The following is a 228,752-nucleotide window of genomic DNA, read 5'->3' on the forward strand; positions in this document are numbered from 1 at the left end:
CAGGACGGGGTAGCCAAGGCCGTCGGCGATACGCCGAGCGTCGGCGGCCGAAGCGATCTCGCCGCTGCCGGGCACCAGCGGCACTCCGGCGGCGGCCGCCATCTCGCGGGCGCGCAGTTTGTCGCCGAGCGCGTCGATCATGTCGGCTTCGGGGCCGACGAAGGTAATGCCGTGCTCGACGCAAAGGCGCGCCAGTTCAGCACGTTCCGAAAGAAAACCATAGCCGGGGTGCAGCGCGTCGCAGCCGCTGGCCTTGGCGGCCTGGACGACGAGCCGCGCATCGAGGTAGCTCTTGGCGGCGGGACCGGGACCAAGCACCAGCTTGCGGTCGGCAAGCTGCGCGGCCATGCTGTCACGATCGGCATCGGACACGCCGATCACCGTCTCCAGGTTGAGACCTTGCGCGGCGCGTAGCACCCGCAGCGCGATCTCGCCGCGGTTGGCGATGAAGAGGCGGGACAGGGCCACCGCGTCAGGCCTTCTGGATCACGAACAGCGGCTGACCGGCCGGGACCAAGTCGCCGTCGTTGGCCAGAACCCGCACGATCTTGCCTGGGGCCCCGGCGCGCACCGCGGTGAACAGCTTCATGACCTCGACCAGGCAGACCTCGGTCTCGGCCGAGACGGTCGCGCCGACTTCGACGTACGGCGCTGCGCCAGGTTTCGGCGAACGGTAAAAAGTGCCGAGATACGGAGCGTTCACGAAGACTTCGCCGTCCGCCGCCGTTGGCGCTGCGTTGCTGGACATAGGTGCGGCCGCAACCGGGGCCGTTGCATTGGGCGAAGCTATGGCAGGTGCAGCCGATGCCGCGCTCACCGAAACTCGCGCGCCGTCCAGCCCCGGCGCCTGTGAGTCATGCGAGAGATAGACTTCCAGCTCTCCGCAGCGGGCATGCAGCTCACGCAGGCCTGAGGTGCGGAACTCCTCGACCAGCAGCTCGAATTCGCCCAGCTCCGGAGCGGTTGATTTCTGATCGTCGTTGCCGCTCATGCGCGTGCACTCCGAATGGTTTCGACTTCTTTGCGAGTCAGTCCCGCCCCCTTACCCGCCAGCGGCGAGCCCTCCTGCTCCAGGCGATAGAGCGCCTGAACCGCTTCGGCTTGCGGCGCGTACTTGGCGCTCGTGTCGCAGATGAAGCGGTACTCGGGCGCCATCTGTGCCGGCTTCGATGCCTGCGCCCTGGCGTTGTACTCGGCCAGGGTGAGGCGGCCTGCCGTGGTGGTGTAGAGGTCCTGCTTGGGTCCGTGATGGGTGATACCAGGGCCGATCGGCGCCAGTTTCGGCGCCTCCCCCCCGCGCTGCAGCACCGAGTAGGGGATCTGGGAGAGATAACGCACCGGATTGTTGTTGTGCTGCATCATCGCGTATCCGCTCAGCTGTTGGCTCGGCAAGGAGACCAGCCCGACCAGTTCGCCCAGGAAATCGCGGCCGAACTCATCATTGAACAGGCTGCGGAAACGATCGGCGCGCGGGTCGATCGTCATCCAGTCGTTGACATCGTAGACACCGGCGATGTGGGCGATCTCCTTGATCAGCGAGAAGTAGACCAGCGCGCCCGCGTCCATCATCTCGTCGCGAGACCAGCCGGCCATGCGCTTCCAAAGCTCGACTGTCGCCTTGCGGATGCGATCGGTCAGGTCCTCGAAGGTAGACGCCAGTTCCTCGGCGGAGCCCATTCCGACCGGGATGTAGCCGCCCGACAGCGCGTCCGACGTGTAGAGGCCGACGCCGGTCAGCTTGTCGGCGGTGAATTCGGGCCGAGATTCGAAGCTGCCCCAGTCATCCATGAGGTAGAAGTGACAACCGGTGGCTTCCATCGTGACGGTCAGGTTGCTGAAGGGGATGTCGCCGGCAACGCCGTCGAGCCAGGGATAATCGCCTTCCGCCAGATCCGAAAAGTCGCGGATGATCATCTCGCGGTCGGCCGCGAGCTTGTACGGTCCCGAATTGTTGAGCGCGCAGCGGCTTTCGCACGATACCAGGAAGCCGTACTGCGAAATGGTCGCCAGGAAGGTCTGTGCGGCAGCACCGAGGCGGTCACCCGGCTTGCAGGGCAGCAGCTCCGAGTGGAAGCGCTGCACCCGGCGCTCGGGCAGAGACTGCACGCGCTGGCCGAACTCGCGTGCGTTGAGGTGGCCATCTTCGCGCTGCTGCGCCAGCTTGAAGCGGCGCCAGAAGTCCATGACGTAAGCAACGTCCTCAGCCGCATCGTCCGGGCCAAGCATGCCGAAGTTGATCAGGATTTCGCGGCCGATAAGATAGAACGTCGGCAGCGCCCAACCGGGCAGATTGCCCAGCTTGCCGCCAAGCAGGCGAGTGCGGTCACCGATCTCCTCGGCGGGCATCACGGCCTCGGCTTTACGCAGCAGCTCCGGGTAGCGGTAGAAGCAGCACAAGTACGACAGCAGCATGTACGAGGGTACGGGGAACAGCTTCGACTCTTGCACAGTGCGGGTCACGCACAGCCAGTAGGTATCGTCGCCGATCGTCTGGATCGCATTGTTGGCTTCCAGCAAGCGAACGTAGTCGGTCATCATCCCCTGCCCTTGTCTTGTTGAGATGCTTGTGGACCAGCCGCTCTGAGTCTGTCAATATCGTCCGACGATTTTGATCGGAAGATCTTCGTTCATGCCGCGGAGCGAAGGAGTGGGGAGTGGGTGCCATGAAACATGATCAGACGTGTCCAGAAGTAGTCAGCTTGGAGAGGAAGCTGGACTTGGCGCCTGTTCCATCCTCGGTATCAGCCCGCACCGACTGGACCCGCGACGAGATCGCCGCACTGTTCGACCTGCCGTTTACCGAACTGGTCTATCGCGCCGCCGAGGTGCATCGGCTCAGCTTCGATCCAGCCGAAGTGCAGCTCTCGACGCTGCTGTCGATCAAGACCGGCGGGTGCGTGGAAGATTGCGGCTACTGCTCGCAGTCCGTCTCGGCCAACAGCGGCGTCAAGGCGACCAAGCTGCTCGAAGTGCAGCAGGTGCTGCAGCGCGCGGCCCAGGCGCGTGACCAGGGCTCGACCCGCTTCTGCATGGGTGCTGCTTGGCGCAACCCCAAGGACCGCGACATGCCCGCCATCATCGAGATGGTGAAGGGCGTGCGCTCGATGGGCATGGAGACCTGCATCCCCCAACCCCTCCCCGCCGGGGAGGGGGGAAGCAAATGCTGCCGCTTCGGCTTACCCCTTGGCCGCGACGGCCCGCTTCTTGTTCGCCGCGTCCTTTTCCGCCTGCGCCTTCAACCCCGGATGGCGGCTGTAGAGGAACTTCTGCTGCGCGATCGTCAGCAGGTTGGACGTGCACCAGTAGATCAGCAGGCCGGCCGCGAATGGCGCCATGACGAACATCATGAACCAGGGCATCAGCATCATGACCTGCTGCTGCGCCGGGTCGCCTTGCGCCGGGTTCAGCTTGAACTGCAGGAACATGGTGATGCCCAGGATCACCGCCAGCACGCCGATGCCGAGGAAGCTGGGGGGATCGAACGGCAGCAGGCCGAACAGGTTCAGGATGTGCAGCGGATCGGGCGCGCTCAAGTCCTTGATCCACAGCACGAAGGGCTGGTGGCGCATCTCGATCGCCAGCATCAGCGTCTTGTAGAGCGCGAAGAACACGGGGATCTGCAGGAACACAGGCAGGCAGCCGGCAAGCGGGTTCACCTTCTCCTGCTTGTACAGCTCCATGATCTTCTGCTGCTGCGTCTGCTTGTCGTCCTTGTAGCGCTCCTGGATCGCCTTCATCTTGGGCTGGATCGCGCGCATCGCCGCCATGCTGGCGAACTGGCGCTGCGCAACCGGGAACATGATCCCGCGCACGATCACCGTCAGCAGGATGATGGCGACGCCGAAGTTGCCGACGAGGCGGAAAAGCGAGGTGAGCAGCCAGAAGATCGGCTTCTCGAACCAGCGGAACCAGCCCCAGTCGATCGACAGGCCGAAGTTGGTGATGCCGCCATCCTCGTAGCGGTCGAGCACTGAGTGCTCCTTGGCGCCGGCAAACAGCTTGGTGGTGCGGGCGAGCTGCTGGCCGGGCTGCACGAGTGCCTTGTCGTAGACGAGGTCTGAGCGAAACAGCGAGTTGCCGAGGCTGCGGAACGTGCCTGCGGCTTTCGCATCAACAGGTGCGATTGCCGACATCCAGTAAACATCGGTGAAGCCAATCCAGCTGGCGTTCGCTTCCTTGGTGAGGACGCCCTGCTTCGACAGATCAGTGCAACTCATGAAGAAGAAGCAGCCGCTTCCATCATAACTAACACTGAAATCGACCGATCCATCGAACGCGCCGATTGGTCCGGAGTGCACGTTCCAGCTATTGAGGCTTGCGGTTTTGCTCGTTCGGTTGAGCAGGCCAAATGGTTGAACGGTCACGGCCGCGGAGCCACGGTTAGCCACCCGCTGCGTGGCGGTGATCAAGTAATCGTTGTCGATCGCGAAGGTGATCGCGAACGTCTGCCCAGCGCCGTTCTGCGCGGTCAGCGTCACCGGGGTCTGCGGCGTGAGCTTGGCACCCGCCGGAGCGGTCCACACGGTCGTGGCATTGGGCGTGGCGACGCCATCACCCACCCAGCCGAACTGCGCGAACTGCTGCGCCGGCGTGCCCGCGGGCGAGTAGATGCGGACTGGGCCCGAATCCTTCTTTACCGTCTCGCGGTGGCGGTTCAGCACCAGGTCGTCGAGGATCGCACCCTTGAGGTTGATCGAGCCCGAGACGCCCGGCGCCACGATCGGCACGCGGCCCGACGAGGCAAGCGCCGTCTTCAGGTCCTGCTGCTCCAGCTGCACTTCGGCAGCATCGCGCAGGCCGCCTTCTCGCGTCGGCTTGATCGGGCTGACCGCCTTGTCGGCGCCGCCGTTCTGGACCACTTGCGTGGGCGTCTTGCTCTGCGGGTAGAAGTAGCCGACGCCCGCGTCCCATCCGAACAGGACGAGCGCGGTCAGCAGGACCGCCAGGATGATGTTGCGCTGATTTTCCACGAAACCTGTTTTTCCGTTACTTGCGGCCGCTCGACGTCAGAGCACAAGGCTCTGGGCCTAAGATCTAGGGAACTGGATCCGGCCCATGCCCACCCCACGGGTGGCAGCGCAATATACGCTTGATCGCCAGCCAGCCACCCTTAATCGCACCATGCTTCCCCAGCGCCTCGATGGCGTACTGCGAGCACGATGGCGCGAAGCGGCAGGTCGGCGGCATGATCGCGGAAGGGCCGAGTTGCCAGGCGCGTGCTACCAGAATCAGCGCTCGGCTCGGAAGATCGAAGAGCTTCACTTGCGCTTGCCCGCTGATTTTCCGCGCCGAGGGCGCGCCGGATCGCCCTTGCCCTCTTGTGCGCGGGTGAGTGCGGCGACGAGTTCGTCCCGCAATAGCGCAAAGTCCCGTTCCACCCCACCACCGCGGCCGATCAGCACGTGATCGGTGTCGGCGAGCCCGTGAAGTGGAAAGACCTCGCGGGCGAGCGCCCGAAAGCGGCGCTTCATGCGGTTGCGCACGACCGCGTTGCCGATCTTCTTGGTGACGGTGATGCCCAGCCGCCGTCCCTGGCCTTCGTTGCTCCGCGCCAGCAGCACGAAGCCGGGCCGTGCGACGCGCAGGCCACCGTTGGCGGCCAGGAAGTCCGCCCGCCGGGTCATCATGATGTAGGGCGCAGCCACGGGCTTGCCGGTTGCCGACGCGTCGTCCGCACCAAACAAAGCGGCACCGCACCTCGCCTCCGCACCCTGAGATCGGGCATGCGGAAGCGAGATGCGGCGCCGCCAAGCAGGGGCATCACGCCCCGGCGCGAGCCTGGATCAGGCCGACAGCTTCTTGCGGCCGCGTGCACGGCGTGCGCGCAGCACCTTGCGGCCACCCACGGTCGCCAGGCGAGCGCGGAAGCCATGGCGGCGAGCGCGGACGAGGTTGCTGGGCTGGAACGTGCGCTTCATGGCGAAACCTCAAAAACTGGCGCCGTCGCGGCGCGCTGCTAACTGGACACAGGACAAAGGCGCCCCAGCAGGAGCGACCGAGATCAGGCTGGCGCGGTTAGATGAGGTGGCGATTCGAGTCAAGGTGGATGGCGACCGCTTGATCCTCCCCTGCAACGGGAGGTGGCAGACGCGAAGCGGCTGACGGAGGGGTGTCGCCCTCTCAGTAGCGCGCTTCGCGCGCGCCACCTCCCCTTGCAGGGGAGGATCTAAGAGTGATCTACTTACAAAGTTGTAACTCGACACCACCACGGCCGCGCTTCATCAACCGTCCAATCGTCGGCGAGGGAGAGCCAGCACAAGATGGTCGCGCTCGTATCGACGGTCGCCTACCTGGGCCTGGAGGCGCGCAGCATCGAGGTGCAGTGCCAGGTGGCGCCCGGCATGCCGGCCTTTCACGTCGTCGGTCTGCCCGACAAGGCGGTAGGAGAGAGCCGCCAGCGGGTCACCGCCGCGCTCTCCGCCATGGCCCTGGCGCTGCCACCCAAGCGCATCACCATCAACCTCTCGCCCGCCGACTTGCCCAAGGAAGGCTCGCACTACGACCTGCCGATCGCGCTGGCACTGCTCGCGGCGATGGGCGTCGCCGATGCCGAGCAGCTGGCAGACTTCGTCGCGGTGGGCGAACTGGCGCTCGACGGCCGGGTGATCCCCTCACCCGGCGTGCTGCTGGCTGCGCTGCATGCGAGCGCCATGGACAAGGGCCTGATCTGCCCCGCCGCGCAAGGCTCAGAGGCGCGCTGGGCGAGCGGCGTACCGGTGGTCGCCGCTCCCAACCTCATCAGCCTGCTCAACCACCTGAAGGGCACGCAAGTGCTGCCCACGCCCGAGCCCGGCCAGGCCAAGCCGCCCACGCGCGGGCCAGACTTACGCCAGGTGAAGGGCCAGGAAACCGCCAAGCGCGCGCTGGAGATCGCCGCCGCCGGATCGCACAACCTGCTTTTAATAGGGCCGCCGGGCGCGGGCAAGTCGCTGCTGGCCAGCTGCCTGCCCGGCATCCTGCCTCCGCTCACGCCGGCCGAGGCGCTGGAGACCTCAATGGTGGCGAGCGTCGCCGGCACGCTGGAGGACGGCCGCATCAGCCGCGCCCGCCCCTACCGTGCGCCGCATCACTCGGCTTCGATGGCCGCGCTGACCGGGGGCGGCTTGCGGGTGAAGCCGGGCGAAGTTTCGATGGCGCACCTGGGCGTGCTGTTCCTGGACGAGCTGCCCGAGTTCCAGCGCGCCGTGCTCGACTCGCTGCGCCAGCCGCTGGAAACCGGCGAAGTCTCGGTCGCACGCGCCAATGCCCACGTCACCTACCCGGCGCGGGTGCAACTCGTCGCCGCGATGAACCCGTGCCGCTGTGGGCACCTGGGCGACCCGGCACTCGGCTGCAGCCGTGCACCCCGCTGTGCAGCGGATTACCAGAGCAAGGTGTCTGGACCTCTCCTGGATCGCATCGACTTGCACATCGAAGTCGACCCGGTCAGCGCTACGGATCTTTCGCTGCCGCCGCCGACCGAGGGCAGCGAGCAAGCCGCCGCCCGCGTTGCCCGCGCCCGCGCAATCCAGACCGCGCGGCTGGAGGGCACCGCCTTGCGCACCAACGCCGAACTCGACGGCGAGACCCTGGACGCACACGCCACGCCCGACGAACCGGCCCGCAAGCTCCTCATGCAAGCTGCAGAAGCCATGCGCCTCTCCGCCCGCGGCTACACCCGCATCCTGCGCGTCGCCCGCACGATTGCAGACCTGGCAGGAGCGGAACAGATCGGCCGCATCCATGTCGCGGAGGCCCTGAGCTACCGGCGGCAGGCCCCGCGAGCATAGAGGCAAACTCAACCGGCTCCCTGACGCAAAAAGCCCGGCCCGCGTTGCCGCGGCCGGGCTCCTCGATAAGGTCTCCCGGAGACCGATTAGTAAGTCGTGGCCCGCGCCTGCGAGGCATTGTGGCCGCCGTTGCGGTACAGCACCTGGCGAACCTGCTCGGAGTCGGCGCCGGTGTCCTCGACAGTCACGACCACAGCGCCGTCCTTGAGGCGGTCGTTGTAGTAGCCGGCGTCCTCCTCGCTGATGCCGTGCTTCGTCAGCGTTTCATTGAGCGTCCCGCCGATCGCGCCGACCAGCGCGCCAATGCCGACCGCCTCGGGCACTGCAGAGGCAGCGATCGCGCCGGCTGCCGCCAACGGTCCGACACCCGGAATGGCGAGCGCTGCGACGCCGAGACCCGCGCCCAGCGCGCCGCCGCCCAGGATGCCGCGCAGGACGTTGCGATGGTGCTCGTCGGTGATCTCGCCATCGCCCGAGCGCGCCGTGGTGGTGCCGCCGTGGTGCGCGATCACCGAGAGGTCGGCATCGGCGATGCCGAGCGAGCGGAGTTCGGAAACGGCGCGCTCTGCTTCGGCGTGCGTGTCGAAAATTGCGGATGCCTTGGTCATGTCAGATCATCTCCCTAAAGTACGGCTTGATCAGCCGAGGCATCAACAGGGCGGCGAGTCTGATCGTTCCGGGTAATGAGCCGGGCCGTTGCGATCTGCGATGAAGCGATTGGTTAAGCGTGAGAAACGATCAGGTCTTCAAAGCCGGCAGCACCTCGCGCGCGAACAGCCCGGCGGCCTCACCCCAATCGGCGGGATAGAACCCCGGGCCGACGACTACGAGCCGTTCTATCCCCAAGGCGAGCAGCTCCTGCAGGCGCGTGTGGCACTGGTCGGGCGTGCCGACGACGGCGAAGCGCTTCACGAACTCGGCGTCGAGCGTGCCGCCCTTGATGCGCTGCTTGGATGCCACGTTGCCGTGCTCGGTCATGTCGTAGCCGTCGCGGATCCTGTCGAGGTTCTGCGTGGTGGTCGCATCCGTCGGACCGACCTGGCCCTGCATTGTCTGGAACCGCGCGAGCGGCGGCGCCATGTGCATGGCGACCTCCAGAGCGGTCGCTTCGTCCGGATGACAGACGACTACCACTTGCGCACCGTAGGACACGCCGCTCTGGTCCAAGCCTGCCACACGCCGCGCCCCGCGTGCGAGGTCCAGCGCCCAAGCCATGCGATCGGGATCGGCGCCGACGCTGAAAGTGACCCGCTCGGCCACCGGTGATGCCATCGCGATCACCTTCGGTCCCGTCGCCGCGACGTCGAGCGGAACCTTGCCCTGGCCTTCGGGAAGCCACTTGAGCCGGACGCCGGTCGGGCGGGCACCCAGCGCGAGCGAGTGGATCGAAGCTGCGTCGCCCGCCGAGCCGTACGCCTCGAACGCGATCTCGCCGCCTGAGAGCAGGACTTGCAAATGCCCGATCGCCTGTTCGAAGCGCTTGAGACCCACGGGCGCATGGCCAAGCCAGGCCAGCGCAGAGTCGCCGCGGCCGATGCCCAGCACCGCGCGTCCCTGCGAGATCGCCTGGATCGTCGCCGCCGCGCCGGCGGTGACGGCCAGGTCCCGGGTGAGCGGGTTGGTGACCCCGGTCGAAAGCTTGATCCGCTCGGTCGCGCTCGCCCAGACCGCCATCAACGCGTAGGGATCGGCGCTGAGACATTGGGAGTCCATGAACATCTGGCCGTCCCAGCCCTCGGCCTCGACCGCACGGGCTTCTGCTGCGCTTGCCGTGGTGTTCGAGCCGCCCGCTCGCCAGATCTCGCGCATCGCCGCTCTCCCCGCTTGTTTGGCGTATCTGAGGCCGCGTGTGGCTCGGGGTCAACTGGAGGGCACCAGAAGGTCAGAGGGCGATCAGACTCGATCCAACTGGCGCAAGACCTCGACACTGACTTCCGGCGCCGAGGCAAACCCTAGATGAGTGCAGCGCAAGGCCACCGCGCGGTCGCGCTCATCCGGCCAGCCCGCGGCCGAGCGCGGATGCACGACACCGTCACGCGGGCTCCACAAAGCGATGGTGGGCACCGGCGGCTTGCCGCGCAGCTCGCATTCCACCGGCGGCGCATCGACCGAATGCCCAGTGATCACCTGGTAGGCACGCCAGGCATTGTTGGCGCGCGGGCTGCCGGAAAATGGCGTGCCCAACGTGATGACGCAGGACACCGACTCCTGCTGGCGCCGGGCGATCTCACGCGCGAACAGGCCGCCCAGGCTCCAGCCGATGAGCGCGACAGGCGCCTGGTGCTGGCGCGCGAGCATGCCCACACGCCGCATGAGGAAGGCGAAGTTCTGCTCGGTTGGGCCCAGGTTGAAGCCCAGCCCCCACTCGTGCACCTCATGCCCGGCAGCCCGCAGCGCGTTGGCGAGCGGACGCATGCGCGCCGGGTGCGCACCGAAGCCGGGCAGCAGCATGATCGGCTGCGGACGCAGCGCCTTCGCGGGCTCGCCGACCGATCGCCGGACGCCGCGCCGCAGCGAGGCCAGCTCTCCCCACAGGAAGCGCAAGGGCGGAGCACGCACGCCTTCGGGTCGCGGCTCGCGCGCCAAGGCCGAACGGCGCGCGATCTCTCCGCGCGCACGGACCGCCCGCTCGCCTGCCAGTCTCCAGAAATCGTTCGCAGTTATCGCCACTTGCCTGCCTGCTCACCTACGGGTTGCATCCCAACGCCGCATCGGGATCGAAGGTTTCCGCTATCGCATACGTCCCGCAACGTCACCTGAACCGCGTGAGTGTAATCGAACTGTCATGGAAAGCCGCCGCAGCAGCCACGTTGCAGGTCGCGGCCGCATACCCCATATGTTCCGCCATGCCAGAACTCGTCATTCGCCGCGGTCTCGAAGAGCCGGACACCTCCGAGAACTTCGTCCCGCACAAGCCGCAGCGGCCCGAAAAGTCGCTGCCAGGCAAGCGCTTCGTCATTCAGTCGGACTACGAGCCCGCGGGCGACCAGCCGACCGCCATCGCGGACCTCGTCGCGGCTGCGCTGGAGGGCGAGAAGACCCAGACGCTGCTCGGCGTAACCGGCTCGGGGAAGACCTTCACCATGGCCAAGGTGATCGAGGAACTGCAGCGCCCTGCCCTGATCCTGGCGCCCAACAAGATCCTGGCCGCGCAGCTCTATGCCGAGTTCCGCGACTTCTTCCCGGACAATGCGGTCGAGTACTTCGTCTCGTACTACGACTACTACCAGCCAGAAGCCTACGTGCCGCGATCCGACACCTACATCGAGAAGGAAAGCTCGGTGAACGAGGCGATCGATCGCATGCGCCACTCGGCCACGCGTGCGCTGCTGGAGCGCGACGACGTGATCATCGTCGCTTCGGTCTCGTGCCTCTACGGCATCGGCTCGGTTGAGACCTACTCGGCGATGATCTTCGACCTCAAGAAGGGCGGCACTGCCGACCAGAGCGAGACGATCCGCAAGCTCGTCGCGCTGCAGTACAAGCGCAACGACGTCGCCTTCGCGCGGGGCAACTTCCGCGTGCGCGGCGATAGCCTGGAGATCTTCCCCTCGCACCTGGAAGACACCGCCTGGCGCATCAGCTTCTTCGGCGACGAGATCGAGGACATCGCCGAGTTCGATCCGCTGACCGGCAAGAAAGGCCAGAGCCTCAGCTCGGTCCGCGTCTACGCGAACTCGCACTACGTCACGCCCGGCCCGACGATGAAACAGGCGGCGGACGCCATCAAGTTCGAGCTGACCGAGCGGCTGAAGGAGTTGGAGACCGAAGGCCGGCTGCTGGAGGCGCAACGCCTGGAGCAGCGCACCAACTTCGACCTCGAGATGATCGCCGCTACCGGATCGTGCAACGGCATCGAGAACTACAGCCGCTTCCTCACCGGCCGCCTACCGGGCGAGCCGCCGCCGACGCTGTTCGAGTACCTTCCCGACAACGCGCTGCTGTTCGTGGACGAGAGCCACCAAACCGTGCCGCAAGTGGGCGCGATGGCCAGGGGCGACCACCGGCGCAAGATCACGCTGGCCGAATACGGCTTCCGCCTGCCCAGCTGCATCGACAATCGGCCGCTGCGCTTCAACGAGTGGGACGCGATGCGCCCGCAGACGATCGCGGTTTCCGCTACGCCGGGCGGCTGGGAGATCGAGCAGTCGGGCGGCGTCTTCGCCGAGCAGGTGATCCGGCCCACCGGCCTGATCGACCCGCCGGTAACGATCCGCCCGGTCGAGGACCAGGTGCAGGACTGCATCGAGGAGTGCAAGAAGACCGCGAAACTCGGCTTCCGCACCCTCGTCACCACGCTGACCAAGCGCATGGCCGAGGACTTGACCGAGTTCATGCACGAACAGGGCGTGCGCGTGCGCTACATGCACTCGGACGTCGAGACGCTGGAGCGCATCGAGCTGATCCGCGACTTGCGCCTGGGCGTCTACGACGTGCTGATCGGCATCAACCTGCTGCGCGAGGGCCTCGACATTCCCGAGTGCGGGCTAGTCTGCATCCTCGATGCCGACAAGGAGGGCTTCCTGCGCTCCGAAACCTCGCTGATCCAGACCATCGGCCGCGCCGCGCGCAACGTCGAGGGCCGGGTGATCCTCTACGCCGACCGCATGACCGGCTCGATGGAGCGCGCCATCGCCGAGACCGACCGTCGCCGTGCGCGCCAGGAGGAGTTCAACCAGGCCAACGGCATCACTCCGCAGACAATCAAGCGCCGCATCGCCGACATCGTCGCCGACACCGCCAGCCGCGACGGCGTGCTCATCGACATCGACGCGGAGGGCCAGAACAACTTGGTCGGTCACAACCTGCGCGGCTACATCGAGGAACTCGAAAAGAAGATGCGCGCCGCCGCCGCCGACCTCGAGTTCGAGGAAGCCGGCCGCCTGCGCGACGAGATCCGCAAGCTGGAAGGCGAGGAACTCGGGCTGCCGGACAAGGACAAGAAAGCGCCGCTGGTGGGCCGTAGCAACGAGGGCAAGCCGGGCACGCGCAAGATGCGGTATGGCAAGACACAGCGGAAATTTGGGAAGTGAGTATCGGGACAGAGAGCTGTCCCGATGCCGTCCGTAGAGGTGCGATTTAAATCGATGCATGCCACGGCTAACGTAAAGCCATAAGGCACATCGAGGCAGCCATGATCCGCTCGTTCAGCGACAAAGAGACTGAGTTAATCTGGAACGCGCCGCAAAGCCGTAAACTCGCATTGGACATGCAGGCCGCGGCACTGCGCAAGCTCCGCCAGCTCAACCGCACACAACAGCTCCACGACCTGCGCGTGCCGGCCGGCAATCGGCTTGAGCAGATGAAAGGCTACACCCCTTCACGATAAAGTCTCCGGATCAACGACCAGTGGCGGATCACCTTCCGCTGGTCCGATGGAGGCGCGGACGATGTCCGGATCGAGGACTATCACAAGTGAGGACGACCTGTTGGACAACGTCCATCCGGGTGACATCCTGCGCGAAGATTTCCTGATCGGGACCGAGATTCCCGTAAGCGAAGTTGTCACGGGGACCGGGATCGACGCTGCGCATTTCGCCGCGATCCTCGCCGGAACGGCTTCGGTCGATGCAACCGACGATCTGCGCCTGGCGCGTTACTTCCGCATTAGCGAGGGCTTCTTCATCGGCCTCCAGATCGACCATGATCTTGAGGATGCACGCCGCGCTCACGGCGATTCGCTGAACAGCATTGTCCAGCGCGCCGCGTAGGCTCACCGCTCCAGCGCCTCACCCGTCCACCCGCCGCCTAGCGCCCGATACAGCGTCACCCGCGCCGTGAGTGCATCGGCGCGCGTCTGCACAAGCGCCAGTTCGGCCGAGAGCAAGCCGCGTTGAGCGTCGAGTTCTTCCAGGAACGGCGAGTAGCCGGCGCGGTAGCGGTTGCGGGCGAGGCGGTAGCTTTCGGCCAGGGCGGCGCGCTGGGCGGTGCCGATGCGCAGTTGTTCGTCGGCGCTGACGACGCCGGAGAGTGCGTCGTCCACTTCGCGGAACGCAGTCAGCGCAGTGCGGCGGTAGCTTTCGGCGGCCTGGTCGCGCTGGGCGGCGGCGCCCTCAGCGCCCGCCCGCAGGCGGCCGCCTTCGAACAGCGGCGCGAGCACGCTGCCGCCGACCGACCAGATGGTGATCGGATCGCCGAGCAACGAGGAGACGACCGCGCCCGCGGCGCCGGTCAGGCGCACCGTCGGCAGGAAGCGCTTGCGCACCGCCGACAGCGAGCGGTCGGTGGCGACCAGCGTCTCCTCCGCCTGCACCACGTCCGGCCGGCGCGCGAGCAGCTGGGAGGGCAGGCCTTCCGGAATCGGTGCCGTCACCAGCGTAGCGAGCGAGGCACCACGCGCGACTGGCCCCGGCAAGTCGCCGGTCAGCAACCGCAAGGCGTTCTCCTGCCGCGTGATCGACTCCTGCGCGGCCGGCACCAGCTTGGCAGCGGCCTGGTAATCGGCTTCGGCCTGTTCCAGTTCCAGCTTGGGCGAGTAGCCCTCCTCCACCCGGCGGCGGATGAGGCGCAGCGAGTCGGAACGCGCCGCCAGCGTCTCGCGAGCGACGTTCAGCCGGGCGTCCAGTGCCAGCAGCGTCAGGTAGCCGCTCGCCGCCGTCGATGCGACCGACAGGCGCACTGCATCGCGCGCGGCCTGGCTGGCGATCCACTGCGCACGGGCAGCGGCGCGTGTGTCGGCCAAGCGGCCGAACAGGTCGATCTCCCAAGCGGCCTGGATCTGCGGCTGGCCAGAGGTGGACTCGCTGGGCAGGCCGAACGCGTTTACCGTGCGCGCCTGGCTCACGCCGCCTGAGGCATCCAGCGTCGGCAGCAAGGCCGCCCGCGCGTTCAGCTCGGCGGCACGCGCCTCCCGCACGCGACCGACAGCTATGGCGATGTCGGGATTGCGCTCCAATGCCCGCTCCACCATCGCGACCAATTGCGGGTCGCCGAAGCCGCGCCACCATTGCGCCTCGAGCGGTGCTTGCGCCGCAACCTGGGTGCGCCAGTCGGTCGGCGCGACCACAGGCTCGACCGCTGCCGTCTCGACCCGGGGTCCGGCACACGCTGCCGCCAGCAGCACCAGCGTTGCGCCTCCAAACCGATTCATCCCCCGGTCGCCACGCGTACTTCGACCGACATGCCGGGCCGCAGCCGCTGCGCCGCTGCCTGGTTCGGATCGATGCGAATGCGCACCGCGATACGCTGCGCCACCTTCACGAAGTTGCCGGTCGCATTGTCCGCCTTGAGCACCGCGAACTCGGAGCCGGCCGCCGGGGATACGTTCTCGATCCTGCCGCGCAGGCGTTGGCCGCCCAGGGCGTCGACCTTGAAGGTCACCGCCTGGCCGATCCGCATGGTGTGGGTCTGCGCCTCCTTGAAGTTGGCGATCACCCACAAGTCGTGCGGCACCAGGAACATCAGCTGGGTACCGGAGGTGACGTAGGCCCCTTGGCGCACGCCCACTTCGGACAAGCGCCCGTCGGCAGGCGCCCGGATGCGGGTGTTGTCGAGATCGATCTGCGCGAGGCGAAGCGCGGCACGCGCGTTCTCGACCCCTGCCTCCAGCCCACCGCGTCCCACGACGACCGAGCGCACGTCCTGCTCGCCCACGCCCTGCTGCGCCTGCGCCTGCCGGACTGCGGCCTGCGCCGCCAGGAGTGCCGCGCGGGTCTGATCGAATTCCCGCGCGGAGATCGAACCATCGGAGACCAGCGCCCGCGCGCGGCGCATGTCGGCCTCGGCCCGAACCTCTTGCGCCTGTGCGCTCGCCACGCCGGCTGCCTGCCCGGCTAGCGCCGCCTGGCGCGATCGCTCGGACTGCTGCGAGTTCGCCAGCGAGGCCAGCTGCGCCGCGACGTTGGCCTTGGCCTGCGCCACCCGCGCGGCATAGATGCGGTCGTCGATCGTCGCCAGAATCTGGCCCTGCTTGACCAGCTGGAAGTCCTGCACCGGCACGCTGGTGATGTAGCCGTTCACCTGCGGGCTGATCACGGTGACCTTGCCGCGCACATAGGCGTTGTCGGTCTCCTGTGCCCAGCCGGCGAACGGCGGCAATTGCCAGGCGTACAGGATCGCCAGTACCGCGGCGATGCCGATGAGGACGATGACCACCACGGTCAGCCCGCTCTTGGGCGGCGGTCGCCATCCTGCGACGGGAACCTCGGGCGGCAATTCCGCAGAGGTGGGCACCGCGGGCGATGCCTCTGCCGTCGCCGCGCCGCGGATCTGATCTTGCTCGTCCATTACTTCTCCGCCGCCGGGGACGCTGCCTGCGACTGTTGTTGCAGCGCAAGCACCGGCGACAGCTCGCCGCGCCGACGTATCGCCGCTCTGATCGAGAGGCTCCACAGAAAGGTCAAGGTCGCCAGGACGCCGATCAGCAGGAAGACGTCATTGTACGCAAGAATGTTCGCCTCGCGCGCAACGGTTCGGGCGAGCAGCGCGACGCCTTCGGCGTTGCTCAAGGTCGGGTCGCCGATGACACCCGTCACACTCGCGCCCGTCCCACGGACCCGCGCCGCGACTTGCGGATCGGTCAGAACGATGGACTGCACCAGCTCGTGCGAGTGGAATTTCTCGCGCAGGATCTGAAATGTCCCGAGAAAGGCGCTGCCGACGAGACCGCCCAGGCTCTGGCTGAGGCCGAACAGGACCGAGAAGCTGATGAAGTGCTGCGGCCCTGCGAGCAGCGTGCGCGAAATGCCGATCACCATGGCATGAGCCAGAAAGAGGAACGAAGCGAAGCCGATCAAGGCCTGACTGAGATAGAAGCTGCTTGGTCGAGTGAGGTTGGTGGTATTCGCATCCATGAACGAGCCGAGCGCGATAAGCAGCACGGCCAGGATCAATGCGCGGCTGGGATCGGTCGCATCAAAACGCCAGATCGCAACTGCCAAGCCTGCCAGCGATGCGCCGACGATGACGAGGTTCAGAATGACCATCTGATCGTTCAGCATGCCCAGCGTCGTGAACAATCCTACGGAGCCGAACGCTTGCTCCGACAAGAGCACACGAATCGCCACAGCCGTCATGATCAGGCGCATCATCTCGCGCGTGCCCAGCCACCGCGTGTTGATCAGCGGATTGGCGCGCTTGTGCTCCAGCGCGAGCGCGACGACGATCAGGACGATCCCCGTCGCCAGGCTCCAACCCATCCAGGGCCGCTCGGTCCACCACTCGATACGCCCTTCGGTCAGCATGGCGATGAGCAGCCAAAGCCCGGGCGCAAGCAGCGCGAAGGTCACGAAGTCCTGCAGCTCGAATACCTTGACGCGCAGGCTGGGCGGCAACGGCAGCGACATGACTGCCGCGAGCGTGGCGAGCACCAGGCCAAGCTCGCACCAGTAAAGCATGTGCCAGTCCCCGCTCACCAGCAGCCCGGGCGAGATCGCGCGCGCCAGCGGCGATGCCAATTGCGGCACCGAGATCCCGATCATAATGCCCGACAGTCGCTTTGCCGCGGGCATTCCCTGGATGATGTAGAGCAGCGCCAGCGTAGAGAGCGCAGAGGCCGCAAAGCCGCTGGCCGCACGGACAGTCAGCGAAGACCAGAAACCGTGCACCAGCAGATGCAGCACCGTAGTGGCCGCGTAGATCGGCAGCATGATGCGGATGAACGGTTGCAGACCGAACTGCTGGCGATACTTCATCAACAGCAGGTTGGCCGTGGTGTTGGTCATCAGATAGGCGGCCGAGAGCATAGCGCTCTGGTCGGTATCAAGCCCCAGCGTGCCTTGCGCGAAGTTGAGGTTCACGCCCACCAGGGCATTGCCCAGCCCGCCCGTGACCCCGAGCAGAACGCCGATCAGCAGATAGGCGGCGCGGCGACCAACGGGGTGCTCCGGATTGTGGGGCGAGCCGGGCATCGTCGGCCGCTCATGCGGCTTGAACTGGTACTCGACCACACGCTCGGGCGAACCACGGCGGATCATCTCAACCGCCATGCGCGCGGGAGACGAAGTCCGCGAAGGTCAGGGTGAACAGGATGGTGAGCCAGATGAAGCCGGCCATGGCGGCAAGGCGCGGCAGCCCGCCTTCTCGCCGCATGTCCATGAAGAACCACAGCACCAGCGCGGCCTTGGCCACGGCGATGCCGTAGCTCACCGCCGGGGACCAAGGCCCGAGCGGCAGGAAGGTCGCGGCGATGGTGGTGGCGAGCAGCGCCAGCAGGATCAGCCAGACAGAGACGAGGCGAAGGGTTGCGGTCATCGGGCGAGGTACAGCGTCGGGTAGAGGAAGATCCAGACCACGTCCACGAAGTGCCAGTAAAGCGCGGCGTTACCCAGGCTCGTCGCCTCGCGATCCGCGCGTGCCCAGCCACGCGGCCAGATCATGGCGGCCAGCAAGGCGAGGCCGACCAGGACATGGATCGCGTGCAGACCGGTTCCGATGAAGTAGAGCGTCATGAACAGCGTCTGCTCGGGACTGGAGAGCTTGGCCGGGTGGAAGCGAGGAACCAGGCCGTCCTGCCATTCCTGGCCGTACTCCACCGCCTTGATCGCCAGGAAGGCGAGGCCGAGCCCGATTGCGCCGCCCAGCAGCCAGCCGGACTTGCGCGGGGCGCCGGCGCGGGTCGCTTCCACCGCCAGCGCGACGAGCAGGCTGGAGGTCAGCAGAACGACAGTGTTCGCTGCGCCAAGCCACAAGTGCATCTCGCGGGAGGCTTCGATGTACTGCTGCTTGTGCAGCACCCGCACCGACAGCGCGCCGGCGAAGACGCCGCCGAACACCATCAGCTCGCTGGCGAGGAACAGTAGCATGCCCAGGCGATCGGCCTCACGCTGGCGGTCGAGCCGGGTGAACGGATCGTGGAGCGCCTGGCCCGCCTCAGTCATGGATCGCCTCGGCGCTGGTCTCGCCCTTGCCCGGAACGTTCTGGGGCTCGTCGGGCTCCATCGGGTAGCAGTAGGGCTCGGTGTCGACGAGCGGGATCTCCTCGAAGTTGTGCTTCGGCGGGGGCGATGGCACCGACCATTCCAGCCCGGTCGCGCCCCAGGGGTTCGGCCCCGCCGGCCTGCCGTAGCGCAGCGAGTAGAGGAGGTACGTCAGCGGCAGCAGGTATCCCATGCCCAGAACCACCGCGCCCAGGCTCGACATCACGTGCAGCACCTGGAACTGCGGATCGTAGACGTGGTAGCGCCGCGGCATGCCTTCGTAGCCCAGCAGGAACTGTGGGAAGAAGGTCATGACGAAGCCTGCGAAGACCAGCACCGCCGCCACGCGCGACCAGACGTCCGAGTGCAGCCGTCCGGTCATCTTGGGCCACCAGAAATGCAACGCTCCGAAGAAGGCGCTGACCGTGCCGCCGACCATGATTGTGTGGAAATGCGCGACCACGAAGTAGGTGTCGGTCACGTGCACGTCGATCGCCAGCATCGCCAGCATCAGGCCGGTCAAACCGCCGACCACAAAAAGCCCGACGAAAGCGAGCGCGAACAGGAACGGCCCGTCAAGCAGGATCTCGCCTTTGTAGAGCGTCGCTGTCCAGTTGTAGACCTTGATCGCGCTCGGCACTGCGACGACGATTGAGAGGAACGAGAAGATCACGCTGGCGTAGGGGCTCTGGCCCGAGACGAACATGTGGTGGCCCCAGACCAGGAAGCCGATCACCGCGATCGCGATCGACGAGCCGGCGATGAACCAGTAGCCGAACACCCGCTTGTGAGCGGCCGCCGTGATCAGCTCGGAGACGACGCCCATCCCCGGCAGCACCATGATGTAGACCGCCGGGTGGCTGTAGAACCAGAACAAGTGCTGGAACAGCAGCGGATCCCCGCCGATGCGCGGGTCGAAGATCCCGACGCCGACGATCCGCTCGATCGCCACCAGGATCAGCGTGATCGAGAGCACCGGCGTCGCCAGCACCAGGATCACCGAAGTCGCGTAATGCGACCATACGAACAGCGGCAACCGCCCCCAGGTCATGCCCGGCGCACGGCACTTGTGGATGGTGACGATGAAGTTGAGCCCGGTCAGGATCGACGAGATGCCCGACACGAACACTGCCGTCAGCGCGCCCATGACGTAGGCGTTGGAATAGGTGGACGAATACGGTGTGTAGAACGTCCAGCCGGTGTCGACCCCGCCCAGCACCACTACTGCGATCGTCACCAGCCCGCCGAGCATGAATATGTACCATGAGAGCAGGTTCAGCCGCGGAAAGGCCAGGTCGCGGGCCCCTATCATCAGCGGAATCAGGAAGTTGGCGAAGACGTTGGGGATCGACGGGATCAGGAAGAACCAGACCATGACGATGCCGTGCAGCGAAAAGGCACGATTGTAGCCGTCGTTGCTCAGCAGGTCGGCCTCGGGCGTCAGCAGATCGGCGCGGATCAGCGCCGCGGCGCTACCGCCGATGGCGAAGAAGAACGTGATCGAGACGAGGTAGAGCAGCGCGATGCGCTTGTGATCGGTGGTCAGCAGCCATGATCGCAGGCTGTTGCCGGCGTTGAGATAACTGACGGCCTCCTCGGCAGTGTTGGGGATCGCGTCCTGCGAGGTGCGGTTAGTCATCGGCGAGCGCTCCCGGACGGTGTGGATGCCGGCTCCGCTGTGACCGGCACGCCAGGATACTGCCCCACCGGTCTTTCCGGATCGGCCTTGGTCGACTTGATGTACGCCACCAGTTGCAGCACCTCCTCCTCACCAATGAGGTTGCCATAGGGCGGCATGATCGGCTGGTAGCCTGCCGCGATGTCCTTGTTGGGCAGCATGATCGAATCATGGATGTACTGGTCGTCCGCCCGGATCACGCGCCGGTCGCTGAGCGCGACTACCGAGCCGTAGAGCCCCTCCAGCCGCGGCGCGTGGACCGGCGAGGCGGGGCCATGGCAGCCGCTGCAGCCCAGCTTGACGAACAGCCGCTCGCCCCGCTGCGCCAGGCCGGCGTCGGTGTCCGAGTGCGCCAGCCAGCGGGCGTAGTCCTCCGGGCGCTGCACGATCAGGCGGCCGATCATCTCGCTGTGATCGGTCCCGCAGTATTCGGCGCAGCGGATCGGGTAGACGCCGGGCTTGTCGGCAGTGAACCACAGCTGCGAGTAGCGCTGCGGCAGCACGTCCTGCTTGATGCGCAGCGCCGGCACATAGAGGCTATGGATCACGTCCTGCGAGGTCATCGTCAGGCGCACGGGACGATCAGAGGGCACGTGCAAGTCATTGATCTCGCGCGCGCCTTCGGTGTGCTGAAACTTCCACATCCACTGCTTGGCGATGACGTTGATGGTCATCGCCGTGTCGGGCGGGTTGCGCTCGGTCAGGTACATCTTCGTCGACCAGAAGAAGAACCCCAGGATCAACAGGAACGGGATTACCGACCAGCTCGTCTCAATCCAGATGCTGCGATCCTCGGACGGGCTGCGGTCGGCGCGACGGCCCTTGCGATAGCGCAGCATGAACCAGGCCATCAGCACGAACACCGGCGCGGAGAGCAGCAAGACCAGCGCGCCGAAGCTGCCGATCAGCAAGTCGACCTCGCGCGCGTAGGCAGAGGCGGCCGTGGGCCAGAGAATCATGCCCAGCGCTGCCGTAGCATGACGATCAGGCCGCCGAGCAGCAGCACCGTCACAAGGCCGGCCGCCTGCACCACCCGCTCGATGGTGAGCGTGTGCGCGCCCGTCTGCGGATCGTAGTGGTAGCACAAGAGGATCAGCTGCTGGAGAAGGCCGCCGGTGCGCCCCGCCTGCGCGTCGGCGATCGCGGCGGTGAGATCGCCCGGATCGGGGTTCAGGCCATAGATCCACCGCACCAGCCGCCCATCCGGCGTCAGAACGGCGCTGGCCGCAGCGTGCGCGTACTGGCCGATGCGCGGATCGTAGGCGTAATGATAGCCGAGCGCATCGGTCACCTGCCGGATCGACGCTTGCGATCCGACCGTCGCTGCTGGCGTCAGATCACTTCGCTGCGCCCGCAGTCGGGCGAGATCGGCGGCGGCATCGCTCGGCAGCTCCTTGGGATCGATACCGAACGCAACCACGGTGAAGTCGCGCCGTGCGGCGAAACGGTGCTGCGCGGCGATCGCATTAGCCACACCGGCCAGAGTGACGCCGCACAAGTTCGGGCAGTCGTGCAGCACCGGCACCACCACCAGCACCTTGCCGCCGGCGATACGGCGCAAGCTGGTCGAGTGGCCCTCGGCGTCTTGGAAGGCACCGTCGAGTGGGATCGCGGCGCCCGGCTTCTCGTCGATCCGCGCGGCGCCGAAGGGGTCAAACGGCGCCGCGGCGGTGAGAGCCAGCAGGAGCGGAGTGAGCCGGCTGATCACGGCTTTGGCTCCGCATCATGCCAGCCCTTGACCGCGGTCTCTTGCATGGCTTGCTCGACGGACTTGGGCGCACGGCGCAGGTTCGCGACTTGCGCTGCATCGAGGTGCTCGCGGTCGATCCTCGGCGCGCTTTCCAGCGGCGGTGCCGGCGAGCGGAACTGGCGGGCCGCTACCAGTGCCGAGGTCTTGGGCCACGAGGGTTGTAGCCAGCGCACCAGCGCCCCCATGCCAAGCGCAACGACGCCGACGAACGTCAGCAAGGCGACGAAGCCCCATGCGATCGGCTTGACCGGCCAGTCGCGAGGCTCGAACCCGAGCTTGCGCGCATGCGCGCCGACATGGTCGGGATTGCGCGTGCGCTGCGGCCGGGTGTGTGGGTGGAGGTCGCGGATCATGCCTGCCTCACCCGAGCGAACCACACGCCGGTCAGGCATGTAAAGCCGAGCAGCGCCAGCACATAGGCGAACACCGCGACCGCCCCCCGCTCCGGCAGGGCGAACCAGGCGAACTCGATGAGCTTGCCCGCAAGCGCGATGAGGCTGACGGTGATCAGCGGCACTCTGCGCTTGCGAACCTGGGGCAGCAGCAGCGCCAGGATCGGGCCTAAGCCACAGGCACCCAGCGCCACCGTCGCCGCGGTCCAGCCACCGTGCGAACGCACGGCGTACCACTTCACGCCCTCGGGTAGGTTGCCCGACCACAGGATCAGGTAGGGCATGAATTGGAAGTAGGCCCAGAGCAGCAGCAGCGTCAGCAGCAAGCCGCCGAGCAGGCCAAGCTCCTGTGGCTCGGGCGCAGTCAGGAGGCGAACGATCAGCAGCACGGTGAACCCCGCCGCGATCTCGATCGAGAGCATCTGCAGGCCGAACCCAGAGGAGTGAAACCGCGGATCGAGCGACATCAACCAGTCGACCGACGTCAGCGAGGTGCCCATGAGCAGCAGGATGAGCGCCGCCACGCTCGCCGCTTGCGAGGCTTGGCGGCCCACTTGGTAGCGGGCGATCAGCGCAAAGGCGATGAAGCGGATGGTCGTGCGCACGCCATATTGCACATAGCCGAGCCAGGCACCTTGGAAGGCGCTGAGCGGCGCCTCGCGCTCCCAATCGTAGATCGCCTCCAGCCCGAGCAGCACGGGCACGAAGCTTGCCGCCGCAAACGGCCAGAGCCGCGCTGCCGCCTCGCACACTGGGCGCAGCATGGGCTCCCACTCGCCCCGGATCAGCCGCATCATCGCGAGCAGGAACAGTCCGGTGAGCGGCAGGCTCTGGAACGCGACCGCCGCTGCCAGCCAGCCGGTCAGCGCGCCGCGTGCAGAAAGGAATGCACAGGCCAGCGAGGCGACCAGCGCCAACACGCCTACCGCGCTCCGCTCCCGGTCGCGCCCGGAGAGCTCAATACGCACGCGCCGGCTCCTGACGACGAGGCGGCAGCCCGGTCGCCTGCAGCGCGCGGATGTAGGCGACGATGGCCCAACGGTCGGGCGGGCTTACGCGGTCGGCGTAGGAATACATGATGCCATAACCGTTGGTCATGACCTGATAGAAGTGCGTGTCCGGCGCTGCCTTCAGCCGGTCGGAGTGGAAGTCCGGCGGATGCGGGAACCCGCGCGAGGGAACCACGCCATTGCCCGAGCCGTCCTGCGCATGGCACGGCACGCAGTAGATGCCGTAACGCTCGCGCCCGCGCTCGATCAGCGCGAGGCTCATCGGCAGGCGGCGGGTCTCGGCGGCGCGCTGAGGCGCATCGCGCGACACCACGCCGGCCGGCGGCGCCTGCATCGCCATACCGTCGGCAAACAGCGGCGCCTTCTCGTAGGAGTCATAGCGCGCCTGCTGCACCATGTTGTCGCCGCAGGCGGCCAGCAGCACCAAGGGGAGGAGAGCCAGGAGCCTCATCGCACCTCCCGCTCCCCGACCTCGGAGACGTTCACCGGCTGCAGCTGCCAGAGTGCCGCGCGCGCCTCGTAGGCGTCGAAGCTCTCGCCCGCGAGCAAGGCCAAGAAGAACCGATCGTCGGTGGCCAGGCTGAACCGCTCGGCATCGAATATGGGGTGGTGCAGCCTCGGCAGGCGGTTCTCGATCAGCATGGTGCCGATCCCGGCGAATACCGAGCAAAGCACCATCGTCTCGAAGGTGATCATCAGGAACGAGGGCACCGCGATCAGCGGCCGGCCGCCGACATCGAGCGGGTAGTCGAGATTGGTGCCCACCTGCATCAGGAATCCGAGCGCTGCACCGACAATCGCGCCGATCAGGAACGCCAGCGGGATTCGGCTCTCGCGCCAGCCAAGTGCCTCGGCCAGGCCGTCGAGCGGGAACGGCGAGAACACCTCGATCTGCCAGCCAGCCTCGCGCAACTGCCGGGCGCCAGCGAGCAGCGGCTCGGGATCGATGAACTCGGCCAGCACGGCATAGGGAGCGGTTTCCTCAGCCATGTGCCGCCTCTTCCATCTTCTCCTTGATCTCGAATGCCGAGATCACCGGCAGGAAGCGCACGAACAGCAGCAGCTCGCAACAGAACAGGCCGATGAAGCCGATGAACAGTGCCCAGTCCCAGAACGTCGGGTGGTAGAGGTTGACCGAACTGTCGAGCCAATCGCGGTACAGCGTGGTGACGAGCAGCATGAACCGCTCCATCCACATGCCGACGACGACGCTCAGCGCGATCAGGAACGCCGGCAACGGCGACACCCGCCAACGCCGCCACCACAACAGCTGCAGCGGCACGAAGTTGAACAGCAGCGCGCCCCAGTAGCTCCAGGCATACGGGCCGCCGTAGCGGTCCTGCAGCGTCTCGAGCTCGTAGCCACCGGCATAGAGTGCGTCGAACACCTCCATGACGTAGCCGTACCCGGTCATCAGCCCGGTCGCGAGCGTCATGCGGCCGAGCAGGTCGAGGTGTTTCTGGGTGACCAGGTCCTCCAGTCTCAGCATGTGGCGCAGGACGATGGCGATCATGGTCACCACCGCGAAGCCGGAGAACGCCGCGCCCAGCACGAAATAGGCGGGGAACACCGTCGAGTTCCAGCCCGGGATCGGCCCGGCGGCGAACAACATCGAGATCTCGGAGTGGACCGAGACGACCAGCGGCACGGCGATTGCAGCGGTGATCGTGTACGCCTGCTTCCAGCGCAGCCAGTGCCGCCCCTGCCCGCGCCAGCCGAGCGCGAGCAAGCCGAAGAACACCTGCCAGCGCCGCTTCCTGGCCCGGTCGCGGGCGGATGCGAGGTCGGGCAGGATGCCGATGTACCAGAACAGCAGCGAGACCAGGAAGTAGGTCAGCACCGCGAAGAAGTCCCAGGTCAGCGGGCTCTTGAACTGCGGCCACACGTTCATCGTGTTGGGGTACGGCGCCATCCAGTAGAAGTACCACGGCCGCCCCAGGTGCAGGATCGGGTAGAGCCCTCCGCAACTCAGCGCGAACAGCGTCATCGCCTCAGCAAAGCGGTTGAGCGAATTGCGCCACGACTGGTTGAGCAGCAGCAGCATCGCCGAGATCAGCGTGCCCGCGTGGCCGATGCCGATCCACCAAATGTAGTTGCAAATCGGAAAACCCCAGCCGACCGGGATATTGTTGCCCCAGATGCCCGGCCCCTTGATGAACAGCACGATCACCGAGAGCACCAGCAGCGCGAGTAGGCAGAACGAGACGCCGAACAGCACCCACCACGTGCGCGGCGCCGGGAAGCGCATCGGGATCGAGACGACCTCTCCGGTGATCCGGCGATAGGCGGCGTTGTCGCTCAAGCGTCTCCGCTCTCAATCTTGGCGCCGTAGGTCGTGCGCGGGCGGGTGTTGGCGTCCTCCAGCAGCGCATAGTCGCGCCCGTCCGCCTTGCGCTGGCTGACGGCGCTATCAGGCCGGGCGATATCGCCGAACACGATCGCCTGGGTCGGGCAGGCTTGTTGGCAGGCGGTGAGCACTTCGCCCTCGGCGATCGGCCGACCGTCCTTGTCGGCCGTGATACGCGCTTCGGCGATGCGCTGGATGCAGTAAGTGCACTTCTCCATGACGCCGCGATCTCGCACGGTCACATCGGGGTTGCGCTGCGCGACAATCTCAGGCTCGGCCTCTCGCGTGTAGTCGAGCCAGTTGAAGCGGCGCACCTTGTAGGGGCAATAGGCCGAGCAGGTGCGCGTGCCGATGCAGCGGTTATAGACCTGCAGGTTGAGGCCGTCCGGGCTGTGCACTGTCGCGTTGACCGGGCACCCGGTCTCGCACGGCGCATCTTCGCAATGCATGCAGGGGACGGGCTGAAACGATTGGCGCGGCTCCTCGGCCGGCCCTTCGTAGTAGCGGTCGATCCGCAGCCAATGCATTTCGCGCCCCTTGGCCACTTGCTCGCGTCCGACCATCGGCACGTTGTTCTCGGCCACGCAGGCGACTGCGCACGCGTTGCAGCCGATGCAGAGGTCGAGGTCGATGGCCATGCCCCAGGCGGGCTCTGATCTCTGCTGCGGCTTGAAGAAGTTGCGCTGCTCCTTCTCCTCTTTGGTCTTGGCCAGTGTCTCGCCCGGCTTGTCGACCGAGCGGATCCAATCGTGCCCACCCAGCTCCCAGTGTGTCTGGGTACAAGCGAGTTGGCGTTCTCCGGAAGCCTTGCGGATCGACACGTCACTGCGCGCCCACGGCTGGCGGGGATCACGCAAGGGGTAGGCGTCGAACCCGCAGCCTTCGGCCACTTGTCCGCCAGCGCGCCGGCCATAACCCAGGTGCACCAGGATCGTTTGCGCCTCTTGTCCCGGCACGATCCAGGCCGGCCCCACCAGCGTGCGCCCGCCGGCGCTGATCGAGACCAGGTCCTCGTTGCCGACGCCGAGCCTGGCGGCAAGCTGCGGCGAGAGGTGGACGGCGTTGTCCCACGTCAGCTTGGTGAGCGGCTTGGGCATCTCCTGCAGCCAGGGATTGGCGGCGAATTGGCCGTCGTGGATGGTAGGGTCGGGGCGGAAGATGAGTTCGAGCCGCGGCCCGGCGCCCCTCCCCTCCCCGTCAGGGGAGGGGCTGGGGGTGTGGGCTTTCGTCCCCACACCTTGCTCAGCGGCGAGAGGCCCCACCCCAACCCCTCCCCTGAAGGGGAGGGGCTTGGCCTCGATCACCCCCTTCACGAGCGCCGCCTGCCACTGTGCTTCGTCACCGGACCAGGTCCCACGCACGAGGTCACGCCCGGCCCGCGCTCCGTCCATCAGCAGCGCCAACACTTCATGTCGCGAACGGACATCCAGGAACGGTCGTACCAGCGGCTGCGTCAGGCTGACGGTGCCCTCGGCGCAGCGCACGTCGCTCCAGCTCTCGAGCATGTGCGAGAGCGGCAAGTGCCAGTGGCACAGCTGCGCCGTCTCGTCGCGGTGCAGGCCGGCGTGGAGCCGCAGCGGCACGCGTTCGAGCGCCTGCGCAAAGCCGAGCGCTGCCGGCGCCGAGTATGCAGGGTTGCTCTCCAGCACCAGCAGCGTGCGGACCTGCCCCGCCCGCATGGCGCCGATGAGCTCCTGCAGCCCCTCGCTCGCAGTCGCGGAGATCGCGGGAGTGACTGCTTTGCCCTCGTTTCCCAGGGCCCCGTTGAGCCGGGCAGCCAGTCCAGCCGCCTCCGCGCCATGCTGCGCACCTACGCAGACCAGCCCCTTCCCCCTGTTCGCCCGCAGCGCCGCGGCTGCCGCATCGAGCCAGGCCGCCTCTCGCGCTTCGAGCGCGACCGGAGCACCCTGTCCCAACCGCGCCGCCAAACCGGCAAGGAGCACCGGCACCCGCGAGTGCGCCGCGATCAGCCGTTCCGTCGCAGTGACGCCGGTGAGCGTCGGCGTTGGCTCGGCGGCATAGAGCAGCGCACTGCCCTCGCCCTGCTGGAACGCCCGCCGCCGCGCGGACCAGCCCCGCGCATGCCAGGTCTGGCGCGGGCCGTTGCCGAGCGGATCGGCGTCGAAACACACCGCCACATGCGCGTTGTCGAGATGCAGCACCGGCTCCGGCACTCCGCCAAGCGGATCATGCACATGCCAGCGCATCTGAGGCCAGCGCGCCCGCATTGCCGCAATCTGGCGCAGCAGCGTCGGCGATCCGACCGGACCGGTCAGCAACCGGAACCCCGCGCCGCCACTGGAGTCGAGCGCCGCCCGCTCGCTCTGGAACAGTGCGGCGACATCGTCCCAGGTCGAGGCATCACTGCCCTGCATCGGCGCACCCGAGCGAGCCGGATCGTAGAGCCCCAGCAACGAGGCCTGGGTGAACGCATCGCTCGCGCCGCCGCTCGCCGGGTGGTCGGGGTTGCCCTCCAGCTTGATCGGCCGCCCGTCCCTGCAGGTGCCGATCACCGGCTGGCCCACCCCGTCGAGCTCCCACGCAGTGGCGTACTTCTGGATGGCGCCCGGCTCCGCGCCTTCGCGCACCCGCACCATCGGCCAGGCGTCTTCGTCGGCCTTGCGCTCGCAACCGTCCAGCCCGGCGAGTGCGATTGCGCCGGCCAGGCACTTGAAGAAGCTGCGCCGATCCGTCTCGATCCGAGTCCGCGCCAGTGCCGGGAACTCGCGCGCCACGCGGGCGCGGAACTCGGCGGTGTCGAACAGCTCCTCCAGCGAGCGCCAGTAGTGCCGCCCCCGGCTGGCCCGTAGCTGCTCAAGCCCGGCGCTCATGTCAGGCAGCCCGGTCACCGGTGACAGATCCCACAGTTGTCGAGCTTCTTGGTATCAATGTGCCAGCGCCGGATCGCCGCCGTGCCGTACCGCTGCGCTTGCGCGTCGGACCAGTTCGACCAATCCATGCGGGTGATCTGTTCGGGCGGCTTCAGCCGCTTGGCCGGGTCGCGATGACAATCGAGGCACCACTGCATCTGGAACGGATGCGCCCGCCAGCTGAGCGGCATCTCGTCCACCCGGCCGTGGCACTCGACGCAAGGGACGCCGCGCTTCACGTGGATCGAGTGATTGAAGTAGACGTAGTCGGGCACTTGCGCGACGCGGTGCCAGCGCAAGGGGCGGTTCTCGGCCAGGCTGCGGCGCACCGGCGCCAGCATCGGCGCGCCGGTCCAGATCTGCGAGTGGCAGGTCATGCACACGTGCGTGGGCGGGAGGCCGGCGTCGGCATGGGTTTCTGCGCCCGCATGGCAATAGCGGCAATCGATGCCCAGCTCACCCGCATGATGCTTGTGGCTGAACGGAACGTCCTGGTCCTTCGCCCAGCCAGCCTGGGTGGCGTACGTCGAATCCGCATAGCCTGCCATCACCAGCAATGCCCCCAGCACCACGACGACCAGCGCCGCGAGCCCGGCCCGAAGCCAGGTGTCCGCCGAGGGCGAGAAAACTTGCAATCCGGACTCCCCAAGCCTCTCCCGCGCAACGGACTTCCCATTTGGATGTTCCCGCAATGCTCGGAAATGATTGCGCAACATAGCGGAAGCACTGAGATCTGTGCTTTTGGGGCAAGCCGCGAACCTCCGCCGCGCCCTGCTCGTTGCCTCGACATGGAAACGCAGCACGAGCTCACGAGCACGAAACCCACGGGCGCACGAACCAGGGCATGGCGCCCACACCGGGTGCTGGCGACCCGCTCGGCGCGGACGTTCGCTCATGGGCAAGCCATCCTTGCGCGCGTGGCGGAGCAAGGCATCGAGATTGTCGAGTTGACCGGCGACCGGCTGAACCTCGGCTTCTCGGACGACCCGCGCCGTGCCTACGCCGAGGCCAAATCGACCCTCGCACTCGTAGTCGCCCCGCCCTCAAAGCGCCGTTTGCAGCCGATCGCACCAAGCGCGGACTGGCGCATCGACCTTGCCGAAGGGTGCCCGGCACATTGCAGCTACTGCTATCTCGCCGGTTCGTTGAAGGGTCCACCGATCACCCGCGTCTATGCGAACCTGGAGGAAATCCTCGGCGCCGTTCCGGAGTATCTCGGCCAGGGTAGGATCACCTCGCGCAGCACGGCCCGGCGCGCCGAGGGCACCACGTTCGAAGCCTCGTGCTACACCGACCCGCTCGCGTTGGAGCCACTGACCGGCTCGCTATCAGCCGCGATTACCTGGTTCGGTCGCTGGAACGCCGACGCGCAGCTGCGCTTCACCAGCAAGTTCGCCGATGTGGAACCGCTGCTCGGCCTGCAGCATAACGGGCGGACCCGGATGCGCGCGTCGATCAACCCGCGCGCTTACGCCCGGTTCGAAGGCGGCACCGCGCCCGTTCGCGATCGGCTGGCAGCTCTCAGGAAAATGGCGCTCGCCGGCTATCCAGTCGGCCTGACCGTCGCGCCGATCATCGCTGCCGAAGGCTGGGAGCAGGCGTATGGGGAACTGCTAGCCGAAGCGGGCGAGGCGCTCGCAGAGGTCCCCGCGCTCGATCTCACCGTCGAATTGATCACGCATCGCTACAACAGCGGCTCCAAGGCGGTGCTCGACAGCTGGTACCCAAGCTCGGCGCTGGACATGACCGATGCCAATCGCGTGACGAAGCGTACGAAGTTCGGCGCCGAGAAGCAGGTCTACGATGCCACCACCATGCGAGCGCTGCGGCGCTTCTTCGAGAAGCGGATCGCGCAGACATTGCCGAGTGCACGCGTTCTCTACTGGACCTGACCGAGCGGCTGCGATTGAGATCAAGGCTGCCTGAGAGCCTCAATCTCGAGGATTTCGATGGCGTCGGCCTTGCCGCCAAAGGCGACGCGCTCGCCAACTTCGGCATTCATGATCGCGCGGCAAAGCGGAGCGGAAAACGCCAGCAATCCTGCCTGCGGCTCAGCCTCGTCATCGCCGACAATACTGATCACTTGCTTGCGCCCGTTCAACGCCAACGTGACGCGGCAACCAAAAGCGACGTGGGTGCCATCGGCGGCTTCGGCGAGGCGCGCAGTCGCTAGCCGCGTGCGCCAATAGCGCAACTCACGACGGACCTTGGCGATTTCGGGCTCCTCGGTCGTATGCGGCAAAGACGCCTCGATCGCGGCCACCTTGCTTTCGATCAGCACCAGTCCTCGTGCGGTCACGAGGTTGGGTCCGGGAGGGATCGGGATCTCGAACTTGGGCTCGAGATGATCGTCATCACCCTCGCGGCGGAATGCAACACTCATCGGTCTTCTTCACCTTCTGGCCAGTGCAGCAAGCCGACAATACGGCAGACCAGCCAAAACCGATCAAGGCTTCGCTTTGAGGAGCCCTCGATCCGAAAGCCAGCGGTGTCGAGAGCATGCATGCGACCATCTTCGTGGAACGCGAGCGGACCCATGCGCCTGCCTTCGGGATTGAGGACGCCGTATCGGCGACGCCGGGATGACGGAGCCGCGATGCAGCCCGATCAATGATGGATGTTTGATGCCATGGTTGAGCAGTTCTTTGGCTGCAGTTGTGCGCTCGCAAGCGGTCTTGCTCCGCGGGTTGCGCGAGCAGCTAGATCAATCATGTGAGTGTTTGTCTATTGGTTGCGGGGGTAGGATTTGAACCTACGACCTTCAGGTTATGAGCCTGACGAGCTACCGGGCTGCTCCACCCCGCGTCACCATATTGGGCTGGTTGGGCCAGCCCGGTAGGAGTTGTTTATTGTCCATCTCGACTTTGTCGATCTGGACGGCGGGCTGCTCCACCCCGCGTCACCATGTGGGCGTTTGAGGCCCTGTAGCAGCGTTGTTTGTCCTTGCGCTTGGGCTTGGACGCGGGGGTTGCTGCGGCCCCGCTGGAAACACGAAGAGGGCCTGTGAGGGCCCTCTTTGAGGGCCTGCCCTCGTGGTGAGGGTTGGCCCTTTGTCATGTGAATGGGTTTTTTGTGATCCTTACGAAAGCGCGCCGGCTTCAATGCCTGGCGACGTCCTACTCTTCCAACGCTTGAGCGTTAGTACCATTGGCGCTGTCAGGTTTCACGGCCGAGTTCGAGATGGGATCGGGTGGGTCACTGACGCTATGGTCACCAAGCAATGGAGCTGGCGCGTTTCGTATGGGTTTTAATCGATGTTTCCGTGCACTTGATGTGTGATGTGTATCTGGCTGGNTTCTTGCGCTCGACCTCGGTGAAGACGCGGTTGAGGAAGCGATCGCCGAAGCGGTCGAGCGACGCCTGGATGCGCTCGATGTTGCACAGGTCAGAGCCGAGGCCGATGATCATTCTTGTCCTCCCCGGTACGGGGAGGGGGACCGCCGCACGCGGTGGAGGGGACTCGCCCCCTCACTCGACCTCGCGCTGTGGCGAGAATCCCCTCCACCACTCGCTTCGCGAGCGGTCCCCCTCCCCGTACCGGGGAGGACAGATCCCGTAATTTTCACCGCACCGCGTCCATCAGCTCGCGCATCTTGGTGACGCTCGCCTCCAAGCCGCAGAAGATCGCCTCGCCAATGAGGTAATGTCCGATGTTGAGCTCGGCGAGCTGCGGAATGGCGGCGATGGGCTGGACGTTCTCGTACGTCAGGCCATGCCCGGCGTGCGGCTCGATGCCGTTCTTGGCCGCGAGCGCTGCCATGTCGGCGATGCGCCGCAACTCGACGGCGACATGCTCGCCCGACGCGTGGGCATATTCGCCGGTGTGCAGTTCGACCACCGGCGCACCAAGCTGCATCGCCGCCTCGATCTGGCGCGCCTCGGGGGCGATGAACAGGCTGACCCGGATACCCGCGTCGGACAGGCGCGCGACGATCGGCGCGAGGCGGTTGTGCTGCCCCGCGGCATCAAGCCCGCCCTCGGTGGTGCGCTCCTCGCGCCGCTCGGGCACGATGCAGGCGGCGTGCGGCTGATGGCGCAGCGCGATTTCGACCATCTCGTCGGTCGCCGCCATCTCCAGGTTGAGCGGCAGCCCGGTCGCCGCCTGGACGCGCGAGAGGTCCTCATCGCGGATATGGCGGCGATCCTCGCGCAAGTGGACGGTGATGCCGTCGCCGCCCGCCTGCGCCACGATCTGCGCGGCGCGCACCGGATCGGGATGCTCACCGCCGCGTGCGTTGCGGATGGTGGCGACGTGGTCGATGTTGACGCCGAGGCGCAAAGGGCGGGTCACCATACTATAATGCCTCGCGAGCGGGTTCGGGCCCAAGGTTCAGGAATTCAGGCCGGGATTTCAGCCCGAGATCTCAAGGTTGTGCCCGACTGCCGGGCTTGATGGCCGGCTGGGCGGCGAGTTCGGGCGGAAGCGCCTCGGCGTCGTAGGTTGGAAAGTTCAAGGCGACGAGGGCGGTGAACGGCACACCCAGATCGACGCCGCCGCCCGAGCGGTCGACCAGCGCGGCTGCGGCGATGACCTCGCCACCGGCTTCCTCGATGGCGGCGATCGCCTCGCGTGAGGACTTGCCGGTGGTGACGACGTCCTCGACCATCAGCACCTTGTCGCCCGGCTCCAGGGCGAAGCCGCGGCGCAGCTCGAACGTGCCGGTCGGCCGCTCGACGAACATCGCATCGACCTGCAGCGCACGGCCCATCTCCTGGCCGATGATCACGCCGCCCATCGCAGGGGAGACCACCTTGGCGATCTGGCGGCGCAAGTCGTGCGGCAGCTTGGCGGCCAGGGCGGTGGCGAGCCGCGCCGCACGCTCCGGGTTCATCAGCACCCGCGCGCACTGAAGATAATGCGCGCTGTGCCGGCCGGAGGAGAGCAGGAAGTGGCCTTCCAGTAGCGCCTTGCTCGCGCGGAACTCGGCAAGGACAGCGTCTTCCTGCATCGTCGTCTCGATCCTTGTCAGCCGGTGCAGGTGCGCGCGATCCGATGCGGCCCTGCCTTTAGGGTGTGTGGCGCGGGTGTGGCAAAAATTCCCCTAGAGGCGCTTGAGACACGCCGCAAGCGCGCGTATAGGCCCGGCTCAAGGGGCAATCGTCCCCGCATCAGGGGGCGCGCGTGGCACCCATTTCAGCCTTTCGCGCCGGCAAGGGAATCGGGAAAGCACGACGAATGAAGTCCGGTCACCAAGTCCGTGCCATGAGCCGCAAGATCTCAGATCTTGGCAAGGCTCTCGGCCTGTCACTCGCTCTGGCGACGCTGCCGACTGCGGCGCTCGCCGCGGCGCCGACTCCGCTGCCTGCCTATTCCACCCCTGCTGCCGATGTGGCGGGCGCCCAGGCGCCGGTCGCGGCTGACAAGGGCGCGGCTTCGGCCCAGGCTGCCGGCAATCCGGTCAACAACGAGGGTCCGACCAAGGACGCCGGCACGCTTCCGGGCTACACCCCGATGAAGCCGACGCCTGGCATCGGCATGCCCGTCGATGGCGGCATTGGGCTGCAGAAGCAGTTCTCGCCTTTCGGTGAGTACGGCCACTGGATTCACGACGTGGTGCTGATGCCGCTCGTCGCGCTGATGACGATCCTGGTTCTCGCGCTGCTGGTGTGGGTCGCCATTCGCTTCAACCGCCGTGCCAACCCGATCGCCTCGCGCACCAGCCACAACACGCTGCTAGAAGTGGCATGGACGCTGATCCCGGTGTTGATCCTGGTCTGCATCGCGGTGCCCTCGATCGACCTGATCGCCAAGCAGTACAAGCCGGCTCCAAAGTCAGCGTTGACGATCAAGATCACCGGCAACCAGTGGTTCTGGACCTATTCTTACCCGGACAACGGCGAGTTCGAGGTCAACTCGTACATGCTGAACCAGCCCGGCCAGCCGGTCGTGAACGCCGGCATCCGCGAAGTCGGCTCCAAGCCCTGGGACGGTCCGGCGCACATGGAAGTCGACAACCGCATGGTCGTGCCTGCGGGTGAGCCCATCCGCCTGCAGATCACCGCGGCCGACGTGATCCACTCGTTCGCCGTGCCCTCGCTGTGGTTCAAGCTCGACGCCGTGCCGGGCCGCATCAACGAGAAGGTGCTCTTCGTCGAGAAGCCGGGCGTCTACTACGGCCAGTGTTCCGAGCTGTGCGGCGTGAAGCACGCCTACATGCCGATCGCTGTCGAGGCCCTGCCGCGGGCGCAGTACAATGCCTGGGTTCTGGCCCATGCCGGTGGCGTGATCGACGGTCAGAAGAAGCTGGCCGACACCACCACGCAGGCTCCTGCTGCCGCTCCGGCCGCGGATGCCAGCGAGGCCGTTCCGGCCGATAACGCGAGCGAGGCAGTGCCGTCCGTCGAGACGACATCGTCGCCCGCCGCCTAACGATATTCAGTACGAAGGTCCTACCAAATGGCCACCATCGCAGATCACTTCCAGGGTCACGTCGACGACCATCACGGTCACGCCGACCATGACCACAAGCCGAGCTTCTTCGCTCGGTGGTTCATGTCGACCAACCACAAGGACATCGGCACGATGTACCTGGTCTTCGCGATCTTCGCGGGGGTCATCGGTGGCGCCGTCTCGGGCATCATGCGCGCGGAGCTGATGCATCCGGGCATCCAGTACCTCGGCGCGGTCGCCTCGTTCTTCGGCGACGACGCGAGCGACTTTAACGCCACGCTCCACATGTGGAACGTGCTGATCACCGCCCACGGCCTGATCATGGTGTTCTTCGTGGTCATGCCCGCGACGATCGGCGGCTTCGGCAACTGGTTCGTACCGCTCATGATCGGCGCGCCCGACATGGCGTTCCCGCGCATGAACAACATCTCGTTCTGGCTGACCTTCGCCGGCTTCTGCTCGCTGATGATGTCGGCCTTCGTGCCCGGCGGCCTCGGCAACGGCGCCGGCACCGGCTGGACGGTCTATGCCCCACTCTCGACCTACGGCTCGACGGGTCCTGCGGTCGACTTCGGCATCTTCGCGCTGCACCTTGCCGGTGCCGGCTCGATCATGGGCGCGATCAACCTGATCACCACGATCTTCAACATGCGCGCACCTGGCATGACCATGCACAAGATGCCGCTGTTCGCGTGGTCGGTGCTGGTCACCGCGTTCCTGCTGCTGCTCTCGCTGCCAGTCCTTGCCGCCGCGATCACCATGCTGCTGACCGACCGTAACTTCGGAACGACCTTCTTCGATCCGGCCGGCGGCGGTGACCCGATCCTGTACCAGCACTTGTTCTGGTTCTTCGGCCACCCTGAAGTCTACATCATGATCCTGCCGGCCTTCGGCATGATCTCGCAGATCATCTCGACCTTTTCGAAAAAGCCGGTGTTCGGCTACCTCGGCATGGCCTACGCGATGGTTGCGATTGGCGTGGTCGGGTTCATCGTGTGGGCGCACCACATGTACACCACCGGCCTGTCGGTAAACACGAAGATGTACTTCACCGCCGCCACCATGGTCATTGCGGTGCCCACCGGCATCAAGATCTTCTCGTGGATCGCGACGATGTGGGGCGGCAGCCTCGAGTTCAAGTCGCCGATGGTCTGGGCGCTGGGCTTCATCTTCCTGTTCACCGTTGGCGGCGTGACCGGCGTGGTGCTGGCGAACGGCGGCGTCGACGACGTGCTGCACGACACCTACTACGTCGTTGCGCACTTCCACTACGTGCTGTCGCTGGGTGCCGTGACCGCGCTCTTCGCCGGGTTCTACTACTGGTTCCCGAAGATGAGCGGCCGCATGCACTCGGAGTTCCTTGCCCACGTCCATTTCTGGATCTTCTTCATCGGCGTGAACCTGATCTTCTTTCCGATGCACTTCCTGGGTCTGCAGGGCATGCCGCGTCGCTACCCCGACTACGCTGAGGCCTACACGCACTGGAACCAGGTCGCGACGATCGGGTACATGATCATGTCGGTGAGCATCGTGGTGTGGTTCATCAACATCATCTACGCCTTCACCGCCGGCAAGCGCGCCGAGGGCAACTACTGGGGCGAGGGTGCGACCACGCTCGAGTGGACGCTGTCGAGCCCGCCGCCGTTCCACCAGTTCGAAACCCTGCCGGTCATTGAGGACGGTGCGCACCACTGATCCAGTCGCCTGACTGCACACAGCGAAGAGGCCGATGGAGCGATCCATCGGCCTTTTTGGTTTTGCGGTATCGCGCGCACCTCGACACGAACGGAGTTGGGGAGCTCGGATGGACGGTTTGGCTTTGCCCGCAACCCCGATGGGCACTATAGGCCCGCGCATGACTGCCGTTGTGAGTCCTCCACCCGCCGACTGGCGCGACTTCTTTGCGCTGACCAAGCCGCGGGTAATGAGCCTCGTCATCTTTACCGGCCTGTGCGGTCTGCTTGCCGCGCCCGAGCGGATTCACCCCGTGCTAGCCTTCACGGCGATCCTGTGCATCGCCGTTGGGGCTGGGGGCGCCGCGGCGCTCAACCAGTGGTGGGAAGCCGACATCGACGCGGAGATGAAGCGCACCGCTGCGCGCCCGCTGCCGCAAGGCCGCATGAACCGTACCGACGCGCGCGACTTCGGCGTGGCGATCTCTGCCGGATCGGTGCTCTTGATGGGCCTCGCCGTGGGTTGGCTCGCCGCTGCGATCCTGGCCGTTTCGATCGTCTACTACGCCGTCGTCTACACCATCTGGCTCAAGCCGCGCACGCCGCAGAACATCGTCATCGGTGGCGGCGCGGGCGCCTTTCCGCCGCTGATCGGCTGGGTCGCTGCGACCGGCCATGTCACGCTGATGCCGGTGCTGCTGTTCGCCATCATCTTCTTCTGGACGCCGCCGCACTTCTGGGCGCTCGCGCTGTTCGTGAAGACCGATTACGCCAAGGTCGGCATTCCGATGATGCCCGTCGTGGCGGGCGAGAAGTCAACGCGCCGGCAGATCCTGATCTACGCTATCCTGCTGCTGCCCCTCAGCGTCCTGCCGTGGTGGATCGGCGGAGCAGGCGCGATCTATGGGGCTAGCGCTGCCGTGCTGTCGCTCGGCTTCCTCGCGTTGTCGGTGCGCGTGGGCCTGCGCGAGCAGGCCGCGAATGACACGATGAAGCCGGAGAAGCAGCTGTTCGGCTATTCGGTGATCTATCTCTTCGCGCTGTTCGCCGCATTGGTGGTCGATCGCTTCCTGCCGCTGTAAGGTCCTGTCATGACTCGCGAAATCGATCCCAAGCGCATCCGCCGCAACCGCAACAACGTGCTCGGCCTGCTGCTCGCCGGCTTCGTTATCCTGGTGTTCTTCATCTCACTGGCGAAGATGGGCTGAGCCGATGCAGGTCAAGGCGCTGAACCGCTTCAACCGTGACCATCGCATCGCCCTGATTGCGCTGGCGATCGCGGCTGCCATGCTCGGCCTGGGCTTCGCGTCGGTGCCGCTCTACCGCCTGTTCTGCGCCGCCACCGGCTTCGACGGCACCACGCGGCGCGTCGATGAGCAGACCGCCTCGCAAGTGAAGGCGGCCGCCAACACCATCTCCATCCGTTTCGATGCCAATGTCGAGCGCGGCATGCCCTGGCAGTTCAAGCCGTTGCAGCGCACCGACGAGATCACCATCGGCGTGCGCGACATGGCGCTGTTCTGGGCCAAGAACACCTCGAAGGAGCCGCTGACCGGCACCGCCAGCTTCAACGTGGAGCCCGAGCAGGTGGGCAAGTACTTCAACAAGATCCAGTGCTTCTGCTTCACCGAGCAGACGCTGCAGCCCGGCCAGGAGGTGCGCATGCCGGTTCTGTATTATGTGGATCCGGCGATCCTGAGCGATCCGGATGCCAAGGACGTGCAGCAGATCACACTCAGCTACACCTTCCACCCGGCGATCAATGCCGGCGCAAAGGCTCTGGACCGCGTCGGATCGGGCAAGTAAGGGCGCAAGGAACCAACTCGCGGCGGGTGCGCTGCGCAACGGCGATCAACAGGGACGAAGGCATCATGGCCGGTAGCAAGACACACGATTACCACATTCTTCCGCCGGACATCGTTCCCCTGGCGACAACCATCGGCGCGCTGACGTTCACCACCGGCATGGTGCTGTTCATGCACAAGCTGCCCGGCGGCCACTTCGTGCCCTGGCTGGGCATGGCGGTCCTGCTGGCCAGCATGTTCTCGTGGTTCTCCAAGATCATCAAGGAAGCGCACGCGGGCGATCACACGCCGGTCGTGCAGCTGCACCAGCGCTACGGCATGATCCTGTTCATCGCTTCGGAAGTGATGTTCTTCGTCGGCTGGTTCTGGGCCTTCTTCGACTTCTCGCTGTTCCCCTCGACGCTCGCGGAGTCGGTTGCGGGCCAGTGGCCGCCCAAGGCGATCGAAGCGGTCATGGACCCGTTCGACCTGCCGCTGCTCAACACGCTGATCCTGCTCTGCTCGGGCACCACCGTCACCTGGGCGCACCATGCGCTGATCCACGGCGACCGTGAGGGGCTGAAGAAGGGCTTGTGGGCAACGATCCTGCTCGGCCTGCTGTTCAGCTGCATCCAGGCTTACGAGTACGCCAACGCACCGTTCCCCTTCGGCGCCAACACTTACGGCTCGGCATTCTACATGGCGACTGGCTTCCACGGCTTCCACGTGATCGTCGGCACCATCATGCTGATCGTCTGCCTCGTGCGCACCTACAAGGGCGAGTTCACGCCGCGCCAGCACTTCGGCTTCGAAGCGGCGGCATGGTACTGGCACTTCGTCGACGTGGTGTGGCTGTTCCTCTTTGTTGCCGTGTACGTCTGGGGTGGCTGGGGCTATCCCACGCACTGATCGCGACGAAACGCGCTCGATCATCAAGGGGCAGCCGGAGTTCGCTTCGGCTGCCCTTTTTTCGGTTCTGTAGGTGGCTTTTTCGTAGATGACTTTCTTTCGATGACTCTCTGCAGATGACTGGGCGCCGCATCCCCATCATTCCGACGATCCTGGTCCTCGCCGCCGCGGGCGTGATGGTCGCGCTCGGCTTCTGGCAGCTGCGCCGGTTGCACGAGAAGGAGGCGCTCTTGGCGCGCTACCAATCGGCGCATACGCAGGCTGCCGAGGTTCCATGGCCGGCAACCGAGGCGGCGGCGCAGCTTTCGCTCTACCGTCATTCGCGGCTGCTGTGCGCACGCGTGATCGAGCGTCGCGGCATCGCCGGCCGCAGCGCCAGGGGTGAGGCGGGGCTGGCGGTCTACGCCCAGTGCGTGCTGCCCGATGGCTCACAGGCCAAAGTGGTGATGGGCTGGGCGCGCGATCCGGCGGCCCAGGGCAACTGGAATGGCGGTGAAGTGCGCGGCGTGATCGCACCCGGTCCGCGCCTCGTGGCCGATCCGCCGCTTGGCGGGCTGGAGGCGAACGAGCGGCCGGACCCGTCCGAGATCCCGAACAACCACCTGGCATATGCCGGGCAGTGGTTCTTCTTCGCGCTGACGGCGCTGATCGTCTACGCGGTGGCGCTCAGGCGGCGGCGGCTCTCCTGAGCGTCAGAACAGCTGCGACATGTTGAGGCCGACCACGCTGCCCTGAACCGTCACAGCGAACCAGCCGAACGCGCGCGCCATGCCGGGGTGCTCGGGCAACAGCGTGCGCATGACCCAGTAATGCACGCCCGAGGTTAGCGCCTTGGCGCCGATCACCATCGCAGCCTTGGGCCGCTTGCCGTAGATCGGGTTCTGCTCCTGGCAGTCCTCTCGCTTCAGGCAGGCCACGGTCGAGATTGCATCGGCGGCGTTGAGCAGGTGGAACGCGATCTCCAGCCCCTTGATGTCCGCGGGCACGCGGTAGGACTGGAGGCGATCGCTCCGGGTGAACCCACGGGCTGTCAGGTCCTCCTCCGCCAGTTGCGGGCCGAGAGCCTGGCCAGCAGGAGCCACCTTCGGGGCCTCAGCGGCGATCTCCTTCGACACAGGCCCGCGCTGCGCCGGTTCGACCGCAGCGCTGGGCGGCGCGATGATGGTCGGTTCGTGCAAAGGACCGACGCGTGGCAACGACCACTGCGTGATCAAGGCCATGTCGGCGAAGCGTGTAGTCGCGCCGGTCTCCGCCTGCGCGGCGGTGGGAACGGCTGCCGCATAGGCACCCGTGAGCAGGACGCATGTCACCGCACCTCGCCGTCGCGAGGCAAAAAAGCCAACCATGTTTGAAAGTCCCCGGCAATCCGCTTGCTTGTCGGGGTCAGTCTAAAGTTCAGCGGTAAGGCGCGGCATCCGTACATATGCAGAATGGTGGCGATCGCCGGCGAAACGGAGGGACGATGATCGTCGCCAAGTCGTTGTTCTGGAAAGGCAATGGGCGTCTGCGGTGCGGATCTCGCCTCCGCGCCTGATTGCCTCGACCGCGGAGGTATAAGGAGCGCAGTTTTCGCGGTCTCAGCGAAGATGGCTCGTCGCAAAACCGCAGAACTGGAGCTAACGCTGCGCCCGTTCGCGCACCATTGCGCCGCCGGGCTGCGGCGGCTAGGCGCGCAGGCGCAATGGACTACGTCAGCACCAGGGGGAGCGCGCCGGCGCTCGATTTCGAAGGCGCCACGCTCGCTGGGCTCGCCAGCGACGGCGGCCTCTACGTGCCGCGTGAGTGGCCACGCTTCAGCACCGCCGAGATCGCCGCCATGCGCGGGCTGCCCTATGCGCAACTGGCCGCTAGGGTGATGCAGCCGTTCGTCGGCAACAGCCTGACGCCGCAGCGCCTGCAGCAGCTATGCGAGGCTGCTTATGGCCGCTTCAGCCACAAGGCAGTCACGCCGCTGGTCCAGCTCGATGCGCAGCACTGGCTGATGGAGCTGTTCCACGGCCCCACCCTCGCGTTCAAGGACGTGGCGCTACAACTGCTCGGCCTGCTGTTCGAGGAGTTCCTCAGCCGCTCCGACCGCAACCTTACGATTGTTGGTGCGACATCCGGCGATACCGGCTCGGCCGCGATCGACGCGGTGGCCGGCCGCGCCAAGGTCGACGTGTTCATGATGCATCCCAAGGGCCGCGTCAGCGACGTGCAGCGCCGCCAGATGACCACCGTGCTCGCGCCCAACGTGCACAACCTGGCGCTGGAGGATGCGAGTTTCGACGATTGCCAGGCGATCGTGAAGCGCATGTTCAACGACCGCGCGATGACCGACCGCTATGCCATCGGCGCCGTGAACTCGATCAATTGGGCGCGGCTGATGGCGCAGGTGGTCTACTACTTCGCCACCGCGCTGCAGCTCGGCGCACCGGAGCGCGAGGTCGCGTTCTCGGTGCCGACCGGCAACTTCGGCGACGTGTTTGCGGGCTACGTGGCGCAGCAAATGGGCCTGCCGGTCGCAAAGCTGATCGTCGCCACCAACGTCAACGACATCCTCCACCGCGCGCTGGCCGATGGCGACTACTCGCAAGGTTCGGTCACGCCTACCGCGGCACCGTCGATGGACATCCAGGTCTCGTCCAACTTCGAGCGCCTGCTGTTCGACCTCGGCGGCCGAGATGGTGCGGCCCTCGCGGCGCAGATGGGCACCTTCGAAGCCAGCAAGGCGATGCAGCTCACCAATGCCCAGCGGCAGGGTGCCGCGGCGCTGTTCACCAGCTGCCGCGCCGATGCGGACCAGATGTCGCACGCGATCCGCTGGGCCTGGGAGAACTGCGGCGAGCTGATCGACCCGCACACTGCCTGCGCGCTCCATGCCGCGCGGATTGCCGGCATCGCTCCTGACGTGCCGGTGGTGACGCTGGCAACCGCGCACCCGGCCAAGTTCCCCGAGGCGGTCGAGCGCGCCACCGGCCAGCGTCCGGGATTGCCGGCGCGGGTAGGAGACCTGTTCGAACGCGAGGAACGCTGCGCCGCTGTGCCCGGCACTTACGAAGCGGTGGCGCAGTACGTGGCGGAGCATGCTTCGCCCAAGGCCGATGGCTGAACTCGCGCGCGATCCGCTGATCCTCGCAGGCGAGGGCTGGGCGGACTACGGCCTCATCGATTCGGGCCACGGTCGCAAGTTCGAGCGTTACGGGCCCTACCGCTTCATCCGTCCGGAGCCACAGGCGATGTGGTCGCCGCGCCTGCCTGAGTGGGATGCGCATGGCGAGTTCGTCCCCGGCTCGGACGAGGATGGCGGCGGCAGGTGGCAGTTCGACAAGCCCGTGCCGCGTGAAGGCTGGCCGCTCGCCTGGCGCGAGGTCTCTTTCACCGCGCAGTGCACGCCCTTCCGCCACCTGGGGTTCTTCCCGGACATGGCGCCGGTTTGGGACTGGATGCGCGGGCAGCTGCCGGACGCAGAGGCGAGCACGCTGAACCTGTTCGGCTACACCGGCGTGGGCACGCTGGCGCTCTCCGCCAAGGGGCCGGTCAGCCACGTCGATGCCTCCAAGAAGTCGGTGGCGCAGGCGCGCGAGAACGCAGCGCTGTCCGGCGTGGCCGAGCGGCCGGTGCGCTGGCTGATCGACGACGCCGCCAAGTTCGCCGCGCGCGAAGTGCGGCGCGGCAAGCGCTACGATGGCATCATCCTCGACCCGCCCAAGTTCGGCCGGGGACCGACGGGTGAGACCTGGCGCCTGGAGGAAAACCTGCCGGCGCTGATGGCCGATTGCCGCCGCTTGCTGGATGCGCAAAGCCGGTTCCTGTTCCTAACTGTCTACGCCGTGCGCATGTCCTCGCTGGCGCTGGCCGGCCTTGTCGCCGAACTCTTCGCCGACTTGCCGGGCACGATCGAACACGGCGACTTGGCGGTCCAGGAAGACGGTGAGGGTGGCCGCCTGCTCCCCACCGCAATCTTCGCGCGCTGGACCAATCCGAGGTAAGGGCGCCCATGGCCGATTCGCTTATCTTGGAAGTCGCAGACTTCGTCGTCGACGTGCTCACCGGGATCTACTCGGAGGAGACCGGCAATCCGCAGCCGCTCAGGATCGGCATCGCGGCGAAGATGAAGCCGATCGATCACTACGCGCCCGACACGCCGCTCAGCGCCAGCAAGAACTACATGGACCTGAAGTTCGCCGCCGGCGAGGCGCTGCCCGCCGGCGTGCACTTCAAGCTGATCGAGGCGGTCGCGGACCACATCTGCGAGACGCTGTTCGTGCAGGACGAGCGTATCGAGGCGGTGACGGTAAAGATCGTCAAGCTGGCCATCGCCGAGGCAGGCGAGGCGATCGGGATTACGCTTACGCGCGAGCGGCGCTGATGGCGGTGCCTGCCGGAGTGCTGCGGGTCGGAGCGCTGCCGGACGAGCCGCTTGCCGCCGCCGCGCAGTTTCATGCCGAGGTGCTGCCGCGCGCACTCGAAACGCTGGCCGGGGGGGCGGACCTTGCGCTTGTGTTCGGCCCGGCAGACCACACCCATCGCGATTGGCGCCTCGGCGTGGTGCGGGGTCTCGCACGCCAGCACGCGCCCTTGCGGGTCAACGCCGTTGCCGGCGACGATGCCGCTGCGATCGAAGCCGCGCTCGCCTATCTCGCCCAGGCACCCGGAGTGACCGGACAATCGCTGCCCCTAGATGGAACAGGGGCGGGTGCGATGCTATATCAGGCAAGATGACTTCTTCGCGCGCGCCCTTGGTGGATCAGTTTCAACGACGCATCAGCTATTTGCGGCTGTCCGTCACTGACCGCTGCGACTTGCGCTGCGCTTACTGCATGCCCGAGCGGATGACCTTCCTGCCGCGCAAGGACGTGCTCAGCCTGGAAGAGCTGCACGACTTGGCGCTCGGCTTCATCGAGCGTGGCATCACCAAGATCCGCCTGACCGGCGGCGAGCCGCTGGTGCGCCGCGACATGATGGAGCTGGTGCGCGCGCTTGGCCGCAAGGTGGGTGACGGGCTCGACGAACTGACGCTGACCACCAATGGCACGCGTCTGAGCGAGTTCGCAGAGGATTTGTACGCGGCGGGCGTGCGGCGGATCAACGTCTCGCTCGACACGCTCGACCGTGCGCGGTTCCAGCAACTGTCGCGCCGCGATTCGCTGCCGCAAGTGCTCGAGGGGCTTGCTGCGGCGAAGGCGGCAGGGCTGAAGGTCAAGCTCAACACTGTGGCGCTGAAGGGCCTGAACGAGGACGAGATCCCCGACCTGATCGCCTGGGCGCACGGCGAGGGCTTCGAGGCGACGCTGATTGAGGTCATGCCGCTGGGCGAAGTCGAGGAGGATCGCTTCGATCACTACCTGTCGCTGCTTGCCGTGCGGGACACACTGGAACAGCGATGGATGCTCACGCCGTCCGATCACCGCAGCGGAGGCCCGGCGCGCTACTTCGACGTGGCCGAGACCGGCGGGCGGCTGGGCCTGATCACGCCGCTGACCAACAACTTCTGCGAAGGCTGCAACCGCATCCGCGTGACCGCGACGGGGCAGCTCTATGCTTGCCTGGGCGGTGCCGAGCAGGTCGATCTGCGCGCCGCGCTGCGCTCTGCCAACCCGCAGGAGGCGCTGGCGGATGGACTCGATTTGGCGATGCGGATCAAGCCGGCGCGCCACAACTTCGCCATCGATGCGCGCGGACAAGCGCCGGCGCTGCCGCGGCACATGTCGATGACCGGCGGCTGACATGTCGCTCAAGCTCGTATTCCTGGGCCGGCTGGAAGATGCCGCCGGTGCGCCGGAGCTTGCGGTCGACGCGGCTCCCTCGCTTGCGCAAGTCCTGGCCCGGCTCGATCCCGAACTCGCCGCAGCGCTGGAGGGCGCGCGGGTGAAGCTCGCCGTGAACGGGGTGCTTGTGCAGGATCGCGACGGGCTGGTTCTGGCTGACGGCGACGAATTGGCGTTCCTCCCTCCGGTCAGCGGCGGCTGAGATGGCAGCCGACGTTTGCCTGCTGACCGATGCGTTCGATCCCGCGAGCGAGCTGGCCGCCTTCACCAAGGCGCATCCCGCAGCCGGTGGTATCGCCAGCTTCCTGGGCCAGGTCCGCGCATCGGCGGAGGACAGCGAGGTCGAGGCGCTGGAACTGCGGCACTATGGCCCGCTCACCCTGCCGGCGATGCGCGATCTGGCCGAGCGGACGCTCGGGCGCTGGACGCTGGAAGGCCTGCTGATCCTGCACCGCAGCGGCGAGATGCAGCCGGGTGACCCGATCGTGCTCGTCGCGGCCGCGTCACGGCACCGGCGTGAGGCGTTCGCGGCTGCCGAGTTCGCGATGGATCACCTCAAGTCCGAAAGCTGGTTCTGGAAGCGCGAGAAAGTCGCTGGTGCCTGGCGCTGGATCGAGCCGCGCGAACAGGACTTCGAGGATATCGCGCGCTGGGTCTGAGCCGCGCGACGCGCTCTATCGTAGGCGTGCGTCCAAACGGCTGATCACGGCTGTCTCGGCCGAAACCCAGCCGTCTACCTGATCGCGTGCGGCGCCGATGGCGGCTGCGGCAGGGCTCACTTGCTCGGGATGCGCGGCGCGCTCGTCGACATAGAGCCCGTCGAGTTCGGCCAGCGCGGTCAGTGCGCCGCTGCGCGAGGTCTGCAGATCGGACAATGCCACTTCGGCGTTCGTCCAGCCATCGCTGCGAGCGGCTCCTGCGCCAGCCACCGCGCGTTCCGCAGCGGCTTGGCGGCTGGTGAAGCGGCCGTGGGCCTGGCGCGCGACATCGACCAGCCCGGCCAGGCGTGTGGTCAGGTCGGCGCTAGCGGGCGGCAAAGTCGGGATCGCATCGGCGCTGCCGGCGGCCGGTGCGCCCGATCCTTGCACGCGCTCGACCTGGCGCACCGCGAGCGAAGGATAGTCGGTCGAAGCGGCGCAGCCTCCCAGCAGCACGGCCCCGCCGAAGACAGGAGCGAGAAGAACAGGGGCGAGACGGGCGCTTGCACGGATCATGCCAGCGCCATAGCACGGCGGGAACGACGCGCGAGAGGCAATTGCCGTTGAAGCCCGTCGCCCGATGTGTCGCTCAGCGCATCGGCACCCGCGCACTGCACCGTTGACTCGAATCAGGCCTTGGACTAACGGCACCGTTCTTCCGGTCACCCGTACACGTACGGGCTGTCCGGCGCGTCGCCCGTACGAGGATGCTGGTTTCAGGATCCGCCGCGGCCGGGGCAGGTTGTTTCGGCCTACGGGCATAGATTGAGATTGGGTAAGGGCACCATGTTCGCAGTAGTGCGCACGGGCGGCAAGCAGTATCGGGTTGCCGCCGGAGACAAGATCGCGGTCGAGAAGCTGGCGGGTGAAGCCGGCGACAAGATCACGCTGGGTGACGTTCTGCTCGCGGGCAAGGGCGGCGAAGTCGCGGACGTCGCCGGCGTGACCGTCGCCGCCGAGATCATCGCGCAGGCCAAGAGCGAAAAGGTGATCGTGTTCAAGAAGCGCCGTCGCCACAACTATCGTCGCAAGAACGGCCACCGCCAGCAGATGACCCTGCTGCGCATCGTGTCGGTCGGCTAAGCGCCAGAGAAGTTCGGAGTAGTTCAAGATGGCACATAAGAAAGCAGGCGGCTCCTCGCGCAACGGTCGCGATTCGGCTGGCCGCCGCCTCGGCGTCAAGAAGTTCGGCGGTCAGGAAGTGATCGGCGGCAACATCATCATTCGTCAGCGCGGCACCCGCGTGTATCCGGGCGTGAACGTGGGCATGGGCAAGGACCACACCCTGTTCGCTCTGGGTGAGGGACGCGTGCGCTTCCATGACGGCAAGCTCGGCCGCAAGTACGTGTCGGTCGACGCCGTGGCGGAAGCCGCCGAATAACGGATGGTCGATGACGGGCCGTCCTTACCGGGATGGCCCTGCCGGGCTTGCCATGCAAGCACCGGCCTTTGAAGGGAGAGGGCCATAAGCCCGCTCCCTTTTTTCGTGTCTCCCTTCAGTCACTTGGCACCGTTCGCAAGGATATGCGTTCCCTCGCCGGCGGTGCGTAACGCCCCTGTCATCCACGCCCTCTAGCGGAGCGGCGCGGGGGACGGACGACTTGGAGACTAGGGCCATGTTCATTCGCAGCGAGCGGCTGTTCCTCCGCCCGGCCTGGCCGGAGGATGCCTCCGACCTTCACGCCGCAATCGCCGACGAGCGGGTGGTGCGCAATCTTGCGCGCGTGCGCTGGCCGTACGCGCTGGCGGATGCGGAGGACTTCGTCGGCCGCCCGCAGGATCGCCGCTATCCCTCGATGCTCATCACTCTGCCAAGCGCCCGCGGCGCGCGCGTGATCGGCGGCATCGGCCTGCACGAGGATGCGAGCGGCGTCGATGCACCGGCGCATCTGGGCTACTGGCTCGCTCCCGAAGTCTGGGGGCGGGGTTATGCCACCGAGGCAGCCAGTGCCGTCCTGCGGCTTGCGCGCACTCTGGGTCATCCATGCGTCGGCGCGCACCACTTCGTCGACAATCCCGCCTCCGGCCGTGTGCTGGAGAAGCTGGGCTTCCGGACGTGTGGTCCGGTCACCGAGCGCTTCAGCCTGGGACGCGCCGGCCATGCACCTTCGCGTGGCTATCTGCTGCGCTTTGACAATGCCGGCGATTGCGATGACGATGCGCCGCCCGAAGGCTCGTCCGAGATCCCCATGCGCGCGGCCTGACGCGCCGGCGAGGCCCCTCACGGACCGGCCTCGCGACGCGCCGATCCGACGCTTTTTGCGTGCAATTGGTGTGTGAAGGAGTCATGTTTCCTCGGCGGCGTTCGGACGGAGAAAAGAACATGTTCATCCGCACAGAGAGGTTGTTTCTGAGACCGGGCTGGCCCGAAGACATGGGCGAGCTGCTCGATGTCCTTGGCGAGGATGCAATGGTGCGCAGCATCGGCGTCTCCGCTCTGCCGCGATCGGCAAGCGCGCTGCGCGAGTACATTGCTCGTCCGCGAGACAGGCTGCTCCCGCACTTCTTCATCAACTTGCGCGACGATGCCGGCGCCAGGTTGATCGGCGGGATCGGACTCGGCCAATCGGGCGGCGACGTTGAACTGGGCTATTGGATCGCACGCCAGCACCGTGGTCGAGGCTACGCGGCCGAGGCGGTGAAGGCCGTGCTCGCCGAGGCGCGCATGCTCGGCCATCGCGAGATCGTCGCCCTGCATTTTGCGGACAACGAGGCGTCGGCGAAGGTGCTGCAGAGCTCCGGTTTCAAGCCGACGGGTGAGACTCGCGCGCGTTTCAGCGTCGGGCGTGGCGCAGAGGGGCAGGCGCGGCTCTACGTGGCGACGCTGGCGGACAAGCTGTTCGACATGCTGGGGGTCGGCCCACAGCGCGCCGCTGCTTGACGCCAGCGCCTGACAACGCCGTCAGGACGCGGCCGGGTCGAGGTTCATCCACGCCGGCGCGAGTTGCGGATCGATGTCCTCGACTCGCAAGTGGTCGACGGCGAGCCCGAGTTCGGGATAGGCTACGCGTTGGCGCTTGGGATCCGAGCGATCGAGCGGAACGACGATCAGCCGGCGGTTGACCTTCTGGCGCCAATTCATGCGCGCGGTATTCTCCTGTCCGATGTAGCAGCCCTTGGTGAAGCTGACGCCGTTCAGTTCGACCGCGTTGCATTCCAGCCAGAGCGTCGCGTCTTGGCCTAGCTCGGCTCGCCCCTCGGCTACTCCCTCGGTCAGGCGGTTCGCGAGATAGGCGTCGTCGGCACTCGCTTCGGCCGAGTTCGGGCCTCCGTCGGCTGGGCCGATCCAGCGACTGCCCAAGGCAGCAAGACGCGGGTCGGGCAGCGATCCTTCATTTGGCTCCTTGGTCCAGTACACCGCCAGCGTCGGGTCGACCGCGATGTCGATGGCGCGGCGCAGTCGGTACATCGACAGGCGCTTGGTCAGGGTCTCGGCGACTTCGGCCTCGCAATCGATCAGCAGATCGTCATCGGAACGCCAGACGAGGAAGTCGAACAGCGCCTTGCCCTGCGGGCTCAGCAGCGCGGACCAGACAGGCAGCGTCCCGGTGACATCGGAGGTCACCAACCCTTGCAGAAAGGCCGCCACGTCCTCGCTTGAGCCCTCGCCCAAACTCTTGTGGGGCGAGATGCGGATCACGGCGCGGCGAGCAAGGCGAGTGGCGGTCATGCCGGGCAAGGTGGGGGCAAGCGTTCCGCGCTGCAACCGCGCGTCGCTCACTCCGGACAGCCTGCGAACAGACCGGGCAGGGCATCCAGCACCCAGGTTGCGGCAGGCCCAGGCGGAGTGTCCTTGCGCCAGAGCGCTACCAGCGCGTAGTCCATCGGCGGCCGCTCAGGCAGCGAGAGCTCCACCAGCGTGCCTTGCGCGATATCCTCGCGCACGAGGTAGCGGGGCATCGAGCCCCAGCCGATCCCCTCCTTGAGCAGCGCGTGCTTGGCGCTGAGGTCCGCCAGGCGCCAAGTGCGTGGGCTGAACACCGAGAAGTCGCGCCCCTGGGTCAGCGGCGAGCGGTCGGTAAGCACCAGTTGCAGGTGCTTGCGCGCCTCACCGGCGGGCACGCGCTTCATCTGGGCGAGCGCGTGGCTGGGCGCCGCCACCGGCATCAGCGCAACCGATCCGACCGTTTCGCGTTCGAGTTCGGGCAAATCCATGATGTCGGGGCCGGCGATGCCGAATGTCGCCCGCCCATCGAGCACCAGCGCCGCGACTGCGCCGAGCGCTTCGACATGGAGCCGCAGCGCCACGCTGGGGTACATGGCCTGGAAGTCCCGCAGCAGACGGGCCAGCGCTTCGCCGGGCACCATGACGTCTACGGCGAGCGCGACTTCGGCCTCCAGGCCTTGCTGCAGCGAGCGCACTTTGGCGAGCAGCGCGTCGACACTGTCGGACACGGCATGCGCCTCTCCCACCAAGGCCTTGCCGGTATCGGTGAGTTCCGGGCGGCGAGATCCTTCGCGCGCGAACAGCCGCACGTCGAGCTGCGCCTCCAGCTGCGCAATCGCGTAGCTGATCACCGACACCGCCCGGCCAAGCTTGCGGGCGGCGCCGTTGAAGCTGCCTTCCTCGCAGACGGCGAGGAAGACACGCAAGTGGTCGAGGCTCGGCGCTACGAGATCGGGCATTCAACTCTCTCGATCATTTGGCGCAGTTTTATCCCAGTTATCCGATTGCCGAACAAGCGCCATCTTGGCTTCAACACCTCACATCCCACACTGGGAGAGCACCATGATCGAACTTCGACCCTTCGCGACGCTCGGCGCCGCCAACCACGGCTGGCTCGACGCGCACCATCACTTCGCCTTTGCCGACTACCACGATGCCGACCGCGTGAACTGGGGGCGGCTGCGCGTGTGGAACGACGATACCATCGCGCCCAAGTCCGGCTTCCCCGCGCACCCGCACCGCGACATGGAGATCATCACTTATGTCCGCACTGGCGCAATCACCCACCGTGACAGCCTGGGCAACGAAGGCCGGACTGGCGCAGGTGACGTCCAGGTCATGAGCGCGGGTAGCGGCATCCAGCATGCCGAGTTCAACCTTGAGGATGAGCCGACGACGCTGTTCCAGATCTGGATCCTGCCCGATCAGCGCGGCGGTACGCCCAGCTGGGGCGCGCGGCCCTTTCCCAAGGATGCGCGCGACGGCAAGTTCGTGACACTCGCCTCGGGTGTCGCTGGCGACACCGACGTGCTGCCGATCCGCGCCGGCGCGCGCGTCCTGGGTGCAACGCTGAAGGCCGGCGAAACGGTCACCTACGACACCCGGGCCGACCGCCACGCCTACCTTGTCCCCGCTACCGGCCGCGTGCAGGTCGGCGAGGTAGGGGCGCAAGCCCGCGATGGCGTCGCCATCACCGGGCTCGACACCATCACCGTTACTGCGATCGAGGATGCCGAACTCGTCCTCGTCGACGCCGCTTGATTTTACACGAAAGGACTTGCTTATGACTGGCCGCACCGCACACCCCAAAGTCGAAAAGCTGATCGTTAATCGCTGGAGCCCGCGTGCTTTCGGCGAGAGTGAGATCCCGCAGGAGGATCTCGACGTGATCTTCGAAGCGGCGGGCTGGGCGCCGTCTGCCTACAATGTTCAGCCTTGGACCTTCCTCTACGCCCGCCGCGGCGATGCCAATTGGGACCTGCTGCTCTCGCAGCTGATCGAGTTCAACCAGAGCTGGGCCAAGGACGCATCGGCGCTCGTGTTCATCGTGTCCGACCGGTACATGCGCTCGGACAAGGGCAACACCGAGAACCACAGCCATAGCTTTGACGCCGGCGCGGCTTGGGCGCTGGCTGCCCTGCAGGCGCAGGCGCTGGGTTATCACACCCATGGCATGACCGGGCTGAAGTTCGGCGAGGCGGAGCAGGCCCTGGGCATCCCGGACGACCAGCGGCTCGAAGCCGCCTTCGTGATCGGCAAGGCGGCGGGCAAGGAAAAGCTGCCCGACTTCCTGCAGGAGCGTGAAGTGCCGAGCAATCGCAAGCCGCTGAGCGAGATCGCCAAGGCTGGCAAGTTCGCCTGACGCCATCGCCGGAGCCGCGCCTGCGGCGTGGCTCCGGCTTGCCTTACCCTTCTGCTGAACCCGAGGCAGGATCGGCGGGGGGGCACCGTCCACCCGCATCCAAGCCGCGATCGATCACGGCACGAGATCTGCGGCTTGCGCACATTCAACGTCGCGCCTGGCTTGGTGGCATTCTGTCCGTTTTGGCGGGGCGTAGTTGATTTAAGCTGCCGAGGTCCCAGCGTGCGATCGCCGAGGGCAGCTCGCCCGAGCAATTCGGCGGTCGCGCGAATTAGACTGCGATCATCTTACTTCGCATCTCCCTTCCCCGGCGAGGAGGGGCAGGGCAGCGGGACCGAAGGTCGCGCGTCTACCCTGGCGTGGGTACTCCCCTAAAGGATAGAGGAGCAATCATGCAATCTCAGGTGATCTAGCTTCAACGCAACTCCAGGAGCGCCGTTTGCGGGATCGGGGCGCTTGCCGGTGATCGGCCATGCGCACGCAACAAGGCGAACGGCCTCCGCATCACTCCCGGCGCTTAGCGGCTACTATGCTCATTGGTCAGGCGATCATTCGCGCTTACCGGCTCGGCCAAACGGCACGGCGGGCGCGGCCTAGTAGCAGCCCGAGCCGGTCAGCACGGCCGGTACAGTGCGGGCCAGGATCGCCATGTCGAGCGCAACAGTGCGGCTACGGGCATAGGCGGTGTCCAGCGCCACGCGGCGCCGATAGGTCGTGTTGTTGCGCCCGCTGATTTGCCACAGGCCGGTGATGCCTGGCTATAACCAGACCTTGGCCGTGGCGCGCGCGCAGGCAGCCGAAGATGCGCAGCGATTGAATGCGGCGCAATCGCAGCTTTCCCGTGGCGCCGACAAGCTCGGTGAGCTGAACACGCCGGGAATGGCGGACCTGCGATCGCAACAGACGAGCACGAGTGCCCTCGTCGCGCAACTCGCAAGCCATTATGGACCCAATCATCCCGAACTGATCACCGCGCGCCAACAGCTGGCAGAGATCAACCGGTTGATCGCCAATCAGGGCTCACGCGTGGTGTCCGGCTTGCAGGCCCAGGCGCAAGCCTCGGCGGGCCGTGCGGCAGAGATCGCCGGCAAGCTCTCGTCCACGGAAAGCGAGCTGGCCGGGGCGGACAAGGCCGCGGTGCGCTTGCGCGAGCTGGAAGCCGAAGTGACCGCGCCCAAGACCTTGCTGGACGCATACATGACGCGACTGGCGCAGATTTCGACGCAGAGCGGGATCGAGCAGGCCGATGCACGGGTGGTCGCCTTTGCACCCCTGCCAGTGCAGGCAGCGGGCCCCAGCCTGATCATCAATCTCGTGATTGGTGCGGTGCTGGGTGCGATCCTTTTCGCCATCGTCGCGCTCCTCAAGCAGGTCTTCGCCGTCGGCGTCAGCTCACCCGAGGAGGTCGAGACGATCTTCGGCGTCGAGTTCCTCGCGGCCGTGCCGCGCCTGCGCAACGAGGACGACATGGCCATCATCAACCAGGTCGTCGAAGCGCCCAATTCGCCGTATGCGGAGTCGCTCAGGGCGCTGGCGGCCGGACTGTTCGTACCCGGACACGCGCAGCCCCGAGTGATCGCGCTGACGTCACCCCAGGCCAGCGAAGGCAAGTCTACCACGGCGATCGCGCTGTGCCGCAGCCTGGCGCTGCGTGGGCGCCGGGTGCTGGTCATCGATTGCGACTTGCAGCGCCCGACGTTCCACCAGCGCTTCGGCTTCGGCCGGTTCGGCCCTGGGCTTGTCGAAGTCCTGCGTGGCGATGCGCATCTGGCGGACTGCTTGGTCGCCGACGGACTGACGCAGGCACGTTTCCTGCCTGTCGGCGAAGTGGTGGAGGCCGGGCAGTCGATTGCCTTTGACCAGCTGCAGGCGCTCATCGCGGAGGCCAGGTCGCAGTTCGATCTGGTGCTGCTGGATTTGCCGCCCGTGCTTCAGGTCGCGGAAGCCCGCGTCATCGCCGCAGCGAGCGACGGTGTGGTGCTGCTCACCCGCTGGAAACACACATCGCGGCAGGCGATCGAGTTCGCGATCACCGTGCTGGCGCGTGCCGGCAACTCGGTTCTGGGATTGGTCCTGACGGAAGTGCCTGCCGGTAGCGAGATCATGATGGGCAGCTACCAGGAACCCGCTGTCGGCCGACTGCGCTTCGCGGGGAACGGATGATGCCAGTGTCGCACGGCAATCGGACTGCGCTCGATCAGAGCCGCGCGTACGCCAGGGAGCGGTTTTGGAGCGCTGCACGTCGAGTATGCTGTGTCCTGTCTCCAGGCATGCGCGCATGGCGACGATCCCGACACACAACATCCGCAACGGATGTGGTTCTATCAGCCGCTGTGTCGGCCAGCGCAGGCATTGCGAGGGGAGCCGTTGCTGCTAAGTGCTCAGCCGCCGACTGGTGCAGATTACGAGCTAGCGATCGCTGCGCGGAGCTACGGCACGTGGTACAAGATGGCGGGCCGGTGTCAGGAACGGTCTCGTACGGCGTACGTCGCGGTGCGCGAGCAGCTCGGGTTGCAGCACCTGACGAGGTCTTCTGCACATACGCCAAGCCAGCAAAAAACTCGTCGCGCGCGATCTCCGATCGTGCTTCTGAGAGAGCGGTCAAAGCTGCGCTGGCTTCGTCGAAGGAGCCAGCATGAGCACAGTTTTCGACTGGCTGACGGTCGCGATCTTTGCCGGTCTTGCGGTTGTCTACTTGCAACGTTCCGTCGGCGAACGGCCCGCGCATGACGCCGTATGGAAGTATGCGCCGCCCGCGATTGCCTGCGTTGCCGCCAATCAGCTCGGCAATGCAGGCTGGGTCCTTCTCGGCACCCTGCTGATGTTTGCAGCACTCGTTTATGTCTGGTTCGTCATACGCCCCCTGGATCGAGCATGACCGAAGCGGCCAGGATTGTGCGATCGCTTCGTGGTGCGGACGCCATCCATGGCGAAGAGCACATGGCACCTGCGCGCGAGTTTTCTGTGTCGCCTGCTACCGCAATGATCGAGCGCTGGAGCGAAAGGTCTTCTTCAGCGATCGCTTGGAGCGCCGATCCAGGGCGTGAGGAGCATGGCGGGCGCACGGTCAATTTGAGTCGATCGGATGTTGCCCGTCATCGACCCGCGGCAAGGCCGCATGCGGCAACTCCTGCTCCAACCCTGGGTCAGATCGCAAGGCGCGAGTGCCGGGGAGATCAGCGCAGAAGCGTGAGCAGCAACAGCCACAAGATTGCAGAGAAGCAGAGCCCGTCCACAATCGCAGCAGGCACCCCTAGCTGCGATCGTGCACTCAGCTTCAGCGCTGTGGCGTCGGATTGTGAAGGCGGCCAAGGCGCGGTGGTCCCAAAGGTCATTTCAGATATCCTCGTTTGTTTTATGGGCGACACGTTAACACAGTCGAGCCGCCAAACCGTCACGATCTCAAGCATCGATTGTTCCGGATTGGAGGTGTTTTCGACAGTGCCTTGGATGGAGATCGCGCGCCGCAGCTGCGTTCCGGGCGCGCCATCATGTGGCGCTCGCCGGGTTGTCCTACGGGCTCCGGAAGTCATCCACCAGGCGCTTTCGGCTGAACGCCTCGTCCGACCAGCATGGGCCGTCAGAGTGACGACGCCTGCAAACAGGCACTTGCTCAGTAATCCAAAGTGCGCCGTTCAAAAGCAGGCAGCCGGCAAGACGGAGGGAGTCCTCGTCGGGGCAGCTAGACTACGTGCCAGGTCGGTCCTGTGGACTTGAGCGACGCGATCATCGAAGGTGCGGGAGGAGGCGGCACTCCCGCGCTGATGCCGACCTCTTTCATTGTGGGCCGTGGACGCGTGCAGGTACGCGCAGAACACGGTGCATTGGCTTGGCCCGACGGTCGGGTGCCCGCTCGCGTCGCCATGCTGCTGCGTATTGTCGCTGGAGCATGGAAGCACCCCGGGACGCGATGGCGGCTTGCTGCTGCAGTGTTGCTGGGTGCAGCCTGGCTGCTCTTGCTGGCGATCTGCCTGGCGCCGAAGCAAGAAGCGGGCGTGATACCTTTGCATTCCCGGGCGATTGCGGCTCCCGATATGCCAGCTCTGCCGGGCAGCCCGGAAGCTGAGACACTGGCCGTTGAGGCAACCCCGGCTCCGATCGAGGGGACCGAGGCCTTCGTCGTAATGAAGCCACGTCGTTCGCGGCCTTGGGGCGGGCTGCGGCACCGTTCTATCATGCGGGATCTCCACAGGATCTCGCGCAAGCGCGGGCCTGCCTGGCGGCGGCGATGCTCTACGAAGCCGGGAACGACGCGATAGGGCAGATGGCGGTTGGCCAGGTCGTGCTCAATCGTGTGCGACATCCTGCATTTCCCCACAGCGTCTGCGGTGTGATCACTCAGGGAAGTGAACGCGCAACGGGGTGCCAGTTCACATTCACCTGCGATGGCGCTCTGTCCCGTGTCTACGCCGATGCTGTCGTGCAAGCGGCGCTCCGTCGGGCGGACATGATGCTGAACGGGCTGGTCTATCGTGGCGTGGGGCTGGCTACGCACTATCACACCGACCAAGTCTATCCCTGGTGGAGCCCCAAACTGGAGAAGATCGCCCGCGTGGGGTCGCACTTGTTTTTCAGGTGGCCGGGCTACTGGGGATCGGCCGCTGCCCTGGTCGCCAGGCATGCTGGCGCTGAACCAGCCACCAACCTGTTCGCCAGGTTCGGCTCGCTGGGCGTCCAAGCCCCATCGGCGGCTGCCGCGACGAAGGCACCGTTGATTGAAGCGCAACTCGGTTTCGACGATCAGGACAATGCCTCAGGCGCACTGCAGCCACTCGGGGGGAGGGAGGCTCGGGCGCGCGCGAGCGTCGGTAGCGCCGATGTCATCCCTGCTTCTCGTCGTCTCGTCCTGCCCTGGCAGCGACCCGCGCCGGTGGCTGCGTCACTGACGGCTGCACCTGCAGTCAACGGCATGAAGCTCCTGCGCATGTTTCCGGACACCGGTGCGATCTTCGTGGAGCTTGCCGCGGGAGCGAACGAAGCGACGTTGCGCCGATCGGCTCAAGCGCTGTGCGGCGGGCGGGCGAAGTGCGATGTCTATGGCTGGCACTCTGCAAGCGAGGCGCCGCCGACGCTGCCGCCCGAACGCCGCTTCAAGACTGCGCCGGCATTCCGCTTCGCTTGGGAGCCTGGCCGTGGAGGGCGCATGGTGCCCCCTTCCGCCAACGCGCTGTGAGGCTTGGCCCTGCGTGCTTTGGTGCGCTCGGTTTTCCAGCTTGCGCGTTGTAAGGCGAGCTGGATCTGCCTGGCGCGGCGGGTACTGCGCCCTAGTGCCTGTGATCCTGCTCGGGAACAGTCGCCTGAGCTGACGGTACGGAGAAGGTGAGGACCTTACGATGCGGCACTTGGCGTATGGCCAGTTCGCCAGAGCAAATCGCCGTAACTTGGGCCTTCCAAAACCGGGGGGCGCGACGGCGAAAGTTGAAGCCGCAAGGCGCAAACATGGACTTGCGAGTGAAACCCGAAGTGCGGCTTGGCAATCGATCGCAGCACTGCCGTGCGTTTTCGCTAACAGTGTGCCGTCGACAACCTGCTGCGTGTCACTGGGGAGATTGTCGAGGCGTCGGGCCTCCTCGCGCCTGCTCTTCATCCTCCCAGCAAGCTAGCGGACCAGCGGACGGGCGCTGTTCGTCGGCATGCATGGTAGCGGATAGCCCTGGTCCATGACCGCGGCCCGGGTCGTGGCCTGGCCCTTGTGTTTAGGCAGCTGACTTCCAGCCTTGCACCGCTAGGCCTTACTTCATCGAGTGATCCCGCTATGTGGTAACCGGTTCGTCACCACCGAGCGTGTACTGCACCCTGGCTTGTTCATCCGCCCACTAGGACATTCGCTCATCCCGGTTTTCCTCGCCTTCGACACCAACGCCGATGTCCTGCGCGACATGCGCGAGGACGGGACTGGCTGGCGCTTCGGGAGGGGGGCGTCGATCATTTGCCGCGTTTCCCGGCCTCGCACGCCCGCGCAGATGGAAGCGCACGCGTGATCGCCAGCACTCAATTCGTCCAGGACAGCGCGCCGCGTGTGCTCCCGCAGGTGCTCGCCGTCGATCTCGACGGTACGCTGCTGCGTTCCAACATGCTGCACGAGACCTTCTGGTCTGCCTTTGCGAGCGACTGGCGCACCCCGTTCGGCGCGGCGGCGCGGCTCGGCCGAGGCAGCAGCCGGGGCAAGGCGCAGCTCAAGGCCTACCTGGCCGAGCGCGCGTCGGTGGACGTGGCAGTGCTGCCTTATGATGACCAAGTGATCGCCTACATCCGGGCCTGGCGCGAGCAAGGTGGCAAGGTGGCGCTGGTCACCGCAACCGACCAGCGCCTGGCCGACGCGATCGGTGCGCACCTAGGCCTGTTCGACGAGATCTTCGGTTCGGACGGGGTCCGCAACCTTAAGGGGTCAGCCAAGGCCGCGTTCCTCGTTGCGCGTTATGGCGCGGGCAATTACGCCTATGTCGGCGATACCCATGCTGACGACGAAGTCTGGCGTCAGTCTGGCTATGCGGTGGTCAAGAGCCGCTCGGCCCGCGTGCGCGCACGGGCGCAGGCGCATGCCAGTTCCCACGTGATCCAGCCGCCGGCAGGCGGCGCGATGGCGTTGATCAAGGCGCTGCGGCCGCATCAGTGGGCCAAGAACGTGCTGGTGTTCCTGGCGATCGCCGGCGCGCACAAGCTGTTCGACCTCGATCTGCTAGTCCGCGCGATTGGCGCCTTTGTGGCGTTCAGCTTGGTCGCCTCGGGCGTCTATCTGGTCAACGACTTGCTCGACCTCTCCGCCGACCGCGGCCATGCGCGAAAGCGCCAGCGGCCGTTTGCCAGCGGGGCGGCGCCAATCGAGTTGGGGCTACCGGTGACGGTGCTGCTGCTGCTAGCTGGCTTTGCGACGGCGGCGCTGCTGGGGCCGCTGTTCCTGCTGACGATCGCCATCTATTTCGTCGCGACGACAGCCTACTCGCTCTCGCTCAAGCGCTATCCGATCATCGACATCTGCGTGCTGGCGGGCCTGTACACCATCCGCGTGCTGGCAGGCGGCGTCGCCACCGGGCTGCCGATCTCGGTCTGGCTGCTGGCGTTCTCGCTGTTCATCTTCTTCTCGCTCGCCGCGGTGAAGCGCCAGGCTGAGCTGGTGGATGCGGTAAAGGCGAGCAAGCTCAAGATCCACGGGCGCGGCTATCACCCTGAGGATTTGGAGCTGGTATCGCAGCTGGCGACCGCCTCGGGCATGGTCTCGGTGCTGGTGATGACGCTTTACCTCAGCTCCGATGCGGTGACACAGATCTACCACCGGCCGCAGGCGCTGTGGGGCGTGACGCCGGTGCTGCTGTTCTGGATCAGCCGGGTTGTGTTCAAGGCACACCGCGGCGAGATGCATGACGATCCGATCGTGTTCGCCGCCAAGGACAAGGTCAGCATGATCTGCGGCGTGCTGGTGTACGGCTGCGTCGTGGCGGCGACCATTCCGTGACAAGGCCGGCGCTGTCTCTCCCCGCGCTGGTGCTGCGTTACATCCTGTTCGCGGTAATCGCGACGGTGGCGAACCTTGGCACGCAGCGGCTGGTCCTCAATCTGAGCGGGCGCATGCCGGCGTGGGCGGACGGGCTGCTGACGCCGGCGCTGTTTAACCTGGGTGTTTTCGGCGCGGCGCTGGTACTGGGCACCTTTGTCGGGCTGGCGATCAAATACGCGCTCGACAAGAAGTGGATCTTCTTCGACCATGGTGCCGGGCTCAAGCAGCACGGGGCCAAGTTCGGGCTCTATACCGCGATGGGCCTGGTCACCACGGCGATCTTCTGGGGCGCCGAAAGCCTGTTCTGGTTTTTGTGGCACACCCAGGCCATGCGCGAGTTGGGTGCGGTGCTCGGCCTCGCAGTGGGGTATGGGGTCAAGTACCAGCTGGACCGGCGCTTCGTCTTCACCGACACCGTACCCCATCGTGGAGCGGTGGCATGAAGCTGTCTGGCTGGGGGCGCCATCCGGCCGCGGACTGCAAGGTGGTGCGTCCGCGCGATCCGCAGGCGCTCGAAGACGTGCTGGGCGGTGCCTCGGGTGATCTGATCGCGCGCGGCAATGGCCGGGCCTATGGTGACAGTGCGCTCAATCCCGCCTGTACGATTGACATGCGCGGGTTCGATCGCATTCTCGCCTTCGATGCCGCCACCGGCCAGGTCGTGGCGGAGGCAGGCGTGCTGCTGGCCGACCTGATCGACGTGTTCCTGCCACGCGGCTGGTTCCCGGCCGTGACGCCGGGCACCAAGTTCGTCTCGATCGGCGGTGCGATCGCCTCGGACGTTCACGGCAAGAACCACCATGCGCATGGCTCGTTCGGCAAGTTCGTAGACTGGATCGACGTGCTCGGCGCCAATGGTGTCGAGCGCCGGGTCAGCCCGACAGACAATTCCGAGCTGTTCGAGTGGACGGTCGGAGGCATGGGCCTGACTGGCGTGATCGTGCGCGCCGCCATCCGTCTCACCCGCGTAGAGACCGGGTGGATCCGCCAGACCATGTTGCCTGCGTCCGACCTCGCCACCGCGATGGATCTGTTCGAACGCGGGCAGGACGCGACCTACTCGGTGGGTTGGATCGACTGTCTCGCCACCGACGAGGCTACCGGCCGCTCGCTGGTTATGCTGGGGGAACATGCCTCGCTTGAAGAACTGGGTGACAGGCAACGCCGCGACCGCTGGGTGCGGCAGCCTCGCGGCAAGAAGGCGGTTCCGCTCGATCTGCCGAGCTTCGCACTCAACTCGCTGTCGGTGCGCGCGTTCAACACGCTCTACTACGCCAACGGGCGGCGCCAAGCCGGCTCTGCGCTGATCGACTACGACAGCTATTTCTACCCACTCGACGCCATCCTGGAGTGGAACCGGATCTATGGCCGCAAGGGCTTCGCGCAGTTCCAGTGCGTGATCCCGCTTGCCGCGTCAGTGCACGGATTGCGGGCGCTCCTCGGCGCCATCGCGCGCTCGGGGCAAGGCTCGTTCCTGGCGGTGCTGAAGCGCATGGGAGCGCAGCAAAGCCGGTTCTCGTTCCCGATGGAGGGCTACACCCTGGCGCTCGATTTCCCGATGCGGCAGGATACGCCCGCTCTGTTTGCAGAGCTGGAGGCGATCGCGATCGACCATGGCGGGCGCTTCTACTTGGCCAAGGACAGCCTGCTCACGCCGGAGCGCCTGCGCCAGTCCGACGGCCGCACCGCCGCGTTCACCCGCATGCGCGAGGCGAGCGGGGCGGGTGCGCGGTTCCACTCGCTCCAGTCCGAGAGGCTGCGGCTGTGACTTTGCACCATCCCAATCAGTTCCCCAGTTCCGAACGGGTTGGGTGATCGGATGAAGACATCGTTGAACGCGAACCTGCGAGTAAAATCATGACCCCCACCGTCCTCGTCATCGGCGCTCGCTCGGACATCGGCATCGCTGTCGCGCGGGCCTATGCGGCCAAGGGCTACGACGTGCAGCTCGCGGCGCGCAACGCCGCGGGGCTGAGCGCCGACCGCCAGGATCTGGTGACGCGGTACAACGTCCATGTCACCCTGCATGAGGTCGACGCGCTGGACCTCGCCAGTCACAAGGCCTTCGTCGACGACTTGCCGGTGCTGCCCGACGTGGCGGTCTGCGCGGTCGGCTACATGGGCGATCAGGCTCGCAACGAGACCTCGTTGGAAGAGATGGCGAAGGTCATGCGCAGCAACTTCGAAGGTCCGGCCAGCCTGTTCTCGGTGCTTGCCAACCGCATGGTGGCGCGCAAATCGGGGACCCTGGTGGGCATCAGCTCGGTCGCGGGTGAGCGTGGGCGCGCGGCCAATTACGTCTACGGTTCGGCCAAGGCCGGCTTCACGGCCTTCCTTTCGGGGCTGCGCAATCGCTTGGCCAAGGACAAGTCGGGGGTTCACGTGGTCACCGTGCTGCCCGGTTTCGTCTATACCCAGATGACGCAAGGCATGGACCTGCCCGCCAAGCTCACCGCGCAGCCGGCGGAACTGGGCACCGCGATCGTCAAGGCGGTGGAGAAGGGTAAGGACGTGATCTACGTGCGGCCGGTGTGGCAGGGCATCATGCTCGCCATCCGCAACATCCCCGAGTTCCAGTTCAAGAAGATGAGCATCTGACCCGCATGGTCTTGTACTCGGGCCGGGCACCAGGGCCGACGTTCGCGGCCGGATGGACGATCGCGCTCGATCTCATCTGAGCCAGGCCAAGTGCCGTAGGCACGTGGCTGTTGGCATGACGCACAGTCCCTATATGCACGGTGCATGAGGCCTGGCGCGCTGGTGAACCGGGGTGACCGCGAGCCATGTGGAGAGACAGATGACCGCAGCTGAGACCACCCGTTCGCACAAGCGCCACGCCGGTCCGAGCGCTGGCCTTGCCGGCGAAATTGCCGAGCGCATCCGGGACTCGCTGCTGCCCGGCGACGGCCCGTTCGAGCCCGAATGGGTGGACACCGCCGCGGGCTTCCTGCTCGATGCCGCACGCGAGCGGCAGGCGGGCGAGCCGCAGATCGCGCTGGACTCGGCGACCGACGCAGCCGGCCGGCGGCACCTGCGGATCGCTCTGATCAACGACGACATGCCCTTTCTGGTCGACTCGGTTGCGGGCGCGATCACCGCGATGGGTATCGCCATCGATCGCCTGGTTCACCCGGTGGCGGCGGCAACGCGCGACGGCGAAGGCAAGCTGACCGGCATCGCCGATCCGGGCGAGGACGGTGGCGCGCGCGAGTCGATGATCTACATCGAAACCGCGCGGGTCGATGCCCGCCAGCGGCGCGAGCTGGTGCAGGCGCTCGGCTCGGTGCTGGGCGACGTGCGCGCGGCGGTGGGTGACTGGCAGAAGATGGTCAAGCTCCTCCAGAAGGACGCGGACCGGATCGAAAACGAAGAGGGCGCCGAGCTGCTGCGCTGGTTCGCGGACGGCAATCTGACCCAGCTAGGCCATCTCACGCGCAAGCGTGACGGTGGGCACGCGCAGCTGCTCGGCATCTGCCGACGCGGCGCCAAGGCGCTGCTGGGCGACATCAGTTACGAGCGGGCCTTTGCCGCCTTCGACCAGGCGCTGAAGGCCGGGGCGCAGACCGCGCCAATCGTGCTCAAGGCCAATCGCGTGGCGACCGTCCACCGCCGCGTGCCGCTCGACGTGTTCCTGGTCCCGGTGGTGCAGGACGGCGCCGTCACCGCCATCTCGGTCCATGCGGGCCTGTGGACCAGCGCCGCGCTCGCGGCTCCCGCCGAGCAGGTGCCCGGTGTGCGCGTGCAGCTGCGCACGTTGGCGGAGCGCTTCGGCTTCGATGCCAATGGCCACACCGGCAAGGCGCTGCGCCACGCGCTGGGCGCGTTGCCGCATGACCTGCTCGTCAGCTTCAGCGATGCCGACGTGGAGCGCGTGGCGACGGCGATGACCAGCCTGGTCGATCGCCCGCGCCCACGGCTGCTGCTGGTCGAAGCGCCGCTGCGCCGCCACCTGCTCGCCTTCGTGTGGCTGCCGCGTGACTTGCTCTCCTCGCAGATGCGCGGCCGCATCCAGGCGCTGATCGAGCAGAGTGAAGGCGTCGATGTGCTCGATTGGAGCATGCAGGTCGAGGCGGGAACGCTGGCGATGCTGCGCTACGTGCTTGATATTCGCGAGGCTGCCCCCACACCCGGCAGCCTGCCGGACGAGGCCGAACTCGACCGCCAGCTGGGAGTGCTGCTGCGCGGCTGGGGCGAAGCGGTCGAGGCCGCGATTGTCGCCGAGGGCGAAGGATCGCGCGCGGCTGCGATCACTGCCCGTTATGCCGAGGCGTTTCCATTGGCCTACCGCACCGACTACGGTGCCACTGAGGCGGCGATCGACATCCGCCATTTGCGCAGGCTCGCGGGTGCGGAGGCGGAAATCACCTCGGGGCCGCACAGCCGGCGCGATGTGCGGCTCTATCGGCTCCCCGCCGACGACAGTGCCGATAGACCGGGGCGCCTGCGGCTGAAGATCTACCAGAACGAGGGCTCGCTGCCCTTGTCCGATGCGGTACCGGCGCTGGAAGCGTTCGGCTTCCGGGTGCTGGAGGAGATCCCTACTCCGCTCGATCGCGGGCGGATGGGCACGATCCACGACTTCCTGCTCGAGTTGCCGGCCGGCGAGTCGGCCGAGCCGCTGCTCGAACGGGCCGGGGCGATCGAGGGCGCGTTCGCCGCGGTGTTGAACGGCGCGGCGGAGAACGACAGCTTCAACCGCCTGGTGGTCGTCGCCGGGCTAACCGCTGGTGAGGTCGACTGGCTGCGCGCGTTCTATCGCTATCTGCGCCAGACCGGCATCAGCTACACGATCCAGACCGTGGTCGACGCGCTGGGCCGTTCGCCCGCCATCACGCGCGGATTGATCGCGCTGTTCCGCGCCCGGCACGATCCGGCGTTCGCGGGAGACCGCACCGCCGCCGAGGAGCTGGCCGCCGAGGCGATGCGCGCCGGACTTGCCGGGGTTGCCGCGATCAACGACGATCGTGTGCTGCGCCTGTTCCGCAGCCTGGTCGAGGCGATCCTGCGCACCAACGCCTTCGCTCCCGCCGCCGCTGAAGCGCTGGCGTTCAAGCTCGATTCCGCGTTGGTGCCCGGCCTGCCCAAACCGGTGCCATGGCGCGAGATCTTCGTCTATTCGCGCCGAGTCGAAGGCATCCACTTGCGTGCCGGGCCGGTTGCGCGCGGAGGGCTGCGCTGGTCCGACCGCCGGGATGACTTCCGCACCGAGATCCTGGGACTGATGAAGGCGCAACGGGTCAAGAACGCGGTCATCGTGCCGACCGGCGCGAAGGGGGGCTTCTATCCCAAGCTCCTGCCCGATCCGGCCCGCGACCGTGGCGCCTGGGCGGCCGAGGGCCAGGCCTCCTACGAAATCTTCATCCGCACGCTGCTGTCGGTGACGGACAACATCGTCGACAACGCCGTGGTCCACCCTGCCGACGTCGTGATCCGCGATGGCGAGGATCCATACTTCGTGGTCGCTGCGGACAAGGGCACCGCCAAGTTCTCCGACGTCGCGAACGGGATCGCCATCGCGCACGACTTCTGGCTGGACGATGCCTTCGCCAGCGGCGGTTCCAAGGGCTATGACCACAAGGCGATGGGCATCACGGCCAGAGGCGCGTGGCTATCTGTCCAGCGTCACTTCTTGGAGCAGGGCGTCGACGTTCAGACCGATCCCGTGCGCGTGGTCGGCTGCGGTGACATGTCGGGCGACGTGTTCGGCAACGGCATGCTGCTGAGCAAGTCGTTGAAGGTGATCGCTGCTTTCGACCACCGCCACGTATTCCTCGATCCCGATCCCGATGCCGCTAAGAGCTGGGCCGAGCGCCAGCGCCTGTTCGACTTGCCGGTGTCGAGCTGGGACGACTACGACAAGGCGCTAATCTCCAAGGGCGGCGGCGTGTTCGCGCGCTCGATGAAGCGCATTCCGCTGAGCGCCGAGGTACGCGCCGCGCTCGACATCGAAGAGGCGGAGCTGGAGCCCGAGGCGCTGATCTCGGCAATCTTGCAGGCGCCTGTCGACTTGCTGTGGTTCGGCGGCATCGGGACTTACGTGAAGTCCTCGGCCGAAAACAACGCCACCGTGGGCGACCCGGCAAACGATGCAGTGCGCGTCGATGGCGGCCAGGTGCGCGCCAAAGTGATCGGCGAAGGCGCGAACCTGGGCGCCACGCAAGCCGGCCGCATCGAGTTCGCGCAAGTCGGCGCTGGAGGGGCCGGAGGCCGGATCAACACCGACTTCATCGACAACTCGGCGGGCGTCGATTGCTCGGACAACGAGGTCAACATCAAGATCGCGCTCGCCGCCGCCAAGCGTGCCGGTAAGCTGACCGAGCCCGCCCGCGTCAAGCTGCTGCGCGAGATGACCGACGATGTCGCCGCCTTGGTGCTGGAGGACAATCGGCTGCAGGCTCTCGCGCTGTCCATTGCCGAGCGCGGCGGAGCATCGGCGATCCCCTCGTACCTTCGCTTGATCGAGACGCTGGAGGAAGGCGGCAACCTCGACCGGCGCACCGAAGGTCTAGGTGACAACGACACCCTCTCGCGTCGAGCGCTCGACGGGCGTGGGCTGACGCGGCCGGAACTGGCGGTGCTGCTCTCCAGCGCGAAGCTGGTGCTGCAGGACGCCATCGAAGGCAGCCCGCTTGCCACCGATCCGAGCATGGAAGGCGTGCTGCTGGCCGCTTTCCCCGCGGCGATGCAGAAGAAGTTCGGCAGCTTCATCCAGGAGCACCGGCTGGCGGGCGAGATCGTCGCCACCAAGCTTGCCAATCGCATGGTCAACCGGCTTGGCGTGATCCATCCCTTCGAACTTGCCGAAGAGGAGGGCGCGACCCTGGGTCAGGTCGCGGCGGCCTTCACGCTGGCCGAGCGCTTGCTGGCGCTCAATGTGCTGTGGGCGAGGATCGAGACCGAGCCGATGCCCGAGACGGCACGCCTCGCGCTGTTCGACCGGGTCGCGCATGCAATGCGCGGGCACATGGCGGACTTGCTGCGCGTCGGCGCGGGCCGGCAGACGCCGGCGGCACTGGTCGAGCGGCTGGGCACGGGCGTCGCGGCGCTAGCGACCGAAACGCGCGAACTGCTGGGCGACAGCGGCCGTGCCCACTCGGCACGGATCAGCGCTGCGCTGGTCGAGCAAGGCGCACCCGAGGCAGAGGCTGCCGCGGTCTCGCACTTGTACGACCTCGATGGCGCGGTGGGTATCGCAGCGCTGGCCGACCAGACGGGCATTGCGGCACGGCGGCTGGTGGGCGCGTTCACCCGCCTGGGCGCTGCGCTCGGGCTGGACTGGGCCCAGACCAGCGCGGCCGTGATGAGCCCGTCGGATCCTTGGGAGCGCCTGCTCGTCGCCGGTCTCGCCCGCGACTTCCAGCAAATGCGTCTGGAGTTCCTCAGCGAGCTCGCCAAGGGCAAGGGCAAAGAGAGCGACCCGGTGGCCGCGGTCGAAAGCTGGGTCGAGGCGCATCAAACGGCCATCAAGGCCTTCCGTGGCATGGTCGAGCGGGCCGAGGGCACCCCCGCAGTGGCGCCTGCCATGCTCGCGCAGATCGCCAGCCAGGCGCGCAATCTCCTCTCACGTCGGTTGGGGTGAGCTGACCCAGGATCCTCCTTCGCAGAGGAGGATAGAGAGGATCACTCCAGCGGCAGCGCCGGGCTGCGCTTGATCGTGTCCAGCACGATCACCGACTGCACATCGCGCACGCCCTTGATCCGCACGATCGACTTGAGCGTGATCTGCCCCAGATGCTCGACATCGCGGGCGATCACGTGAAGCAAATAGTCGCGCTCGCCCGTCACCGCGTGGCAGGCGATGACATAGGGGTTCTCGGCAATCGCCTGCTCGAACCCGGCGATGTTGGCGTCGCTGTGGGCGTCGAGGTTTACCAGCACGTAGGCGTCGAGGGCGAAGCCGAGCTTTCGCGCATCCAGCACCGGCGCATAGCCGCGGATCAGGCCTTCGTCCTCCAGCCGCTTGAGGCGCCGGCTCACCGGCGTGGCAGAAAGCGCAGCGCGCTCGGCGATCTGGGCAACCGGCATGCGCGCGTCTTCCTGCAGTGCGCCGATGATCCTCCGGTCGAAATCGTCCAGCTGCATGGATCCACTCCTCTCCTGTACCATCTTGGTGGAATTCACTCGTGAGGCAAGGGGGCGGCGCCAATTTCGCACGGAACTGAACCTGCGGGTGTGGCATTGTAAGTGCGTGAAGACACCGCTGTCCCCCAAGAGCACGAGCGGGCTTCGAGGAGAGTATGCCGGCGCCGGCGACGATTTCACCGTCGAGCAGGACTGGCAAAGCTACTCGCCCGAGGCGCACGATCGCTGGCGCCGGCTCTACGCCGCGCAGAGCGCGCTGGCGGCTCGCTACGCTGCGCCGCAGTTCCTGGAAGGCCTGGCCAAGCTCGACAGTGCCGGTGGCATCCCGCGGTTCGACGACGCGAACCGGGTGCTCCAGGCGGAGACCCGGTGGACGCTGGTCGCGGTGCCGGGCTTCATTCCGGACGCCGTGTTCTTCGACCACCTGGCGCATCGCCGCTTCCCCGTGACGCGCTGGCTGCGCGAGGAGCACGAGCTTGACTATCTGGTCGAGCCAGACGTGTTCCACGACTTCTTCGGCCATGTGCCCATGCTGCTCGATCCGCGCATCGCCGATTTCCTGGAGATGTATGGCCGCGCCGGCGAGAAGGCGATGGCGATGGGCGCGCTCGACATGCTGGCGCGCATCTACTGGTACACGATCGAGTTCGGGCTCGTTCGCGAAGAAGGCGGTCTCAAGGTCTTCGGCGCGGGCATCGTCTCCTCGGCGGGCGAAACCGTCTATGCGATCGAGGATGAGGCCGTGCTGCGCCTGCCGTTCGATCCGGAGCGGGTCATGCGCACGGCTTATTCGATCGACAACTTCCAACAGAACTACTTCGTGCTCGACAGCCTGGACCAGCTGATCGGAAGCCTCGTCGGTCTGGATTTCGGACCGATCTACGAGCGCTGGCGCCATGAACAGCCACTGCCCGCGGGGCAGCTGCAAGCCGGCGAAACCCCTTTCAAAGCCGTCAGGCTTGAATCCCTTGGAGAGCGGACCCCATGACCGACTTGTTCGACAATCCAATCGGCCTCGACGGCTTCGAGTTCGTCGAGTTCTCGGCGCCCGAGAAGGGCGTGCTGGAGCCGGTGTTCACTGCCATGGGCTTCACCCGCGTGGCGCGTCACCGCTCCAAGGACGTCGAGCTGTGGCGGCAGGGCGAGATCAACTTCATCACCAACTACGAGCCGCACAGCCCGGCGTGGTTCTTCAGCCGCGAGCATGGGCCGAGCGCCTGCGGCATGGGCTTTCGCGTAAGGGACGCACGGGCCGCCTATGCCGAGCTTCTGGCGCGCTCGGCCGAGCCGGTGCAGGTGGCGACAGGTCCGATGGAGCTGCACTTGCCCGGCATCCGCGGCATCGGCAACTCGATCATCTACCTGATCGACCGCTACGAGCGGAACGGTGAAGGCCTGAGCATCTACGATATCGACTTCGACTACCTGCCCGGGGTGGATCGTCATCCGGTGGGCGCCGGCCTCAAGCTCATCGATCACCTGACACACAACGTCTACGGCGGGCGGATGAAGTTCTGGGCGGATTACTACGAGAAGCTCTTCAACTTCCGCGAGATCCGCTACTTCGACATCAAGGGCGAGTACACGGGCCTGACTTCGCGAGCGCTCACTGCGCCCGACGGCAAGATCCGCATTCCGCTCAACGAAGAGGCCGATGGTGGCAAGGGCCAGATCGACGAGTTCCTGCGCGCCTTCAACGGCGAGGGCATCCAGCACATCGCGTTGATCTCCGACGATCTCGTGGGCACCTGGGACAAGCTCAAGGCGCTGGGCGTGCCGCTGATGGCCGCGCCGCCCGAGACATACTACGAGATGCTGGACGAGCGCCTGCCCGGCCACGGCGTCGATACGGGCGAGCTGCAGTCGCGCGGTATCCTGCTCGACGGTTCGGTGGAGAACGGTGAGGCGCGGCTGCTGCTGCAAATCTTCGCCGAGGCGCGGGTCGGCCCGGTGTTCTTCGAATTCATCGAACGTCGCGGCGACGAGGGCTTCGGCAACGGCAACTTCAAGGCTTTGTTCGAAAGCATGGAGCGAGACCAGGTCCGGCGTGGCGTGCTGAAGGTCTCCGAGCCGGCCGATTGAAGGAGAGCTAACATGAGCCTCGCAGACAGCCCACCCGCCCTGAACGGCATCCACCACGTCGCCTACCGTTGCAAGGACGCCAAGGAGACCGTCGAGTTCTACCGCGACGTGCTCGGCATGGCGTTCAAGCTCGCGATTGCCGAGGACAAGGTGCCCTCAACCGGCGCCAACGATCCCTACATGCACGTGTTCCTGGATGCGGGCGGCGGCAACGTGCTCGCGTTCTTCGAGCTGCCCAACCAGCCCGAGATGGGTCGCGACGAGAAGACGCCCGCCTGGGTGCAGCACATCGCCTTCAAGGTGGACGACTACGACAGCCTGCTCACTGCCAAGGCGCGCGCCGAGGCGCGTGGGCTGGAGGTGATCGGGCCGACGCACCATGGCGTGTTCAAGTCGATCTACTTCTTCGATCCGAACGGCCACCGGCTGGAGCTCGCCTGGGATTTCGGCACCGAGGACCAGATGCAGCGCCTCCAGGACGTCGCCGAGGACATGCTGGAGGAGTGGTCGCGCACCCGCAAGGCGCCACGCCATGCGGCGTGGCTGCACGAGAAGATCGCGGCGGAGAGCGGGACGTAATGGTTCTGTCCGACCCCTCACGTCGCCCCGGACTTGATCCGGGGTCCCGCTTTTATTTGCCGACCTTGCAGAAGAAAGCGGGATCCCGGGTCAAGCCCGGGATGACGGTTGAGGAGCCCGATAGGTTGGAGGTGGGGAGCTGATGCGCCTTCACGCATACCATCGCAGCTCCACCAGCTATCGGGTGCGGATCGCGCTGAACCTGAAGGCGCTCGCGTACGAGACGGCGCCGGTGAACATCCTCAGTGCCGAGCAGCGCAGCGAGCCGTTCCGCGCGCTCAATCCCTTTGCGGGCGTGCCGGCGTTGGAGGTCGACGGGCGGATCTATGCGCAATCGCTGGCAATCCTCGAATGGCTCGACGAACGCTATCCCGAGCGGCCGCTTCTGCCAGGGACAATCGAGGACCGCTTTGCCGCGCGGGAGCTGGCCTATGCGATCGCGACCGAGTTGCACGCGCCTTTGAACTCGCCGGTGCTGGCCTACCTGGAGCAGGAGCTGGAGCTCGACAAGGACGCCGTGCGCGCGTGGTATCACCGCTGGTTGGGTAAAACGCTGACCGGGGTAGAGGCGCGACTGGCGCACCGCGGCGCCGGCGATTTCCTGTTCGACGCGCCCGGCCTGTTCGAGGCGGTGCTGATTCCACAGCTCTACAATGCGCGGCGGTTCGCCTTCGATCTGTCGCCCATGCCGCACATCACGCGCATCGAGGCCGCTTGCCTGGCGCTGCCCCCCTTTGTTGCCGCACATCCCGATAACCAGCCCGACGCTCCGGAGAAATCATGAAGCTTGCCTCGCTCAAGTCCGGCCGCGATGGTCGCCTCGTCGTCGTCTCGCGCGATCTCACCCGCTGTGTCGCCGCCCACGAAGTCGCGCCGACGCTGCAGGCGGCGCTCGATGATTGGGCCGAGGCCGAGCCACGGCTGCGCGCTATCGCCGAGCAGCTGGACTCCGGCGCCTGGCCGGGCGAGCCGTTCGATCAGGTCGAGGCGCACTCGCCCTTGCCACGCGCCTACCAGTGGGCGGACGGCAGCGCCTACATCAACCACGTCGAGCTGGTGCGTCGCGCGCGCAATGCCGAGGTGCCGGGGAGCTTCTACTCCGACCCGATGATGTACCAGGGCGGCTCCGATGCGTTCCTGGCTCCTCGCGATCCGATCCCCTTGCGCGACGAGGCCTGGGGCTGCGACATGGAGGGCGAGATCGCCGTGATCACCGACGATGTGCCGATGGGCGTCTCGCCGGCCGAGGCGCTCGACCACATCAAGCTGGTCATGCTGTGCAACGACGTCTCGCTGCGCAACCTGATCCCGGGCGAGCTGGCCAAGGGCTTCGGCTTCTTCCAGTCCAAGCCGCCGAGCGCCTTCTCGCCCGTAGCGGTGACGCCCGACGAACTGGGCGAGGCCTGGCGCGAAGCGCGCGTGCACTTGCCGCTGCGGATCGACTACAACGGCCGACCGTTCGGCCGCGCCGAGGCGGGCGAGGATGCGACGTTCAGCCTCGCCGACCTGGTGGCGCACGCAGCAAGAACCCGGCCGCTGTGTGCGGGCTCGGTGATCGGTTCGGGCACGATCTCGAACAAGGATGCGGAGGGTGGGCCGGGGCGGCCGGTCGAGCAGGGTGGCCTGGGTTACTCCTGCATTGCCGAGATCCGCACAATCGAGACCATCCGCGATGGCAAACCTTCGACCGCCTTCATGCGCTGGGGCGATACGGTCGGGATCGAGATGCTGGATGCAGAGGGGAACTCGATCTTCGGCCGGATCGAGCAGGAAGTGGTGCGCGCTTAGCCGCTCCCACGCCGCCCGAACGGTAAAGCAGTTTGAGTGCCCGAACCGCGCTGATTACTTCAAATACCCTGCGTCAGGGAACCCCCACTCCGCCCGCGCAATTAGCACGCGATGTCCACCTCCAAAGCCAAGCTCATCATCCGCCCCGCCGTGCTGGCGGATGCGCCCGCGATCACGCGCCTCTCCGCCAAGGTCTATGGCCCCACGGAGGCGTTCACCCGCGCCGAGATCCGTGGGCAGATCAACAACTTCCCCGATGGCCAGTTCGTCGCCGAGTACCAGGGCAAGGTCGTCGGCCACTGCGCGACGATGATCGTCAGCTCCGAACTCGCATTCAAGCCGCATACCTGGGAGGAGATCAGCGCCGGTGGCTACGGCCGTCCGCCCGCGAAGGACGGCGACGTGCTCTATGGCTTCGAGATCTGCGTCGATCCCGAGTTCCGGCGCCTGCGCATCGGCCAGCGGCTCTACCGCAAGCGGCGCGAGCTGTGCCAGGACTTCGAGCTGAAGGGCATCGCCTTTGCCGGACGCATGCCCGGCTACCAGCGCCGCCGCCGCAAGTATCCCGATCCGGCCGATTACCTCGAGGCGGTGCAGGCTAAGAAGGTGCGCGATCAGGTCATCGAGTTTCAGATGAGCGAGGGCTACGAGCCGCGCGGCATCCTGCCCGGCTACCTGCCCAACGACCGCGAGAGCGGCGGCAACGCCGTGCTGATGTTCTGGACCAACCCGATCGCGCCACAGGAGACCGGCAAGGCCGTGCCCGGCCTGCAGGAGTGGCTGCCCTCCAACGTGCGCGTCGCCACCGTGCAGTTCCAGATGCGCAAGATTGACACCATCGACCAGTTCGAGGCACAGGTCGAATACTGGATCGATGTCGCCGCCGACTACGAGGCCGACTTCGTGGTGTTCCCCGAGCTGTTCACGCTGGAACTGCTCTCCATGGCCGAGACCAAGCTGGAGCCGGTCGAGGCGATCCGCTGGATATCCGAATACACCCCGCGCTTCACCGAATTCATGGAGCGCATGGCGGTCAGCTACAACATCAACATTATCGGCGGTTCGCACCCGACGCGGGTCGGCAAGGACGAGATCCGCAACATCAGCTATATCTTCCTGCGCGACGGCTCCACCCACACGCAGGAGAAGCTGCACCCCACGCCGTCCGAGCGACGCTGGTGGAACATCCGCGGCGGCTATGGCGCCAGCGTGATCAACACCGACTGCGGGCCGATCGGGGTAATGATCTGCTACGACAGCGAGTTCCCCGAGATGGCACGCCATTTGGTGAACCAGGGTGCGCTGCTGCTGTTCGTGCCGTTCTGCACCGACGAGCGCCGTGGCTACTTGCGCGTGCGCTATTGCTGCCAAGCGCGCGCGGTGGAGAACCAGTGCTACGTCGTGACCTCCGGCGTCGTGGGCAACCTGCCGAACGTGGAGAACATGGACATCCACTACGCTGAGAGCGCGATCCTCACGCCGTCGGACTTCCCCTTCGCGCGCGATGGCGTGGCCGCGGACACCGCGGCCAACACCGAGACGATCGCCATCGCCGACCTGAGCATCGATGCGCTGCTGACCGCGCGCCAGTCGGGCGCGGTGCAGAACCTGCGCGATCGACGTTTCGACTTGTACCGGGTGGACTGGCGGCAGATCGGAAACACGCCGTCGACCGGGGGCACGCCGCCATCGGATTCCGGCGGCGGGGCGCACGGGTAAACCGGCCAGCCAGGCTTGCGGATAGCTCCGGTCCACCTTCGGTGACAGCCCGCTTACAATCCGCTATCGCCGCTCAAGCATCTGGCGAACCTGCTGGATCAGGGAGTACCATGATCAAGGAGCAGCCCCAGTCAGCCGTCGCCAGCCAGCGGGTGGCAGACATCCTGGCCGAGCGCATTCTCTCGGGTGAACTGCCGCCGGGTTCGCGCATCAAGCAGGACGAACTTGCCGAGGAGCTGCGCACCAGCCGCATCCCGGTGCGCGATGCTCTGCGCATGCTGGAGGCGCGTGGCCTGGTCGTAATGCGCGCCAATGCTGGGGCGCGGGTGACCGAGTTGACGACACGCGACTTGGTCATTTCCTACGAGATCCGAGAGCGCATCGAGCCGCTGCTGTTGGCAGAAAGCATCCCCAACCTGACCGAGACTGACCTGGCCGATTTGCGCCGGGTCATCGCGCAGAACGAAGTCTGCACCGACATCGACGAAGCCATCGCGCTGGGGCGTGAGTTCCACTGGATCAGCTATCGCCGCAACGAGACGCCGCTGCTGGCGCAGATCGTCGAGCGGGTCTGGGATACCACCCAAAGCTATCGCCGTGCCTATCTCAAGCTGGCGATGGGGGGCGGCAATCGCACGCACAATGTCGAGCATCAACTGATGTATGATGCGATCGCCAGCGGCGATGTCGAGGTGGCGCAGGCCGTGCTGGTCATGCACATCCGCCGCACCCGCCAGGGCCTCACCCGCCACGCCCACCGCTTGGCCGGCAACGGCGAGGACGCGCATTTGGAAACGGAGCTCAGCACCGCGGCGGAGTAGCTAGAAGCTTCGCCTCCTGTGCGTCGCGATCTACCTCTCGTGCGTCAGCCCGCGAAGGCGGGGATCCATCTCCTGACCTCGTGTAAATGCGGACCAACTGGAGATCGATGCCTGCCTGCGCAGGAATTATAGAGGGAGAGTCGCCGAGACGTATACATCGGGGCTACACCGAAGCTGGATAGATCCGCCGCCCCGCCACGGGCATCGGCGCCTTGTAGACGGTGCCGGTGATCGATTCGGTGAAGAACAGTGTCTTGTTGTCCGGCCCGCCATACGCCGCATTGGTGGTATAGCGGCCCTCGGGCACGTCGATCCGCAGCATCGGCTCGCCACGGTTGCTGAACAGCCACACCGCGCCGAAGCCGACGTGGCAGACGACGAGGTTGTCGTCCTCGTCAATGGCGACGCCGTCGGGGCCGTTGCCGCCCGACATCTGGATGAAGGTGCCGACCTTGCTGACCACTGCGCCGTCCATCAGCAGCGGTACGCGCCAGATCGCGTTGGCGCGCGTCACCGCGAGCAGGACCGCGGTCTCGGCCTTGTTGAGCACCAGGCCGTTGGGGCTGGGGATGCCATCGAGCAGCAGTTCGAGCTTGCCCGTACCAGCCTTCACGCGGAACAGCCGTCCATTGGGATTGTGCCAGCCCGACTGGCCTTGGTCGGTGAAGTAGATGTCGCCATTGCTGGCGATGGTCAGGTCGTTGCAGCCCAGGAAGGGTTCGAGCAGGTAGCGCTCGAACCAGTAGTCCCACTTGCCCGTCGCCGGATCGCAGATGACCATGCCCTTGTGGTGATCGCACACCAGGATGCGGCCGTCGGAGAGGAACTTCATGCCGTTGGGTTGGCCGTCGTACTCGAAGCCGACTTCGCATTGCCCATCGGGGCTGATCTTGAACAGCCGGCTCCAGGGTATGTCGGTGACCCACAAGTTGCCCTCGCCATCGAACACGGGACCTTCCAGGAACGCTGGCGCATCGGCGCCGTAGAGCTGGACGCTGGCCCATTCGGACGTCTCGTGGCGGCGGAACTTGTCCGGGATACGGCAGAACACTTCGGCCTGGATGGCGGGCGGGGCGGCGAACATGGCTCTCTCCTGTGATCGGCTTTGCGGCATGACCTAATCGGAGTTGACGGCGTCGCAAAGTGCTTTCAGGCAACGCGTGTATACATCGGGAGAGTACCGTGAGCGCCGGCGAACTTGTCACCATCATCGATCCCATTCACCCCGCCGGCGTGGAGGCGCTGCTGGCGAGCGGTCATACGCTGATCCAGGGAGAGGGCTGGCGCAAGCATCCGCGACTGCCCGAGACGAGCGTGATCCTGATCCGCACCAGCCCGCTGGGTGAGGACATCTTCGGTTCGATGAGGAACCTCAAAGCCATCGTGAAGCATGGCGCCGGCGTGGACAACATCGCGATCCCGGCGGCCTCGGCCATGGGCGTGCAAGTCGCCAACACGCCCGGCGGCAACAACTCGACCGCGGTGGCTGAGGGCGCGGTGGCGCTGATGCTGGGGCTGCTGCGCCAAGTGAGCGAGATGGATGCCTTGGTGCGCGAGGACCGCTGGAGCGAACGCTGGGGCATCCGCCTGGCCGACCTGACCGGCGCCAAGGTCGGCCTGATCGGCTTCGGCCGGATTGCCCGCTATGTCGCAAAGATCTGCGGCGCCGGTTTCGGAGCGGAGGTCGCCGCCTACGATCCGATGGTGGCGGACGAAGAGGTGCGAGCCGCGGGAGTGGAGCCGATGCCGCTCGCCGAGATCCTTAAGCGCGACGTGATCTCGATCCACACGCCGCTGACGGAAGGCACGCGCAACCTGATCGGTGCGGCGGAACTGGCGCAGATGCATGCCAAGGCGATCATCGTGAACTGCTCACGCGGGGGGATCATCGACGAGGCGGCGCTGGTCGCCGCGCTGGAAGCGCGCAGCATCGGTGGCGCCGGGATCGATGTGTTCGATGCCGAGCCGCCGCCGGCCGACCACCCGCTGTTCCGCTTGCCAAACGTGCTGCTTTCCCCTCATGTCGCGGGCGTCACCGAAGCGGGCATGAAGGACATGGCGCTGCACTGCGCGCAGGTCATCGACATGATCCACCGCGGCGAGAGTCCGCCCACGCTGCTGAATGGCGACATGTTGCGCTGAATTCGATCCGCTCCCGATCCAAAACCGAGCCTAAATGAACCTGGCGGTTCATTTAGGCCGTGCTATCATTCTCCTGTCAAACAAGCTGCGGGCACCGCTTGGCAAAGCGGTCGCACACGCTGGCGGGCACGGGAGACAAGGGTGATGGCAAAGCCCGGATCGGATACGGCGCAGACCGAGGGCAGAGGAACGGGCGCAAAGCGAGGCGCATCCACACGTGCACGCGGGCGGCCAAGTACGGAGACAGCCGCCGCGATCGACCGCGCGATCCTGCAGACCGCGCGCGATCTGTTCTTCGAGCACGGCTACGAAAGCACCTCGATGGCGATGATCGTCAAGGCGGCCGGCGTCTCCAAGACCACGCTCTACGCACGCTACGCGGCCAAGGACGAACTGTTTCGCGCCTCGCTGAACCTCACCGTCAGCCGCATCCAGAATGGCCAGCTGAGCACCGGCAGGCGCGAGACACAGGACCTCGTCGGCGGTCTCGAGGCGTTCGGCCGGGATGCGATCATGATCAGCCGGCTGCCGCTCTGGACCAATTACGAGCGCATGATCTTTGCCGAAGGGCAGCGCTTTCCCGAACTGGCGGAAGTCGTCTCGCAACGCATCGACACGGGAATTCAGACGGTCGTCACGTTCATCACCGAGGCAGCCCCGCGCGAGGGGATCGTCTGCGACGATCCGGACGGCATGGCGACCAACTACGTCATGGCACTGCGTGGCTATTACACCGCCGCCGTCCTCCGCGGCAGAGTGCCCACGATCGAAGAGTGCGACCATTTCGTCGGCAAGCTGGTGGCCATGTTGATCGCCGGCTGCACGCACAAGACCTGAGGCATCGACGGTTCGTTAGGGATTTTTCCCGCAGGAGCGTACGAACCTGCTTGCCGCCTTCGCAACTGCGGCATAGCCAAGGTGGAGGGATCAAGGGTGAACGAAGCGGCAGCATAGCCGCCTGGCAGGTGTCGTCCGTCGCAAGGCTGGGGCCATGGCTCCGGTCCGATCCATGAAGGGAAGTTTTGCCTTGGCCACCATGAACGCTGCCACGCGGGAAACCGACGCGCTGATCGTCGACGTGCTGCGCCACCGCATCGGCAAGGACGAGCGCGCGGCCAAGCTGCACGATTGGTACAAGGCCTCGATCCTGGCGATCCGCGACGAAGTGATCGACCGCTGGATTGAGAGTACACGGCGGACTTACGAGCAGGGCGGCAAAAGGGTCTACTATCTTTCGATGGAGTTCCTGATCGGTCGTCTACTGCGCGACGCGCTGTCCAATATGGGCGTCACCGAGCAGACCGCGCAGGCGCTCGAGTCGCATGGGTTGGACCTTGCCGCGCTGGAAGAGCTGGAGCCCGATGCGGCGCTCGGCAACGGCGGCCTGGGTCGGCTCGCGGCCTGCTTCATGGAGAGCCTGGCAACGCTCGACATCCCCGCCTACGGCTACGGCATCCGCTATATGAATGGCATGTTCCGTCAGCGCATCGACGACGGCTGGCAGGTGGAGCTGCCCGAAACCTGGCTGGCGCATGGCAATCCGTGGGAGTTCGAGCGGCTGGAGAGCACCTACCGCATCGGCTTCGGCGGCGAAGTGGTGGCGGACGGCGACCACGTCGTCTGGCACCCAGCCGAGGAGGTCGAAGCGACCGCGATCGACACGCCAGTCGTCGGCTGGCGCGGCAGGCGGGTGAACACGCTGCGGTTGTGGGATGCGAACGCGCTCGATCCGCTGAAGCTCGATGCCTTCAACGCGGGCGACCATGCCGGAGCGCTGGCCGACCAGGTGCGCGCGGATTCGCTGGTGCGCGTGCTCTATCCGGCGGACTCGCACAAGGCCGGCCAGGAGCTGCGGCTGCGGCAGGAGTACTTCTTCTCCGCTGCCTCGGTGCAGGACATCGTGCGCCGCCACGTGCAGTATGAAGGCGATATCCGCACGCTCCCCGACAAGGCTGCGATCCAGCTCAACGATACGCACCCGGCGGTAGCCGTCGCCGAACTGATGCGCTTGCTGGTCGATCTGCATGGGCTGGAGTTCAACGAAGCCTGGGCAATCACTCAGAAGACAGTTTCCTACACCAACCACACTCTGCTGCCCGAGGCGCTGGAGTCCTGGCCGCTGCCGCTGTTCGAGCGGCTGCTGCCCCGCCACATGCAGATCATCTACGCCATCAACAGCCGCGTCCTGCGCGAGGCGCGCAAGGCGGGGCTGGACGACGCCGCGATCGCCAACATCTCGCTGATTGACGAGAACGGCGAGCGGCGCGTGCGCATGGCGAACCTGGCCTTCACCGGGGGGCACTCGGTCAACGGCGTGGCTGCGCTGCACACCGAGCTGATGAAGCAGACGGTGTTCTCCGACCTGCACAAGCTCTACCCGACGCGGATCAACAACAAGACCAACGGCGTCACCCCGCGCCGCTGGTTGCAGCAGTGCAATCCGGGGCTGACCGCGGTGATCCAGGAAGCGATCGGGCCGGCCTTCCTCGACGATGCGGAGAAGCTGGCCGACTTGAACCCGCTGGCGGGCGATGCCGCGCTGGGCGAGAAGATCGACGCGGTGAAGCGCGCCAACAAGATCGCGCTATCCAACCATATCCGCCAGACAATGGGCCTGCGCATCGATCCCGAGGCGCTGTTCGACGTGCAGATCAAGCGCATCCACGAGTACAAGCGCCAGCTGCTCAACCTTGTGGAAACGGTCGCGCTCTACGACCAGATCCGCAGCCATCCCGAGCGCGACTGGGTGCCGCGGGTCAAGATCTTCGGCGGCAAGGCGGCGCCCAGCTACCACAACGCCAAGCTGATCATCAAACTGTCCAACGACATCGCTAGGCGGATCAATGCCGACCCCTCGGTGGGCGGGCTGCTGAAGGTGGTGTTCGTGCCCAACTACAACGTCAGCCTGGCCGAGCGGATCATCCCCGCGGCCGACTTGTCCGAGCAGATTTCGACTGCGGGCATGGAGGCGTCGGGCACCGGCAACATGAAGTTCGCGATGAACGGCGCGCTGACCATCGGCACGCTCGACGGCGCCAACATCGAGATCAAGGACCGTGTGGGCGACGACAACATCTTCATCTTCGGGCTGACGGCGGAGGAAGTCGCCGAGAAGCGCGTTGGTGGCTACAACCCGCGCGAAGTGATCGAGAACTCGCGCGAGCTGAGCCAGGCGCTCTCGGCGATTGCCACCGGCGTGTTCTCGCACGACGATCCCAACCGCTACCGCGACCTGATCAACGGCATATACGACCACGACTGGTTCATGCTCGCCGCGGACTTCGACAGCTATGCGCAAGGACAGCGCGCCGTCGACACCTGCTGGAACGATCAGGCGCGCTGGCGCACCTCGGCGATCCGGAACATCGCCAATGTTGGTTGGTTTTCATCAGACCGCACTATTGCCGAATATGCGAAAGACATCTGGAACGTGACGTGAAGCCACCGCAGAGCGCCTTGGATGCGCTGCTCGAAGGGACGCATACCGATCCCTTCTCGCTCCTGGGCGTTCACGAGGGACCTGCCGGCACGATGCTGCGTGCGATCCTGCCCGGCGCCGAGGAGGCGGAGGCGTTCACGCTGGATGGCGCGGCGCTCGGTCCGCTCGAGCGCATCGACCCGCGTGGGCTGTTCGAAGGGCGGTACCTGGGTGAGCGGCAGCCGATCCGCTATCGCTGCAATGCCGGTGGCACCGACTGGCTGATCACCGATCCGTACAGCTTCGGGCCGGTGCTGGGCCCGCTCGACGACCTGCTGATTGCGCAGGGTACGCACTACCGCCTGTTCGACAAGCTGGGCGCACACCTGATCGAGCACGAGGGCGCTTACGGCGTCCACTTCGCGGTCTGGGCACCCAACGCCCGCCAGGTGAGCCTGGTCGGCGACTTCAACGACTGGGATCCAAAGCGCAATCCGATGCGCCGCCGCACCGACATCGGCGTGTGGGAGATCTTCATCCCCGACATCGGAGAATATCGCGCCTACAAGTTCCACGTCGTCGCCGCAGACGGCGCGGTGCAGCCGCTCAAGGCCGACCCTTTCGCTTTCGCAAGCGAACTGCGCCCCGCCACCGCCTCGATCACCGCGCAGCCGGCCAAGACCGGGCTTGACGGTCAGGAGTGGGGCGATGCGGCGCATCGCAATCACTGGGCATCGGTAGACCCCAGGCGTGTGCCGATCTCGATATACGAGGTGCATGCAGGCTCGTGGCAGCGCGATCGCTTCAACTGGTTCCTGAACTGGGACGAGATGGCCGACCGGCTGATCCCCTATGTCGTCGACATGGGCTTTACCCATATCCAGTTCTTGCCGATCTCCGAGCATCCTTACGATCCCTCTTGGGGCTATCAGACCACGGGCCTATTCGCGCCGTCCGCCCGTTTTGGCGATCCGGCCGGGTTTGCCCGCTTCGTCGACGGCGCGCATCGGGCAGGCCTGGGCGTGCTGGTGGACTGGGTGCCCGCGCACTTCCCGACCGACCAGCATGGCCTCGTCCGCTTCGACGGCACTGCTCTGTACGAGCACGAAGACCCCAAGCTCGGCTTCCATCCCGACTGGAACACGCTGATCTACAACTTCGGCCGGCGCGAGGTGCAAAGCTTCCTCGTCAACAACGCGCTGTTCTGGGCCGAGCGCTACCATGTCGATGGCCTGCGCGTGGATGCCGTCGCCTCGATGCTGTACCGCGACTACTCGCGCAAAAGCGGCGAATGGATCCCCAACAAGGAGGGCGGGCGCGAGAACTGGGAGGCAGTGGAGTTCCTGCGCGCCGTCAACCGCGCCGTCTACGGCACCCACCCCGGCTTCATCACCATCGCCGAGGAATCGACTGCCTGGCCCGGCGTCACCGCGCCCGCGCACGAGGAGGCACCGCGCACCAACCTGGGCTTCGGGTTCAAGTGGAACATGGGCTTCATGCACGACACGCTGCGCTACATGGGCCGCGACCCGGTGCACCGCCGCTACCACCATGACGACATCACCTTCGGCCTCGTCTACGCCTACAACGAGAACTTCGTCCTGCCGCTCAGCCATGACGAGGTGGTCCACGGGAAAGGCTCGCTGCTCAACAAGATGGCGGGCGACGATTGGCAGAAGTTCGCGAACCTTCGTGCTTACTACGCGTTCATGTGGGGTTATCCGGGCAAGAAGCTGCTGTTCATGGGGCAGGAGTTCGCCCAGCGCCGCGAATGGAGCGAAGACCGTGCGCTCGATTGGGAACTGCGAGACTCAGCACCGCACGAAGGCATGCGCAACCTCGTGCGTGATCTCAACCGTCTCTATCGCGAGAAGCCGGCGCTCCACGCGCGCGATTGCGAGAGCGACGGGTTCGAGTGGCTGGTGGCCGACGACAGCGAGAACTCGGTCTTTGCCTGGTTGCGCAAGGCGCCGCATGGCCCCGCGATCGCAGTGGTCAGCAACATGACGCCCGCCCTGCGTACCAAATACCGGTTGAAGCTGCCGTGGGATGGCCACTGGCGCGAGATAATGAACACCGACTCCCCCTACTATGCGGGCAGCGGCGTTGGAAACCTCGGACGGGTCGAGGCCAAGGGCGGGGTCGCCGAGATCACTCTCCCGCCGCTGGCCACGGTGATGTTCGAATACGTGGGCTGAGCAGGAGAGCCGAGGATGATTACCGGATCGGGGAACAGACCCTCAGGCCAGCCCCTTGCGCGTGACGCGATGGCCTATGTCCTTGCCGGCGGACGCGGCAGCCGTCTGCACGAGCTGACAGACACGCGCGCCAAGCCTGCGGTCTACTTCGGCGGTAAGGCGCGCATCATCGACTTCGCGCTGTCCAACGCGATCAACTCGGGCATCCGCCGCATCGGCGTCGCTACCCAGTACAAGGCGCATTCGCTGATCCGCCACATGCAGCGCGCCTGGAACTTCATGCGTCCCGAGCGCAATGAGAGCTTCGACATCCTGCCCGCCAGCCAGCGCGTGTCCGAGCATCAGTGGTATGAAGGCACTGCAGACGCCGTCTACCAGAACATCGACATCATCGAGGCGCACGCGCCCAGGTACATGGTCATCCTGGCAGGCGACCACATCTACAAGATGGACTACGAGCTGATGCTGCGCCAGCACGTGGACTCGGGCGCCGATGTGACGGTGGGTTGCCTGGTGGTCCCGCGCATGGACGCGACCGGCTTTGGCGTCATGCATGTCGACGAGGACGACCGGATCACCGCTTTCGTCGAGAAGCCGGCCGACCCTCCGGGCATCCCCGCCCAACCAGACATGGCGCTCGCCTCCATGGGCATCTATGTGTTCGACACAGGCTTCCTGTTCGACCAGCTGCGCCGTGATGCTGCCGATCCCAGTTCCAAGCGCGATTTCGGCGGCGACATCATCCCCTACCTCGTCAAGCACGGCAAGGCGCAGGCGCACCGCTTCACGGCCAGCTGCATCCGCGCCTCGGGCGAGATGGAGGAGTATTGGCGCGACGTCGGCACCGTGGATGCCTACTTCGACGCCAACCTCGACCTGACCGACACGGTCCCCAAGCTCGACCTCTACGATCGGGAGTGGCCGATCTGGTCCGACGCGGTGGTCGCCGCCCCGGCCAAGTTCGTCCACGACGAGGAAGGGCGGCGCGGCAATGCGATCTGCTCGCTGGTGTCCAACGATTGCATCGTCTCGGGCGCCACCGCGACGCGTTCGCTGCTGATGACCGGCGTCAAGATGGGCAGCTTCTCGGCCGTGAGCGAAGGGGTGATCCTGCCTTACTGCAACATCGGCCGCGGCGCCCGGCTGAAGCGCGTGATCATCGATTCGGGCGTGCGCATCCCCGAAGGCCTCGTCGTCGGCGAAGATCCCGAGTTGGATGCGCAGCGGTTTCGCCGTAGCAGCAACGGCGTATGCCTGATCACAAAGCCCATGATCGAACGCCTGATCAACTGACGATGCCGCTACGGGTTCTGTCGGTTACCTCCGAGGCGGTTCCGTTCGTCAAGACCGGCGGCCTCGCCGACGTTGCGGGCGCGCTGCCTGCGGCGGTCGCGCCGCACGGGGTAGAGGTGACGACGCTGCTGCCGGGCTATCCCACGGTTCTTGCCAGGCTCGGCCGCAAGCGCGTGGTGCATGTCTGGGAGAGCCTTCTGGGCGAGCCCGCGCGGCTGCTCGCCGGCATGTTAGGTGACGCGCCGCTGGTGGTCCTCGATGCGCCCGGACTGTTCGCGCGCGAGGGCAGCCCCTACCTCGATCCCGCCGGACGCGACTGGGCCGACAATTGGCATCGCTTCGCCGCACTCAGCCGCGCTGCCGCCGATATCGCGGGAGGCGCCATGGTCGTGCGGGGCAAGCGCCGCCACTATGACGTGCTCCACGCACATGACTGGCAGGCGGCGATGGCGCCCGCCTACCTGCACTTCGGCATGACGCCCGAGGCGCCGATCGTGCCCTCAGTGGTGACGATCCACAACATGGCGTTTCAAGGTTGGCAGGGCGCCGAGGTCTTCCCGCGCCTCGGCCTGCCGCGCGACGCCTGGTCGGTCGACGGTGTCGAGTACCACGGTGGCGTCAGCATGCTGAAGGCAGGTCTCGTCACCGCCAGCGCGATTACCACCGTCAGCCCGACCTATGCGCAGGAAATCCGCACGGGTGAGTTCGGAATGGGCCTGGAAGGCCTGGTTGTCGCGCGAGGACGCGATGTCTCTGGCATCCTCAACGGCATCGACGGCGCAGTCTGGAACCCGGAGAGTGACCCGCTGCTCGCCAAGCGCTTCACCGCGCGCGCGCTCGGCCGACGCGTCGCGAACAAGCGTGCGCTTGAAGCCGAGTTCGGGCTGGAGCCCGGCGCGGGGCCTCGTGCGGGCGGTCCGATCTTCGTCGTCATCAGCCGGCTGACCTGGCAGAAGGGCATGGACGTGCTGATCGAGGCGGTCGACCACCTCGTCGGCCTGGGCGGGCGGCTGGCGCTGCTGGGTTCCGGCGAGCCGGAGGTCGAGGCCGGCTTCCACGCCGCCGCCGCGCGACATCCGGGCCGTGTCGCCGTACGGATCGGTTATGACGAGGCGCTGTCGCACCGCATGCAGGGCGGCGGCGACGCGATCCTGATCCCCTCGCGCTTCGAACCTTGCGGGCTGACCCAGCTTTATGGCCTGGCCTATGGCTGCGTACCGGTGGTGGCGCGCACCGGCGGGCTTGCCGACACCGTGATCGACGCCAACCCTGCCGCGCTTGCTGCCGGTGTCGCGACCGGTGTGCAGCACGGCGCGGTGTCCTACGCCAGCCTCTCGGCCGCACTGACCCGCACGGTGGCACTCTACGATCGACCCGAGGAATGGCTGCGGCTGCAGCGCAACGGCATGGCCTGCGACTTCTCGTGGGGTGCGAGCGGCAAGGCCTACGCCGAGTTGTACCGCTCGTTGCTGCAGTGAAGCAGCCTGAGTCGCGGGTATTTGCCGGCAGGCCCATCTGCCAAGCTCAGGACAAGCCTCGACAAGGGTGCCGCCTCGGCGCTCGGGTTGAGCGAGGCACCACCCACTTCGCTGTCCGCGCGCCGCTTGCTCACCAGGTCTCGCTCTGCCTTTTCAAAGCGCAGCGCGAGACTCGCCATGTCATGCAGCGCGAAGGCGACGACTGGTACCTCGCCCTCGATGGCGACCTGTCCGGCACTTGCTACGGCTACCGCGCCGAGGGTGTGTGGGCACCCGAACGTGGCCACTGGTTTGATCCTGCCAAGCTGCTCGTCGATCCTTACGCGCAAGAACTCGATCGCGCCTTCGTTCAACACCCCCGATTGGCGCAGTTCGGCAGCGACACGTCCGACATCGTCCCACGAGCCGTTGTCCCGGCTTGCGCCGTCTCGGCGCCGGTGCGCTCTCCGCTGCCGGTGCGCGGTGGCCTGATTTACGAGCTCAACGTCGGCGCCTTCACCATGCTCCACCCCGACGTGCCCGAAGAGCTGCGCGGCACGGTAGCAGCACTGGCGCACCCGGCGGTGCTGGCCCACTTTCGCAAGCTGCACGTCGCGGCGGTGGAGCTGATGCCCATCGTCGCCTGGATCGACGAGCGCCACTTGCCGCCGCTGGGCTTGCGCAATGCCTGGGGTTACAATGCGGTGGCACCGATGGCGCTCGACCCGCGCCTGTGCCCGGGCGGCGTCGCCGAACTGCGCGACACGGTGGCCACGCTGCAGGCCAAGGGCGTGGCCGTCATCCTCGACCTGGTGTTCAACCACACCGGCGAGAGCGACGTGCATGGCGGCGTGCTGTCACTGCGCGGGCTGGACAATGCCGCATACGCCCGCGCGCCCGACGGCACGCTGATCAACGATACCGGCACCGGTAATACGCTCGACTTCGCGAACCCGGCGGTGCGACGCCTGACCCTCGACAGCTTGCGCCACTTCGTCTCGGCGTGCGGCGTGGATGGGTTCCGCTTCGACCTGGCGCCGGTGCTCGCGCGCGGGCCCGGGTTCTCGGCGCAAGCGCCGATCTTTGCCGAGATCGCCGCCGATCCGCTCCTGGCCGACCGGGTGATGATCGCCGAGCCATGGGACACCGGGCCCGGCGGCTATCAGCTCGGCGCGTTCCCTGCAAACTGGCTGGAGTGGAACGATCGCTTCCGCGACGATGTGCGCCGGTTCTGGCGCGGCGACGGCACGATCGGCACGCTGGCGACGCGGCTGGCGGGCTCGTCCGACCTGTTCGGCGCCGATTGCCGCTCGATCAACTTCGTCGCCGCGCACGACGGCTTCACGCTGGCCGATACGCTCGCTTATGCCCAGCGCCACAACTGGGCCAACGGCGAGGAGAACCGGGATGGTCACGGCGACAACCACTCCTGGAACAACGGCGTGGAGGGTCCGAGCGACGATCAGCAGATCATCGATGCCCGGCGCGCTTTCGCAAAGGCCATGCTGGGTACACTGTTCGCTTCTACAGGGACGATCATGCTCACTGCGGGGGATGAGTTCGGGCGCTCGCAAGGGGGCAACAACAATGCCTACGCGCAGGACAACCCGCTGACCTGGGTCGACTGGCAGGCGCGCGACCTCGATTTGGAAGACTATGTCGCTGCGCTGGCGCGCTGGCGGGCGGAGCGCAGCGGTACCTTCATGCAGTTGCCCGAGGGCGAGTGGCTCGGTCGGCATGGGCCTATGACGGTGGCCGAGTGGGACGTGCCGGGCGCAGGATACCTAGCGTTCCGGTCCGAGCCGTACGGCTTCACGATCGACCGCGATGCGCCGCGCGTAACTGTGGCGGGGTAGGGCCAACCGCACCCGCAGCTGGCATGCTTTAAAAAGCTCAGCATAGGCGGTGTTGGGGCAGGGCGCTGAGTAATGAAGAGAGATGACGCTTCGAACCCGTCGCGGTTTACTCCCACACCGCCAGCTCTGAGCTTGTCGAAGCCCGCGAGCTGCCGGTGCCTCAAACCCAAGTGACAGCCCCCCACCCGCTCGCTATGCGCATCGCATGAAGGTCCTGCGCCAGACCCTGCTCCAGCACCGCGGCCTTGCGCTGTGGCTGGTGGCGCTCGCGCTGGCGATGAAGGCGCTGGTGCCCAGCGGCTTCATGATCGAGGCACAAAGCCAGGCGATCACCATTGCGATCTGCGGCGACGCGACGGGCGCACACCTGACCCGGCAAATCGTCGTGCCTCAGCGCGAGACGCCGCAGGAGCGCGCCGCGCAGCACACGAAGAGCGCGGCCTGCCCGTTCAGCGCACTCGACATGGCCGGCACGCCGGGTGCCGATCCGGTGCTGCTCGGCCTCGCCCTCGCTTTCATCCTGGCCATCGGTCTCGCGCCGCGCGCCGCCCCCCGCCTGATCGAGCGCGCATACCTGCGCCCGCCCTTGCGCGGACCACCACTGCAAGCCTGAACCCTGCGACGCTCCCTGCCGGAGCCAATTGCTTAACCCACGTCAAGTGCCGCGCACTTTCGCGCGCGCGGACGGTTCAGGATCTTCGACCATGAAAGCTTCCCTCATCGCGCTCGCCATCGCGAGTGCGTCCGCCACCCCTGCCTTCGCCGAAGAGGCCAAGGACCCCACCATCATCGTCACCGGCCACGCCGCTGCCGACGCCGCCGAAGCGCGCGTGCGCCAGACGCCCGGCGGCGCGGATGTCGTCGGCTACCAGGACTATGCCGACAAGACCGTCGTCTCGCTGCGCGATACGCTGGCGTTCTCGCCCGGCGTCTACACGCAGCCGCGCTTCGGCCAGGAGGTGCGTATCTCCATCCGCGGCTCGGGCCTGTCGCGGGGCTTCCACATGCGCGGCCTGACGCTGTTGCAGGACGGCATCCCGATCAACCTGGCCGACGATAACGGCGACTTCCAGGAACTGGAGCCGATCTTCTTCGACCACCTCGAAGTGTTCCGCGGCGCCAATGCGCTGCGCTTCGGTTCGGGCACATTGGGCGGCGCGATCAACGGCGTCACGCCCAGCGGCGATACGGCCAAGGGCGTCTACGCCCGCCTCGACGGCGGCTCATACGACTTCCTGCGCGGGCTGGTCTCCGCCGGCTTCGGCGACGAGCGGGCGAGTGCCTGGGGCGCGCTGAGCGCCGACACCGGTGACGGCGACCGCGAGCACGCCAAACGTAACTCTCTGCGCGGGCACTTGAACGTCAAGCTCAAGCTGTCCGACACGGTGAGCACGCGCTTCTACGGCAGCGCCAACCACATCGTGCAGGAGCTGCCGGGCGCGCTGACCGAAGAGGTGGCGCTCACCCGGCCCAAGACCGGCAGCTTTGCGGGCGACCAGCACCGCAACATCGATTCGCTGCGGCTGCAGAACCGCACCCGCTTCGATTGGGGCAGCACCAGCCTGGAGGCGGGCTTGTTCCTGAACTCCAAGCAGCTGTTCCACCCGATCCTCCAGGTCATCGACCAGAAGTCCGACGATTATGGCGCCTTCGCCCGGCTGGAGCATGACGATCAGGGGCCGTTCGCCTTCACGCTGGGCGGTGAGATCCGGCGTGGCAGCACGCGCGCGCGCCAGTACGTCAACGTCAACGGCCGCCGCGGTGCGCTGACTTTCGATGCCGACCAGGACGCGCGCACCGCCAACCTCTATGGCGAACTTCGCTTCCGCCCGATCGAGCACCTGACGCTCATCGCGGGCGGCATCTACGCCGATGGCTGGCGGGCGCGGCAGGTGAACGTCTCCACGGCACCCGCGCAAGACGGCCGCGTCAGCTTCGACGAGTTCTCGCCCAAGTTCGGCGTGCTGTTCGAGCCGGTACCGGATGTGCAGCTCTATGCCAACTACAGCCGCTCGGCCGAGTTCCCGGGCTTTGGGGAGGTGTTCCAAACGGTGGGCACCACCAGCACCTTCATTGGCGCGATCCGCCCGCAGCGGGCGTGGACGGCGGAGATCGGAACCCGCGGCAAGCACGGCGCGCTCGGCTGGGACGTGTCGCTCTACCGCGCCACGATCAAGGGAGAGCTGCTCCAGTACAACGTCGACGTGAACGGGGGCATACCGGCCTCGACGTTCAACGCCGACCGCACGCTGCACCAGGGCGTCGAGGCTGGCCTGACGCTCGACGCCACCACGTGGCTGCGGCTGCGCCAGACCTGGCAGTACTCGGACTTCCGCTTCCGAGCCGACGCGGCGTTCGGGGACAACCGCTTGCCGGTGGTCCCGCACCATGTCCTGCGCACCGAGCTTCGGCTCGGCGGCGAGGCGCTGCACGTCGCGCCGAACCTGGAGTGGGTGCCGCAAGGTGCCTTCGCCGACTATGCCAACACGCACCGGACCGGCGGGTATGCTTTGCTGGGAGTCACTGCAGCGGCGCCGCTGCTGGAGGGGGTCGACGTGTTCGTCGACGCGCGCAATCTCACGGGAAAGAAGGCGGTGGGCGACATCTCCGCCACGTTGCGGGCGACCGCGGCCTCGGCGATCTACTACCCGGCGGAGCGGCGCGCAATCTACGGCGGAGTGCGCGCACGGTTCTGAGCGCGCTGATTGCCCTTCGGGGCTCGTCGAGCTTGGGAACCAGGGCTGCCGCAAGGTCGTTTGATGTGAGAACACATAGCGAACGATGGAGCGGACATGTCCGAAGAACTGCACAATCCCAAACTCGACGAGCACCCCGGTTCGAATGCCGAGAAAGATCCGGACAACTGGGTCTCCGGTCACGATCCGATGACGGGCGCCCAGGCGTCCTATCTGACCACCCTGTGTGGGGAGGCCAAGATCGACCCGCCCTCGGCGGATCTGAACAAGGCCGATGCTTCGAAGATGATCGATGAGCTGAAGCAGAAGCTGGGGCATTGAGATCGGCGCCGACGTCGTCCCGGCCTTGACCCGGGACCGGTTTCGCCAGTGACGAACCTTGCAGCGGGAAGCTGGGGAGATCGGGGGGCGGCGGACCGGATTTCGGTCAAGCCCGAGACGACGTCAGTCTGCCTATGCTCCGGCTTTCCGCTGCTGTGACTTGTCTGCCAAGGTCGAGGGCGTGAGCACTTGGGGCAGCTTCTCCGGCGCGCCTGTGCCCGCCGGATACCACACGTAGAGCGGCACGCCCGCCGCGCCTTGTGCGGTCAGGTAGCGGGTGATCGCCGGATCGCGGCGTGTCCAATCGCCACGCAGCACGACCACGCCGGCCTTTTCGAACGCGGCGCGGGTCTGCTCGCGCTCGATGGCGACTTCCTCGTTGACCTTGCAGGTGAGACACCAGTCGGCGGTGAACCATGCGAATACTGGTTTGCCGGAGGTGCGCGCCTGCGCCAGTGCGGCCTCGCTAAAGGGCTGGACTTGAAGGATGCTCTCACCCGCAGCGCCTGGCTCGCGTTCGCTAAGCGGCAAGACGATCACGGCCACCGCTGCCAGCACGGCGAGACCCGCTCCCGTAGGTCGGATCGCCGGTCGGCCCTGGCGTTGGCGGCGTCCGGCGAGGGCGAGCAGGGCCACGAGCAACCCCGCCAGCAACACAGCTGCCAACGCGAACCAAGGTCCGGCGATGCGGCTGGCGAGCCATGCGAGCGCCAGCGCGGTCGCGCCCATCGGCAGCGCCATCCAGCGGCGGAAGGTGTTCATCCACGCGCCCGGACGCGGCATACGGCGGCGCAGGGCCGGGACGAAAGCGATCGCCAGGAAGGGCAGGGCAATCCCCAAGCCCAAGGCGGCGAACAGCGTCAGGGCGGGCACCAAGGGCAGCAACAACGCGGCGCCCATTGCGGTCGCCATGAAAGGCCCGGTGCACGGCGTCGCCACGAAAGCGGCGAGAAGTCCGGTAGCGAACGCGCCCTGCGGCGACCCGCTGCTGGCAAAGCCCGGCACGACGAACTCATAGAGCCCCAGCAAGTTCGCCGTGATCGCACAAGCCAGCAGCAGCAATGCGGCGATCACCGCGGGTTCTTGCAGCTGGAAGGCCCAGCCGACTTGCTCACCCGTCGCACGCAAGGCGAGCAGGACGGCGCCCAGTCCCAGGCAGGCGAGCACGACCCCAGCTGTGTAAGCGAGGCCCTCGCCGCGTGCCTGCGCTTCGCTCTCGCCGGCGCGGGCGAGGCTGATGGCCTTGAGGCTTAGGATCGGGAAGACGCATGGCATGATGTTCAGCAGCAGCCCGCCCGCCAGTGCGCCAAGCAGCAGCCATGGCAAGGCGGGCAGATCGCTGCCGCCCGCGCTTCCCAGCGCAGTGCCGCCGTCGGGTACCGTTCCGGGCGTGGCGGTGAAGGCGATGCCGTTGCCCTCTGCGTCGAGGCGCAGGACGGCGTCGATGGTGGTTGGCGAGGCCGGTGCGAACTTCGCGCGCGGAATGCTGACGATCAGGGTGTCGCCATCGCGCGCGAACCGCTGGGGCGCGGCGTAGTCGACCAGCTTGTCCTGGACCACGAACAGGTGCGGCTCAGCCAGCGGTGCCGCAGCCGGCAGCGGGATGGCGAGACGGACGGTCGCGGCATCGAGTGCGAATTTCGCCGGCGAGCCGAGCGGCGCGGGGAGGCGGCGCGTCCATTCCTCGAACCGGCGCGCCTCGCCGCCGGCGCCGACCACGACCTGAGTAGCGAGCTCGGCCGTCTCGGGCACGCAGAGCTGCTGGGTGCAGGCCAGCCACTGTGCCTTGACCCGCACCGGCAGGCTCGCTCCAGCCTTGGCGCCAGCGGGCGCGAAGAAGGGCACCAGTACGGCGTACTCCTTCTCGTAGACGTGGTTCATCAGGCCCGAGACCAGCAAGGTCTGGGGCACCGGATATTGCGGCTCGCCCGTCTTGGCGCCGCTCGGTAGCGACCAGCCGAGTTGCATGCCCAGGCCCGCATCGCCTGGATTGCGCCAGTAACCGTGCCAGCCGCGGTCGGGCCGCATGCGGATCGCCAGCTGGATTTCGCCGTTCGGCAGAGCAGGTCCGGCGACGAGTTCGGCGGCGATGTGATTGGGCGCAGCGTGAGCCGTGCCTGGCGCCAGCAGGATCGCCAGCGCCTGCCATAGAACCGCAACAAGCAGCGCATAGCGCCGCGCCATCGCCGACCGGTTGATCGGCCTCAGGCAGGTCCATCGCGGACGGAGTGGCTTGCGCGTCGGCGGCATTGCGGTCATCGACGCCTCTGCTCCTTTCGCCAGGACAATTCAAGGAATCCTACCCATGCGTGCTGCGCGTACTGCCTTTGCTTCGCTCGCTTCCGCTCTGGCGCTGACGGTTGCGCTGCCCTCGGTGGCGCAGGACGCGCCGCCACCTCCGGCCGCGACGCCCGCTCCCGCGCCCAAGCCGCGGCTGATCCTGGCGATCTCGATCGACCAGTTCTCCGCCGATCTGTTCGCCCAGTATCGCGAGCACTTCACCGGAGGCTTCGCGCGGCTGCTGACGGGCGCGGTGTTCCCGCAAGGCTTCCAGTCGCACGCCGCGACGGAGACCTGCCCGGGTCACTCGACGCTGCTGACCGGCGTGCACCCGTCGCGCACCGGGATCATCGCCAACAACTGGTACGACGCGAAGCTGGGCCGTGAGGTCTATTGCGCCGAGAACGAGCGCGATCCCAAGAGCACGGCGAAGGAGCCGGTCGTCTCCGACTGGCACTTGAAGGCGCCCACGCTAGGCGACCTGATGAAACGCGCGAACCCGGCGGCGCTGAACGTCGCGGTTTCCGCCAAGGACCGCGCTGCGGTGATGATGAGCGGGCACGATGCCGATGCTGCCTACTGGTGGCTGGGCAAGGGCTTCACCACCTACCAGGGCCGCCAGGTCTCGGCCGCCGCCCAGGCGCAGAATGTGGTCACCGACAAGCTGATCGATGCCGGCGCGCCTGCATTCGCGCTGCCGCAATGGTGCGAGAAGTTGGACCGCGCTGTGCCGATCAAGGACTTCACCATCGGCACCTACCGCTTCCCGCAAAAGGCCGGCGACTACAAGAGCTTCGGCCGCACCCCGCGGATCGATGCCGCCACCGGCGAGCTGGCGGTGCGCCTGGTCGACGAGATGGCCCTCGGCAAGGATGATGTCACCGACGTGCTCTCCGTCAGCTTCTCGGCGACCGATTACGTTGGGCACGCTTATGGCACAGAAGGCGCCGAGATGTGCATCCAGCTGGCGCAGCTCGACCAGACGCTGGGCCGCCTGTTCGCCGAGCTCGACAAGCGGGGGATCGACTACCTGGCCGTGCTCAGCGCCGATCACGGCGGCGTCGATGCGCCCGAGCGGTTGAAGCTGCAGGGCTTCGCGGACGCGCAGCGGATCGACCCGGCGCTCACCGCCGAGCAGCTCTCCGCCGCCGTTTCGAAGGACACGCGCGTCACCGCCGAGTCGGGCCAACTGCTTAATGGTGCGGGTGCCTCGGGCGACATCTGGTTCGCTCCCGGTCTGACATCGGCGCAGCGCAAGAAGGTCACCGCTGCGTTGCTTAAGCGGCTGTCGGCGCATCCGCAGATCGCTGCGGCTTACGATGCCAAGACGATTGCCCAAGTGCCGGTGCCCCAGGGCAATCCGCAGGACTGGACGATGGAGCAGCGCGTGCGCGCCTCCTTCGATCCGGAGCGTTCGGGCCAGGTGCTGATGATGACCAAGCGCGGCGTAGTGCCGGGCGATCCGACGCCAAGCTACACCGCCACGCACGGCAGCCCGTGGGACTACGATCGGCGCGTGCCGATGCTCTTCTGGCGCAGAGGCATGGTGGGATTCGAGCAGCCCATTCCGGTCGAGACCATCGACATTGCGCCGACGCTGGCAGGTGTGATCGGCCTGACCGAGCCGGCGGGCACCTGGGACGGGCGGTGTCTCGACATCGACGGCTCTGGGGCCGATACGTGCGGGCGATGAACGCAGAGTCGAATAGCAACACACCTGCGGCGAACTTTGAGCGCCGCGACCTCGTGATCCTGGGCGGCGGGCTCGTCGGCATGACCCTGGCGCTCGCCGCGGCACGCCAGGGTCTGACCAGCCACGTCGTCGACCGCGCCACCCCCGCCGAACTGACGGCGGAAGGCGCAGATGGGCGCGCCTCGGCGATCTCGACTGCCAGCTGGAACCTGTTCACCAACATCGGCGTCGCCCCGCGCCTCGATGCCCTGGGTTGCCCGATCGAAGCAATTGCGGTGACCGATGGCATGAAGCCCGGCCGCATCGACTTTCGCCCGACGCCGGACGAGGGCACGCTCGGCCGCATGTTCGCCAACCGCGACTTGCGGCTCGCGCTGTTCGAAGCGGGCGCGGCGGAGCCGGCCATCGCTTGGCACACCGGCGCCACCGTCGTGCGGCGAGAGCGTGGGCCGTACGGCGTCGAAGTCGAACTGGCGGATGGCACGCTGCTCGCCGGCAGTCTCCTGGTCGCTGCCGAAGGCCGCCAGTCGCCCACCCGCGACGAGGCCGGGTTCGCCTATGCCAAATGGGACTACCAGCACCGCGCCATCGTCACCGGGCTGACGCATGAGAAGCCACACGAGGGTGTCGCCTGGGAAATCTTCTACCCCGATGGCCCGTTCGCGCTGCTGCCGCTGCTCGACTTGCCCGATGGTCGCCATCGCTCGGCGCTGGTCTGGACTGTCGCCGAAAAGGACGCCGCGGCCATTACCAAGCTGCCCGACGCGGTGTTCCGCAGCGAGGTCGCGGCCAAGATGCACCATGTGTTCGGCCGCATCGAGCTGGCCGCCCCGCGCATGTCCTACCCCTTGCGCTTCCACCACGCGGCGCGCGTGACCGAAGAGCGGCTGGTGGTGATCGGCGATGCCGCCCACGGCATGCACCCGATTGCCGGACAGGGCCTCAACCTGGGCCTGCGCGATGTCGGCGCGCTGGTGGAGGTGCTGGGCGAGGGCGCGCGGCTCGGCCTCGATCCGGGCGATGCGCAAGTGCTCGCGCGGTACGAGAAGTGGCGCAGTCTCGATGCGTTCATGGTGATGTCGGTGACGGACGGGTTGAACCGGCTGTTCGGTATTCCCGGGCGTCTGCCTTCGGCGGCGCGCCGGCTCGGTATGGGCGCGGTGCAGCGTCTGCCGGTGCTGAAGCGCTTCTTCATGGACGAGGCGCGGGGCGTCTCGGGCAAGCTGCCGGAGTTGTTACAGGGTTAGCCGTCCTTCCCGTCGCGGGGAGGACAAGCGAGGCCATCACGCGCACGATCCGATCCTCCCCTGAGGCGGAGGCGGCAGCCGCGCCAGCGGCTGACGGAGGGGTGTCCACGCTGGCGGAGTCAGCGAGCGAGAGGGTTACACCCCTCCGTCACGCACTACGTGCGCGCCACCTCCCCTTACAGGGGAGGATCTTGCAGCCTTAGGCTTTAACCTTCGCCTGAAAACTCTTGCGCAACTTCATCAGCTTCGGCGGGATCACTGCCAGGCAGTACGGATTGCGCTGGCCTTCGCCATCCCAATACTCCTGGTGGTAGTCCTCTGCCGGGTACCACTTCGAGGCTTCCTCTATCGTCGTCACCACGCGCCCGCCATTGTCCTCGTTGGAGCGTGCGATCGCCGCCTCGGCCTCGGCGCGCTGGGCATCATCCAAGGGGAAGATCGCCGAGCGGTACTGCGTCCCCACGTCGTTGCCCTGTCGGTTCAGCTGCGTCGGATCGTGCGTGCCCATGAACACGTCGAGCAGATCGCCGTACGATAGCACTTCGGGGTCGAAGTTCACCTTGATCGCCTCGGCATGCCCGGTCGTCCCGGCGCAGACCTGCTTGTAGCTCGGGTTGTCGACCGCGCCGCCGATGTAGCCGCTCTCGACCGACTGCACGCCGATCACGTCGCGAAATACCGCCTCGGTGCACCAGAAGCACCCGCCTGCCACGATTGCCGTTTCCATGTGGTTCGTCGTCCTGTTGATGTCCTTGATCGAGGTCTAGATAGGAAGTCGCGCGCGCGCTTGCCATGGCGGCTTATGCCACTAGCTTCGCTCCCGCCCTTCCCCCCTCTGGAGATTCGACCATGCGCCGTGTCCTGCTCTCGCTCGCCACCGGCTTCGGCCTGTTGGCCGCACCCGTAGCTGTGGAGGCCGCTTCCGACACGCGCGACACCGAGGCTTGCGAGGGCTGCAAGGCATTGCTCGAGCTCGCCGCCGCCAATCCCAAGCGGACCGCCGATCGCGCGCGAGACGCCGCGCGCCATCCTGTCGAGAGCATGGCCTTCTTCGGCGTGCGCCCGGACATGAAGGTCGGCGAATATGCGCCGGGCGGCGAATGGTACTCGCGCTTTCTGGGGCTGTACCTGGGCAAGCAGGGCAAGCTGGTCGGCCTGTTCTTCAACCCCGATACGCCCGCCTTCAGCGACAAAATGCGCACCGGCATCGCCGCGAGTGCTGCCAAGTACCCGCAGGACGTGGCAAGCTTCACCGGCCTACCCGCCACCAGGTTCTCGGCCATGACGCTCAAGGACGTGCCCGCCGACCAGAAGGGTACCTTCGACCGCATCCTGATCCCACGCATGCTGCACAACATGCTGCAGTGGAACAACGCCGACAGCGAGCTGAAGGCGATGCGCGCGCTGCTGAAGCCCGACGGCATGATCGGCGTGGAGCAGCACCGCGCCAAGGCCGATGCACCGTTCGCCTATGCCGATGGCTCGAAGGGGTACCTGCGCCAGGCAGACGTGATCCGGCTCATGGAACTGAACGGCTTCGAACTGGTCCGCAAGTCCGAGATCAACGCCAACCCGAAGGACAGCGCCAGCTGGCCTGACGGCGTGTGGACGCTGCCTCCCACCTTCGCGCTCAAGGATCAGGACAAGGCGAAGTACCAGGCCATCGGCGAAAGCGACCGGATGACCTTGCTGTTTCGCAAACGCCCATAATATGGGCGGGCTATGACCCGCACCCTCTCCGTCGCCGCCCTGCAGCTGCCCCTCGGTTCCGCTGACGAGAGCGAGAACATCGCGGCCGTCTCCGCGCTGGTCGAGGAGGCGGCGGGCAGGGGCGCGCAGATCGTGCTGCCGCCCGAGCTGTTCTCCGGCCCCTACTTCTGCAAGGTCGAGGAGGAGGCGCTGTTCGCGCTTGCGCGGCCAACGGCCGAGCACCCCTCCGTGCTCGCGATGCAGAAGCTCGCGGCCGGGCTGAAGATCGCGATCCCCACCAGCTTCTTCGAGCGGGACGGGCACCATTATTACAACACCTTGGCGATGATCGGGCTAGATGGCGCGATCATGGGTACGTATCGCAAGAGCCACATTCCCGACGGCCCCGGCTACGAGGAGAAGTACTACTTCCGCCCCGGCAACGACGGCTTCAAGGTGTGGGACCTGTTCGGCACCCGCATCGGTGTCGGCGTCTGCTGGGACCAGTGGTATCCGGAAAGCGCGCGCGTCATGGCGCTGATGGGTGCGGAGCTGCTGTTCTACCCCACCGCGATCGGCTCCGAACCCTACGACGTCAGCCTTGACACCAGCCGAATGTGGCGCCGCGCGATGCTCGGCCACGCGGTGTCGAACTGCATGCCGGTGATCGCCGCTAATCGCATCGGCACCGAAGCCGAGTGTGGCGGGGAGGGCCAGGCTTTTTACGGTCACTCCTTCATCACCGACGAATGGGGCGACTACCTCGCCGAGTTCGGGCGTGAGGAGACCGGCGTGCTGGTCGCCGAGATCGACCTCGACCGCGCCGCCAAGCACCGGGCCGGCATGGGCTTCTTCCGCGACCGTCGCCCGCAGCTCTATGGTCGGATCGCGCAGGACGTTTGACCGGTCGGTGGCCGATCACCGCTACCTGATCGCACTCGGCTCCAACATGCGCCACCCGCGTCATGGCGCACCACCGCATGTCCTGCGCGCGGCGCTGGCGCACCTAGCGGACGACGGCCTGGTTGTGGAAGCGAGTTCGCCGATCGTCAGCTCGGCCCCGCTCGGCCCCTCGCACCGCCGCTATTCAAACGCCGCGGCGATCGTGCGGACTCCGCTGAACCCGCCAGCGCTGCTCGCGCACCTCAAGCGCATCGAGGCGGGATTCGGCAGGCGACCGGGCGGCATCCGCTGGCGCGCTCGCGTGCTAGACCTCGACCTGATCCTGTGGAGCGGAGGCGCCTATGCCTCGCCCAACCTGATCATCCCACACCGTGAGTTCCGCCACCGAAGCTTCGTCCTCCAGCCCGCGAGCCGCATCGCCCGCGATTGGCGCGATCCCCAAACCGGCCTGACGCTGGCTCACTTGCATTCCCGCCTGACGCGGCCGCGTGCCCCCACCGCTTGACCCAGCCGCAACCCGCCCTTAGGGCACAAACCTCCCGCACCGGTTCACGACCGCGCAGTGGTAAGGGCCCTTAGCTCAGTCGGTAGAGCAACTGACTTTTAATCAGTAGGTCGCTGGTTCGAACCCAGCAGGGCTCACCATATTGAAATTGCAGCAAAAAGTCTGTTGCATGGGATGGTAACTTCCGGCCTGCTTTTCGATGCCAGTAAGCACCAGGTAACAACATGGTCTGCGCGGCGCACGGGTCAGGTCCCGTTTAGGACCTGACAAAATAGCAGAAACCCGGCACCCCGCGCCTACGCGTGCAGCTTCGGGTAACCACGGGTCATCTTTACAGCGACCGCTATCAACAGGGCGACGGTATGCCTCGTCAAAGCGCTTCGCCAATGATCGCCATAGCTCGATGCCGCTAGGCTCATCCTCTATCGCGCATCGCCCGATCTGCTCGGCAAGAAGCGCGGGCCAACGTCGCCGTGTCAAAGTTGTCTAGTCTCGATGGATCGCAGACTACACACGGAAAACCGCACGCGCGCTCCGAATAAACCATAAGTAACCTGACCAACCTCTCGGCATGGTCGCAGAATCATGCAGGTCCGCTGTCTCTGCCTCGCGCCGAGGCTTCCAGATAATTCCAGTGCGATGCGATCAGCCAAAGTTCTATTGTGGTATACTGCCTTGGGCCACAAACTGCAGTTCCATCAATCGTATGCCTAGCTCTCGTTTGTCTTGATCGATGCCCAAATCCTGCGGTGACCTGACACCCTTCATTTTTATCTCGATTGTATTGTGCGTGTCTGTTCGAAGCGTGATTGGGCCGAACCACATCGTCATCGGCTTCGTCCGATCGCCTACGGCTACACTCGACGAATCTAGAGCGCCCACCACAACATCACCTGGCCAAAGCAGCCTTCTTCCAACCGATTGCCCATTTACCATCAGTTCTAAGCTTAATGGCAGACCTGCCTCTAAGTAAGGTACGAACACCATCTTTGCGAAACAGAAAGGCTCCTCAGCCCGTCCGAACACTAACATAGCCGAATTTCCATCGGTCCAAATGCCACTAGGCTCTGGCTCTGACCATCCATCCGCCAAACACATAACGGGCTCACCGTTTGTTAAGTTGATGGGTTCCAATGGTATCGACGGCAAGAAACAATCAAAGATGCTCAGGTCCACATTCGTGCCAGTCAGCCTAGTCTCAGGCCAGGCCTTGATTATCGTTCCAAGATGAAGCTCAATCTCTCCGATTTCGGAGGGAGAGAGCACATTCATTGTGCCGCGTTCAGCCGCTACCGAGTGCGCTCCGTTCCATGCTAAACCAGCATGAGCGATTACACGATCGATGGTTCGCTCCGGATCGCTCGTAAGGTCTTCGTACTTGACGAAGAGGAGCGCGTCTCCGACTTTCTCGCGCAAGATCATTAGGCCGCGCACGACGTCTATATACTCGTCGATGGCTTCCTGAACTGTCATCACGTGCCACATATCTCGGCCCTGCTCGGCAAGGTTTCGACGGTTCATGGAACTGTTGATCTGAGCCATTGGCGACCTCAGCAGCGCAACGTATCGGACGCTAGGGTACATGACACTGAAGCTGTCCCCACCATCTTTCAGCATTGATCCGGGGCGTTTGGACCCGATGATCTGCGCGTTCGGCTTATTCAAAGATGTGCGCACAACATTGGCGACAATAGACGGAAATCGTTCTTCGGTTGGATACCGCAGTTTGTGGTTCAATCCTTCCGACTCATATAGATTATATGCATAGCGGCTGTCGCTCGAACCAAAGGTATGTGATGAAAGCCTAGCTTCGAGGTTTGAGACTTTACTGTTCTTAGTCTCGCTCGCCGAGCGCTCCACATCCGCTTGGTACTGCAGGATTGGCGCGAGCTGATTAGCAAGATCGCAAAGCCGATATTCCGACATGATCGCTGCTTCCGGGTGCTCGTTGATGATGTCCATCAAAGCTGTGGTGCCCGCACGCGGCAAACCGCCGATCAGTAGTACATTTGGTAGAATCGTCGGGTCGGAGTCCATAAATCCTCTCATTGTCAGCCGCTTGCGTTACAGCATGAAGGGAGCTTGGCAACGCGCCAACGGCATGCCGAGCGCGTCCTGCGCTCGGTTCATCACCAGCTAAGCGCTCTGCCGTCACCAACTGCCACCACTCTAGTGGCCGTGTCCCTATCCGCCCCCCTTCTTTACGGGGTCCGAAAATTACCGCCCGACTGTACCCCGCCGTGCTGCAAGGCGATGATGCCGAACGCCTCGGAACACCTCGCACCACACAGCCAATCCGTCCCGGAACACCTTACCCCTATCGCATTTTCGGTGTTCCAGGTGTTCCAGGTGTGCAACGGCAGTTTCTTGCGGGTTTGCCGGGAACACCTCGCATGTGTTCCGGTGTTCCGAGGTGTTCCTGGTGCTACCAGACGAGCAGCTCGGTGCTCACAAATGCATCTGGCATCGGCACGGCGCGCAGTGGTCAGTGGCATGTGTCCAGCGTGCGGAACCTGCTGGCGAGATTAGACCCGCCAGCAGCGTAATCGATTAGATGATGTACTCGACACCCGCAAACAGCTGCTCCTGCATCTGCGTATAGTGCTCTGCGCTCTCCGAGAAACTCAGCAGAAGGTCGCCCTTGCTAAAATCGGAGTCGAGTTGAGCAAGCCAGTAGTTCTGCCCATTTGGATCCGAAGCGCGGCCAAGTGCATTCTCATACATAAACTCTACGAGTTGTCCCTTACTCAAATCTGCCGTGGCTTGAGCAAACTCGGGGGAGCTAGCAAACCCTTCAGCGACCTGATTGAGGCTCATGCCACCTTTAAGTTTATCAACCCAGTCTTGTAGTCCGGCTGCGTCAGGAAGGCGATTGTTGAAGGCATCGTAGAGGGCCGCGACAGCCTGATAGTCGTTGTCGGTGTCCCATAATCCCTTCGCAAGGGTTCCAGCGGTTTGCGCACGATGCTCTTCGCTTTCTGAGAATCCGATCAGCACGTCCGTTCTGCTCAGGCCCTCTTCTAGGCCCCGTACCCAATCCGCCTTGCCACCAACGTCAGAGGGACGACCCAGCGCCGAGTTGTAGAGAAATTCGACAAAGTCGCTGTTCGATAGGCGGCCTGTGGCTGCTTCATATTCAGGGGAGTTGAGGAATCCGTGAGCGACGTCTCCGCGAGTCTGTCCGACGGCCAGAGCGTCCAGCCAATCATCCAGCCCGACAGCATCAGGCTCACGATGAAGCGTTGTATCGTAGAGACGCATGACAAACGCGGCGTTGCTGTTGGCGTCGAAGGTTAGAGTTGCATCCCTAAAGTGAACATCTTCCACACTCGACATGATGTCGGAACTTACCGCCGTAGAGTCACTATAGGGCATTACACCATATGATCTCGCTAGCCCGACGTAGACGACATTATCCAGCCCCTCTCCGCCGTAGATGAATGACCCATTTCCAACGGAGTAGATGGTGTCATTACCTTCGCCACCATCTACCTCATCAGCACCGCCGAGGCCGTAGATTGTGTCGTCTCCGTCACCGCCAAACAAATGATCGTCACCGTTAGATCCGGTGATATGATCATTACCTGCTAGTGCCTTATCAAAATAGAGTCCTCTATCTGCACTGAACAGGTAGTCGTTTCCGGCCAAATCAATTTTAAAATCAGAGATAGTGAATCGACGGACGGATCCATCAAATTCTTCCAACGACGTTACAATTCCCGATGCCGTATCTACATCATTTGAAACATTAAGCGTGTCGCCGTGAAGTACGTCGATATAAGAAGAATCCGTGCCATCTAGCTCTTGATAGTTGATCGTGATGGATCCGTTAGTCATCGTGTATGATGAAGGGAGCAAACCACTCGCGATCGCCGTATCATACATGTCTAAAGGAGCATCAGGATTGGCAACGATTTTCATGGCTTTCCAATTCACTAGTCGCCAGGTTACAGTAGTTCACTGTGGTTAAGGCAGGATCCACAACTTAAGTTAACGCGCTGTCGTGACTCACTCGTTGAAGCGTTAACCAGGGCAATTTAACCCAGCGTTCAACCACTTACCGTGGCTGCATGACCCCCGCAGAGATCCGCAGCGAAGTCATCGCTGACTTTCGCCACTCACCGATGATCCGCTCGGCCCGGTCATGCTGGTCTTCCCACGGTGTGGAGAGCACCTTAACTGGCATAGAGGCCATGCCTGGCGAGTGGCGCGAGCCGCTGTGACGGGATCGGTCCAAAGAAGAACTGTGGACGATGCTCGCCCGAATGCGGCAAGGTATTCCACGGTGTTCCTGTGTAAGTGGGTTTAGCGCCCGTCGCCCGCGCCTCGTAGCTCCATGACATGAGTTGCCTGTCGCCGCTTACAATATCCTCTGTCCGACCCCATTTGGTGCCCATGCCAGATGGAACCGTAGAGCGCGCATTTCAGCTTGCCAGTGACGGCAGCAGTAAGAGCGTCAATGACGTTCGTCGGCAACTGAAGCAGGAAGGCTACACGGCGATTGATGAGCATCTTAGCGGCCCTACGATAAAGAAGCAGCTCGCCGAATTGATGAAGGGCCGCTGAGCGCTTCTCCTACAACTTCCCAGCGCGTATCAACTCAATCCTGTTCAGCGCAGCGTTCATGCTCTGCGACCGTCCAATGTCGTTGTCCGCCTGGCAGGCCTGCCAGAAGTACCGGATGGCATCTGATGGGACCCCCACGAAGCGTAAGGCTTTCAGCGCCAGGCGAACTTCAGCGCCGGTCTGCGGTCCCTCATCGCTTCGCCTTACCGCCTCGCGCAGCACCGCCACCGCATCATCCATGGTCAAGCATCATCAAGGTTGCGCGGGCGAAGTCGCGCATGATGCGCTGCCAGTAAGGCCCGGCGTCTTCCCACCTGTCTGGATCAATCTCACGATCCCGCGTGGTCTCCCACATGCGCGCGGCTAGCTCCTCCGCCAAGGCTTCGCGGTCATTGGTCGTGCAAAGGCGACAGGGGGCCATATGATCACCAGCGCAGCGCGAGTTGGCGGGGATCTGGCCGTGGCTGTGGATTGATCTGCTCAACGATTGCCTGCGCCAGTTCAGCAGCAGCTCGCTCTCGCATCATTTCGTCAGGCATGGTGATACCTACTCGCGCCCAACCGGCGGCCTGCAATATGGCCGCCGCCACAGCGCCTGTGTCGATCGAGGCGACGCCTCGTTGCGAATCGTGTTCCATGCTCCTAGTAGAACGAACGCAGAACATCGGTGCAAGTGGGCGTTTGATGAGGCAGGAGAACTAACCATGCTGGTGCTACTTGCCGCCGCCGTTGCCACGGTCGTTCCAGCTGGCCAGACCTTCGCCTGCACACCAACGGCGGTCTACGATGGCGATGGGCCGGTATGGTGCGCCGAAGGGCCGCGCATCCGTGAGGCTGGCATTGCCGCGCGCGAGATGGACGGCAGCTGCCGCGTGAACCAGCCTTGTCCCAGCGCCAGCGCGGAGCAGTCCCGTGACGCCCTTGTCAGGCTCGTCGGCAAGCCCGTGGGTCGCAGGCCTGAGGGGCATGTGCTCGTAAAGGGTCCGACTATGCAGTGTCGATCGGAGGGTAACGGTAAGGGCAAGCGGACTGCCGCCTGGTGTGTGTCTCCGATTGGCGGCGACTTGTCCTGTGCCATGGTGCGCGGTGGCTGGGCGCTGCGATGGGAGCGGTACTGGCGTAGGCATCGGTGCTGAACATATCGCCTGCCTACGCTGAGACGCAGCCAATTGCTCCGATTGTGCCGCTATGGAAGATTTGCAGATCAGCCTTCATCCGATCGGAAGAAGTTATCCGTACATCGAGCGATCCTCACTTTCTGCTCATTCATCTGCTTGGTGCAGCGAATGCTGGCGGGTATGCGCCCAGCCAGCAGTGCTTCCGATCACATCACGAAGTCGACACCAGCGAACAGTTGTTGCTGCATGAGGCCGTAGTGCTCTGTGCTTTCAGAGAAGCCAAGCAGAAGGTCGCCCTTGCTAAGACCGCTATCTAGGGCGCTCACCCAGGCCTGCTTGCCCGCTGCATCTGCTTCACGATCGAGCGTGTTGTGGTACATGTAATCCACCAGCTGTTCGTTGGAGAACCCTGACGTTTTCTGCGCAAACTCATCTGAAGCTGCGAAGCCGCTCGCGACTGAGCTCAGCGAGGTTCCACCCTCCAGTTGCTCAACCCAATTTAACAGGCCTCCTTGATCGGGAAGCCGATTGCCGGTTAGCGAAGCTTGGTTTACCGTCGCGAGTTGCGCGGAAATGCGTGCCTGCACCCGCTAACTTTTAATCAGTAGGTCGCTGGTTCGAACCCAGCAGGGCTCACCACACTTTCGATAATTTAGCTGGTCGTGTCTAAATGATCTGGGCCTTGTTAGTGCCTGATTGCAAACTCTTTCTGACGAGCGACATCGGCTCGAGAGGTAGAGAGCCCAAGCATGTTGGCATGGAGCCGCAAGCCTGCAGTGCAGATGTCGTGCAAAAAATTGCCGGCGACTGCACAGCTACTCGTCGAGACGGGCTCACGCTTTGGAACTGACAATCAAGCAAGACGCGTCTTGAGCCACTTATCTGCCGTACTTGGGCCATGCTCAACGTTAATTGATGAAAGTGCAAACACGCGCGCGCTTCTTCCGTGATAACCACGATGTCGAGCTTGGCCGATGCGGCTAGCGACTGCTCGTAAACCTATTGGAGGAGTATTTGGTGCGCCCGGAACGATTCGAACGTCCGACCCTCAGATTCGTAGTCTGATGCTCTATCCAGCTGAGCTACGGGCGCGTTAGGTCCGGGCAGGTAGTTGGCCCCCATGAACTTGGCAAGGGTAAACCGCATTGGCCAGCGCCGATGCAGATCTGGGTGGTGCATCGCTTTCGTTCGCAAAGCGCTGCGCCCTGTAGGTATAATCGAAGGGCTTCGGGGGAGTGGCAGGCGTTTTTGCTGTGCCAGGATGTCGAAGGTACCTTGGCTCGATAAGTGTATGGGAAGCGGCTAACCTTCAGATCGCCAACCAGCAAGCCGGGCGTCCTGCTCTCCGCGCGCATCCAATGCTGGTCCTTGCGCGAGGTCTTGGATTGCGGTCATGATCTCCGCGTCCGCGCTTCCCGCTTGGCGGAAATCGCCACGTTCCTGCGCTGCACCGCCGACGACCTTTCTGAGGCGCCAGCCTTGCTCGTCACGGCATGCAATTCCGGATTGTGCCGCATTCGAGAAGCCTCGGCAGAACTGCCCTTTGGCATCGCGGAAGCTCAGCAGGATGCGAACCGGAGCATCCGCCGGTTGCGTGGCGACGAGCTGCCGGTCGAGGGCGGTCGCCACGTCGCCGGCGGCATAATCCGGTTCCACCTTTTGGGAAGTGCCGAAGCCCACCAAGCCAAGGACCAGCGAGGCGGCCAGGGCCGGGCCCCACCACGTCGCCGGAGGTCGCGCCCGGCGTTGACGCTGCCGGGACGCTGCTGCGAATTCGACGATTGACGGCCCGCGTTTCACAGCGCTGATCAGCTGATCCGGCACGGGAGCGTCGGCAATGGGCCCGAACTGGGCGCTAAGCTTGGCCTTCAGCGCGCGGTGTGCGTCGACTTCGGCTTTCAGCGCGGGGTCGGCCGCCAACGCGGCTTCGACGTCGCGGCGCGCTTCGCCGGCAAGCTCACCATCGGCATAGGCGGCGATCTGTTCCTTCGACGGTCTCATGCCGCTTCTCCCAGCAGGCCCAGCAGGGCGTCGCGTCCGCGCACCAGGCGCGAATTGAGGGTGCCGACCGGGCAACCGACGATCTCGGCAGCCTCCTTGTAGGAATAGCCCTCGACCATCACGAGAAGCACGGCTTCCCGCTGCTCTTCGGGCAGCTTCGCCAGCGCCCGGTCGACATCCGTCAGCTGCATGCGCTCGTCCTGGCCGCCGCTGGCGCCGATGTGCAGACCTTCGTCGGCGTCGACAAAGGTCTGCATCCTTCGCGTGCTTGCGCGGCCTTCGTCGATCCAGAGATTGCGCATGATCCGATACGTCCAGCTGTCGAGGCGGGTGCCGTCGTGCCACTGCTCGCGGCTGCGAAGCGCCCGTTCGATCGTCATCTGGCAAAGGTCGTCGGCTTCCGGCACGTTGCGCACCAGGCCCACGGCAAAGCGCCGCAGCCGCGGCAGCAGTGCCAGAAGTCCGTCCTCGAACGTGTCAGGTTGCCTTGCCGACAGTTTCTTTGCCCTCTCCCGGATGAAACGAGCGTCCTTACCCGTTTAATCCAAGCTTCAGGATTTTTCTGTCTCAAAGGACGTCATGAGAGCTCTAGTCTCCCCATTTCTGTTGCTCCTTGTGCTTGGTGCCACACCGGTGGCTGCGCAGCTTGGGTTGCCGCCGTTGGCCCGCCCGGTCGGCGACATCCTTGAGACCGCAGAGCGCGTGCGCGAGCCGGTGCAGGGCGCCTTGGGCAATCTGGCCCGTGACGCGACGAGCTTGGCCGACGCTCGGCTCTCACGCCTTCGGAACATCGTTCGCCGTGACCGGTCGGCGCTTGAGCTTGATGCGGCCGGCGATCCGGCGCGCCGAGGCGAGCTGCTGCTGACCGACGCGAGCGAGGCCGACATCGTCCGTGCCAAGGATGCAGGGTTCGCCGTGCTCGGGCGCGAGCGGCTTGGGACGCTGGACATCACTGTGGTGCGGCTTGGCATACCCGCGAAGCGCTCCCTGGCTGCGGCAGAGACCGAACTGAAGAGGCTGCTGCCGGATGCAGCGATCTCGGCCGATACGCTGCACTTCCAGGCAGGCGCTGCAGCGGCTCGCGGCGATGCACGTCCCCGGCCCGTAGCACCCAAGATCGATCGGACAGTTGGCGTGATCGATGGCGCACCCGGTCCGGCTACCCCGGCGGACGCTCAGCGCGGGTTTGCCAAAGGCGCGCTGACGCCCAGCCATCATGGGTCCGCGATCGTCTCGCTTCTGCGATTGACGGGCGTGAGCCGCGTGGCGGTAGCGGACGTCTACGGCACCGATGCGGCCGGCGGCAACGCGCTGGCCATTGCGCGCGGCCTCGACTGGCTAGTCGGAGAGCAGGGCAGTCGTGTCGTCTCGATCAGCCTGGTGGGGCCCAACAACCCGCTTGTCGCCCGAGCGGTGGCGGCGGCGCAGCGGCGCGGCGTTCCTGTCGTCGCTGCAGTGGGCAACGATGGTCCGGCCGCGCCGCCGGCCTACCCCGCCTCCTATCCCGGCGTCATTGCCGTGACCGCAGTCGATGGTCGCGGCCGTGCCCTGATCGAAGCGGGCCGCGCAGCGCATCTCGACTATGCGGCACCTGGCGCGGACATGCTTGCGGCCAATGCAGGCGGCACGTGGAGCAGGGTGCGCGGTACGTCATATGCCGTGCCGTTCGTGGCTGCCCGCGCCGCTGCTGCACTGGGGCAGGGCGCGGTTACCGCCATGCTTGATCGTGAGACGGTGGACCTTGGCCGCAAGGGTCCCGACCCGGTGTTCGGTCGCGGATTGCTGTGCGCGAATTGCGGCAGGAAAAAATGATGGATTAAACCGCGCTGTCCTCTCGTTCCCCTCGCAGAGACGGCGAACGCCTCTCGTCAGATTGAGGAAAGGACATTCATCATGCGCACGATCATCGCAGTTTCGACCGCTCTGCTGCTTACGACCACCGCTCATGCCCAGATCCTGGGTGGGGGCCTGGGAGGCGGCATGGCAGGAGGCATCGGCGGCGCCTTGAACGCGACGATCGGCGGAACGCTGGGCGGTGCGGGTTCGGTCGGCGGCACACTGGACAGCGTGCGTTCGGGCACTAGCGGAACCCTTCGTGGCGCCTCTTCGACCAGCGGCAGCAAGAGCATTGATCGCAAGAGTGGCCGGGTGTCCGCCAACCGGAGCGCCAGCGCCAGCGGGGGCGGCGATGCGACGCAGTCGGTCGCAAGCCCGGTCAGCTCGCTGACCTCCGGTGTGACCGGCAATGGCAGCGTGAGCGGTTCCGGCAGCGTCGATGCGCAACTGATCGGCACCGATAACGTGCGCGGCGCGGCTCAGTCCGCCACAGGCACCGCCCGCGGCGCCACGTCCGGCGCCGTACAGCGCATCCAAGGCGCTGGCGGCTCGGCACAAGGGCAGGGCCAGGGCTTGATCTCGGGCGCTTCCGGCCTTCTCGGAGGCTCGCTGACGGGCTCCGGCAATGCTGCGGGCTCCGGTTCTGCGGCCGGCGCCAGCGGCCCGATTGCGAGCTCCGCCAGTGGCTCGGGCTCTGGAGAGGGTGGCTTCACCGTGACCCGCGGCATGCCCGTGCTTTCGCCCGATGGCGAGCGCATCGGCCGCGTCCGCCAGGTCCTCTCCAACGCACGCGGCGAAGCAGAGCAACTGCTCGTCAAGGTGGATGGCCAGCTTGCCACGCTGCCGGCTGCGAACTTCTCCGCGAGCGGCAATGCCGTGATGTCGGCGATGAGCGAAGGCCAGATCAAGCTGGTCGGTACTCAGCAAGAAGCGTCCGAGCGCCGCTGATTTCCAGGACCAGGGCGGCGCCACGCGCGTGCGTGAGGCGCCGTTCACCGGGAGACTGGCTGCAGAATGCTTCGCGACGTCCTGGTCAAATTCATCGGCATCATTCGTTCAGCTGCCATTACGGCGCCGCGCCCGACCGTCGCGGCTGCAGTTTGAGACGAGGTATGCCCATGTATGAACCTTCCCGCAGATCCCTCCTCATCGGCGCCGCGCTGATCGCGCCGCTGGTAGTGTTGCCTGGCTGCGCTACCATCGGGCCACAAGGCAGCGTCACCGAAGGCTTGCGGCGCCTGCTCGAGATATCGAGCCAGCGCGCGCTGACACGTCTCGTCAATGAAAATGGCTATTTAAATGATATCGACGCTCGGATCGCATTGCCGACCGGTGCCGGCGATCGCTCGGCCGCCGTGCTGGGCGCGCTGTTGAAATCGGCGCCGGTGCAGCGCGAGTTGTCGCGCTTGGTCAATCGCGCCGCGAGCGAAGCGGCAGACCGCGCCGCGCCGCTCGTCTACAACTCGATCCGCTCGCTGACCTTCTCCGATGCCATCGGCATCGTTCGGGGAGGGCCGACCGCCGCGACCTCCTATCTCGAACGTTCGATCGGTGACAGCATCATCGAGGCAATGCTGCCGGAGGTCGGCGACGTGCTGCACCAGCTCGATGGCGGATCGATCCTCGGCCCGGTCCTGGGAGCAGCGACCGGCATCGACATTCCCGCCATGCAGCGAACGGTCACCAGCCAGGCGGCCCAAGGCCTCTGGCGCGCCATCGGGCGAGAAGAAGCTTCCATCCGCGCCGCACCTTCCAGTGCCGGCGATCCACTGGTCGAGCAGGTCCTGAGCGGCGCCCGGCTGCTAGGCTGAGGAGCCGCAGCGAAACGGTTCCCGGAAGGCGATGATAGTTCCGGGGAAAAACAATCAACTCAGATCCTTGCATGGTTAATGCCGTAAGATTAGCGCTCGCTCAGTTACAAACCCCATGTAGCCACCTCGTGGCGCTTCGGCTTCGGCCGGGGCGCCATTCTTGTTTCGGCGCAGCCGATCTTCTTGGCGGTCGGGATCCCGAGTAATCTCCGACCCGCCAAAGTCGGCGCGGTGAAAGCTTGTTAACCACTTCGACCCTAAGACGGCGGAAGACCTGCTGGGACATCCGCTACATGCTCGCCGAGCCGCTACTTGCGAATGACAACCTTGAGGTGGCCGTCTCGATCGTCATGCCATGTCTCAACGAAAAGCAGTCGCTGCCGCATTGCGTCGCCAATGCGCGCGAAGCTCTTGCGCTGATCGAGGCGCGCTATGGCCTCGGCGGCGAAGTCGTCGTGGCGGACAATGGCTCGACCGATGGCAGCCAGGCCTTGGCTATCCAACTCGGGGCACGAGTCGTCGATGTCTGCGCCAAGGGCTACGGCGCGGCGCTGATCGGGGGCTTCGAGCAGGCCTATGGGCGGTTCCTGGTCATGGGGGATGCTGATGGCAGCTATGACTTCACCGATGCTGTGGCGATGGTGGGGCGTCTGCTGGACGGCGCGGACCTTTGCATGGGGTCGCGGTTTGAGGGCGGCATCGGCGCCGGCGCCATGCCCTGGAAGAACCGCTACATCGGCAATCCCGCGCTGACGGGCATCCTGAACCTGTTCTTCCGCACCGGCGTCGACGACGCGCACTGCGGCCTGCGCGCGATCCGGCGGGAGGCATACGGCGAACTCGCGCTGCAAAGCTGTGGCATGGAATTCGCTAGCGAGATGGTGATCAAGGCAAGCCTGAGGTGCCTGCGCATCGATCAGGTTCCCGCCACGCTTTCACCGGATCTGCGCGATCGTGCGCCGCACCTGCGACCCTGGCGCGACGGATGGCGCCACTTGCGCTACCTCTTCATGCTTAGCCCGACCTGGGCGTTCGGCGTTCCCGCGGCAGCAGCGCTCCTGTTTGGAGCAGTGCTGCTGCTTGCCGCGAGCATCCAGTACCTGCACCCCGGCGTGTTTCCCGCGATCGGGCCTTATTGGACTCTTCTGGGCTCGGCATCGGTGGACGTCGGGCATCAGGCTCTGCTGTTCGGGATGTCGGGCAACCTCTACGGTGTGCGCGCGGGGTATCGGCGCGGGTCGTGGATGGTCGCGCGCAGGATCAGCCTTGAGGCCATGCTGGTTGCCGGCCTTGCTCTCATAACGGCAGGATGCGTGATCCTCGCCCTGGTGGCCTATGGTTGGGTCAACCGGGACTTTCAGGCAGCACGCTCGATCCTCCCGCCGGTGCTGGGCACGCTGGCTTGCATCCTGGGTTTTCAGACCATGCTGGGTGGCCTCCTCATGGCCATCATCGGGGGCAACGAAGCGCAGTTCGGGGCCGCGGCGCGCATCAGTCCGGCGGGACATCGAACCTCGGAGGGCCGGCGACTGGCATGAGCGCTCCGCTGCCATCAGATGGAGTGGGCCGGGCCGTCTCGTACGGCCTGAAAAGCCCTTGGCTCAGTGTCGTGATGCCCGTGCATGCGGGAGAGGCGTGGCTGCGGCCAACGCTGGAATCCCTCGCTGGCGAAGCCGAGCCGGGTATCGAGGTGCTGTTCTTCGACAGCAGCCCCGACGAGCGCTCATCGGATGTGGCGCGGGAGTTCGCCTCACGGATCGACATCGTCATAGAGCGGCGCCCGGACCTGCTCGGGTGGACAGAGAAGACCAATGCAGCCGTGGAGCTTGCCCGTGCACCGCATGTGGCGATGCTGCATCAGGACGATCTGTGGTTGCCGGGACGGACGGCGGCGCTGCGCCGCTGGATCGAGGCCGATCCGGAAGCCGTGCTGCACCTCGGCCCGACGCAGATCGTCGACAGCAAGGGGCGCAAGCGCGGCGTGTGGAACTGCCCGCTGCCTCGTGGCCGTGTCCCCGAAGCTACGCTGGTCGCAAGGCTGCCGGTCCAGAACTTCATCAGCGTGCCGGCGCCCGTGTTTCGGCGCGACGCATACCTGGCTGTCGGTGGAATGGACCCATCGCTCTGGTACACGCCCGATTGGGACCTGTGGATCAAGCTGAGCCGCTTCGGCGTGGTCCGTCATCACGCCGACGTGACGAGCGCGTTCCGCGTCCATGGCGGCTCGTTGACGATGACCGGAAGCCGCAGCCTCGAAAACTTCGAGGATCAGATGCGCATCGTCCTGGACCGTCATGCCGAATGGTATGCGGACCGTGCTCCGGCAAGAGCCATGGAAGCGTCCATCAGGGTCAACCTGGGCCTGGCGGCCGCGGCGGCCGGGAAAGCAGACAAGCTGATCCCGGCGCTCCGGTCGCTCGTAGCCCTAGGGCCGGTTGGCCTCGTCGGGTATCTTCACTCGTCCCGCATCGCCGAGCGTCTCATGCCGCGGCTGCGCTGCAAGCTCGCAGGAGAGCTCTGACCATGCCCATAGGTCCTGTCATCCGCCGCTTGTTCGGTCGCCACGAACACCGCGTCGCCGCACTCTTTCGCGCATTCTTCTTCGACATCAACGACTACAAGCGCCGGCTGCAGACCTGGGCATCGGCACCCCAGCGGATACTGGAGGTCGGCTGCGGCGAAGGCGCGGTGACCGAGGCGCTCGCCGAGATCTATCCTGGCGCCGAGATCATGGCGATCGACATCACGCCATCGGTGGGCCGCCTCTACCGCGGGTCGACACAGAGAGTGCGGTTCCAGCAGGTGACCGTCGAGGAGGTCGCACGCGATCGGCCAGGCGAGTTCGACCTGGTGGTCTTTTCCGACGTGATCCACCACGTGCCCGAAGCGCTGCGCCGCGAGGTGCTCGATGCGGCGCGTCGCTCGCTGGGTCCGGGTGGGCTGCTGGTGCTCAAGGACTGGGAGCCGCGGCGCACGCCGATCCATTGGTTGTGCCACGCCTGCGACCGCTGGCTGACCGGCGACAGAGTGAGCCACCTGACATCCGGAGAGATGAGCGCGCTGCTGTCCTCCGTCTCCTTCCGGCCCTTGTCACAGGACGTTCGCTTGCGCCCTTGGGCGAACAACTTCGCCCTGCTGGCGCACGCTTGAACCTGCGCCGATCCTTGAACTTACGCCAGTCCTTGAGCCATCCCTGTCGCTACCTGGCAGGCGGGGCGCTCTGTGCGGGACTGCACAACGCGGTGCTGATCGGGGCAGATCTCGTCCGAATCCACTATATCGTTGGCATGGTGATCTCCATGATCGTGGTCACGCCGGTCGGCTACTTGCATCAGAGTATCTTGACGTTCGGCAGGCCGCCTTCGTGGCCGCGGTTCGCGGTCTTTGCGGCCGGGACGCTATCGGGATTTCCGCTATCGCTCAGCTTGATGCTGCTGTTCTGCAGCGGGCTTGGCTTGCCGGTGTTCGTCGCAACGCCGCTGGCCACCGTGTCGTTGCTGGTGTGGAACTACTTGTGGGCGCGCCGGGCGATCCTGCACGCCTCGCCGTCCGCTACAAGCTGACCACCCGGCATCCCGCGGCGTCCGCCGCTTGGTGAAGACGGTGTTGCGCGGGGCTGGGACCTGGCAGGAGGTCGTTTCCGAACAGGCGGTTCATCGCGGCAAACCGGGGCGTGTCGGCAAAGGCCAGAGTGCGTCCTCCGGCACATAGGCGCGTGAGTGCTGCAGGAGGCAATTCGGTCGCCTGTAGCATGATCGGCCGGTTCGAGAGGTCCGGGCGATTGCGCACCAGGTCCGTGGCAAATGGTGTCGGCCAGTCATCCACGATCAGGAGGTCGGCAGTCGATCGGCTCAGGGCGGCGCTGGCCTGGGCGTAGGGAGCGATGAAGCTTCGGGCCAGCCAGACGTGAAACGGCAGGAGTGCCAGCACGGATAGCGCCGTTCCCCAAAGGACAACGCGCATGGGAGCCGCGCCCGCACGTTCGAGCCGGTGCCAGCCAAAACCGGCGATCAGCACGGCGCTGCCCAGGAACCCATGCAGATAGCGATAACCCCACCCGTGGGCTTGCGCTGGAAGCAGCAGCAGCATGGCCAGCACCAGCAGCGCGATCCCGAGCGCCAGCGCCCGGCAAAGCGGCTCGGCACGCAGCGAGCTACGCAGGCCCACGATCATCAGCGGGAGCAGCAGCAGGTGCTGCCACGCCACGAAACGCAGCAGGTTCACGCCCATCAGCCCGAACGAGACGGGGCCGAGCGCCGTGGTGCTGGAGCGGAAGCGATCGAGATAACTTACGCCGCCCGCCTGGTGCTCGGCCGGGATCGCCTGCACGCCGTGCGAACTGACCCAGCCCGGCCAACTGAGCCAGAACAGCCCGATCGCGCCATAGCAAAGCACGTAGACCGCCAGCAACCGCCATTGCTTCTCCCGCCTCAGCAGGTCGAGGAATGGCAGGACGAACAGCGGATGGAATAGTGGCTGATGCAGGCCGGTGGCAATGAAGCCAACCGCAATCGCGCCAGCGTCGGTGACCGGGCGGCGCTGCAGGAACAGCCAGAGCCACACGAGATTGGCGGCAAGGTGGGCCGTCATCGCATAGCGCGTGGCTCCCATCACGATCGCCTGCGAGGAGCCGGCAAAGAGAAGCAAGACGACGGTCTGCGTCGAGGGACTCTCCGGCCAGATCCGCCGGGCAATGCGCCAGAGGGCCAGCCCGGCGATCATGAGCAGGAGCGGCGAGATCAGCGCATCGGGCATGATGCGGCTGAGAGCGGCGTGCAACGCGGCGTTTCCAGGCAGGTACGCCGATATCCAAGCCTCACGATCGCCGATGGGCAGGATGAAGGTGGCGTTGAGCGCTTCGTACCACTCTCGCCACTGTGCAGGGAATGGGGCGACAAGCTGGCCGCGCGAGAAAATTCCCGCATCGAATGCCACCATCTGCTCGTCGCGGCTGAGATCGAAATCGAACAGCACGAACCTGCGCAGGCACCATGCGGTCAGCGCCATCGCGATCACGACCGCGATCGCGATCGCGTGAAGGAAGCGTAGCGCATGCGCTATGCTGTCGGATCGTGTCTCTCCCCGTGCTCCAAAGACAAGGATCAGGCCATAGAAAAGGATCAGGGCGCCAGCGACCGGGATGTCCTGCCGAAGCAGGAAGAACCGGGCGAGCCCAGTGAACACCGTCAGCACCGCCGGGGTATCCTTGATCAGGAACCCCAGCGCGGCGCAGACGATCACCGCGCCTATCGCAAGGCCAAGGGAGGACGGCAGCAGCCGCCCCCCCGCGTGTTCGACGTCGTCCTGCTCCATGCGTGATGTCCCGCTACGCCTGCCGCGCTGTCTCCATGAGAGCGCTCACCCCTCGGCTTGCTCTCTCACCATATTCGATAGGCTTGCAATCAGGTCTTTGGCTTGGCGCGAGTGTGGGGATGGTCGTGCACCTCATCTTCGCCGTACTTTTGCCGTCGCAATGATCCGCAAGATTTGACAGCAAGTAGTCGCACTTATACCTAAACCCCAAGGGCATTTCAGGGGTGATAAGTACATGGCGGGGCAGGGTAGCCAGGGACGGCGTGCGCGCGCGTTCCTTTTGAAGTCTGGCGCGACCGCATTGGCGCTGCTGGTCCATCAACAAGCCTGGGCGGCGTGCGCGCCCGACCCGGTGCAAAGCGGACAGACAACCACCTGCAGCGGCCTTGATGCCGATGGGTTTGTGATCTCGACATCCGACTCCACGGTCGTGGTGACGAACGGTGCGGTCGTAACTGGAAGCGGCGGTGCAGCGATCTCGGTCGCGATGCCATCACCGGGCAATTACTTCACGCGTACGGCCACGTTGAACATTGATGGCATAGTCGCAGGCGGCGCGAACGCAGGTATCCAGATCGAGCCGGGCTCCCTTGCCGGGAACAGCTTCGATGGCGGCGGCTCCTCCGTTCGCATCACGATCGGGGCTACGGGACTGGTGAGCGGCAGCGCCGGCATCAGCGGCGTTAAGACGCAGGACAACCCCTATGCAGGAACGGTGATCGCGCTGGACAATAGCGGGACGGTCAGCGCCAACAGCGGCCCCGCCATCGCAGCCGAGAACTTGGGGCCCACGTTCAGCACCATCGTCAACCGACAGGGCGCGCTGATCAGGGGCATCGCCACAAGCTTCGACACGCTCGACAACAGTGGCACGATCGATGGCGGCTCGGGATCTGCCGTGGCACCTTCATCGGCCTATGGGTATCGACCGAACGAAGTCCGCAATGCCGGGCTGATCACGTCCGCAGGCGCTGCTCCAACGATCATGGCCGGTGGTTTTATTACCAACTCGGGAGCGATCTCGAATACGGGCAGCGGCAACGCCATCAGCGCGAGCACCTCCTACCTCATAATGAGCAACGAGGCGGGCGGCTCGATCGCTGCGAACGGCACGGCGATCAGCGCGCCCTATGCGCTCTCGCTGACCAATGCAGGCCTGATCACCGGCAATGTCGTAGCGGGCTCCAACGTCTCGTTCACCGGCAGCAGGGTCGACACCGGCGCCGGCGTGCTCGACGGCAACCTGCAGTTCGGCGACAGCTTCGACACGCTCTACGTACGCTATGCCAATGGCGCATCTCGGACCGGAGTGACCGGCACGATCGACGGTGCGGGCGGTACCGATACGGTGATCGCCAGGTTCCTTGCAGATGCAACGGTCACGGCAGCGGCACCTTCTGTGACGGGCTTCGAAAGCTTCGGCGTAGAGGTAGCCACGGACACGCGAGTTGTTCTGGCAGATGGCTTCTCAATGCCAACCACATTGCTCATCAGCGGCGCCGGCACGATCGAAAACCGCACCGCGCTGGCGGCCGCTGGTACTGTGGTCGATAATTATTGGCTTGGCGACAACCCGAACTTCGTCAATGCCGGAACGATCGAGGATACGAGGACAAGCAGCACCGATGGCTTTGGCTACGGCTACGCCGTTCGCGGTACACTTCGCAGCTTCGAGAACACCGGCCGAATCCTGTCATCGGAAAACGGCGTTTCCGTCTACACCAATTCCTTCATCAACTCGGGCGACATCATCGCCGCTGGCACCGCGGTCTATGATTCGCTCAATGGGCTGCCGTTCAGGAATTCGGGTCTGATACGTTCGACGAGCGGGACCGGGCTTTCGGCTTCAAGTTCCAGCTACAACGTGGGCTACGGAATAGAAAACAGCGGCACTATCGAGGGTGTCACGACGGGTGCCGACCTGGGCACCAACCTCATCAACACCGGCACTATCCGCTCTTCGGGCACCGGCGTCAGGCTGGCGTACGGGACGTTGGAAAACCGGAGCGGCGGACTGATCGCGGGCGACGAGCAGGCGGCCACCGTCGGGTACACGGGCACTTTGGTCAATTCGGGTACAATCAACGGCAACGTCACGCTGCAGGATGGCTTTGGCTATGGCAATGCCCGGTTCTTCGCGCTCGACGGCAGCGTGCTGAACGGAAACCTGACACTGGGCAACGGTACCACCTTCGTGACCGAGTTGACGGGCGCGGGCACCAGCGGCTTTGCGGGCGTCAATGGCAGTGTGACATCCGCAGGCGGTTCGGTCCGGTTCCGCGTCCGCGACGATGCCTCGCCGGCGATCCCGTCGGTGAATGAGTTCACGTCAGTCGGGTACGACTTGTACGACGGCTCGGCACTGACGCTCTCGGGCAATGGTGATGTAACCCAACAACTGGTCTTCGCAGGCAACGGGAGTGTCGATCTTACCGCCAACCTGGTCGCCACATCGCAGCCCGCGATCCTTTCGGACTACGTGCTCGACTGGACGGGCAACAGCTATGCCGCCAACACGCTCTCGATCGTCAGCCGTGGCGCCATCACGTTGACCCGCAGCAATCCCAACACGTATCCAAGCGCCGTGCAACTGCGGGAGGGTGACGTGTTCACGAACGCCGGCACGATCACTATGCGTGACGTGTCCGGCAGCCCCTACCAGGGTAGCGCCATTTCCGGTGGCAAGGTCGTCAACACCGGCACCATCACGGTGGAGAATGCCCAGGCCCTGAACGGCTCGCAGTCGGTCGACAACTCCGGCTCGATCACCGGCAATGGACCGCTGGCTCGCTACCTGCCGGGAACGCTGACCAACAGCGGCACGCTGACCAGCATCAACGGCCCGGCCCTGCAGCTCAGTTCCTCCGGATTGATCGACAACCTTGCTGGGGGCGTCATCTCGGGTGCGGGCGGCATTGCGATCCAATCCGCAAGTGGCTCGATCCGCAATGCCGGCACCATCAACGGCTCGGTCGATCTCTCCTACCTCAACGTCTACTCGTACTACGGCTCGACCTACACCGCGGCCGGCGGCACGCTGAACGGCGATCTGCGCTTCGGGCGTAACGACGACCTGCTGATCGAGACCGGCAGCGGCTTTGGCGTGACCGGTACGATCGATGGCGGGGAGGGCTACGACCTCGCCCTCCATGCCCGTTCCGGGTCGGGTACGGTGGAACTCGGCACGCTGCCGACCGGCTTCGAAGGTGAGGGCGTAACCGCCAGCGGCGCCGGTACCGTGGTGACGATTACGGGAGCTGCCGGTCGCACTGCCGACATTGCGGTGGGCGGCGATGCGCAGATCGTCAATCGTGCGGCGACGACCGGCTCGGTCAGGGGGCTCGCCGACTTGGGCGTCTACCTGCCGGACCAGAGCTACAACACTTACCTCGCCTCCTTCGACAACCAGGCTGACGTCGGCCGCACAATCGCGGTACGCGCGAACGCCCTGACCAACACCGCTAACGTCGGCCTCGCCGCGATCGACGGTGACGATGACGAGCGCGGTATCGAACAGTACGCGACCGGCGCGTTGAGCTTCAACAACTCCGGGACGGTCGCCTCGCCGATCGACGGCGCTGCTGCCGATCTGATCGGCGAGCAGGTGACCACGGCCAGCATCGTGAACAGTGGCACACTGGATGGAGGACTGTCCGCAGTCCTGCTGTTCACGCAGGACGGCCAGAACCCGGCCGTTACGCTCGACAACAGCGGGACCATCAAGTCGGCCGGCATGGGCGACACTGCGGCCGGCTTGTACCAGTCCTTCTACGTGCCGGGGACCTTGCCTGGGCCGGTGACGATCGCCGTGAACAACACCGGCACCATCGAGCAGACCGGCACGGCGGGTGATGCACTTTATCTCGGCTTCGTCAGCGACAACGCGACCACGATCCGCAACGCCGGCACCATCCGCGCCAATGCCGGCGGCATAACCGGTAGATACAACTACCCGTACGGCTGGTACTTCCCGGAATATTCCTACCTCTACACCGATCTGGCAACCGGCATCCACGTCAGCAGCCCCGGCCTTGCTTACGGCTACGAGGTCGCCCCACAGGTCACGATCAGCAATCTCAAGGGCGCGACGATTGAGGCTACGGGCGCTCTGTCCGTAGCGGCGCTGGTGGAGGGCAAGCTCACTCTCGATAACGCCGGCACCATCAATGGCGGCGGCGACGTCAACTACACCTACTCCTATACTTATGGCCCGACCTACAGCTTCACGTACGCCGGCGCGATCCAGACCCTCGGCGACTTCGACGACAGCATCGTCAACTCCGGCACCATCACCGGAACGGTCGATCTGGGCGGCGGCAACGACACGATCGTCAACACCGGGACGATGACGGGCAACGTCCGGCTCGGCAGCGGTGACGATGCCTTCACGCAGCGGATCTCGGCCACCCTGGGCGGCACGATCTCCGGCGGCGAAGGCTTCGACACCTTCCGCGTCGATGCGACCGGCACCGGTGCCATCGCTGGCAGCCAGATCGATGGCTTCGAGCGCCTGGTGCAGACCGGTCCCGGCTCGGCCGCATGGTCGGGCCGCTTCGAGGCGCCAACTATCGAGCTCGACGGCTCGACCTTGCTGGTCGCCGCGGGCTCGACGTTGCAGACATCGGGCATGGTGGCCGTCACCGGCGGCAACGGCGCCGAGGTCGTAACTAACGCCGGCACCATCGCGGGTTCGGTCGTGCTGGGCGATGGCAACGACCTGTACCGCGATCTTGCCGGCAGCACCGTTGCAGGCACTGTCGATGGCGGCTCCGGGCAGGATACCTATGAGTACGTGCTGGCCGGCGATCGTAACGCGAGTGGCACACGGGCCAACTTCGAGACCCTGGCAGTCGGCGGCAGCGGCACGCTGACCTACGCGCTCGAACAGTCCTTCGCACAGGCGCGCCTGGATGGCGTGGGCCTGACTGTCTCCTCGCACGGCTACACGATCGGCGAGGTTCTCGGCGGTGCCGGCAGCGAGACCCTGCGCATTGATGGCGACCTGGCGCGCGTCGCGCTGGCAGGTGGCAACGACACCCTGGTCCTCGGCACGGCCGTGGCCGCGGGAAACTACGATGGGGGCACCGGGACGGACACGCTGACGTTCTCCGGCACCGCACCGGTCACGCTTGCCGGGACGGTTACTGGCTTCGAAGCGCTCTCGCTCGACAGCAATGCACTCACCGTCGCTGGCACGCTCGGCACGGCAGGCGAGACGGTGAGCCTCACCGACAGGGCCGAAGTGGTGACGCTCGCCCAGGACGGCGCCATCCGCGCCTCGCTGAACCTGGGCGCCGGCGATGACCGGTTCCGCCTGCAGCAGGCCGGGTACGCCGGCCCGATCGACGGCGGCCTGGGCGAGGACACGTTCTCGCTCGAGACGGGCGCGCCCTACACGATCTCCGACGCGGTGACCGGGTTCGAACGCTTCGCGCTGGGCGGCAACGCCCTGACGATCGCCGGAACCCTGGGAAGCGCCGGCCAGGCGCTCCGCTTCGAGGATACGGACGATACGATCACGGTCGCCGCAGGCGGTCGCCTGCTCGGCAACGTGAGCCTGGGCGGCGGCAACGATCGCCTGACCATCGTGGGCGCCTTTGCGGGGTCCGTGGATGGTGGCGCCGGCACCGACGTATTGAGCGTGAGCGGCGGTTCGCAAAGCACTCCGGTCGCATTTGCCTCGATCGCCCAGTTCGAGAGCTATGCGCAAAGCGGCGGCTTCGCGACGATCTCGGGCACGGCTGCCCTGGGCACTGCCAACCTCACCGGCGGACGCCTGGTGGGCCTTGCGGGCTCGACGATCAACGCCGGCACGATCAACGTCCAGCAGGGTGCGATCTTCGGCTCGGCGGGGACGGTTAACGCCAACATTGCCGTAGCCGGCACGCTCAGCCCGGGTGCTTCGCCCGGAACGATGACGGTGAACGGCAACGTCTCGCTAGGCGCGACGTCGGTCTCGCTGTTCGAGATCACGCCGACGGTAGCCGACCAGCTCGTCATCTCGGGCACGCTGTCGATCGCCCAGGGCGCGACGCTCCAGCTGGCCCCGTCGGCAGACGTCCAGGCCGGCCGCTCGCTCGACCTGATCGTCGCGGGCGGCGGCATCAGCGGCAGCTTCACCAACATCGTGAAGCCGGCCTCGCTGTTCGGCGTGGTCGTGCAGGGCCCCAACCGGATCCAGCTGCTGGGCCAGTTCCTGAACAGTCCGAACTACACGCCGCAAGTCCAGGCGAGCGTCGCATACACCAACGCGATCTTGCTGACGCAACCTGCCGGAAGCCCGCTCCTGACAGTGCTGCCGGCGCTGGCTCCCAGTGGTGTGACCGATGCTGCCGCCTTCGCACGTCTGACGCCTGAACCTTATGCCAGCGCAGTCCAGGCGAGCGTCGAGCGCGGGCTGATCGTGACCCGGGCAATGCGCTCCATGAGCTTCGCGCAAGCTGACGACACGCCGCGGGCCTTTACCTTCGGACAGGCGCTGGGTGGCTGGAGCCGGATCGACGCCGGGAACGAGCGCGGCACGGCGCGCGTCAAGGGCGATGGTTACGGCTTCCTGGGCGGCATCGGCTTTGCCGCAAGCAACTGGGCCGTGGGTGGCTTCGTCGGCTACCTCAAGCAGGATCAGACAATCGCGGCCCTGGCTGCCAGGACCAAGACTGACGGCGTCCTGGCCGGCGTGCACTTGCGCTACGACAGCGGCAGCGTCTCGGCCTCCGCTTCGGCGTTCTACGATGGGGCCGATGCGGAGACCAAGCGGTCGCTACCCGCAGTCGGCTCGGCCGATTCCGACTACAACCTGCGCGGATGGGGCTTCGACGCCAAGGTCGCGGCGCGGGTCGAGCCGGTGATCGGACTGGCCATGACCCCGCAGATCGGCACGACCTGGATCCGCACGCGCCGGAGCGGGACCGTGGAGAGCGGTGGCAGTCCCTTCGCCCTGACCGTCGCAGGCGATCGCCAGTGGGCCGGCTTTGCCGACGCAAGCCTCAAGTTCGAGACGATAGACGCACACAAGCCCCTGCGGCCCTGGGTCATGCTGGGTGCCCGTTATCAGCTGCAGGGGCGCTCGCCGCTGGCAGTGGCGGGCTTTGGCGGCGGAGCCTCGGGCCTCGTCGCTTATGGCGTATCCCGCGCGCGCCTGACGGGCACGGTGGACGTGGGTCTCGATGCGACGGTGTCGCCGGGTGTCGACCTGTTTGTCAACGGCACCAGCGAGGCATCCGGCCACGGCAGTCGGACAGGCGCCAACGCAGGCATCAAGGTTTCGTTCTGAACGCTATGAAGAGCGGGCATACATCACGCCATGGGAGGCGCGCGGAAGAGTGTCGGAAAAGCCGGCCGTGTATCAGCATAGCGGCATTGGTGACCGCCCTGGCTATTTGCCCGACGATAGCTACCGGGTGCTCGGCACCGGCGATGATCAAAAGGATTGACGCCACCGTGGTTTAAGTGGCATCCGACCGAACCGGAGCGCGGGTATAGCTTAGTGGTAAAGCTCCAGCCTTCCAAGCTGGCTATGCGGGTTCGATTCCCGCTACCCGCTCCATCCCACCGCCGTCGCGACAAGCTTTCGCCCATACTGGCGCAGGCCGAGATGCAATCGGCGGCGAGCCACCAAGCCGCGAAACGGCGTCAACAGCCGCCGGACAGGCCCTGAGAGGCGCAGGAGCCCGAACTCGACGTCGATGCGCGAATGGCTTCGCGTTCGCGTTCCCAGTCCCGCTTGGTCTTGCAGACGCGATGCCCCTTGACCAGCGAGCCGGTCTCCAGGAACCGCTTGCACATCATCTTCTCGCCCGCGTCCCCGGCCTTGTCCGCCGTCTTCACGGCTTCGTCCGCTTTCTTAGGCTCGGCCGCGAGAGAGGCCACGGAGATGGTCAGGACCAACGTGGCAACCGCCAGTAATCGCAACATACTCATACCTCCTGGCTAGCACCTGGATCGCCGACGCAGCAATCGAGCTTAACCTTTCGCATGGCCGCGACAAGAGGGCCTGAGCAGATAGAGCTCACCTGTCGTGAAGGGAAGGCTGCCGGTCCGCTTACAAGAAGTCTGATGGCCTATGCGGGCGTTTACGGCGTATCAAAGCCGCGTTGGAGTGGGGTAGTCGAAGCTCAAAGCGCCGTAGCTCTCGACGGGCATCATGATCTCCCAACCGCGCAGCCCTGGCAAGCCAATGTCGGTAGTCGCGCAGGTCGTTCCGGTTGAACGCATCCATTGCTAGATGTTGGGCTCCTAGAGAGTTGCCTCCGCGATACGCTGCATATGCAAGGCCTCTTTGGCTGAATCGATTGGCGGCGCAGCCACCCCGACCTAGCTCGCTGCTCAGCTCGACCATAGCGCCGGTGTCACCGGAAAGGGCAAGATGGCGCAATATCGGCAAACGATGGCCGCTCTGATGATTGTCGCGGATGTTCCAATAGCGCGCCCATAGGCGATCACTCTTGCTCATCCCGACAGCATGCCGCGATGAGCGAGTGACTGCAATTGGTCGAGCGGCTCGAGCGACTGAATGTCGCCAGCTGGACGTAGCGGCTGTCAGGTCGGGATGGAGACGCCGTTGATCTCGAGCTCATAACCGTCGCCTCCCACCCAGAAGCGGATCATGCCGATGTGGTACTCAGCAAAGGAGGAATCCTCGCGATTTACTGGTGGATCGTAGTGGATAGCGGACTTGGCCCCCGCCGGGATAAGTTCAATCGCACCCCAAGGTTCGACCATCAGTTGGATGCCTTGGTCCGTCTCGTTCGAGAAGCGCGCTGAGATCATTGGTGCAGTCTAGCCGACCGCCGAATGTCGGCAACTGAGCGTGAGCAGACGCGCAGGGTCGCATCGGGCAGGGGCAAACTTCGAATAGCGCAAAGGGCAAATCCTGCAGCCCCCATGATCCTGTTAGCGCAAAAGGCCCGCTTTCGTCGCTCGACGACCAGCTAACCTTCACGCTCTTGTGCGTAGGGACCGAGCAAATCCACCTCGTCACCCACGGCCTCGCGTACCGCGGCGAGCAGCCAGTCGCGAAAGGCTCTTACCTTGGGCAAGGTCCGCTTGTGCTCCGCATAGACCAGCCAGAACCCGTTCTGGTAATAGGCGACATGCTCGAAGGGCTGGACCAACAATCCTTCCTTGAGCGCCGGCCGGAACATTGGGGGTGACAGGATCGCGACCCCGTGGCCGGCGATCGACGCGTGCCCATCAAGCACTTGAGACTCGAAGCGGATGCCGCGTGCCGATCCGCGGGTCATGGGCTCGCCCGGCAGTGAGCCGAACCACAGATCCCACCAGTCATCCTCGGGCGACAGCCGGGTCGTCCCGAGCAAGTCCTGCGCCGTCTCCAGGCGGTGTGTTGCGAGAAAAGCCGGGCTCACCAATGGGGTGACCGGCATCCGCATCAGGAAATGCGAGACGAGCCCCGGCGTCGGCCCGCGCATGCCGCGGATCGCCACGTCGAAGTGGCTCGAGGCCAGGTCGACAAGCTGATCGCTCACGTCGATGCGCACATTCAGGTCGGGCTTGGAGGCATTGAAGTCACCCAGTCGGCCCGCCAGCCAGTTGGTCGCGAATGTGCGCGGGGCGGTGATCGAGAGGATCGTATCGCTCTCGCCGCGAACCACTGAAAAGGCATCGTTCAGCGACTGGAACGCCGCGGTGATCTGCGGCGCGATCCGGCGGCCCGTGTCGGTCAATGCCATGCCGCGCGCGTGACGGACAAACAGCCGCGCCCGTACGCGTTCCTCCAGGACCTTCATCTGGTAGCTCACCGCTGCCTGCGTCATCCCGAGTTCCTCGGCAGCGCGACTAAAATTCTCGTGGCGCGCCGCGGCCTCGAACACGCGGATGGCGGCAAGTGGCGGCAGCTTGGACATCCCACGATATAATCATGCCTTGTATCATCCACCTAGTACTTTGCTGGTTGTCGGCTCGCGAGGGCGTCATTTTCCGGGGCGTAGAATGCTTCAGGAGATGACGTGATGAAAACCATGGCTGCCGTATTGTCGCTGCTGCTCGGCGGACCTTTGCCTGTCCAGGCCCGCGAAGCCGAGCCAAGCGTCAAGGTCTCGTATGTCGACCTCGATCTCCGCTCGGAGGCCGGTGTAGCGGTGCTCGATCACCGGCTGGAACGGGCGATCGACGCCGCCTGCCGGCCGGACGAAGGCCCGATGCCGCCCTCCTGGCGCCTGGCCGTGAGGCGTTGCGCAAGGGCCAAATGGGTCGAGATCGCGCCACCGCGGGTCCGTGCCATCGAAGGCTGGCCCACGCTGCGAGGACAAGCCGCAATCCGCAAGCAATCGCAAACTGTATCTATATCGAAAGTTCGCTTGCCCTGAAGCCGTCAAACGCCGCAGCTAACGCCAGCACTCACCATCATGCGAGGACAGCGCCATGACGACAGTACAGGACAAGCGGAACGGCTTTCGCCAACTGCACGAGAGCGGCTTCTTCGTGCTCCCGAACGCCTGGGACCGGGGGAGCGCGGTGCGCCTGACCAAGCTGGGGTTCAAGGCGATCGCCTCGACCAGCGCCGGCGCTGCCTGGGCCTTGGGCAAGCAGGACGGCGAACTGAGCCTTGGCGACGTTCTCGATCACTTGGCGCAACTCGTCGCGGCGACCGACCTGCCGATCAACGCCGACTTCGAGAACGGCTTTGCCGACCGCCCGGATCAGCTCGCCGCCAACGTCAGCGAGGTGATCGCCACCGGCATCGCGGGCCTCTCGATCGAAGACTGGTCGGGTACCGCGCTGTACGACGCCGACCTCGCCGGCGACCGCATCGCTGCCGCGCGCGTCGCCATAGACGCGGTGGACCCGACGGTCCTGCTGGTCGGCCGAAGCGAGAACTTTCGCGTGCCCGGCATGTCCGCGAGCCAGAGCATTGCCCGCGCGGTACACTATGCCGAGGCCGGCGCCGATTGCCTGTTCGTGCCGATGATCGTCGACCCGGGGGCCATTCGCGAACTGGTGGCTGCTGTCGCTCCTAAGCCGGTCAGCGTGCTCCTGCCGGCGATCACCGCCGACTTGCGCCAGTTCGCCGACTTGGGCGTGCGCCGCTGCAGCACGGGAGGCCTGCTGGCTTCCGCCGCGTGGGCGGCCTTCGATGCGGCGGCGCGGACCCTGAGCGATGGCGATGTCGCCGCATAGCGATCCCGTGTCCATGCACGATCTCAGACATGGATCAGTTGCGGACTGCCATTAGCTCTCGGACAGACCGGCGTACCACTCGGCATACGGTCCGGTGCGCGCGAGATGGCGGTTCAGGTCCGGAGCGCCATCGTCCCACCACACCGGTCCGCGCTCGCCAAGCTCCACCTTGGCGCGATCCACGGCTTCGTGGGCCGCGCTCTCGGCCGATGGGGCGTTGATCCGGCGCGCGATGGCGACGGCACGGCGCGCCGCCATCAGATCCTTGACGAGGCTCTCGCGCACAGCGGCCGGCAACGATGGATTGCTCGTCCGCCATAGCCGGCCGCGGACGACGAAGTAGCGGCCATCAGGTGTCGTTGGATAAGCGGATCGCATGCGGGCAGAACGCTTATCCTGGCCGAGTTGCCGAATGGACGGAAAGACCCGGCGCTCCGACTGCGATATGGCCACCCACCAGATCGGCGATGGCTTGCGAACCATCCCGATAACCTGCTTCCCAACGCTCGCGCACCGAGCGGGGCGAGAAGTCCATCGCCTTGCCGGCGACCTCGCGCCCCTGATCGGTATAGGCCAGATTGACCAGCGTGATCGACTGCCTCGAGCGATCCTGCTCGGCTGCAAAGACCGCCTGCCACCGCTCGATCGTGCGTCGCGATTGCGCCGCGAACAGCAGGTCTTGCGTGCGCGAAAGCACTTCGCCCAGCGAGCGCGGCCGCTGCGAGGCGAGCGGAAGCAGGTCGGAGGCAAAGCACAACAATGGCGCGGGCTCGCTCCAAGCCATGACCGGGTCGATCGGCAGGTTCATCGAGAGTCCACCGTCGCCGAACAGGCGGTCATCGATGGTGATTGCAGGAAACGTCGAGATGAGCGCCGCGCTGGCGCGGATGTGGTCTGGCCCGATCTCGCGATCGCGGGTGTCGAACCAGGCCTCCTCGCCGCTTTCGATGTCGACAGCGACCGCCGTGAAGCGCGTGGCGCCCCGGTTCAGGCGATCGAAGTCGATGAGATCGATCAACGTCTCACGCAAGGCGCGCACATCGTAAAGCGCCGGAGCGCCGGCGCCATCGTCGCGGCGCCACCAGGCGGCGGTCGAGCCCAGCGACGCGAACATGCCCGTGCGGCCGAACACCAGGGTCTCGAGCGCGGCCCCGGTGCGGCGCAGGGTCTCTGGCAGGTAGGACGCCGGATTGCTCCATGCATCGCCCTGGTGCTCCGGCCGCCAGAGCCGGCGCAACCGATTCAGGCGATCCGCCCGCGCGTTGCCCACGATGATCGCACCGGTCACGGCGCCGATCGAGGTGCCCACGATCCACTGGGGCTCAACCCCCGCCTCTTCCAGCGCCTGATACACCCCGGCATGATAGGCACCGAGCGCATTGCCTCCTCCCAGCACCAGCGCAACGCGCAAGTTCGGGTGCGAATCGGCAAGGCGGAGCGGCGTCATGTCGCGGCGCCGCATGCAGGAGGGTTCATCGGCGCGCTTCCCGGCAGAGTGGATCGCACCCTCAATCCGCGAAAGGCGGGGCAGGTTCCTGAGCGTGCGGAGACCTGCCTGTCGAGAACTGGCTGGTCCAAGGTGCGGCGGGTTTAACTCTTGCGGGCACGTGGGCTGGCACCACCTGCCGCCCCCCTCGGGCACTCTCATGCGAACACCAAAGGTATGTTTAGAGGACATCCATGCTCGCCGCTGGGACTGCGGCGGTTCAGAGCTGGACGCGGACTATGTATCCGAAGCTGCGCAGGGGAAACAATCGCTCCACCAGCCTGACGAGCCATTCGGTTGCGCGAACTAAAAGGCGCTTCGATCCGACGGACTGAAGCAGCATCTCCGTCGCGTAGAAGCGGTATGGGATGATCTGCCAAGCCCTGCAGCCCGCGCGTAGGCAGAGCGTGTTCAGCGTCTTGTACGTGGACGTGAAAAGATGGTCCGGATGCTGTGCTTCGCGCCCGATCGTGCCGAGCAGCGCATTGGCGAAAGCAGCGCCGTTCGGGGTCGAGAGGATCAGTTCACGCCCGGCAAATCGCGCGGTCATGCGCTGCAGGAAGGCGAGCGGGTTCTCGATATGCTCGATGAATTCACCCGCGACGATCAGGTCGACGTCTTCGTCCCCGATGACCATCGGGTCAGGGTCGGTCCCGTCACCCCTCACGATGCGCGAATTCGACCCCGTCACGATCTCACCGTCTGCCAGGCGCTCGGAACAATCGATTCCGATCACGTCGCGCGCAACGGCGGCAATGCGGCGATGAAGCCACTCCTCGGTGTCCTGCTTGTCGAGCGCTGTTTCGTCGAGACAGCCGATGTCGAGCACACGTCTTCCGCGGCAAAGATCGGCGATGAAGCCCACCCTCTCGACGGGTGCGCGAACCCCGATCCGCTCCAGCGTCTGGTAACGCAGGGGCACGAGGTCAGGGATCGCGATGGTAGACATGCGGATTGGTCCAGAGCTTGTCGCCGAGCACCTTGAGCACGGTCGTGCGCAAGGCGTTGTCCGCCCGCATCAACAGGTCGGAGGCGACCTGCCCGGGCTCTCCCCGGAAGGAGGTCGCATGGAAATAGTCGGCCTCGTCCGGGCAATCTCGCGAGAAATAATAATTCGAGACACAGCAACGGCGGCGGTCACCAACCACCTCGTTCACCGAATGCCAGGAGGCCTTGTCGGTGAGCATGATGACCAGGCTGTTGAACCGGCTTGGTACCGTACGCGGCGTTCCAGTCGGGCCATCGTCCCACAACTGCAAGGATCCGCCATCCTCCTCGCGCCAGTGCGGTGTGACATAGTAGAGCAGGTTCAGCGCCCGGTACCGGTCGCGCGTCTTGTCATGCGAGTTGTCCAGATGCGGGCGCAAGTAGGCGCCCTTGGACATGGCGCTGATACCGCCGGCGTAAAGATCGCTGTCCGGTTCGAGCGTGGTCAGACCCGTGATCCGCCCGACTTGTTCCACCACGCGCGGATCCTGGAAGGCGTAGACTGCTTCTTCGACCAGCGGATCGAACGCGTTCATCTGGGCTGCTACGTGCTTGTTCTCCTTGATCGAGCGTTTGAGGACCATGCGCTCGGACGCGGGGAATCGGTCATGGATCTGCGTGGCCAGGGCGTGCGGCAGCAGGTTGAAGATTTGGCAAGATCGAATGCGCCCACACGTCTGGAAGTCGGCAGCGATCCCATCGATCGCGGGCTCAAGCCTTGCGACAATCAAGTCGGCGATTTCGGTCCGATCGAGCATGTCCCCCGGAATAGGAAACTATGCCTAATAAAGAGTTACCCGGGGCGATCCGAGGGTGATTGGCGCCGTTGCGAGCGGCTGAACTGGGCATGCGGTTCTCAACCGCCGGCGGCGAACGCCTACTGCGGCGCGAGGTAGTGGATGATCTCCCAGTGGGAGCCGATTTGCGCTCGATCTCAATCACCCGCATCGTCGTGGCGCACCGCCGCGACACGATCGCCGCGGCCGACCGCGTGCTGATGCTGCGCGACGGCATTCGCCACCTGGGTTCCGGCGCCGAATACCGTTTGCGCGCCGGGCGGCATGGCACCATGCAGGCGGTGAAGTGAGGCTTGCGTCCATCGATGACGCCGAGACCGGGGAAAGCCGATGCGTGAGCGGACACTGCTTTATTTGACAACCTGCGCGGTTCTCTCGGTCATCTCCGGCAATGCCACCGCCTACCCGGTGCCGCCGCCGCCGCGGACCGGCATGGAGATTTTCAATCCGGTCGACCGTGAGCAATCCGTGCTGGCGCGATGCGCCGCTTCGCGCGCCGTGATGAAGTGGTCCTTCACCAAGGGCAGGGTGCATGTCCGCCAATTGCGCTTCAACGCGACGAGCGCGTCTGCGGCAATGCTGACGGAGCTCGACCAAGCGGCGGCGACCTTGAAGGGCGACATAGCCGTCAGGCTCGATTGCAGCAACGAGGGTGCCGCTCTGACCATGATCGAAGAACGGTCGGCCGGTAGCGCCCGATCACGAAGTGTGCGGTTCGATTATGCTGGCGGACGCCTCTTGCGGATCGACTGACGTTGGTTGTGTGTTCCCGTTTTCGCCCCGGGCTTAGGAGAAGTGCAAAATGCTAGCGCAAGCCATCGTCACCATAAGCGCGGCTGCAGCCCCGACGATCCCCGTCCAGGCGCAATGGGATGCAGCCAGGCAGCCGACCGTCACGGCGACCATCGCGGCGCCTGCCAAGCCCATTGGGATCGACGACACGCTGGTGATGGAGGTGAAGGTGTCAGTCGATCACGGGTCGCTGCGCGCCTCGCCGTTCCTGAACGCCACCAGGGGCGTCTCCTTGTCGGTGACCGATGCCGAGGGCGCCGTCATCAAGCCGCTGGAGCCGATACCGGTGTCGCCGGCCGCTCCGCCGGTGCAGCCAGCCTCACTGGTGAGCATCCAGGCGGGCAAACCCTTGTCGATCCCGATCAAGGAGCAGGCCAGGTTCCTGTTCCCCGGCGCGGGGACTTACAAGGTACGCGCCACGATCCGGTTTATGGACGCCTCGTCCACGCCGCCGCGCTACCTGACGGCCACGTCCGATGCGGTTTCGGTGAAGGTCACTCGAGGCAAAAGCCGGTGATCAGGCTTCCTGCGAGCGGCCAGCCCATTCCTTGTTGATGGCAAGCGCAGCGAGGGTGCAGATCGCGCCGGAGAGCAGGTAGGCGCCGACCGACCACAAGCCGATCCTGCTCGCGAGCGTCAGGGCGACCAGCGGGGCGAAGCCGGCGCCGATCAGCCAGGCCGAGTTGGCGACGATCGCCGCGCCGGTGTAGCGGTACTCGCTCGGGAAGCTGGCGTTCACCGCGCCCGAGGACTGGCCGAACGCGAGGCCCAGCAGGACGAAGCCGCCCAGCATGTAGACGATCTCGCCCAAGCTTCCGCCGCTCAGCAGCTGGGGGGCAAAGCCGCTGTAGGCGCCGATCAGAACGGCCGAAACGCCCAGCACCGCGCGCCGGCCGACCCGGTCGGCGATCACGCCCGACGCCAGCATCGCCAGCACGCAGACCATGGCGCCGGCGATCTCGATAGTGAGGAAGCGGACCGGGTCCTCCTTGCTGAACAGCGTCACCCATGAGAGCGGGAACACGGTCACGAGGTGGAACAGCGCGAAGCTCGCCAGCGGGGCAAAGGCGCCCAGCACGATCGTGCGCAGCTGCTTGAACAGGGTTGCGAAGGCGGGTGAGGGCTGCAGCTCGCGGCTCTCGAACAGTTCCTGGAACTCGGGCGTGGCGACGAGGCGCAGGCGGGCGAACAGCGCCACCACGTTGATCGCGAAGGCGACGAAGAAGGGATAGCGCCAGCCCCAGCTGAGGAAATCCTCGCGCGAGAGCGTCGCCATGAAGAACGCGAACAGCGCCGCGGCGACGATCAGGCCGAGCGGCGCGCCCAGCTGCGGGATCATCGCGAACCAGCCACGCTTCTCCTTGGGCGCGTTGAGCGAGAGCAGGGCGGGCAAGCCGTCCCAGGCGCCGCCTAATGCCACGCCCTGGCCGATCCGCAACAGCGCCAGCAGCCAGGCCGCGGCCACGCCGATCTCGTTGTACCCGGGCAAGAATGCCACGGCCATGGTCGAGCCGCCGAGCAGGAACAGCGCGATCGTCAGCTTGACGCCGCGGCCATGCGCGCGGTCGATCGCCATGAACACCAGTGTCCCGATCGGCCGACCCATGAAGGCCAGCGCGAACAGCGCGAAGGAATACAGGGTGCCGGTCAGCCGGTCGACATATGGGAAGATCAGCGTCGGGAACACCAGCACCGAGGCGATCGCATAGACGAAGAAGTCGAAGAATTCGCTCGTCCGCCCGACGATCACGCCGATGGCGATTTCGCCCGGCGCGATCCGGTGATCGCGTGCGTTTACCAGGCGCGCGTCGCGCTCCAGTTGCGTCGAATTCGGCGCGGCGATCGTTGCGGTCATTGTCTTGGGCTCCGGAAGCCAGTCGCGATGGTATTGCATTGGCTAACGCCTTGCACCAGAAAAGCGCTGCGGGCGGGATAGGACAAAATGTCCAATGTCGGCGCGCGGGTGCGCGGGATAGGCGGCGATCCATGCGCGAAGACAAGCTGATGATCCGGTTGCGACGCCTCGCCGGCCGTGCCCTGTGCGTGGCACCCCTGCTGCTGCTCGGCGCTTGCAAGAGCGAGCTGCTCGATCCGGCCGGCGATATCGCCCTCCAGCAGCGCGACATCATCTACATCTCGACCGCGCTGATGCTGCTGATCATCGTGCCGGTCATGGCGCTGACGGTGATCTTCGCCTGGCGGTATCGCGCCAAGAACACCGAGGCTACCTACGATCCAGACTTCGATCACTCGACCTCGCTCGAGCTGGTGATCTGGGCGGCGCCGCTGCTGATCATCATCTGCCTGGGCGCACTGACCTGGTGGAGCACGCACTTGCTCGACCCATTCAGGCCGCTCAACCGAATCTCGGCGGAGAAGCCGATCGACCGCAAGGTGAAGCCGCTGGTGGTGCAGGTCGTTTCGCTCGACTGGAAGTGGCTGTTCATCTACCCCGAGCAAGGCATTGCGTCGGTCAACCAGCTGGCGCTGCCGGTCGATCGGCCGGTGACGTTCGAGCTGACGTCGACCAACATGATGAACACGTTCTACGCGCCGACGTTGGCGGGCATGATCTACACCATGCCGGGTATGCGCAGCACGCTGCACGCGGTGCTGAACAAGCCGGGGCACTATCGCGGCATGTCGGGCAACTACAGCGGTGCGGGCTTCTCCTACATGAACTTTACGCTGGAGGGCGTGGACCAGCAGGGCTTCGATGCCTGGGTGGCGCGGGCGAAGGGTGCCGGACAGGCGCTCGACACCGCCCGCTTCATCGAGCTCGAGAAGCCGAGCGAGAAGGTGCCGCCGATGCTGTTCTCGGGCGTGGCGCCGGGCCTGTTCGACCGCGTCTACAACCGCTGCGTGAAGCCGGGCACGCCCTGCATGAGCCAGACCATGCACCACGGCCAGGGCAACATGGCCCAACCGCAGACAAATGGGCCGGGCGATCCCAACATCGGGTCGGGCATGCCCAGCACCCGCAACGCCCCGCCGCCGCATGGACAGAAGCCTGAGGGTGCCTTGTTCAAGGAAGGCGAGGAGAAGGGTAGCGGTCCCAACGTCACCAAGCCGCGCAATCCTTCGGCCGCGCCCGGCAGCACGGATCCGCACTCGCACAAGAACCAGGATATGTCGTTCAACCAAGTACCCGCCGTGCTGGCGTCCCCCAGCACCGCCGCGGCCTGAGCCGCCGGAGAGATCATGTTCGACGCTAACGTCACCAAGGCGATCTTCGGCCGGCTGACCTGGGAATCCTTCCCGGTCCACGAGCCGATCCTGCTCGGCACTTTCGCCGGCGTCGTGATCCTGGGCACGGCGATCCTGGTGCTGGTGACCAAGTACCGGCTGTGGGGCTACTTGTGGACCGAGTGGTTCACCAGCGTGGACCACAAGAAGATTGGCATCATGTACGTGATCCTGGGCGTGATCATGCTGCTGCGCGGTTTCGCCGATGCGCTGATGATGCGCAGCCAGCAGGCGCTCGCGTTCGGGGCGAACGAGGGCTACCTCAACGCCCACCACTTCGATCAGGTCTTCACCGCTCACGGGACGATCATGATCTTCTTCGTGGCGATCCCGCTGGTGGTCGGCCTGATCAACTACGTCATGCCGCTGCAGATCGGCGCGCGCGACGTTGCCTTCCCCTTCCTCAACAACCTGAGCTTCTGGCTGACCGTAGCGGGCGCGCTGCTGGTCATGGTCTCGCTGTTCGTGGGTGAGTTCTCGCGCGCGGGCTGGCTGAACTACGTGCCTGTCTCCAACCTCCAGAACAGTCCGGACACCGGGCCGGACTACTACTTGTGGGCGCTGCAGATCGCCGGCATCGGCACGACTCTGTCGGGCATCAACATGGTGGTTACCATCATCAAGATGCGCGCGCCCGGCATGACCATGATGAAGATGCCGATCTTCTGCTGGACCGCGCTTTGCAGCAACGTGCTGGTCATCGCGATCTTCCCGGTCCTGACCGGCGCCTTCGCCATGCTGATGCTGGACCGCTACGTCGGCACCGACTTCTTCACCAACGATCTCGGCGGCAACCCGATGATGTACTGGAACCTGGTGTGGATCTGGGGTCACCCAGAGGTGTACGTACTGGTCCTGCCCGTCTTCGGCATCTACTCCGAGGTGACCTCCACCTTCACCGGCAAGCGGCTGTTTGGCTACTCGTCGATGGTGTACGCCACGGTCGTCATCACCATCCTGAGCTACCTCGTTTGGCTGCACCACTTCTTCACGATGGGCTCGGGCGCCAGCGTCAACAGCTTCTTCGGCATCGCCACCATGGTGATCTCGATCCCAACCGGCGCGAAGATCTTCAACTGGCTGTTCACGATGTACCGCGGGCGCATCCGCTTCGAGCTGCCGATGATGTGGGTGGTCGCCTTCATGCTGACCTTCGTGGTCGGCGGCATGACCGGCGTGCTGCTCGCCGTCCCGCCTGCCGACTTCGTGCTGCACAATTCGCTGTTCCTGGTGGCGCACTTCCACAACGTGATCATCGGCGGCGTCGTGTTCGGGCTGTTCGCCGGCATCGATTACTGGTTCCCCAAGGCTTTCGGCTTCAAGCTCGACCCGTTCTGGGGCAAGGTCCACTTCTGGGGCTGGGTGATCGGCTACTGGGTCGCCTGGACGCCGATCTACATCGTCGGCCTGATGGGCGCGACACGCCGCCTGCGCCACTTCGACGATCCGGCGATGCAGCCGTTCTTCATTGTCGCTGCCATCGGCGCGCTGATCATTGCGGTGGGTATCGCCGGGTTCCTGATCCAGATCTTCGTCTCCATCAAGAACCGCGAAAGCTTGCGCGACACCACCGGCGATCCCTGGGACGGCCGCACGCTGGAGTGGTCGATCGCCTCGCCCCCGCCGAACTACAACTTCGCGCACACGCCGGTGATCCATGATCTCGATGCCTGGTACGACATGAAGCACCGCGGCGCGACGCGGCCGACGAGCGGGTTCAGCTCGATCCACATGCCGCGCAACACCGGCATGGGCGTGATCCTCTCAGGGTTGGCGCTGGCACTCGGCTTTGCGATGGTGTGGTACATCTGGTGGCTGGCGGCGCTGGCGGCCGTGGGCCTGCTGGTCCTGAGCGTAGTCCACACCTTCAACTACAACCGCGACTACTTCATCCCGGCCGACGAGGTGACGCGCGAGGAAGACGCGCGCACCCGCCTGCTCGCGGCGGGAGCCTGAGGCCATGAGCAACACTGCACCCGAAGCGACGGTTCCCGCGGACCACGCACCTGAGGTAAAGGGGGCTCCCGCCTTCTACGTCCTCGACGATCACGAGCATCACCACGAGCCCGGCAGCAGCACCATGCTGGGCTTCTGGATCTACCTGATGAGCGACGCGCTGATCTTCGCCTCGCTGTTCGCCACGTACGGCGTGCTCAGCACTGCCTATGCCGGCGGGCCGACCCCGCGCGAAATCTTCGAGCTGCCGCTGGTGGCGCTCAACACCGCGATCCTGCTGGTCTCCTCAATCACCTATGGCTTTGCGATGATCGCGATGCACGAGGGCAAGCTGGGCGCCACGCGTGCCTGGCTGGCGCTGACCGGACTGCTCGGCCTCGCCTTCGTGGGGGTGGAGCTCTACGAGTTCTCCAACCTGATCGCGGAAGGGGCAACCCCGCAGCGCAGCGCGTTCCTGTCCGCGTTCTTCACGCTGGTGGCGACGCATGGCCTGCACGTGACGTTCGGGATCATCTGGCTCGTCGTCATGCTGGTCCAGCTCGGCCAGCGCGGGCTGCATCCGGAGAACCAGCGCCGCTTGATGTGCCTCAGCATGTTCTGGCATTTCCTCGACGTCATCTGGATCGGCGTCTTCACCTTCGTCTACCTGCTGGGAATGCTGCGATGAACGAGGCCACGCACGCCGATCACGGCACCCAACACGGCGAGGCACACGCTCCGGGCGAGATGGATGGCCACGGCTCGCGCAAGGGCTACCTTGTCGGCTTCCTGCTCTCGGTCGTCCTCACCGCCATTCCCTTCTGGCTGGTGATGACCGGTGCGCTGGACACCCAGACCACCGCGATCGTCATCATCGCGCTCGCGGTGGTGCAGATCCTAGTCCACACCGTGTGCTTCCTGCACGTCAACACGCGATCTGAAGGCGGGTGGACGCTGCTCGCCTATGCCTTTGCCGCGGTGATCGTGCTGATCGTGATCTCCGGCTCGCTGTGGATCATGTACCACCTCAACACCAACATGATGCCGGTGACCCAGACCGGCATGGGGACCTGACCACGGCTCGCGATCTGGTGAGGCGCCGGCTTCTAGCCGCCCTGGCGCTGATAGGCCTGTGCGGCTTCGTCGCGCTCGGCGTCTGGCAGCTCGAGCGGCGGGTCTGGAAGCTCGACCTGATCGCCCGTGTCGACGCCCGCATCCATGCCGCGCCTGTGCCGCTTGCGGCCGTCGATCGCGCGGCCCCACCGGGCGAGATCGAATACCGCCGGGTTCGCGTGACCGGCACGTACCTCCAAGGCCGTGACACCCTGGTGCAGGCAGTAACGGAGCGCGGCTCGGGGTTCTGGGTGCTCTCGCCGCTGAGAACACAGGCCGGCACCGTGCTAATCAACCGTGGCTTCGTTGCCGGCGAACGCGGCAGCGTGCGTGCCCCGGTGCCGGGCGGCATCGTCACCGTGACTGGGCTGATTCGCCTGACCGAGCCCGGCGGTGGCTTCCTGCGTGCGAACGACGCGACGGCGGACCGCTGGTACTCACGCGACGTCGCCGCCATAGCAAAGGCCCGCGTCCTCGGCCCCGTCGCGCCCTTTTTCATCGACGCCGATGCCTCTCCCGACCGCAACGCGACGCCGATCGGCGGCTTGACGGTCGTGCGTTTCCAGAACACGCACCTGATCTACGCCCTGACCTGGTTCGCGCTGGCCGGCCTCTGCGGCTTTGCTGCGCTCAGGATCCTGCGCGCGCCGGACGTGACCTGATGGACAAGCCGCTCCTGCCCTTCACCACACGCGTGCCGGCCGGCCCTTCGCCGGAGACCGCGGCGGTGGAGAACATGCGCCAGCTCATCCAGCTGCGCTGGATCGCGGTGGCCGGCCAAACCCTGACCATCCTGCTGACCCACTACGTGCTGCAGGTGCCGCTTGCCCTGGCGCCGATGCTGGGGCTCAGCGCCTTCCTGGCGGTCGCGAACCTGCTGGCGACGATGGCCTTGGCACGGCAGCGGGTCTTCAACACCGAAGTCATGCTGGCGCTGCTGATCGACATGGCGGCACTGACCCTGCAGCTCTACTTCAGCGGCGGCGCGAGCAATCCTTTCGTCTCACTGTTCCTGCTGCAAGTCGTGCTCGGCGCGATCTTGCTGCCCCCGCTTGCCGCCGGTCTGCTAGCGGCCGCCGCGGCGCTGAGCTATGGCCTGCTCTCCTTGCGTTACATCCCGCTCGCCTTGCCTGACTCGGCGCTGGACCTGCTGGCAGTAGGACGCTGGACCGCGTTCCTGATGGTCGCGGGGCTCCTGGTGTTCTTCATCGCCCGGATCAGCCGCAACTTGCGCGCGCGCGACGGCTACCTTGCCGACTTGCGCCAGCATGCGGCCGAGGAGGAGGGCATCGTGCGCATGGGCCTGTTCGCCTCGGGCGCGGCACATGAACTCGGAACCCCGCTGGGCACGCTTGCTGTCATCCTCGCCGACTGGCGCCGGATACCTGCGATCGCCCGCGATGCCGAGCTGCTCGCCGATGTCGAGGCGATGCAATCCGAGATCCAGCGGTGCAAGGGCATCGTCACCGACATCCTCCACTCCGCCGGCCAGCCCCGCGGCGAGCCGATGGAGAGCGCCGCCGCCGATGCATTCCTGACCGCCACGCTCGACGCCTGGCGGCCGACGCACCCCGACGTGCCGCTGGAGTATCGCCCGCACGGCATCGCCGGCGCCCTGACTGCGGTCAATCCGGAGCTGCGGCAGGCGATCTGGAGCGTGCTCGACAACGCCGCCGAAGTCTCGCCGGCCGCCGTCCGTCTCCAGGCGAGCGTGCAGGACGGCATGCTGGCGATCGTGGTACACGACGAAGGACCGGGCTTTCCGGCGCAAGTGCTGGCGCAGCTCGGCCGGCCCTACCAGTCGAGCAAGGGGGCGGGGCATGGCCTTGGCCTGTTCCTCGCCGCCAACGTCGTGCGTCGTCTGGGCGGGAAGCTGGAGGCGGCGAATCGGCCCGAAGGCGGCGCCGAGGTCACGCTGACCTTACCACTCGCCGGCGTTGCAGGAGCGGATCGCCATGGATGAGCCCGATCTACTGATCATCGAGGACGACGAGACCTTTGCGCGCACGCTGCAACGCTCGTTCGAGCGGCGCGGCTATCGCGTACGCGTGGCCAACGATCCGTCGCAGCTCGACGCGCTGCTGGCACAGGGGCGGCCGACGCATGCCGTCGTCGACCTGAAGCTCGGCATCAGTTCGGGCCTGCCGTGCGTGCAACAGCTTCATGCGCTTGACCCCGCGATGCCGATCGTGGTCCTCACCGGCTACGCCAGCATCGCAACCGCGGTCGAGGCGATCAAGCTGGGAGCGCGGCACTACCTGGTGAAGCCATCGACCACCGACGATATCGAGGCCGCCTTCGGGCGTGCCAATGCGGATCCCGAAGTCGCCATCGCCGCGCGCGCCGCCTCTCCCAAGACGCGCGAGTGGGAGGCGATCAACGAAACGCTCGCGGCCACCGGCTTCAACATATCGGAGACCGCCCGTCGCCTGGGCATGCATCGCCGCACCCTGGCGCGTAAGCTGGAGAAGCGCCCGGTGAAGTGAGCGCTGCGGCCCACTAAGGTCCGCGGATGGACCAATATGTCGCAGCAGCGGCGAGTTACATCTGGCGCCGGACCAATCCCGAATAGGGCTCGCGACGGGATGGCCATAGGATGGGCCTGCATCGATAGCAGGAGCCTATCATGCACGAACTGACTTGGGAATTGCTGCTTTGGCCTACCGCCCGATCATCGACGCCTTCCTGGAAGGCTGCCTAAGCAAGCGGCCTTAGCGCTGGCTGCATTTCAGGTCGATCACCCGCAAGGCGAGCTCGGAGGGAGAACCACCCTCCCGCGCGATCTCCTCGTCCACACAGCGCTGCCGGGGCGTGCGGGTGTCCTTGGGCTGCTGAGGCACGACGTACACCGACCCATACCCCGGCACGACGACGGCTCGGGGTTGCTGCGCGGGCCGAGTCTCAGAACCGCCGGCGGCCTGCCCCGCAAGCGGCGAGGCTATGGCGACGGCGAACATGGCAATGGCAGCGGACAAGACAGATGATCGTCGTTGCACCATAGGATCCGACATATCCGTCCACAGGCGCTTTTTCGAGCGGCAAGCGCAGCACACCGCAAGAAATCGCAGGAGCGGCAGACGCGGGGAGCTTAAGAGCTGCGCAATGAGATCGCAGCGGCCATCTTCGTCCAATGCCCCGGTTTTGCCGCGAGTACCGCAGTTTTGACTCAGAGACGTAGTGGGAAAAATGGTGCGCCCGGAACGATTCGAACGTCCGACCCTCAGATTCGTAGTCTGATGCTCTATCCAGCTGAGCTACGGGCACGTTGGAGGCGTGCACATAGATAGGGCGCATGGGCTTGGCAAGCGCCAAACTGCCCTGCCTCGCAGAAACTTGCCGATCGGCTCTGCCGGGAACCTATCCACCTGCTGCTGGAGCCCAGATGAGAATTCCGCCGTATTTCGCCCTTACTGCGCCGTCGTTGTTACAAGCCAATCTTGAGGCTCACCATGGCCCGGTTGCTGGGCACGCCCGAGATCTGGGCGCTCTCGACATGGAGATCGACAGAGGCATTGCCGCTCACCTGCATCTCCGCTCTCGGCAGCACTAACCCAGGCGTATCGGGCAAGGGTCGCAACCGGTTGCGTTCAGGATCGCCGGCGCAGACGACGATCTCATCGGGGCGGCCTGCCGCGCAGCGGGGCTTGAGGGTCGTGAACGATGCACCCGGCCGGGGCCCTGCTGCAGCTTCGAACTCGACCGCCACGTGAGGCAGAACGATAGCCGGTGGAGCGTCGGGCAAGGGCATAGCTGTTCTGCCTCAAGGCGGTGCAGCCATCGAGTTATACGAGCAATAAAGGCGTGAGCGAGGCGGTGCGGCGACAGCTGGGGTCACCGCGCCACGGGCGCTGGCCAAGGAGAGTGCGCGCCCCATCGAGGTATGTGGCGCCGTTCGCCTAAGCGCCTCCATTTCCCGCACGCTCACTTCGCGTGTCAATCGGATGCGCGTATCGGATCAAGCATCAGGATCAGCACTGCACACGCGATCGAGAGCGGCACCGAACAAACGAGCAGGAGCGCATAGCTGCCGAACCAGGAGACCGAGGAGCCGAACAGCCAGGGACCGATCCCCGCGCCCACCGCCGTCAGGGCGGATATAGCCCCGAAGGCACGGCCGAACTTGGCTGGGCCAGCGTAGTAGCTCGCGAGTTGGACAGTGATCTGGAGTGTCGAGCCGCCGCCGAAACCAAGCATCAGCATCGACGCCAGGATCGCGCTATAGGAATGTCCTGGGAGGAGCAGGAGCCCCACCGCGACACCGGTGAAGGTGATGCCCAAGGCGCCGACCATGCGCTTCTCGAACCGGTCCATGAGCCAGCCGGTCACCAGCTTGCCTGCAATCCCCGCAAGGCCGGCGGTCGCCGCAAGTTGCGCCGCTATCTCCCGGCTCATGGCGAAGCTGGCGAGGATCGGCACCTTGTTCACCGCGATGCCCGCGCCGACGATCGAGAGGAAGAACGAGGCGAGCGCGATCTTGATCAGATTGCGGTCGAGGACGCCGCGGAAGGAGAAGCTGCTGTGGGGGCCTTTGCGGTCCGGCGCATGACCTGCGGCGCCCGCAGCGTGCGCGGGCAAACGGAACGTGAAGACGGCGATCATGAAGACTGCGCCACCCCAGCCAAGTCCGAGCGCCGCGAAGGTCGCGCGCCAGCCAAGCGTGCGGATCAGGTACTCGGTGAGGATCGGCGTGACCGTCTGTGAGACGGCGATGCCCGACAGCGTGACCGCGAGCGCCAGTCCGCGCCCACGGTCGAACGTGCGCGAGATCGCTGCCGACCAGACCAGCGGCTTCACCAGCAGGAAGCTCACCGCGTAGAAGCTCCACAAGCCGTACCAGCTCAGCGCCGAGGCGCTCGTCAGCCCCAGCGCCGCGAAGGCCGCTGAGTTCAGCACCACGCCTGGTAACGCCACCGCCCGCGGGCCGAAACGGTCGATCAGCGATCCCACGAGCGGTGTCAGGAGGATGCCGAAGACGGAAATTACCGTGAGCGCGGAAGCCACCATGCCGTGCGACCAGCCCAGGCTCTGGCTCAGCGGCTGCATGAACAGGCCGAGCGAGTACGGCGCAAGGCCTGAGAGCGACATGCCCGCCATCCCGCCCAGAACGAGCAGCCAGCCGCGCCTCCATTCGGCGGCGACTTCCCCGGGGGCTGCCGACGACGGCTTGCCACTGTTCTTGACGACCGAAGCTGCCACCAGTTCGGGGGCGGCGGCGCCATCGAGCGGTAGGCTGGACAATGTCATGGTCGCCTACCCTGCCGTCGCGTTTTCGACGGCACCGTGCAGCTCTGCCCAGCTGACGCCAACCTGTCGAGGATCATAGGGAATGACCGGGGGGGCATCGCCATAGGGATCGAGCGTGTGGATGAAGCGGTGGCTGCCGATCATGTGGCCGCAGGTGCTACCCAGCTCGATGATCTCGGCCGTGGTGAAGACCTCGGCCAGTCCGCGGTATGTCGCGTCGTCAATGCTGTGATGGTCGGTGGCCAGCAGCTCCAGGAACTCAAGCGCACGCTTCTCGCGCAAGGTAAGGTCGCCGCGCAGGTGCGGGCTGATGAGGCAGGCGACCACGTCTTCGGTCACGTCGTCCACTTTGCGGGCATTCATGCACGGCTCGCATCCACCAAGCTGTGCACTGCGGATACGCAGCATCTCGAGCAGCTTGCCGCCGAGCAGCGCGCGTGGGAAGTTGTAGTGCCGGTCGCCGTCCTGGGGGACATGATCGTGCTCGGCATAGGCCAGGATGCGCGATGCGGTCTTGTCGGCGGGGGAGCCGCCGCTCTGGATCGTGTGCTCCATGCGGGCGCGCTGCTTGTCGTTCAAGGCTTCCCAGGGAAGCGGTTCGATCCGGGGCATAGGAACTCTCCTGTCAGGACGGGATCTTTCGTAGGCATCCCTCCGCTGCAGGTTCCTGATTGCGGCGAGCGCCAGCAAGCCATGAGAAGGGCGCCAGTGCTGAATTCCGGACTTTAACCGAGCCGATGCGGGCCAAGTCGATCCCCAAGTGTGTCGGTCGCCGGGACCTCGCTCGGGCGCAGGCCGGTCGCTCGGCGGAAGGCGGCGGCAAAGGCACTCGATCCTGAATAGCCGAGGCTAGCCGCGACATCCTTCACGGCCTTGCCCGCCTGCAGCATGGCGCGTGCGCGGCGCACCATGGCAGCCTCGGTCGCGCGGCCAAGCGTCTGGCCCGTCTCGTCGCGAAACGCGCGGGTCAGATGCCGCACTGTCAAGTCGCAGATGGCAGCAAGCTCGGTCAGATCGGGTAGGGGGCTATCCTCGGCAAGGCGCTTGCGGATCAGCCCCAGACGCCAGGGCGCAAGTCCCCCGGCGAGCAGACCCGTTGCCGGGGTGTCGCGACGGCACGCTCGGGCGATCTCAATGGCGACTTGTTGCGCCAGCAGGTCCAGCATTGCCGGCGTGCCGAAATCGGGATCGCGCGTCTCGCGCACCATGCGCTGGAGCAGCCACGGAATGTCCGTCGCTCCTAGCCGTGCGCAGAAGTCGAGCATGCCGGCCTTGTCGGTCAGCCAAGCGGGCTCCTCGGCGACTTCCTCCACCACCCGCGCATCGAGCATGAAGCACAGCGATCGCGAGCGGCCCGGCGCGAAGTTGCTGACGATGCGTTGCCGCGGGCCGGCCACGGTGAGCCCGCCCCGCCGTCCGAACAGCCGCGTCTTGCCGCTGCCGAGGTGCGACCAAGTAGAGTCGGGCTCGGTGTTGCCGAGTGTCTGGTTGAACAGGAAGCAGCCGCTTCCGGTCTGCCAGCGGCTCTCGATCGGCTGTGACCAGCTGAAGTTGCGGACTTCGATGCGGCCGCTCGGGAACTGGACCAGGGCTTCGGTCGCGTAGCTGTCCAAGAAGTCGATCATCGATCGTTCCGAGTGGACCCAGTCTGGCCGGATGCCCCGTCGCTCGCTTTGCTGTCGCCCACTTTGCTCCAGGGCGCGCGGTTGACGGGGCTGGGCGAGCAGCGCGACGCAGGGCGCAGGTGACATGGCGGTCAATCCAGTCGCAGGAAGCGCTTCGCGTTGTTGCAGATGATGTCTCGAATATCCTCGCGCGGCAGCCCTTCGCAGTCTCGCCTGATGATCTCATGGCTGCGCGGAAACGTTGTCTCCGAGTGCGGGTAGTCCGACGACCACATGATGTTGCGGCCGCCGGGCAGGTTCCGACTGAGGATCCCCGCGCGGTCCTGGATGAATGAGCCCCAGATGTTGCTGTCCATGTAGGAGCTGGGAAGCCGGCTGATCACGCTCTCGGTCCAGTAGCGCTGCTTCTCCCATGTGCGGTCGCAGTATTCGGCATACCAGGCGAACCAGCCGACGCCGCTTTCCATGCTGCCGATGCGCAGATCCGGGAAGCGATCGAAGATGCCGTTGAAGATGAATATGCCCAGCGGCTCGGCCATGTTCACCTTCGACATCGGCATGTCGGGCAAAAAGTGCTGCTTCTCGCCAAAGCGCGGGACACGAGCACCCAGGTGGAAGGTGATCACCATGCCATAATCGCACAGCACCTTCCAAAGGAGGTCGAACTCGGGCTGGTAGTACTGCAGCGCGCCCTTGGGATCGCCGGTCTGCGCGGCGACTTGGCCGGATTTCATGTTCTTGATTTCGGACGAGGTCTTCCACGCATCCGGGTTCTGCGGAAATGCCGGAAGCTGCAGCATCTTGAAGCCCATCTTGGCAAGCCGGTGGACGTGCTCGATGGTCTCGTCGATGTCGCGCATCGGCGCATGACCGACCGGGAAGAGGCGATTGGGTGCGTTCGAAGCCCAGTCCATGACCCAGCGCGAATAGGCTTCGAAGCTGGCGAGATAGAGGTCGTTGTCGAACGAACCTAGCGGCCCGCCGCCGAACAGGATGGCTTGGTCGATGCCGTCGAGGTCCATGTCGGCGAGGCGCTTGGCGGGATCGTAGGTGTTGCGCTGCTCTGAGAGCTTGCCCACCATCTTGAAGTTCTTGCCTTCCCGGCCGGCCTGGTTGCCGATCATGCGAACGGGGCGGCGCTGCCCTTCGAACAGCACATAGTCGACCTCGTCGCCTTCTTCGATCACCGGCGCTTTGTGCTTCTGCGCTGCCGGAAGGTAGTCCTTCCACATGTCGTACGGGGGATCGATATGGGCGTCGGCATCGAAGATCGGCCCAAGGTCCCAGTCTTCCTTGGTGGCGCTGCCAAATCGCGGATCTGCTTCGGCCATGTCCCCGTCCTCGTTCCCGTGTGTGTTTTCTTCGGTGCCGTTCGGACCGCGTTTGTCGCGTGTTCGTGTCCGGCAACGGCATCCTGTGCTTGCAAGTGGCATGCGTCCAATGCAAAGTCTGGCCGCTTTCGATGAGGTTTCGGAATGAACTTACGCAAGCTGCGTCACGCCGTGATCTTGTCGCGATCCCTCAACTTCACGCGTGCTGCGCGCGAACTCAACATCACGCAGTCCGCATTGTCGCGCAGCATCCAAGCACTCGAGGCGGAGTGCCGGCTGCAGCTGTTCGAGCGAGCACATGGCGCCGTCGCCGTCACTCAGGCGGGACGCGAATTCATTCGCCATGCCGAGGGCATGTTGCGCAGCGAAGCGGCCTTGCGCACCATGGTCGACCACGCATCGGAAGGGGAGGGCGGGCATGTGACGATTGGCGTCACCCCGCTCGTTGCCCGTGCGATGATCGCACCGCTCATGGCGCCGCGCGTGGCGCAGCCCCACCTTCATGCCGAAATCCTCAAGGGCAGCAGCCAGGAAGTGCTCGAGATGGTGGCGCAGGAGCGTGTCGACCTCGGCATCGTGCTCGATAACCTGCTACCCGTCGACGGCACGTTCGATATCACCCTGCTCGCCGCGTTTCCGCTCTCGGTGATCGTGCGAGCCGGACACCCATTGACCGAGCGACTCGATTTCAACTTGAAGGATCTCGCGGCTTTCCCGCTGATCCGATCCAACACGCCTTTTGCGCGCGAGGGTGCTTCGGTCATGGTCGGGCTGACGGTGCTCGGCGCGCCGACCCTCACGGTTGAAGATTATGATGTGCTGGGTGACATTGTGGCCGCCAGCGATGCGATCTGGATCACCGCACCGCTCGCAGTCCAGCGATCGCTCGACAATGGTGAGCTCGTCGCGCTGCCGATCTCGTGGCTGCCCGAAGACCGCCGGGCCACCATCGTCGCCGTGCATTTGAAAGCGCGCACGCTGTCACCGATCGTCACCTCGCTGCTTCGGGACATGGTCGCACTCGGCCGCAGGCTGAGCGAGTGATCGAGCTTCGCTAGCCCCCCGCACCACGCTTGGCCGAGTGCGCAGCGGCGCTGCATGGATATGTCCATATTTCAGGAGCTGCGATTTCATTCGTCACAGAAGCGCGCATTTTCCAGGCTATGCCTGTCTCGCAGCGGCATCGCTCGGCTGTTCGCCCGCCTCGTCCACGGGCGGACCCGGTCACAGGGTAGCTGTCGATCCATGCCGGCCGCGGCGCCGTGGACACAAAGGCGTGGGTCGCGGGAAGAAGACAAAAAAGAACAACAGAGAGGGGAATGACATGAGACTCAAGGCGCACTTGGGGTTGAGCGCGGCGTTACTGGCCTTCGTATCCACAACGGCGCAGGCGCAGGAAACCGGTGCCAACGGCGGCGCGGACGCGACCACCGCCGCTACCGACGACATCATCGTCACCGCCCAGCGCGTTTCGCAGAGCCTGCAGGACGTGCCGATCTCTATCACCGTCTACGACCAATCGCAGCTGGACAACAAGAACATCGTCTCGGCCAGCGACCTTGCGACGTACACGCCGTCGCTCTCGGTCAACCAGCGCTTCGGGCCCGAAAAGAGCGGCTTCGCGATCCGCGGTTTCGTGCAGGATGCGGGCACGGCGCCCTCGGTCGCGGTCTATCTCGCGGACGTTCCCGCGCCCCGTGCTCAAGGTCAGACGCCATCGGGCAATTCGCTCGGCCCGGGCGCTTTCGTGGACCTTGCGAACGTGCAGGTCCTCAAGGGGCCGCAAGGCACGCTGTTCGGCCGCGCGACCACGGGCGGTGCGGTGCTGGTTGTGCCGCGCAAGCCGACCGACAACCTCGAAGGCTACGTGGAAGGCTCAGTCGGCAATTACGATCTGCGTCGCATCCAGGCCGTCGCGAACCTGCCGCTGGCAGACACCTTCAAGGTCCGCATGATGGTCGATCGTTACAAGCGCGACGGATACATGGAGAACCATTCGGGGATCGGCCCGAAAGCCTACAACGATTCCGATTACATCGCTGCGCGGCTCGGCGTCCTCGCCGATCTGACGCCATCGCTCGAGAACTACACACTCGCCAGCTACAGCTATTCGCATACGAATGGCTATGCCTCGCGCCTGGTTGGGTGCGTTACCGATCCGGCGCTGCGCAGCACCGGGCAGGCGCGCTGGGCACCCAATGGCTGCAACCAGATCGCCCGCCAGGATGCGCGCGGCGATGGGCTCCTGGATGTCGAGGTCTCCAACCCCGACCCCAAGCAGCAGCTGCGTCAGATGCAGTTCATCAACACCACGACCTGGCAGGCTACCGACACGCTCGTAGTCAAGAACATCGCCAGCTACTCCGATTTTCGTGAGCGAAGCGACTTCAATCTGAACGGAGACAACTTCGTCTACACCAGTCCGCCGCTCTCGGTCACTTCGCCCCTTCTGGGTCAGCAGGTCAGCTATACGACAGTGGCGGCTCCGAAGAACGGGTACAATTCAAACCAGTGGACCTTCACGGAGGAGTTCCAGCTTCAAGGGCACGCCTTCGACAGGAAGTTGGATTGGCAGGCAGGCGCGTACCTCGAGAAGAGCGGGCCGAACGGGTGGAACCGCACCTTCTCGCAGGTCTTCTTGCGGTGCACCGATCGCGACGCCTTGCGGTGCGTCGATCCTCTGGGCATCGGCTCGCTCGCCGATAACGTCACCCAATTTCGTTTCTCGACTTACGCAGCTTATGGTCAAGGAACGTTCAACTTGACTGACACGCTGAGCATCACGGGCGGCTTGCGGTACACGATCGACAAGCAGAAGGGCATCGGCGAAGCGACGCGATACCGTTTCAGCGCTGCGGGCCTAGCGACACGGACCTGCAACGATTCGCTGCGCTTCAAGGGCCCGACCGGCGCCGCGCTCGTGGTCACCGATCGGGTTCAATGCCACAATGAGATCAGCCAGAACTCGAAGCGCCCGACTTGGCTGGCAGGTATCGACTTCAAGCCGAGTCCCGACCTGCTGCTCTACGCGAAGTATTCGCGCGGCTACCGGCCTGGCGGTATCAATTTCTCCAACCTGGGCCTGGAGACATGGGAGCCCGAGACCGTCGATGCGTATGAACTGGGAGCCAAGGCGACGCTGCGCGGCGCCGTCCGCGGCTACGTTTCGGTCGCCGCGTTCTACAACAATTTTCGCGACCAGCAGATCAGCGCCACGATCATCGGCAAGCCCAACTCGGGGGTATCCGGTGCGGCGGGCGTGATCAATGCGGGCAAATCACGCATCCAGGGCGTCGAGTTCGACAGCTCCTTCCGCTTCTTCGACAGCCTCAAGCTTGATCTTGGCTACACCTACCTCGACACCAAGGTCATCAGCGTGGAGACGCCCACGCTGCCTGCCGACAGCCCGTTCGCTTCGATCACACCGAGCTCGGCACCGGGGGACCCGCTCGCGCTCTCTCCCAAGCACCGGCTTAGCGCGTCGCTCCATTATACCGTGCCATTGGATGAGAGTGTGGGCGAAATCGCCTTTGGTGGTTCGTATACTTACACCAGCAAGCAGGTGGCATCGTTGGCAACACCCACCCGCTTCGGCGTCCTGGGCGCAACCAACCTGGTCAGCGCGGACATCAGCTGGACCAACATCATGGCCAGCAACATCGACTTGTCCGCTTTTGCGTCGAACCTCACCAGCGAGCACTACTTCGTTGGCGTGGGCAACACCTGGACTTCGGGAGGCTTCGAGAACCAACTCGTGGGTCAGCCCCGGATGTACGGCTTACGCTTGCGGGTGAACTTCGGTCGGTGAGCATCCTCAACACGACACAGAACTACGTCGCGAAAGAGGCCTGTGTTCCGGTCCTACACAGGCCTTTTCTCAAGTGGGCTGCGTTTACGCCTTTTGCGGGATGTTTTCGCGCCGAGGCGTTGCGAGGGCCCTGATCATCTCGCCGCGGTTCTCGAGCTGACTCCGCGCGATCGCAGTATCTAGCGCGCGCTGTCCGCCCAAGATGAGCAATGGACCGTTGGCGATGTTGTCGAGCGCCTCCTGCGCCACCTCTTCGGGCGATTGGGCACTGGAGGTATCGTAGCCCAAGCGCTGCATCGCGGGAGTGTCGGTGTAGTTGATCGATATGTGGAGCACATCGATGCCCATCGGCTCGCATTCGAGCCAGAGTGACTCGGTCAGGATACGGCTGAATGACTTTGCCGCGGTATAGGTTGCCAGGGTGGGAGCGCCGCAGAAGTTCGACGAGGATCCTGCAAGGATGATGCCGCCGCGCCCGCGCTCGCGCATGAGGGCGCCAAAATGGTGCGCGAACTCGGCTTGGCCGACCACGGTGATGTTGATGACATCGCGGTAGACCTTGGGATCTAGCTCGACGAAGTTCCCGCGGATGTTGTTCGCGCCCGCATTGTAGATGAGCAAGCCAACCTCGATGTCGTCGGTGATCGTGCGCACCTGGTCGATGGCCGATGTGTCGCTGAGGTCGACCGAGAGCGATCGTGCTTCCACCCCCATGCCGCGCAGCTCTTCGGCGAGCGCTTCCAGTGGCCCGGGCTTGCGAGCCACGACGGCGATGTTGAAGCCATCTGCTGCAAGCTTGCGCGCGAAGGCGGAGCCGATGCCCTCCGAACCGCCGATGATGAGGGCCCAGGGCCCGTACTTTGCCTTGTCCATGTCCGCATCCTCTACTCGCTTCATTGCGTGCGCTGGCGTGCAGTTTGCCAACGGAGTCTGAGGCGGGTCTGAAGTCCATGAAAGCTACCGATAGGGACCAGGCAGCCAAAAAAGGACATTTGCGACCGGCAGAGCACCCACGGTCCCCGCGGCGAGGTCCCGAGGATCGCAGCAGCGTCATGAACGACCCGCCACCGCCTGGTGCAAGGTAAGCTCCCTTGTTGCCGGGCCGATGCCCCACTATCGGGAGCAAGGAAGGCGATCGGATCCATGCGGGAAAATGGCGCACATCCTGACCTACAGCTACTTGCGTGCGCGGCGCAGGTCGCGCGCTGTTGTGTAGACTTCGCTCATTCGTGTGGGGGCACATACCTCGGGTCTGCCTCGTAGCGCTGTCGCCGACGTGACCACCGAACCGTCCCATGCCGGCCTTGAAGCCGCTTTTCTCGAGAACCGGGATAAGCTGCTGCGCTTCCTGCGTGCGCGCGGCGCGGGGGATGCGGCGGAGGATCTGGTGCAGGAGGTCTGGCTCAAGATCGTGGCGAGCCCGCCGGGTCCTGTCGCAGCGCCTCTCCCATACCTTTTCCGCGTCGCGGATCTGCTGATGATCGACCGCTTTCGCGCGACACGGCAGTCGGGCGTACGCGACCGGGACTGGGTCGAGGTGAACGCGGGTGATCCTCCGGGCGCGACGAGCCAGCCTTCGGCCGAACGCTCGCTCTCTGCCGCACAGGAATCCGCGGCAGTGCTGGCCATGATCGAGCGGCTCGGCGGGCGTGTCATCACGGTCTTCAGGCGTCACCGTATCGATGGTGTGGCGCAGAAGATCGTCGCGCAGGAACTGGGTATCAGCCTGAGCACGGTGGAGGCCGATCTGCGCACTGCCTATCGCGCGCTGGCCGAATGGAAGGACAAGTCACGATGAGCGCGTTCTCATCAAGGTGCGCGGCGATCGTCTCCGTCTTCTGTGCAGAAGGAGCGTGCGATGGCGAGTGACACAGTCCGCGAACAGGCCCTCGGCTGGGCCGTGCGCACGGGCGATCCCGGGTTCGCCGACTGGGACGGCTTCATGGTCTGGCTCGAGGCCGACCCGGCGCATGCCCGTGCCTATGACGAGGTCGGTGCTGCCGTGGCGGAGGGCGCCGAGGCGATCGCGAGACACGCACCTGCGAACGACGATGTCGTGCATAGGGACGGCGCGCGGCGGCGGCCTTGGCTGGCGGGCGGAATCGCGGCGATCCTGGCGGTGGTGGCCGGAACCTGGGTTCTCTCAGGAGAGCGGCGCGATCTCTACACAATGGAGACCCGCATGGGCGAGACGCGTGTCGTCACCCTGGATCGTGGCACGCAGGTGGCGCTGGCCGGGGGAACGGCGCTCGCGTTCGACCGCAAGGACAAGCGGTTCGCTCGCCTCGACCATGGACAAGCCCTGTTCACCGTCCGCCATGATGCAGCGCATCCCTTCGAAGTCGCCGTGGGAGACGAGCGCCTGGTAGACATCGGCACCATCTTCGACGTGCGACACGACGGACGGGAACTGGTCGTCGCAGTGTCCGAAGGCGCGGTGCAGTTTGACCCTGGTGACGCGAACGTCCGCGTCTCGGCAGGTGAGGTGCTGCGGCGCGCTGAAGGTTCGGGGCAATACAGCCTCTCGCGCGTGGCGATCGAGCAGGTCGGCGAGTGGCACGAGGGCCGCTTGACGTTTGAGGCCGCTTCGCTCGCCGAGGTCGCCATGCGCTTAAAGCGGGCGACCGGGATCGACTACGTAGCCGATGGTGCTGGCACGGTCTCAGGCTCCATCCTGATCGATCCGTTGCGCAAGGACCCGGCGGCCATCGGTCCCCTGTTGGGCGTACCGGTTCGCAGTTGGGGCCAGCGCTGGATGATCGGCGCGCGCTGAATCCATGAGCTGCGTCAGGATCCTTTCGGCGGCCGTGGCGGCCACCCTCGTGGCCGTGCCCGCGCTTGCGTCGGCCGACGAGGTTGCCGTCGCGACGGGAACAGGCACCGCGGGGCAAGTGGCGAGCGTGCTGGCGCGACAGACCCGATCGACCATCCTCATCGCCGATCCGCAAGTCGCGCGCCGGATAGTCGAAGCCGTGCGCGGCCGGATGGAGCCGTCCGAGGCGGTCCGGCGTCTGGCGCGCGCTGCCGGCGGCCGGGCGATCGCAGTGGCGCCAGGTGCCTGGCGGATCGAGGCCGCTCCGGTCGCTCCGCGCTTGGTCCGCCGGGCCGCTCCGGCGCAGCGACCATCGGCGCCGGTGGAGACGGTGAGCGCCGAACCGATCGTCGTGATCGGATCCAAGCGTGATCTCACGCTGGGCCAGGTGCCGGGCCAGGTGACCATTCTTTCGGGTGCTTCGCTGGAGGCCGGCGGCATCGGCGGCACCGAGAAGATCACCGAGCGGCTCGCCACTGTCACCTCGACTCACCTGGGCAGCGGGCGCAACAAGCTGTTCATCCGGGGCATCGCCGATTCCAGCTTCACTGGCCCCACGCAAGCGACCGTCGGCCAGTACCTGGGCGACTTGCGCCTCACCTACAATGCGCCCGACCCGGACCTGCGGCTGTCCGACATGGCCAGGGTCGAAGTTCTCGAAGGGCCACAGGGCACGCTTTACGGTGCCGGATCGCTGGGCGGCATCATACGTCTGGTGCCCAACCCGCCGTTGATGAACGTGACCAGCGGTTCGATCGCGCTGGGCGGCTCGCTGACCCAGAGCGGTGCCGGCGGAGGCGACGCGGCCGCGACCGTGAACCTGCCGGTGGCGAGTGGCATCGCCTTTCGCGGTACGATCGATGCGGCAACGGCCGGGGGCTACATCGACAAGCCGCTGCTGGGACGCGACGACGTCAACCGGACCGGCATCCTCAGCGGTCGGGCCAGCTTGCGCGCAGAGATCGCGCCCGAATGGACCGTGGACCTGATCGCGGTCGGCCAATCGACCGATGCCCGTGACAGCCAGTATGCGGCGCGCGGGGGAGCACCGCTCACCAGCGACGCGGCGCTGCGCGAGGGTGCCGATGCCGACTACACGATGGGGCAGCTCGTCGTCTCGGGACGGCTCGGGGACATACGCTTGCGCTCGACCACAGGCCTAGTCCGACAGCACCTGGCGGAGCGCTATGACGCCAGCCTCGCCCACGGAACGCCGCGGCTTTTCGCACAGGACAACCGCACGCGCATGGTCGCGCACGAGACGCGCCTGTGGCGGCCCGAGATTGGCGGGTTCGGCTGGCTTGTCGGCGCCAGCTTTACGCACAACCGGACCGTCCTGTCACGACGCTTCGAGATCGAGGATCAGCGCAGCGACGCCACCGGCGTGCGCAACACGATCGACGAGGCCACTCTCTACGCCGAGGCAAGCGTGCGGCTCCGCCCGGGCCTGACTGCCACGGGCGGCGGGCGCATCACGCATGCGCGGCTCGGCGGGGCGGGCGAAGACGTGCTGCCGTCGGTCGCATTCGCCCGGGCCGCAGTCACTGCCGACCGGTCGGTGACGACGGTGCTGCCGTCGTTTTCGTTCGTGGGGCAGGTGCTGCCCACCACCAGCCTCTACATGCGTTATCAGGAGGGTTTCAGGCCCGGCGGCCTAGCGATCGAAAGCGAATTCGTCCGCCGCTTCCGCCACGATCACACCGCCACCTGGGAGTTCGGGGCACGGCACGGCCGCCCGGGCGTGAGCCCGTTTGATCTGGCGGTCAGCATCTCGTTCACGAAATGGCGGGACATCCAGGCCGATTTCATCGACAGCTCGGGCCTGCCGAGCACGGCCAATATCGGCGACGGCACGGTCTGGTCGGCCAGTGCGACTGGCGGCGTGGCGCTTGCCCGCGGCCTCAGGCTCGAGGCCGGCGCCACCTGGAACCGCAGCCAGATCGACGAGCCCTCCGCCCAGATCATCGCCCTCGTCGCGCGATCGCTGCCGGCTCCGTTCTCCGGTTCCGCACTTGTCGATGCGGTCGCGGCCCGTTCCATGCAGGTGCCCAATATCGCCCAGTTCTCGGGACGAGCCGGCCTTACCTGGGATCGCGAGGTCGGCCAGGATCTGCGGCTCACCGGAAATGCCTGGGCCAGCTACGTCGGCAAGTCGCGGCTGGGCATCGGTCCCGAACTGGGCGAGGCACAGGGCGATTATTTCGACAGCGGCGCCGATGTCCGGATCGGCACCGAACGCATAGGTGTCACGCTCGCGCTCAGCAACATCGCCAACACGCTGGGCAACCGCTTCTCGCTCGGCACGCCCTTCGGCACCGGGCGGGATCAGGAGACGCCGCTGCGTCCGCGCACGTTGCGCCTCGGGTTCGACGCGCGGTTCTGACGATCTTTTTTCAAGGCTGGCAGCAAAGGTCTCCGTCTGAGGTGTCGATACGCACCGCAAAGGGACGAAGATGCCGCGCTACCTGCCCAAGACCTCGACTTACACCCTGCTGGCCACCACGGCGCTGATCACCCTTGCCAGCACCGCGCGTGCCGAAGACGTGACCAACGCGCGCACGGCCCCGCTCCGCACCACGACGATCAAGAACGGCACCGCCGATGCGATCAACGTGACGACAGCGGGATCGGTGGTCCTCAGCACCGGCACTGCCATCACGCAGGACAGCAACAACGCCGTGACCAACGCCGGCGCCGTGACCGTCTCGAACGCAAGCGGGGCGATCGGCATCGACTCGCTGGCGGGCACCAGCGGCGATATCGTCAATTCCGGCACGATCACGATCGACGAGCCCTACACCCCGACCGATACCGACAACGACGGCGACCTCGATGGGCCTTTCGCGCTAGGATCGAACCGGACCGGCATCCGCACGCAAGGCGCGCACGCCGGCAAGATCGCGCAGAACGGCACGGTGACCATCGAGGGCAACGATTCCGCCGGCGTCGCGCTGGGCGGCAAGCTCACCGGCAACTTCACACACGAGGGCACCACCAAGGTGCTCGGCGACCGCTCCGTCGGCGTCTCGGTTCAGGCGATCGACGGCAACGTGCGCCTGGCGGGCACAGTCTCGGCACAGGGCAGGGACGCCATCGGGGCCCACTTTGCCGGCAACGTGGCGGGTGCCATGGTGGTGCAGGGCACCGTCAGTTCGACCGGCTATCGCGCCACCACTGCTCCTGGCGATGCCACCAAGCTTGACGCCGACGACCTGCTGCAGGGCGGCCCGGCTCTGCTCGTCGAGGGTAACGTCAGCGGCGGTATCGTTTTCGCCGTTGCGCCCAAGGATACCGACGCCACCAAGCCCGACGAGGATAACGACGGCATTGAGGACGCAAAGGAAGGGTCGGCCAAGGTCGTCTCCTATGGTGCCGCGCCCGCCGTGCAGATCGGCGCCACCGACCGCGCGCTTACCATCGGCCCGGTCGCGAGTACGGCAAGCCGCTTCGGGCTGATCGTCGACGGCTCTATCGAAGGCCTAAGCGTCTACGCAGGCGTCAATGCCAGCGGCCTCGTGATCGGCGGACGCGGCGGCAGCGTCGACATCGCCAACGGTATCGGCATCTCCGGCAACGTCAGCGCGACGTCGAACGGTGCGAGCGCCACCGCCCTGCGGATCGGCCCCGGTGCCACCACGCCGCTGCTGCAGAACTCCGGGACGATCGTCGCGAACGGCGGCAATGCCGCCACGGCGCTGGCCACTGCGATGCGCGTCGATGCCGGCGGCAACCTGCCGACCATCCGCAACAGCGGCACGATCAAGGCCGTCGGCGCAGGCGAGAACGGCTCCGCGACGGCGATCTTCGACGCGAGCGGCTCGACCACGTTGGTCGAGAACTCGGGGACCATTTCCGCGACGGGCGCGAAGGCGGGCACTGGGCGCAACATCGCGATCGACCTTTCGGCCGCGACCGGCCGGGTGACGGTGAAGCAGACGCAGGTCGCCGCGGGCTTTGCCGCACCTTCCATCGTCGGCGACGTGCGCCTCGGTGCGGGCGACGACCTGCTCGACCTTGCCGACGGGACGCTGACCGGCGACATCCGCTTCGGGGGCGGCGCGAACACCCTGAACCTCTCGGGCGACGCAGCGCAGACGGGCGCAGTGACGTTCGGCAGTGGCAACGACGCCATGTCGCTTGCGGCTACCAGCGCCTATGGCGGCGCGGTCGACTTCGGTGGCGGCGCGGACGTTCTCAGCCTTGCCGGCAGCGCGCGCTTTACCGGTTCGATCGCCAACTCGGCCAAACTGGCGGTGAAGATCGCGGGCGGAACGCTCGACGTCAACAAGCCGGCTTCGATCGCCTCGCTTGATGTCGGCGCCACGGGCGTGCTGGTGGTCACGCTCGACAAGGCAGCCGGCGCGGGATCGGGCTATACGGTCGCTGGCGCGGCGAACTTCGCCGAGGGCGCCAAGCTCGGTATCCGCCTCGCCGACATATCGACCGCGGTGGGCAGCTACCAGGTCCTGACCGCCGGCACTCTGACCGGCCGCGACAAGCTGACCACCATGACTGACCTCGTGCCTTTCATGTTCAAGGCCGAGCTGAACAAGAATGCCGCGGCGAACACGATCGTCGTCGATGTCGCGCGTCGTACCGCCACCGAACTTGGGCTGAACCGGTCCGCGACGGCCGCCTACGACGCAGTCTACGCAGTCCTCGGCAAGGACCAGAAGATCGAGAACGTGTTCCTGGGCATCACCAATGGCGATCAATTCCGCAATGCCGTGGGCCAGATGCTGCCCGATCACGCCGGTGGCGCCTTCGAGGGCGTCAGCATGGGCGCTCGCGCCCTCGCGCGCCAGATGCAGGACCCGACAGGGCCCATCGCCAGCAGCGGCCGCTTCAGCAGCACCGTCAACATGACGTTCTGGAACACCAACAGACAGGCAGGCGACACCGCCGCGTACAAGCTCAACGGCTATGCCTGGTCGGCAACGGGCGAGTACCGCACAGGCGTGGGACGGTTCGGCGCGACGCTGGCCTACTTGCGTAACGAACACTCAAACGGCGCCGTGTCCGACGTCAAGTCGAGCGGCTTCGAACTGGCCGCGCACTGGCGCGCCAAGTTCGGCCCTGTCAGCGCCTTCGCGCGGGGCGCCGTGGGCAAGATGGACTTCGACGGCGAACGCAGCTTCACCGGCAAGGCGGGTGCGGACACCGTGACTCGCAAGATGGATGCGAAGTGGGACGGCAACTACGTGACGGCGTCTGGCGGTGTGTCGATCGAGGGCGGCTCGCAGTTCTTCTTCTTCAGGCCCGGCGTGACCGTCGATTACGTCCGGCTGAAGGAGGACGGCTACTCTGAAACCGGCGGCGAGACGTTGAACCTCAGCGTCGACGCGCGCACCAGCGACGAGCTGGCGGTGAACCCGAGCCTCACTGTCGGCGTCGATTTCCTCGGCATGCGGGCACGAGACGAAAACTGGTTCCGGATGGAGACCGAAGGCGGCTGGCGCGAGGTCGTCGGCGGAGGCCTTGGATCGACGACGGCACGTTTCGAGGGTGGGCAGGACTTCACACTTACCGGCGATCAAGCGGACAGCGGCTGGTTCGCGCGCCTGCGTGCGATCGGCGGCTCGGCCGGCTTTACCGTGGGCGGAGAACTCTCCGGCGAGGATCGCTTCAGTCGCGTCGACCTGGCCGTGCGGGGCTCGGTTACGGTCGCCTGGTAGTCGGCTAAGGGCGGCGGTCCCTCACCCCCTCAAACTGCCGTCGCCCTTGTTGCCGGGCTGCGTTCCTGCCCCGCCCGCAGCCCGGCAACATCGTGGGCATAGATGCATGACGCCGGCTTGCGGTATGGCTTGATCGTATGGGCTCCAATCGTCATCCCAGCTTCAAGTACAGGCGGGTGAGACGCGAGCTCAGGATGCGCCACATGCCATTCTCGTGGCGGTAGGTCTCATGATAGTGACCGCAGCCATGAAGCACGGGCGAACCGTCGGCGAGCTCCCACACTTTGTCCTCCATGGCGATGACGCCGCGAGCTTCGGTTGCGGAGAGGATCTCCACCTCATGGCAATGGCCGTGATGGACGGTGCGCCGCGTGGAGACCGCATCGCGTACGAACGCGGCGATCACCTCGCCGCCATGGTAGACCCAGTCATTGCTTTCGGCACCGGCACCTTCGCCGGTTCCGTCCATGTTGAGCGAGGAGCGGGCATCGAACACGGCGTCGTCGCAGAACACCGCGCGCAGGCCCGCCCAATCCTTGGTGTCCATGCAGCGGAAGTAGCGGGCCTTGAGCTGCTTGATCTGCTCGATCGCGAGCAGCTGGTCATACGCGTCCATGGTGCCTCTCCTGTGAGCCGTCAGCGTACGCGCACGACGACCTTGCCGATGTTGGCTCCGGTGAACAGCCGCGCATAAGCGGTCAGCACGTTCTCCAGGCCGATCGTTTCGTCGAACGGGGTCACGAGCCTGCCGGCGTCGGTCCAGCTGCGCAGGCGTGCGGTGAGTTCGGGGCCGCGGTGGGCGAAGTCGGGGGAGAAGAACCCAGTGACCTGCAGCCGCCGCGCCAGGATCTGGTCGAAGCGCCGGGGACCGGGCTGGGCCTCGGCATAGTTCGCCATCAACCCGCAGATCGCGATGCGGCCGTAATGCGCCATGTTGGGCAGGACCGCGTCGAGCAGCGGCCCGCCTACGTTTTCGAAATAGACGTCGATCCCGTCTGGCGCCGCTTGCGCGATCGTGGCTTCCACCTCGGGTCCGCGGTGGTCGATCGCCGCCTCGAGGCCCAGCTGTTCGGCCAGGAAGGCGCACTTGGCCGGCCCCCCCGCGATGCCGATCACGCGGGCGCCGAGCTCACGGGCGATCTGCGCTGCGAGCATGCCGGTGGCCCCGGCTGCGGCCGAGACGAGGACGGTATCGCCGGCCTTGGTGCGGCCGACCTCCTCGATCCCGACCAGTGCGGTCCAGCCGTTCATGCCCAGCGGTCCAAGGTGCAGGCGGGCATCGGTCACCGTCGAATCGAGCTTCATCAACCCCGAGGCGAGCGCATCGACGCACGAGACATCGGCCCATAGTCCGAAGGCCCGCACCAGGTCACCGCTGGCGAAACCTGGCGCGCGAGATTCCAGCACTCGGCCCAGCACTTGGCCCGGCACGGCGCTGCCCAGCGGGATCGGCGGTTGATAGCTGTCCGTTCGCGGCGTCATCCACATCCGCGTTCCTGCGTCGAGCGACAGCCAGTCGGCCGCGATCGTCACTTGTCCCTCGGCAGGAGTGGGTGCCGGTGCCTGGTCCAGGTGGATGGCGGACGCGAAATCCAGGCCTTCGGGATAGGCCTGCAGCGTCCATACGCGGTTTTCGGACATGGTTGAGCCAATCCTATCGGGGTCCCTCTGGATCGACGACAAGCCTTCGCGGGGCAACCTGATGCCTTGGATAGGTGACGGGGAAGGCCAGCGGCTTAAGTCGTGTCGCATATTCGGCAACAGCGAGCGGTGAAGACACCGCCGAACAACGGGCGCCGAGATCTAAGGGAGTGGTCAATCCGATGACGTACCGCCGCGTCTTTACTCGCGTATCCGTTCTGCTTGCGGGCACTATGTTCTCGCTTCCCTCGATGGCGCAGGATGCCAGTCAAGCGACGCTGGGGGCGGAATCAACCGGCGCTGCGCAGACGACGAGCACCCAGGGCGGGCTACAGGACATCATCGTCACCGCCCGCAAGCGGCAGGAGAGCGTGCAGGACGTTCCCGTCGCCGTCACCGCGATCTCCCCGGTGACGATCCGCCAGCAGGACATCACCAGCATCGAGAAGATCGCGGCGCGCACGCCCAACTTCACCGTCGGTCGTGCGTCGAACGGATCGGGCGCGCAGTTGACGATGCGCGGCATCGGCTCTTCATCGACCTCGATCGGTATCGAGCAGTCCGTCGCCACCGTCGTCGACGGCGTCTATTACGGCCAGGGCCGCGTCATCAACGAAGGCTTCTTTGATCTCGGGCGGATCGAGATCCTGAAGGGCCCGCAAGCACTGTTCTTCGGCAAGAACGCGACGGCCGGGGTTATCTCGATCACCACTGCCGATCCCGGCAAGGATGCCGAATACTACGGCCGCATCGGCTACGAGTTCCGTTCGCAACAGGTGGTCGGCGAGTTCGTCGCGTCCAATCCGCTGACCGATACGCTGGGCCTGCGCGTCGCGCTGCGCGGATCGAAGATGTACGATGGCTACTTCAAGAACGAGGCGCAGCCGTTCAACTACCCAACCATCGATGTCGCGACCGGGCGGACCGGCAGTCTGGTTGCCAACCCCGCTGCGCGTGATGCGCCGGGCGAGAAGGAACTGCTCGGCCGCGTCACGCTGAAGTGGGAGCCGACCGATCGCCTCACCGCGACCGTGAAGGCATCGGGTAGCTACAACAAGACCAACAACAACAGCTGGAACTACGTCGCGTTCAACTGCCCGACCGGCAGCAGCCAGCTTACCGGCTATGCCTGCGGTGACCGCTTCGTCACGCACCAGAACAAGATCCCCGAGTTGATCTCGCAGGCGACGCCGTATGGCAAGGACGATGGCAGCTTGTACAACCGCTACAAGTCATGGGCGGTCACCGGCAATATCGTCTATACGCTGCCTGACGTCACGATCACTTCGGTAACCAATTACCAGTGGAACAACAATCGCTGGGCCTGTGCTTGCGACTTCCAGTCCGGCACCGGCGCGAACTGGGCGACCGAGAACTCGACCTGGCATGCCTTCTCATCCGAGCTTCGCGCGCTGACGACGTTCGATGGCCCGATCAACCTGATGGTGGGCGGCCTTTACCAGAAGACCAAGCGCGACTTCGATCAGTACATCATCCTGTCGGGTCTCGAAGACAGCACGGCCCTGCCTGCCGACCGGTATCTCGCCACGCGCAAGACCAGCTTCACCGATGGCGAGACGATCGCCTTGTTCGGCCAGGCGACGTGGAAGATCGTCGACACGCTCGAGCTCGCCGGCGGCGTGCGCTACACGCACGAGACGAAGGACAGCTACTTCACGCAACCCTACAACAACGTCGCGGTTACCTCGATCTTCCGCCCGCAGAACTCTCCCGATGGTTTGGGCATGATCACCGCCAACCAGACCTTCAACAACTGGTCGCCCGAAGCCACGCTGACCTGGAAGCCGATCCGCGACGTACTCGTCTATGCGGCGTACAAGACCGCCTACAAGTCGGGCGGCTTCTCGAACGGCGGCATCAACTCCGCACTATCGCCCGATCCGCTGGGCGATTTGACCTTCGAGCCGGAAAAGGCGTCGGGCTTCGAAGGCGGCATCAAGTCGACGGTGCTGGACAACCAGCTGCGGCTGAACCTCAACGTCTACAGCTACAAGTATCGCGACCTCCAAGTCGACTTCTTCAACTCGCCGATCTTCGCGTTCCAGACGCTGACGGCGGATGCGCGCACCAAGGGCGTGGAGTTCGAATTCGAGTTCGCACCGCGCTCGCTCGATGGTTTCAGCGTTCACGGATCGATCAACTACAACCGCGCGCGCTATACCAGCTTCCCGCTTGCGCCCTGCTATGCGGGGCAGACCCCGGGGCAGGGCTGCAACCTGGCGCTGAACACTGCCACCAGCGCCTTTACACGCCAAAACCTCAGCGGAGCGGCGCTGTCGGTCGCGCCTGAGTGGACCGGAACCTTGGGCGCGAACTACGATGCCGAAGTCGGCAACGGGCTGAAGTTCGGCTTGTCCGCCGATGCGCGGTATAGCGACAACTACATCGCCTCGGGCTTCGGCAATCCGGACTCCAGGCAGGGCAGCTACGTCAACCTCGACGCCTCGGTCCGCTTCGGCGCGAGCGACGAGAAGTGGCAGATCGCCTTGATCGGCAAGAACCTGACGAACAGGTTCTATGTGACGGGTGTCGTCGATGGTCCTTCAACGGGCAGCGGCACGGGCACGATTGCCGGTGTGCACGCCGACCAGCTGGGCTTCGCCACGCTGCCGCGCACTGTCGTGCTGCAGGTCTCAACTCGCTTCTGATCGGGTAAGACCGGCGTAGATGCCGGACACGAAAAAACCCGGGCCGACTGGATGTCGGCCCGGGTTTTATTTGTTCGTGCCCGGTTGTTGCTGTCTGCTTAGGCCCGGGTCATCAGAGCTGGCTGGCGAGGGCCTTTATTTCAGAATTCAGAATCCGGTCGTTTTCGGAGTAGTCCACCGGACAATCGATCAGGTGAACGCCGGGCGTGTTGCGGCAGTGGGCGAGCAGTTCGCCCAGATGCGCGGCGCTCTCGACACGATGCCCAATCGCGCCGTAGCTCTCGGCGTACTTCACGAAGTCCGGATTGCCATAGGTGAGGCCGAAATCCTCGAAGCCCATGTTGGCCTGCTTCCAGCGGATCATGCCGTAGCCGTTGTCGTTCAGGATCAGCACGGTCAGGTTGAGGCCGAGCCGCACGGCGGTCTCCAGCTCCTGGCTGTTCATCATGAACCCGCCATCGCCGCACACCGCCACGATCTTGCGGTCCGGATAGACCATCGCGCTCGCCATGGCGGAGGGCAGACCGGCGCCCATCGTCGCCAGCGCATTGTCGAGCAGCACGGTGTTGGGCCGGCGCGCATTGTAGCCACGCGCAAACCAGATCTTGTAGATGCCGTTGTCGAGGCAGACGATGGCATCGTCGGGCAGCGCCTCGCGCACCTGGCGCACGGCGTAGGGCGGGAAGATGGGAAAGCGCGCGTCATCCGCCAAACGAGCGGTGTGCTCCACTTCGGCCTGGCGGTAGCGCAGCATCGCATCGAAGTTCCACTTCGGCGAGGGCGTGATCGCTTCCTTGATCTGCCACATGGCATTGGCGATATCGCCGATCACTTCGATATGCGGGAAGTAGACCGGGTCGACCTCGGCCGTCTTGGTCGAGACGTGGATCACCGTGCGGGTGTTGCGGGCGCCGTCGTTGTGCATGAAGAACGGCGGCTTCTCGATCACATCGTGGCCGATGTTGACGATGCAGTCCGCGTCTTCGATCGCCCGGTGGACGAAGTCACCGGCGGACAGCGCCGCGCAACCCAGGAACCGCGGATGGCGCTCGTCGATCACGCCCTTACCCAGCTGCGTGGTGAGGAAGGGAATGCAGGTCTTCTCGACGAACTCGCTCAGCATCTTGCTGGTCATCTTGCGATTCGCGCCGGCACCGATCACCAGCAGCGGGCGCTTGGCGCTCTGCAGCGCCTCGACCGCCTGGGCGATCGACTTCACGTCGGCCGTGGGCCGGCGCACGATCGAGCGCGGAACGGCAGCAGACGCGGTATGCTCGTCCGCGATGTCCTCGGGTAGCTCGATATGAGTGGCGCCCGGCTTCTCCTCCTCGGCGATGCGGAAGGCCTCGCGCACGCGGCTGGGGATGTTGTCCGACGAGGCGATCTGATGGGCGTACTTGGTGATCGGCTGCATCATCGAGACCACGTCGAGGATCTGGAAGCGACCTTGCTTGGACTTCTTGATGGGCTTCTGCCCGGTGATCATCAGCATCGGCATGCCGCCCAGCGTGGCGTACGCAGCGGCCGTGACGAAGTTCGTGGCTCCCGGACCCAGGGTCGAGAGGCACACACCGACCTTGCCGGTGAGACGGCCATAAGTCGCCGCCATGAAGCCGGCAGCCTGCTCATGCCGGTTGAGGATCAGCTTGATCTGCTTGGAGCGCGAGAGCGAGTCCAGGAAGTCGAGGTTCTCCTCGCCCGGCACGCCGAAGATGTACTCGACGCCTTCCTGCTCCAGACACTCGATGAAGACGTCGGACGCCTTGCGCTTGTCGCTCTCAGCCATGATCCCTTGATCCCCATCTTCCTCGACCGGCCAACCGGCCGCTGTCACTCTCTTAATGCGTCATGATGGCGGGGCAAATGCCTCTCGTCTCATCGCAGGCAATCGGCGTGGCGATGTTCAGGCCAAGGCCGCTTTCGCTTTCACGGCGGCCCAGAACGGTGCCGCATCGTAGTAGAACGGCTTGATCTCGCAGCACTTGCCGTCGCGGAAGCGGAACACCTCGCACAGTTCTGCGGGTGCCAAAGCCGGATCGGCAAAGCGGAACGACAGAATGGTGACCGCGTGGTCCTTGCCGGCGGTGGTCTCGACCCGGTCGAGTCCGGCGACATCGCACAGGCCCATGACCTTGACGAAGAGGTCGCGGAAGCCGTCCATTCCGCGGTAAGTGCCGGCCATCGGCAGATTGGCGGCTTCGGTCACGAAGAAGTCATCGGTGACCATCTGCGATGCTGCTTCCCAGTCGCCGGCGCCGGTGGCCTCGTACATCCGGTCGACGAATGCGATCATCTCATCAGGCGTCATGGTCATCGTGCGGCTCCTCGTCCCATCGCCTATCTGACGCAGGTGTCCGATGCGGGAACCTAGCGTTTCAGCCAGCATATCGCTTCCATGCGCTTGCCTAAGTTCCGGACCATGGGACAGGTAAGACATATCGTATTGGCACGGCGGCCGGTTGGCATGCCCGCGGTCGAGGATTTCAGGCTGGTGGAGACTGGCCTGCCGGACATCGCGGAAGGCGAGCTGCTGGTCAGGATGCGGGTCGGATCGGTCGACCCGGCGATCCGCGGATTCCTGGACGATCGTCCCAGCTACATCGAACCGGTCGCCATCGACGCGCCGATCAAGGGCATGTCGCTGGGGGAGGTGATCGCCTCGCGCAATCCGGACTATCCCGAGGGCACGCTGGTGCGCGCATTCGCCACCTGGTCCGACCACTACGTGCTCTCGGCTGACAGCTGGGGCATCGAGAAAGTCCTTCCACAGCCCGGCACCGACCTGCACCACTACATGGGCACACTCGGCCCGGTGGGGCTGACCGCTTGGGTGGGCCTTTTCACGATCGGCGAGGCAAAGCCCGGCGAAACCGTGCTCGTGAGCGCGGCGGCGGGTGCCACCGGCTCTACCGTGGGCCAGATCGCAAAGGCGAAGGGCTGCAGGGTGATCGGCCTAGTGGGATCTGCCGAGAAGGCGCAGGTCATCCGTGACCTCGGCTTCGATGCGGCGATCGACTATCGCGCCACGCCGGACATCGCTGCCGAGATCGCCAAAGCCGCGCCGGAGGGTGTCGATGTGTTCTTCGACAATGTCGGGGGCGAGACGCTGGAGGCCGTGCTGCCGCTGATGCGCCTGCACGGGCGCGTGGCGGTATGCGGCATGATCGGGCAGTACAACGATGCGGACCATCCCTTCGGGGTCAAGACGCTGTGGCAGCTCGTGGTGAACCGCATCAAGATGCAGGGCTTCATCACCTTCGATCATCCCGAGGTGCTGGCGCAGGCCCAGGCCGAGCTCGATGCCTGGGTGGCGGAAGGCAAGCTGCGCCCGCTAGCGAACCTGCGCGACGGCTTCGAGACACTTCCGCAAGCGTTCATCGATCTCATGTCCGGCCGCACGATCGGCAAGACGCTGGTGCGGATCTGAGACGATGGACGAAGTCTGGCATAGCGTCGGTGCGGAAAGCGACTTTCCGGAAGACGGCAAGCTGGCGGTGGAACTGGGCGGCTGGAGCGTGCTGATCGTTCGCGCCGAAGACGGTTTCCACGCACTCATCAATCGCTGCACGCACCAGGCGGCGATGCTCTCGCCCGGTCGGGTGCGGCGCGGCGCGATCATGTGCCCGCTGCACGGTGCCCGCTTCGAAGTCGCGACCGGCCGCTGTGTCGGCGGCGCCTACGCCGATCTGCGGCGCTTCGCCGTGCGCAGCGAAGCCGGGTCGATCGAGGTGGCCGTGCCAGCGATGCCGCCGGGGCCGCAGGAGCGACCGGCTGCGATTTGATGCTTGCTACGACACGACGACGCCAAGACTTGATAACGATGGAGACATGGATGCCTTTCACCGGACCCTTCGAGGATCGCCTCGCCATTCGAGAGCTCCTCGAAACCTACGCCGATGCCGTAACTCGCAACGATGCCGAGGCATGGAGCGCGACGTTTGCTGAGGATGCGGAGTGGGCCTTGCCCGACTATCCCGAGATCGGCATCACGCATGGCAAGGCCGCGATCGTCGCCATGTGGGTTGAAGCGATGAAGCACTATCCCGGCATCATGTTCGAAGCCTGGCCGGGCTCGATCGAAGTGCAGGGCGACCACGCCACGATGCGCAGCTATACCTCGGAAGTCTACGATCAGGGTGAATTGACGCTGCGCGATCGCGGTGTCTACGAGGATACTTGCGTGAAGCAGGATGGACGCTGGCTGTTCAAGAGCCGCACTTTTCGCAAATTGCACCGACAGCAGGCGCCGAGGAGCTGAAGGCGCCGATAGACCTTGGGCGGGCGCCATAGGCCCCGCCCATCAGCCTTCACATCGCGGTGGCGCCGCCGTCGACCACGAACTCGCAACCTGTGATGTAGCCGGAATCGTCGCTCGCCAGGAACAGGTTCATGTTGGCGATGTCGAGCGGGCTGCCCATGCGCTGCATGGGGATGGCCGAGACGATCTGCTTGAAGCCTTCGGGATTGTCCCTGCGTGCGACGTCCTGCATCGCGGTCTCGATCATGCCGGGATGCACCGAGTTGCAGCGAATGTTATCGGCCGCGCACTCCATCGCCACGACTTTCGAGAACAGCCGCACGCCGCCCTTCGCTGCCGCGTAAGCGCCGCACATCGTCACGCCGACAAGGCCGGCGATGGAGGACAGGTTCACGATCGAGCCGCCTTGGCCGACCTTGCGCATCAGTGCGACGGCGCGCTGCGTGCCGTAGAATACGCTGTCCAGGTTGACCTTGTTCTGCCGCTCCCAGTCCGCGGCCGTCAGTTCCGGAAGGGGCTTGAGAATGGCGATGCCGGCGTTGTTCACCAGCACGTCCAGGCGGCCGTGGCCTTGTTCGATCGTGGCGAAGACTTCGTCCCATGAGGCCTCGCTCGTGACGTCCTGCGCCAAGGCCTGGGCCTGGCCACCGGCCTGTTCGATGACGCCCACGACTTCGTCCGCACCGCCCTTGTCGAGGTCGGTGACGTAGACGAAGGCACCTTCCTCCGCGAAGCGCTGCGCCGTTGCGGCACCCAAGCCGCGCAGTCCGCCAGCGCCGGTTACCAGCGCGATCTTGCCTTCAAGCCGACCCGTCATTGCGTTTCCTTTCTGCTAAAAACGAGAATGCGTGCAGGTTGGGAGACACCTGCACGCACTCCGAGTGCACCCGGTCTATCCGGATGCGTCAGTACTTGATGCCCAGCGTCAGACCGTAGCTGCGCGGCTCGCGTGCGTTGCCGAACGCGAACAGGCCGCCCACGGTGAAGCCGTGCGTAGGGCCGCGATCGTCGAGCAGGTTGCGGCCGAATGCGGTCAGGTGCGCCTCGGTGTTGCCCAGGTTGAAGCGCGTGGTCAGGCTAGCGTCTAGCAGGTTCTGCTTGTCGGTGCGCACCCGCGGGTCGTTGCCGGTGACGATCGCGGGCCCGATGGTGGTGTTGCCGGTCAGGCCACCGATCGAGATCTGCTGGTCGTAGCGGCCGATGTAGCGGTATCCGATGTTACCGACCACCTCACCGAACGATGTCGGCACAGTGTAGTTGGCGCCAAAGGAGGCTGTCATCTTCGGGTTGTAGATCAGGTCGTTGTTCGAGAAGTCGAACGGGATCACCGCTCCGGTCACCGGCGAAATGCCGCCGACGATGAAGTCCTTGAACTTGGACTTGAGGAAGCCGACCGCGCCGGTGATCGCCAGACCGTCCGCAGGCTTGAGGGTGAAGTCGCCCTCGATGCCCTTGATCGTCGCCGAGCCGACGTTTGAAGTCACCGTCTCGTTCTGCGTCGCGCAAGTCGAGCAGAAGATGTTGTTGTTCTGCTGCAGGTCCTTGTACTTGGACACGAACCCGGCGAGATTGACCTGGAGCATGCCGTCCATCAGGTCGAACTTGCCGCCCACTTCGTAGCTGTCGACCGTCTCGGGGCCATAAGCGCGGCTGGCGCTCGCGGCCGACCCGGCGCGCGGACTGAAGCCGCCCGAGCGGTAGCCGCGCGACCAGGACGCATAGAGCATGACGTCGCTGTTGGGCCGGTAATCGACGCCGATCTTGGGCGTGAACTTCTTGAAGCTGTCCGAACCCTGGCCGATCAGGACGCCACCGAAGGCGTTGCTGAGCGCCTTCTTGTCCCGCGTGAAGCGACCGCCGAACGATAGGCGGAACTTGTCCGCAAAGGCCCAGTTGAAATCGCCGAACACCGCGACCGAGCGGGTCTTGCCCTCGACATGCTGCGGGTTCTTGTCGAACACGCGGGGATCGACACCGGGGCTGAACCCGAAGACGCGCGTGTACTGATCCAGATCGTAGTTCGAGCGGAAGTAGTATGCGCCCACAACGTAGTCGAACTTGGGCGTCAGGTTCCCGGATGCACGCAGCTCCTGGCTGAACTGGTCGTACTTCTGGCCACGGTAGACATAGTACAGGTCAGTCGAGCTACCGTCGAAGTCCTGCGTCTGCGCTTCCTTAGACTCGCGGTAACCGGTCACCGAGGTGAGCTTCACGTCACCCACGTCCAGGTTCATCTCCAGCGTGGCAGCGGGGGCGCTGTAGCGGCCGGTGTTCGGCTCTCCGAAAACGGTGTAGAGATCGCCGGTGTTGTTGCGGTTGCACTGTTCCGCCGGCGCAAGACCGCAGAACAACTCGCTCGAGTTGGTTAGGACCGAGACCACGGGATCGAACTTCTGGACCTGCTTCTCCAAGGTCAGCAGCGCTTCGAAGTTGTCGGTCGGCGTGGCGAGCAGGCTCAGGCCGAAGTTCTCGTTGTTCGATCCGCCGCGGCGGCGTCCATCCTGGGCCTGGCGGTACCAGCCGTCGGACTCGTTGTGGAAGTAGAAACCCTTCAGCGCCAAGCTATCGCCCAGCGGCACGTTGACCACCGCGCGGGTGGCGAGCGTGTCGAACTTGCCGTAGGAGACCTCCGCCTTGACGCCGAGCTTGCCGGTGGGCCGGCTGCGGCGGATGCTGATCACGCCGCCGATGGTGTTGCGTCCGAACAGGGTGCCCTGGGGGCCGCGCAGGACTTCGATCTGCTCGATGTCGAAGAAGTCGAAGTATTGACCCGTGCTGGTGCCGATGAACACGCCGTCTACGACGACGCCGACGGTCGGTTCGGCCGATTTCTCCACGTCGGCATAAGTCAGGCCGCGGATCGAGAGGTTGGCCGCGGCGGCCCCTGAGGCTTGGTTGGTGATGATCAGGTTGGGAGCGGTGCCCATCAGGTCACCGATGTTCACCGCCGCCTTGTCTTCGATCATCGCCGCGTTGACCGCAGTGATGGCGACGGGGGTGTCCTGCAGCGTTTCCGAGCGGCGGCGTGCCGACACGATGATTTCGTTGGGATCGGCGGATGCCGCCGCTTCTGCTGCCGCAGTGTCCTGCGCCAGAGCAGGCGCCGAAACGCACGTGAGTGCGCTGGTCGTGAGCGCAAGCTTGACGAGCGCGGCCGACCACGCTCCGCGATTACATGCGGATGCCATCAGTTTATCCTCCCGGCGTGGCGCTGAATTCGTCGGCGCCTTCGCTTCATCATCACTATGCCTCCAATGGTCGCTGTCCCTAACTGACGAATTGCATAGGTGCGGGTGACGCGCGAACCACCGATCAGGTGAGCACTTCCCAGGAGATCGATGCCATGAACGAGAACCGCCGCTTCCTGCTCGCGCGCAGGCCGCAGGGAGAACCTGTCCGCGAGGATTTCTCGCTCGTCACGCAGCCCATCCCGGCCCCTCCGCCGGGCGGGTTGGTCGTACGTAATCACTTCGCCTCGCTAGACCCTGCGCAGCGTGGCTGGATGGACGATGCGGAGAGCTACATGCCGCCGATCCCGCTCGGCGATCCGGTGCGCGCGACGACGGTCGGCGTGGTCCACGCTTCCGACAATCCGGACTTCGCAGTCGGGCAGTGGGTCATGGGCCTCAATGCGCTGGAGGACTATTCAGTGGCGGTGCCCGGTGGCTTCACCATGCCGATCGACGCGGATGCGGTGTCCTCTCCCTCCAACTACCTTTCGGCCTTGGGAGCGGTGGGCCTGACGGCGTACTTCGGCCTGGCGGACGTTGCCAAGCCGCAGCCGGGCGAGACGCTACTGGTGTCGGGAGCTGCGGGTGCGGTCGGTTCGGCGGTGGGCCAGATCGGCAAGATCATGGGCTGCCGCGTGGTCGGCATCGCCGGTGGGGCCGACAAGTGCCGCCGGCTGATTGAGGACTACGGGTTCGATGCGGCGATCGACTACAAGGGGAAGGGCCATGAGGAACTGGTCGCAGCGATCAACGCCGCCGCGCCCGATGGCGTGAACGTCGTGTTCGAGAACGTCGGCGGTGCGGTGCTGGAAGCGGAAGTCTTCACTCTGGCTCACAACGCCCGCATCGTCCTGTGCGGCCTGATCAGCGAATACAACGCCACCGAGAAGGTGGGCCTGCGCAACCTGTGGCAGATCCTGGCGCGCCGGGCGACGATCCACGGCTTCCTGATCGCTGACTATGCACACCGCTTCGCCGAGGGGGGCGCGCAGATGGCGCAGTGGCTGGGCGAGGGAAAGCTGCGCGCGGACGAGGACGTGCAGGAAGGCCTGGAGAACGCCTACGACGCCTTCATGCGGCTGTTCTCCGGCGCCAACACCGGCAAGCTGGTCCTCAAGATCGCATAACGAAACGGCGGCTCCGGGAAGGAGCCGCCGCGTACGTGTTCGGCAAAGCGAGCGGACGTCAGAACTGGACGCGCTTGGTATAACCGCCGTCGATGATTACGTTGGTGCCGGTCGTGTAGGACGATGCGGAGCTGGACAGGAAGACGATAGTCTTCGCCACTTCCTCGGCGCCGCCCCAGCGGCCGAGCGCGAACGATGCTTCGGTGGCGTCGTAGAGTTCGGGCGCGGCCTGCTGGATGGCTTCCCAGTTGCCACCCGCGAACTTGATCGGGCCCGGCGAGACGCAGTTCACGCGGATGCCCTGCGCGCCGACTTGCTGGCCGAGCTGGCCCGAATACGCGATCAGCGCGGCCTTCAGGGCGTTGAAGGCCTGTGGCACGATGAAGGTCTCGGTTCCGGCGGTCGATCCCATGATGACGATGGCGCCATCGCCCGACTTCTCCAGGTACGGCAGCAGGGTTTCGCACCCGAGCACGGTGCCCTTGATGTCGGCGTTGAAGCAGGCTTCCCAGTCGCCGGTCGCGCCCGAGCCCGAGGCGCTGGCTCCGGGAACGAAGATGTCGCAACCGCCCAGGCGGTCCGCCGCCGAAGTCAGCCAGGCGACGTAGGCTTCGTGGTCCAGCATATCGAGCGGCTCGCCGATGACCTTGCCGCCATGGCGGGAGAGGACTTCCACCGTCTCGGCGACCTGGTCGGCATTGCGCGAGAAGAAGGCGATGTCGCAGCCTTCCTCGGCATAGATCTCGAGCGCGGCGCGGCCGATCCCGCGGCTACCGCCCGTCAGAATGACCTTCTTGCCCTTCAATCCCAGATCCATGGTGCCTCTCCTTGTTATCGCACGATCGTCGCAGGTCATGTTCGACCCTGCGGCCGCGGGCCACTCCTATTTTGGTCAGGACGGGGCTGCAAAGGGCCATGCTAGCCCGGCGCAAAGACGATGGAGAGAGCGATGGGAAGGCTGGATGGCAAACGTGCGGTGATCGTCGGGGCAAGCAGCCCAGACAACATGGGCCAGCACATCGCCCAGCGCTTTCTGGCCGAGGGCGCGCGCGTGCTCGTTTCCGGGCGCAAGGAGGATGTGCTCGCCGATTTCGCTGCGGCGCACGGCTGCCATTTCGCCGTGTGCGACCTCACCGACGAGCAGAGCCTCGATCATCTCGGCCAGGCGGCGATGGACCATCTGGGTGGCATCGATATCGCCATCAACGCGACGGGTTGGGGCCTGCTAAAGCCGTTCCTGGAGACCACCCATGACGAGCTGATGGGCCTCACCATGCTGCAGTATGTCGGGCCCTTCCACTTCTTCCAGGCGATGCTGCGTCGCATGGCGCGCAGCCATGGAGGGAACGGCGGCTCGCTCATTCAGATCAGCTCGGCCACCGCGACGATCATGCTGAACGATCACGCCGCCTACATGGGCACCAAGGCCGGCGCCGACCACGTTGTGCGCTGCATCGCCCACGAGTTCGGCAGCGAAGGCGTGCGCGCCAACTCGATCTCGCCGGGACTGACCGACACCCCGATGACAGCAGAAGCCATGCAGGTGCCGGGGCTCGCCGAAGCGTTTCTGGCCGGCTATCCGCTGGGCCGCATCGGCACTTCGGACGACATCGCCGCGGCGGCCGTGTGGCTCGCCAGCGACGAATGTTTCATGACCGGCGAGAACCTGCAGGTGAACGGCGGCCTGACCTTGCGCCGCAACCCGATGAACAGCGAGATTGCCGCCGCCATCGCCGCTGCGGCAGGATGATCTCAGCCCGGAACGGCGTCGACCAGCGCCTTGACCTCCGCGCGCAGCAGGTCCTTGCGGACCTTGCCCGAGGCGGTGCGCGGCAGGTCTTCGCGGAACTCGAAGCGTTCAGGGATCTTCTGTCGCGCGAGGCCGCTGCTGGTCACGTGCTCAGCCAGCGCGGCAGCCGAGGGCGCATCGGCGCGCGCGACGACGTAGGCGCAGACCCCTTCGCCGAGCCGCGCGTGCGGCATCGCGACGACCGCAGCCTCGCGCACGTGCGGATGGGCGTGCAGCACGTCTTCGATCTCCTTGGCGGAGATGTTTTCGCCGCCGCGGATGATCAGGTCCTTCTTGCGACCGGTGACGGTGATCGCGCCTTGTGGCGTGCGCACGCCGAGGTCGCCGGTGCGGAAGAACCCGTCCGCGGTGATCGCCTCGCGGGTCTGCGCTTCGTCGGCGTAGCCCAGCAGCATGGCGGGGCCGCGCGCCAGGATTTCCCCTTCGGCGCCATCCGACAGATCGCGATCGTCGCCATCGACGATCCGGACCTCGTAGTCGACGATGGCGCCGTCGGTCGTGGCGGCGAGGTGCTCGTCGCTGGGCCACCCGAACGACACCAGCGGCACTTCCGACGCTCCGAATACGCGAAAGGCCCGGCATCTGGCGAAGGCCGCATTGGCCGCGGGGATCAAGTCGCTTGGCACCGCCGCCCCGCCGCATGCGAAGAAGCGCAGAGAGGGCAGGCGCTTGCCGCTGTCGCGAGCGGCTGCCGCCAGCTCGACCAGGAAAGGCGTCGCCGCCACTGTTCCCACCAGGCTGTGCCGGTCGATCAGCGTCAGCGCGGCTTGCGCGTCCCAGCCATCCATCAGCACTGTACTGGTGCCGCAGATGAAAGGCGCCTCCAGACCATTGGCATAGCCCGACACGTGGGTCACCGGCGAGGGCATGAGCGTCGCCTCTCCTGGCTTCAATCCCCAGAACGTACCGCTCTGGCGCAGCACCCGCGCGATCGCGACATGGCTGTGGAGCACGCCCTTCGGGCGCCCGGTCGTGCCCGAGGTGTAGAGCACCATCTTGACGCCCAAGGGTTCGACCTTCGGCCGGGCGAAGGCAACGCCACGCCCTTCGGCTAGTAGCGCAGCATAATCGTTGTCGCCTTCGCCACGCACGGTGAAGACATGGCGCAGTTCGGGCAAGTCGCCGGCAAGACGCTGCGCCATTGCGGCATAGTCGAACTTGCGCACACCGCCGGGCACGAAGAGTGCCTTGGCTCCGCAGTCGGCGAGCATCTGCGAGACTTCGTGATCGCGGTAGATCGGCACGATCGGGTTGACCACCAGGCCGGACATCGCGGCTGCCAGGTTGATGACAAGCGCCTCGTGCCAGTTAGGCACCTGGAACGCGAGGACCTCACCAGGGCGCATGCCGCGGGCGTGGAGCGCGGCGCTCAAGGCCTCGGCATCGGCGAGCGCCTGCGCGCGGGTGATCTGCACTGCGCCGTCGATCAGCAGCACGAACTCCGGATCGTCCTGCGCCAGAGCTTCGGCGTGATCGGCGATCGTGCGCTCGTCCCACAAACCGGTGCCGGCGTAGCGCTGCAGGTGCGCAGGCGGCGTGGTGAGCCACGCCCAGGGCTTCTGTGTCCTCTCCATCATGGCGGAGGCGTGCCCCGGCTCAGGCGCCCGGCCAACTGGCCAAAGTGTCAAGGCTTGCACCGCAACCTAACACCTTGCGCAGCTTGCGAGGGGCGCCGCGTGCCGACATTCTGGTACGAGATAAGGTATGTCGAGAGGACGTCATTTGGACCGGGTACAGCAGATTGGCGACGCCGCCGAGATCATGCTCGATTATGTCGAGAACAAAAAGACGTTCCAGACCGACCGTACCTTCAAGGTACCGACCCAAAGCTACACCGACCCCGACCAGTTCAAGGCGGAGATGGAGCTGGTGTTCAAGCGGGTTCCGCTGATGCTGGCGTTCACCGCGGAGCTGCCGAACCCGGGCGATTACAAAGCGATGGAGGCGATCGGCCTGCCGGTGCTGATTGCGCGCGACAAGCAGGGCACGGTGCGCGCGTTCCTCAATGTCTGCTCGCACCGCGGGGCGCCGGTCGCAGCCGACGGACACGGCAACTGCGCGCGGTTCACCTGCAAGTACCATTCGTGGACTTACGGCCAGGACGGACGGCTGATCGGTATCTCCGAGGCGAGCACCTTCGGCGATGTCGACAAGAGCGCGATGGGCCTGCGGCAGCTTCCGTGCGAGGAGCGCAGCGGCATGATCTTCGTGTGCCTCACGCCCAATGCGCCGATGGATCTCGACAACCACTTTCGCGGTTTTCTGGAAGATTTCGACGCTCTCGATTTCGCGAACTGGACTTATCTCGGCAGCCGCACCATCGAAGGCGCCAACTGGAAAGTCGCCTACGACGGCTACCTCGAAGGCTATCACTTCAAGTCGCTGCACCCCGAGACGATCTTTCCGCGCACGCCGTCCAACTGCACGCATTACGAGGGCTTCGGTCCCAACATGCGCATCGGCTTTCCGCAGCACTCGATCTGCGAGCAGCTGAAGGACGTGCCGCGGCAGGACTGGGGCACGCGCGAGAACTATGGGTATGATTTCGTGCGTATCTTCTTCCCCAACGTGTCGATCTTCATCGCGCCGGAGATTACGCAAGTCGCGCAGCTCTTCCCCGGGCCGACGCCCGATCGCAACCGCACGGTGCTGAACTATCTGCGCCGCGATCCGGTGAAGGACGATGCCGACCGTGCAGGCGTGGAAGCGGCGATGAACTTCTTCCGCGATGTCACCTTTCAGGAGGACTACCTGATCGGCCTGGAGATCCAGCGCGGCCTGGAGTCAGGCGCGCACGACGAACTCGTGTTCGGCCGCAATGAGCGCGGAAATCAGTACTTCCACGAGTGGCTCAACTGGTACCTGGAGGACGACGCCTCGCAGCCCGAACCCCGGATGTAGGCGGGTGCGCAAGCTCTCGCTCGCGTCGGGCGTGCTGCCCGAGTTCGGCGCTCTCGATGTGGTTCGCGCGGGCGCCGAGTCGGGGTTCGATGCGGTGGGACTGTGGGTCGATCCCGCAGTCTGGCGGGCGGCGGATACCCGCGCCGCAAAGTCTGCGCTCGCCGGTACGGACCTCGACCTGCTCGATGTCGAGGTGGTCTGGCTCAAGCCGGACACGCCCTTGGACGGGCACCGCAAGATCATCGACATAGGGATGGAGCTAGGTGCGGCCAACGTGCTGTGCGTCTCGTCCCATCCCGACGTGGAAACGACCGCTGACCAATTGGCGGCGCTTTGCCGGCACGCCGAGGCCTCGCAGATGCGGGTCGCGCTGGAGTTCGGGGTGTTCACTGCGGTCAATGATCTGAGCGCGGCGCTGGCGGTGGTCGAACGTGTGGCGCACCCGCTGGCCGCAGTGCTGGTCGATCCGATCCACGTCGACCGCTCCGGCACCACAGTGGCGCAGATCGCCGCGATCGATCCGGCGCTGCTGCCCTACGCGCAGTTCTGCGATGCACCTGCGACCCGGCCCGATCTGGACGACTTCGATGCGGTCATCCACGATGCCATCGACTTGCGCGAGCAGTGCGGAGAGGGCGCGCTCCCGCTGACGGCCATGCTGGAGGCACTGCCCGGCGACATTCCGCTCTCGATCGAGCTGCGCTCAGCCGCTCTGCGCGACGCCTACAGCGACCCGACCGCCCGAGCGGTCGCCGTGCTCCAGGCAACGCGCGCCTGGCTGGGTGCGCGCTGAGCCCAAGCTACCAGGCGTGCGGCTCGCCATTCCACTTGTAAAACCCGCCTGACATCTCGGGGGTGAGGCCCTCGGCCAAGGCGACGATCCCTTCGGCGCTCTCTTGCGGCGTGAGGTCGGCCTGCGGCCCACCCATGTCGGTTTGCACCCAGCCCGGATGCACGCTGACCGCGATGACGCCGCGATCCTTCACGCCCAGCGCCAGCGACACCATCAGCCGGTGCAGCGCGGCCTTGGACGCCGAGTAGGACTCATAGCCCGCGTAGGGCCAGGTCGAGGCGCCGACTTGGCTGCCGAAACTGACGATCCGCGATCCTGCGGCGAGGCGGCGATTGAAGGCCTGGAAGACGCGCATCGGTCCACTGACGTTGACGTTGAACACGTCGGCCCAGTCGGCGAAGTCCGCGCTTTCCAGCTCGGACTGCGTGCTGCCCGATACGCCTGCGACGTTGTAGAGCACGTCGATGGTGTCGCCGCCGGTGTCGGCCGCGCCTGCCTTCACTGAGGCATCGTCGCCCACGTCCATGGCGTGGACGGAAAGGAGGCCATTGGACGCGGCGGCCATGTCATTGAGCTCGCCGGTTCGGCTGGGATCGCGCACCAGCGCATAGACCCGGTCGCCCTTGGCGAGATGCAGGCGGACAAGCTCCAGCGCGATACCCCGTCCTGCGCCGGTGATTGCTACGTTCGCCATCGTCATCTCCCGAGAATGTTTCGCCCATGTGGGGACGAGGCCTGGCGCCATGCACCTGTTTTTTTTCGCAGGTGAGTGACGGGGCCACCCGGCAGCATAACGCTGGCAAACCCGCGCGGACGCACAAGTCGGCGAGATGGCTCAATAATGCGGCAGGTCCCGTCAAGGCCCCGCGAGAGGACCAGGATCATGAACGTTCAAAGCACCGTTTCGCGCTACTCGCCCGAGTTCGACATGCCGGTGCGCGGCGACACGATCACGGCCGAGCGCTACATCTCCAAGGAGTGGATGGACCTGGAGATGAAGAACGTCTGGCCCAAGGTCTGGCACCTGGGCGGCGTTCTGGCGGATCTGGAAGAGCCTGGCGACATCATCCGCCACAACTTCGCCAAGGAGTCGGTCATCATGGTCCGGCAGGAGGACGGCTCTATCCGGGCGTTCTACAACGCTTGCCCGCACCGCGGGAACCGGCTGGTGCTGGGCGAGGCGACCAGCGTGCCCCGGATCGTGTGCAGCTACCACAACTGGACCTTCGATCTCGACGGGACCCTGGCGAAAGTGCAGGATCCCGAGGACTTCGCCGGCGGCAGTCCATGCGGGCGCGTCCACTTGTCCGAGCTGCGCTGCGACACCTGGGGTCCCTTCGTATTCTGGTGCATGGACGACGACGTCGCGCCGCTGCATGAGTGGCTGGCGCCGTTCCCCGAGCGCTTGGCGGGGTATGGTCTCGAGAACTGGGTGCGCGTGCTCAATCTTTCGGTCGATTGCGAGTTCAACTGGAAGATCATCCGCGATAACTTCAACGAGAGCTATCACCTGCCCACCATCCACCCGGAGCTGGCGACCTTCATCAACGATGGCCTTCCCGATACGCTGTTCGAGATGTACCCCTCGGGTCACAATTCGATGTGGATGAAGGGCCATCAGGCGACCACGCGCGTCGACTACCACACTACCGAAGTGCCTGCCCCGCTCGACCAGATCGCGCGGGCCTGGGACATCGATCCGGCCGAGTACCACGGCCGCACCGGCGACCTGCGCGCGGCCGTGATCGAGGCCAAGCGGCGGCTCGGCCCCTCGCGCGGGTTCACCAACTATGACAGCATGACCGACCAGCAACTGGTCGACTACTTCCACTGCACGCTGTTCCCCAACCTCACCCTGACGATGAGCCCGGAGCAGATGCAGGTCCTGCGCACCGAGCCGCACCCGACCGACCCCGAGAAGTGCGTGTTCCAGCACTGGTGCCTCTATCCGCCGGTAGAAGGCATGCGCGAGGTGGAGACACCGATCGGCACCGTGCCGCTCCGGCACGACGCAGTTGCGCGCCACTCCGTCTATGGCGACGGCGTTTCGGTGGGCTTTGTCGCCGATCAGGACCTGTCGATCGGCACCAGCCAGCAGCAGGGCTTGAACTCGCGCGGGTTCAAGGGCTGCATCCTGCCCGATCAGGAGAAGCGCGTGCAGCGCTTCCACGAGTTGCTCAATGACATGGTGCACCCCGGCGCCTGAGGCGCCGGGCTTAGCTCAGAGGGTTACCCCGAAGATCTCTGTCCGGGGCCAACCGTCTTCGCCGTAGACGGGCTCGATGCCGGCGACCGAGTAGATCTGCACCGCAAACCCGGTCAGCTCGAACCGGCCCAGATGCTCGCGCATGGCTTTGTACGAGCTATGCGCGAAGTGCTCGAGCAGCGCGCGTTCGCTCTCCCACTCCTCGTAGACGTGGATCAGGCCAGGATCGAGCGGGTCGACGGCCCAGTTGTATGCCACGCAGCCGTCTTCCTCACGGCTCGAAGCGATGTGTTGCGCGCCGCCGCGGATTATGGCGACGCAAGCCTCCTCGCCTCCGGCAAAGCGGAGCGTTCCGGCGACGATTAGGCGCATGACTGGTCCCCTGTGGTCTGTACCGGAATGGTCTGGATCGGGCGGATGGCGTCGCTCATGTGGATCTCGAGGATCTCGAAGACATTGCCGAAGAAGTCGCGGCAGTAAGTGCCGGCGTAGCCGTGCTTCTGGCCGTCAGCATCGATGGTGATCGTCGAGAGATCGGGCGGCGTGTGCACGTGCAGGCCGGCGGCGACGATGCGCTCATGCACCGCCGCCACATCCTCGACTTGCAGCGCAATATGCGTGTACCCGTATTCGTTGACGCTACGCCCCGGCTGAAGCGGCGCCTGGACGGGTGCGCTGTATTCGAACACCTCGATTTGCAGATTGCCCAGGCGGCAGAAGAACTGGCGCGCGGCGCTGCCCTGCAGACCCACGACCTTGTCGATGAAGGGATTGCCGGACCACTCCATCGGCGCGACCTCCTCTATTGCGCCCAGAATGCCGATGTAGAACGCGCGCGCCTTGGCGAGGTCTGGAACCGAGACGCCGATGTGGTGGATGCCGACGATGCCGGGAAGACTGCTGACCATAGCCTGTTTCCTCTCAGGCCGGGGCCGCTGCAGCCGCCAGTGCGCTGAGGCCGCTGCGACGTGGCGCTGTTGAAACCGCCGCGGTGAGCGCAGCCGTCAGTCCTGCCGCGCCCGACTCGAGCACGACGGCATCGCGTGCCTTGTTGGCCATTTTTTCTCTCCCGCGGCTGTTTTGCGCCGCCTTGATCAGACCTGGCTGAAGCCACCGTCCATCACGAGCTCGTCGCAGGTCATGTAGCTGGACGCGTCGGAGGCGAGGAACACGACGCCGCCCGCCATCTCCTCGGGCCGGCCCAGCCGGCCGATCGGGTGCGAGGCGTTCATCCCGGCCAGCGCCGCGTCGCGCGAGGGTGCGGCGCCCAGCTCGACGTAACGCGCCATGATCGAGTTCAGCATCGGCGTGTCGATGCCGCCCGGATGCACCGAGTTGACGCGAATGTTGTAGCCCAGCGCCGCGAACTCGGCGCCCAGGCACTTGCTGAGCATCTTGATTGCCGCCTTGCTGACGCAATAGGCGGCGTTGAACGCGGCTCCGCGCAAGCCGCCGACGCTGGAGAAATTGATGATCGAGGCGCCGCTGCTGCGGGCCTTGCCGCCTTGCTTCAGCAGGTCGAGCAGCACTTGCGTGCCGATGATGGCGGAGTCCACGTTGATCGCGTTGATCCGGTGGAACTCGGCGAGCGGCGTATCTTCGAACCTGGTGACAATCGAGAAGCCAGCGTTGTTCACCAGCACGTCGAGGCGGCCATAGCGGTCACGCACCAGCTGCTCCACGGCGCGCCAATCGGCTTCGCTGGTGACGTCGTGGCGCACGTAGTGGTCTGCGCTTTCGACCTCGGCGTCGTCCTTCAGGTCGGTCGCGATCACGACTGCGCCCTCGGCCTTCATGGCCTTGACGATCTCGCGGCCGATGCCACCGGCGGCGCCAGTCACGACGGCAACCACGTTGGGGAGGGCGATGGTCATGGTCTGGTGATCTCCGGTGAAGCTATTGCGCGGTCCAGCCGCCATCGATGACCAGCTCGGCGCCGGTCATGTAGGAGCTGTCGCTGGATGCGAGGAAGAATGCGGCACCCGCCAGCTCGGAAGGGTCGGCAAGGCGCCCGATCGGCGTCTTGCCGGCCATCATGTCGACCAGATCCTGCGTCTTCTGAGCGACGCCCTTGTCCACCCAGCGCTGGAAGCCTTCCTGCAGCAAGGGCGTGACGACGAAGCCGGGATGCAGCGAATTGGCGCGGATCGGCATCTTCTTCTCGGCGAATTCCAGCGCGATCGACTTGGTGAACAATCGCACCGCGCCCTTGCTGGCGTTGTATCCCGACACTTCGCTCAGGCCCACCAGACCCATGATCGAGCTGACGTTGATGATCGAGGCGCCGCCTTTCACATCGGCGCCGCTGCGCTCCATCAGCGGCACGAAGGTACGCACGCCCAGGAACACACCATCGACGTTGATGCCCATGATCTTGCGCCAGTCCTCGAGCGAGGTCGTAGCGACGGGGCCGGTCAGATCGATGCCCGCGTTGTTGACCAGCACGTGCAGCTTGCCATGCCGCTCCGTCACGGCGGTGAGCACGCTCTGCCAATCGTCCTCGCTGGTGACGTTCGCCTGCACGTAGCTGGCTGCCTGGCCGAGTCCAGCCAGCGTGCTTGTCACGGCGTCGCTATCGGGTGCCGAAAGGTCGGTCAGCACGACTTCGGCGCCTTCGGCCAGGAAACGCTCGACACAGGCGAGACCGATGCCGCGCAGGCCGCCGGAGACTAGTGCGACACGGCCCTTCAGCCGCTGCGAACCCAGAACGCTCATACGCCGTTCATCCCCGCAGTGGACGCGCCGTCCATGGTGAACTCGCTGCCCGAGCAGAACCGGGCCTCGTCGCTCGCCAGCCACGCCACCATGCCCGCCACCTCGTCGACTTGCGCCATGCGCCCCAATGGCGAGAGGCTCTGGTAGGCGGCGCGGGCGGCAGCAGGATCGGCCGACTTGTCGATCAGGTTTACGATCAAGGCGGTCTCAACCACGCCGGGCAGCACCGCGTTGATCCTGATCTTGTACTTGCGGTTGCCGGCATGGACCGCGGCAGACTTGATCAACGCGATCACGGCGGCCTTGGAGACGGAGTAGGCGCAGAAGTTGCCCATGGCGCGGTGCGCGTTCATCGACGAGTTGACGATGATCGAGCCTTCCGGCCCTTCCGGATTGCGCGCCATCGCCCGCATCGCATGCTGCACGGTCAGCATCACGCCGGTCAGGTTCACGTTCATGACGTTGTTCCAGCCATCGATGGTGATGTCCTCGATGCTGGCGTCACCGCTTTCCGTGCCGGCATTGGCGAAGGCGATGTCGAGCCGTCCGTGCCGTTGCAGGATCGTGTCGATCAGCCCGTCCCACGCCGAGGCGTCGGTCACGTCGTGCTTGATGAACTGCGCGCCGGTTGCTGCGCAGACGGCATCGGCGGCCGCCTGGTTGGAGCCGGTGAACACCACGCTCGCCCCTTCGGCGCAGAGGCGCTCCACCGTTCCCGCGCCGATGCCGGAGGTCCCTCCGGTCACCAGCGCAACCTTGCCTTCAAGCCGCCGCACGGCATTCTCCCGCGTGTTATCTGAGCCTGAACATGATCTATCGCGGCGCCACCCGGCAACCTATGACTTGAGCAAGGTGACGCCCGCTAGGCGATCGGGCAGACATGCCCCCAAACAGAAGTATGCTTTGGGAGTACGAAGCACATGGCCGAGCGCGATCCCGCCCTTGCAACCAAGACACCACCGGAGGCTGCGAACTCGGAAGGCCTCGGCGCCGATCGCAGCAAGGGCATCAGCTGGTCCGAGCTGATGGCGCAGGATTCACGCCCCGCACCCGCGATCCTGACCGAGGAAAGCTATACCTACCGCGGCTCCGAACCGATCCCGGCAGAGCGCTACACCAGCGAGGCGTTCGCCCAGCTGGAGCGCGAGCGGATGTGGCCTTGCGTCTGGCAGTTCGCCGCGCGCGAGGAGGACCTGCCCGAGCCCGGCGACTTCGTGGTCTACGAGAACGCGGGGCGCTCCTACCTCGTCAGCCGGCAGGATGATGGCTCGATCCGGGCCATGCACAACGTCTGCCTTCACCGCGGCCGCAAGCTGCGCACGGAAGAGGGCACGACAGACAAGTTCGTCTGCCCGTTCCATGGCTTTGCCTGGAACAAGGACGGCAGCTTCAACTCGATGCCCTGCCAGTGGGACTTCCCGCACCTGAACGAACAAAGCCTCGACTTGCCCGAGGCGGAGGTGGGCCGCTGGGCTGGCTACGTGTTCATCCGCGAGGAGAAGGGCGGGCCCAGCCTGGAGCAGTTCCTGGCGCCGCTGCCCGAGCACTTCAAGCGATGGCGGCACGAGGAGTGCGCCAGCGTCATGCGCGTCGCCAAGGAGGTCCCGGCCAACTGGAAGGTGGTGATGGAGGCCTTCATGGAGGCCTGGCACACCATCGTCACGCACCCGCAGCTGCTGCCCTTCACCGGCGATTCCAACGCGGCCTACTGGACCTGGGGCGACAACGTGAACGTCAACCTGGTGCCGTTCGGCGTGATGAGCCCGCACATCGAAGAGGGCCAGGGTGAGCAGTGGATCGTCGACCAGTTCATCCGCTACAACGGGCGTTCGGCGGACAACTACGAGGAAGCCGCGCGCGACAACCCGATGGCGATCGCGGTGCCCGAAGGCGTGAGCGCGCGTGCGGCGCTGGGCGAGGCGATGCGCAAGGCCTACACCGCGTCCACCGGCTACGATCATGCCGAGGCGACGGACGCTGAATTGCTCGACGCGCTGGTCTACAACGTGTTCCCGAACTTCTCCCCGTGGGGCGGGTTCATGCCCAACGTCGTCTACAACTGGCGAACCGGCAAGACGCCCGACACCTGCATCATGGAAGTGCGCATCCTTTCGCGCATTCCCAAGGGCCAGCCGATCCCGCGTGGTGCTCCGCTCAAGATGCTGAGGCTCGATCAGAAATGGACCGAGGCGCCCGAGCTCGGCATTCTGGGCGACGTTTTCGAGCAGGACATGGACAATCTGCCGTACGTGCAGGAGGGCCTGCACGTATCCAAGACTGGCAAGATCAACCTGGGCAACTACCAGGAGATCCGCATCCGCCAGTTCCAGGATACGCTGATGAAGTACATCGGCGGTGAACTGGGCGGCTGGAGGCAGGACTGAGCCGATGGCCGATGGGCAAGACGCTGCGGCTCACCCGCCGCGGATCAACTGCGTCCTCGTGTGCGGCGGCGTGTGGCACGACATGGACTTTGCACGCCTCGAACTGCTCAGGCTGCTGAGCGAGGACCCTGCCGTCCGCACTCGCGTGTTTGAGGATTACGAGAACCTCGACGCGCTGCGCCAGGCCGATATCCTGATCACCTATACGTGCGACGTGACGCCTTCACTGGCCGCGCAGGAGGTGCTGCGCGACTGGCTCGCGGCGGGCGGGCGCTGGTACGCGCTGCATGGCACCAACTCGGTCTTGCGCCTGCTGGCGAAGGGACCGGACGCGGGACTGTGGGATGCGCCGCGCTGGGCGCCGCTGTTCATGGACCTGCTCGGCTCGCAGTTCCTCTCTCACCCGCCGATCGCACCCTACACCGTCACCGTTGCCGATCCCAGCCATCCCCTGGTTGCCGGCGTTGAGCCGTTCGAGACCACGGACGAGCTCTACCACATGGAGACACACGGCGACCTGCACGTCCTGCTCGAGACCGAGTGCACGCAGGAGGGCACCGGATTTGTCGAGGCCGCGGATGCGCCGGGCACGCACCCGGTGATGTATCTGAAGGATCATGGCGCAGGCGCGGTGCTCTACAACACGCTCGGCCATTGCCGCGGGCATTACGATCTGCAGCCGATGCTGGACTGGTGGCCCACGGTGGACCGCTGCGCCTGGGACTTGCCGGTGTTCTACGATCTGCTGCGTCGCGGCATCGACTGGCTCAAACAGCGCCAGCGGGTAACCTGAGCAAGCCTCTTCGGGTCGCGCCAGGAGCAGTGGTGGAGTGAAAGAGAAGGGCGGCCGCGTCATCCGAGGCCGCCCTTCAGTCGGGGTGAGCTTGTCAGGCGAGTACGCCGGCGTAGCGGTCCAGCGTCGCCTGCGGGCTCTCGGGCCAGCGCGAGAGGACCAGCAGGCGCTTGTGCCCGGCGCCGATCGCCAGTTCGTCGGTGATGCCCATGCCGCCATGGAACTGGATCATCTCGTGCCCCAGCTCGAGCGAAGTGCGGGCGAGGAACGCGCGGGCGCCCTGGACGGCCTTGCCGAACTCGGCGCTTTCGCTTGAGACCAAGGCAAGGTTGAGAAGGGCCCGGGCCTGCTCGATCACGGCATACTGTGCGACCATGCGGTGCTGGATCGCCTGGAAGGAACCGATCGCCGCGCCGAACTGGCTGCGGGTGCGCAGGTAGTCGATGGTATCGGCGAACAGCCGCTCCATGATCCCGAGCGCTTCGGCGCTGCGGGCCAAGTCGGCCAGCTCGTTCGCGGCGTCGATCGCGGCAAGGCCATCGTCTCCAGCACGGTCGAGCTTGTGATCGTCGCTGATCATCACATCTTCCAGCGTCAAGGCGACGGCCACACTGCCGTCGGCCATGTGCCACGGGCGCAGCGAAGCACCCGGCTGGGTGGCGGGAATAAGGAACAGCGCCACGCCGGTGCGATCGCCCGGTTCGCCGTGGATGCGCGCAGGGACGATGAAGGCGTCGGCACCGCCGCCTGCAGCGCAGAACGGCTTGGTGCCGCTGAGCCGCCAGCTGTCACCCTTTGCAACCGCACATGTCTCCAGCCAGCAGAGGCCATCTCGCGCGCGCTCGTCCAGCGCGGCCAGTGCGAGGCGCTTCTCGCCGGATACCACGGCCTCGATCCATGAGTTCAGCAGCGGCTCGCGCGCGGTCATGGCGAACAGGCGGCCTGCCATCATCACGGACTCTGCCAAGGGTTCCACGACCAGGCCACGGCCCAGCGCCTCGAACACGATGGCGACGCCGGTGGCATCAAGGTCCAGCCCGCCCAGGTCTTCGGCGAACGGCGCCGCGATCAGCCCGAGTTCGCCCAGCAGCTGCCAGTTACTGGAGGAGAACCCGCAAGGCTCTGCCAGGAACGCGCGGCGGCTATCGTGATCGTAGCGATCGGCGACGAACCGATCGGCCAGCGCCTTCAGCATTTCCTCGTCTTCGCTGAGATCGAAGTTCACAGTCCACTCCCGGTATCCGCCGTTCGTAGTACCACCGCGTCGAAGTCGATCGCTGCTGAGCAAAAGGCTAGTCACGCCCATGTCGATCCTGGTGCACGCGATTGTGCCACTCGAACACGCGGTCTAAGAAGGCTTGGGAGAGAAGCTTAATGGCGCTGTTATCACAGGATCACATCGACGCTGTGCGGGTGACGTCGGCTGCAGGCGTTCGGCCGGCTGCCGAAGCGTTGCATGCGATCGCCCAGGGGCTAGGCATGCGCGTTGCCCCGGCGCACGACATCGCCGACAAGCGCACCCCTGTGGATGCCGACGGTGGCATGTTAGCGACGGAGGTGTTCGGCTGGGATACCGACGAGCGGGTCTGGTGGCGCAACTCGCGCATCGCGCTGGACAGCCCGCTGACCACCGCCTGCCGTTTCGAGAGCCAGCCGTTCTGGGTCAACGCCGAGGGTTTTCGCACGCGCGAGCCTAACGCATACCTGGCCTCGATCGACCTCTCCAACTTCGAGCATCGGGCGATGACCTGGGCCGCGATCGGCGTGCCGGTCCATCTGCCGTTCGGCCAGATCGGCGCGGTCAGCTTCAATCCGCTCGATCGTGGCAAGACCGACCTCACCGAGGAATTCGCGCTCTACTCGGACGCGCTGGGGCTCTATGCCCGCACGTTCATCGCCACTTACGTGCAGGTGATGGGGTCGGCCCAGGCCCTGCCATCCGGATCGCGCCTGTCGAAGCGCGAGGTGGAGTGCCTGCGCTGGGCGGCGATCGGCAAGACAGACATGGAGATCAGCATGATCATGTCGCGCAGCCGGGCGACGGTGCGGTTCCACATCCACAACGCCGCCACCAAGCTGAACGCGGTCAATCGCAGCCAGACAGTCTTCAAGGCCGCGCAGCTGGGCTACATCTCGCTTCAGAAGTGAGGTTCTAGCTCACGCTTAGGTTCCGCCGCGGCGCGGTCTTCGAGCATCAGCTGCGCACCGCGCAAGCCTAGCGCCATGGCCGGAGCATTGGTGTTGCCGGTGACGTGGCCGGGCATGACCGAGCAGTCCGCCACTCGCACGCCTTGCACCCCGTTCACCCGCAGCCGCGGGTCGACCACGGCCTTCGGATCGCTGCCCATCCGGCAAGAGCGGATGGCGTGGAGCCCGCAGCTGGACAAACGGCGGAACATGGCGAGCACGTCCTCGTCACTCTCGACCTGCGCACCCGGCACCAGTTCCGCTCCCACCATCCGATCGAGCGGAGGCGCCGCCATGTAGGCGCGCATCTTGCGCACCAGGGCGATGGCGGACGTGCGATCATGCTGCGTGCTCAGGAAGTTGTGCAGGATGTGCGGCGGAGCCTCCGCAGCAGGGCCGGTCGCCCGCACGCTGCTCTCGCTGGTGAGGCGCAGGAGCTGGCCGTAGATCGTCACGCCGGGCTTGGGATCGATCTTGTCGAGCGGGACCGGGGCCTTGTCGTCGCCGACCTTGAACGTGTAGCCGCCCAAGTAGAACTGCGCATCGGTGCGACTATCGGGATGCGCGACGTTGCAGAACGCGCCGACCTCGAAAGGTCCCGTCGCGAGCACGCCGTCGCGGCGCAGCAAGTACCGCAGCATCGCGAGCGCCGCGCCCAGGCCGAAGAAGCTCTTATTGGTGCCCTTGCCGTGGTCGAGCCGGAACGGCATCGACAGCGACAAGTGCTCGATCATCCTCTCGCCGACATCGGGAGAGTGCGCCACCAGCGGGATGCCGGCGAGCGCGAGCCGGCCCGCATCGCCGATGCCTGAGCGCTGCAACAGCAACGGGCTTTCCATGGCTCCGGCGCTGATCACTATCTCGCCAGCGCAGTCGAAACGCTGCGGCTTGCCATCGACCACCACGTCGATGCCGATCGCGCGGGTGCCATCGAACACGATCCGCTCGGCCGTGACGCCTGTCATTACCGTGACGTTGGGCCGCTTGCGCGCGACTGCCAGATAGGTGCGCGCCGAGGACTCGCGACGGCCATTGCGGATGTTGTGGCTGTAATAGCCGACACGCGGTCCGGCAGTGGCATTGAGGTCGTCCACACGCCGCAGTCCAAGCGCCTCGCCCGCCTCGATCATGCGTTCGGCCAAGGGGTATGTGTGGCAGGCCGGGTCGACACGAACGAGGCCACCGCTGCCGCGCATCTCGGAAGGTCCGGCCGCGTGGTCTTCTAGTTCCAGGAAGGCAGCCGTCATGCTCGCGCCGTTCCATCCGGTCGCGCCGCACTCGCTTTCCCAGGCGTCGTAGTCGGCCGGCTCGCCGCGGCTCCAGATCATGCCGTTGATCGAGGATGAGCCGCCCAGGCCCTTGCCGCGAATCCAGACCTCGCCGGCGCCGGGATCGTTGGCGCCTTCCTCGCGTGGCTGCGCGACATGGTAGGCCCACATGTGCTCAGGCTTCTTGACCAGCTTGGCCACGCCTTTGGGCAGGGTCACCCAGAAGCTGTCGTTCTCACCACCGGCTTCGAGCACCAGCACTTGCGAGCGACCGTCCGCGCTCAGCCGTTCGGCCATCACGCAACCGGCGCTCCCGGCACCGACGATGATGTAGTCCCATTGCCTGCTCATGGCTTGTGCTCTCCCGCCGGCATGGGTCGCACGAACTAGCGGTTTGGCTACCCTAGCGTTTTGGTGAGTCAAAATGCGGGCGGGGGCAGGCTTAAAAAGCTGACATGACCGGAGAGATCAACCGGGGCGGAGAAGAGATGCGCGCCATAGCCGAAGGCCTGTTCACCGACGAGACGCCTGCGCGTCTGATCGGTGGCAAGGACCGGGAAACCGGCCGCATCGTCTTCCCCTGTCCATCGACCGCGACGCACGACCCCGTGCCGCTTTCGCGGGAGGGCAAGCTGTGGTCCTACACGGTGCAACGGTTCCGCCCCAAGAGCCCGCCGTACGCGGGACCTGAGGCGTTCGCGCCGTGGGTGGTCGCCTATGTCGAACTGCCGGGCGAGGTCATCGTCGAGGCGAGGCTGGACGATGTCGCGTTCGAGGACGTGGCGGTCGGCATGCCGGTGCGCTTCCAGCCGGGGCTGCTCGACCGGAACGATCCGAACAGCACCCGCATACCCGCATTCGTGCCGGCGGAACTCGCTGCATGAGCGACGTGTGCATCGTGGGCATCGGCATCCACAAGTTCGGCCGGACCGATGGCCTGTCGGGCCTCGACCAGGGCGTGCATGCGGTGCGCGAAGCGATGGCGGACGCCGGGATCGACTGGCGCCAAGTACAATTCGCCTATGGAAGCTCTGACGCCGCGGGCAATCCCGACACCATGGTCGATCGCCTGGGCCTCACCGGCGTGCAGTTCATCAACGTGCGCAACGGCTGCGCGGCGGGCGGCTCGGCCTTGTTCAGCGCGCAGATGGCGATCAAGTCGGGCGAGTTCGACATCGGCCTTGCCGTCGGCTTCGACAAGCATCCACGCGGCGCCTTCAACGCGCTGCCTTCCGAGTACAACCTGCCCGATTGGTACGGCGAAGTGGGCCAGATGGTCACCACCCAGTTCTTCGCCGCCAAGATCATGCGCTACATGAGCCTGTTCGGCATCTCGCAGACCTCGCTGGGGCGGGTTGCGGAGAAGGCGTTCCGCAATGCCGTCCACGCGCCCCACGCCTGGCGCCGCGAGCCGGTCTCGCTCGAGGACATCCTGGACGCGCCCTTGGTCAGCGATCCTTACACCAAGTACATGTTCTGCTCGCCCGCCGAGGGCGGTGTTGCGCTGATCCTCGCCAGCGAGAAGAAGGCGCGTGAACTGGGCAAGCCGCTGATCCGCCTCAAGGCCGCGACCATGCGCACCCGGCCGCCGCACAGCTTCGAGGTATTCGCGCCGTCGGTGGACGTGGTGGAGGACGACACCCGCCCGCGGCCGACTGCCTCGCGCATCGCTTCGGCGGACGCGTTCAAGGCGTCCGGCATCGGGCCCGGCGACATCGACGTCGCGCAACTGCAAGACACCGAAGCTGGCGCCGAGATCATGCACATGGCCGAGAACGGCTTTTGCGCCGACGGCGAGCAGGAGCAGTGGCTGGCGGAAGGCCGCACCGAGATCGGCGGCGCGCTGCCGGTCAACACCGACGGCGGCTGCCTCGCCTGCGGCGAGCCGATCGGCGCCTCCGGCTTGCGCCAGGTCTACGAGAACGTGGTGCAGCTGCGCGGACATGGCGGCGGCCGTCAGGTGCCGGGCGGTCCCCGGACCGCCTACAGCCACGTCTATGGTGCGCCGGGCGTCTCTGCCGTCACGATACTGGAACGCTGAAAGCCCATGGATATCGAACTTTCCCCACAGGATGCCGCCTTTCGTGACGAGGTGCGCACGTTCCTGCGGGATCATCTGCCCGCGGAGGTGAAGGCCGGCGGGGCCGCGACACCGTCGGTCTTCGTCGAGCCCGAGATCGGCCAGGCTTGGAACGCCGTGCTGAACAAGCAGGGCTGGCTGGGTTACCAATGGCCGGCCGCGCATGGCGGCACCGGCTGGACGCCGATCCAGCGCTACCTGTTCGAGAAGGAATGCGCCCTTGCCGGTGCGCCCAACCTGACGGTGCTGGGACTGAAGTTGCTCGCCCCGGTGATCTACACCTTCGGTACGGAGCAGCAGAAGAGCCACTACCTGCCGCGCATCCTCAGCGGCGAGGATTACTGGTGCCAGGGCTTCTCCGAGCCGGGTTCGGGATCGGACCTTGCCAGCCTGGCCACCCGCGCGGTGCGGCAGGGTGACCACTACGTCGTCAACGGCTCCAAGATCTGGACCACCCACGCGCATCACGCCACGGGCATGTTCACCCTGGTGCGCACGAACCCCGAGGTGAAGAAGCAGGCGGGCATCTCTTTCCTGCTGATCGATCTGGCGAGCCCCGGCGTCTCTGTGCGTCCGATCCTGACTTCGGCCGGCGATCATGAGGTCAACCAGGTTTTCCTGGAAGACGTCGTCGTGCCGGCCGAGAACCTGGTGGGCGAGGAAGGGCAGGGCTGGACGATCGCCAAGTTCCTGCTGGAGAACGAGCGCGGCGGTTCGTGTCACGCGCCCAAGCTCGGCTACGATCTCGACCAGATCGAAGAGGCTGCGACCGACGAAAGCGACGGGCGCGGCGGCAGGCTGGCTGACCAGGTCGACTGGAAACGGCGCGTGGCGCAGACGCGGCTCTCGGTGAATGCGCTGGAGATGATCGAATTGAAGATCATCTCGGAGGTCGCCAAGGGGCGCCCGCCCGGGCCACAGACCTCGCTCACCAAGCTGCTTGCCTCCAACTTGCGCCAGGAGATCGACCTGCTGGCGGTAGACCTCTATGGCCCTGCCGGTTTGCAGCTGGAGACCGAGCGACCGCTCTATGGCGACAATGCGCCGGCGGCAGTGCACTCCAAGGGCGCGCAAGTCGCGGCGGCGCGCTATCTGAACAGCAGAGCCTGGACGATCTTTGGCGGCACCAACGAAGTCCAGAGCACCATCATAGCCAAGTCGGTGCTGGGCCTTTGACGGCCCAATACTCCGACGGCCGGCGCGATAACGAGAGGAATGCCCGATGCAGCTGAACCGCGAGGCGCTGACCCGCGCTTACCGGCAGATGAAGCTGATCCGCGAATTCGAGGAACGGCTCCACGAGGAGATCCAGACCGGTGAGATCGCCGGCTTCACCCACCTCTACTGCGGCCAGGAAGCCGTCGCGGTGGGTGTCTGCGAGCACCTGACCGGTCGTGACAAGATCGTCTCCACCCACCGCGGCCACGGTCACTGCCTGGCGAAGGGCTGCGATGTCGACGGCATGATGAAGGAGATCTGGGGCAGCCAGGAAGGCTTATGCAACGGCAAGGGCGGCTCGATGCACATCGCCGACATCGACAAGGGCATGCTGGGCGCCAACGGCATCGTCGGCGCCGGCGCGCCGATCGCGGTGGGCGCGGCGCTCTCCAACAAGATCGACGGGCCGGACGCGGACGGCAAGCTGGCGGTGGCGATCGCGTTCTCGGGCGATGGCGCCTGCAACCAGGGCACGACCTTCGAGGCGATGAACCTGGCTGTCGTCACCAAGGCCCCGGCGATCTTCGTCTTCGAGAACAACCACTATTCCGAGCATACCGGCGTCGACTATGCGGTGGGCACCACGCGCGACATCGCCAGCCGCGCCGAGGCATTCGGCATGAAGGTCTGGCGCGCCGACGGCACAGACTTCTTCGCGGTGCACGACACTTTCCGCGAAGTGCTCGAATACGTGCGCACGCCCGGCAACGGCCCCGCCGCCGTCGAGTTCGACACCGAGCGCTTCTTCGGCCACTTCGAGGGCGATCCCCAGCGCTACCGCGGCGAGGGCGAGCTCGATCGGCTGCGGGCGGAGCGGGATTGCATCAAGATCTTCCGCGCCAAGGTGAGCGGTGCCAAGCTGCTCGAAGAACCCGATCTCGATGGGATCGACGCCGAAGCCCTCAGCGCCATCGAGAACGCTGTCGCCGCCTCGCGCGCGGCGGCTCGCCCGGCGCCCGAGAACGTCCTCGACAACGTCTACATCAGCTACTGACGGCAGGAGCGAAGCACATGGCAAAGATGATGTATCGCGACGCCATCCGGACCACGATCTTCCAGGAGATGCAGCGCGACGACCGAGTGGTCGTGCTGGGCGAGGACGTCGTCGGCGGCAATGGTACCGCCGGCGGCCCCGAGGCGATCGGCGGAATCTGGTCCACCTCTGTCGGGCTCTACGATGCGTTCGGTCCAGACCGCGTGATCGACACGCCGATTAGCGAAAGCGCGATCATGGGCGCGGCCGGCGGCCTGGCGCTCGCCGGTAAGCGGCCGGTGGCGGAGATCATGTTCGCCGACTTCATCGGCGTGTGCATGGACCAGCTGTGGAACCAGATCGCCAAGTTCCGCTACATGTTCGGCGGCAAGTCGATCTGCCCGGCGGTGATCCGCATGCCTTGCGGCGCCGGTTACAACGCGGCCGCGCAGCACAGCCAGATGATCAGCCAGTTCGTCACCAACATGCCCGGCATCAAGGTGGTCATGCCTGCGACCCCTGCCGACGCCTGCGGCCTGCTGCGCCAGGCGATCCGCGACGATGATCCGGTGGTCTTCCTGGAGCACAAGTTCCTTTACGCGATGAGCGGCGAAGTGCCGGATGACCCGGACTTCGTGATCCCGTTCGGCCACGCTCGCCTTGCCCGCGCCGGGCAGGACGTGACGATCGTCGCCTCGGGCATGATGGTCAGCTATGCCGAGACCGCCGCGGACGATCTGGCACAGGACGGCGTCGGTTGCGACGTCATCGATCTGCGCACCACGTCTCCGCTGGACGAGGAAGCGATCCTGGACTCGGTCGAAGTGACCGGCCGCCTGGTGGTGGTCGACGAAGCACCGCCTCGCTGCTCGCTGGCGACCGACATCTCCGCGCTGGTGGCGCAAAAGGCGTTCGCCAGCCTCAAAGCGCCGATCGAGATGGTGACGCCGCCGCACACGCCGGTGCCCTTCGCCCGCGAGCTCGAGAGCGCCTACTTGCCCAGTCCTGCGAAGATCGCGGCGGCCGTGCGCAAGTCGCTCGAATACCGGTGAGGAGGGCGCAGCCATGAGCCGCATCCGCGCATTCACCATGCCCAAGTGGGGCATCGAGATGACCGAAGGCACGATCGCCGACTGGACCGTGAAGGAGGGCGACAGCTTCAAGCGTGGGCAGACGCTGTGCCTGATCGAGACCGCCAAGATCACCAACGAAGTCGACGCCGAATACGACGCCACCGTGCGCCGCATCCTGGTGTCCGGCGGCAGCGAGGCTGAGCCGGTCGGTGCGCTCCTCGCCGTGTTCGACGAAGGCGACCACTCGGAGGCGGAGATCGATGCTTTTGTTGCGTCGTTCAAGCCGGCGGAGGGCGGTATTGCCAAGGGTGCCGCCAGCGCCAAGGCGGCGGCGCAGGAGGATGCCGAGAGCGCGCCTGCGCCGTCTCCCGAGAAGCCTCGCACCCGCATCGCGACGAACCGTCCGATCAGCCCCGAAGCCTTGCGCCTGGCAGAGGAAGAGGGCGTCGACATCGCGGCAATCGAAGGATCTGGCCGTCAGGGCCGCATTACGCACCAGGATGTAATCAAGGCGCTGCGCGGTCCGGCGAGCAGTGCGCCTAAGGGTGTGCTGACGCTCGACGCAGAGGACATAAAGGTCTTCGCCTCGCCGCTGGCGCGCCGCCTGGCCGGGCTGCATGGCATTGCCCTCGGCGAGCTGACCGGCACCGGACCGCGCGGCCGCATCTCCAAGGCGGACGTGCTTGCGCTGGTCCCCAAGCCCACCAGCACGGCGGTGACTGCGGCCTTCGTCGCGGGCGAGAACCGGCCGGAGATCGTGCCCTTCGACCGCGTTCGCAAGGTAGTCGCGCAGCGACTGACTCAGGCCAAGCAGGAGCTGCCGCACTTCTACCTGCGCATGTCTGCCAGCGCCGATGCGCTGCTGGAGATGCGCAAGACCGCCAATCTGGTGCTCGGCTGCAAGGCATCGGTGAACGACTGGATCGTCAAGGCGAGCGCCATGGCGCTCAGCCGCCATCCTGACGTGAACGTGCAGGTGCATGGGGAACAGATACACCGCTTCCCCCATGCCGACGTGTCGATCGCAGTCGCCAGTCCCAAGGGCCTGGTCACGCCGGTGGTGCGCCAGGCCAACCTGATGCGCATCGACCAGATCGCCGCCGAGACGCGCCGCCTGATCGACAAGGCGCAGGGCAAGGGTCTCAGCATGACGGACATGGAGGGCGGCACCTTCTCCGTGTCGAACCTAGGCATGTTCGGGATCGAGAACTTCGATGCCATCATCAACCCGCCGCAAGGCGCGATCCTGGCGGTGGGTGCTGCGCTGCGCCAGCCGGTCGAGACGGCAATGGGCGGGGTGGCGTTCGAGACGCGCATCTCGTTCACGCTCTCGGTCGATCATCGCGCGATCGACGGTGCTGCCGGTGCGCAGTTCCTGCAGACCCTGAAGTCATTGATCGAAGAGCCCGCCGGTCTCTTCGCCTGAGGAAACGTCATGACCGACCAAGCATACAGCGACCTGCGGCCAGGCCCGCTCAAGAACCTGGGCGACGTGATCCAGCTCGCCTTCTTCCCGACCGACTTCGATGCCACCATGAAGTACTGGATCGAGACGGTGGGCGTCGGCCCGTTCTTCGTGCTCAACGACGTCCGGCTCGATGACATGAAGTACAAAGGCGAGCCGACCGATGCCACGTTCACGATGGCGATCGGCTACTGGGGCGACATCCAGATCGAGCTGATCAAGACGGACAGCGACGCACCCTCTCTCTATGCCGGTGAATACGCGGTGCGGGACCGTCTGCATCACGTCTGCGTGTTCGTGGAATCCATTGCCGAGGCGCGAGAAGCTTGCGCAGCAGCGGGCGCCGAGATCGTCGTCGAGGGCAAGGTCGGTCCGGACGGCGCAGTGATCTACGTCGATCCGGGGCAGGGGCCGGGCCACGTCATCGAGTACCTGCAGCCGATGGCGGGATCGGAAGGGCTGTTCCAGATGATGAAGGATGCCGCTCGCGATTGGGACGGCTCCGATCCGGTCCGGGTGCTGCAGTGATGACCGACGTGTCCGCTCGCGCCCACGAGATCGCCTGCAAGGTCGAGGCCTTCGTGCGCGAGACGATCGTGCCATTCGAAAAGGACGCCCGCCGCGACCATCACGGTGCCCCCACTGACGAGCTGGTGATGGAGATGCGCGCGCTAGCCCGGAGCGCCGGCGTGCTCACCCCGCACATCCTGGATGACGGTTCGCACCTCACCCAACGCGAGACCGCGGTCGTGCTGATCAAGTCGGGCCTGTCGCCGCTAGGGCCGCTCGCCTGCAATACGATGGCTCCGGACGAGGGCAACATGTACCTCATCGGCCATGTCGGCTCGTCCGAGTTGAAGGAGCGTTTCCTCAAGCCCCTGGTCGAGGGCAAGGGCCGCTCCGCCTTTTTCATGACCGAACCGGCCGATTGGGGCGGCGCCGGCTCGGACCCGTCGATGATGAAGACGACGTGCCGCAAGGACGGCAACCAGTGGGTCATCAACGGGCGCAAGACCTTCATCACCGGCGCGCAAGGGGCGATGGTCGGCATCGTGATGGCCGCCTCCGACGAAGAGGACACGCGCGGCGGCGCCTGCATGTTCCTGGTCGACCTGCCCGACGATGCGATCCGGATCGACGAAGTTCCCAACACCATCGACACCTCTATGCCGGGCGGCCACGCCACCCTGACGATCGAGAACCTGCGGGTGCCCGCCTCGCAGATGCTGGGCGAGCCGGGCGAGGGCTTCCGCTATGCGCAGATCCGCCTTTCTCCCGCCCGCCTGTCTCACTGCATGCGCTGGCTGGGCGGCTGCATCCGCGCGCACGAGATCGCGGTGGACTATGCTTGCCGCCGCCAGGCCTTCGGCAAGACGCTGATCGACCACGAGGGCGTCGGCTTCATGCTCGCCGAGAACCGCATCCTGATCCAGCAGTGCGAGCTGATGATCGACTGGTGTGCGGGCGTGCTGGACAGCGGCTCACTGGGCACGGTCGAAAGCTCGATGGCCAAGGTCTCGGTCAGCGAAGCGCTGATGAAGATCGCCGACAATTGCGTGCAGGTCATGGGTGGCACCGGCGTCACCGAGCGCACGATCGTGGAGCAGATGTTCCGCGAGATCCGGGCTTTCCGCATCTATGATGGACCGACCGAGGTCCACAAGTGGTCGCTCGCCAAGAAGATCAAGCGCGAGTGGAAGCACGCGCAAGACGCCAAGGCGGGCTGACGCGATGAGCACCGATCTGGCCGCAGACAACTCGGGCACCGTCCCCGTGCGCGAGGGCTATGGCTTCGACGAAGCCGCGCTCGCACGTTGGATGGCGGCGAATGTCGACGGCTTTGCCGGCCCCATGCGCGTGGAGCAGTTCAAGGGCGGGCAGTCCAACCCGACGTATCGTCTCTCCACGCCGTCTGCGAGCTATGTCCTGCGGCGCAAGCCTCCCGGTGAGCTGCTGCCGGGTGCCCATGCCGTCGATCGCGAGGCGCGGGTGCAGATGGCGCTGGGAGCCGCAGGCTTCCCCGTGGCGCGCATCCATGGCCTGTGCACCGACGACGCGGTGATCGGCACCTGGTTCTACGTGATGGACATGGTCGAAGGCCGCATCTTCTGGGATGCCACCTTCCCCGGCGTGAGTCGCGAGGAACGTCCGGCCTACTTTGATGCCATGAATGTGACCATGGCTGCGCTCCACCGCATCGATCCCGCTGCCGCCAGGCTGGAGAGCTTCGGCAAGCCCGGCAGCTACTTCGCACGCCAGATCGGCCGTTGGACGAAGCAGTACCATTCCGACGAACTGGCGGGCCGCAATCCCGACATGGACTCACTGGTCGAGGCGTTGCCGGCGTTCATCCCTGCTGAGGACGAGACTGCGGTGATCCATGGCGATTGCCGCTGCGACAACATGATCTTCCATCCCAGCGAGCCGCGGGTTCTGGCCGTGCTCGACTGGGAGTTGTCGACTCTGGGCAATCCCCTGGCGGATTTCACGTACCATGCTCTGATGTACCGCATGGATCCGGCCATCGTACCGGGCCTGCAAGGGGCGGACCTGCAGGCGCTCGGCATCCCGACCGAGCAGGACTATGTCGCCAGCTACTGCAGGCGAACGGGCCGGGATGGCATCCCCGACTACGAGTTCTATGTGGCGTTCAACTTGTTCCGCCTTGCCGCGATCTTCCACGGCATCAAGGGGCGCGTGCTGCGTGGCAACGCCGCCAACGCCCAAGCCGCCACACGCGCGCAAAGCTTTCCCGTGCTCGCCCGCATGGCTTTGGAGAGCCTCACGCGCCTCCGCGAGTCCCCCACTTAGAGTAACAGCCAGCGCGACTGTGCGCCCTCAACGGCTATCTCGGCACATTCTTGGCTTTCCGGCTCGGCGCGAACTGCGCCGCCGGGCCCTCAGCCTCCTTTGGTCGTCAGATCGGCCGGCACGGTCGGGCCCGACAAGATACGCGCCATTTCTCGCCAGCGCGCTTCCGCGCTCGGCCCGGCGCCGTTCACATGGGCCCGGACCATATCGAGGCCGAGACCATAGTTGATCACATAGCTGCGGTAATGATCGTCGAAGTCCAGCGACTTGAGTGCGCGCGCTTCGGAGACGAGGCTGTACTTCTGGGTCAGAGCGATCGCTTGTTGGCGGGTGATGCGGCCGTCAAGATAGTCGCGAGCGATCGTGAACCGCGCGCCCGCCAAAGCCTGCATCGCCTCGCCCAGCGCGTCATAGCGGGCCGCTTGGCCAGGATCGAAGCCGGCGATGGGGAACAGCACCGCCTTCTCGAACGCGGCGCGCTCGCTTCCGGGGAAGGCAAGCTCGATGCCGAAATTGGCCGATCCCTCGGCCAGGAAGCTCTGCGGACTGTAAAGCGGGTATACCGTGAACTCGCTCCAGCCCCGCCCGCGTGCAAGGTTGCGCTCGAGCAGCACATTGTAGACGTGGTGGCCCGGATAGCCTTCGTGACAGCCCAGATCGACCGCACGGTCGATGGCGACGGGCAGATCGGTGTTCACCTGGATCAGGCTGGTGTCGTTGCCCTTGTAGTAGTTGTAGCCACCCCAGGGCTTGTTCTTGACCAGTTCGAAGGTGAAGGTCTCGTCGGCCGGCAGCGGGATGTGCGCGACGGTGCGCTTGCGGCACTCGGCGATGGCGGCCCGCATTACCGGCTCGACCTTGTCGGTCGGGATCATGAAGCGGTTGCGGTAATCGTCGACCCGCTTCCACAGCGGCGCATCGCCAGGGACGAGCGCGGCGATCCGGGCCAGGACCGGATCGTACGCGGATAATGGCTTGAGATCGGGTGCGAGCCCGAACAGGCCGCGCGCCTCCTCGTCGAAGCTGAACTTGTGCCCCTCGTGCATGGCGAGGCGGGTCTCTGCCGCCTTGAGCTGACCGACCAGGAAAGCACGACGCGGCCGCGTCATGGCGGTAAGGCGGGCGGCGGGGATCGCCTCGGCGCGAAGGCGGAGCGCATGGGCGGCGGCGATCAGCTGCGGAACGGTACGCGGATGCGCCTTGGCGTCGGCCGCCCAAGCGGAAGGGCCATAGTAGGCGTCGACGTATTCGGGTTCGCGCTCGCCGGCCTCCAGGGTGAGCTTCACGTAATCGCGGGCAATCGCGTCGAGCGGGTCGGTGCGCGGATTGGCCGCCCCGATCAGGGGCAGGGCGGCGAGTGCGATCAGGAGCTTGCGGAGCATGGCGGTTTCCTTTCCCGGCAAAGCCTTAGGCAGGGGGCCGCATGCTGGCAACTTGGCAGTGCCGCAACCTTGCGCCGGCTAGCGAAGGTGCGGTGCGTGGATCGGTCATCGGGATAGTCCCACTCGACCAATCCTTGCTGAGGGCGTCACTTGCGTTGGAGCGCCTTCACGATGTCGCCCCAGGCCACGAGCTTGAAGTTCTGCATGGCCGGCGCGTTGTCGCCGTCCTGCGCCACCATCAGGCCCTTGGGAAAGCCAGGGCCGAAGTTGCCTAACGCGATCTCAATGCCATCGGTCTCCGAAGTCGCGCCCACCTGACCCGCCGAAATGCGGAAGCGGCCCACCGGCCTGAGGTCGGGCAGGCTCCAGACGGCGTAGGCGCTGTCGCCCTGGCTCGAGCCGACCAGCCAGCCGCCATTGCGTCCTTTGGGTGCGATCGCCAGCCCTTCGGCGTCGGCGACCAGGAGGCGCCCATCGACACGGGGCCCCGGGATCGGCGTGGTCGTGCCTGCGGGATCGGCGGCGAAGCGCCAGATGCCGACGTCCTCCTCGGCTACGTAGAGCTGCCCGGTCCGGTCGTCCGCCACGCAGCCTTCGGACTGGGTGGCCAGCCGCAACTGGCGCACCAGTTGCGCCGAAGGCTGTGCCTCGGCGCCGATCCGGAACTGGTCGATCCGGCCGTCCTTCATCACCACGAATGTGAACAGCGCCTTGTCGCTCGCACGGCGCCACAGGCACATGCCATAAGCCTCGCCGTCACCCGCCGCAGGATTGCCGAGCGGCACAAGCTTGCGGGCCACGGGGTCGAGCCGAAACAGCGCGATGCGCGCCTGAACCTCGCTCGCGCGGTCACTCGCGGCCACGAGGATGCCGCGCTTGCCGCCCAGCATCACGTCGGCGCGTAAGTCGACGTTGTTGAGGCGCGGCGAGGGCGAGAAGTCCAGGTGCCGTCCGGTGAGGTCGTAGAGGTGCAAGCCAGCGCGCTTGTCGGTCGCGACCACAAGGCTCTCTGCGGGCCGGCGCGGGTTGCGCCAGATCGCCGGATCGTCCGCGGCGTCGTCGCCGGTGCCGACCGGCGCCGTCTCTCCGCGCGCGGTGACCGACACGGTGGCATCGCCTGCCACCGGCGTCGAGGTGGGCGCCGCAGCGCACCCTGCAAGCAGGGCAAGCGCCGAGGTGAGGGGTACGAGGCGCATCAGAAGTTGAACCGCACGCCGCCGGTGTAACGCCGGCCGAAGGTCTCGACTTCCATCGTGCGCGCACTGACGCCGGCGAAGCGGCGGCCTGGGCCGTTGAGCAGGTTGGCGAAGTCGGCGTAAACTTCGAAGTTCGGCGTGATCGCATAGCGCAGCGAGGCGTCGAGCTCGTCGTCGCGCGCCCAGTACTCGTCTCCGCCGGTGGTGCCGCGGAACACGCCGTTGATGGTGTCGAACTCACCGATGGCATCGATCCACTTGGTGCGGTTCTGGTAGGAGACCCGCGCCGAGAAGCCGTACTTCTCGTAAAACAGGCTGGCGTTCATCACCCACTTGGAGGTGCCCGGGAACATCACCTTGCGGCCGTCCGGCGTCTCGGCCTGGCTCTTGTTGTAAGTGGCGTTCAGCAGGACGCCGAAGCCGCCCATCCAGTCCGGCAGGCCGAGGTCGGCCTGGTAGCCTTCGAGCTGCTGCTGGAACGCGCCCTCGATGCCCCAGATGTAGCCGTCACCGCCATTGGCGATGCCGCTGAAGATGTAGCCCGAGCGATCGACGCCGTTCAGGTTCAGCAAGTCCGAGTCGAAGGGGCGTGTGGTGTCGAACAGCGTGTCCTTCACGTCCTTGTAGAACGCGCCGAGCGAGAAGAAGCCCTGCGGCTGCATGTACCACTCGAAGTAGAGATCGACGCCCTTTGCGCGCTCCGGCTCGGCATCGGGGTTGCCGCCCGAGATCGTCTGGTTGGCATCGCTGACGATCAGGTTCGGGCGCAGCTGGTCGTAGTCGGGTCGCGAGGCGCCGGTGTTGAACGACAGGCGCAGCTTCTTGGTCTGGTCGATATCCCAGTTGAAGTGGAGGCTGGGATAGACCAGCGTCTGGTCGCGCGGGATGGTCACCAGCGAGGAGGTGCCGTTCACCGTCGCAAACGCGCTGCTCTTGTTCTTGATGTGCTCGACCCGGGCGCCGCCGACGATCGAGCCCCAGTCCATCTTGGTCTCGAACATGCCGTAGCCCGACCAGACTTCCTCGCGCACGTCGTAGAAGTTGGCGGTCACCGGGACGTATTGCGCGCCGGCTGCTTCCGCCTGATCGACCAGGGCGATGCTCTGCTTTTTGCCGTGATAGCGGAACAGGTAGCCCAGCGGATACTCGCCCTTGAACGCCGGATCGTTGGCGAGGGCCACGGCCGAGTAGTTCAGCGGCAGGTTGTAGGGATTGGCAGAGGAGCTGACGGTGATGTCCAGCAGTCGCTCGTTCGACTCCTTCTTACGGTTGTCGTACTGGGCGCCGAACATCAGCTTGGTGCCACCGAACCAGTCGGCGTCGTAGCTGAAGTCCAGCTTGCCGGTGTAGGCGTCGGTGATGTCCTTCGCCTTCAAGCCGCGCACACGCGCCAGGGTCGCGCCGAAGTCCTCGATCTGGTTCACTCGCGCGCCGCGGCTGAGCACGCCGGTCGAGCTGCGCAGCGTGCGGTAGAGTTCCACCAGAGGATGCTGCTTGTCGGTCAGGTCGTAGGCCACGGTCAGGCGGTTGGGCGCGCCCGCGCCGTTGGTGCCGAAGCTGCCGCTGTCGTAGTTGAGCTGTGCCGGCGCCGAGCGATCGTCGACCGAGCGGGTGTAGTTGCCGCGCCAGCGCACCTGGATGCGGCCAAGGTCGTGGTCGCCGCCGACGGTGTTGGTGAAGACCGACTGGCGGTACTCGCGGATCAGCACGTTGGAATTGAGGTCGATGCCGTAGACCGTGCCCTGGTAGGGCGTGTTACCGGCGCACACGTCGGCGTAGCCGGTGGTGTTGGCGGCAAGGCCGGTGGTCACCGGGCACGCCGCAGTGCTGGTGGGCACGCGCGACTGCTGGTCGTCCATGTCGAAGATGTAGTTGTTGCGCGATTCATCGTCGCTGAACGCAGTGTAGATCGATGACAGGAACAGGCGATGATCGGGGGTCGGCTTCCACTCCAGCTTGCCCGAGACCGAGTAGTTCTTGCGGGTCAGGCGATAGAGTTTGTTCTCCGTCTCGCGCGCCCAGACACGGTCTTCGTTGCCGGGGCGGCGGTCTTCACCGACGACTTCCCAGTCGGTCTCCGCATTGTCGGTGACCATGTCGCGCTGGTAGTAGCTGCCCGATACGAGCGCGCCGAACTCGCCCACGCCGGTGTCCCAGCGGTTGGAGAGCACCAGCTGGCCTTCGTACTCCTGGCGCTTGCCCAGCTCGACGTAGCCGCCGCCCAGCTTGCCGGCGATGTGGAAGCCATCGTAGTCGAAGGCGGAGCGAGTGATGACATCGACGTTGCCGGCGATGGTCTCGCCGGTCATGTTCGCGGTGACGGCCTTGCGCACCACGATCTGCGAGGCGATCGCCGACGGAATGGAATCGAAGCGGGCGTCGCGCCCTTCGGGGCTGATGATGTTGATGCCGTCGATCGACAGCGTGGTCCAGTTGATCGGCGCACCGCGCAAGTTGATGTAGCGCGCCTGGCCCTGGTCACGCTGGACGCCGACGCCCGGCAGGCGGCTGACCGCCTGCGCGACGTTCTGGTCAGGCAGTCGGCCGGCGGCGTCGGCGGAGACCACGCTTACCAGTGCCGGCGACTCCTTTTGGATGCGCAGCGCGGCCGCGATCGACTCTGCGATCGGGCGCGAGCCGGTGACGACGATCTCCTCGCCGGGGCTGGGCGTCGAAGGTGCGATGGTGGTGTTCGCGGCGCTTGCGGCAGCGCTGGGCGTGCTCTGCTCGGGCACGGGAGCTGTGCCGGTCGGCGCGGGAGGGACAGTGCCGACACCCTGCGCCACCGCCGCGCTGGCGCCCAGCAGCGTCCAGGCGGACGTGGCGACGAGCAGCGCGCGCGTCGACATCGGCGCGGCGCGAAGCCGCACGGGAAGCTTGGTCATGGTTGGTGCCCCTGTTTCGCAAGGGCGCGTGCCCTCGCTCGTTGAGCAGGCCGCTAGCCCAGCTCCATGACAGGTACGCGACATGTCGAAGTCATTTCGGTGACGATGCCTTTGCACAGGTGCGATCAGGCCCGTCGGCGCCAACGTCAGGCGAAGCGCGTCGGCACGAAAGAAGGGCCCAACCGATAACTCGGTCGGGCCCTGCTAGTCATGCGGGCAAGGTGCCGCGGGGTTAGAAGGTTATTCCGGCGGACAGGGAAAACACCCGGCCAACGTCGTAGCTGTTGATCTGGATGCGCGCGTCGCCGTTGTCCTGGTACTCCTGGTGGCGCGTGCGCAGCAGGTTGCGGGCTTCGAACTTGAGCTCGACCTGCTTGCCGCGCACTTCCACGCCTTCGCGCATCACGACGTCGAGCGAGACGCCGGGCTTCTCGATCACGTCGGGCAACGGCTCGGTGCCGTTTAGGCCACGGCTGACGACGCGATTGCTGGCAAAGTTGAGCAGGATCGTCTGCTGCGACAGTCGCTCGGTGTTCTCCAGGCCGAACTGCAGGTTCACCAGGTGGTCCGACTGCCCGGTGAGCGGCGATCCGTCGCGGAAGAAGTCGGTGGCCGAGGTCGCCGCGGCTTGCGGGTAGATGGCGACCTGATCGCTCGCCGACACCTTCAGCTTCGACTGGGTGTAGGTGTAGTTGGCGATTACCACGGCGCGACGGTTGGCGAACCAGCCCTCGCTTGCACCCAGGTCGAAGTACTTCTGCAGCTCGACCTCGGCGCCGTAGAGTTGCGCTTCGGGGGCGTTGGCAAAGCTGGTCACCAGGTCGTCCGCGAGCACGAAGACGTAGCTCTCGATCGGGTTCTTGATCTTCTTGTAGAAGCCAGAGACCGACAGGCGCTGGTCGGGCGCGAAATACCATTCGATCCGCGCTTCGCCATTGTACAGCTGGCTGTCGGTCAGCAGCGGGTTGCCCAGGTACTGGCGGTTGCTGTCGGGATCGAAGAACGGTTGGTAGATCAGCTCGCGGAACTGAGGACGCGCGATGGTCTTCGAGGCGCTGAGGCGCACCTGCAGGTCGGGTTGGACCTGATAGGTGAGCGTCGCGGCGGGCAGCCAGTACTCCTTGCGCAGCGTCGGCGAGTCCGGCAGCGCCGTAGGCGTCGCGAACACCTGGATCGCGTCGACCGACTGGCGCGCCTTTTCGAAGCGCACGCCCGCATCGATGCTGAGCGCGTCGGTGATCTGCCAGTTCAGCTTGCCGTAGCCGGCGTAGTTGCGCAGCTTCGCTTCGAACGCCGGGCTGCCCGTGTCGGTCTCGATCAGGTTGATGCCGCCCACAGGAGTGATCGGGTTGCCCGCGGTGTCGGTGCTGGTGCCGTTGATCAGGCCCGGCGAGAGCAGCAGGTCAGGCCGCAGAACTGCTGCGGCGCTGGGGAAGTTGCTGGAAGCCCGGAAGGTGAATTCGCGCCGTGTGCTGGTGCGGTTTGTGTCGCTGTAGGCTCCGCCAACGGTCAGGGTCATGTCGGGAGTGGCGCGATAGGAGATGTCGATGCCGCCCGACCACAGATCCTCGTTCAGGTCCGAGAAGGTGACCTGCGCTTCGCCGCTGTTGCCGTTCAGGTTGTTGACGAACAGGTTGCCGAACGGATCCGACGGCGTGTTGGTGCGCACGTACTCGAAGTAGAATTCGTACGGCGCCTCGCGCTGTGAATTGGCATAGCCGCCGCGCAAGTCGATCGACAGCTTGTCCGACGGCTTGAGCTCGGCGACGAACTGCGTGTCGATCAGCTGACGCTCGTACCAGGCGGTGTCCTGCTGCTGGTAGTCGGCGCTGACGCTGCTGGTGAAGCGCTTGCCGAGGCCCAGGCGCGTCTGCTTGACGGTGTCGCGGATGTAGAGGTTGGTCCAGCGGATCTTGTTGTCGCCGAACTCCGCGCCCAGGCCGATCAGGCCGTTGGCGATGATGTGGTTGTCGGTGTTGACGCGGGTGAAGTCGGTGTTGAGCGACAGGTCCGAACTGTTCGAGGTCTGCTGGGTGACTTCGCGGTTCTGCCACTTGTTGCTGAAGCCGGCCGCGGCGATCAGACCGACGCGCGCGTCGCCAAGGTCGAACGAGGTGCCGCCGGTGAGCGAGACCGAATAGCCGGGCGGCAGATCGCGCACGCGCTGCGCCGTCGCCTTGCTGAAGCGGACGAGGTCGCTGGCGACGGTGCGGCCGAGCGCCTGGTCGGAGTTCACCAGCGCGCCGCTGTCGAAGTAGTTCTGCAGCGAGGCGGGAAGGTCGCGGCTGCCGTTGTCGAACCCGGTCCAGTCGGACTTGCCACCGTAGTAGCTGTACCCGGTCTCGCCGGTGGTCTCGGAATCGACGCTGCCGCCGCCCGAGATCGAGAGGAACGGCTCTTCGGGCACGGCCTTGGTGGTGAGGTTGATCACGCCGCCGCCGAACTCACCCGGATAGTTCACCGAGTAGCTCTTCTGGACGAGCGAGGAGGCGATCACGCCGGTGGGGAAGATGTCGAGCGGCACCACGCGGCGCAGCGGCTCGGGGCTCGGCAGCGGCGATCCGTTGAGCAGCGCCAGCGAGTAGCGATCGCCCAGGCCGCGCACGTAGACCAGGCCATTGCCGACGACCGACAGGCCGGTGACACGGCCGAGCGCGCCGGCGATGTCGCCTTCGCCCGTGCGCGCGATCTCTTCGGCAGAGAGGACCGAGATGACCTGATTGGACGCCTTCACGACATTGCGCGAGCGGCGGCCGGTGACGATGATGTCGCCGCCCGGCACCGAGATGTCGGGGCCGGCACTGCCTTGCTCGGCGTCACCTGTGGCGGTGTTGCCTTCGCCGGCGTCGCCTTGCGTCGCGCCATCGACGGGCTGATCGGTAGCCGGCTTGCCCAGATCCTCGCCGCTGGGCGGCTGCTGCGGGCCAGAGTTCGGATCGGCCTGCGCCCAGGCCTGCAAAGGCGTCATGAGCGCGGTCGTCAGAATGAGAGCGCCCACCAGTCGCGACGTCGGTGACATCGACTTGTTCCCCTAGATGCAAATGCAAGGACGGGGGCAGCCAAGTTGGCCGCCCCCGCTTCGTGTCAGGCAGCCGTGCTTCAGGTCGTCGGCAGCGAGGTGCAGGCACCCGAGTTGCCGGTGCCGAAGTCCGCAGCCGCGCTGTTGCAGGTCCAGCCGGCGTACCAGGTGTCCGCCGCATTGCGCACCGCGCCAATCCACGTGGTCGTGTCGAAGAAGCTCGAAACGGTCTTGGGATCGGTAGCAACGCGACCGTTCTCGTTGGCGCCATTGGTGTAGCCGGTCAGCGTGCTGCTGAGCGCATCGGTGTTGTTGCGGCCGTCGACGTTGAAGAACCCGGAGACCTGCGACGCGCTATACGCGCCGGTGCCGATGAACTTTGTCGAGTTGCAGGTCAGCGCCACCGAGAAGGCGTTGAGCGTCGCGGGCGTGGTGCCCGACCCGTTCATGCGGATGCACTCGTTGTTGGGCGTCAGGACGATGCCGTTGATCAGCGTCGTGTCCGAGTTGCCGCGGAACAGCGCGCCGGCCTGGTCGTTGGCTTCGTTGTTGCTGCTGACCTGGCGCTGGATCGCGGTGAAGTTCGCCACGTTCAGCTTGGTGCGCGGAGCGTCGCCCTCGTTGCCGTTCGAGTCGATCTCGAACAGGGCATCGCCCAGGCCGTCACGCTGGTTGAGCAGCGCATACTGCACGTTCATCTGCGCACCGGTGTCGACGTCGAGGCTGTCGTCGTCCGCGCCAATCGAGATGTAGTACTTCATCTGCGGGCTGCCGCCGAACCACTCCGAACCGTCGTCCGAGCTGTTGTAGCTCATGATGTGGTCGATCGTCGTGCCGGTGCCGACGCCTTCGCCGGTGAGCGACTGCAGCTCGATGTTGTTGCTCAGGATGAAGCCCGAGTAACGGATCTGCACGAAGCTCATGCGGCCTGCGTTGTAGGCGTTGTCGGTGCCACCGAAGCGTGCCGGGTTGGTCGAGCCTTCGGTCTGGCGCTCGCAATTGTTCGAGGCGGTGGTGCCGGTGGTGCAGTCGGTCACGGGCGCGCGGCCCATCAGCACGACGCCGCCCCACTGGCCCTGCGAGGTCTCAGTGACCTGGCCGGTCAGATTGTCACGGCTGGTGAAGATGATCGGCTTGGCGGCGGTGCCGACGGCGCTGATCTTGTTGCCGCGGTTGACGGCCAGCCAGGTGGCGCCAGGTGCCGCGATGACGATGACGCCGGGCTCGATGGTCAGGGTCGCGTTGGTGTCGGCAGTCAGGTTGGCCGTGGGGCAGCCGACCGTCGACGTGGCGAACGGAGCAGCGGCGGTGGGCGCAGCGAAGCCGCCGTCACAGCCGACGTCGACGCGGCCGTTCAGCTGATAGACCAGGCCGGCGATCTTGGGCAGCGTGACCGAGCGGTCGATCACGGCCGGCAGGTTGCAGACGCGCCAGGTCCCGGTCGGGCCGGTGAGGGTGCCGGCGTCGGCCAGCTGCGTCGAGGAACTGATCGAGGGGCATGCCGAGGCAGCAACGACGCCGGTCGGGCCGGTCGGCGTAGGCGTCGGGGCCGGAGTAGGGGCCGGCTGGACGATGACGTCGCCGCCAGTGCCGGGCGAGGCGATGTCGCTGGGGCCGCAGCCGGCGAGGGCGAGCGCGCTGCAGCCAACCAGCAGCAGGCCATGGATGTTCTTCACGGATTTTCCCCCATTGGTGGACGAACGACGCGGGCGAGTCCGCCGCCGCTGATCCGGGGTGTTAGGAGTGGCCGGTGACACTATGGTGGCAACTTAGTGACAACCCTAAGACGCTGGTCACTCTGTTCGCCGCGGCACCTGCGTACGTGGCTCACGACTCGTGGTTCACACCGAGATTGCAGTTTTATGACACTTGCCGCATTTTGTTGTTGTCGGCCCCGGAGAGGCAGAAGCTGCCTCCACTACAAAGATAACCGGGAGTCGTGTCATGTTGTTCACCGCCATCATCTTCGCCTCGGCACTGGGGCTGCCGATCGCACCGGAAGCCGAGCGCCGTGCGCCCGACGTTGCCTACGCCGAACTGGCAGCCGGCAATGCCGTTGCCGCGCTGCGCAAGCTGGAGGAGCCGTCGGTCGATCGTTCCGATCCGGCCGTGCTGATCAACCTGGGCAGCGCCTATGCGCGCCAGGGCGCCACCGACAAGGCGCTGGCCGCATTGCGCGCGGCCGTGACCAGCTCCGAGCGGTACGATCTGGAACTGGCGGACGGCAGCTGGATGGATTCGCGAGAGGTCGCGCGTATCGCCCTCGCGAAGCTGCAGCGCGGCGCAGCGCAGGCGGCGCGCTGAACGCTCGAGCGGTCTGCTGACTTAGGGAGCCGCTCGATCGTTCAACTCGCCAGCCAGGCGCGGGCGAGTTGTGCAGCTTGCGCAGCGTCCGCGGTTCCGCCGAGCGCCACGGCGAGCAGCAGCCGCAACTTGCGCGCGCTGAGATCCGCGCCGCCGATCACGCCCATCGCAGCGAGGCGAGCGCCGGACTCGTAGGTCGGCGCCACGCCGCCTTCGGTGCAGTGCGAGGCAAGCCCGATCACCACGCCGGCGGCTTGCGCCCGCTCGACGGCGGGCAGCAGCCGCATCGGCACGTTGCCGCGGCCGAAGCCCTCAAGCACCAGACCGCGCGCGCGCGTCGCGACCAGCGCGTCGATCAACTCGGGCCCGCTCTCCAGTCCCAGCGAGACGATGTGGACCGCTGGGTCAGGCTGCGCCAGCGCTACCGCGGCCCGGCGTCGCGGGTGCGAGCACCAACGTACGCCTTGCTCGTCGACGCGGGCGATTACCGCGCTCTCGGGACCGAACGCATCGGGCGCACTGCTGTCGCGCTTGGTTGCGGCGCGGGCGGCGAGAACCCTGCCGGCGAATACGACGGCGACGCCGGAGCCAAGGGCGGCTTCGCTGCTGGCAACTGCGATCGCATCGCGCAAGTTCGCGGCGCCATCGTAGCCGGGCAGCGAAGGCGCGCGCTGGGCGCCGGTGAAAACGACCGGCATCTCGCCGGCATGTAACAGGTCGGCCAGGAAGGCGACTTCCTCCATGGTGTCCGTGCCGTGCGTCACCACCACACCGCGCGCGCCGCTGGCGCTCGCTTCGGCAATCATGGCGACCACGCGCATGGCGTCGGCGAGGGTCATGTCCTCGCTGAGGCCGGCATAAGCCTGCCGCTCGACCACGGTATCCGACAGGTTGCCTGCGTGTCCCGCGCTGCCGCTGCGCCCGACCAGCACGCCGGCAGCATCGGGCATGGAGGCGATCGTGCCGCCGGCATCGATCAGGACGAGGTCGGACACGACAGGGCTGGACACGGCACAATCCTTCGCGCAGAGAATGTATGACAATCATACAAAGAAGCGTGTGGGTGAATCTCATGGCCGAAAGAACAGCCCTTTGCCAAGCCTCTTCCCTCGAAGTCGGCGCGATGGCCCGTTTCGAAGTGGCGGGAGAGGACCCGCTGCTGCTGATCAATGACGGGGGCGAGTTCCGCCTGATCGATGATGACTGCACTCACGCGATCGCCTCCCTGTCCGAGGGGCGGCTGGAAGGCGGCGTGATCTTCTGCCCGCTGCATGGCGGCAGCTTCGACATCCGCACCGGCAAGGCCCGCTCGCTCCCGTGCAAGCAGACGCTGCGCACGCACAAGGTCAGCGTGAAGGACGGGGTGGTGTACTACGAGGGGTGAGGGGGGGGCGGCTAATTCGTGAAGTCGCCAACGGCGCAGCGGCTTACCTGCTCGCTACCGCCCCACCGCATAAGCCTGCATCAGCCGCGGAGTGGCCGCCGCATGCAGTACGCCATCAGCCCCACGCTCCGCCGCGGTCAGCCGCCCGGCCGACCACGCAGGCGCCACGCGCAAGTCGTGGCCGCGGCGGCGCAAGTCGGCGATGATCGGCTCGCCATAGCTCTCCTCGATGACGGCAACGCCCGGCAGCGCTTCGCGTGGGTAGAACGACGAGGGGAAATGCAGGCTGTGGAACAGCGGCTGGTCGAGCGCGGCCTGCAGGCCCATTCCGCCCAGGATCCGCCGCAGCAGCAGGACGAGCTGCCACTGGTCCTGCTGGTCGCCGCCCGGCGTGCCGCAGATGAGCGCAGGCCGCCCTTGGTGCAGCGCCAACGTGGGCGTGAGGGTCGTGCGCGGGCGCTTGCCGGGGGCGAGGCTGCCCGGCAGATCGGGCTCCAGCCAGAACATCTGCGCGCGCGTGTTCAGCGCGAAGCCCAGACCTGCCACCGTCGGTGAGGATTGCGGCCACCCGCCCGAAGGCGTGGCGCTGACCATGTTGCCATGACGGTCGATCACGTCGAGGTGGACGGTGTCGCCCGGCTTCAGCGTCGACTTCAGGTGCACCATGGTCGGCTCGCCGATGCCCAGGCCTGCCGCTTCGCCAGTGGCGACGCGCACTTGCGCCATGCTGCGCACGACCTGCTCGGCATAGCCGGGCACGACGCCGGGCTGGATCGTATTGCTGGCGGTCGCGCCGATCAGCGCCGCACGATCCTGGGCATAGCTGCGCGACAGCAAGGTATCGAGCGGCACGTCGGTGAACGCAGGATCGCCGTAGTAAGCCTCTCGGTCCGCGAAGGCGAGCTTCTGGGCTTCGAGGCACAAGTGCACGAAATCGGCACTCTCCAGATCGACCTGGGCGATGCCGGCCGCATCGAGCAGGCGCAGCGATTGCAGCAGGACCGGGCCTTGCCCCCAAGGCGCGGTCTTGCACACCGTCCAGCCGTGAAAGTCGGTGGTGACCGGCTCTTCATAGGTCGCGTGCCAACGTGCCATGTCATCGCCGGTGAGAAGACCGGCGTGGCGTTCGCCGCTGGCGTCCATCAATTCGGTGCGCGCGAAGCGGTCGATCTCTTCGGCGACGAAGCCCTGGCTCCAGGCGCGGCGCGCACGATCGATGCGGGCCTCGCGTGTGCCTTGCGTGCCGGCCTCGGCAACCAGGCGCTGCCACGTCGCAGCAAGCACCGGATTGCGCAAGAGCGCGCCTGCCTTCGGCGGATCGCCGCCCGGAAGCCAGATTGCACACCCGCTCGGCCACTCGGTGCGTAGCGCATCGGCGACGTCGGCGATCGCGCGCGCGGCGCCGGGCAGCAGCGGATGGCCGTTCAGCGCATAGCCGATCGCCGGTGCGAGCACGTCGGCTAGCTCCATCGTGCCATGGTCGCGCAGCAAGGTGAGCCAAGCGTCGAATGCGCCCGGCACGACGGCGGCGATCAGGCCCGAGCCGGGTACCATGTCGAGGCCCTGATTGCGGAAGTGCGCGATCGTCGCGGCGGCCGGGGCTACGCCTTGCCCGCAGAGCACGCGCGTCTCATGCCTATGCGCGTCGTGGAACAGGATCGGGACTTCGCCGGCGGGTCCGCATAGATGTGGCTCGACGACGCACAGCGTGAAGCCGCCGGCGACCGCCGCGTCGAACGCGTTGCCGCCGCGCTCCAGCACCCCCATCGCCACTTGCGAGACGATCCAGTGGGTGGAGGCGACGACGCCGAAGGTGCCGCTGATCTCGGGCCGCGTGGTGAACATGGGGAGGCGCTCGCAGTCAGGAGTAGGGGGATGCCGCCGCGCGGCGGAGGGCTCCGCGTCCGAGCGCCAGAAGCACGGTGCCCAAGGCGGCGCCGACGCCCCCGACGATCGCCATCGATTTGCCGATGGCGTCGGGGCTGGCGAAGACATCGTCCGTCAGCCCGGCGGTGATCAGCGCGATGATCGCCTGGCCGAGCACGTTCTGGACGAAGAAGAACAGCGCGACATAAAGCCCGCGCAGGCGGTTGGGCGCGACCAGTGTCGCCACTACTGCGTGATGGCCGACCGAGGCGCAGGTCAGGAACAGCAGCAGGCCTAGAGCGCCAAGCGCCGCGGTCGCACTCGGCAGCAGCGGCATGGCGATGGCGACCGGCACCAGCAGTGCTCCGCACAGCGCGGCGGTGGTGAACGCGGCGTCGGCGCGGCCGCTCGCGACGAGGCGGTCGGTCATGCTCGCCCCGCCCCATTGACCGAGCGTGGTCGGGACCAGAAACAGCACCGCCAGCGGCAATCCCAGCTGTGCCGGGCTCAGGCCATGCACCCGGTCGAACAGGCCTGGGCCCCAGAGCAGGAAGCCGGCGAAGGGCAGGTTGATGCAGCTGTAACCCAGGATGTAGGTCAGTGAGACTGCGCGCCGTGCCTTCAGGAAGGGCAGGAAGCCGCCCGATGCAGCGCTTTGCCCAGCACTTTGCACAGCATCCTGCCGCCGCGATGGTTCGCGCATCGTCAGCATGGCAGCGGCGAGGATCAGGCCGGGCGCACCGGCTGCGGCGAACACGAAGCGCCAGGGTGCGAGCTCGCCCAGCACCGGCAGCGCCACCGCGCCGTGGCGCGACGCAAAGCCGATCAGCAAACCACCGGCGAAGTAGGCGATGCTGGAACCCACGGTCGCGCCCAGCGTGTAGAACGCCACCGCCCGGCCGCGCTGCTCGGGCCGGAACAGGTCGGCGATCAGCGAGTAGGCCGCGGGCGCCAGCGCGGCCTCGCCGATGCCGACGCCGACCCGCGCCGCGAACAGCGCGCCGAAGCTGGTCGCCAACCCCGATGCGATCGTGCACAGGCTCCACAGACCCACTCCGCCGGCGACGATCAGCCGGCGCGGGGCTCGGTCCGCCAGCCAGCCGATCGGCAGGCCCATGGTGACGTAGAAGATCGCGAAGGCGACCCCCCCGACCATTGCGAACTGGGTATCGGACAAGTGCAGCTCTGTCGAGATCGGGCGGATCAGGATCGACAGGATCACCCGGTCGATGAACGACAGCACATAAGCGAGGAACAGCAGCGCCAATGCCCGGTACGCCTGCGGCCGTGCGGGCCAGGCTGGTCGGTCTTCAGAATAAGTCATCGCGGCACGCTTTGTCATACCGTCATACGATAGATCCCGCGCGTGTTTGGCAAGGGGCTTGGTTTGGCAGGGAGTACCCCTGTCCCGTCTATGACCCGGCCGTGCCAAAAACCCGCTTGCCAACCTAAAGAGTTTGTATGACAGTAAGACCATCACACACCGCATATGAGTGCCGCGCGTACGGTCTCAGGCGGCAGATGGCGGAAGACCGCAGCAAGTGGCGCCGCTGATTGTACCGCAGGAGAACGAGGAGGTTTCACAACTTAGCATCAAGGGGAAGCAGTAATGGTACACTCTGACAGCGGGCGGAGCCGCGCCTTGGGCATGTGGCTTCTCGCCTCGGTCGCGCTTCCTGCGCTTGTGCTGGCTGCGCCGGCCGCCGCTCAGGACGTCGTGAGCGATGGCGCTCCTGCGGCCGATGAACAGGCTGGTGGCGAAATCGTCGTGACCGGAAACCGCCGCGCCGACGCCTCGATCACCGACACCGCGCTGGCGATCACCGCCTTCTCCGGCGAGACGCTGGAGCGCAACGCGGTGACCTCGCTCTCCGACCTGCGCACGCTCGATCCCTCGATCAACATCCAGAGCTTCGGCGCGGCGCAGACCAAGATCGTATTGCGCGGCGTCGATTCCGACGTGGGTGCCACCTCGGCGCTTTACCTGAACGAGTCCGCGGTCCTGGGCGGCACGGGCGGCAACATCCTGGGCGACGGCAAGCCGGGCGTGCGCCTACACGACATCGACCACGTGGAAGTGCTTAAAGGTCCGCAAGGCACTCTGTTCGGCACCAGTTCGATGAGCGGCACCTTGCGCGTCATCACCCGCAAGCCCGAGCTGAACGAGTGGGGCGGCTCGGCCGAGATGGCACTGGCTTCGGTCAAGAGCGGCAATCCCTACGGCGAAGTCAGCGCGACCATCAACGCGCCGATCGCACCGACGCTGGCGGTGCGCGTCACCGGCTGGCTCGAGACCGGCGGCGGCTTCATCGACCAGCGCGTGGGCACCCGTGCCTACTTCAAGAACAACAACGACCAGAACGTGCGCGGCGTGCGGGCTGAGGCGCTGTGGCAGCCGAGCGACGCGTTCTCGCTGCGGGCCATGGCGCTGCACCAGGCGGTGGACGTCGATGGCGGCCAGGCATTTCAGATCGCCAACGGGCCGTACCTCAACACCTCGCCCACGGTCGAGTTCTACAAGGACAAGTATAGCCTCTATTCGCTCACTGGCGAGTACGACCTGGGCTTCGGATCGATCATCGCGACGGGTAATTACAGCAAGCAGGACGTGCTGAACGCCAAGGATTCCACGCCCACCAACATCAGCTTCGGCGTCAACGCGCCGCTCAGCTTCGTCGCCAGCATCGATTTCGAGGATTACAACGGCGAGCTGCGCTTCTCGTCCAAGTTCGACGGGCCGTTCCAGATCGTCGCGGGCGGCTATTACGAGCACACCAAGAGCGTCTACCAGACCAACGCGATCCAGGCGCCCAACTTCCAGCCGGCTTGCCTCAGCTACGACGAGTGCCACGATGCCGGTCTCGCGCAGGCGGGACGCGGCCGCAGCGTCTACGAGTTCGGCACCAACACCGCCCGCGTCATCGACCAGTATGCCGCTTATGCCCAGGCGGACTGGGAGGTCGTCTCGGGCCTGACCGCGACAGCCGGCATCCGCTACTTCCGCGCCGAAGTGAAGGACGTCGTCACCAACCTGCAGACGGTGTTCCCCGACTTCGTGTTCGGCATCGTCACCACGCCCAGCGTGACCGGCGAGCGCGAGGGCGTGAACAAGAAGCCCAGCTACAACTTCGCAGTGCTGTGGGAAGCGACCCCGGCGATCAGCCTCTATGCCCGCGCGGCATCGGGTTTCCGCATCGGCGGCGTCAACACCGCCACCTCGCTGGCGCAGCAGGCGGGCGTGACGTTTCCGGGCACTTACGATCCCGACAGCGTGTGGAGCTACGAGGCAGGCGTGAAGGGCTACCTGCTCGATCGCGCAGTGTTCTTCGACCTTGCCGCATACCGCATCGACTGGAGCAACCAGCAGCTTTCGGCCAGCGCGGCGGGCGCGTTCAGCTACACCATCAATGCGGGCAAGACCGTCACCAAGGGGATCGAGTTCAACACCACCATCACGCTGCCCCAGGGCTTCAGCCTGACCGGCAACGTGACTTACGTGGACGCCAAGCTGGACGAGGCCCTGCCCGCCGATGTGGTCGCGGCCGGCACCTTCGGCAACAAGGGTGACCGGGTGCCGCTCTCGCCCAAGTGGTCGGCGGCGGCGACGGCGAACTACGACGTGCCGCTGAACGACACCTGGACCGGCTTCATCTCGGGCAATGTCACCTACCACGGCGACAGCTACAGTAGCTTCAACCGGGCAACTGCGTTCGATACTTACCTGCCCGATTACACGCTGATCGGCGCTCGCGTCGGCGCGCGCACCGAGGGCGGGACAGAGTTGCAGGTCTATGCCGACAACATCGGCAACAAGGCGCCCTTCCTCGGCGTGGTTGCCTCGCAGGACGGTGTGCGTGTATTTACCGTTCGGCCAAGGAGCCTGGGCATTCGCGTACGCTCACGCTTCTGATAGAGTTCCACCCTCAGCACGGCCGCTCCCTCGCGGGGCGGCCGTGCCTTTTTGAGTTCGAGAGCACCTTCGCATGCGACGTTTCCTGGCGATCTTCGAACCGTTCGTGCTGGCGCTGCTGGGCACCGTGCTGCTGGCGAGCATGCTGCCGGTGCGGGGGCAAGCGGCCGTTGTCGCCGATGTGCTGACCACGGCCGGGATCGTGCTGCTGTTCTTCCTGCACGGTGCCAAGCTCTCGCGAGAAGCGATCCTGGATGGCGCGCGCAACTGGCGGCTGCACTTGGCGGTGCTGGGAACCACCTTCGTGCTGTTCCCGCTGCTCGGCCTCGGCCTTGTCTCGCTGCCCTTCGTGGAAGGACCGATGGCGGCGGGGCTGCTGTTCCTGACGCTGCTGCCTTCCACCGTGCAGTCCTCGATCGCGTTCACCGCGATGGCGCGCGGCAACGTCGCGGCGGCGGTGTGCAGCGCTTCGTTCTCCAACCTCCTGGGCATCTTCGTGACGCCGGCGCTGGTCGCGCTGGTGATGTCGCGCAGCGGCACGCACGGGGGCATCTCGCTTGACTCGATTGAGACGATCGCGCTGCAACTGCTGCTGCCTTTCGCTCTCGGTCACTTCCTGCGGCCGTGGATCGGCGGCTTCGTCTCCCGCCACAAGCAGCTGGTGACGCTGGTCGATCGCGGCTCGATCCTGCTGGTCGTCTATACCGCCTTCAGCGCGGCGGTGGTGGAGGGTCTGTGGAGCCGCGTATCGGGCCCTGAGCTGGCGCTGCTGGCAGTGTCGTGCTGCGTGCTCCTTGGGGCTGCACTGGGGCTGACGACGCTGCTCGCACGCCTGATGCGCCTGCCGCGCGAGGATGCCATCGTGCTGCTGTTCTGCGGATCGAAGAAGAGCCTGGCCTCGGGCGTTCCCATGGCCGGCGTGCTGTTCGCGCCGGCGCAAGTGGGTGCGGTGCTGTTGCCGCTGATGCTGTTCCACCAGATCCAGCTGATCGCCTGCGCCTTCATCGCGCGCCGCGCCAGCGGAGCGGCGCCGCAGCCGGCGTAGTCGCGAGATCCACTGGCCAACGACTAGCGCCGCCGCATCATCCGTCCCGCCAGGATACCCGCCGCTGCCATCGCTCCGCCGGTCAGCCCGGCCGTGGAGAGGGCGACGATCACCGGCTGCGCCAGCGCGGCCAAAGCGTTGGTGCGATCCCCGAAGGCCTTGAAGGTGTGTGCCACATCGAATTCCCCGTGAGCGTGTTTTCTCGCGGGAGAGATGGCGCAGGCGCACCGAACGAAAAAGCCAGATAAGATCGTCCACTTCGTTCGACTTTGTCGAATGGTCGTGCCGCCAACGGAGCGCCGATGCGTACTTGGGAGCCTCGCCGGCTCCTGATAGGGCTGAGCGGCGCCGGTTTGGGCGAGTGCTGCCTGGTTGAAGCTCATGACTGCCGCTGCCCAGATCAAAGTTTGCAGAACCGGCAGCCCGCCCGGAGGCGAGGGGGCGCTCGGCGAGTTCGATGTCATCAACGCCCGGTTCCTCAAAGGTTTTGCGCAGCTCTGCGCAGGCTGCGGCGGCGATGCCCGGGCGCTGATCGAACAAGCCCGCATTGCCTTCGATCCCGGCGCCGCCGCCTCGCCGCAGCTGACCTACGGACAGTTTGTCAGCCTGCTGGCGCAAGCGGCCCGCACGCTGGAGTGTCCCGACTTCGGCATGCGCCTGGCGCTCGCCCAGTCGGGCACCGACCTGTACGGACCGCTCGGCACGATCATGCGCCATTCGCGCACGTTCGGCGACGCGCTCGACTATGTGACCCGGCACTCGAACGTGCACAGCCGGGCAGCCCGGATCGCCAGGTTCCCGATCCCCAAAGCCGGGCGCGTCGTCTTCTCGCACGAGATCCTGGTCGGCGACTTCGCAGAGCAGGGGCAGGCAATAGAATACGTGCTGCTCGCCGGCCAACTTGGTGCGCTGGCATTGACGCAAGGCCTGGTGCGCGCACGCCAGGTCCTGCTGCGCCATCGGGCGATCTCGCCCCTAGCCGTCTACCGGCGCGCTTTCGGGTGCGAGGTGCTGTTCGACCAGTTGCTTGATGGCCTCGTGTTCAGCGACCGGGATCTCGCCTGCCCGATCGCCGGGCGCGATCCCGGCCTGCATGCCGACCTCATGGCCGCGGCCGAGATGGGGATGGGCGACACCGCGCCGCCGATCCACGCCGCTGCGCGGGGGCTCGTGCTGCGGCTGATGCTCGTGGGCACCGCTTCCAACGCCCAGGTCGCCGCCGAGCTTGGCCTGCATACCCGCACGCTGCACCGCCGCCTGGCCGAGGCAGGGACATCGTTCCAGAAGATCAAGGACGAAGTCCGCTGCGAACTCGCGCGCTATTACCTGGCGCAGGCTGACGTGAGCCTGCTGTGGATTGCGGGCAAGCTGGGCTTTGCCGAGCAGGCGGTCTTCACCCGCTTCTGCCACCGGCACCTGGGCGCCGCGCCGAGCGCGCTGCAGGCACGGCTTTCACGCACAGGCTCAGTACCGTCTCAGCGAGAGGACGCTCGCCTCCGACGTTAACGAAAGTGCACTCTACAGATCGCGTGCTCCATGCTACGCAGCGGTGGCGTGGGATTTCGGGGGGATTGCCAATGCGTAAGCTGGCCGTGCTGCTGCTGACATGTCTGGGCTCGAGCGTTGCGGCGCAGGATGGGCCAGCGCCCGTACCTGCGCCCGTGCCTGCGGCCGAAGCCACGCAGACCGGGATGGACCATGCGGGCATGAACCATGCCGACATGACCGCGCCCAAGGTGCCGCAGATCCTGCCCGGCTACGGCACCGGCGGCTTCGCGATCACGACCAAGGTGCCACGCGCGCAAGCCTTCTTCGACAACGGCATGCAGTTGGCCCACGCGTTCGCGCACAAGGCGGCCATTGCTGCCATGGCCGAAGCGGTCAGGCTCGATCCGCAATGCGCCATGTGCCTGTGGGGCCAGGCGTGGGCGTCCGGGCCGACGATCAACTACGGCAAGACGGCGGACGAACTGACGCCGCTGGCCGCCTTGGTCGACAAGGCGGAAGGCCTGGCCAAAACGAGCGGCACGGATCGCGAACGCGGGCTGATCCGCGCGCTGAATCTGCGCTACCAGGATGGCGGTGGTGGCAAGCCGGGCGATCTCGCGTTTGCCAAGGCGATGAACACGCTGGCAGCGCGCTATCCGACAGATGACGAGATCGCGGTTATGGCGGCCGACGCCTGGTTGATGACCGAAGCCAAGGCGAACACCGACTGGAAGCTCAACGCCGAGACGGCGATGCCGCTGCTCGAAGGCGTGCTGAAGCGCCATCCGGACAACACCGCGGCCATTCACTTCTACATCCACGCCACCGAAGCGGCCGGAGCGCCTGCCTTGGCCGAGCGCTACGCCGTCCGGCTGGCAGGCCTGGCGCCGCGTGCGAGCCATCTCGTGCACATGCCAAGCCATACGTACTACTGGGTCGGGCGCTACCAGGATGCCGCCGACGCCAACGTCCGTGCGGTCGAGATCGGGGTGGAGAACGCGCGGGCGCTGGGCCTGCCGCCGCCCGACGGTGTCTGGGGCCTGCCCTACCATGTCCACAACGTGACGTACGGGCTCGGCGGCGCTCTGGAAGCGGGCGATGCCAAGGCGGCGCTGGCGCTTGGCCGGCCGCTGGTCGAGCGATCGCAAGGGCAAGGCGCCGCCAGCCCCTTCTCTCAGGTCATCGCCGCAAGCGGCTATTTCGCCATGGCCCGCTTCGCCAGTCCGGCAGACGTGCTGGCACTGCCGCAGCCCAAGCTGCCGACGCTGGTCGTGGCCTGGCACTATGCGCGCGGTGAGGCGCTGGCGAAGCAGGCGGATGCCAATGGCGTCCGCACGGAGGCTGCGGCCATTCGCGGGCTCACCGGCAAGCTCAGCGACGATGACGGATCGCGCCAGGCGCAGCAGTTGACGCTGATCGCCAGGAACGTGCTGCTGGGTCGCGCTGCCATGCTCGACAAGAGCCCGGCCACCGCCGCGATCGCGTTTCGCCAGGCGGCGGAGGAGCAGGAGGGCGAGAGCTTCTCAATGCTCTCCGACCCTCCCGGCTGGTACTATCCGGTCCGGCGCGATCTGGCGCAGGCTCTGCTGGCGAGTGGCGACCGGGAAGGAGCGAAGCGCGAGGCCCAAGCCGCGCTGGCATACCGCGCAAAGGACCCTGGAACGCTGGCGCTGCTGAAGGATATGGGTTCCTGACACGAGCGTGAGGTCAGGTCGATCTCGTCATTCTCGCCAACGGGCCGACCCATCTCAGCATAGCGCGGAGTTCTCGGGCCCGGCATCGCCCCGGCGAAGTCGTCCCGTCCCGCCGCCAGTGCTGCGCCAATAGCGTCGGATGTTTTTGCACACGTCCAACGAGTTCGGCTATCGTCAAGCCGGGATCGGATGGACGCCAGCAGCGTCCGACAAGGAGCCAACATGAACGACCAGGCCCATGACTTCGAAGCGCACGATTTCTTCCTGAGCGACCGGTACGTCGCCGATCCCTATCCCTACTTCGACTATCTGCGTGAGCAGTCGCCGGTTCACCGCGAGCCGCATCACGGCATCCTCATGGTCACGGGCTATGCCGAGGCGCTGGAGATCTACAACGATCCCGAACGCTTTTCCTCATGCATGTCGACCACGGGGCCCTTCGCGGGTTGTCCCATCCCGCTCGACGAGCATCGCAACGAGGACATATCCGAGCTGATCGAGCAATGGCGCGACAAGACGCCGTTCCATGACCAGCTGCCGACCATGGACCCGCCGGTCCACTCCGCCCATCGTTCACTGCTGATGTCGCTGATCACGCCGCGTCGTCTCAAAGAGAACGAAGAGTTCATGTGGAAGCTCGCGGACGAGCAGATCGACACCTTCATCGCCGATGGCGAATGCGAATTCATGAACGCCTTTGCCCAGCCGTTCGCCGTGCTCGTCGTCTCCGACCTGCTTGGCGTGCCGCCCGAAGACCGGGTCGAGTTCCGCCAGCATCTGATCCGGGTAGAGCAGGAAAGTGGCGGTGCCGTGGTCGGTGGCACGGACGGCGAAGTCACGCATGGACCGCTGGAATTCCTCTACGAGAAGTTCTCGGCTTATATCGAGGACCGCCGGGCCAACCCCAAGGACGACGTCCTCACCGGCCTTGCCAAGGCGACCTTCCCCGATGGCTCGGTGCCCGATCCGATGGATGTGGCGCGGATCGCCGCCAACGTTTTCGCAGCCGGGCAGGAGACCACGGTGCGGCTGCTCAGCTATGCCTTCCAGCTGATCGGCGATCGCCCCGACATCCAGCAGCGCCTGCGTGAGGACCGCAGCCTGATCCCCAACTTCGTCGAGGAATGCATGCGCACCGAAGGGCCGGTCAAGGGCGATTTCCGCCTGACCAAGAAGCCGACGACCGTCGGCGGCATCGACGTTCCGGCCGGCACCTTCCTGTTCATCGCCAACGGCGCTGCCAACCGTGACGCTCGCAAGTTCGACAACCCGGCCGAGTTCCAACTCGATCGCAAGAACGCCCGCCTGCACGTCGGCTTCGGTGCCGGCCGCCACGCCTGCCCCGGCGCGCCGCTGGCGCGGGCGGAGACTGTCGTTGCGCTCAACCGCATGTTCGACCGGACGAGCGACATTCGCGTGTCCGAGAAAGTTCACGGCCCCGCCAGCGCGCGCCGCTACAATTACCTGCCGACCTTTATCCTGCGGGGGCTGACGCATATCGGCCTGGAGTTCGACGCGAAAGAGGCGGGCTGACCATGAAGGTCCACATCGATTCGGAGATCTGCGCCGGCTTCGGCATCTGCACGGGCATCGCGCCCGAGGTGTTCGAGCTGCACCCGGACGGCTACGCAGTGGTGCTGGTCAGCGAAGTGGCGCCCGGCGACGAGGACACGATGCGCCGGGCGGAAAGCCAGTGCCCGGCGCGGGCGATATCCATCTCCGAGGATTGATCCAACTGCCGAGCCGGCTTGTTTCGGCGATCGCCAAGGTCGGTCCATGGTGCTGACCTTGGCGATCGAGGGTGTCACGACGAGCCCTGCAATCGCCCAGTTCACCGGCAACTTGCCGCTGGACTGGACCCGGTTGGCGCTGCTCTCGGGTGCTGATATCTGATGGACTGAGTGGCCCGCGAGAGTGCGTGCGATCGCATGGCCGCCCCGACCCTCACCGCGTCTGAAATCGAGCGGTGGAGGGCGCAGGACTGCGCCGCTCTACACCGGGCGGGTGCCCGAAGGCGAAAATCAGTGCTGCTGCTGAAACTGCCTGGTGCGGTCAAGAAGACTCGAACTTCCACGGGCTTTCGCCCACAACGACCTCAACGTTGCGCGTCTACCAATTCCGCCATGACCGCACAGTCTTGGGTTCGGCGCGAAAGCGCTGTCCCCGGGGCAGGAGCGCGCCATTAGCAAAGGGATGCGGGGGCTGCAAGCGCGATGGCGATTGTTTTCTCAGAGGTGCCTGCTCCGCGCGAGAACCGGTACGGATCAGGCCGGCTTCCAGCCGATTTCGGCCGACTTGGCGGACTTGGGCACATCGGTCACCGCCTCGTTGATGGTGATCGTCTCACCAGGTGCCAGCTCGCGCTTGGGCGGCACGACTTCCCAGCTGTAGACGATCCGCTCACGCGCATCGCGCAGCACGATGAGGATGGTGGGCACCGAGCGAGTCTCTCGCCCGATGTTGCTGACGGTGCCGCTTGCGCCGAAATACTCGGTGCCGTTGGGCAGGGTGCGCCGGTCCTGCCGCTTGGGTGGGAAGTCGAGCGCGAGGTCCTGCTGCGCCTGGGCGAAGGTCGGGCGGGCGACGGGTACCCAATCAGGCAGACCGGCCCAGGCGACGACGCCGGCCAGGCCGAGCGTCACCACCGCGAACACCACCGCCGCGGCCATGCCGATCTTGGCCCAGTTGCGCCGGGGCCGGAAGGGTGGCGCGAAGTCGAAGCGGGAAGGACCTTCGTCGGTGAACTGGGTGCCGGCCGTATCGTCGTACACCGGACGCGGTGTGGGCGCCTCGCGGGCCACCGCCGGCTCGGGCGCGGGCGGCGGGGGAACGGGTTCGGCGACTTGCGGACGGGGTGCCGCTTCGGCCGCATCGACAACCGGTGTGGCGTGCGCAGGCGCGATGCCCTCTGCCATTTCGAGCACGGGTCCGTCTTGGAACCAGCTGTGGCGACACTTGGCGCAGCGGACGGTGCGTCCATCGATGCCGATCGCGCTGTCCGGGACCGCATAGCGAGTGGCGCAGGCGGGGCAGGCGATAATCATGGTCGCGACACTAAGCACGGGAGCGTGGCTCACGACAAGGCGGTGACACCCGGGTTCTTGGCACCGACCTGCTTTTTTCCACATTCATGGTCGCTTATACACAAGCCCGACTGGGCGCCCGCCGTCGCTGGTTCGCGGTGCCCGCGGTGCCGCTTGCCTGAGCGGCACCGGCAGCTTACCGCCGTCTTCACGAATTCCCGTTACCGAAGACGAGGCGATGAGCAGCAAGGCCGAAGGCGAAATCATTCATTTCGACAACGTCGGCCTGCGCTACGAGCACGATCGCGAGGTGCTGAGCGACTTGTCGTTCACGCTGTTCCCTGGCTCGTTCTACTTCCTCACCGGTGCCAGCGGCGCGGGCAAGACCACGCTGCTGCGCCTGCTGTACCTCGCCCAGAGGCCGTCGCGCGGCGTCATCCGCATGTTCGGCAAGGACGCGATAACGATGCCGCGCAGCGGGTTGCCCGCGCTGCGGCGGCGGATCGGCGTGGTGTTCCAGGACTTCCGCCTCGTCCCGCACTTGTCCGCCTTCGACAACGTAGCGCTGCCGCTGCGCGTCGCCGGCTTCAGCGAGCGCGACATCGCCGGCCCAGTCCGCGACATCCTGCAATGGGTCGGGCTGGCCGACCGCAAGGAGTCCCGCCCGGCCACCCTGTCGGGCGGGGAGCAGCAGCGGATCGCCATCGCCCGGGCTGTGATCGGCCGGCCCGACGTGCTCGTCGCCGACGAGCCGACCGGCAACGTCGATCCCGAGATGGCGCTCAAGCTGATGCGGCTGTTCGAGCTGCTGAACCGCCAAGGTACGACGATCGTCGTCGCCACCCACGACGTCCACCTGCTTGCCAAAGTGCCCAACTCGCTGATCATGCGGCTCGACCGCGGGCGCCTGTCCGATCCCACCGGCGCGCTGCGCTACCCGCCGCGGCGGCCGTCTTGAAGGCGCGCGCGAACAAGCGGCGGGGGATCGCGCGTGGGCGGCGGCTGTTTGCCGGCGGCGAGGCGGAGTTGGTCCCGCAGGCGCGCCTTTCCGGGCCGATGCCCTGGGTCATCGCCATCATGGTCGCCTTGACCGCGATCGCGCTCGCCGCTGGCCTGGCCTTCGGCAACACCGTCACGTCCGCCAGCGCAGAGATCGCCGGCGGGATCACCGTGCAATTGGTCGAGCCGCGTGCCGACGTGCGCCAGCGCGAAGCTGCCCGCGCGCTCGACGCACTACGCGTGGTGCCGGGCGTCGCCAGCATGCGCCTGGTTCCACAAGAAGAGCTCGACGCGCTGGTGTCGCCCTGGCTGGGCACCGGAGTGGACTCGACGCAAGGCATCGGCGTGCCGGTGCCGGCGCTCATCGACGTGCGCCTGACGCGCTCGGCCAACCGCGAGCGGATCCTCGCGGTCCGGCACGCACTGGCCGCGGTCGCGCCATCGGCCCGCGTCGATGCGCAGGCCGAGTGGCTCAAGCCCGTGTTCGACGCGATCGTTTCGCTCCAGTGGCTCGCCATCTCGCTTGTGGCGCTGCTTGCCGCTGCGCTCGCGGCTGCCGTGCTGCTGGCTGCCCGCTCGGCCCTGGGCGCCAACCGCGATACCATCGAGATCGTGCACTTGCTGGGCGGTACCGACAGCCAGATCGCCCGCGTGTTCCAGCGCTCGATCGCGGTGGACGCGGCGGGCGGCGGTGCGGTGGGGCTGGCCCTAGCGATGGTCGTCATCCTCTCGCTCGGTCGGCGCTTCTCGGGGCTGGGTGCGGGCATGGTCAGCAGCGGCGCGCTGGTCTGGAGCGACTGGCTGCTCCTCGCCCTCGTACCTTTGCTGGCGACCGGCCTGGCGATGCTGACTGCCCGACTGACGGTGATGCACGCCTTGCGCAAGATGCTATAGCCTGCAGCGATGTTTCGCCGCATTGCCGCCTTTGTCCTGCTCGTATGGGTCTTTGGGTTCCTCTGGTTCGCGGTCGCCTTGCCGCGTCCCGCGGGCAACGAGCGGACCGACGCGGTGATCGTGCTGACCGGCGGCCCCGGGCGCATCCCGCGTTCGCTGGTCGTGCTGCGCCAACGGCTAGCGCCCCGCCTGCTGGTCTCGGGCGTCGATCCCGAAGTGCTTCCGCGCGAGTTCATGCAGGAGTACGACGTGCCGCCGCAGCTGATGCGCTGTTGCATCACTTTGGGTTATCGCGCCTTCGACACCCGCTCCAACGCGGTGGAAGCGGCCAACTGGCTGCAGCAGCGCAAGGCACGCACCGTGCGCCTGGTGACGGTCGACTGGCACATGCGGCGCGCCGCTTTCGAGCTTGGTCGCGAGCTGCCCAAGGGCACGGTGATGATCGAGGATGCGGTGCGCAGCCATCCTTCGCTCCAGATCCTGTTCCTGGAGTACCACAAGCTGCTGGCACGCTACGCCGTCGACACCTGGCAGAGGCTGCGGAGGTGACGCGCGTCGGCGACGTTCTGCGCAGCCTGGTGTTCTACCTGGCCTTCTACGCCGGATCGGTGGGCTACGTGCTGGTGGCGCTCGGCATGCTGCCGTTCGGCGAGGGGGCCTTCCAGCGCGTGGTGCTGGGCTGGTCGCGCTTTCACAGGCGCTGCACACGCTGGATCCTGGGCATCCGCGTCGTGGTAGAGGGAGAGCTGCCGAGCAAGGACGTGCTGGTAGCGATGAAGCACGAAAGCTTCTTCGAGGCGATCGACCTGCCCAACCTGCTGCCCATGCCCGCGATCATCGCAAAGGCAGAACTGCTGCGCATCCCGCTGTGGGGCCGCGCCGGGCGGCTCTACGGCCTCGTCGGGGTGGAGCGGGACCAGGGCGCCCGCGCCCTGCGCACCATGCTGACCCAGGCGCGGGGCATGATCGCGGCAGGCCGGCTCATGGCGATCTTTCCCGAAGGCACGCGCGTGCCGCATGGAGAGGTGGCTCCGCTCGGTTCGGGCTTCGCGGGCCTCTACAAGATGCTGCGCCTGCCGGTGGTGCCGATCGCGCTCGACAGCGGGAGGCTGTACCATCGCACGTGGAAGCGACGGGGCCTGATCACGATGCGAGTGGGAGAGATCATTCCCGCCGGCCTCCCCCGCGACGAGTTGGAGGCACGGGTGCAGGACGCGATCAATGTCCTGAACCCGATCGAGACGACACGCTAGCCGGCAGTTACCTGCACCGACTGGTTCTGCATGTTGGCCAGGCCGTAGCTCGTCAGGAACGAGACGTCCGCCGCGTCGCGCCCGACGCCGATCTTGGCCATCGTGTCCGGCGTCGACATGCCGGTCGCGTCGACCATGTACCAGGTGTTGTCGAGGAACACCTCGGCCACCGCGTGGAAGTCCTGCGGCTCGACGCCCAGGCCATAGACGCTGCAGAAGCGCGCGGGGATGGCGCTCGCCCGGGTCATGCTGATCATCAGGTGCGCAAAGTCGCGGCAGACGCCCTCTCGGGCATTGTAGGTGTCCATCGCGCCGGTCGAGGCGTTGGAGCTGCCGGCCTGATAGGTGAGGTTCGCTTCGATCCAATCGCGGATCGCAGCTACGCGAGCGCCGCCTTGCGTGTCGCCGAACAAGTCGCCGACGATCTGCTGGAACTGGTCCGACGCGCAGTAGCGTGACGGCAGGATGTATTCGATCGTCTCGCCCGGCAGCAGGTGCGGCGGCACGGCTTGCAACTGCGCGATGTCGGCAGTGAGGCGGTTGATCTCGACCAGGGCATTGTAGCGCACGGTCAGCGCGCCCTGCATGCGCAGCCAGATGCGGTCACCGATGGTGTCGTGACCGGTGACCCGGGCGAAGTGCTGCACCGGCGGCAGCTCGATATGTGCGCTGACCACGCGCTGCTCGGGGATGATCGCGGCCTCGATCTGCAGGAGCAGGTCGGCCTCGGAGGGCACGTCGTATTGGAGCTCGGACGATATCGAGAGTTTCATGCAGCGCCTTTGCGGGAAGAGGTTTGGCCGCTCAAAGCGCGAGATGCGGTCCGGCTCCCGCAGCTGCGAAGTATAGTTGCCGTTCAGCCTTCACCGGGCTTGCGATCGGACTTGTGGTCGGCACGGCCGAAGTCCGGCCGGTCGTCGTCCTGCCCCTCTTCGATGATGGAGCGGCGGGTCGCCCGGGTACGCTCAAAGTGCTTGAACAGGGTCTCGCCGTCGCCGATGCGGATGGCCCTCTGGAGCGCGGTCAGGTCCTCCGTGAAGCGCTGCAGCATGGTCAGCACCGCCTGCTTGTTCGACAGGAATACGTCGCGCCACATCGTCGGATCGGAGGCGGCGATGCGGGTGAAGTCGCGGAAGCCGCCGGCTGAGTACTTGATCACTTCGGACTGGGTGACTTCTTCCAGATCAGAAGCGGTACCGACGATGGTGTACGCGATCAGGTGCGGCAGGTGGCTGGTGACGGCGAGAACCAGATCGTGATGCGCCGCGTCCATGATCTCGACGTTGGCGCCCAGCGCTTCCCAGAAGGCGACGAGCTGCGAGAGCTTCACCAGGTTGGTCTGCGGCGGGGGAGTGACGATGCACCAGCGATTGCGGAACAGCTCGGCAAACCCCGCGTCCGCGCCCGAGTTCTCGGTGCCTGCGACGGGGTGGGCGGGGATGACCAGATGGTCGGGCAGCGCTTCGCTCAGCGCCTTTGCGACGACCTGCTTGCTGGAGCCGACATCGCTGACGAGGGTATCGGCAGGCAGGGCGGCGCGCACTTGCTCGGCGGCGATGCCCATCGCGCCGAGCGGTACGCAGAAGATCACGAGGTCGCACTCTGCCACGGCCTCGGCGGCACTGTCGCAGACCTTGTGAACCAGATGGCGCTCGGCCGCGCGCGAGCGGGTGATCGCGTCGCGGTCATAGCCGGTGGTGACGGCGTCGGGGAGGTAGGCCTGAACGGCAAGACCGATCGAGCCGCCTTGCAGGCCAAGGCCGATGATGGCGACGCGTTGGAACATCAGCGCCCCGCCGCTTCGCGCACCATTTCCTGCAAGCCCGCGACGATCGCGTCCATGTCGTGCGGCTTGCCGATCGTGAAGCGCAGCGCCTGGGGCAGGCCCTGGCCGGGCAGCCAGCGGACGATGTAGCCGCGATCGGCCAGCCCGTTGAACGCGGCTTCGGCAGTCAGCGCGCCCTCGAACAGCACCAGCACGAAATTCGCCTCGCTGGGCAGAGCGCGCAGGCCGTGGTTGCCCAGCGCTTTGACTGCGGTGACGAAGCGAGCCCGCTCGTCGCGGTTGTGCACGCGGGCCGCCTCGATGAAGGCAGGGTCGTCTAATGCGGCGAGCGCCATCGCCTGGCCGGTGCTCGGCACGTTGAACGGCCCGCGGATGCGGTTCAGCGTCGCCACCAGCCCGGGTGCGCCCGTGGCCCAGCCGATGCGCTCTCCGGCGAGGCCATAAGCTTTGGAGAAGGTGCGCGTCACCAGCACGTTCTCGTGCGCGGCGGCGAGTTGCATCGCACCATCGTCGTCCTCCGCGGCGACATATTCTGCATAGGCGAGGTCGAGGACCAGCAGCACGTCGGCAGGCAGGGCGGCGTGCAATCGCGCGATCTCGGCCTTGGGCAGGTACGAGCCAGTCGGGTTGTTAGGGTTGGCGACGAACACCACTCGTGTCCGCTCCGTCACCAGAGCCAGTAGCGCGTCGACGTCAGTGCCATAGTCGGCGTCCGGCGCCACGACCGGTGTCGCCCCGCAACGCCGGGCGGCGATGTCGTAGACGGAGAAGCCGTAGCGCACGTAGATCACCTCGTCGTCCGGGCCGGCATAGCCCTGCGCCGCGAGGTTCAGCAGCTCGTCGGAGCCGGTGCCCATGACGATCAGCGCCGGATCGATCCCGTAGACCTCGCCAAGTTTGGCGCGCAGCGCCTTGCTCTCGGGGTCTGGATAGCGCGCCGGCCCTTGCGCCTTCGCCGCGAGCGCGAGCGGGCTGGTTCCGAGTGGATTCTCGTTTGCCGACAGCTTGATCAGCGGCTTGCCGTCCGCGCCGGCCGACTTGCCCGGCACGTAGGCATGGATCGCCTCGATCCAGGGTTTTGGTTCCGGGGCTCGGCTGCGGGTGATCGTGTCGCTCATGATCGGCCGCCTTTAGCGCGGAAGCGGCAGATTGGCACCCCCTTGGTCGATTGCCTGTTGGTTCGATGAGCCAATGTTTCAGAGCGGCTTCCAACCACACCGACTATGCTGAGCTTGTCGAAGCATGCCGGCTGAGGTGGCGTGTTGTCGACAAAAGACGCACCGTTTGCTGGCAGGCTGCGACAAGCTTAGCCCAGGCGGTGGTGGGGCGAGCCGCAAGGGGCTAACGATTGCACTGCCTCGCTTTGCTACCCCCGCGATTGACACCGCGGCCCCCCACGCCCAATTCACCCGCTCACCATGGCGACCGCCCCGATCATCGATCCCAGCAAGGTGCTGAACCTCGCGCAGCCGCTGCCGCTCGACAGCGGGCGTGAGCTGGATGGCGTGCGCATCGCCTACGAGAGCTACGGCACGCCCAACGCCGCGCGCGACAACGCGATCTTCGTCGCCCATGCGCTGACCGGCGATCACCACCTCGCCAGCCCGCATCCCAAGACCGGCAAACCCGGCTGGTGGGTGCGCATGGTCGGCCCCGGCAAGCCGATCGATACCAACCGATTCTTCGTGGTCTGCGCGAACGTGCTGGGCAGTTGCATGGGCACGACCGGCCCTGCTTCGATCGCACCCGACGGCAAGCCCTGGGGCATGCGCTTTCCGGTCATAACCGTGCGCGACATGGTGCGCGCGCATGTCGCGCTGCTGGATGCGCTCGGGATCGAGCAACTGCACGCGGTCGTCGGTGGATCGATGGGCGGCATGCAGGCGCTCAGCCTTGCTGCCAACTTCGCGACCCGCGCCAAGGCGGTGCTGGTGATCGCCTCCACCGCGCGGCACTCGGCGCAGAACATCGCCTTCCACGAAGTGGGCCGCCAGGCGATCATGGCCGATCCCGCCTGGCGGGAGGGCGATTACTATTCGCACGGCAAGGGACCGGAGAAGGGCCTGTCGGTCGCGCGCATGGCCGCGCACATCACCTACCTGTCCGAAGCCGGGCTCACAGAGAAGTTCGGCCGCCGCCTGCAGGATCGTGCCGAGAAGACCTTCGGCTTCGACGCCGACTTCCAGGTGGAAAGCTACCTGCGCTACCAGGGCCTGTCGT

At 65.9% G+C, this 228,752-nt stretch carries 207 protein-coding genes, 6 tRNA genes, 1 rRNA gene and 2 pseudogenes (2 of these 216 only partly in view); 120 read left to right on the forward strand and 96 right to left on the reverse strand.

Annotated features, from left to right (window positions below; translation table 11 throughout):
* The 3 genes in view from GV044_RS03080 to GV044_RS03090 are tightly spaced (at most 4 nt apart) and all read right to left on the reverse strand, a layout consistent with a single transcriptional unit that may run on beyond the window.
* Positions 1-468: the beginning of an acetyl/propionyl/methylcrotonyl-CoA carboxylase subunit alpha gene (locus tag GV044_RS03080; RefSeq protein ID WP_159865300.1), read on the reverse strand. The gene continues 900 nt to the left of window position 1, outside the view; 468 of the gene's 1,368 nt are visible here — the first part of the coding sequence; its start codon is at positions 466-468; the stop codon falls past the left edge of the window.
* A gap of 4 nt (positions 469-472) precedes the next feature.
* Positions 473-991, reverse strand: coding sequence for a biotin/lipoyl-containing protein (locus GV044_RS03085; protein WP_159865303.1), 519 nt, complete (start codon positions 989-991; stop codon positions 473-475).
* Complete coding sequence (locus tag GV044_RS03090) at positions 988-2,535, reverse strand: hypothetical protein (RefSeq protein WP_159865306.1); 1,548 nt, start codon at positions 2,533-2,535, stop codon at positions 988-990. Before GV044_RS03090 ends, GV044_RS03085 begins: the two co-directional genes overlap by 4 nt.
* A gap of 182 nt (positions 2,536-2,717) precedes the next feature.
* Here GV044_RS03090 and GV044_RS22010 point away from each other — a divergent pair.
* Positions 2,718-3,125, forward strand: a pseudogene (locus tag GV044_RS22010) (biotin synthase); the annotation flags it as partial.
* 51 nt (positions 3,126-3,176) lie between these two features.
* Here the strand turns inward: GV044_RS22010 and yidC are convergent.
* The 4 genes from yidC to rpmH form a co-directional block, all read right to left on the reverse strand.
* On the reverse strand, positions 3,177-4,970 hold the full coding sequence (gene yidC, locus GV044_RS03100; RefSeq protein ID WP_159865309.1) for a membrane protein insertase YidC: 1,794 nt from the start codon (positions 4,968-4,970) through the stop codon (positions 3,177-3,179).
* Positions 4,971-5,034: 64 nt separating this feature from the next.
* On the reverse strand, positions 5,035-5,262 hold the full coding sequence (gene yidD, locus GV044_RS03105; protein ID WP_159865312.1) for a membrane protein insertion efficiency factor YidD: 228 nt from the start codon (positions 5,260-5,262) through the stop codon (positions 5,035-5,037).
* Entirely contained in the window at positions 5,259-5,627 is a 369-nt protein-coding gene (gene rnpA, locus GV044_RS03110; protein WP_371741605.1) for a ribonuclease P protein component, read from the reverse strand. The genes yidD and rnpA overlap by 4 nt, the downstream gene beginning before the upstream one ends.
* 156 nt (positions 5,628-5,783) lie before the next feature.
* Entirely contained in the window at positions 5,784-5,918 is a 135-nt protein-coding gene (rpmH, locus tag GV044_RS03115; RefSeq protein ID WP_159865315.1) for a 50S ribosomal protein L34, read from the reverse strand.
* Positions 5,919-6,260: 342 nt separating this feature from the next.
* On the opposite strand from rpmH, the gene GV044_RS03120 reads away from it, so the two are divergent.
* Positions 6,261-7,769 (forward strand): YifB family Mg chelatase-like AAA ATPase, encoded by a 1,509-nt coding sequence (locus GV044_RS03120; RefSeq protein ID WP_159865318.1) that lies wholly within the window; start codon positions 6,261-6,263, stop codon positions 7,767-7,769.
* An 86-nt stretch (positions 7,770-7,855) separates the two neighbouring features.
* Here GV044_RS03120 and GV044_RS03125 read toward each other — a convergent pair whose 3' ends face one another.
* The 3 genes from GV044_RS03125 to GV044_RS03135 all read right to left on the reverse strand — a co-directional run bounded on the left by GV044_RS03125 (position 7,856) and on the right by GV044_RS03135 (position 10,439).
* Entirely contained in the window at positions 7,856-8,377 is a 522-nt protein-coding gene (locus tag GV044_RS03125) for a hypothetical protein (RefSeq protein WP_159865321.1), read from the reverse strand.
* 130 nt (positions 8,378-8,507) lie between these two features.
* Positions 8,508-9,578 carry an LLM class flavin-dependent oxidoreductase gene (locus GV044_RS03130; protein ID WP_159865324.1) on the reverse strand — a complete coding sequence of 357 codons (1,071 nt, stop codon included), beginning with the start codon at positions 9,576-9,578 and terminating at the stop codon, positions 8,508-8,510.
* Between the two features lie 84 nt (positions 9,579-9,662).
* The gene (locus GV044_RS03135) at positions 9,663-10,439 is read right to left on the reverse strand and encodes an esterase/lipase family protein (RefSeq protein ID WP_371741558.1); all 777 of its coding nucleotides are present in this window, start codon (positions 10,437-10,439) and stop codon (positions 9,663-9,665) included.
* A gap of 176 nt (positions 10,440-10,615) precedes the next feature.
* Between GV044_RS03135 and uvrB the strand changes: the two genes are divergently transcribed.
* From uvrB to GV044_RS03150, 3 genes are all read left to right on the forward strand, one after another.
* Positions 10,616-12,802, forward strand: a complete 2,187-nt coding sequence (gene uvrB, locus GV044_RS03140) for an excinuclease ABC subunit UvrB (protein ID WP_159865327.1) — start codon at positions 10,616-10,618, stop codon at positions 12,800-12,802.
* Positions 12,803-12,903: 101 nt separating this feature from the next.
* Positions 12,904-13,098: a type II toxin-antitoxin system RelE/ParE family toxin gene (locus tag GV044_RS03145; RefSeq protein ID WP_305778424.1), complete on the forward strand. Its 195-nt coding sequence runs from the start codon at positions 12,904-12,906 to the stop codon at positions 13,096-13,098.
* Between the two features lie 100 nt (positions 13,099-13,198).
* Positions 13,199-13,480, forward strand: a complete 282-nt coding sequence (locus tag GV044_RS03150) for a HigA family addiction module antitoxin (RefSeq protein ID WP_236554659.1) — start codon at positions 13,199-13,201, stop codon at positions 13,478-13,480.
* Between the two features lie 2 nt (positions 13,481-13,482).
* Here the strand turns inward: GV044_RS03150 and GV044_RS03155 are convergent, their stop codons facing one another.
* Genes GV044_RS03155 through GV044_RS03225 form a run of 15 tightly spaced genes read right to left on the reverse strand, consistent with a single transcriptional unit; the run spans position 13,483 to position 29,307 of the window.
* Positions 13,483-14,859, reverse strand: a complete 1,377-nt coding sequence (locus tag GV044_RS03155) for an efflux transporter outer membrane subunit (protein WP_159865333.1) — start codon at positions 14,857-14,859, stop codon at positions 13,483-13,485.
* Complete coding sequence (locus GV044_RS03160) at positions 14,856-15,995, reverse strand: HlyD family secretion protein (RefSeq protein WP_159865335.1); 1,140 nt, start codon at positions 15,993-15,995, stop codon at positions 14,856-14,858. The genes GV044_RS03155 and GV044_RS03160 overlap by 4 nt, the downstream gene beginning before the upstream one ends.
* Entirely contained in the window at positions 15,995-17,683 is a 1,689-nt protein-coding gene (locus GV044_RS03165) for an MFS transporter (protein ID WP_236554661.1), read from the reverse strand. Before GV044_RS03165 ends, GV044_RS03160 begins: the two co-directional genes overlap by 1 nt.
* 1 nt (position 17,684) lies before the next feature.
* A complete protein-coding gene (locus GV044_RS03170) occupies positions 17,685-17,960 on the reverse strand; it encodes a cytochrome C oxidase subunit IV family protein (RefSeq protein WP_159865340.1) in 276 nt (91 codons plus the stop codon).
* On the reverse strand, positions 17,957-18,586 hold the full coding sequence (locus GV044_RS03175; RefSeq protein ID WP_159865343.1) for a cytochrome c oxidase subunit 3: 630 nt from the start codon (positions 18,584-18,586) through the stop codon (positions 17,957-17,959). Before GV044_RS03175 ends, GV044_RS03170 begins: the two co-directional genes overlap by 4 nt.
* Positions 18,579-20,264 (reverse strand): cbb3-type cytochrome c oxidase subunit I, encoded by a 1,686-nt coding sequence (locus GV044_RS03180; protein ID WP_159865346.1) that lies wholly within the window; start codon positions 20,262-20,264, stop codon positions 18,579-18,581. The genes GV044_RS03175 and GV044_RS03180 overlap by 8 nt, the downstream gene beginning before the upstream one ends.
* Positions 20,261-21,262 carry a cytochrome c oxidase subunit II gene (gene coxB, locus GV044_RS03185; RefSeq protein ID WP_159865349.1) on the reverse strand — a complete coding sequence of 334 codons (1,002 nt, stop codon included), beginning with the start codon at positions 21,260-21,262 and terminating at the stop codon, positions 20,261-20,263. The genes GV044_RS03180 and coxB (GV044_RS03185) overlap by 4 nt, the downstream gene beginning before the upstream one ends.
* Positions 21,259-22,011, reverse strand: coding sequence for an SCO family protein (locus tag GV044_RS03190; RefSeq protein WP_159865352.1), 753 nt, complete (start codon positions 22,009-22,011; stop codon positions 21,259-21,261). Before GV044_RS03190 ends, coxB (GV044_RS03185) begins: the two co-directional genes overlap by 4 nt.
* A complete protein-coding gene (locus GV044_RS03195; protein WP_159865355.1) occupies positions 22,008-22,406 on the reverse strand; it encodes a hypothetical protein in 399 nt (132 codons plus the stop codon). The genes GV044_RS03190 and GV044_RS03195 overlap by 4 nt, the downstream gene beginning before the upstream one ends.
* Positions 22,403-23,413, reverse strand: coding sequence for a hypothetical protein (locus GV044_RS03200; protein WP_159865358.1), 1,011 nt, complete (start codon positions 23,411-23,413; stop codon positions 22,403-22,405). The genes GV044_RS03195 and GV044_RS03200 overlap by 4 nt, the downstream gene beginning before the upstream one ends.
* Positions 23,403-23,906 carry a cytochrome c gene (locus GV044_RS03205; RefSeq protein WP_159865361.1) on the reverse strand — a complete coding sequence of 168 codons (504 nt, stop codon included), beginning with the start codon at positions 23,904-23,906 and terminating at the stop codon, positions 23,403-23,405. The genes GV044_RS03200 and GV044_RS03205 overlap by 11 nt, the downstream gene beginning before the upstream one ends.
* Positions 23,903-24,445: a DUF3341 domain-containing protein gene (locus tag GV044_RS03210; protein WP_159865364.1), complete on the reverse strand. Its 543-nt coding sequence runs from the start codon at positions 24,443-24,445 to the stop codon at positions 23,903-23,905. The genes GV044_RS03205 and GV044_RS03210 overlap by 4 nt, the downstream gene beginning before the upstream one ends.
* On the reverse strand, positions 24,438-25,757 hold the full coding sequence (nrfD, locus tag GV044_RS03215) for an NrfD/PsrC family molybdoenzyme membrane anchor subunit (RefSeq protein WP_201299001.1): 1,320 nt from the start codon (positions 25,755-25,757) through the stop codon (positions 24,438-24,440). The genes GV044_RS03210 and nrfD overlap by 8 nt, the downstream gene beginning before the upstream one ends.
* A complete protein-coding gene (locus GV044_RS03220; RefSeq protein ID WP_201299002.1) occupies positions 25,754-28,651 on the reverse strand; it encodes a TAT-variant-translocated molybdopterin oxidoreductase in 2,898 nt (965 codons plus the stop codon). Before GV044_RS03220 ends, nrfD begins: the two co-directional genes overlap by 4 nt.
* Positions 28,648-29,307 carry a cytochrome c3 family protein gene (locus tag GV044_RS03225; RefSeq protein ID WP_236554663.1) on the reverse strand — a complete coding sequence of 220 codons (660 nt, stop codon included), beginning with the start codon at positions 29,305-29,307 and terminating at the stop codon, positions 28,648-28,650. Before GV044_RS03225 ends, GV044_RS03220 begins: the two co-directional genes overlap by 4 nt.
* A gap of 225 nt (positions 29,308-29,532) precedes the next feature.
* Between GV044_RS03225 and GV044_RS03230 the strand changes: the two genes are divergently transcribed.
* The gene (locus tag GV044_RS03230) at positions 29,533-30,564 is read left to right on the forward strand and encodes a spore photoproduct lyase family protein (protein ID WP_236554665.1); all 1,032 of its coding nucleotides are present in this window, start codon (positions 29,533-29,535) and stop codon (positions 30,562-30,564) included.
* A gap of 20 nt (positions 30,565-30,584) precedes the next feature.
* On the opposite strand, the gene GV044_RS03235 is transcribed toward GV044_RS03230, so the two are convergent.
* The 6 genes and pseudogenes from GV044_RS03235 to pyrE all read right to left on the reverse strand — a co-directional run bounded on the left by GV044_RS03235 (position 30,585) and on the right by pyrE (position 33,621).
* A complete protein-coding gene (locus tag GV044_RS03235) occupies positions 30,585-31,055 on the reverse strand; it encodes a GreA/GreB family elongation factor (RefSeq protein WP_159865373.1) in 471 nt (156 codons plus the stop codon).
* Between the two features lie 345 nt (positions 31,056-31,400).
* Positions 31,401-31,477: transfer RNA gene (locus GV044_RS03240), tRNA-Met, on the reverse strand.
* A gap of 298 nt (positions 31,478-31,775) precedes the next feature.
* Positions 31,776-31,890 (reverse strand): 5S ribosomal RNA (rrf, locus tag GV044_RS03245).
* A gap of 77 nt (positions 31,891-31,967) precedes the next feature.
* Positions 31,968-32,080 (reverse strand): annotated as a pseudogene (locus GV044_RS03250) (holo-ACP synthase); the annotation flags it as partial.
* 154 nt (positions 32,081-32,234) lie between these two features.
* The gene (locus GV044_RS03255; RefSeq protein WP_159865376.1) at positions 32,235-32,966 is read right to left on the reverse strand and encodes a pyridoxine 5'-phosphate synthase; all 732 of its coding nucleotides are present in this window, start codon (positions 32,964-32,966) and stop codon (positions 32,235-32,237) included.
* A 70-nt stretch (positions 32,967-33,036) separates the two neighbouring features.
* Positions 33,037-33,621, reverse strand: a complete 585-nt coding sequence (pyrE, locus tag GV044_RS03260; protein ID WP_159865379.1) for an orotate phosphoribosyltransferase — start codon at positions 33,619-33,621, stop codon at positions 33,037-33,039.
* Positions 33,622-33,875: 254 nt separating this feature from the next.
* Between pyrE and coxB (GV044_RS03265) the strand changes: the two genes are divergently transcribed.
* From coxB (GV044_RS03265) to GV044_RS03290, 6 genes are all read left to right on the forward strand, one after another.
* On the forward strand, positions 33,876-35,042 hold the full coding sequence (gene coxB / locus GV044_RS03265; RefSeq protein ID WP_159865382.1) for a cytochrome c oxidase subunit II: 1,167 nt from the start codon (positions 33,876-33,878) through the stop codon (positions 35,040-35,042).
* Between the two features lie 27 nt (positions 35,043-35,069).
* Positions 35,070-36,758 carry a cytochrome c oxidase subunit I gene (gene ctaD / locus GV044_RS03270; protein WP_159865385.1) on the forward strand — a complete coding sequence of 563 codons (1,689 nt, stop codon included), beginning with the start codon at positions 35,070-35,072 and terminating at the stop codon, positions 36,756-36,758.
* 160 nt (positions 36,759-36,918) lie between these two features.
* On the forward strand, positions 36,919-37,818 hold the full coding sequence (locus GV044_RS03275) for a heme o synthase (protein ID WP_236554666.1): 900 nt from the start codon (positions 36,919-36,921) through the stop codon (positions 37,816-37,818).
* 130 nt (positions 37,819-37,948) lie between these two features.
* Positions 37,949-38,542: a cytochrome c oxidase assembly protein gene (locus GV044_RS03280; RefSeq protein WP_159865391.1), complete on the forward strand. Its 594-nt coding sequence runs from the start codon at positions 37,949-37,951 to the stop codon at positions 38,540-38,542.
* Positions 38,543-38,607: 65 nt separating this feature from the next.
* Entirely contained in the window at positions 38,608-39,429 is an 822-nt protein-coding gene (locus GV044_RS03285) for a cytochrome c oxidase subunit 3 (protein WP_159865393.1), read from the forward strand.
* Between the two features lie 116 nt (positions 39,430-39,545).
* The gene (locus tag GV044_RS03290) at positions 39,546-40,118 is read left to right on the forward strand and encodes an SURF1 family protein (protein WP_159865396.1); all 573 of its coding nucleotides are present in this window, start codon (positions 39,546-39,548) and stop codon (positions 40,116-40,118) included.
* Positions 40,119-40,121: 3 nt separating this feature from the next.
* Here GV044_RS03290 and GV044_RS03295 read toward each other — a convergent pair whose 3' ends face one another.
* A complete protein-coding gene (locus tag GV044_RS03295) occupies positions 40,122-40,739 on the reverse strand; it encodes a hypothetical protein (protein WP_159865399.1) in 618 nt (205 codons plus the stop codon).
* 371 nt (positions 40,740-41,110) lie between these two features.
* On the opposite strand from GV044_RS03295, the gene thrC reads away from it, so the two are divergent.
* The 7 genes from thrC to GV044_RS03330 are packed head-to-tail and all read left to right on the forward strand — an operon-like array spanning position 41,111 to position 45,838.
* On the forward strand, positions 41,111-42,520 hold the full coding sequence (gene thrC / locus GV044_RS03300; RefSeq protein WP_159865402.1) for a threonine synthase: 1,410 nt from the start codon (positions 41,111-41,113) through the stop codon (positions 42,518-42,520).
* Positions 42,513-43,400 (forward strand): class I SAM-dependent methyltransferase, encoded by an 888-nt coding sequence (locus GV044_RS03305; protein WP_159865405.1) that lies wholly within the window; start codon positions 42,513-42,515, stop codon positions 43,398-43,400. Before thrC ends, GV044_RS03305 begins: the two co-directional genes overlap by 8 nt.
* Before the next feature lie 8 nt (positions 43,401-43,408).
* Complete coding sequence (locus GV044_RS03310) at positions 43,409-43,780, forward strand: dihydroneopterin aldolase (protein ID WP_159865408.1); 372 nt, start codon at positions 43,409-43,411, stop codon at positions 43,778-43,780.
* Positions 43,780-44,133 (forward strand): Rossmann fold domain-containing protein, encoded by a 354-nt coding sequence (locus tag GV044_RS03315; protein WP_159865411.1) that lies wholly within the window; start codon positions 43,780-43,782, stop codon positions 44,131-44,133. Before GV044_RS03310 ends, GV044_RS03315 begins: the two co-directional genes overlap by 1 nt.
* A complete protein-coding gene (gene moaA, locus GV044_RS03320) occupies positions 44,130-45,137 on the forward strand; it encodes a GTP 3',8-cyclase MoaA (protein WP_159865414.1) in 1,008 nt (335 codons plus the stop codon). The genes GV044_RS03315 and moaA overlap by 4 nt, the downstream gene beginning before the upstream one ends.
* 1 nt (position 45,138) lies before the next feature.
* Positions 45,139-45,381: a MoaD/ThiS family protein gene (locus tag GV044_RS03325; RefSeq protein WP_159865417.1), complete on the forward strand. Its 243-nt coding sequence runs from the start codon at positions 45,139-45,141 to the stop codon at positions 45,379-45,381.
* Between the two features lies 1 nt (position 45,382).
* A complete protein-coding gene (locus GV044_RS03330) occupies positions 45,383-45,838 on the forward strand; it encodes a molybdenum cofactor biosynthesis protein MoaE (RefSeq protein ID WP_159865420.1) in 456 nt (151 codons plus the stop codon).
* Between the two features lie 15 nt (positions 45,839-45,853).
* Here the strand turns inward: GV044_RS03330 and GV044_RS03335 are convergent, their stop codons facing one another.
* Positions 45,854-46,393 (reverse strand): hypothetical protein, encoded by a 540-nt coding sequence (locus GV044_RS03335; protein ID WP_159865423.1) that lies wholly within the window; start codon positions 46,391-46,393, stop codon positions 45,854-45,856.
* A 270-nt stretch (positions 46,394-46,663) separates the two neighbouring features.
* On the opposite strand from GV044_RS03335, the gene rplU reads away from it, so the two are divergent.
* From rplU to GV044_RS03355, 4 genes are all read left to right on the forward strand, one after another.
* A complete protein-coding gene (gene rplU / locus GV044_RS03340; RefSeq protein WP_159865425.1) occupies positions 46,664-46,960 on the forward strand; it encodes a 50S ribosomal protein L21 in 297 nt (98 codons plus the stop codon).
* A gap of 28 nt (positions 46,961-46,988) precedes the next feature.
* On the forward strand, positions 46,989-47,258 hold the full coding sequence (gene rpmA / locus GV044_RS03345) for a 50S ribosomal protein L27 (protein WP_159865428.1): 270 nt from the start codon (positions 46,989-46,991) through the stop codon (positions 47,256-47,258).
* Positions 47,259-47,493: 235 nt separating this feature from the next.
* Positions 47,494-48,081: a GNAT family N-acetyltransferase gene (locus GV044_RS03350; protein ID WP_159865431.1), complete on the forward strand. Its 588-nt coding sequence runs from the start codon at positions 47,494-47,496 to the stop codon at positions 48,079-48,081.
* Positions 48,082-48,200: 119 nt separating this feature from the next.
* Positions 48,201-48,758 (forward strand): GNAT family N-acetyltransferase, encoded by a 558-nt coding sequence (locus GV044_RS03355; RefSeq protein ID WP_159865434.1) that lies wholly within the window; start codon positions 48,201-48,203, stop codon positions 48,756-48,758.
* A gap of 21 nt (positions 48,759-48,779) precedes the next feature.
* Here the strand turns inward: GV044_RS03355 and GV044_RS03360 are convergent, their stop codons facing one another.
* Together GV044_RS03360 and GV044_RS03365 are read right to left on the reverse strand one after the other, a co-directional pair.
* Positions 48,780-49,547, reverse strand: a complete 768-nt coding sequence (locus GV044_RS03360; protein ID WP_159865437.1) for a folate-binding protein YgfZ — start codon at positions 49,545-49,547, stop codon at positions 48,780-48,782.
* A gap of 47 nt (positions 49,548-49,594) precedes the next feature.
* On the reverse strand, positions 49,595-50,503 hold the full coding sequence (locus tag GV044_RS03365; protein ID WP_159865440.1) for a LysR family transcriptional regulator: 909 nt from the start codon (positions 50,501-50,503) through the stop codon (positions 49,595-49,597).
* A 103-nt stretch (positions 50,504-50,606) separates the two neighbouring features.
* Between GV044_RS03365 and GV044_RS03370 the strand changes: the two genes are divergently transcribed.
* Positions 50,607-51,305, forward strand: coding sequence for a pirin family protein (locus GV044_RS03370; RefSeq protein WP_159865443.1), 699 nt, complete (start codon positions 50,607-50,609; stop codon positions 51,303-51,305).
* Between the two features lie 22 nt (positions 51,306-51,327).
* Positions 51,328-51,906: a nitroreductase family protein gene (locus tag GV044_RS03375; RefSeq protein WP_159865447.1), complete on the forward strand. Its 579-nt coding sequence runs from the start codon at positions 51,328-51,330 to the stop codon at positions 51,904-51,906.
* Between the two features lie 593 nt (positions 51,907-52,499).
* Here the strand turns inward: GV044_RS03375 and GV044_RS22670 are convergent.
* Positions 52,500-52,604 (reverse strand): hypothetical protein, encoded by a 105-nt coding sequence (locus GV044_RS22670; RefSeq protein ID WP_371741560.1) that lies wholly within the window; start codon positions 52,602-52,604, stop codon positions 52,500-52,502.
* 52 nt (positions 52,605-52,656) lie between these two features.
* Here GV044_RS22670 and GV044_RS22675 point away from each other — a divergent pair, with 52 nt between their 5' ends.
* From GV044_RS22675 to GV044_RS03425, 9 genes are all read left to right on the forward strand, one after another.
* Positions 52,657-54,069 (forward strand): AAA family ATPase, encoded by a 1,413-nt coding sequence (locus GV044_RS22675; protein WP_159865451.1) that lies wholly within the window; start codon positions 52,657-52,659, stop codon positions 54,067-54,069.
* A 472-nt stretch (positions 54,070-54,541) separates the two neighbouring features.
* Positions 54,542-54,784 (forward strand): XrtV sorting system accessory protein, encoded by a 243-nt coding sequence (locus tag GV044_RS03390; protein ID WP_159865454.1) that lies wholly within the window; start codon positions 54,542-54,544, stop codon positions 54,782-54,784.
* Between the two features lie 1,350 nt (positions 54,785-56,134).
* A complete protein-coding gene (locus GV044_RS22680) occupies positions 56,135-57,079 on the forward strand; it encodes a cell wall hydrolase (protein ID WP_159865457.1) in 945 nt (314 codons plus the stop codon).
* 571 nt (positions 57,080-57,650) lie between these two features.
* The gene (locus tag GV044_RS03400) at positions 57,651-57,887 is read left to right on the forward strand and encodes a hypothetical protein (protein WP_159865460.1); all 237 of its coding nucleotides are present in this window, start codon (positions 57,651-57,653) and stop codon (positions 57,885-57,887) included.
* Entirely contained in the window at positions 57,884-59,359 is a 1,476-nt protein-coding gene (locus GV044_RS03405; RefSeq protein ID WP_201299003.1) for a UbiA family prenyltransferase, read from the forward strand. The genes GV044_RS03400 and GV044_RS03405 overlap by 4 nt, the downstream gene beginning before the upstream one ends.
* Positions 59,356-59,844, forward strand: coding sequence for a GtrA family protein (locus GV044_RS03410; RefSeq protein ID WP_236554667.1), 489 nt, complete (start codon positions 59,356-59,358; stop codon positions 59,842-59,844). The genes GV044_RS03405 and GV044_RS03410 overlap by 4 nt, the downstream gene beginning before the upstream one ends.
* Positions 59,841-61,169: an FAD-binding oxidoreductase gene (locus GV044_RS03415; RefSeq protein WP_159865463.1), complete on the forward strand. Its 1,329-nt coding sequence runs from the start codon at positions 59,841-59,843 to the stop codon at positions 61,167-61,169. Before GV044_RS03410 ends, GV044_RS03415 begins: the two co-directional genes overlap by 4 nt.
* A gap of 89 nt (positions 61,170-61,258) precedes the next feature.
* Positions 61,259-61,999, forward strand: coding sequence for an SDR family oxidoreductase (locus tag GV044_RS03420; protein WP_159865466.1), 741 nt, complete (start codon positions 61,259-61,261; stop codon positions 61,997-61,999).
* Positions 62,000-62,198: 199 nt separating this feature from the next.
* Positions 62,199-66,980 carry an NAD-glutamate dehydrogenase domain-containing protein gene (locus GV044_RS03425; RefSeq protein WP_159865469.1) on the forward strand — a complete coding sequence of 1,594 codons (4,782 nt, stop codon included), beginning with the start codon at positions 62,199-62,201 and terminating at the stop codon, positions 66,978-66,980.
* 41 nt (positions 66,981-67,021) lie between these two features.
* Here GV044_RS03425 and GV044_RS03430 read toward each other — a convergent pair whose 3' ends face one another.
* Positions 67,022-67,483: an Lrp/AsnC family transcriptional regulator gene (locus GV044_RS03430; protein WP_159865472.1), complete on the reverse strand. Its 462-nt coding sequence runs from the start codon at positions 67,481-67,483 to the stop codon at positions 67,022-67,024.
* A 106-nt stretch (positions 67,484-67,589) separates the two neighbouring features.
* Here GV044_RS03430 and phhA point away from each other — a divergent pair, with 106 nt between their 5' ends.
* From phhA to GV044_RS03465, 7 genes are all read left to right on the forward strand, one after another.
* On the forward strand, positions 67,590-68,471 hold the full coding sequence (gene phhA / locus GV044_RS03435; protein ID WP_159865475.1) for a phenylalanine 4-monooxygenase: 882 nt from the start codon (positions 67,590-67,592) through the stop codon (positions 68,469-68,471).
* Entirely contained in the window at positions 68,468-69,565 is a 1,098-nt protein-coding gene (hppD, locus tag GV044_RS03440; RefSeq protein WP_159865478.1) for a 4-hydroxyphenylpyruvate dioxygenase, read from the forward strand. Before phhA ends, hppD begins: the two co-directional genes overlap by 4 nt.
* Positions 69,566-69,577: 12 nt before the next feature.
* Positions 69,578-70,144, forward strand: coding sequence for a VOC family protein (locus tag GV044_RS03445; RefSeq protein WP_159865481.1), 567 nt, complete (start codon positions 69,578-69,580; stop codon positions 70,142-70,144).
* A gap of 142 nt (positions 70,145-70,286) precedes the next feature.
* Positions 70,287-70,928, forward strand: a complete 642-nt coding sequence (gene maiA, locus GV044_RS03450; protein WP_159865484.1) for a maleylacetoacetate isomerase — start codon at positions 70,287-70,289, stop codon at positions 70,926-70,928.
* Positions 70,925-71,932 (forward strand): fumarylacetoacetate hydrolase family protein, encoded by a 1,008-nt coding sequence (locus tag GV044_RS03455; RefSeq protein WP_159865487.1) that lies wholly within the window; start codon positions 70,925-70,927, stop codon positions 71,930-71,932. The genes maiA and GV044_RS03455 overlap by 4 nt, the downstream gene beginning before the upstream one ends.
* Positions 71,933-72,043: 111 nt before the next feature.
* Positions 72,044-73,651, forward strand: coding sequence for a bifunctional GNAT family N-acetyltransferase/carbon-nitrogen hydrolase family protein (locus GV044_RS03460; protein WP_159865490.1), 1,608 nt, complete (start codon positions 72,044-72,046; stop codon positions 73,649-73,651).
* 110 nt (positions 73,652-73,761) lie between these two features.
* Entirely contained in the window at positions 73,762-74,472 is a 711-nt protein-coding gene (locus GV044_RS03465; protein ID WP_159865493.1) for a GntR family transcriptional regulator, read from the forward strand.
* 163 nt (positions 74,473-74,635) lie between these two features.
* Here the strand turns inward: GV044_RS03465 and GV044_RS03470 are convergent, their stop codons facing one another.
* Positions 74,636-75,556 (reverse strand): SMP-30/gluconolactonase/LRE family protein, encoded by a 921-nt coding sequence (locus GV044_RS03470; protein ID WP_159865496.1) that lies wholly within the window; start codon positions 75,554-75,556, stop codon positions 74,636-74,638.
* A 98-nt stretch (positions 75,557-75,654) separates the two neighbouring features.
* Between GV044_RS03470 and GV044_RS03475 the strand changes: the two genes are divergently transcribed.
* From GV044_RS03475 to GV044_RS03520, 10 genes are all read left to right on the forward strand, one after another.
* Positions 75,655-76,614 (forward strand): NAD(P)-dependent oxidoreductase, encoded by a 960-nt coding sequence (locus GV044_RS03475; RefSeq protein WP_159865499.1) that lies wholly within the window; start codon positions 75,655-75,657, stop codon positions 76,612-76,614.
* 144 nt (positions 76,615-76,758) lie between these two features.
* Complete coding sequence (locus tag GV044_RS03480) at positions 76,759-77,451, forward strand: TetR/AcrR family transcriptional regulator (protein WP_159865502.1); 693 nt, start codon at positions 76,759-76,761, stop codon at positions 77,449-77,451.
* Positions 77,452-77,650: 199 nt separating this feature from the next.
* Positions 77,651-80,053 carry a glycogen/starch/alpha-glucan phosphorylase gene (locus tag GV044_RS03485; RefSeq protein WP_236554668.1) on the forward strand — a complete coding sequence of 801 codons (2,403 nt, stop codon included), beginning with the start codon at positions 77,651-77,653 and terminating at the stop codon, positions 80,051-80,053.
* Positions 80,050-82,230, forward strand: a complete 2,181-nt coding sequence (gene glgB, locus GV044_RS03490; protein ID WP_159865508.1) for a 1,4-alpha-glucan branching protein GlgB — start codon at positions 80,050-80,052, stop codon at positions 82,228-82,230. The genes GV044_RS03485 and glgB overlap by 4 nt, the downstream gene beginning before the upstream one ends.
* 15 nt (positions 82,231-82,245) lie before the next feature.
* Positions 82,246-83,523: a glucose-1-phosphate adenylyltransferase gene (gene glgC / locus GV044_RS03495; RefSeq protein ID WP_159865511.1), complete on the forward strand. Its 1,278-nt coding sequence runs from the start codon at positions 82,246-82,248 to the stop codon at positions 83,521-83,523.
* A gap of 2 nt (positions 83,524-83,525) precedes the next feature.
* Positions 83,526-85,001, forward strand: coding sequence for a glycogen synthase GlgA (gene glgA / locus GV044_RS03500; RefSeq protein ID WP_159865514.1), 1,476 nt, complete (start codon positions 83,526-83,528; stop codon positions 84,999-85,001).
* Between the two features lie 35 nt (positions 85,002-85,036).
* On the forward strand, positions 85,037-86,836 hold the full coding sequence (gene glgX / locus GV044_RS03505) for a glycogen debranching protein GlgX (protein ID WP_236554927.1): 1,800 nt from the start codon (positions 85,037-85,039) through the stop codon (positions 86,834-86,836).
* 205 nt (positions 86,837-87,041) lie between these two features.
* Positions 87,042-87,449, forward strand: coding sequence for a DUF2946 family protein (locus GV044_RS03510; RefSeq protein WP_159865520.1), 408 nt, complete (start codon positions 87,042-87,044; stop codon positions 87,447-87,449).
* Between the two features lie 91 nt (positions 87,450-87,540).
* The gene (locus tag GV044_RS03515) at positions 87,541-89,532 is read left to right on the forward strand and encodes a TonB-dependent receptor domain-containing protein (RefSeq protein WP_159865523.1); all 1,992 of its coding nucleotides are present in this window, start codon (positions 87,541-87,543) and stop codon (positions 89,530-89,532) included.
* Between the two features lie 96 nt (positions 89,533-89,628).
* Positions 89,629-89,853 (forward strand): DUF3072 domain-containing protein, encoded by a 225-nt coding sequence (locus GV044_RS03520; protein ID WP_159865526.1) that lies wholly within the window; start codon positions 89,629-89,631, stop codon positions 89,851-89,853.
* A gap of 132 nt (positions 89,854-89,985) precedes the next feature.
* Here the strand turns inward: GV044_RS03520 and GV044_RS03525 are convergent, their stop codons facing one another.
* Positions 89,986-92,037 (reverse strand): protein-disulfide reductase DsbD, encoded by a 2,052-nt coding sequence (locus tag GV044_RS03525; protein WP_159870812.1) that lies wholly within the window; start codon positions 92,035-92,037, stop codon positions 89,986-89,988.
* Positions 92,038-92,158: 121 nt separating this feature from the next.
* On the opposite strand from GV044_RS03525, the gene GV044_RS03530 reads away from it, so the two are divergent.
* Entirely contained in the window at positions 92,159-93,826 is a 1,668-nt protein-coding gene (locus GV044_RS03530) for an alkaline phosphatase family protein (RefSeq protein WP_159865529.1), read from the forward strand.
* A complete protein-coding gene (locus GV044_RS03535; RefSeq protein WP_159865532.1) occupies positions 93,823-95,073 on the forward strand; it encodes an FAD-dependent monooxygenase in 1,251 nt (416 codons plus the stop codon). Before GV044_RS03530 ends, GV044_RS03535 begins: the two co-directional genes overlap by 4 nt.
* A gap of 199 nt (positions 95,074-95,272) precedes the next feature.
* Here GV044_RS03535 and msrA read toward each other — a convergent pair whose 3' ends face one another.
* Positions 95,273-95,800: a peptide-methionine (S)-S-oxide reductase MsrA gene (gene msrA, locus GV044_RS03540; protein ID WP_159865535.1), complete on the reverse strand. Its 528-nt coding sequence runs from the start codon at positions 95,798-95,800 to the stop codon at positions 95,273-95,275.
* Between the two features lie 122 nt (positions 95,801-95,922).
* Here msrA and GV044_RS03545 point away from each other — a divergent pair, with 122 nt between their 5' ends.
* The 4 genes from GV044_RS03545 to GV044_RS03560 all read left to right on the forward strand — a co-directional run bounded on the left by GV044_RS03545 (position 95,923) and on the right by GV044_RS03560 (position 98,310).
* Positions 95,923-96,783, forward strand: a complete 861-nt coding sequence (locus GV044_RS03545; RefSeq protein ID WP_159865538.1) for a class I SAM-dependent methyltransferase — start codon at positions 95,923-95,925, stop codon at positions 96,781-96,783.
* A 12-nt stretch (positions 96,784-96,795) separates the two neighbouring features.
* Positions 96,796-97,665 carry an N-carbamoylputrescine amidase gene (gene aguB, locus GV044_RS03550; protein ID WP_159865541.1) on the forward strand — a complete coding sequence of 290 codons (870 nt, stop codon included), beginning with the start codon at positions 96,796-96,798 and terminating at the stop codon, positions 97,663-97,665.
* A 7-nt stretch (positions 97,666-97,672) separates the two neighbouring features.
* Entirely contained in the window at positions 97,673-98,170 is a 498-nt protein-coding gene (gene folK / locus GV044_RS03555) for a 2-amino-4-hydroxy-6-hydroxymethyldihydropteridine diphosphokinase (RefSeq protein ID WP_159865544.1), read from the forward strand.
* A gap of 64 nt (positions 98,171-98,234) precedes the next feature.
* A tRNA-Lys gene (locus tag GV044_RS03560) sits at positions 98,235-98,310 on the forward strand.
* A 517-nt stretch (positions 98,311-98,827) separates the two neighbouring features.
* On the opposite strand, the gene GV044_RS03565 is transcribed toward GV044_RS03560, so the two are convergent.
* Positions 98,828-100,207 carry a sulfotransferase gene (locus tag GV044_RS03565; RefSeq protein ID WP_159865547.1) on the reverse strand — a complete coding sequence of 460 codons (1,380 nt, stop codon included), beginning with the start codon at positions 100,205-100,207 and terminating at the stop codon, positions 98,828-98,830.
* 513 nt (positions 100,208-100,720) lie between these two features.
* Positions 100,721-102,091, reverse strand: coding sequence for a DUF4214 domain-containing protein (locus GV044_RS03570; RefSeq protein WP_159865550.1), 1,371 nt, complete (start codon positions 102,089-102,091; stop codon positions 100,721-100,723).
* A 474-nt stretch (positions 102,092-102,565) separates the two neighbouring features.
* Between GV044_RS03570 and GV044_RS03575 the strand changes: the two genes are divergently transcribed.
* Entirely contained in the window at positions 102,566-102,736 is a 171-nt protein-coding gene (locus GV044_RS03575; protein ID WP_159865553.1) for a hypothetical protein, read from the forward strand.
* Between the two features lie 9 nt (positions 102,737-102,745).
* Here GV044_RS03575 and GV044_RS03580 read toward each other — a convergent pair whose 3' ends face one another.
* Positions 102,746-102,976, reverse strand: a complete 231-nt coding sequence (locus GV044_RS03580; protein WP_159865556.1) for a hypothetical protein — start codon at positions 102,974-102,976, stop codon at positions 102,746-102,748.
* Positions 102,977-103,161: 185 nt separating this feature from the next.
* Positions 103,162-103,374, reverse strand: a complete 213-nt coding sequence (locus GV044_RS03585) for a DUF6771 family protein (protein WP_159865559.1) — start codon at positions 103,372-103,374, stop codon at positions 103,162-103,164.
* 66 nt (positions 103,375-103,440) lie between these two features.
* On the opposite strand from GV044_RS03585, the gene GV044_RS22025 reads away from it, so the two are divergent.
* Positions 103,441-103,872: a thermonuclease family protein gene (locus GV044_RS22025; protein WP_236554669.1), complete on the forward strand. Its 432-nt coding sequence runs from the start codon at positions 103,441-103,443 to the stop codon at positions 103,870-103,872.
* 188 nt (positions 103,873-104,060) lie between these two features.
* On the opposite strand, the gene GV044_RS03595 is transcribed toward GV044_RS22025, so the two are convergent.
* The 4 genes from GV044_RS03595 to GV044_RS03610 all read right to left on the reverse strand — a co-directional run bounded on the left by GV044_RS03595 (position 104,061) and on the right by GV044_RS03610 (position 106,352).
* Complete coding sequence (locus tag GV044_RS03595) at positions 104,061-104,441, reverse strand: DUF4214 domain-containing protein (RefSeq protein ID WP_159865565.1); 381 nt, start codon at positions 104,439-104,441, stop codon at positions 104,061-104,063.
* Between the two features lie 428 nt (positions 104,442-104,869).
* Positions 104,870-104,946 (reverse strand) — tRNA-Arg (locus GV044_RS03600).
* A gap of 210 nt (positions 104,947-105,156) precedes the next feature.
* Positions 105,157-105,855 (reverse strand): anti-sigma factor, encoded by a 699-nt coding sequence (locus tag GV044_RS03605; protein ID WP_159865568.1) that lies wholly within the window; start codon positions 105,853-105,855, stop codon positions 105,157-105,159.
* On the reverse strand, positions 105,852-106,352 hold the full coding sequence (locus GV044_RS03610) for an RNA polymerase sigma factor (RefSeq protein ID WP_159870815.1): 501 nt from the start codon (positions 106,350-106,352) through the stop codon (positions 105,852-105,854). The genes GV044_RS03605 and GV044_RS03610 overlap by 4 nt, the downstream gene beginning before the upstream one ends.
* Positions 106,353-106,488: 136 nt before the next feature.
* On the opposite strand from GV044_RS03610, the gene GV044_RS03615 reads away from it, so the two are divergent.
* The 7 genes from GV044_RS03615 (at position 106,489) to GV044_RS03645 (ending at position 113,065) form a co-directional block, all read left to right on the forward strand.
* A complete protein-coding gene (locus GV044_RS03615; protein ID WP_236554670.1) occupies positions 106,489-107,667 on the forward strand; it encodes a S8 family serine peptidase in 1,179 nt (392 codons plus the stop codon).
* 81 nt (positions 107,668-107,748) lie between these two features.
* Positions 107,749-108,639, forward strand: a complete 891-nt coding sequence (locus GV044_RS03620; protein ID WP_159865574.1) for a hypothetical protein — start codon at positions 107,749-107,751, stop codon at positions 108,637-108,639.
* A gap of 170 nt (positions 108,640-108,809) precedes the next feature.
* Entirely contained in the window at positions 108,810-109,502 is a 693-nt protein-coding gene (locus tag GV044_RS03625; protein WP_159865577.1) for a DUF4197 domain-containing protein, read from the forward strand.
* Between the two features lie 350 nt (positions 109,503-109,852).
* Positions 109,853-111,040 (forward strand): glycosyltransferase family 2 protein, encoded by a 1,188-nt coding sequence (locus tag GV044_RS03630; RefSeq protein WP_236554672.1) that lies wholly within the window; start codon positions 109,853-109,855, stop codon positions 111,038-111,040.
* Positions 111,041-111,114: 74 nt separating this feature from the next.
* On the forward strand, positions 111,115-112,023 hold the full coding sequence (locus GV044_RS03635; RefSeq protein ID WP_159870818.1) for a glycosyltransferase: 909 nt from the start codon (positions 111,115-111,117) through the stop codon (positions 112,021-112,023).
* A 2-nt stretch (positions 112,024-112,025) separates the two neighbouring features.
* Entirely contained in the window at positions 112,026-112,652 is a 627-nt protein-coding gene (locus GV044_RS03640; protein WP_159865583.1) for a trans-aconitate 2-methyltransferase, read from the forward strand.
* Positions 112,653-112,684: 32 nt separating this feature from the next.
* A complete protein-coding gene (locus GV044_RS03645; protein ID WP_159865586.1) occupies positions 112,685-113,065 on the forward strand; it encodes a GtrA family protein in 381 nt (126 codons plus the stop codon).
* Here the strand turns inward: GV044_RS03645 and GV044_RS03650 are convergent.
* Positions 113,055-114,815 (reverse strand): hypothetical protein, encoded by a 1,761-nt coding sequence (locus GV044_RS03650; protein WP_159865589.1) that lies wholly within the window; start codon positions 114,813-114,815, stop codon positions 113,055-113,057. The genes GV044_RS03645 and GV044_RS03650 overlap by 11 nt on opposite strands.
* Before the next feature lie 235 nt (positions 114,816-115,050).
* Here GV044_RS03650 and GV044_RS03655 point away from each other — a divergent pair, with 235 nt between their 5' ends.
* Both GV044_RS03655 and GV044_RS03660 read left to right on the forward strand, forming a co-directional pair.
* Positions 115,051-122,088, forward strand: a complete 7,038-nt coding sequence (locus GV044_RS03655) for an autotransporter outer membrane beta-barrel domain-containing protein (RefSeq protein ID WP_159865592.1) — start codon at positions 115,051-115,053, stop codon at positions 122,086-122,088.
* 199 nt (positions 122,089-122,287) lie between these two features.
* Positions 122,288-122,361 (forward strand) — tRNA-Gly (locus tag GV044_RS03660).
* 86 nt (positions 122,362-122,447) lie between these two features.
* Here the strand turns inward: GV044_RS03660 and GV044_RS03665 are convergent.
* The 3 genes from GV044_RS03665 to GV044_RS03675 form a co-directional block, all read right to left on the reverse strand.
* A complete protein-coding gene (locus tag GV044_RS03665) occupies positions 122,448-122,702 on the reverse strand; it encodes a hypothetical protein (RefSeq protein WP_236554675.1) in 255 nt (84 codons plus the stop codon).
* Positions 122,703-123,353: 651 nt separating this feature from the next.
* Positions 123,354-123,536, reverse strand: coding sequence for a hypothetical protein (locus GV044_RS03670; protein ID WP_236554677.1), 183 nt, complete (start codon positions 123,534-123,536; stop codon positions 123,354-123,356).
* Positions 123,537-123,745: 209 nt separating this feature from the next.
* The gene (locus GV044_RS03675) at positions 123,746-124,678 is read right to left on the reverse strand and encodes a LysR substrate-binding domain-containing protein (RefSeq protein WP_159865601.1); all 933 of its coding nucleotides are present in this window, start codon (positions 124,676-124,678) and stop codon (positions 123,746-123,748) included.
* Between the two features lie 105 nt (positions 124,679-124,783).
* Here GV044_RS03675 and GV044_RS03680 point away from each other — a divergent pair, with 105 nt between their 5' ends.
* Together GV044_RS03680 and GV044_RS03685 are read left to right on the forward strand one after the other, a co-directional pair.
* The gene (locus GV044_RS03680) at positions 124,784-125,140 is read left to right on the forward strand and encodes a UrcA family protein (protein WP_159865604.1); all 357 of its coding nucleotides are present in this window, start codon (positions 124,784-124,786) and stop codon (positions 125,138-125,140) included.
* A gap of 55 nt (positions 125,141-125,195) precedes the next feature.
* A complete protein-coding gene (locus GV044_RS03685) occupies positions 125,196-125,951 on the forward strand; it encodes an isocitrate lyase/phosphoenolpyruvate mutase family protein (protein ID WP_159865607.1) in 756 nt (251 codons plus the stop codon).
* A gap of 51 nt (positions 125,952-126,002) precedes the next feature.
* Here GV044_RS03685 and GV044_RS03690 read toward each other — a convergent pair whose 3' ends face one another.
* From GV044_RS03690 to GV044_RS03705, 4 genes are all read right to left on the reverse strand, one after another.
* Positions 126,003-126,329, reverse strand: coding sequence for a hypothetical protein (locus GV044_RS03690; RefSeq protein ID WP_159865610.1), 327 nt, complete (start codon positions 126,327-126,329; stop codon positions 126,003-126,005).
* Between the two features lie 13 nt (positions 126,330-126,342).
* The gene (locus GV044_RS03695; protein ID WP_159865613.1) at positions 126,343-127,398 is read right to left on the reverse strand and encodes a patatin-like phospholipase family protein; all 1,056 of its coding nucleotides are present in this window, start codon (positions 127,396-127,398) and stop codon (positions 126,343-126,345) included.
* A 259-nt stretch (positions 127,399-127,657) separates the two neighbouring features.
* Positions 127,658-128,386 carry a bifunctional 2-polyprenyl-6-hydroxyphenol methylase/3-demethylubiquinol 3-O-methyltransferase UbiG gene (locus GV044_RS03700; RefSeq protein WP_159865616.1) on the reverse strand — a complete coding sequence of 243 codons (729 nt, stop codon included), beginning with the start codon at positions 128,384-128,386 and terminating at the stop codon, positions 127,658-127,660.
* A complete protein-coding gene (locus GV044_RS03705) occupies positions 128,364-129,182 on the reverse strand; it encodes a 2OG-Fe(II) oxygenase (protein WP_159865619.1) in 819 nt (272 codons plus the stop codon). Before GV044_RS03705 ends, GV044_RS03700 begins: the two co-directional genes overlap by 23 nt.
* A gap of 89 nt (positions 129,183-129,271) precedes the next feature.
* On the opposite strand from GV044_RS03705, the gene GV044_RS03710 reads away from it, so the two are divergent.
* From GV044_RS03710 to GV044_RS03720, 3 genes are read left to right on the forward strand one after another with little or no spacing between them, the layout of a single operon-like run.
* Positions 129,272-129,511, forward strand: coding sequence for a hypothetical protein (locus tag GV044_RS03710; protein ID WP_159865622.1), 240 nt, complete (start codon positions 129,272-129,274; stop codon positions 129,509-129,511).
* 40 nt (positions 129,512-129,551) lie between these two features.
* Positions 129,552-129,974 carry a hypothetical protein gene (locus GV044_RS03715; RefSeq protein ID WP_159865625.1) on the forward strand — a complete coding sequence of 141 codons (423 nt, stop codon included), beginning with the start codon at positions 129,552-129,554 and terminating at the stop codon, positions 129,972-129,974.
* A 49-nt stretch (positions 129,975-130,023) separates the two neighbouring features.
* Positions 130,024-130,530 carry a hypothetical protein gene (locus tag GV044_RS03720; protein ID WP_159865628.1) on the forward strand — a complete coding sequence of 169 codons (507 nt, stop codon included), beginning with the start codon at positions 130,024-130,026 and terminating at the stop codon, positions 130,528-130,530.
* Here the strand turns inward: GV044_RS03720 and GV044_RS03725 are convergent, their stop codons facing one another.
* Positions 130,531-131,868 carry an MFS transporter gene (locus GV044_RS03725; protein WP_159865631.1) on the reverse strand — a complete coding sequence of 446 codons (1,338 nt, stop codon included), beginning with the start codon at positions 131,866-131,868 and terminating at the stop codon, positions 130,531-130,533.
* Positions 131,869-131,999: 131 nt separating this feature from the next.
* Here GV044_RS03725 and cyoA point away from each other — a divergent pair, with 131 nt between their 5' ends.
* Genes cyoA through GV044_RS03760 form a run of 7 tightly spaced genes read left to right on the forward strand, consistent with a single transcriptional unit; the run spans position 132,000 to position 138,793 of the window.
* On the forward strand, positions 132,000-133,199 hold the full coding sequence (gene cyoA, locus GV044_RS03730; protein ID WP_236554680.1) for a ubiquinol oxidase subunit II: 1,200 nt from the start codon (positions 132,000-132,002) through the stop codon (positions 133,197-133,199).
* Between the two features lie 15 nt (positions 133,200-133,214).
* Entirely contained in the window at positions 133,215-135,215 is a 2,001-nt protein-coding gene (cyoB, locus tag GV044_RS03735) for a cytochrome o ubiquinol oxidase subunit I (protein WP_159865634.1), read from the forward strand.
* Positions 135,216-135,219: 4 nt separating this feature from the next.
* On the forward strand, positions 135,220-135,882 hold the full coding sequence (cyoC, locus tag GV044_RS03740) for a cytochrome o ubiquinol oxidase subunit III (protein WP_159865637.1): 663 nt from the start codon (positions 135,220-135,222) through the stop codon (positions 135,880-135,882).
* Entirely contained in the window at positions 135,879-136,268 is a 390-nt protein-coding gene (gene cyoD, locus GV044_RS03745) for a cytochrome o ubiquinol oxidase subunit IV (protein ID WP_159865640.1), read from the forward strand. Before cyoC ends, cyoD begins: the two co-directional genes overlap by 4 nt.
* Positions 136,265-136,969 (forward strand): SURF1 family protein, encoded by a 705-nt coding sequence (locus GV044_RS03750; RefSeq protein WP_201299070.1) that lies wholly within the window; start codon positions 136,265-136,267, stop codon positions 136,967-136,969. The genes cyoD and GV044_RS03750 overlap by 4 nt, the downstream gene beginning before the upstream one ends.
* Positions 136,969-138,270: an ATP-binding protein gene (locus GV044_RS03755; RefSeq protein WP_159865646.1), complete on the forward strand. Its 1,302-nt coding sequence runs from the start codon at positions 136,969-136,971 to the stop codon at positions 138,268-138,270. Before GV044_RS03750 ends, GV044_RS03755 begins: the two co-directional genes overlap by 1 nt.
* The gene (locus tag GV044_RS03760) at positions 138,263-138,793 is read left to right on the forward strand and encodes a response regulator transcription factor (RefSeq protein WP_159865649.1); all 531 of its coding nucleotides are present in this window, start codon (positions 138,263-138,265) and stop codon (positions 138,791-138,793) included. The genes GV044_RS03755 and GV044_RS03760 overlap by 8 nt, the downstream gene beginning before the upstream one ends.
* A gap of 225 nt (positions 138,794-139,018) precedes the next feature.
* On the opposite strand, the gene GV044_RS22030 is transcribed toward GV044_RS03760, so the two are convergent.
* The 7 genes from GV044_RS22030 to GV044_RS03795 all read right to left on the reverse strand — a co-directional run bounded on the left by GV044_RS22030 (position 139,019) and on the right by GV044_RS03795 (position 144,507).
* Complete coding sequence (locus GV044_RS22030) at positions 139,019-139,438, reverse strand: hypothetical protein (RefSeq protein ID WP_236554682.1); 420 nt, start codon at positions 139,436-139,438, stop codon at positions 139,019-139,021.
* A gap of 56 nt (positions 139,439-139,494) precedes the next feature.
* A tRNA-Arg gene (locus GV044_RS03770) sits at positions 139,495-139,571 on the reverse strand.
* A gap of 160 nt (positions 139,572-139,731) precedes the next feature.
* The gene (locus GV044_RS03775; RefSeq protein WP_236554684.1) at positions 139,732-140,013 is read right to left on the reverse strand and encodes a hypothetical protein; all 282 of its coding nucleotides are present in this window, start codon (positions 140,011-140,013) and stop codon (positions 139,732-139,734) included.
* 227 nt (positions 140,014-140,240) lie between these two features.
* Entirely contained in the window at positions 140,241-141,551 is a 1,311-nt protein-coding gene (locus tag GV044_RS03780; protein ID WP_159865658.1) for an MFS transporter, read from the reverse strand.
* Between the two features lie 6 nt (positions 141,552-141,557).
* Entirely contained in the window at positions 141,558-142,163 is a 606-nt protein-coding gene (locus tag GV044_RS03785) for a carboxymuconolactone decarboxylase family protein (RefSeq protein WP_159865661.1), read from the reverse strand.
* A gap of 113 nt (positions 142,164-142,276) precedes the next feature.
* A complete protein-coding gene (locus GV044_RS03790; RefSeq protein ID WP_159865664.1) occupies positions 142,277-143,176 on the reverse strand; it encodes a helix-turn-helix domain-containing protein in 900 nt (299 codons plus the stop codon).
* Positions 143,177-143,307: 131 nt separating this feature from the next.
* Positions 143,308-144,507 carry an amidohydrolase family protein gene (locus GV044_RS03795; RefSeq protein ID WP_159865667.1) on the reverse strand — a complete coding sequence of 400 codons (1,200 nt, stop codon included), beginning with the start codon at positions 144,505-144,507 and terminating at the stop codon, positions 143,308-143,310.
* A 144-nt stretch (positions 144,508-144,651) separates the two neighbouring features.
* Between GV044_RS03795 and GV044_RS03800 the strand changes: the two genes are divergently transcribed.
* Both GV044_RS03800 and GV044_RS03805 read left to right on the forward strand, forming a co-directional pair.
* Positions 144,652-145,551 (forward strand): LysR family transcriptional regulator, encoded by a 900-nt coding sequence (locus tag GV044_RS03800; RefSeq protein ID WP_159865670.1) that lies wholly within the window; start codon positions 144,652-144,654, stop codon positions 145,549-145,551.
* Positions 145,552-145,831: 280 nt separating this feature from the next.
* Positions 145,832-148,315: a TonB-dependent receptor gene (locus tag GV044_RS03805; RefSeq protein ID WP_159865673.1), complete on the forward strand. Its 2,484-nt coding sequence runs from the start codon at positions 145,832-145,834 to the stop codon at positions 148,313-148,315.
* Between the two features lie 84 nt (positions 148,316-148,399).
* Here GV044_RS03805 and GV044_RS03810 read toward each other — a convergent pair whose 3' ends face one another.
* Positions 148,400-149,188 (reverse strand): SDR family oxidoreductase, encoded by a 789-nt coding sequence (locus tag GV044_RS03810; RefSeq protein WP_159865676.1) that lies wholly within the window; start codon positions 149,186-149,188, stop codon positions 148,400-148,402.
* 403 nt (positions 149,189-149,591) lie between these two features.
* Here GV044_RS03810 and GV044_RS03815 point away from each other — a divergent pair, with 403 nt between their 5' ends.
* From GV044_RS03815 to GV044_RS03830, 4 genes are all read left to right on the forward strand, one after another.
* Positions 149,592-150,113: an RNA polymerase sigma factor gene (locus GV044_RS03815; protein WP_159865679.1), complete on the forward strand. Its 522-nt coding sequence runs from the start codon at positions 149,592-149,594 to the stop codon at positions 150,111-150,113.
* Positions 150,114-150,173: 60 nt separating this feature from the next.
* The gene (locus GV044_RS03820) at positions 150,174-151,088 is read left to right on the forward strand and encodes a FecR domain-containing protein (RefSeq protein WP_159865682.1); all 915 of its coding nucleotides are present in this window, start codon (positions 150,174-150,176) and stop codon (positions 151,086-151,088) included.
* Positions 151,089-151,092: 4 nt separating this feature from the next.
* Entirely contained in the window at positions 151,093-153,510 is a 2,418-nt protein-coding gene (locus tag GV044_RS03825) for a TonB-dependent receptor (RefSeq protein WP_159865685.1), read from the forward strand.
* Positions 153,511-153,580: 70 nt separating this feature from the next.
* Complete coding sequence (locus GV044_RS03830) at positions 153,581-156,802, forward strand: autotransporter outer membrane beta-barrel domain-containing protein (RefSeq protein ID WP_159865688.1); 3,222 nt, start codon at positions 153,581-153,583, stop codon at positions 156,800-156,802.
* A 151-nt stretch (positions 156,803-156,953) separates the two neighbouring features.
* Here the strand turns inward: GV044_RS03830 and GV044_RS03835 are convergent, their stop codons facing one another.
* Both GV044_RS03835 and GV044_RS03840 read right to left on the reverse strand, forming a co-directional pair.
* Positions 156,954-157,418 (reverse strand): nuclear transport factor 2 family protein, encoded by a 465-nt coding sequence (locus tag GV044_RS03835; RefSeq protein ID WP_159865691.1) that lies wholly within the window; start codon positions 157,416-157,418, stop codon positions 156,954-156,956.
* Positions 157,419-157,438: 20 nt separating this feature from the next.
* Entirely contained in the window at positions 157,439-158,443 is a 1,005-nt protein-coding gene (locus tag GV044_RS03840) for an NADP-dependent oxidoreductase (protein WP_159865694.1), read from the reverse strand.
* A gap of 182 nt (positions 158,444-158,625) precedes the next feature.
* On the opposite strand from GV044_RS03840, the gene GV044_RS03845 reads away from it, so the two are divergent.
* Positions 158,626-161,112 (forward strand): TonB-dependent receptor, encoded by a 2,487-nt coding sequence (locus tag GV044_RS03845; protein ID WP_201299007.1) that lies wholly within the window; start codon positions 158,626-158,628, stop codon positions 161,110-161,112.
* 112 nt (positions 161,113-161,224) lie between these two features.
* Here the strand turns inward: GV044_RS03845 and GV044_RS03850 are convergent, their stop codons facing one another.
* Positions 161,225-162,898 (reverse strand): acetolactate synthase large subunit, encoded by a 1,674-nt coding sequence (locus tag GV044_RS03850; protein ID WP_159865697.1) that lies wholly within the window; start codon positions 162,896-162,898, stop codon positions 161,225-161,227.
* Positions 162,899-163,015: 117 nt separating this feature from the next.
* Positions 163,016-163,426 (reverse strand): nuclear transport factor 2 family protein, encoded by a 411-nt coding sequence (locus GV044_RS03855; protein ID WP_371741562.1) that lies wholly within the window; start codon positions 163,424-163,426, stop codon positions 163,016-163,018.
* Between the two features lie 105 nt (positions 163,427-163,531).
* Here GV044_RS03855 and GV044_RS03860 point away from each other — a divergent pair, with 105 nt between their 5' ends.
* From GV044_RS03860 to GV044_RS03870, 3 genes are read left to right on the forward strand one after another with little or no spacing between them, the layout of a single operon-like run.
* A complete protein-coding gene (locus GV044_RS03860) occupies positions 163,532-164,539 on the forward strand; it encodes an NADP-dependent oxidoreductase (RefSeq protein ID WP_159865700.1) in 1,008 nt (335 codons plus the stop codon).
* Positions 164,540-164,543: 4 nt separating this feature from the next.
* Positions 164,544-164,894: a Rieske 2Fe-2S domain-containing protein gene (locus GV044_RS03865; RefSeq protein WP_159865703.1), complete on the forward strand. Its 351-nt coding sequence runs from the start codon at positions 164,544-164,546 to the stop codon at positions 164,892-164,894.
* Between the two features lie 50 nt (positions 164,895-164,944).
* A complete protein-coding gene (locus tag GV044_RS03870; protein ID WP_159870830.1) occupies positions 164,945-165,370 on the forward strand; it encodes a nuclear transport factor 2 family protein in 426 nt (141 codons plus the stop codon).
* A 49-nt stretch (positions 165,371-165,419) separates the two neighbouring features.
* Here the strand turns inward: GV044_RS03870 and GV044_RS03875 are convergent, their stop codons facing one another.
* Together GV044_RS03875 and GV044_RS03880 are read right to left on the reverse strand one after the other, a co-directional pair.
* The gene (locus tag GV044_RS03875; protein WP_159865706.1) at positions 165,420-166,187 is read right to left on the reverse strand and encodes an SDR family NAD(P)-dependent oxidoreductase; all 768 of its coding nucleotides are present in this window, start codon (positions 166,185-166,187) and stop codon (positions 165,420-165,422) included.
* Between the two features lie 88 nt (positions 166,188-166,275).
* Positions 166,276-168,558 (reverse strand): TonB-dependent receptor, encoded by a 2,283-nt coding sequence (locus GV044_RS03880; protein WP_159865709.1) that lies wholly within the window; start codon positions 168,556-168,558, stop codon positions 166,276-166,278.
* Between the two features lie 155 nt (positions 168,559-168,713).
* Between GV044_RS03880 and GV044_RS03885 the strand changes: the two genes are divergently transcribed.
* Entirely contained in the window at positions 168,714-169,727 is a 1,014-nt protein-coding gene (locus GV044_RS03885) for an NADP-dependent oxidoreductase (RefSeq protein WP_159870833.1), read from the forward strand.
* Between the two features lie 58 nt (positions 169,728-169,785).
* On the opposite strand, the gene GV044_RS03890 is transcribed toward GV044_RS03885, so the two are convergent.
* Positions 169,786-170,544, reverse strand: coding sequence for an SDR family NAD(P)-dependent oxidoreductase (locus GV044_RS03890; RefSeq protein WP_159865712.1), 759 nt, complete (start codon positions 170,542-170,544; stop codon positions 169,786-169,788).
* Between the two features lie 132 nt (positions 170,545-170,676).
* On the opposite strand from GV044_RS03890, the gene GV044_RS03895 reads away from it, so the two are divergent.
* Positions 170,677-171,477: an SDR family NAD(P)-dependent oxidoreductase gene (locus GV044_RS03895; RefSeq protein WP_159865716.1), complete on the forward strand. Its 801-nt coding sequence runs from the start codon at positions 170,677-170,679 to the stop codon at positions 171,475-171,477.
* A 2-nt stretch (positions 171,478-171,479) separates the two neighbouring features.
* On the opposite strand, the gene GV044_RS03900 is transcribed toward GV044_RS03895, so the two are convergent.
* A complete protein-coding gene (locus tag GV044_RS03900; protein ID WP_236554685.1) occupies positions 171,480-173,111 on the reverse strand; it encodes an AMP-binding protein in 1,632 nt (543 codons plus the stop codon).
* 130 nt (positions 173,112-173,241) lie between these two features.
* Between GV044_RS03900 and GV044_RS03905 the strand changes: the two genes are divergently transcribed.
* The gene (locus tag GV044_RS03905; RefSeq protein WP_371741563.1) at positions 173,242-174,438 is read left to right on the forward strand and encodes an aromatic ring-hydroxylating dioxygenase subunit alpha; all 1,197 of its coding nucleotides are present in this window, start codon (positions 173,242-173,244) and stop codon (positions 174,436-174,438) included.
* Positions 174,439-174,442: 4 nt separating this feature from the next.
* A complete protein-coding gene (locus tag GV044_RS03910) occupies positions 174,443-175,231 on the forward strand; it encodes a sugar phosphate isomerase/epimerase (protein ID WP_159865725.1) in 789 nt (262 codons plus the stop codon).
* Positions 175,232-175,238: 7 nt separating this feature from the next.
* Here the strand turns inward: GV044_RS03910 and GV044_RS03915 are convergent, their stop codons facing one another.
* Complete coding sequence (locus GV044_RS03915; protein WP_159865728.1) at positions 175,239-175,925, reverse strand: SDR family oxidoreductase; 687 nt, start codon at positions 175,923-175,925, stop codon at positions 175,239-175,241.
* A 189-nt stretch (positions 175,926-176,114) separates the two neighbouring features.
* Between GV044_RS03915 and GV044_RS03920 the strand changes: the two genes are divergently transcribed.
* On the forward strand, positions 176,115-177,437 hold the full coding sequence (locus GV044_RS03920) for an SRPBCC family protein (RefSeq protein ID WP_159865731.1): 1,323 nt from the start codon (positions 176,115-176,117) through the stop codon (positions 177,435-177,437).
* A 15-nt stretch (positions 177,438-177,452) separates the two neighbouring features.
* Here GV044_RS03920 and GV044_RS03925 read toward each other — a convergent pair whose 3' ends face one another.
* Genes GV044_RS03925 through GV044_RS03950 form a run of 6 tightly spaced genes read right to left on the reverse strand, consistent with a single transcriptional unit; the run spans position 177,453 to position 180,928 of the window.
* Positions 177,453-177,809 (reverse strand): putative quinol monooxygenase, encoded by a 357-nt coding sequence (locus GV044_RS03925; protein ID WP_159865734.1) that lies wholly within the window; start codon positions 177,807-177,809, stop codon positions 177,453-177,455.
* Positions 177,800-178,345: a VOC family protein gene (locus GV044_RS03930; RefSeq protein ID WP_159865737.1), complete on the reverse strand. Its 546-nt coding sequence runs from the start codon at positions 178,343-178,345 to the stop codon at positions 177,800-177,802. The genes GV044_RS03925 and GV044_RS03930 overlap by 10 nt, the downstream gene beginning before the upstream one ends.
* A gap of 13 nt (positions 178,346-178,358) precedes the next feature.
* Positions 178,359-178,496: a hypothetical protein gene (locus GV044_RS03935; protein WP_159865740.1), complete on the reverse strand. Its 138-nt coding sequence runs from the start codon at positions 178,494-178,496 to the stop codon at positions 178,359-178,361.
* 35 nt (positions 178,497-178,531) lie between these two features.
* Positions 178,532-179,311 carry an SDR family oxidoreductase gene (locus GV044_RS03940; protein WP_159865743.1) on the reverse strand — a complete coding sequence of 260 codons (780 nt, stop codon included), beginning with the start codon at positions 179,309-179,311 and terminating at the stop codon, positions 178,532-178,534.
* Between the two features lie 22 nt (positions 179,312-179,333).
* Positions 179,334-180,152, reverse strand: coding sequence for a glucose 1-dehydrogenase (locus tag GV044_RS03945; protein ID WP_159865746.1), 819 nt, complete (start codon positions 180,150-180,152; stop codon positions 179,334-179,336).
* A complete protein-coding gene (locus GV044_RS03950) occupies positions 180,149-180,928 on the reverse strand; it encodes an SDR family NAD(P)-dependent oxidoreductase (protein ID WP_159865749.1) in 780 nt (259 codons plus the stop codon). The genes GV044_RS03945 and GV044_RS03950 overlap by 4 nt, the downstream gene beginning before the upstream one ends.
* A 144-nt stretch (positions 180,929-181,072) precedes the next feature.
* Between GV044_RS03950 and GV044_RS03955 the strand changes: the two genes are divergently transcribed.
* On the forward strand, positions 181,073-182,536 hold the full coding sequence (locus tag GV044_RS03955; protein WP_159865752.1) for a Rieske 2Fe-2S domain-containing protein: 1,464 nt from the start codon (positions 181,073-181,075) through the stop codon (positions 182,534-182,536).
* Between the two features lie 4 nt (positions 182,537-182,540).
* Entirely contained in the window at positions 182,541-183,329 is a 789-nt protein-coding gene (locus tag GV044_RS03960) for a ThuA domain-containing protein (RefSeq protein WP_159865755.1), read from the forward strand.
* 94 nt (positions 183,330-183,423) lie between these two features.
* On the opposite strand, the gene GV044_RS03965 is transcribed toward GV044_RS03960, so the two are convergent.
* Positions 183,424-184,554, reverse strand: a complete 1,131-nt coding sequence (locus GV044_RS03965; protein WP_159865758.1) for an acyl-CoA dehydrogenase family protein — start codon at positions 184,552-184,554, stop codon at positions 183,424-183,426.
* Between the two features lie 149 nt (positions 184,555-184,703).
* Between GV044_RS03965 and GV044_RS03970 the strand changes: the two genes are divergently transcribed.
* On the forward strand, positions 184,704-185,477 hold the full coding sequence (locus GV044_RS03970; protein ID WP_159865761.1) for a LuxR C-terminal-related transcriptional regulator: 774 nt from the start codon (positions 184,704-184,706) through the stop codon (positions 185,475-185,477).
* Here GV044_RS03970 and GV044_RS03975 read toward each other — a convergent pair.
* Positions 185,468-187,135 carry a GMC family oxidoreductase gene (locus GV044_RS03975; RefSeq protein ID WP_159865764.1) on the reverse strand — a complete coding sequence of 556 codons (1,668 nt, stop codon included), beginning with the start codon at positions 187,133-187,135 and terminating at the stop codon, positions 185,468-185,470. The two genes, GV044_RS03970 and GV044_RS03975, sit on opposite strands and share 10 nt — an antisense overlap.
* 104 nt (positions 187,136-187,239) lie before the next feature.
* On the opposite strand from GV044_RS03975, the gene GV044_RS03980 reads away from it, so the two are divergent.
* From GV044_RS03980 to GV044_RS04020, 9 genes are read left to right on the forward strand one after another with little or no spacing between them, the layout of a single operon-like run.
* The gene (locus GV044_RS03980) at positions 187,240-187,668 is read left to right on the forward strand and encodes a Zn-ribbon domain-containing OB-fold protein (RefSeq protein ID WP_371741564.1); all 429 of its coding nucleotides are present in this window, start codon (positions 187,240-187,242) and stop codon (positions 187,666-187,668) included.
* On the forward strand, positions 187,665-188,825 hold the full coding sequence (locus tag GV044_RS03985) for a thiolase family protein (protein ID WP_159865767.1): 1,161 nt from the start codon (positions 187,665-187,667) through the stop codon (positions 188,823-188,825). The genes GV044_RS03980 and GV044_RS03985 overlap by 4 nt, the downstream gene beginning before the upstream one ends.
* Positions 188,826-188,831: 6 nt before the next feature.
* Positions 188,832-190,040 carry an acyl-CoA dehydrogenase family protein gene (locus GV044_RS03990; protein ID WP_159865770.1) on the forward strand — a complete coding sequence of 403 codons (1,209 nt, stop codon included), beginning with the start codon at positions 188,832-188,834 and terminating at the stop codon, positions 190,038-190,040.
* A gap of 46 nt (positions 190,041-190,086) precedes the next feature.
* Entirely contained in the window at positions 190,087-191,076 is a 990-nt protein-coding gene (locus GV044_RS03995; RefSeq protein WP_159865773.1) for a thiamine pyrophosphate-dependent dehydrogenase E1 component subunit alpha, read from the forward strand.
* A 17-nt stretch (positions 191,077-191,093) separates the two neighbouring features.
* Positions 191,094-192,107 carry an alpha-ketoacid dehydrogenase subunit beta gene (locus tag GV044_RS04000; protein ID WP_159865775.1) on the forward strand — a complete coding sequence of 338 codons (1,014 nt, stop codon included), beginning with the start codon at positions 191,094-191,096 and terminating at the stop codon, positions 192,105-192,107.
* Positions 192,108-192,120: 13 nt separating this feature from the next.
* Positions 192,121-193,554 carry a 2-oxo acid dehydrogenase subunit E2 gene (locus tag GV044_RS04005; protein WP_159865778.1) on the forward strand — a complete coding sequence of 478 codons (1,434 nt, stop codon included), beginning with the start codon at positions 192,121-192,123 and terminating at the stop codon, positions 193,552-193,554.
* Positions 193,555-193,563: 9 nt separating this feature from the next.
* Complete coding sequence (locus GV044_RS04010) at positions 193,564-194,121, forward strand: VOC family protein (protein ID WP_159865781.1); 558 nt, start codon at positions 193,564-193,566, stop codon at positions 194,119-194,121.
* The gene (locus GV044_RS04015; RefSeq protein WP_159865784.1) at positions 194,121-195,320 is read left to right on the forward strand and encodes an acyl-CoA dehydrogenase family protein; all 1,200 of its coding nucleotides are present in this window, start codon (positions 194,121-194,123) and stop codon (positions 195,318-195,320) included. Before GV044_RS04010 ends, GV044_RS04015 begins: the two co-directional genes overlap by 1 nt.
* A gap of 4 nt (positions 195,321-195,324) precedes the next feature.
* Positions 195,325-196,404, forward strand: coding sequence for a phosphotransferase (locus tag GV044_RS04020; protein WP_159865787.1), 1,080 nt, complete (start codon positions 195,325-195,327; stop codon positions 196,402-196,404).
* Positions 196,405-196,493: 89 nt separating this feature from the next.
* Here the strand turns inward: GV044_RS04020 and GV044_RS04025 are convergent, their stop codons facing one another.
* The 5 genes from GV044_RS04025 to GV044_RS04045 all read right to left on the reverse strand — a co-directional run bounded on the left by GV044_RS04025 (position 196,494) and on the right by GV044_RS04045 (position 206,562).
* Positions 196,494-197,786, reverse strand: coding sequence for a hypothetical protein (locus GV044_RS04025; protein WP_159865790.1), 1,293 nt, complete (start codon positions 197,784-197,786; stop codon positions 196,494-196,496).
* Positions 197,787-197,932: 146 nt separating this feature from the next.
* Complete coding sequence (locus GV044_RS04030) at positions 197,933-198,982, reverse strand: phytase (RefSeq protein WP_159865793.1); 1,050 nt, start codon at positions 198,980-198,982, stop codon at positions 197,933-197,935.
* Entirely contained in the window at positions 198,982-201,867 is a 2,886-nt protein-coding gene (locus tag GV044_RS04035) for a TonB-dependent receptor (RefSeq protein ID WP_159865796.1), read from the reverse strand. Before GV044_RS04035 ends, GV044_RS04030 begins: the two co-directional genes overlap by 1 nt.
* Positions 201,868-202,099: 232 nt before the next feature.
* Positions 202,100-204,886: a TonB-dependent receptor domain-containing protein gene (locus GV044_RS04040; RefSeq protein WP_159865799.1), complete on the reverse strand. Its 2,787-nt coding sequence runs from the start codon at positions 204,884-204,886 to the stop codon at positions 202,100-202,102.
* A gap of 80 nt (positions 204,887-204,966) precedes the next feature.
* Positions 204,967-206,562 carry a hypothetical protein gene (locus GV044_RS04045; protein ID WP_159865802.1) on the reverse strand — a complete coding sequence of 532 codons (1,596 nt, stop codon included), beginning with the start codon at positions 206,560-206,562 and terminating at the stop codon, positions 204,967-204,969.
* Between the two features lie 268 nt (positions 206,563-206,830).
* Between GV044_RS04045 and GV044_RS04050 the strand changes: the two genes are divergently transcribed.
* Entirely contained in the window at positions 206,831-207,190 is a 360-nt protein-coding gene (locus GV044_RS04050; RefSeq protein WP_159865805.1) for a hypothetical protein, read from the forward strand.
* Positions 207,191-207,231: 41 nt separating this feature from the next.
* Here the strand turns inward: GV044_RS04050 and GV044_RS04055 are convergent, their stop codons facing one another.
* Entirely contained in the window at positions 207,232-208,200 is a 969-nt protein-coding gene (locus GV044_RS04055; RefSeq protein ID WP_159865808.1) for an asparaginase, read from the reverse strand.
* Positions 208,201-208,262: 62 nt separating this feature from the next.
* Between GV044_RS04055 and GV044_RS04060 the strand changes: the two genes are divergently transcribed.
* Positions 208,263-208,574: a non-heme iron oxygenase ferredoxin subunit gene (locus GV044_RS04060; RefSeq protein ID WP_159865811.1), complete on the forward strand. Its 312-nt coding sequence runs from the start codon at positions 208,263-208,265 to the stop codon at positions 208,572-208,574.
* Positions 208,575-208,628: 54 nt separating this feature from the next.
* Here the strand turns inward: GV044_RS04060 and GV044_RS04065 are convergent, their stop codons facing one another.
* Together GV044_RS04065 and GV044_RS04070 are read right to left on the reverse strand one after the other, a co-directional pair.
* On the reverse strand, positions 208,629-210,419 hold the full coding sequence (locus tag GV044_RS04065) for a gamma-glutamyltransferase family protein (protein WP_159865814.1): 1,791 nt from the start codon (positions 210,417-210,419) through the stop codon (positions 208,629-208,631).
* Positions 210,420-210,435: 16 nt separating this feature from the next.
* Positions 210,436-211,782: an MFS transporter gene (locus GV044_RS04070; protein ID WP_159865817.1), complete on the reverse strand. Its 1,347-nt coding sequence runs from the start codon at positions 211,780-211,782 to the stop codon at positions 210,436-210,438.
* Positions 211,783-212,049: 267 nt separating this feature from the next.
* On the opposite strand from GV044_RS04070, the gene GV044_RS04075 reads away from it, so the two are divergent.
* Entirely contained in the window at positions 212,050-214,350 is a 2,301-nt protein-coding gene (locus GV044_RS04075) for a TonB-dependent receptor (RefSeq protein WP_159865820.1), read from the forward strand.
* Positions 214,351-214,423: 73 nt separating this feature from the next.
* Complete coding sequence (locus GV044_RS04080) at positions 214,424-215,395, forward strand: bile acid:sodium symporter family protein (RefSeq protein WP_159865823.1); 972 nt, start codon at positions 214,424-214,426, stop codon at positions 215,393-215,395.
* A 23-nt stretch (positions 215,396-215,418) separates the two neighbouring features.
* On the opposite strand, the gene GV044_RS04085 is transcribed toward GV044_RS04080, so the two are convergent.
* A complete protein-coding gene (locus GV044_RS04085) occupies positions 215,419-215,571 on the reverse strand; it encodes a hypothetical protein (protein WP_159865826.1) in 153 nt (50 codons plus the stop codon).
* Between the two features lie 205 nt (positions 215,572-215,776).
* Between GV044_RS04085 and GV044_RS04090 the strand changes: the two genes are divergently transcribed.
* The 4 genes from GV044_RS04090 (at position 215,777) to GV044_RS04105 (ending at position 220,307) form a co-directional block, all read left to right on the forward strand.
* Positions 215,777-216,901, forward strand: a complete 1,125-nt coding sequence (locus tag GV044_RS04090) for an AraC family transcriptional regulator ligand-binding domain-containing protein (RefSeq protein WP_159865829.1) — start codon at positions 215,777-215,779, stop codon at positions 216,899-216,901.
* Positions 216,902-216,972: 71 nt separating this feature from the next.
* Positions 216,973-218,577 carry a hypothetical protein gene (locus GV044_RS04095; protein WP_159865832.1) on the forward strand — a complete coding sequence of 535 codons (1,605 nt, stop codon included), beginning with the start codon at positions 216,973-216,975 and terminating at the stop codon, positions 218,575-218,577.
* Positions 218,578-218,799: 222 nt separating this feature from the next.
* Positions 218,800-220,110: a cytochrome P450 gene (locus tag GV044_RS04100; RefSeq protein WP_159865835.1), complete on the forward strand. Its 1,311-nt coding sequence runs from the start codon at positions 218,800-218,802 to the stop codon at positions 220,108-220,110.
* Positions 220,111-220,112: 2 nt separating this feature from the next.
* Complete coding sequence (locus GV044_RS04105; RefSeq protein WP_159865838.1) at positions 220,113-220,307, forward strand: ferredoxin; 195 nt, start codon at positions 220,113-220,115, stop codon at positions 220,305-220,307.
* 314 nt (positions 220,308-220,621) lie between these two features.
* On the opposite strand, the gene GV044_RS04110 is transcribed toward GV044_RS04105, so the two are convergent.
* Both GV044_RS04110 and GV044_RS04115 read right to left on the reverse strand, forming a co-directional pair.
* Positions 220,622-220,708: transfer RNA gene (locus tag GV044_RS04110), tRNA-Leu, on the reverse strand.
* A gap of 133 nt (positions 220,709-220,841) precedes the next feature.
* Complete coding sequence (locus GV044_RS04115) at positions 220,842-221,621, reverse strand: zinc-ribbon domain-containing protein (RefSeq protein WP_159865840.1); 780 nt, start codon at positions 221,619-221,621, stop codon at positions 220,842-220,844.
* A 217-nt stretch (positions 221,622-221,838) separates the two neighbouring features.
* Between GV044_RS04115 and ftsE the strand changes: the two genes are divergently transcribed.
* Genes ftsE through GV044_RS04135 form a run of 4 tightly spaced genes read left to right on the forward strand, consistent with a single transcriptional unit; the run spans position 221,839 to position 224,746 of the window.
* Entirely contained in the window at positions 221,839-222,558 is a 720-nt protein-coding gene (gene ftsE / locus GV044_RS04120) for a cell division ATP-binding protein FtsE (RefSeq protein WP_159865843.1), read from the forward strand.
* A complete protein-coding gene (locus GV044_RS04125; RefSeq protein ID WP_371741566.1) occupies positions 222,555-223,493 on the forward strand; it encodes a cell division protein FtsX in 939 nt (312 codons plus the stop codon). Before ftsE ends, GV044_RS04125 begins: the two co-directional genes overlap by 4 nt.
* A 9-nt stretch (positions 223,494-223,502) precedes the next feature.
* Positions 223,503-224,042 (forward strand): YdcF family protein, encoded by a 540-nt coding sequence (locus tag GV044_RS04130; RefSeq protein ID WP_159865846.1) that lies wholly within the window; start codon positions 223,503-223,505, stop codon positions 224,040-224,042.
* Positions 224,039-224,746, forward strand: a complete 708-nt coding sequence (locus tag GV044_RS04135) for a 1-acyl-sn-glycerol-3-phosphate acyltransferase (protein WP_236554689.1) — start codon at positions 224,039-224,041, stop codon at positions 224,744-224,746. The genes GV044_RS04130 and GV044_RS04135 overlap by 4 nt, the downstream gene beginning before the upstream one ends.
* Here GV044_RS04135 and GV044_RS04140 read toward each other — a convergent pair.
* The 3 genes from GV044_RS04140 to GV044_RS04150 all read right to left on the reverse strand — a co-directional run bounded on the left by GV044_RS04140 (position 224,743) and on the right by GV044_RS04150 (position 227,650).
* A complete protein-coding gene (locus GV044_RS04140) occupies positions 224,743-225,519 on the reverse strand; it encodes a transglutaminase family protein (RefSeq protein WP_159865849.1) in 777 nt (258 codons plus the stop codon). The genes GV044_RS04135 and GV044_RS04140 overlap by 4 nt on opposite strands.
* Positions 225,520-225,602: 83 nt before the next feature.
* Positions 225,603-226,535, reverse strand: a complete 933-nt coding sequence (locus GV044_RS04145; RefSeq protein ID WP_159870844.1) for a prephenate/arogenate dehydrogenase family protein — start codon at positions 226,533-226,535, stop codon at positions 225,603-225,605.
* Entirely contained in the window at positions 226,532-227,650 is a 1,119-nt protein-coding gene (locus GV044_RS04150; protein WP_159865852.1) for a histidinol-phosphate transaminase, read from the reverse strand. The genes GV044_RS04145 and GV044_RS04150 overlap by 4 nt, the downstream gene beginning before the upstream one ends.
* 300 nt (positions 227,651-227,950) lie before the next feature.
* On the opposite strand from GV044_RS04150, the gene GV044_RS04155 reads away from it, so the two are divergent.
* A protein-coding gene (locus GV044_RS04155) for a homoserine O-acetyltransferase (protein ID WP_159865855.1) crosses the window boundary here: on the forward strand, positions 227,951-228,752 show its 5' portion. The gene runs 314 nt beyond the window's last position; 802 of the gene's 1,116 nt are visible here — the first part of the coding sequence; the start codon lies at positions 227,951-227,953; its stop codon lies off the right edge, out of view.

It is taken from the genome of Novosphingobium sp. 9U, assembly GCF_902506425.1.
GTDB lineage: Bacteria > Pseudomonadota > Alphaproteobacteria > Sphingomonadales > Sphingomonadaceae > Novosphingobium.

Coding starts and splice junctions, on each gene's coding strand:
- GV044_RS03085 (WP_159865303.1), bottom strand. CDS start 991: ATGAGCGGCAACGACGATCAGAAATCAACCGCTCCGGAGCTGGGCGAA.
- GV044_RS03090 (WP_159865306.1), bottom strand. CDS start 2,535: ATGACCGACTACGTTCGCTTGCTGGAAGCCAACAATGCGATCCAGACG.
- rnpA (WP_371741605.1), bottom strand. CDS start 5,627: ATGATGACCCGGCGGGCGGACTTCCTGGCCGCCAACGGTGGCCTGCGC.
- rpmH (WP_159865315.1), bottom strand. CDS start 5,918: ATGAAGCGCACGTTCCAGCCCAGCAACCTCGTCCGCGCTCGCCGCCAT.
- GV044_RS03120 (WP_159865318.1), top strand. CDS start 6,261: ATGGTCGCGCTCGTATCGACGGTCGCCTACCTGGGCCTGGAGGCGCGC.
- GV044_RS03125 (WP_159865321.1), bottom strand. CDS start 8,377: ATGACCAAGGCATCCGCAATTTTCGACACGCACGCCGAAGCAGAGCGC.
- GV044_RS03130 (WP_159865324.1), bottom strand. CDS start 9,578: ATGCGCGAGATCTGGCGAGCGGGCGGCTCGAACACCACGGCAAGCGCA.
- uvrB (WP_159865327.1), top strand. CDS start 10,616: ATGCCAGAACTCGTCATTCGCCGCGGTCTCGAAGAGCCGGACACCTCC.
- GV044_RS03145 (WP_305778424.1), top strand. CDS start 12,904: ATGATCCGCTCGTTCAGCGACAAAGAGACTGAGTTAATCTGGAACGCG.
- GV044_RS03155 (WP_159865333.1), bottom strand. CDS start 14,859: ATGAATCGGTTTGGAGGCGCAACGCTGGTGCTGCTGGCGGCAGCGTGT.
- GV044_RS03160 (WP_159865335.1), bottom strand. CDS start 15,995: ATGGACGAGCAAGATCAGATCCGCGGCGCGGCGACGGCAGAGGCATCG.
- GV044_RS03165 (WP_236554661.1), bottom strand. CDS start 17,683: ATGATCCGCCGTGGTTCGCCCGAGCGTGTGGTCGAGTACCAGTTCAAG.
- GV044_RS03170 (WP_159865340.1), bottom strand. CDS start 17,960: ATGACCGCAACCCTTCGCCTCGTCTCTGTCTGGCTGATCCTGCTGGCG.
- GV044_RS03175 (WP_159865343.1), bottom strand. CDS start 18,586: ATGACTGAGGCGGGCCAGGCGCTCCACGATCCGTTCACCCGGCTCGAC.
- GV044_RS03180 (WP_159865346.1), bottom strand. CDS start 20,264: ATGACTAACCGCACCTCGCAGGACGCGATCCCCAACACTGCCGAGGAG.
- coxB (WP_159865349.1), bottom strand. CDS start 21,262: ATGATTCTCTGGCCCACGGCCGCCTCTGCCTACGCGCGCGAGGTCGAC.
- GV044_RS03195 (WP_159865355.1), bottom strand. CDS start 22,406: ATGATCCGCGACCTCCACCCACACACCCGGCCGCAGCGCACGCGCAAT.
- GV044_RS03205 (WP_159865361.1), bottom strand. CDS start 23,906: ATGAGGCTCCTGGCTCTCCTCCCCTTGGTGCTGCTGGCCGCCTGCGGC.
- GV044_RS03210 (WP_159865364.1), bottom strand. CDS start 24,445: ATGGCTGAGGAAACCGCTCCCTATGCCGTGCTGGCCGAGTTCATCGAT.
- GV044_RS03235 (WP_159865373.1), bottom strand. CDS start 31,055: ATGAGTGTTGCATTCCGCCGCGAGGGTGATGACGATCATCTCGAGCCC.
- GV044_RS03255 (WP_159865376.1), bottom strand. CDS start 32,966: ATGGTGACCCGCCCTTTGCGCCTCGGCGTCAACATCGACCACGTCGCC.
- pyrE (WP_159865379.1), bottom strand. CDS start 33,621: ATGCAGGAAGACGCTGTCCTTGCCGAGTTCCGCGCGAGCAAGGCGCTA.
- coxB (WP_159865382.1), top strand. CDS start 33,876: ATGAGCCGCAAGATCTCAGATCTTGGCAAGGCTCTCGGCCTGTCACTC.
- ctaD (WP_159865385.1), top strand. CDS start 35,070: ATGGCCACCATCGCAGATCACTTCCAGGGTCACGTCGACGACCATCAC.
- GV044_RS03275 (WP_236554666.1), top strand. CDS start 36,919: ATGACTGCCGTTGTGAGTCCTCCACCCGCCGACTGGCGCGACTTCTTT.
- GV044_RS03280 (WP_159865391.1), top strand. CDS start 37,949: ATGCAGGTCAAGGCGCTGAACCGCTTCAACCGTGACCATCGCATCGCC.
- GV044_RS03285 (WP_159865393.1), top strand. CDS start 38,608: ATGGCCGGTAGCAAGACACACGATTACCACATTCTTCCGCCGGACATC.
- GV044_RS03290 (WP_159865396.1), top strand. CDS start 39,546: ATGACTGGGCGCCGCATCCCCATCATTCCGACGATCCTGGTCCTCGCC.
- thrC (WP_159865402.1), top strand. CDS start 41,111: ATGGACTACGTCAGCACCAGGGGGAGCGCGCCGGCGCTCGATTTCGAA.
- GV044_RS03305 (WP_159865405.1), top strand. CDS start 42,513: ATGGCTGAACTCGCGCGCGATCCGCTGATCCTCGCAGGCGAGGGCTGG.
- GV044_RS03310 (WP_159865408.1), top strand. CDS start 43,409: ATGGCCGATTCGCTTATCTTGGAAGTCGCAGACTTCGTCGTCGACGTG.
- GV044_RS03315 (WP_159865411.1), top strand. CDS start 43,780: ATGGCGGTGCCTGCCGGAGTGCTGCGGGTCGGAGCGCTGCCGGACGAG.
- moaA (WP_159865414.1), top strand. CDS start 44,130: ATGACTTCTTCGCGCGCGCCCTTGGTGGATCAGTTTCAACGACGCATC.
- GV044_RS03325 (WP_159865417.1), top strand. CDS start 45,139: ATGTCGCTCAAGCTCGTATTCCTGGGCCGGCTGGAAGATGCCGCCGGT.
- GV044_RS03330 (WP_159865420.1), top strand. CDS start 45,383: ATGGCAGCCGACGTTTGCCTGCTGACCGATGCGTTCGATCCCGCGAGC.
- GV044_RS03335 (WP_159865423.1), bottom strand. CDS start 46,393: ATGATCCGTGCAAGCGCCCGTCTCGCCCCTGTTCTTCTCGCTCCTGTC.
- rplU (WP_159865425.1), top strand. CDS start 46,664: ATGTTCGCAGTAGTGCGCACGGGCGGCAAGCAGTATCGGGTTGCCGCC.
- rpmA (WP_159865428.1), top strand. CDS start 46,989: ATGGCACATAAGAAAGCAGGCGGCTCCTCGCGCAACGGTCGCGATTCG.
- GV044_RS03350 (WP_159865431.1), top strand. CDS start 47,494: ATGTTCATTCGCAGCGAGCGGCTGTTCCTCCGCCCGGCCTGGCCGGAG.
- GV044_RS03355 (WP_159865434.1), top strand. CDS start 48,201: ATGTTCATCCGCACAGAGAGGTTGTTTCTGAGACCGGGCTGGCCCGAA.
- GV044_RS03360 (WP_159865437.1), bottom strand. CDS start 49,547: ATGACCGCCACTCGCCTTGCTCGCCGCGCCGTGATCCGCATCTCGCCC.
- GV044_RS03365 (WP_159865440.1), bottom strand. CDS start 50,503: ATGCCCGATCTCGTAGCGCCGAGCCTCGACCACTTGCGTGTCTTCCTC.
- GV044_RS03370 (WP_159865443.1), top strand. CDS start 50,607: ATGATCGAACTTCGACCCTTCGCGACGCTCGGCGCCGCCAACCACGGC.
- GV044_RS03375 (WP_159865447.1), top strand. CDS start 51,328: ATGACTGGCCGCACCGCACACCCCAAAGTCGAAAAGCTGATCGTTAAT.
- GV044_RS22675 (WP_159865451.1), top strand. CDS start 52,657: ATGCCTGGCTATAACCAGACCTTGGCCGTGGCGCGCGCGCAGGCAGCC.
- GV044_RS03390 (WP_159865454.1), top strand. CDS start 54,542: ATGAGCACAGTTTTCGACTGGCTGACGGTCGCGATCTTTGCCGGTCTT.
- GV044_RS22680 (WP_159865457.1), top strand. CDS start 56,135: ATGCTCTACGAAGCCGGGAACGACGCGATAGGGCAGATGGCGGTTGGC.
- GV044_RS03415 (WP_159865463.1), top strand. CDS start 59,841: ATGAAGCTGTCTGGCTGGGGGCGCCATCCGGCCGCGGACTGCAAGGTG.
- GV044_RS03420 (WP_159865466.1), top strand. CDS start 61,259: ATGACCCCCACCGTCCTCGTCATCGGCGCTCGCTCGGACATCGGCATC.
- GV044_RS03425 (WP_159865469.1), top strand. CDS start 62,199: ATGACCGCAGCTGAGACCACCCGTTCGCACAAGCGCCACGCCGGTCCG.
- GV044_RS03430 (WP_159865472.1), bottom strand. CDS start 67,483: ATGCAGCTGGACGATTTCGACCGGAGGATCATCGGCGCACTGCAGGAA.
- hppD (WP_159865478.1), top strand. CDS start 68,468: ATGACCGACTTGTTCGACAATCCAATCGGCCTCGACGGCTTCGAGTTC.
- GV044_RS03445 (WP_159865481.1), top strand. CDS start 69,578: ATGAGCCTCGCAGACAGCCCACCCGCCCTGAACGGCATCCACCACGTC.
- maiA (WP_159865484.1), top strand. CDS start 70,287: ATGCGCCTTCACGCATACCATCGCAGCTCCACCAGCTATCGGGTGCGG.
- GV044_RS03455 (WP_159865487.1), top strand. CDS start 70,925: ATGAAGCTTGCCTCGCTCAAGTCCGGCCGCGATGGTCGCCTCGTCGTC.
- GV044_RS03460 (WP_159865490.1), top strand. CDS start 72,044: ATGTCCACCTCCAAAGCCAAGCTCATCATCCGCCCCGCCGTGCTGGCG.
- GV044_RS03465 (WP_159865493.1), top strand. CDS start 73,762: ATGATCAAGGAGCAGCCCCAGTCAGCCGTCGCCAGCCAGCGGGTGGCA.
- GV044_RS03470 (WP_159865496.1), bottom strand. CDS start 75,556: ATGTTCGCCGCCCCGCCCGCCATCCAGGCCGAAGTGTTCTGCCGTATC.
- GV044_RS03480 (WP_159865502.1), top strand. CDS start 76,759: ATGGCAAAGCCCGGATCGGATACGGCGCAGACCGAGGGCAGAGGAACG.
- GV044_RS03485 (WP_236554668.1), top strand. CDS start 77,651: ATGAACGCTGCCACGCGGGAAACCGACGCGCTGATCGTCGACGTGCTG.
- glgC (WP_159865511.1), top strand. CDS start 82,246: ATGATTACCGGATCGGGGAACAGACCCTCAGGCCAGCCCCTTGCGCGT.
- glgA (WP_159865514.1), top strand. CDS start 83,526: ATGCCGCTACGGGTTCTGTCGGTTACCTCCGAGGCGGTTCCGTTCGTC.
- GV044_RS03510 (WP_159865520.1), top strand. CDS start 87,042: ATGAAGGTCCTGCGCCAGACCCTGCTCCAGCACCGCGGCCTTGCGCTG.
- GV044_RS03515 (WP_159865523.1), top strand. CDS start 87,541: ATGAAAGCTTCCCTCATCGCGCTCGCCATCGCGAGTGCGTCCGCCACC.
- GV044_RS03520 (WP_159865526.1), top strand. CDS start 89,629: ATGTCCGAAGAACTGCACAATCCCAAACTCGACGAGCACCCCGGTTCG.
- GV044_RS03525 (WP_159870812.1), bottom strand. CDS start 92,037: ATGGCGCGGCGCTATGCGCTGCTTGTTGCGGTTCTATGGCAGGCGCTG.
- GV044_RS03530 (WP_159865529.1), top strand. CDS start 92,159: ATGCGTGCTGCGCGTACTGCCTTTGCTTCGCTCGCTTCCGCTCTGGCG.
- GV044_RS03535 (WP_159865532.1), top strand. CDS start 93,823: ATGAACGCAGAGTCGAATAGCAACACACCTGCGGCGAACTTTGAGCGC.
- msrA (WP_159865535.1), bottom strand. CDS start 95,800: ATGGAAACGGCAATCGTGGCAGGCGGGTGCTTCTGGTGCACCGAGGCG.
- GV044_RS03545 (WP_159865538.1), top strand. CDS start 95,923: ATGCGCCGTGTCCTGCTCTCGCTCGCCACCGGCTTCGGCCTGTTGGCC.
- aguB (WP_159865541.1), top strand. CDS start 96,796: ATGACCCGCACCCTCTCCGTCGCCGCCCTGCAGCTGCCCCTCGGTTCC.
- GV044_RS03565 (WP_159865547.1), bottom strand. CDS start 100,207: ATGGACTCCGACCCGACGATTCTACCAAATGTACTACTGATCGGCGGT.
- GV044_RS03570 (WP_159865550.1), bottom strand. CDS start 102,091: ATGAAAATCGTTGCCAATCCTGATGCTCCTTTAGACATGTATGATACG.
- GV044_RS03575 (WP_159865553.1), top strand. CDS start 102,566: ATGCCAGATGGAACCGTAGAGCGCGCATTTCAGCTTGCCAGTGACGGC.
- GV044_RS03580 (WP_159865556.1), bottom strand. CDS start 102,976: ATGGATGATGCGGTGGCGGTGCTGCGCGAGGCGGTAAGGCGAAGCGAT.
- GV044_RS03585 (WP_159865559.1), bottom strand. CDS start 103,374: ATGGAACACGATTCGCAACGAGGCGTCGCCTCGATCGACACAGGCGCT.
- GV044_RS22025 (WP_236554669.1), top strand. CDS start 103,441: ATGCTGGTGCTACTTGCCGCCGCCGTTGCCACGGTCGTTCCAGCTGGC.
- GV044_RS03605 (WP_159865568.1), bottom strand. CDS start 105,855: ATGAGACCGTCGAAGGAACAGATCGCCGCCTATGCCGATGGTGAGCTT.
- GV044_RS03620 (WP_159865574.1), top strand. CDS start 107,749: ATGCGCACGATCATCGCAGTTTCGACCGCTCTGCTGCTTACGACCACC.
- GV044_RS03625 (WP_159865577.1), top strand. CDS start 108,810: ATGTATGAACCTTCCCGCAGATCCCTCCTCATCGGCGCCGCGCTGATC.
- GV044_RS03630 (WP_236554672.1), top strand. CDS start 109,853: ATGCCATGTCTCAACGAAAAGCAGTCGCTGCCGCATTGCGTCGCCAAT.
- GV044_RS03635 (WP_159870818.1), top strand. CDS start 111,115: ATGCCCGTGCATGCGGGAGAGGCGTGGCTGCGGCCAACGCTGGAATCC.
- GV044_RS03640 (WP_159865583.1), top strand. CDS start 112,026: ATGCCCATAGGTCCTGTCATCCGCCGCTTGTTCGGTCGCCACGAACAC.
- GV044_RS03650 (WP_159865589.1), bottom strand. CDS start 114,815: ATGGAGCAGGACGACGTCGAACACGCGGGGGGGCGGCTGCTGCCGTCC.
- GV044_RS03655 (WP_159865592.1), top strand. CDS start 115,051: ATGGCGGGGCAGGGTAGCCAGGGACGGCGTGCGCGCGCGTTCCTTTTG.
- GV044_RS03670 (WP_236554677.1), bottom strand. CDS start 123,536: ATGGTCGAACCTTGGGGTGCGATTGAACTTATCCCGGCGGGGGCCAAG.
- GV044_RS03675 (WP_159865601.1), bottom strand. CDS start 124,678: ATGTCCAAGCTGCCGCCACTTGCCGCCATCCGCGTGTTCGAGGCCGCG.
- GV044_RS03680 (WP_159865604.1), top strand. CDS start 124,784: ATGAAAACCATGGCTGCCGTATTGTCGCTGCTGCTCGGCGGACCTTTG.
- GV044_RS03685 (WP_159865607.1), top strand. CDS start 125,196: ATGACGACAGTACAGGACAAGCGGAACGGCTTTCGCCAACTGCACGAG.
- GV044_RS03690 (WP_159865610.1), bottom strand. CDS start 126,329: ATGCGATCCGCTTATCCAACGACACCTGATGGCCGCTACTTCGTCGTC.
- GV044_RS03695 (WP_159865613.1), bottom strand. CDS start 127,398: ATGACGCCGCTCCGCCTTGCCGATTCGCACCCGAACTTGCGCGTTGCG.
- GV044_RS03700 (WP_159865616.1), bottom strand. CDS start 128,386: ATGTCTACCATCGCGATCCCTGACCTCGTGCCCCTGCGTTACCAGACG.
- GV044_RS03705 (WP_159865619.1), bottom strand. CDS start 129,182: ATGCTCGATCGGACCGAAATCGCCGACTTGATTGTCGCAAGGCTTGAG.
- GV044_RS03710 (WP_159865622.1), top strand. CDS start 129,272: ATGCGGTTCTCAACCGCCGGCGGCGAACGCCTACTGCGGCGCGAGGTA.
- GV044_RS03715 (WP_159865625.1), top strand. CDS start 129,552: ATGCGTGAGCGGACACTGCTTTATTTGACAACCTGCGCGGTTCTCTCG.
- GV044_RS03720 (WP_159865628.1), top strand. CDS start 130,024: ATGCTAGCGCAAGCCATCGTCACCATAAGCGCGGCTGCAGCCCCGACG.
- GV044_RS03725 (WP_159865631.1), bottom strand. CDS start 131,868: ATGACCGCAACGATCGCCGCGCCGAATTCGACGCAACTGGAGCGCGAC.
- cyoA (WP_236554680.1), top strand. CDS start 132,000: ATGCGCGAAGACAAGCTGATGATCCGGTTGCGACGCCTCGCCGGCCGT.
- cyoB (WP_159865634.1), top strand. CDS start 133,215: ATGTTCGACGCTAACGTCACCAAGGCGATCTTCGGCCGGCTGACCTGG.
- cyoC (WP_159865637.1), top strand. CDS start 135,220: ATGAGCAACACTGCACCCGAAGCGACGGTTCCCGCGGACCACGCACCT.
- cyoD (WP_159865640.1), top strand. CDS start 135,879: ATGAACGAGGCCACGCACGCCGATCACGGCACCCAACACGGCGAGGCA.
- GV044_RS03755 (WP_159865646.1), top strand. CDS start 136,969: ATGGACAAGCCGCTCCTGCCCTTCACCACACGCGTGCCGGCCGGCCCT.
- GV044_RS03760 (WP_159865649.1), top strand. CDS start 138,263: ATGGATGAGCCCGATCTACTGATCATCGAGGACGACGAGACCTTTGCG.
- GV044_RS03780 (WP_159865658.1), bottom strand. CDS start 141,551: ATGACATTGTCCAGCCTACCGCTCGATGGCGCCGCCGCCCCCGAACTG.
- GV044_RS03785 (WP_159865661.1), bottom strand. CDS start 142,163: ATGCCCCGGATCGAACCGCTTCCCTGGGAAGCCTTGAACGACAAGCAG.
- GV044_RS03790 (WP_159865664.1), bottom strand. CDS start 143,176: ATGATCGACTTCTTGGACAGCTACGCGACCGAAGCCCTGGTCCAGTTC.
- GV044_RS03795 (WP_159865667.1), bottom strand. CDS start 144,507: ATGGCCGAAGCAGATCCGCGATTTGGCAGCGCCACCAAGGAAGACTGG.
- GV044_RS03800 (WP_159865670.1), top strand. CDS start 144,652: ATGAACTTACGCAAGCTGCGTCACGCCGTGATCTTGTCGCGATCCCTC.
- GV044_RS03805 (WP_159865673.1), top strand. CDS start 145,832: ATGAGACTCAAGGCGCACTTGGGGTTGAGCGCGGCGTTACTGGCCTTC.
- GV044_RS03810 (WP_159865676.1), bottom strand. CDS start 149,188: ATGGACAAGGCAAAGTACGGGCCCTGGGCCCTCATCATCGGCGGTTCG.
- GV044_RS03820 (WP_159865682.1), top strand. CDS start 150,174: ATGGCGAGTGACACAGTCCGCGAACAGGCCCTCGGCTGGGCCGTGCGC.
- GV044_RS03825 (WP_159865685.1), top strand. CDS start 151,093: ATGAGCTGCGTCAGGATCCTTTCGGCGGCCGTGGCGGCCACCCTCGTG.
- GV044_RS03830 (WP_159865688.1), top strand. CDS start 153,581: ATGCCGCGCTACCTGCCCAAGACCTCGACTTACACCCTGCTGGCCACC.
- GV044_RS03835 (WP_159865691.1), bottom strand. CDS start 157,418: ATGGACGCGTATGACCAGCTGCTCGCGATCGAGCAGATCAAGCAGCTC.
- GV044_RS03840 (WP_159865694.1), bottom strand. CDS start 158,443: ATGTCCGAAAACCGCGTATGGACGCTGCAGGCCTATCCCGAAGGCCTG.
- GV044_RS03845 (WP_201299007.1), top strand. CDS start 158,626: ATGACGTACCGCCGCGTCTTTACTCGCGTATCCGTTCTGCTTGCGGGC.
- GV044_RS03850 (WP_159865697.1), bottom strand. CDS start 162,898: ATGGCTGAGAGCGACAAGCGCAAGGCGTCCGACGTCTTCATCGAGTGT.
- GV044_RS03855 (WP_371741562.1), bottom strand. CDS start 163,426: ATGACCATGACGCCTGATGAGATGATCGCATTCGTCGACCGGATGTAC.
- GV044_RS03860 (WP_159865700.1), top strand. CDS start 163,532: ATGGGACAGGTAAGACATATCGTATTGGCACGGCGGCCGGTTGGCATG.
- GV044_RS03865 (WP_159865703.1), top strand. CDS start 164,544: ATGGACGAAGTCTGGCATAGCGTCGGTGCGGAAAGCGACTTTCCGGAA.
- GV044_RS03870 (WP_159870830.1), top strand. CDS start 164,945: ATGCCTTTCACCGGACCCTTCGAGGATCGCCTCGCCATTCGAGAGCTC.
- GV044_RS03875 (WP_159865706.1), bottom strand. CDS start 166,187: ATGACGGGTCGGCTTGAAGGCAAGATCGCGCTGGTAACCGGCGCTGGC.
- GV044_RS03880 (WP_159865709.1), bottom strand. CDS start 168,558: ATGGCATCCGCATGTAATCGCGGAGCGTGGTCGGCCGCGCTCGTCAAG.
- GV044_RS03885 (WP_159870833.1), top strand. CDS start 168,714: ATGAACGAGAACCGCCGCTTCCTGCTCGCGCGCAGGCCGCAGGGAGAA.
- GV044_RS03890 (WP_159865712.1), bottom strand. CDS start 170,544: ATGGATCTGGGATTGAAGGGCAAGAAGGTCATTCTGACGGGCGGTAGC.
- GV044_RS03895 (WP_159865716.1), top strand. CDS start 170,677: ATGGGAAGGCTGGATGGCAAACGTGCGGTGATCGTCGGGGCAAGCAGC.
- GV044_RS03900 (WP_236554685.1), bottom strand. CDS start 173,111: ATGGAGAGGACACAGAAGCCCTGGGCGTGGCTCACCACGCCGCCTGCG.
- GV044_RS03905 (WP_371741563.1), top strand. CDS start 173,242: ATGTCGAGAGGACGTCATTTGGACCGGGTACAGCAGATTGGCGACGCC.
- GV044_RS03915 (WP_159865728.1), bottom strand. CDS start 175,925: ATGGCGAACGTAGCAATCACCGGCGCAGGACGGGGTATCGCGCTGGAG.
- GV044_RS03920 (WP_159865731.1), top strand. CDS start 176,115: ATGAACGTTCAAAGCACCGTTTCGCGCTACTCGCCCGAGTTCGACATG.
- GV044_RS03925 (WP_159865734.1), bottom strand. CDS start 177,809: ATGCGCCTAATCGTCGCCGGAACGCTCCGCTTTGCCGGAGGCGAGGAG.
- GV044_RS03930 (WP_159865737.1), bottom strand. CDS start 178,345: ATGGTCAGCAGTCTTCCCGGCATCGTCGGCATCCACCACATCGGCGTC.
- GV044_RS03935 (WP_159865740.1), bottom strand. CDS start 178,496: ATGGCCAACAAGGCACGCGATGCCGTCGTGCTCGAGTCGGGCGCGGCA.
- GV044_RS03940 (WP_159865743.1), bottom strand. CDS start 179,311: ATGACCATCGCCCTCCCCAACGTGGTTGCCGTCGTGACTGGCGCCGCC.
- GV044_RS03945 (WP_159865746.1), bottom strand. CDS start 180,152: ATGAGCGTTCTGGGTTCGCAGCGGCTGAAGGGCCGTGTCGCACTAGTC.
- GV044_RS03955 (WP_159865752.1), top strand. CDS start 181,073: ATGGCCGAGCGCGATCCCGCCCTTGCAACCAAGACACCACCGGAGGCT.
- GV044_RS03960 (WP_159865755.1), top strand. CDS start 182,541: ATGGCCGATGGGCAAGACGCTGCGGCTCACCCGCCGCGGATCAACTGC.
- GV044_RS03970 (WP_159865761.1), top strand. CDS start 184,704: ATGGCGCTGTTATCACAGGATCACATCGACGCTGTGCGGGTGACGTCG.
- GV044_RS03975 (WP_159865764.1), bottom strand. CDS start 187,135: ATGAGCAGGCAATGGGACTACATCATCGTCGGTGCCGGGAGCGCCGGT.
- GV044_RS03980 (WP_371741564.1), top strand. CDS start 187,240: ATGACCGGAGAGATCAACCGGGGCGGAGAAGAGATGCGCGCCATAGCC.
- GV044_RS03985 (WP_159865767.1), top strand. CDS start 187,665: ATGAGCGACGTGTGCATCGTGGGCATCGGCATCCACAAGTTCGGCCGG.
- GV044_RS03990 (WP_159865770.1), top strand. CDS start 188,832: ATGGATATCGAACTTTCCCCACAGGATGCCGCCTTTCGTGACGAGGTG.
- GV044_RS03995 (WP_159865773.1), top strand. CDS start 190,087: ATGCAGCTGAACCGCGAGGCGCTGACCCGCGCTTACCGGCAGATGAAG.
- GV044_RS04000 (WP_159865775.1), top strand. CDS start 191,094: ATGGCAAAGATGATGTATCGCGACGCCATCCGGACCACGATCTTCCAG.
- GV044_RS04005 (WP_159865778.1), top strand. CDS start 192,121: ATGAGCCGCATCCGCGCATTCACCATGCCCAAGTGGGGCATCGAGATG.
- GV044_RS04010 (WP_159865781.1), top strand. CDS start 193,564: ATGACCGACCAAGCATACAGCGACCTGCGGCCAGGCCCGCTCAAGAAC.
- GV044_RS04015 (WP_159865784.1), top strand. CDS start 194,121: ATGACCGACGTGTCCGCTCGCGCCCACGAGATCGCCTGCAAGGTCGAG.
- GV044_RS04020 (WP_159865787.1), top strand. CDS start 195,325: ATGAGCACCGATCTGGCCGCAGACAACTCGGGCACCGTCCCCGTGCGC.
- GV044_RS04025 (WP_159865790.1), bottom strand. CDS start 197,786: ATGCTCCGCAAGCTCCTGATCGCACTCGCCGCCCTGCCCCTGATCGGG.
- GV044_RS04030 (WP_159865793.1), bottom strand. CDS start 198,982: ATGCGCCTCGTACCCCTCACCTCGGCGCTTGCCCTGCTTGCAGGGTGC.
- GV044_RS04035 (WP_159865796.1), bottom strand. CDS start 201,867: ATGACCAAGCTTCCCGTGCGGCTTCGCGCCGCGCCGATGTCGACGCGC.
- GV044_RS04040 (WP_159865799.1), bottom strand. CDS start 204,886: ATGTCACCGACGTCGCGACTGGTGGGCGCTCTCATTCTGACGACCGCG.
- GV044_RS04050 (WP_159865805.1), top strand. CDS start 206,831: ATGTTGTTCACCGCCATCATCTTCGCCTCGGCACTGGGGCTGCCGATC.
- GV044_RS04060 (WP_159865811.1), top strand. CDS start 208,263: ATGGCCGAAAGAACAGCCCTTTGCCAAGCCTCTTCCCTCGAAGTCGGC.
- GV044_RS04065 (WP_159865814.1), bottom strand. CDS start 210,419: ATGTTCACCACGCGGCCCGAGATCAGCGGCACCTTCGGCGTCGTCGCC.
- GV044_RS04070 (WP_159865817.1), bottom strand. CDS start 211,782: ATGACAAAGCGTGCCGCGATGACTTATTCTGAAGACCGACCAGCCTGG.
- GV044_RS04075 (WP_159865820.1), top strand. CDS start 212,050: ATGGTACACTCTGACAGCGGGCGGAGCCGCGCCTTGGGCATGTGGCTT.
- GV044_RS04080 (WP_159865823.1), top strand. CDS start 214,424: ATGCGACGTTTCCTGGCGATCTTCGAACCGTTCGTGCTGGCGCTGCTG.
- GV044_RS04090 (WP_159865829.1), top strand. CDS start 215,777: ATGACTGCCGCTGCCCAGATCAAAGTTTGCAGAACCGGCAGCCCGCCC.
- GV044_RS04095 (WP_159865832.1), top strand. CDS start 216,973: ATGCGTAAGCTGGCCGTGCTGCTGCTGACATGTCTGGGCTCGAGCGTT.
- GV044_RS04100 (WP_159865835.1), top strand. CDS start 218,800: ATGAACGACCAGGCCCATGACTTCGAAGCGCACGATTTCTTCCTGAGC.
- GV044_RS04105 (WP_159865838.1), top strand. CDS start 220,113: ATGAAGGTCCACATCGATTCGGAGATCTGCGCCGGCTTCGGCATCTGC.
- GV044_RS04115 (WP_159865840.1), bottom strand. CDS start 221,621: ATGATTATCGCCTGCCCCGCCTGCGCCACTCGCTATGCGGTCCCGGAC.
- ftsE (WP_159865843.1), top strand. CDS start 221,839: ATGAGCAGCAAGGCCGAAGGCGAAATCATTCATTTCGACAACGTCGGC.
- GV044_RS04130 (WP_159865846.1), top strand. CDS start 223,503: ATGTTTCGCCGCATTGCCGCCTTTGTCCTGCTCGTATGGGTCTTTGGG.
- GV044_RS04140 (WP_159865849.1), bottom strand. CDS start 225,519: ATGAAACTCTCGATATCGTCCGAGCTCCAATACGACGTGCCCTCCGAG.
- GV044_RS04150 (WP_159865852.1), bottom strand. CDS start 227,650: ATGAGCGACACGATCACCCGCAGCCGAGCCCCGGAACCAAAACCCTGG.